The sequence below is a fragment of the Streptomyces sp. DSM 106670 genome (genome assembly GCF_055792845.1).
Genome location: NZ_CM147704.1, coordinates 6,691,752 through 6,921,202 on the forward strand (window position 1 = coordinate 6,691,752; position 229,451 = coordinate 6,921,202).

The following is a 229,451-nucleotide window of genomic DNA, read 5'->3' on the forward strand; positions in this document are numbered from 1 at the left end:
CGGGACCGGCCGGCGTTCGTCGAGTTGCTGTCCTCGCCGGAGGTGGGCGCTTATCTGGGTGGCGCTCGGCCGCGTGACGAGCTGGAGCGCGCGATACCCGCTGCGCCCGCACGGCGTTCCGGCCTCTTCGTGGTCGATCTCGCCGGGGCGATGATCGGCCAGGTCACGCTCACCAGGGATTCGGGGCACCTTCCCCGAGCCGCCGGGAAGGCCGAGCTCGGCTACCTCTTCCTGCCGCAGGCGTGGGGATACGGGTACGCCGCCGAGGCGTGCGCCGCTGTGCTGGGCTGGTTCGCCGGTGCGGTGCCCGGTGAGCCGGTGGTGCTCGCCACCCAGACCGCCAACGTCCGCTCGATGCGCCTCGCGGAGAAGCTGGGGTTCATCGAGGTGGAGCGGTTCGAGGCCTACGGTGCCGAGCAGTGGTTCGCCGAGCGGTCCTCGGTCACGTCGTCCGGTTGAGCGCCGGTCTTTCCCGCCCCGAGGAGTCGGGGGCCGTCATGTGCCGGTCGGCCCCGGCGTCGCCAGTGAGCCGATTCCGACAACCCGGCAGGTCGGAAAGAGCTCGGTCCCGGCTTCAGAGGGCTGTTTGTCCGGCCGGCTGTTCCGCATCGTCAGGGGCGGGGAGGGCGATGGGGGCGGGACCGTCGGCCGGCGGGAGCCCTCTTGTGGCGCGGACCATCTCCGCTTCCGCTCGGAGCAGCTCCGCCTTCGCGCGGACGAGGTCGGCGTCCTTCTGGCCGAGGGCTTGGATGAGCTTGGCGAGGCCGGCGAGGATGCCGCCGATGAGTACGCCGATGACGGTTCCGACGCTGACGATGGAGGCGACCGCGGCGGGCGCGTCGGTGGGGCCCAGCCCGCTGTCCCGGTGGCTTTCGAGGAGGCTTCGGGTGCTGATCCAGGCGATGGTCAGCAGCGCCAGGAGAAGGACGCCGGCCAGCGCGCCGAGACGGGTTCGCGCTTTCCGCGAGCGGGTTCCGGGGGCTGAGCGAGGTGTGGCGCCCGGCGTGGCCTCTTCCGGCCCGGGCATTCCTCCGGTGGTGAGCGCGGAGGCCAGTTTTCTCACACCTTCCGGGCTCTGGAGGGTGGCGAATTCCCAGACCGCCGCGGGTTTCTCGTCCTGTGGGCCGAATCGGCCGGCGCCCAGGAAGCCGGGCCGGCTCCTGGTGGCCCCGTGCGATCCCGGGACGTCGAGGATGTGGAAGGACCGCATGCCGCGGTGCCTGCGCCAGTAGTCGACCTGATCGTGGACGTACCTCGATGCGTCGGAGCTCGGCGTGGCGAGCAGGAGGAAGGTGCGGCAGAGATCCATCCGTTCGGGGTCGAGGTCCAGCGCGGTCTCGCCGTAGACGGCTTCCGTGCGTACGTTCGCCTCGTGCAGGATGTGTCTGACAGTTCGTTGGGTCCCTGAGTCCTCCGGCGCGAACGCTATGAAGACGTCGAACTCGTAGTCGGCTGCCACCATCTCCTCGTTTCTACCCCGTCTTGGCGTCACCGTTCGTAAAACCCTAGCCAAGGGGGCTGACACGGGATGATCAAACGCCGTAACCGGGACTGCGGGACGGCGAAACCCAGGAGGGGGCGGCTCTTCCGCGTGCGGCCGCCGGTGGTGTGTCGGAACCCACTGACACACCCCATGGGCGAACGCTTCCGCGGTCCGCTCGTCGGTATCGTCCTGGCGACGTTGGCCACTGTCGAAGAAGTCCAGGTCAAACCGGCTCGGCGCGGGATCGCCGTACGCGCGGACGGGCACCCCCGCCGCCCCCTCGGACAGGCAGCCTCAAACGATCACTCGACCTTCGCCGCGAGAGGCCATGGGGGCACCTGGGCATGACCGAGCGGCGGCTATGTACTAGAGTTATCTCGACATCGAGATATCTGCCGAGGCGCACCACAGCCGCCGCCCGGTAAGGGTTACCTAACTAAGCCTTACCTTAGCGGATGGCCGGGGCCGTAGGTGGCAAAACGCGGCGCCGGCTGCCAATGAGGCGCGGCGCGGTAGACGCGCACATTGAAGAAGGAGACTGTCGTGTCGGCGAACAGCTTCGACGCCCGCAGCACGCTGCGCGTGGGCGACGAGTCGTACGAGATCTTCAAGCTGGACAAGGTAGAGGGCTCCGCGCGCCTCCCGTACAGCCTGAAGGTCCTGCTGGAGAACCTGCTCCGCACCGAGGACGGCGCGAACATCACCGCCGACCACATCCGGGCCATCGGCGGCTGGGACTCCCAGGCGCAGCCCAGCCAGGAGATCCAGTTCACGCCGGCCCGCGTGATCATGCAGGACTTCACCGGCGTGCCGTGTGTCGTGGACCTCGCCACCATGCGTGAGGCCGTCAAGGAGCTGGGCGGCGACCCGGCGAAGATCAACCCGCTGGCCCCGGCCGAGCTGGTCATCGACCACTCCGTCATCGCCGACAAGTTCGGCACGAAGGACGCCTTCGGCCAGAACGTCGAGCTGGAGTACGGCCGCAACAAGGAGCGCTACCAGTTCCTGCGCTGGGGCCAGACCGCCTTCGACGAGTTCAAGGTCGTCCCCCCGGGCACCGGCATCGTCCACCAGGTGAACATCGAGCACCTGGCGCGCACGGTCATGGTCCGCAACGGCCAGGCCTACCCCGACACCCTCGTCGGCACCGACTCGCACACCACCATGGTCAACGGCCTCGGTGTGCTGGGCTGGGGCGTCGGCGGCATCGAGGCCGAGGCCGCGATGCTCGGCCAGCCGGTCTCCATGCTCATCCCGCGCGTCGTCGGCTTCAAGCTGACCGGCGAGCTCCCGGCCGGCACCACCGCCACCGACCTCGTGCTGACCATCACCGAGATGCTCCGCAAGCACGGCGTCGTCGGCAAGTTCGTCGAGTTCTACGGTGAGGGCGTCGCCGCCACCTCGCTGGCCAACCGCGCCACCATCGGCAACATGTCGCCGGAGTTCGGCTCCACCGCCGCGATCTTCCCGATCGACGGCGAGACGCTGAAGTACCTGCGTCTGACCGGCCGCGACGAGCAGCAGGTCGCCCTCGTCGAGGCGTACGCCAAGGAGCAGGGCCTCTGGCTGGACCCGAAGGCCGAGCCGGACTTCTCTGAGAAGCTGGAGCTCGACCTCGCCACGGTCGTCCCCTCCATCGCCGGCCCGAAGCGCCCGCAGGACCGCATCGTCCTCGCGAACGCCAAGGAGCAGTTCGCGAGGGACGTCCGCAACTACGTCTCCGACGACGAGGAGGCGGGCAAGGAGTCCTTCCCGGCCTCCGACTCCCCGGCCACCTCCAACGGTGTCCCGTCGAAGCCGACCACGGTCACGGCCCCCGACGGCTCGACGTACGAGATCGACCACGGCGCCGTCACCGTCGCCGCGATCACCTCCTGCACCAACACCTCGAACCCCTACGTCATGGTCGCCGCCGCGCTCGTGGCGAAGAAGGCCGTCGAGAAGGGCCTGACCCGCAAGCCGTGGGTCAAGACCACCCTCGCCCCGGGCTCGAAGGTCGTCACCGACTACTTCGACAAGGCGGGCCTGACCCCGTACCTCGACAAGGTCGGCTTCAACCTCGTCGGCTACGGCTGCACCACCTGCATCGGCAACTCCGGCCCGCTGCCGGAGGAGGTCTCCAAGGCGGTCAACGAGAACGACCTCGCGGTCACCTCGGTGCTCTCCGGCAACCGTAACTTCGAGGGCCGGATCAACCCCGACGTCAAGATGAACTACCTGGCGTCCCCGCCGCTGGTCGTCGCGTACGCCATCGCCGGTTCGATGAAGGTCGACATCACCAAGGACGCCCTCGGCGTCGACCAGGACGGCAAGCCGGTCTACCTGACCGACATCTGGCCCTCCGAGGCCGAGGTCAACGACGTCGTGGCGAACGCCATCGGCGAGGACATGTTCAACAAGTCCTACCAGGACGTCTTCGCGGGCGACGCCCAGTGGCAGGCGCTGCCGATCCCGACCGGCAACACCTTCGAGTGGGACTCCGAGTCCACCTACGTGCGCAAGCCCCCGTACTTCGAGGGCATGACGATGGAGACGACCCCGGTCGAGGACATCACCGGCGCCCGGGTGCTCGCCAAGCTCGGCGACTCGGTCACCACCGACCACATCTCCCCGGCCGGCGCCATCAAGGCCGACACCCCGGCCGGCAAGTACCTCAGCGAGCACGGCATCGAGCGCCGTGACTTCAACTCCTACGGCTCGCGCCGTGGTAACCACGAGGTCATGATCCGCGGCACGTTCGCCAACATCCGCCTGCGCAACCAGATCGCGCCGGGCACCGAGGGCGGCTACACCCGCGACTTCACCCAGGCTGACGGCCCGGTGTCGTTCATCTACGACGCCTCGCAGAACTACCAGGCCGCCGGCACCCCTCTCGCGATCCTCGCGGGCAAGGAGTACGGCTCCGGCTCGTCCCGCGACTGGGCCGCCAAGGGCACCGCGCTCCTGGGCGTCAAGGCCGTCATCGCCGAGTCCTACGAGCGCATCCACCGCTCGAACCTCATCGGCATGGGCGTCCTCCCGCTCCAGTTCCCCGAGGGCCAGACCGCCGAGACCCTCGGTCTCACCGGCGAGGAGGCCTTCTCCTTCACCGGCGTCACCGAGCTGAACAACGGCACCACCCCCCGTACGGTCAAGGTCACCACCGACACCGGTGTGGAGTTCGACGCGGTCGTCCGCATCGACACCCCCGGCGAGGCGGACTACTACCGCAACGGCGGCATCCTGCAGTACGTGCTCCGCAGCCTGATCCGCAGCTAGTCGATCCGGCGGCCGAGTGAAGAAGGGCCGCACCCCGGGGCTTCCCGGGGTGCGGCCCTTCCGCCGTAGAGCGCCGTAGAGCGCCGTGCCGATCCCTCGGGTCAGCCGGTCATCGCCTCGCGCTCGACCCGGTCGATCCGGCACTTCGTGCCCGCCGGCACCTCGCCGAGGCCCTGGGCCTCGATCCGGGCGGTCGCGCCGGGGGCGACGTCGTCGTCCGGCGCCCCGAACTCTCCGGACTCCCCGAACTCCTCCCGTACGTGCCTCCGGCACCCCGCCGCTCCCGGGTGCGATCGTGGGCCGGGGACCCGGACCCGCGGTCCCCACCCGCCGCACCCGGCACCACCGACACCACCGGCACCATCGGTACAGAAAGCGAACGGACCCCATGGGCGAGCTGATCCTCATCCGGCACGGCGAGACCGAGTGGTCCCGCTCCGGACAGCACACGAGCTACACCGACCTCCCCCTCACCGACGTCGGCGAGCGCCAGGCCCGCGCGCTCGTCCCGCTGCTGGCCGACCGGCACATCGGGCTCACGCTCGTCAGCCCGATGATCCGGGCCCGCCGCACCGCCGAGCTGGCCGGGCTCGCCGACCCCCGGGTCACCCCCGAGCTGCGGGAGTGGGACTACGGCGGGTACGAGGGCGTCACCACCCGGGAGATCCGCCGCACCCGGCCCTTCTGGAACCTGTGGACCGACGGCGTCGACCCCGGTTCCGCCGAGCACCCCGGCGAGAGCCCCGCCCAGATCGGGCAGCGGGCCGACCAGGTGCTCGCGGGTGTCCGGTCGGCCGCCGAGGAGGTCGCGGACGAGGAGGACATCGCGCTCGTCGCCCACTCGCACTTCCTGCGCGTCCTCACCGCCCGCTACCTCGGCCTGACCCCGGCCGAGGGGCGGCTCTTCCAGCTCGCCACCGGCGCCGTCTCCCGGCTCGGCACCGAACACGGCCGGCCGGTCGTCGTCGCCCTGAACCTCGCCCTGCCCGAGAGCCTCCAGGGCGGCTGAGCCACGACCGTCACCCCTGACACGCCGACGGCCGGCACCCCGTCCTCCGGGGTGCCGGCCGCCCGCGCTCACCGCGTACGGATCAGGAGAGCAGCTCCACCTCCGCGAGCGTCGCCGAACCCGTCAGCACCAGCCGGTACTTCGTGTACGAGCCGGGCTTCGCCACCGAGAACACCCGGGTCTGCTTGTCCCAGGCGAACGACTGGCCGGAGCGGCGGTCGATGTCCGTCCACTTCTCGCCGTCCGTCGAACCCTGGAGCGTCCAGCCCTTCGGGGCCTTGTCCGCCGCCGCCGAGGTCAGCGTGTACTGGACGCCCTTCGTGGCCGAGGCCGAGCCGTCGATCGGAAGCTCCACCGACTCCACCGTCGCCGAGGTGGCCGAGGTGTCGTCGAACAGCGCGCCGTCACCCTTCAGCGCGTCGCCCTTGGGCGTCGGGACCTTGTCGTCCTTCTGCACCGAGACCGGGGCCGCGTCCTTGCCCGTGCCCCAGGCCGACGGCTTCGGGCCCATGTCGAACTCCAGCGTGCCGCCCTTGGCCAGCACGTCGTGCGGGAGCGCGGTGGAGGTCCACTTCTTGCCGTTGACCTTCACGCCCTGCACGTAGATGTTCTTGTCGCTGTTCTTAGGCGCCTTCACGACCAGCTTGCGGCCGTTGTCCATGCGGACGGTGACCTTCTTGAAGAGCGGCGAGCCGATCGCGTACTCCCCGCTGCCCATCACCAGCGGGTAGAAGCCGAGCGAGGAGAAGAGGAACCACGCCGACTGCTCGCCGTTGTCCTCGTCGCCGTGGATGCCCTGCCCGATCTCGCTGCCGATGTACAGCCGGCCCAGCACCTCGCGGACCTTCTCCTGCGTCTTGTACGGCTGCGAGGCCGCGTTGTACATGTACGTGGCGTGGTGGGCGACCTGGTTGCTGTGGCCGTACTGGCCCATCCGCACGTCCCGCGCCTCGGTCATCTCGTGGATGACCCCGCCGTAGCTGCCGACGAACTCCGGGCCCGCCGTCTCCGGCGTCGAGAAGTACGTGTCCAGCTTCTTGCCCAGACCCGCGCGGCCGCCGTACAGGTTGGCCAGGCCCCGGCTGTCCTGCGGGGCGGTGAAGGCGTAGCCCCAGCCGTTGGTCTCGGTGTAGTCGTAGCCCCAGACGCGCGGGTCGTACTCGTCCGAGGGCAGGCGCCAGTCGCCGTTCGGCTTCTTGCCCTGGAAGAACCCGGCCTTGTCGTCGAAGAGCTTGACGTACTTCTGCGCCCGGTTCATGAAGTACTCGGACTCTTCCTTGTACCGCGCCTTCTTCGTCTTCTTGTACAGCTCCTGGCCCATGCGGGCGATGCCGTAGTCGTTGACGTAACCCTCCAGCGACCAGGACAGGCCCTCGTGGGTGGCGGTGTTCGCGTACCCCTTGAAGACGGAGGTCTCCAGGCCCTTGCGGCCGACGCCCGAGGACGGCGGGGCCACGGTGGCGTTCTTGAGCGCCGCGTCGTAGGCCGCCTCGGCGTCGAACTTCACGCCCTTGACGTACGCGTCGGCGAACGCCACGTCCGAGCTGGTGCCGGTCATCAGGTCCGCGTAGCCCGGGGAGGACCAGCGCGAGGTCCAGCCGCCGTCCTTGTAGTGCTGGACGAACCCGTCCACCAGCTCGCCGGCCTTCTTCGGGGAGAAGAAGGAGTAGGCGGGCCAGGTCGTGCGGTAAGTGTCCCAGAAGCCGTTGTTGACGTACACCTCGCCGTCGACGATCTTCGCGCCGGTCTGCGTCGGGGTGTTCTCACCGGTCGCCTTGGAGAAGGGGCTGGCGTACTTGTTCTTGCCCTTCACCTTCTCGTGGCCGGAGTTCGGGTAGAGGTAGAGCCGGTAGAGGCTGGAGTAGAGCGTGGTCAGCTGGTCGGCGTCGGCGCCCTCGACCTCGACCGTGCCCAGGACGTCGTCCCAGGCGCTCTGCGCCTTGCGCTGCACCTTCTGGAAGGACGTGGACTCCGGGATCTCCATGGCCAGGTTCTGCTTCGCCTGGTCGACGCCGATCAGCGAGGTGGCCAGCCGCAGGTTGACCGTGCGGTCCTTGCCCGCGTCGAAGCGGAAGAACCCGGTGACGTCGTCGCCACCGCCGCCCTTCAGCTTGCCGCTGTCGGTGACCGGCGCGTCGAAGACGCCGTACACGAACATCCGGGTCGCGCCGGTGGACAGGCCGCTCTTGACGTCCGTGTAGCCGGAGAACGAGCGGTTCTTCGGGTCCAGCGTGATGCCGCCGTCGTTCGAGACGTTGTCGAAGACCAGGCTGGCGTCCTTGCCCGGATAGGTGAACCGCATCCGGGCCGCGTGGTCGGTCGGCGTCATCTCGGCCTTGAGGCCGTTCTCGAACGTGACGCCGTAGTAGTGCGGTGTCGCGGTCTCGTTCTCGTGCCGGAACGGCAGCGCGCGGGCCGTCCGGGAGGCGTCCGGGGTGCCGGACGCGGCCGACGGCATCACCTGGAAGGTCTGCCGGTCGCCCATCCACGGGCTCGGCTCATGGCTGGCGCCGAAGGCCTGGAGCGTGGGGAGGTTGTCCTCGTTGTTGCCCCGGTGGTAGTCGTACAGCCAGCTCAGCGAACCGGCGTTGGTCACCGGCGTCCAGAAGTTGAAGCCGTGCGGGACCGCCGTGGCCGGAATGTTGTTGCCGCGCGAGAAGCCGCCGCTGGAGTTGGTGCCGCGGGTGGTCAGCGCGTAGTCCGACAGATGCGCCTTGCGCTTCTCGGGCTTCTTCGGGGCGATCGTGATGTCGTCGATCCAGCCCTGGAACTTCGCCGGGCCCTTGGGGGAGTCGTACGCCACCAGGATCCGGTCGACCGTCTTGCCCGCGGCGACCGTGCCGAGGCGGGCGGCGACCTTGTTCCACTGGTTGACGTAGAGGCGCTTGGCGTCCGCCTGGCCCTGCGGGGTCAGCAGTCCGCCGTGGCTGTCGGTGGCCTTCAGCTGGCTCAGGTACGTGCCGTCGGTGAAGGCGAGGTCCACCGCGACGTGCGTGGCCGGGTAGTTCAGGTCCGTCTCGCCCATCTGCGGGTAGACGAGGTAGGACAGCTCGGTGTCCTTGGTGACGGCCGTGTTCACGTCGAAGATCTTGTTGTACGAGTAGGCGCGTCCGTCGGGCGTGTGCGTACCCGCGTACCGCAGTGCCTTCTTTCCGGTGAATCCCGCGCCCGACTTCGCGGTGGGGGAACCGGAGGGGCCGCGGTCGGGCTGGCTGCGCATCTCGTCGGGCACCGGCGCGGAGGTGTCACCGTTCGAGAACTGAACGTCGGCGAGCTGGAGCGCGTCCGCGCCGCCGTTCGCCGTGATCTCCAGCCGGAAGTGCTGGTACGCGGTGTCGCCCGCGAAGTCGTAGCTCTTCGTCTCGTGCCGCTTGGCGAAGGTCTCGCCGCTGCGGGTGTCGAGGTCGGTCCACTCCTTGCCGTCCGCCGAGCCCTTGAGCGTCCAGTCCTTCGGGTCGCGTTCGGCGTGGTCGTTGGCCGAAGTGAGCGCGTACGTCACGACCTTGACCGGTTCGTCCAGATCGAACTCGACCCAGCCGGTCTTCGCGAACGTCAGCCACTTGGAGCCCGGTTCGACGTCGACGAGGTTCTCCTTGACCTCGCCGCCCGCGGTGTTCTCGGCGCTCGCGCGGAGCTCCGTGACCCGGTCGGTGACATTGCCCGGTATGCCGGAGGAGAAGCCTCCGTCGACGCCGGAGGAGCGGGGCTTGCCGTCGGGGCCCTCCTCGACGGTGTTGCGCCAGTCCGGCTGCTTCTCGTCCGCCTCGAAGGAGGTGGTGAACGTCCGCTCGCCGGAGGGCTTCCGGTCCGGCGACGCGGGCTGGGCGGTGGCGACCGCGGGGGCGATCACCACCAGGGCGAGGGATGCCGCCAGGGCGGCTGCTGTGGGGGTCCGTCTCCGGCGCGGGGCCGGGCGGGGGACCGCGTGAGGGGCCTTGTCGGAGCCGTGGTTGAGGCCGCGTGGTGGCTGCATGCCGAGCCGTTCCTCCCCGGGAAAATGCATGGACAACGTTGTCATAGCGGGATGCAAGGTCCAGTAGGGATCCAAGTGACAGGACGTGTCAAGGGTGTTGCCGCAGGGGTCGTCGGCGAATCGGCCGGAATGGGGAAATAGCCGCCGCGGGAGGAGGGGGCGCGGCGCCGAGGTATCCGTGAGGTCTCAACTCGGGAAAGACTGCCGCCCAAACCTGCATTCGATCTTGCTCAGTTGGCGACAAGTGGACTATACCTGTCGGCATCCGCACGGCCGCTTCGCGCGGACGTGCGCACGGGGGAAACAGAGACGGTCGCGAGGACGCCAGGGGTGTCCTCGCTGTACGGTCTCCCCGCATCCCCACTGCACCGGCCCTGTCCGGTACATCTGCATATCTGCACGACCCAAGCGCAACTGACCGCGGTGGCGGGGCCCTTCGCCTGAGGCGAATTTTCTACGGGTGACCGGTACACCGCCTGAGTCCTGGAGAAGGCGAGGACTTGAGCATGGGATCCACCTCCGCCCACAACAATGAGGGCCTTGGCCGTCGCGATCTGATCAAGCGTTCTGCCGCACTCGGCCTGATCGCTGTTCCGACGATGAGCTTCCTGTCCGCCTGCGCGAGCGGCGACAGCGGCAGCGACAACAAGGTCGAAAAGGGCGAAAAGACCGAGAAGAACCCGCTGGCCGTCAACGGCAGCGCGCCGCTGGAGATCGTCATCTTCGACGGTGGCTTCGGCACCAAGTACGCCGAGGACGCCAAGGCCGTCTACGAGAAGACCTACCCCGAGGCGAAGGTCAAGTTCTCCGCGACGCAGAAGATCCAGTCGGTTCTTCAGCCGCGGTTCAACGGTGGCACCCCGCCGGACCTGATCGACAACTCCGGTGCCCAGCAGATGGACATGGGCGTCCTGGTCGGCAAGAAGCAGCTCACCGACCTGACCCCGCTGCTCGACGCCCCCTCCATCGACGACCCCGCCAAGAAGGTCCGCGACACCCTGCGGCCGGGCATCATCGAGATGGGCCAGTTCGACGGCGACCCGGTCTGGATCATGTACTACGCGTACACGGTCTACGGCGTCTGGTACTCGCAGACCGCGCTGGAGAAGCTCGACGCCACGTACCCGGAGACCTGGGACGACATGCTCGCGCTCTGCGCGAAGGCGAAGAAGGAGGGCATCGCCGGCTGGACCTACCCCGGCAAGCACCCCTACTACCTCCCCTTCTCGCTGTACCCCTTCATCGCCAAGATCGGCGGTGTCGAGGTCCTCGACGCGATCGACAACCTGGAGCCGAAGGCCTGGGAGCACCCCGCGGTCAAGGCGGCCTTCGAGGCGTACTACGAGCTCGTCGCCAAGGACTACATCCTCAAGGGCACCCCGGGCCTGGACCACCGCGGTTCCCAGGGCGCCTGGGCCCGCGGCAAGGCGCTGTTCATCCCGAACGGCTCCTGGGTCGAGAACGAGGAAGCGGCGATCATCCCCAAGGACTTCAAGCTGTCCGTGGGCGCTCCCTCCAGCCTCGACTCCTCGGACAAGATGCCCTTCGGCACCCTCTGGGCGTCCGGCGGCGAGCCGTTCATCGTCCCGAGCAAGGCGAAGAACCCCGAGGGCGGCATGGAGCAGCTGCGCATCATGCTCAGCGAGGCCTCCTCCAAGTCCTTCACCACGAGCACCAAGTCGCTCTCCGCCTTCAACGGCGGCACGGACGGCATCGAGCTCTCCGACGGCCTGAAGTCCGGTGTCGCGGCGCTGCAGAAGGCCGGTACCAACGTGGTCAACCCGCGCCTGCAGGACTGGTACGTGAAGCTCCAGAAGGAGCAGATCGGTGTCGCCGCGCTCGGCGAGATGATGGCCGGCCGCGCCAAGCCGGCCGAGACCATCAAGAAGATCCAGGCCTTCGCCGACGCGACCGCCAAGGACCAGTCCATCAAGCACTTCAAGCACCAGTGACCACGCGTCACCAGCGGCGGGCAGCACGGGAAGGTCGGAGTCGGTAACGATGCAACACGGTAAATACCGGTTCATAGTCGGGTTCTTGGTGGTCCCGATGGCGTTGTACGTCATCTTCGTCATCTGGCCCTTCATCCAGTCCATCTACTACTCGTTCACGGACTGGACGGGTCTGAGCCCCGACTTCAAGATGGTCGGGTTCGACAACTACACCAAGATGCTCGACGACGACATCTTCTGGAAATCGCTGCAGCACAGTGTGCTGCTGGCGGTGCTGCTGCCGCTGGTGACGCTGGGCCTCGCGCTCTTCTTCGCCTTCATGCTCAACGTGGGTGGCCGGCGCCGCAAGGGCGCCGCCATCGCGGGCGTCCGGGGCTCGGGCTTCTACAAGATCGCCTACTTCTTCCCGCAGGTGCTCTCGATCGCGATCGTGGCCATCCTGTTCCAGTTCGCCTTCGACCCGGCCCAGGGCATGATCAACGGCACGCTCAAGGCCGTGGGGATCAGCGACGTACCGGACTGGCTGGGCGATCCGAAGCTGGCCCTGTGGTGCATCATGGCGGTCCTCGTCTGGTGCACGACCGGCTTCTTCGTGGTGCTCTTCTCCGCGGGCATGGCCTCCATCCCCAAGGACTTCTACGAAGCCGCCCTGCTGGACGGGGCGAGCCGCTTCACGACCTTCTTCCGGATCACGCTGCCCCTGCTGTGGGACACGGTCCAGTCCGGCTGGGTCTACATGGGCATCCTGGCGCTCGGCGCCGAGGGCTTCGCCATCGTCCACATCATGAGCGTCGGCCCCGGCGGGCCCGACTACTCGACCACCGTCCTGCCGCTGTACGTCTACCAGGCGGCGTTCCGTGACGGACAGGCGGGCTACGCGACCACGATCGGTGTCGCCCTGCTCATCGTGACCCTGGCGTTCGCCGCCATCGTCATGCGGGTGGGCCGGCGCGAGCGGCTGGAGTTCTGATGAAGACCACTGACACCCCTCCCTCCGGGCCCTCCGGATCCCCGTCCGACGCCGAGGCGGCCAAGGTCCCGGCCCAGCGCGCCGGGACGGTCTCCAAGGGCTCGTCGGCCCCCGCGAAGAGCAGCGAGGGCCAGGTCCTCAACGTCTTCTCGCACGGGATGCTGATCCTGTGGGCGATCATGGTCGTCCTGCCGCTGTTCTGGGCGGTGATGTCCTCGTTCAAGACCGACTCGGACATCTTCAACACTCCGTGGTCGCTGCCGAGTTCGCTGAACTTCGACAGCTGGGGCCGGGCCTGGAGCCAGGCCCATATGAGCGAGTACTTCCTGAACACCATCCTGGTGGTGGGCGGTTCGCTCGTCGGGACCCTGGTCCTCGGGTCGATGGCCGCCTATGTGCTCGCCCGCTTCGAGTTCCCGGGCAACCGCTTCATTTACTTCTTGTTCGTCGGCGGCATGAGCTTCCCGATCATGCTGGCGCTGGTCCCGCTGTTCTACGTCATGGACAACATGGGGCTGCTGAACACGATCCACGGCCTGATCCTGGTGTACATCGCGTACTCGCTGCCGTTCACCGTGTTCTTCCTGACCTCGTTCTTCCGTACGCTGCCGACCTCGGTGGCGGAGGCGTCGATCATCGACGGGGCCTCGCACACCCGTACGTTCTTCCAGGTCATGCTGCCGATGGCCAAGCCCGGCCTGATCAGCGTCGGCATCTTCAACTTCCTGGGGCAGTGGAACCAGTACATGCTGCCGACGGTGCTCAACACCGACCCGGAGAAGCGGGTGCTGGCCCAGGGCCTGGTGGAGCTGGCCTCCAGCCAGGGCTACAAGGGCGACTACTCCGGCCTCTTCGCCGGTCTGGTGATCGCGATGCTGCCCGTGCTGGCCGCGTACATCATCTTCCAGCGCCAGGTCGTCTCCGGTCTGACGGCGGGCGCCCTGAAGTAGCAGATCACCTTACGGACACGGCCCGGTGCCCCGGCGGAGGAATCCTCCGCCGGGGCACCGGGCCGTTTGCGCGCACGTGAGCCCCTGCCCGCTCAGGTCTTGACGGGAGGCACCCCCAAACGGTCAGCTTAGAGTTCACATGTTGGAGGAAGCCGGGGTCTCATCGCTGCGGCCCCGGCCGGGGCGGTCCTCAGGGACCGCCCGCCAAGGGCAGGAGTGGATGAGTCGATGGAGACTCCCGGGTCGCAGACATCGCTGCACAGGGCCAATCTGGAGCGGGTCGTACGCGCCGTACGGATGGCGGGATCGCTCACCCAGGCGGAGATCGCCCGGAGCACCGGGCTCTCCGCAGCCACGGTCTCCAATATCGTCCGCGAACTGAAGGACGGCGGGACGGTCGAGGTCACACCCACCTCCGCGGGCGGCCGCCGGGCCCGCAGCGTCTCGCTCAGCGGCGACGCGGGCATCGTCATCGGCGTCGACTTCGGCCATACGCATCTGCGCGTCGCCGTCGGCAACCTCGCCCACCAGGTGCTCGCCGAGGAGTCCGAGCCGCTGGACGTCGACGCCTCGTCCGCGGAGGGCTTCGACCGGGCGGAAGTCCTGGTCAAGCGGCTGATCGAGGCCACCGGGATCGGCCCGGACAAGGTGATCGGCATCGGGCTCGGCGTGCCGGGCCCGATCGACGTCGAGTCCGGCACGCTGGGCTCCACCTCGATCCTGCCGGGCTGGACGGGCATCAACCCCAGCGAGGAGCTCTCCGGCCGCCTCGGCGTGCCCGTGTACGTCGACAACGACGCCAACCTCGGAGCGCTCGGCGAGCTGGTCTGGGGCAGCGGGCGGGGCGTCAAGGACCTCGCGTACATCAAGGTGGCCAGCGGCGTCGGCGCCGGTCTGGTGATCGACGGGACCATCTACCGGGGCCCGGGCGGCACGGCCGGCGAGATCGGGCACATCACCCTCGACGAGTCGGGCCCGGTCTGCCGCTGCGGCAACCGCGGCTGCCTGGAGACCTTCACCGCCGCCCGGTACGTCCTGCCGCTGCTCCAGCCCAGCCACGGCCCCGGGCTCACCATGGAGCGGGTGGTCCAGCTGGCCCGGGAGGGCGATCCGGGCTGCCGCCGGGTGATCGGCGACGTGGGCCGCCACATAGGCAGCGGCGTGGCCAACCTGTGCAATCTGCTCAACCCCAGCCGCGTCGTGCTCGGCGGCTCGCTGGCGGAGGCCGGGGAGCTGGTCCTGGGGCCCATACGGGACTCCGTGTCGCGTTACGCGATCCCCAGCGCCGCCCGGCAGCTCTCGGTGCTCCCCGGCGCGCTCGGCGGCCGTGCCGAAGTGCTGGGCGCCCTCGCCCTGGTGCTCAGCGAGATGGGGGATTCAACCCTTTTGGAGAGCACCCTCCCCGCAGCGACTCCTGCCTTCACTTAGATAACGAATGGCACCGTTGTCATCTCGTTAAGGATTTACTCCTTGACGCTGACGCTGCGGCCGAGTTGACTTCCAGCCACCTCGGCCGCAACGTCGCGGCCTCGTCAGGGAGGTTCGAGAATGAACACGCGTATGCGTCGTGCCGCCGTTGCCGTTGCCGCCACCACGATGGCGATCTCGCTGGCCGCTTGCGGGAGCGCCAAGGAGTCCGGCGACAAGGCCGAACAGGGCTCGGAGAAGAAGGGCAACGACCTGAAGATAGGTCTGCTCCTCCCCGAGAACCAGACGGCCCGTTACGAGAAGTTCGACCGGCCGATCATCGAGAAGAAGATCGACGAGCTCACCGACGGCAAGGCGAAGGTCACCTACGCCAACGCCAAGCAGGATGCGAACACGCAGGCTCAGCAGGTCGACACCATGATCACCAACAAGGTCGACGCCCTCATCCTGGGCTCGGTCGACTCCAAGGCGATCGCCAACAGCGTCAAGAAGGCCAAGGACGCCGGCATCCCCGTCGTCGCCTTCGACCGCCTCGCCGAGGGCCCCATCGACGCCTACACCTCCTTCGACAACGAAGAGGTCGGCCGGGCCCAGGGCACCGCCCTGCTGGAGGCCCTGGGCGACAAGGCCGACGGCGGCACGATCGTGATGATGAACGGCGCGATCACCGACCCGAACGCCGCGCTCTTCAAGAAGGGCGCCAAGTCCGTCCTCGACGGCAAGGTGAAGTACGGCAAGGAGTACGACACCAAGGAGTGGAAGCCGGAGAACGCCAACGCCAACATGGAAGCGGCGATCACCGCGCTCGGCAAGGACAAGATCGACGGCGTCTACTCCGCCAACGACGGCATGGCGGGTGGCATCATCACCGCCCTCAAGGGCGCCGGCCTCTCGCCGCTCCCGCCGGTCACCGGCCAGGACGCCGAGCTGGCGGGTGTGCAGCGCATCGTCTCCGGTGAGCAGTTCATGAGCGTCTACAAGTCCTACCCCGCCGAGGGCATCGTCGCCGCGGAGATGGCCGTCGCCCTCGCCAAGGGCGAGAAGCTCGACTCCATCGCCACCTCCAAGGTCGACAGCGCCACCACGAAGGGCGTCCCGACGGTCCTCGTCCCGGTCGTCTCGCTGACCAAGGACAACATCCAGGACACCGTCATCAAGGACGGCATCTGGACGCTGGACGAGATCTGCACGGCCAAGTACAAGGCCGCCTGCGACAAGATCGGTCTGAAGTAGGCCCCCGGGACCCGGCCCGCCCCCGAGCCGCCGGGTCCCACCCGCCGCAACGCCCACCGCGCCCGCGCGGAGGGCATGAGCGGCCCCACCGCCCGCGTACGCGAGCGCCGCACCCCGGCCCGCGCGCGCACGAAGCCTGTCCGGCGCCCCGCACACCAACCGTCCCGCTACCGGGCGGGGCGCCGGACGGAACGCTCACACCTCATCTGTTCTCTTTGCTCGACACCGCCGCGCCTTCCCCCGGGCGCGGCATCCCCGCCGGTCAGGCGGCGAAGGAGATGGTTCATGTGTCCGCTACGCCCGTGTTGGCGTTGCGAGGGGTCTCCAAGCGCTTCGGTGCCGTACAGGTACTCACCGATGTAGAGCTTGAGGTCCACGCCGGCGAGGTGGTCGCCCTGGTGGGCGACAACGGCGCCGGTAAATCAACGCTGGTCAAGACGATCGCCGGAGTGCACCCCATCGATGACGGTGTCATCGAGTGGGAGGGCAGGGCCGTGCAGATCGACAAGCCGCACGACGCCCAGAACCTCGGCGTCGCGACCGTCTATCAGGACCTCGCGCTGTGCGACAACATCGATGTCGTCGGCAACCTCTACCTCGGCCGCGAGCTGCGCAGGTTCGGCGTCCTCAACGAGGTCGAGATGGAGCGCCGCTCCCGCGAGCTGCTCTCCACGCTCTCCATCCGCATCCCGAGCGTCCGCATCCCGATCGCCTCGCTCTCCGGCGGCCAGCGCCAGACCGTGGCCATCGCCCGGTCGATGCTCGGCGAGCCCAAGCTCGTCATCCTCGACGAGCCGACCGCCGCCCTCGGCGTCGAGCAGACCGCCCAGGTCCTCGACCTCGTCGAGCGGCTGCGCGAGCGCGGTCACGCGGTCATCCTCATCAGCCACAACATGGCCGATGTGAAGGCCGTCGCCGACAAGGTCGCCGTGCTCCGGCTGGGCCGGAACAACGGTGTCTTCGATGTGAAGACCACCTCCCAGGAAGAGATCATCTCCGCCATCACGGGCGCCACGGACAACGCCGTGACCCGACGTGCGGCGCGCAACGCGGAGGTTTCCAAGTGACCACCGACGAGACCACCAACCCGGTGGACGAGAACAGCACCTCGCTGGACAAGGGCACGGCCGTCGCGGACACGCCGCCGGTCGGCAACCCGGACGCGGCCGAGGGCGCCGCCACGGTCGTCGACCCCCGGCTGCTCATCCGCGAGCAGGGCTTCGCCGGATACCTCACCGAGTTCAAGCGCAAGATCAGCGGCGGTGACCTGGGCTCGATCCCGGTGGTCGTCGGCCTCGCGATCATCGCCATCGTCTTCCAGAGCATGAACTCCGAGTTCCTCTCCGCGAAGAACATCAGCGACATCGCGGTCACCATGGTCGCCACCGGCATGATGGCCGTGGGCATCATCTTCGTCCTGCTGCTCGGCGAGATCGACCTCTCGGTCGGCTCCGTCTCCGGTGTCTCCGGCGCCCTCGTCGCGGTGCTCAGCGTCACCCAGGGCCTGAACGAATGGCTGGCGATCCTCGTCGCCATCGTCAGCGGTGCGGTGATGGGCGCGATCCACGGCTTCTTCTTCGCCCGGATCGGGGCGCCCGCCTTCGCCGTCACCCTGGCCGGCCTGCTGTTCTGGCTCGGCTTCATGCTCCAGCTGCTCGGCGACTCCGGCACGATCAACCTGGACGGCGAAGGCGTGGTCGGCCAGCTGACCACGTACTACTTCACCGATGTCGCCGCCGCCTACGGGCTCGCCGCCATCGCGGTCATCGGCTACTTCGCCGCGGCCTTCCTGGACACCCGCCGCCGCGAGGCGGCCGGCATCCCGGCCCGCCCGATCGCCGACATCGTGGTGCGCACCGTCGTCCTCGCGGTGTTCGCCTTCGCCGCCGCGTACATGTTCAACCAGTACCGCGGCCTGCCGCTCGCCCTGGTCCTCTTCCTGATCGTCCTGGTCGGCACGGACTTCCTGCTCCGCCGTACGGCCTACGGGCGGAAGATCTTCGCGCTCGGCGGCAGCGTCGAGGCCTCCCGGCGCGCCGGTATCAACGTCACCGCGATCCGCATCTCCGTCTTCTCCATCGCGGGGACCTTCGCGGCGATCGGCGGCCTGTTCTGGGCCTCCAAGATCGCGGCGGCCAACCAGGGCTCCGGCACCGGCGACCTCCTGATGAACGTCATCGCGGCGGCCGTCATCGGCGGCACCAGCCTGTTCGGCGGCCGCGGCCGCACCTGGAACGCGCTGCTCGGTGTCATGGTCATCGTCTCCATCCAGTACGGACTGTCGCTGGAGGGCATCGCCACGCCGATCCAGTACATGGTCACCGGCGCCGTGCTGCTCGCCACGGTCGTCATCGACTCCGTCACCCGTAAGACCCAGAAGACCGCGGGCCGCGCCTGACCGCGGAACCGCGCAGGTGCCCGGTACCCCACGGGGGTGCCGGGCACCTGCGCGTGCCCGGACGGCGGCATTCGAACACAGGCTCCCGCTGCCCACGTCCGGCGGTGGAACATTAGACTCATCGGATCGGCACGCTCGATCAGCTCAAACGCAAGGAGGCACGGGTGGATCTGCTGACCCGCATCAAGGGACCGCGCGACCTGGACCGGCTCAGCCTCGGTGAGCTGGACCAGCTCGCGGAGGAGATCCGCACCTTCCTCGTGGACGCGGTGTCCAAGACCGGTGGACACCTCGGCCCCAACCTGGGCGTCGTCGAGCTCACCATCGCCCTGCACCGGGTCTTCGAGTCGCCCCGGGACCGGGTGCTCTGGGACACCGGCCACCAGGCCTACGTCCACAAGCTCCTCACCGGCCGCCAGGACTTCTCCCGCCTCAAGAGCAAGGGCGGCCTCTCCGGCTACCCCTCCCGCGCGGAGTCCGACCACGACGTCATCGAGAACAGCCACGCCTCCGGCGTCCTCGGCTGGGCCGACGGCCTCGCCAAGGCGAACGAGGTCCTGAAGAAGGACGACCACGTCGTCGCGGTCATCGGGGACGGCGCGCTCACCGGCGGTATGGCCTGGGAGGCGCTGAACAACATCGCCGCCGCCAAGGACCGCCCGCTCGTCATCGTCGTCAACGACAACGAGCGCTCCTACGCCCCGACCATCGGCGGCCTGGCCAACCACCTCGCCACGCTCCGTACGACCGACGGCTACGAACGGTTCCTGGCCCGCGGCAAGGACATCCTGGAGCGCACGCCCGTCGTCGGCCGCCCGCTGTACGAGACCCTGCACGGCGCCAAGAAGGGCCTCAAGGACTTCATCGCCCCGCAGGGCATGTTCGAGGACCTCGGCCTGAAGTACGTCGGCCCGATCGACGGCCACGACATCGAGGCCCTGGAATCCGCGCTCCAGCGCGCCAAACGCTTCGGCGGCCCGGTCATCGTGCACTGCCTCACCGAGAAGGGCCGCGGCTACACCCCGGCGCTGGAGGACGAGGCGGACCGCTTCCACGCGGTCGGCAAGATCCACCCGGACACCGGCCTGCCGATCTCCACCTCCGGCCTCGACTGGACCTCCGTGTTCGGCGAGGAGATGCTCAAGCTCGGCCAGGAGCGCGAGGACATCGTCGCGATCACCGCGGCCATGCTCCAGCCCGTCGGCCTCGGCAAGTTCGAGGAGGCCTTCCCGGACCGGATCTACGACGTCGGCATCGCCGAGCAGCACGGCGCGGTCTCCGCGGCGGGCCTCGCCACCGGCGGACTCCACCCGGTCTTCGCGGTCTACGCCACCTTCCTCAACCGCGCCTTCGACCAGGTCCTGATGGACGTCGCCCTGCACAAGTGCGGCGTCACCTTCGTCCTGGACCGGGCCGGCATCACCGGCACGGACGGCGCCTCCCACAACGGCATGTGGGACATGTCGATCCTGCAGTGCGTGCCCGGCCTCCGGATCGCCGCCCCGCGCGACGCCGACCAGGTCCGCGCCCAGCTGCGCGAGGCCGTCGCCGTCGACGACGCGCCGACGGTGGTCCGCTTCTCCAAGGGAGCGGTCGGCCCCGCCGTCAAGGCGGTCGGCAAGGCCGGCGGCATGGACATCCTGCGCCGGCCGAAGGCCGCCCGCCCGGACGTCCTGGTCGTCTCCGTCGGCGCGCTCGCCCCGATGTGCCTGGAGATCGCCGACCTGCTGGACGCCCAGGGCATCTCCACCACCGTCGTCGACCCGCGCTGGGTCAAGCCCGTCGACGAGGCGCTCGCCCCGCTCGCCGAGCGCCACCGGGTCGTCGTCACGGTCGAGGACAACAGCCGCGCCGGCGGTGTCGGCTCGGCCGTCGCCCAGGCCCTGCGCGACGCCGGGGTCGACGTACCGCTGCGCGACTTCGGCATCCCGCCGGTCTTCCTCGACCACGCCTCGCGCGGCGAGGTCATGGCCGAGATCGGACTGACCGCACCGGACATCGCCCGGCAGGTCACCGGACTGGTCGCCAAGCTCGACGGCCGCTTCGAGAGCCGCGCGGTCGAGCCCGCCCGCGACTGACGCGCTCGCCTTCGTACGGCCGGATGGGCCGGGCGAACCGCCCCTGTACGGGTGGTTCTCCCGGCCCATTCGCGTGAAACGGGCCGGATGGCGCGATCCCGCGCCGAACCGGTCCGAATCATGGCGTTCACAACGAATGCGTGGAGGTAACGCAGGTGAGCGCGCAGGTCACACCACCCCGCGGAAACGGCATGTTCCGCACCAAGTCCGTCGAACAGTCGATCCAGGACACCGAGGAGCCGGAACACGCGCTCAAGAAGTCCCTCTCCGCCCTGGACCTGACGGTCTTCGGCGTCGGCGTCATCATCGGCACCGGCATCTTCGTCCTCACCGGCCAGGTCGCCAAGGAGACGGCGGGCCCCGCCACCGCCATCGCGTTCGCCGTGGCGGGCGTCGTGTGCGCGCTCGCCGCGCTCTGCTACGCCGAATTCGCCTCCACCGTCCCGGTGGCCGGCTCCGCGTACACCTTCGCGTACGCCGCGCTCGGCGAACTGGTGGCCTGGATCATCGGCTGGGACCTGGTGCTGGAGTTCGCGCTGGGCACCGCGGTCGTCGCGGTCGGCTGGTCCGGCTACGTCCGCTCACTGATGGACAACGTCGACTGGACGATGCCCGAGGTGCTCTCGGGTCCGGACGTGGCGGAAGGATTCGGCTTCGACATCCTGGCCTTCGCCCTGGTGCTGGTGCTGACCGCCATCCTGGTCGTCGGCATGAAGCTGTCCGCCCGGGTCACCTCGGTCGTGGTGGCGATCAAGGTCGCGGTGGTCCTCATGGTGATCATCGCGGGGCTGTTCTTCATCAAGGCCGAGAACTACAAGCCCTTCATCCCGCCGGCCGAGAAGCAGCCCGCCGGCTCGGGCTGGGACGCGCCGCTCGTGCAGCTGATGTTCGGCTACGAACCCACGAACTTCGGCATCATGGGCATCTTCACCGCCGCCTCCATCGTCTTCTTCGCCTTCATCGGCTTCGACGTGGTGGCCACCGCAGCCGAGGAGACCAAGCTGCCCCAGCGCGACATGCCGCGCGGCATCCTCGGCTCGCTGGTCATCTGCACAGTGCTCTATGTGGCGGTCTCGCTCGTGGTCACCGGTATGCAGCACTACAGCGAACTCTCCGTCAGCGCCCCGCTCGCCGACGCCTTCAAGGCCACCGGGCACCCCTTCTACGCCGGGCTGATCAGCTTCGGCGCGGCGGTCGGTCTCACCACGGTCTGCATGATCCTGCTGCTCGGCCAGACCCGGGTCTTCTTCGCGATGAGCCGCGACGGGCTGCTGCCGCGCTTCTTCTCCAAGACCCACCCGCGCTTCCGCACGCCCTACCGCCCGACGATCCTGCTCGGCGTGCTGATCGCGATCATCGCCGGGTTCACGAGCATCGAGGAACTGGCCACCCTGGTGAACATCGGCACGCTCTTCGCGTTCGTCGTCGTCGCCCTCGGTGTCCTGGTCCTGCGCCGCACCCAGCCGGACCTGCCCCGCGCGTTCCGTACCCCGTGGGTGCCGGTGCTCCCGATCGTCTCGGTGGCCGCCTCGGTCTGGCTGATGCTCAACCTGCCGGTGGAGACCTGGGTGCGCTTCGGCGCCTGGATGGTTCTCGGGGTGGTCATCTACTTCGTGTACGGGCGCTCCCACAGCCTGCTGGGCAAGCGGGGCCGCTAGCGGTCGTCCCGCCGGGTCAGGGCCGTACCGTACGGGGTCCGACGCACCGGGCCCCGTACGCCTCGACCCGCTGCCGCAGCCCGCGGTCGGCGGTGACGACGACGCGGTCGCGGTCCGGGGCGGCCCCGGCCGCCAACTCGGCGATCAGGTCGTCGCCGCTGCCGGGAGCCGACTCGACCCGGACCCCGGCCACGGAGGCGACGCCCCGGGCGGCCCCCTCGACGACGAGCACCAGCTCGACGGGGCCGGGCACCCCGGGCAGCCCGGCCGTCGCGTACGGGGCCAGCGCGTCCCGCAGGCGTACGGCAGCCCCGTGCCGGTCCCGCCACCATCCGTCGGGCACGGAACCGACAACATTGGCCCCGTCCACGATCACCAGCGCCCTGCCGTCGTCGCTCATTCCGGCAGGGTGTCACGGCGAGCGGGTCCCGACGGACCGTCAGCCGCCGGTGGCGGGGGACTTCTTGGCCTCCTCGGGGATCGTGCCGTCCTCGCGGATCGCCTTCCACAGCCGACCGGCCTGCGGCTCGGCCGCGATCACGCGGTTCGGGTCGATCGTGTCGTACGCCACCGGCAGCATGATCGTCTCCATCGAGCCCGGGTCGACGCCGTTCATGGAGCGGGCGAACTCCGCCAGCGAGGTGAGCGAGGCGAGCCCGGAGTCGGTGGTGAGCGCCTTGGTGGCCGAGTCGGCGATTCTGTAGGAGCTCGCCGGACTGCCCAGCAGGTCCTGCGACTTGACCTCGCTCAGCAGGGCCAGCAGGAACTGCTGCTGGAGTCCGATGCGGCCGAGGTCGCTGCCGTCGCCGATGCCGTGCCGGGTGCGGACGTACGCGAGGGACTCGGTGCCGTCCAGCCTCTGCGGACCGGCGGTGAGGTTCAGCCCCGACGCCTTGTCGTGGATGTCCTGCGGTACGTCGACGGTGACGCCGCCGATGGCGTCGACCAGGTCCTTGAACCCGGCGAAATTGATCTCCAGATAGTGGTCGATCCGGACGCCGGACATCTTCTCCACCGTCTTCACCACACAGGCCGGGCCGACCTGCGCGTAGACGGAGTTGAACATGACGCGCTTCTCGGCGGACACGGTGGATCCGTCGTCGCCGGCGCACGCGGGCCGGGTCACCAGGGTGTCGCGCGGGATGGAGACGGCGACGGCCTTCGACCGGCCCTCGGGTATGTGCACCACCAGCGCGGTGTCGGAGCGGGCGCCGCTGACGGCCCCGCCGCCGCCCAGCTCCCTGTTCTCCGCCCCGGCCCGTGAGTCCGAGCCGAGGACCAGCAGGTTCTGCCCGCTGGTGGGCAGCTTCTCCGGGCGGTCCTCGCCGAGCGCCTTCTCGATGTCGACGCCCTTGATGTTCCCGTCGAGCCGGCTGTAGAGCCAGTAGGCGGTACCGCCGGTGGCGAGCAGCAGGACGCACAGGACACCGAGGGTGATCTTGAGGCCGCGGCGGCGCTTGCGGGGCTTGGCCAGGCGTCGGGAGGCGCGGGGGCCCGGTGCCGGTGTCGTCTCGTCGATGCTCATCGTGTCGAGTCCTCAGGTCTCATCGCCCGGGAGGGCAGCGGAGTGTGTGGGGACTCGGGTGGGGGGTGTGACCGGTCCGTGAATGTTCGACTGACCGAGCACTATAGAACAGTTGTCTGCGGGAATGGGTGTCCGGATGCCGGCCGGTCCGGCTGGATACGCGCTCGGGCCGTACAGGAGCAAGTCCCGTACGGCCCGACCGCGTTGGTTCCGAGCGGAGTGGTTACGCCGGAACGCTCGCCACGCCCTGCGCGAGGAACGGCTTGCCGTTCACCCGCTGGGAGACGCCCTCACGGTCCAGGTACGGCGTGATGCCGCCCAGGTGGAAGGGCCAGCCCGCACCGGTGATCAGGCACAGGTCGATGTCCTGGGCCTCGGCGACGACGCCCTCGTCCAGCATCAGACCGATCTCCTGCGCCACCGCGTCGAGCACGCGGTCGCGGGTCTGCTCCTCGGTGAGGACGGTGTCGCCCTGCTTGAGGAGCGCTGCGACCTCGGGGTCGAGGACCGGCGCGCCGGAGTCGTAGACGTAGAAGCCGCGCTTGCCCGCCTTCACGACCGCGGCCAGGTTCTCGGAGACGGTGAAGCGCTCCGGGAAGGCGCGGTTCAGGGTCTCGGAGACATGCAGGCCGATGGCCGGGCCGACCAGCTCCAGGAGCACCAGCGGGGACATCGGCAGGCCGAGCGGCTCGACGGCCTTCTCCGCGACCTCGACCGGGGTGCCCTCGTCGATGACGTTCTGGATCTCGCCCATGAAGCGGGTGAGGATGCGGTTGACGACGAACGCCGGGGCGTCCTTCACCAGCACCGCGGTCTTCTTCAGCTTGCGGGCCACACCGAACGCCGTGGCCAGTGAGGCGTCGTCGGTCTGCTCGCCGCGCACGATCTCCAGCAGCGGCAGGATCGCGACCGGGTTGAAGAAGTGGAAGCCGACGACCCGCTCGGGGTTCTTCAGCTTCGACGCCATCTCGGTCACCGACAGCGAGGAGGTGTTGGTGGCGAGGATCGCGTGCGCCGGGGCGACCGCCTCGACCTCCGCGAACACCTGCTGCTTGACGCCGATCTCCTCGAAGACGGCCTCGATGATGAAGTCCGCGTCCGCGAAGCCCTCGGCCTTGTCGAGGACACCGGAGACCAGGCCCTTGAGGCGGTTGGCCTTGTCCTGGTTGATGCGGCCCTTGCCGAGCAGCTTCTCGATCTCGGCGTGGACGTAGCCCACACCCTTGTCGACGCGCTCCTGGTCGATGTCCGTGAGGACGACCGGGACCTCCAGGCGGCGCAGGAACAGCAGCGCCAGCTGCGAGGCCATCAGACCCGCGCCGACGACGCCGACCTTGGTGACCGGGCGGGCCAGGCTCTTGTCCGGGGCGCCGGCCGGGCGCTTGGCGCGCTTCTGGACCAGGTTGAAGGCGTAGATGCCGCTGCGCAGCTCGCCGCCCATGATCAGGTCCGCGAGCGCCTGGTCCTCGGCGTCGAAGCCGGCGGACAGGTCGCCGTCCTTCGCCGCCGCGATGATGTCCAGCGCGCGGTACGCGGCCGGGGCCGCGCCGTGCACCTTGGAGTCGGCGATGGCCCGGCCACGCGCGACGGCCGCGTCCCAGGCGTCACCGCGGTCGACCTCGGCGCGCTCGACGGCGACCGTGCCCTTGAGCACGTTCGCGGTCCACACGAGCGACTGCTCCAGGAAGTCCGCACCCTCGAACAGCGCGTCCGCGATGCCGAGTTCGAAGACCTGCTTGCCCTTGAGCTGACGGTTCTGGTTCAGCGAGTTCTCGATGATCACCGAGACCGCGCGGTCCGCGCCGATCAGGTTCGGGAGCAGCGCGCAGCCGCCCCAGCCGGGGACCAGACCGAGGAAGACCTCGGGCAGCGAGAACGCCGGCAGCGCCTTGGAGACGGTGCGGTAGGTGCAGTGCAGACCGACCTCGACACCGCCGCCCATGGCCGCGCCGTTGTAGTACGCGAACGTCGGGACCGCGAGACCGGAGAGGCGGCGGAAGACGTCGTGGCCGCCCTTGCCGATGGCCAGCGCGTCCTCGTGACGGCTCAGCAGCTCGACGCCCTTGAGGTCGGCGCCGACCGCGAAGATGAACGGCTTGCCGGTGATGCCGACACCGGTGACAGCGCCCTCGGCGGCCTCCTTCTCGACCTGGTCGATGGCGGCGTTCAGGTTCGCCAGCGACTGCGGTCCGAAGGTGGTCGGCTTGGTGTGGTCCAGGCCGTTGTCCAGCGTGATGAGCGCGAACCGTCCCGCGCCGAACGGCAGGTCCAGGTGACGTACGTGCGCCTGGGTGACGACCTCGCCGGGGAACAGCTCGGCCGCACCCTTCAGAAGCTCAGTGGTGGAGCTCACTTGTTGCCTCCGTCAGCGTTGAAGTGCGGGTTCTCCCAGACGACCGTGGCGCCCATGCCGAAGCCGACGCACATCGTCGTCAGGCCGTAGCGGACCTCGGGCTGCTCCTCGAACTGCCGGGCCAGCTGCGTCATGAGCCGGACACCGGAGGAGGCCAGCGGGTGGCCGTACGCGATGGCGCCGCCGTACTGGTTGACGCGGGCGTCGTCGTCGGCGATGCCGTAGTGCTCCAGGAAGGCGAGCACCTGAACGGCGAAGGCCTCGTTGATCTCGAAGAGACCGATGTCCTCGATGGACAGACCGGCCTGGGCCAGCGCCTTCTCCGTCGCCGGGATCGGGCCGTAGCCCATGACCTCCGGCTCGACGCCCGCGAAGGCGTAGGAGACCAGGCGCATCTTGACCGGGAGGCCCAGCTCGTTGGCGACGTCCTCGGCGGCGAGCAGCGAGGCGGTGGCGCCGTCGTTGAGACCCGCGGCGTTACCGGCCGTCACGCGGCCGTGGGCGCGGAAGGGGGTCTTGAGGCCCGCGAGGGACTCCATGGTGGTGCCCGGACGCATCGGCTCGTCGGCGGTGACCAGGCCCCAGCCCGTCTCACCGGCTTCGGCGTTGGTGCGGCGCACCGATACCGGCACCAGGTCCTGCTGGATCTTGCCGTTGGCGTACGCCTTGGCGGCCTTCTCCTGCGAACGCACCGCGTAGGCGTCGGCGCGCTCCTTGGTGATCGTGGGGTAGCGGTCGTGCAGGTTCTCCGCCGTCATGCCCATGAACAGAGCGGACTCGTCGACCAGCTTCTCCGACACGAAGCGCGGGTTCGGGTCGACGCCCTCGCCCATCGGGTGGCGGCCCATGTGCTCGACGCCACCGGCCACGACGACGTCGTACGCGCCGAAGGCGATGGAACCGGCCGTCGAGGTGACGGCGGTCAGCGCGCCCGCGCACATGCGGTCGATCGAGTAGCCCGGGACGGACTGCGGCAGACCGGCCAGGATTCCGGCGGTACGGCCGAGCGTCAGGCCCTGGTCCCCGATCTGCGTGGTCGCGGCGATGGCGACCTCGTCGATCTTCTTGGGGTCCAGGTCCGGGTTGCGGCGCAGCAGCTCCCGGATGGCCTTCACGACGAGGTCGTCGGCGCGGGTCTCGTGGTAGATGCCCTTCGGGCCCGCTTTGCCGAACGGGGTGCGGACGCCGTCGACGAAGACGACGTCCCGGATGGTACGAGGCACGGTGGCTCTCCTCCAGGGTGCGGGATGGCACTGCTGCGGGGCACGCCACGGGGGCGCACCGCCTGCCATCATGCTACTTGCGGGTAACCAGACTGCCCACCCCCCACGGCCGGAGCGTCGAAGGTCACATCCCTCACCGCATCGTCGCCGCGATCGGTCCCGAGGACCGGACCACCTCACGGGCGAACCGGAACCGGCCCACGCCCAGCCGCCGCAGCGCCGGTCCGTGGTCCACCGCCACCACCAGCGCGGCCGCCGCCAGACCGGCCCGCCACCCGGAAGTCACCAGGACCCGCACCGGCGGCGGCAGCGGGCGCAGCGCCCGGCGCAGCCGGTGGCAGTGGAAGGGCACATGCCGCTCCTCGTCGGCCAGGATCCGCCCCGCCACCTCCCGCGTCAGCGCATCGGCGGCCCCGTCCCGCAGCGCCCGGTAGTACCGCAGCGCGACCACCTCCGCGATCATCAGGACCAGCAGTTCGAGGCGGAGCCCCAGCGCCCGGCGCAGCGCCACGAAGATCCGGTCGCTCCAGTGCGCGGCGATCACCGGCGCGCCGCCCGAGGCGAGCAGGAGCGCCAACAACCTGGCGTGATTTCGCTCCTCCGCGACGAACATCCGCACCGCCGACGCGTACTCCGCGTCACCGGCCGCCTCCGCTTTGGTGATCAGCTCGGCCCCGTCGCCGTCCTCGCCGACCTGGAAGCGCTGCACACTGCGCCGGATCGCGGGGTGCGGCGGGACGCCGGTACTCCAGTCCGGATCGCCCCGCTCGCCCCGATCGCGGCGCGCCGCCTCGAAGTCGCGTATCCAATCGCCGTACGTCGTGGTCCCCATGGCCGCCCCCCGTGTCCGCCCCTCCCGGGGGTCAGTCGCCGGCGTTCAGCGCCCGGACCAGGAGCGGGGCGACCTGCTGGATCTGCCAGTTCCGCGCCCCGTACCCGGCGAGGGTGTCCTCGACGGCGCCCGGGGTCGGGTTCTTCGGCGGCTCCCAGCAGACCCGGCGCACGGTGTCCGGGGTGATCAGGTTCTCCTGGGGCATGCGAAGGCGTTCGGCCAGCTCGGAGACGGCGGTGCGGGCGGCCGAGAGCCGGGCGGCGGCGGCCGGGTCCTTGTCGGCCCAGGAGCGCGGCGGCGGCGGTCCGGCCGGCTGCTGACCGGGCTGCGGCAGCTCCGACTCGGGCAGCGCCCTGGCCCGGTCCACGGCCGCCTGCCACTGCTCCAGCTGACGGCGGCCCATGCGGTGGCCGAATCCCGGCAGCGCGGTCAGGGCCTGCACATCGTTCGGCAGCGCGAGCGCGGCCTCGACGATCGCGGCGTCGCCGAGCACCTTGCCCGGCGAGACGTCGCGGCGCTGGGCGACCTGGTCACGGGTGGTCCACAGCTCCCGGACGACGGCCATCTGACGGCGGCGGCGCACCTTGTGCATGCCCGAGGTCCGGCGCCAGGGGTCCTTGCGGGGCGGCGCGGGCGGCGCGGCGGCGATGGCGTCGAACTCCTCGCGCGCCCACTCCAGCTTGCCCTGCCGCTCCAGCTCCTCCTCCAGCTCGTCGCGGAGGTCGATCAGCAGCTCCACATCGAGCGCGGCGTAGCGCAGCCAGGGCTCGGGCAGCGGGCGGGTGGACCAGTCGACCGCGGAGTGGCCCTTCTCCAGGGCGTACCCGAGGACGTTCTCCACCATCGCGCCGAGGCCGACGCGCGGGAAGCCCGCGAGCCGTCCGGCCAGCTCGGTGTCGAACAGCGAGGTGGGGGTCATGCCTATGTCCCGCAGGCACGGCAGGTCCTGGGTGGCGGCGTGCAGGATCCACTCGGTGCCGTTGAGCGCGGAGCCCAGGCCGGAGAGGTCGGGGCAGCCGACCGGGTCGACCAGGGCGCTGCCCGCGCCGTCGCGGCGCAGCTGTACGAGGTAGGCGCGCTGGCCGTAGCGGTAGCCCGAGGCGCGCTCGGCGTCGACGGCCACCGGGCCGGTGCCCGCGGCGAAGGCGGCGATCACCCGGGCCAGGGCGTCGTCGGACGTCACCACCGGGGGAATGCCCTCGCGAGGTTCGAGCAAGGGGATCGGCGCCGGGGCGACGTCGTCCGGGGGAGCGCCCCCGGTGGTTCGCAGTGAAGTGTCTGCTGCGGTCTCTTGGGCGTCGGTCACGTGTCAAGGGTATCTGTGTATGCACGGAGCCCGTCGACGGAACGTTCCGTCGACGGGCGGCCATGCACGTATTCCAGCCGGAGGCGCATCGGTGCACGTCCCGGCGGGGTGCGGTCAGTGGATGATGCCCGTCCGCAGGGCGACCGCGACCATGCCGGCCCGGTCTCCGGTGCCCAGCTTGCGGGCGATGCGGGCGAGGTGGGACTTGACGGTCAGGGCGGAGAGGCCCATCGAGACGCCGATGGCCTTGTTGGACTGGCCTTCGGCGACCAGGCGGAGCACCTCCACCTCACGTCCGGACAGTTCGCGGTAGCCGCCCGGGTGGCTCGGGGAACCGGGAGGCCTGCGGTGCATACGGGCCGCGTTGGCGCCGATGGGGGCGACGCCGGGGCGGGTGGGGTGGCCGATGTTGGTTCGGGTGCCGGTGACGACATAGCCCTTCACACCGCCCGCGAGGGCGTTGCGGACGGCGCCGATGTCGTCGGCGGCGGAGAGGGCGAGACCGTTGGGCCAGCCTGCGGCGCGGGTCTCGGACAGCAGGGTCAGCCCGGAACCGTCGGGCAGGTGGACGTCGGCAATGCAGATGTCGCGCGGGTTGCCGACGCGGGGACGTGCCTCCGCGATGGACGACGCCTCGATGACGTCACGTACTCCGAGGGCCCACAGATGGCGGGTGACGGTGGAACGGACGCGCGGGTCGGCCACGACGACCATGGCCGTCGGCTTGTTCGGGCGGTAGGCGACCAGGCTTGCGGGCTGCTCAAGGAGAACGGACACCAGGCCTCCTGGGGGGAGTGGCGGGACGGGCCGGCTCGGGGGATGAAGCCGGGGGCGAACCGTGCTTGAAGGGTCATTGACCTCTTCGGCAGCGGACCCGTCCTCCTTTAGGGGAAGATCACGATTTGGTGAGTAACAATTCGGGCAAATAGGACGTGCGATCGATTGTACGAAAAGAGAGTCGGCACTTGTGCGAAACGGGTGACGGAGTGTTACGAAACCTGCGGCCCACGCCGCTGCGGCAGCGTCACCACCGCCGCGTCCGACAGATCGGACGGCGGCAGCCCCGCGATCTGGCACAGCAGATCTCCCCAGGCCATCAGGTGTGACGCCGTGTCCGGGATCCCACCGCGCCACTCCCTGGGCGTCCACGAGGCGCGGATCTCGATCTGTGTCGCCGGACGGCGCGCGGAGAGCGCACCGAAGTAGTGCGATCCGGCGCGTGTCACCGTCCCGCCGGCCTCCCCGTACGCCAGACCCCGCGCCTCCAGCGCACCCGTCAGCCAGGACCAGCACACCTCCGGCAGCAGCGGGTCCGCCGCCATCTCCGGCTCCAGCTCCGCCCGTACCAGCGTCACCAGCCGGAACGTGCCCTGCCAGGCGTCGTGCCCCGCCGGATCGTGCAGCAGCACCAGCCTGCCGTCGGCGAGGTCGTCCTCGCCGTCCACCACCGCCGCCTCCAGGGCGTACGCGTGCGGCGCGAGGCGCTGGGGCGGCCTGGTCGCCTCCACCTCCAGCTCCGGTCGGAGGCGCGCGGAGCGCAGCCCGTCGACCGCCGCCAGGAACGCGGGAGGCACGGGCGGGCCCTCCTCCGCGCGTTCCTTGCTTTCAACGCCGTCGGAATGATCGGAAAATTGTCCCTGAGCCGGAGCCATGCGGGGAAGAGTAGGCGGAAGGCGGGCCTCGCGCAGGGAGAGACACCCGTGCGGGGCCGGGCTCCTTCGGCACGCGTGCGAAGATTCTGTGCGTGAGTGCCAACGACAGCCCTTCGGGCCAGCAGACGACGACCTCCGCCAGCCTCGACGCGGTCCGCCACGCCACCCACGACTCGGCGTTCCTCAAGGCCTGCCGCCGCGAACCCGTCCCGCACACGCCGGTCTGGTTCATGCGCCAGGCGGGGCGCTCGCTGCCCGAGTACCTGAAGGTCCGCGAAGGCATCGCGATGCTCGACTCCTGCATGATGCCGGAGCTGGTCACCGAGATCACCCTGCAGCCCGTACGCCGCCACAAGGTCGACGCCGCGATCTACTTCAGCGACATCGTCGTGCCCCTGAAGGCCATCGGCATCGACCTCGACATCAAGCCCGGCGTCGGACCCGTCATCGCCGAGCCGATCCGCACCCGCGCCGACCTCGCCCGGCTGCGCGACCTCACCCCCGAGGACGTCCCGTACGTCACCGAGGCCATCGGGATGCTCACCGCCGAGCTGGGCGCCACCCCGCTCATCGGCTTCGCCGGGGCCCCGTTCACGCTGGCCAGCTACCTCGTCGAGGGCGGCCCCTCGCGCAACCACGAGCGCACCAAGGCCATGATGTACGGCGACCCGCAGCTCTGGGCCGACCTCGTGGACCGGCTCGCGGAGATCACCGGCGCCTTCCTCAAGGTGCAGATCGAGGCCGGCGCCTCCGCCGTCCAGCTCTTCGACTCCTGGGTCGGCGCGCTGGCCCCCGCCGACTACCGCCGCGCGGTGCTGCCCGCCTCCGCGAAGGTCTTCGACGCCGTCGCCCCCTACGGCGTCCCCCGGATCCACTTCGGCGTCGGCACCGGCGAGCTGCTGGGCCTGATGGGCGAGGCCGGCGCGGACGTCGTCGGCGTCGACTGGCGGGTCCCGCTGGACGAGGCCGCCCGCCGCGTCGGCCCCGGCAAGGCGCTCCAGGGCAACCTCGACCCGGCCGTGCTGTACGCGCCGACCCCGGCCGTCGAGGAGAAGACCCGCGAGGTGCTGGACGCCGCCGCCGGTCTGGAGGGCCACATCTTCAACCTGGGCCACGGCGTCATGCCGACCATGGACCCGGACGCGCTGACCCGCCTCGTGGGATACGTCCACGAGCAGACCGCGCGCTGAACGACCGGTCGTACCGGGGGCCGGCCGGAAGAACCGGCCCCCGGGGCGCTCAGCCCCCCGCGCCCCGCACCGCCGCCACCGTCTTGCGCGCGGCGACCAGCACCGGGTCCCAGACCGGCGAGAACGGCGGCGCGTAGCCCAGGTCGAGCGCCGTCATCCGCTCCACCGTCATCCCGGCCGTGAGCGCCACCGCCGCCACGTCCACCCGCTTCGCCGCCCCGTCCCGGCCCACGATCTGCACCCCGAGCAGCCGGCCCGTGCGCAGCTCCGCGATCATCTTCACCGTCATCGGCTTCGCCCCCGGGTAGTAGCCCGCCCGCCCCGTCGACTCGATGGTCGCCGTGACATAGCGCAGCCCGACCGCGCGGGCGTCCTTCTCCCGCAGCCCGGTCCGGGCGATCTCCAGGTCGCAGACCTTGCTCACCGCCGTACCGACCACACCCGGGAACGTGCCGTAGCCGCCCCCGACGTTGGAACCGATCACCTGGCCGTGCTTGTTGGCGTGCGTGCCCAGCGCGATGTGCCGGGTGCGGCCCGCCACCAGGTCCAGGACCTCCACGCAGTCGCCGCCCGCCCAGATGTTCTCGTGGCCCACCACCCGCATCGACAGGTCGGTGAGCAGCCCGCGGTGCGGGCCCACCGGCAGCCCGGCCTCGCGCGCCAGCTCCGTCTCCGGCTCCACGCCGATGCCGAGGACCACCACGTCCGCCGGATACGTCCCCGCCTCCGTCGCCACCTCGGTGACCCGGCCGTCGGGACCGGTCAGGATCTTCGTCACGGCCGCCCCGTTGACCGTGGTGATGCCAAGACCGTCCATCGCGTCGTGGACGAGCCGCCCCATGTCCGGGTCGAGCGTCGCCATCGGCTGCTCGCCCCGGTTGAGCACGGTCACCTCGAACCCGCGCTTGAGCATCGCCTCGGCCATCTCCACGCCGATGTACCCCGCGCCCACCACGACCGCCCGGCGGGTCTCCTTGCCGCCCAGGGCGTCCAGCGAGTCCAGGAGCGCCTGCCCGTCGTCCAGGGTCTGCACCCCGTGCACCCCGGCCGCGTCCATGCCGGGCAGCGCCGGGCGCACCGGCCGGGCCCCGGTGGCGATCACCAGCTTGTCGAAGCCCGTCCAGTACGCCCGCCCGCTCTCCAGGTCCAGCGCCTTCACCCGCCGCCCGGCCACGTCCAGCTCGGTCACCTCGGTCCGCATCCGCAGATCGATGTCCCGTGCCCGGTGCTCCTCGGGGGTGCGGGCGATCAGGTCGTCGCGCTCCCCGACGTCGCCGCCCACCCAGTACGGGATGCCGCAGGCGGAGTACGAGGCGAAGTGGCCGCGCTCGAAGGCGACGATCTCCAGCGCGTCCGGCCCCTTCAGCCTGCGGGCCTGTGACGCGGCGGACATGCCCGCCGCGTCACCGCCGATGACCACCAGTCGCTCCGCTGCCATGCCGGGTCCCTTCCGCCGGTCCGCCGATTCGGCGAACCGGCGGGTCAAGGCCCCACGCTACGACGCCCGAGCGGCTCAGGAGTCCGAGGCGCCGTCGTCCTTCCCCGCCGCGGGCGACGTGACCGCCGGAACGGTCCCGCGGGCCGCCCCGCGCCTGCGCAGCACCCGCCAGACCAGCACCGCCACGGCGGCGGTGACCAGGAACGGGAACGCGGCCCCGAACGCCACCGCGATCCACCGCAGCACCGTCACGAACGCGTCCCAGCCGCCGCCCAGCGCCTCCAGGAACTCCGGGTCGTCCTCCTTCTCCCCGTCGTCGTCCGGGGCGTCCGGCGGCGTCAGGTCCAGCGTGATCGTCGCCAGCGAGGTGCGGTCCTTCAGACTCGCCTGCTGGGCCAGCAGCGACTCCAGATCGGACTGACGGCTGCTCAGCTCGCCTTCCAGGGCCACCACATCGCTGATCTTCTCCGCCTGGTCCATCAGCTCCCGCACCCGCGCCACACTCGCGCGCTGGGTGGAGATCCGGCTGTCCACGTCGACCACCTGGTCGGTGACGTCCTTCGCGTTCGAGGTGCGCGACAGCAGCTTCCCGGAGCCGGACAACTCCCGCAGCACCTCCTGGAAGCGCTCCTGCGGCACCCGCAGCACCAGATGCGAGGTCTCGTAGGTGTCGTCGAGCCGCTCGGTGTTCTCCGACGCCACCAGGCCCCCCGCGCCCTCGGCGGCGCCGCGCGCGGCGGCGACGGCCTTCGGCACGCTCTTCACCTCGACGGAGAGCGTGGCCGTACGGATCACATGGGTGCCCCCCGGCTTCGGCGCCGCCTTCTTCCCGGCCGCCTTCCCGCCCGCCTGCTCCTCGGGGGCGGCGGAGGCCGCCGCCCCGTCCTCGTCCGTGAACCCCTCGCGCGGCGCGGCCTTTCCGTCCGCCGCCTTCGCGCCGCTGTCCGACGCGTCGGACGACGCCCCGCAGCCGCCGACGGCGAGCAGCAGGCCGAGCGCCCCGGCCACGAGTACCGCACGTGCGCGGACGAACGACCGACGGCTTCCGCTTTCCCCAGCCGTAACCGGATCCATAACTGGTCCCCCCAGGACGTTGGTTGATATCGCCGGTTCGACGTGACGGCCCCGGGACCGGTTGCCGCCCGCCGGTTTCGAAGTGGTCACGGCCGGGACGCGGTCCGGGTTTGAGAGAGTGGACCCATGCAGCGTTCTCAACAGCGTGCGGAAACGCCCCCGGGCCACGTCGTCGTCATCGGCGGCGGCATCGCCGGCCTGGCGGCCGCCCACCGCCTCGTCACCACCGGAGTGCGGGTCACCCTCCTGGAGGCGACGGACCGGCTCGGCGGCAAGCTCATGACCGGGGAGATCGCGGGCGTCCAGGTCGACCTGGGAGCCGAGTCGATGCTCGCCCGGCGCCCCGAGGCGGTCGCCCTGGCCCGGGAGGTGGGCCTCGCCGGCCGCCTCCAGCCGCCCGCCACCGCCACCGCCTCGCTCTGGACGCGCGACGCGCTGCGCCCGATGCCCAAGGGCCACGTCATGGGCGTCCCCGGCGACCCGGCGGTCCTCGGCGAGGTGCTGTCACCCGAGGGCCTGGCCCGGATCGCCGAGGAGCGCGACCTCACCCCGACGCCCGTCGGCGAGGACGTCGCGGTCGGCGCGTACGTGGCCGACCGGCTCGGCCGCGAGGTCGTGGACCGTCTGGTGGAGCCCCTCCTCGGCGGGGTCTACGCGGGCGACGCCTACCGGATCTCGATGCGCGCCGCCGTACCCCAGCTCTTCGAAGCGGTGAAGGAGGGCGGCCCGCTGCTGGAGGCCGTGGGCCGCATCCAGGAACGCGCGGCGGCCCGGCAGCAGGCCGGCCCGGTCTTCCAGGGCATCGAGGGCGGCATCGGCACCCTCCCGGCCGCCGTCGGCGACGCCGTACGGGCCGGGGGCGGCGACATCCTCACCGAGACGCCCGTCCTCGGTCTGACCCGTACGGAAACGGGTTGGGCCGTCCGCACCGACACCCGGACGATCGCCGCCGACGGCATCGTCCTGGCCACCCCCGCCTGGTCCGCCGGCACCCTGCTGGCCGCCGAGTCCCCGGCCGCCTCCGCCGAGCTGGCCGGCGTCGAGTACGCCTCGATGGCCCTGGTCACCCTGGCCTTCCGGCGTACCGACATCGAGGCCCACGAGGCCCTGCGCGGCCGCTCCGGATTCCTCGTACCGCCGGTCGACGGGCACACGATCAAGGCGTCCACCTTCTCCAGCAACAAATGGCAGTGGGTCGCCGACGCCGCCCCCGACCTCTTCGTGCTCCGTACCTCCGTCGGCCGGTACGGCGAGGAGGACCACCTCCACCGCGAGGACGAGGAGCTCGTCGCCGTATCCCTGCGCGACCTCGCCGCGGCCACCGGACTCACCGCCCGGCCCGTCGACAGCGAGGTCACCCGCTGGATCGGCGGTCTGCCGCAGTACCCGGTCGGCCATCTCACCCGGGTCGCCCGGATCCGCGACGAGGTCGCCAAGCTGCCCGCCCTGCGGGTCTGCGGCGCGGTCTACGACGGCGTCGGCATCCCCGCCTGCATCGCGAGCGCCCACCGCGCCGCCGACGAGATCACCAGGGAGATCATCGCCACGCCGACCCTGGTTCGGGGCACGGGGAGCGAGGCGGGACAATAGCCGTATGAGTGCTCCTGAGACTGCGACATCAAGCAAGAGTCCGAACGCCGGCAAGAAGGCCAAGGACCTCAACGAGGTCATCCGCTACACCCTGTGGTCGGTCTTCAAACTGCGCGACGTTCTCCCGCTGGACCGCGCGGGATACGCCGACGAGGTGCAGGAGCTGTTCGACCAGCTCGCGGCCAAGGACATCACCGTCCGCGGCACCTACGACCTCTCCGGTCTGCGGGCCGACGCGGACCTCATGATCTGGTGGCACGCCGAGACCTCGGACCAGCTCCAGGACGCGTACAACCTCTTCAGGCGCACCAAGCTCGGCCGCGCGCTCGACCCGGTCTGGTCGAACATGGCGCTGCACCGCCCCGCCGAGTTCAACAAGTCGCACGTCCCGGCGTTCCTCGCCGACGAGACGCCCCGCGACTACATCAGCGTCTACCCCTTCGTCCGGTCCTACGACTGGTACCTGCTGCCCGACGAGGACCGCCGCCGCATGCTCGCGGACCACGGCAAGATGGCCCGGGGCTACCCGGACGTCCGCGCCAACACCGTCGCCTCGTTCTCGCTCGGCGACTACGAGTGGATCCTCGCCTTCGAGGCGGACGAGCTGTACCGCATCGTCGACCTGATGCGTCACCTGCGCGCCTCCGAGGCACGGCTCCACGTGCGCGAGGAGGTCCCGTTCTACACGGGCCGCAGGAAGAGCGTCGCAGACCTGGTGGCCGGGCTCGCATAACCAGCGAGTCCCGCACCACCCCAACCCGGAAGATCAGAGGGACGGGCACCGGGCACCGATCGTGCCGTCCGCCCCTCCAGCGACACCGGGTTCGGCTTCGGGGGCCGTCGCACCGTGAAGGTGCGGCGGCCCCCGCTCCGTACGCGGCTCAGTCCAGCGACACCGGGTTCGGCTCCGGGTGCGCGGCACAGTCCGCACCCCGCCCCGGCACCTCACCGGTCAGCAGATACCGGCGCAGATGGTCGTCCACGCAGGTGTTCCCGGCCCCGCCGACGCCGTGCGTCCCCGCGCCCCGCTCGGTCACCAGCGACGACCCGGGCAGCCGCCTCCGCAGCTCCAGCGCCCCCTTGTACGGCGTCGCCGCGTCCCGCTCCGCCGCCAGGATCAGCGCCGGCGGCAGCTCGCCCCACCGCGTCCCCACCTCCAGCGGCCGCTGCCGGGGCGCGGGCCAGAAGGCGCACGGCAGGTTGGTGAAGGCGTTGTCCCAGGTCTCGAAGGGAGCGACCTGCGCCAGGTCCGTGTGGTCGCGGTCCCACACCGCGAAGTCCTCCGGCCAGGGAGCGTCGTTGCACTCGACCGCCGTGTACACCGCCTGCGCGTTCTCGTTGTCCTTCGCCGCCACCGCCCGCGGAGAGGCCTGCGCGACCAGCGGCTCCGGGTTGCCCCGCACGTACTCCGACAGGGCCGTCGCCCGCATCGCCCAGTAGTCGTCGTAGTAACCGGCCCCCAGGAACGCCGAATGCAGCTGCCCCGGGCCCACCGTGCCGCCCGCGGGCTTCACCGCCAGCTCGGCGCGCACCTCATCGTAGTGCTTCTGCACCGCCTCCGGGGTGGCCCCCAGGCGATACACGTCGTCGTGCTTGGCGACCCAGCGCCGGAAGTCCTCCCAGCGCGTCTCGAAGGCCAGCGACTGGTCCATGTTGGAGCGGTACCAGATCTGCTCCGGGTCCGGATCGACCACCGAGTCGAAGACCATCCGCCGTACGTGCGAGGGGAACAGCGTCGCGTACAGCGCGCCGAAGTACGTCCCGTACGACGCCCCCATGAAGGTCAGCCGGCTCTCGCCGAGCGCTGCCCGCAGGACGTCCAGGTCACGGGCGTTGTTCAGCGAGGTGTAGTGCCGCAGCGTCGCGCCCGCGTGCTCCGCGCAGCCCCGCGCGTACGCCTTCGCACGGGCGACGCGCCGCTCCTTGTACGCCTGCGTCGGATGCGTCGGCGCGTCCGTCGGGCCCTTCGTGTACGCGGCGGGGTCCTGGCAGGACAGCGGGTCGGAGGAGCCGTTGACGCCGCGCGGGGCGTAGCCGACCAGGTCGTACGCCTCGGCGATCTCCTTCCACTCCGGCAGCTCCCCGGCCAGCGGGAAGGTGATGCTGGACGCGCCGGGGCCGCCCGGGTTGTAGACGAACGCGCCCTGCCGCTCCTTCGCCGGACCGGTGGCGGGCGTGCGGCTGACGGTCAGTTCGAGCTGCCGCCCGTCCGGCTCGGCGTAGTCGAGGGGCACCTTCACCGTGCCGCACTTCAGGGAGTCCGGGAGCATCTCCTCCTCGGGACAGGCGGCGAAGTCGATCCCGGCGGCGGTGGCCCGGGCGGCGGCGATCGCGGTGCCCCGGGCCTCGGCGGAGCCCGGCGCCTCCCAGGCGTTCGCGGGAGCGGCGGCCAGGGCGGACAGGACCAGGGAGCCGATCGATGTGTACAGCGCAGCTGTTCTCACGCGCGGGGCCTCTCTGCGGATGCGGAGAGGGATGGTCGGGCGGACGGGCGCCGATGTCCAGCACCGCCCCGGAATGTCACCGGGAACCACCCTGATGGTCGGTCAACAACCGTACGGTTGGCCTCGGTTCGCCCGGATCAGGTGCTGTTCGGGTCGGGAGCGGTTCAGAAGCTGTTCGGTTCAGGGGCTGTTCAGGACCCGCCGCCGCAGCTGGAGCCCCCGCCACCGCCCCCGCAGCTGGAGCCGCCCGAGCTGCCGCAGCTCGACCCGCTGCTGCCTCCGCATCCGGACCCGGAGGAACATCCGGACCCCGAGGAGCACCCGGACCCGCCGCCGCAGCTCGATCCGGAGCCGCCCCCGGTCGACCCGCCGCAGCTGGAGCCGCCGGGGCCGGACGCGGCGCACCAGACCGTCGCGACGCCGACGGCGGTGACGCCCGCAGCCGTGGACCCGGCGACGGACGACGAGGACCGCCGGCGCGGAGCGCTCAGCCGTGCCGCGGCCACCAGCTGGGCCTGGAACACCGGGTCCGGCAGCGCGCGGAGCCCCAGCGTGGCCACGAGGTGGGCGGGGGTCACCACATGGGCGTAGGCGGTCCGGAACGCCAGGGCGGCGTGCTGCCCCGACTTCGTGATGCGGCTCGCGGAGGCGCCCGCGACGATCAGACCGCTGAACGCGCCGATCACGATCGCGGGCAGGATCTTCATGATGAACGGGACCGGGAAGTCCATGGTGTCGACCATGGCGAGCTGGACGAACGTGACCACCAGGCTCAACGGCAGCGCGACGAGGCACGCCACCCCCTGGATCAGCCCCCAGCGCCGCAGCGGCCGGATCCGGTGGGGCGGCACCAGCAGCCCGCGCGCGGCGAGCCCGTCGCCGACCTCCTGGACGGCCGGGTGGCGCATCACCGCTTCCCGCAGGACGTGCAGCGCGCCGCTCGGGGCGGCGGCCAGCTCCTGGAACACCGCGCGTTCCACCGGGTCGTTCGCCTGCGCCCGCTGTACGGCGACGATGCCGGGCCCCCCGACGGCCAGCCGGCCGTCCGCGTGCAGGGCGGTCAGAGCGGTGTCCACCACCCTGGCCGGACCGCCGTTCAGGAACGCGACCTCGTACAGGTCGTGAAGGGCGACGCCGGGACCCGGGCCGGGGCGGCGGGACCGCTCGGCCACCGCCCTGACGACGAGCAGCACCGACGAGACGACGACCCCGAGGGTCGCCAGCAGAGCGAAGACGTTCACAGCGGTCACTTCCCCACGAGGACGGCACGGGCCGCCCGGACCAGACGGGTGGTGCGGCCCGGCGGCCGGGCGCCCGACCGGTCCTGCCACCAGTACGTCAGCCGGCGCCGCGCCGCCGGATCGGCGGGACCGCCCGCGATGAGCACATGCTCCGCGAAGTCCAGGGCGTCGCGGCGGTACCCACCGGACATCGGGCGGCTGCCGGCGTACGCGAGGAACGCGGCACGGTAGCCGTCGCCGAGGATCTCGGGCAGTTCGGGGGCCACCTTGGCGACGACATCGGCGCGCTTGCCGGCCAGCGCCCGGCTCTGCACCCGCAGCCGCCGGTGGTCGAAGCCCTCGGGGGCGGGCGTTCCGGCCACCAGCGCGGAGAGCAGCGCGGTCTGCGCGACAGCGGTACGGTCACGGGTGCCGGCGGGCACGGGGTCGGCTGCGGCGCGGCCTTCGGCGGGCGCGGGGGCGGCGGTGCCCGTACGCTCTCCGGCTTCGGCGGTGCTCGTACGTTCACCGGCTCCGGCTGGCACGCGACCGGTCGCCGCCCGCCGCAGCGTCGCCCGGATCGCGTCCAGTTCGCCCGCCAGCTCCGCGCCCGGCGGGAACGCGTCGTCCCGCTCCAGCAGCACGCCCGGCGGGTCGACCCGGGAACGCAGCTCGGCCAGCACCTCCAGGACGGGTGCGGACACCGGGTGGGCGTGCGTGTCGTGCCAGACGCCGTTCTTCTCGACCCCGCCCGCCACATGGACGTACGCGATGGCCTCCACCGGCAGCTCGTCCAGCGCCTTCGCCGGATCCTGGCCGAGGTTGACGTGGTTGGTGTGCAGATTGGCCACGTCGATCAGCAGCCGCACCCCGGTCCGCTCGACCAGCTCCGCCAGGAACTGCCCCTCGGTCAGCTCCTCGCCGGGCCAGGAGATCAGCGCCGCGATGTTCTCCAGGGCGAGCGGCACCGGCAGCGAGTCCTGCGCGATCCGCACGTTCTCGCACAGCACGTCCAGCGCGTCCCAGGTGCGCGGCACCGGCAGCAGGTGCCCCGCCTCCAGCCTCGGCGACGCGGTCAGCGGCCCCCCGGCCCGTACGAACGCGATGTGCTCGGTCACCAGCGGCGTCCCCAGCAGTTCGGCGCGCGCCGCGAGAGAAGCGAGGCGGCCGGGGTCGGGCCGGTCAGCGCCGCCGAGCCCGAGCGCCACCCCGTGCGGCACGACGGTGACCCCGCGCTCCCGGAGCCGTACCAGGGAGTCCGGGAGATGGTCGGCGCAGAGGTTCTCCGCGACGGCCTCGACCCAGTCGATCCCCGCCAGCGCCTCCACCTCGTCCGCGATCTCCGGCCGCCAGCCGATACCGATGCCCAGCTTCATGGTGTCCCCCTGCTCACCCAGGCCTTCGCTCTGTCGTTCTGTCCAGGGGTCATGACCCCGTCGAACGGTGCTGAACCCGACAGAGGGGACGTTCAGAGCTGGATTTGAGGTTCCGGTGGCGGCGGTCTCGTTATGGCATCGGCATCATCGTGGGCGGCACCGGCCGCGAGGTGAAGGACTGGTCGCCGGTCGGCGTCACCGGCAGCGGGACCTGGGGCGCCTGCCCGTCCTGGGGCATCGACGGGCCGGACGGGCTGGCCGTCGACCCGCCCGCCGCCTCGCGCGCCAGGGCGTCGAAGTCGACGAATCCGGTGGCCTCCAGCATGGTGATGTGGTCCAGCACCGTCTGGTTGGCGTCGCTGGCCAGCTGCCGGATCAGGGTGTTGCGGGTGGTGTGCCGGACCTGGCCGATCAGCCCGAAGACCTTGCCGTGGGCGGCCCGCAGGATATTGGCGAACTTCCGCTCGTAGTCGTCGCCGCTCGCCGCCGTCAGCTCCCGCAGCCAGGCCTGCTGCTGGTCGGTCGGCTGGTTGGGCAGCTCCACCCCGAGCTTGGCCGCCACGTCCCGGGCCCGCCGGTCCAGGTCGGTGTGCCCGACGACGAGGTGGTCCCCGGCGGCCTTCGTCGCCTCGCTGGGCGCCCGTTCGATCGCCTGCTGCCCGGCGGGCAGCTCCCACAGTCCGGCGAGCCGCACCTTGACCAGGAAGTCCCGGTCGGTCGCGGAGAGCGGTCCCCACTGGGTCGCGACACTGGAGGCGTTGAGGTTCGCCTCGCCGGTGCCCGAACGGTCCGCGTAGGACCAGACGGGGAACGCGAGCGCGCCGATGGTGGCGACCAGCGCCGCGATGATGAGGGCCGTTCCGTTGATGCGTCGCAACAAGGTGTCTCCCGGGGCCGAGGCATGGCAGCGTCGATCGAACAGGCGTCAATCAACCGCCAATCGACTGGCTGCGCAGGCTACTTGGCGGTAATGCCGAAAGGGCAGTACCGGGAGATACGGAGAAGGGACCGGAAACGTTCAGCACGGCGGCGATGTGGTCGCGTCCCGCTCGGGGCTCCGCGACACGGGCGATCCTTCGCGGCCACCGCCCCGCCCCGCCCGGCTCAGCGGCGCAGCGCCGGGTGGTCGGCGATCACCGTGCAGGAGCCCGGGGCGATCTCGGTGAACCCCGCGTCGCGCACCACCGGCAGCCCGCTCACCGTCAGCTCCCGCCAGCGCTCCGCGCCGGGGGTGGCGACGGAGAGCGGGAACCCGGCCTCGCGCCAGGCCTTGCGCTCGGCCTCGGACAGCTCCCACCAGGCGAGCTGCGCCCCGTGCCCGGCCTGGGCCATCGTCTTGCCCGCCGACATGTCCACCTCGGGGTTCAGCCACAGCACCGGGCCCGAGAGATCGGGCGCGGCGGGCGGCTCGGGGTCCTCCAGGTCGGTGCCCGACACCTGGAGCTTGGCCAGCTCCTTGGGCCAGCCGTCCAGCGGGATCGGCGGGAACACCCGTACCTCCGCGCCGTCCTCGCCCGTCACCGTGATGCCGTCCAGCGCCGCGGCCTTGCGCCACTCCGCACCGCGCGCCCGGCGCACGACCTTGCGGATCCGGGCGTCCTGCCAGTCCCGCATCGCCGCGGCCCACTCGCCGTCGCCGAGGGACCGCTCGTCGGAGAGGATCGTCAGCACCGCGCGGGCGGCGGTCCGCAGCGCGTCGGTGCGGGCGGGCGGGTCCGTCTTCTCCAGGTGGAGCACCAGCGGCAGCACGAACTGCGGCGCCTGGTCGCGGTCGGTCGGACCGTGGTGGAACGGGCTTTCGGAGACAGGGGTGTCGTTGCTGGTCACCGCCCCAGTCTGCCAGGTGGTCGGTTCACCTTCTTGGCGGAACGACCGGCTCCGGGTGAGGATGCTCCGCATGAAGAGCGATCTCTTTTCCAGCGAGCACATGGCCCAGCCGGCCACCGCCTCCGGTATGACCCTGCAGAACTCCAAGTCGATCAAGTACGCCGTCAACGGGGAGATGCACGCCCGGCAGGGCTCGATGATCGCCTTCCGCGGCAACCTCCAGTTCGAGCGCAAGGGCCAGGGCATCGGCGGCCTGCTCAAGCGCGCGGTCACCGGTGAGGGCCTCGCGCTGATGGCGGTCCGGGGCCAGGGCGAGGCGTGGTTCGCGCACGAGGCGGCGAACTGTTTCATCGTGGAGCTGGACCAGGGCGACTCCATCACCATCAACGGCCGCAACGTCCTGTGTTTCGACCCGACGCTCTCCTACGAGATCAAGACGGTGAAGGGCGCCGGAATGGTCGGCGGCGGCCTCTTCAACAGCGTCTTCACCGGCTACGGCAAGCTCGGCCTGATGTGCGAGGGCACGCCGATCGTGATTCCCGTGACGGCCGCTCAGCCGGTGTACGTGGACACGGACGCGGTCGTCGGCTGGAGCCAGCAGCTCGCGACCAGCCTCAACCGCTCCCAGAGCGTCGGCTCGATGGTGCGCGGCGGCTCGGGCGAGGCGGTTCAGCTGATGCTCCAGGGCGAGGGCTTCGTCATCGTGCGGCCCAGCGAGGCCCGGCCCGAGAAGACCTCCAACTGACCCTGAACCTCCGGGGCGTGGGCCACCGGTACGGCCTCCGCGGCGCCTGGGTGCTGCGCGGGGTCGACCTCGCGCTGCCCACGCGGGCGCTCGTCCGGGTCGAGGGGGCCAACGGTGTCGGCAAGTCGACCCTGCTGCGGCTGCTCGCCGGGATCGACGCCCCCGCCGAGGGACGGATCACCGGCCGCCCGGCCCGTACGGCATACGTCCCCGAGCGCTTCCCGGCCGCGCTGCCGCTGACCGCCACCGGCTACCTCGTCCACCTCGGCCGGATCCACGGACTGCGGACGGCCGAGGCGAAGCGGCGGGCGGGGGAGTGGCTGACCCGGTTCGGCGCGGCGGAGCACGCCCGTACCCCGCTGGCGGAACTCTCCAAGGGCACCAGCCAGAAGGTCGCCGTCGCCCAGGCGCTGCTGGCCGCACCCGACCTGCTGGTCCTGGACGAGGCCTGGACCGGCCTGGACACCGCGGCCCGCGCCGAGCTGGACCGCGCGGTGGCCGAACGCGTGGCGGCCGGCGCCACCGTCGTCTTCGTCGACCACGACCCGCGACGCCTGGCCGGGGCGGCCGACCTCACCCTGCGAACCGCCGACGGCGGGGTACGCACGGCCCCGGCGAGGGCTGCCCGGGCGACGGCCGCCACCACCGGCCCCCGCGTCCTGATCGAGGCGGAGGGCCCACCGGGCGCGGCACTGCCCGCGGCTCTGCCGGGCGACCCGGTCCGGGAACGGGGGAGCGGGACGGGCGGCCCCGGCGCGGGCTCCGATGTCGTACGCCTCACCGTCCCCGCCCCGTACTCCGACGCGCTCCTGGGAGCCCTGCTGACGGCCCGCCCGCCGTGGCACATCCGACAGGTCGCCCCGGCACAAGCCCCCGTGCGGCCGGAGGCCGGGGAAGCCCCCGCACCGGCCGAGTCACCCACGTCAACCGAGTCGTCCCCCGAGGCAGCCGCAGGGGTGTCCGAAGCACCATGACCGCCCTCCTCCGCTACCAGACCGCCCTGCTCGCCCGCTCCCAGCGCTGGCTGGCGCCCCTCCTGCTGTACGCGGCCGTCCTCGCCGTCGGCCTGCAGGGCGGGCAGCCCGTGCTGGGCTCGCTCGGCGTCGCGGCCGCCGCCCTGCTGCCCGTGACCGCGTGGGTCGTCCACCTCTGCGTCACCCAGGAGCCGCCCGCCGCCCGGACGGTCGCCACGGCGGCCGTGGGCCCCCGGCGGGTGCACCTGGCCGCGCTGCTCACCGCCACGGGCTGTGCGGCGGCGCTCGCCGTGGTGAGCACCGCCGTCGTCCTGCTCGTCAGCAGCCCGGTCACCGACGACGGCGCCCACGCGGTCTCCGGGCCGTCCGCCGCGCTCGCCGGACTGACGGCGGCCCTGTGCTGCGTCCTGCTGGGCGCGGTCGTGGGGGCGCTCAGCAGCCGCCCGGTGACGGTCCGCCGGGGCTGGTCCGTGGCGGCGGCCGTGCTCGGCTCGCTCCTCGCGCTGGTGACCACCGGATCCCCGGCGCGGTACGCGGTCACCGCCCTGGTCACGGGATCACGGACCGGGACGTTCCAGCCGCCCGTCCTGCCCCTGCTCGGAGCGGCGGTCCTCGCCGGGGCGGTGGCGCTCGCCGTCTGCCGGCTCGCCGCCCGGCGCGGATGAGCCGGGCGGATGAGTAGGCTCGTGGACGTGGACACGGACGACACGCACGACACGAACGGTTCGTACTGCGAGGCCCCGGGGCCGATCGCATCCGCCCCGCCCGCCGGAGCCGCCGAGGGACCTCCGTACGCCGAGTGCGTGCTGTGCCGCGAGCCGACCGAGTACCCGGAGTCGACGAAGGGCGCCACGCTCTGCCCGGTCTGCGCCTGGCAGGAGGCGGGCCGCACGGCCTGTTCCGGCTGAGGGCTCCCGTAACCGGTTCAGTCGAGGACGTGCCGCAGGTAGGACTGCGGGTCGGCGAGGTAGCGGCGCCAGTGATCGACCAGAGCCAAGTCGCTCCAGGCCGCGCGACGCATGCCGTGCTCGCCGATCTCCACGATGTCCGCGCCGGGAAAAGCGGTGAGGAGGGGGGAGTGGGTGGCGCAGATGACCTGGCCACCGTTCTTCACCAGTTGGTCGATGTGACCGAGCAGTTCCAGGCAGGAGGAGAACGACAGCGCGGCCTCCGGCTCGTCCATCACATACAGCCCCGGCCGGAAGAACTTGCCCCGGAACGCGGCGAGGAAGCCCTCGCCGTGACTGACCGAGTCCGGTGCGAATCCTTCCCGGTCCAGGGCGTCCAGCGCCGTCTCGGCGCGCAGGAAGAACCCCTTACGGGCTGACCAGCTGCCCATCATGCGCCGCCCGTACGCGGTCGCGTCGAGCCGGATCCGCTCACCCAGCACCGACTTGGGCCGATGGCTGGCGTAGCGCCAGTCGTGGGAGCCACCCCAGGAGTCCAGACCGAAGCCCTCGGCGATGGCCTCCACCAGGGTGGACTTTCCCGAGCCGTTCTCGCCGACGAGGAAGGTCACCGGCGCGGTGATCCGCAGTCCCTCCTCCAGCAGCTGACGCACACACGGCACCGACCAGGGCCACTCCGACCGGTCGTACGAGGCCACATTCGCGTACGCACGTTCGATGATCATGGGGTGAGTCTCTCAGGACTCGCGGAAACGAGCCCAGGGTCGCCGGCCGTAGCGCGCCAGCCCGGTTCAGCGGTCCGGCGCGACCGGCAACGGCCGGCGCGCACGCCGCCCCCTCTTCCTTTAGGTAGCGCCACGCATTGATAGGTGCTGCCCGAGCCCCGCACACTCTGGGTGGCCCGAAGGCGTCGAACGGCGGGTCTCGTCGCAGGTCGTCCCACGGCCGCCGGACCTGACCTCCGGTCACCCCGCCTCTTCCGCGGCGCCCCCGTGCCGAGCGGCCCACCCCCACCAGGCCCGACCGGGCCTGACGCATCATGAGGAGAAACTGTGGATCGTCCATTTCGCACGGTGCGGAGACTGCTGGCCTTCGGCGCCGGTGCCGCCCTGCTCGTCGGCGCCGCCTCGACCGCCGGAGCCACCGCCGCGCCCGTACCGCCGGGCGGAGGCGAAGGCCGCATCGTCGGTGCGGACCGCCCCGGCGCGGTCGAAGGCTCCTACATCGTCACCCTCAAGGACTCCGTGGCCCGTACGGAGATACCCTCCGTCGCGAAGTCCCTGTCCGAGCGCCACGCGGGCGAGGTGAGGAGCACCTACACCACCGCTCTGCGCGGCTTCTCGGTGAAGATGAGCGAGGAGAAGGCGAAGCGCCTGGCCGCCGACCCCTCGGTGGCCCGGGTCGAAGCGGACGGAGCGGCCTACGCCACCGGCACCCAGCCCAATCCGCCCTCGTACGGCCTGGACCGCATCGACCAGCGCAGCCTCCCGCTGGACCGGAGCTTCACCTACCCCAGCGACGCCTCCGGCGTCACCGTCTACGTCGTCGACTCCGGGGTGCGGCTGAGTCACGGCGACTTCGGTGGGCGGGCCACCAGCGGTTACGACTTCATCGACAACGACTCCAATGCCTTGGATTGTCATGGGCATGGCACACACGTGGCCGGGACCGTCGCGGGCAGCTCCTACGGAGTGGCCAAGGGCGCCAAGATCGTCAGCGTTCGCGTGCTGAACTGCCAGGGCTCGTCCGGTACCACCTGGGACCCGGTCCTCCGCGGCATCGACTGGGTCACCAAGAACGCCAAGAAGCCCGCCGTGGTGAACATGAGCGTCGGCGGCGGCAAGACCCAGTCCATCAACGACGCGGTCAGCAACTCCATCGCCTCCGGCATCACCTGGGTCGTCGCGGCGGGGAACAACAACGCCGACTCCTGCCAGTACTCGCCCTCGTCCACACCGGCGGCGATCACGGTCGGCGCCACGAACAGCTCGGACGCCCGCGCCACCGGCTGGAGCAACGGCCAGGCCTCCAACTACGGCACCTGCCTCGACATCTTCGCGCCCGGCGACAACATCATCTCCACGTCCAACGCGGGCGACAGCGCCAACCAGTCCATGAGCGGCACCTCCATGGCATCCCCGCACACGGCCGGCGCGGCCGCACTCCTCCTGGCCGCCTCCCCGACCCTCACCCCGGCCCAGGTCCGCGACAAGCTGGTCGCCGACGCCACCCCGGACAAGATCAGCGACGCCCGCCCCGGCTCGCCCAACCGCCTGCTGTTCACCGGCGCCGGCGGTGAGGACCCCACCGATCCCCCCGGCCGGAAGTTCGAGAGCACCGGCCAGGTCCAGATCCGCGACAACGCCACCGTCGAGTCCCCCATCACCGTGACCGGCATCGACGGGAACGCCCCCGCCAACCTGTCCGTCACCCTCGACATCCGCCACACCTTCCGCGGCGACCTCAAGGTCGAACTGCTGCCCCCGGGCGGAGGTACGGCCGTCCTGAAGAACTTCAACTCCGCCGACAGCGCCGACAACGTCCAGGGCACGTTCACGGTCGACGCCTCCGGCAAGCCCGCCAACGGCGTCTGGAAGCTCCGCGTCACCGACAACTGGGTCAACGACACCGGCTACATCAACGCCTGGTCGCTCCAGTTCTGATTCCGGGTCCGAGCAGGTCCGGCCGGACGGGGGACGTATGCGGCGCCCGTACATGCGCCGCGGACGTCCCCCCTCTATCCACCGCCGTCGCGACGGGCCATCATGAGGCCGTCCGGCGGCCCGGCCCGGCCGGATCGCGTCGGCCTGCTTCGCGTCCGCCCGCTTCACGTCTGCCCGAGTCGCGTCCGCCCCGCATCGTGTCCGCCCGTCCGCCCGTCATGCCGATGCCGCCCAGGGGTGCGGAAGGAAGCCGTGAACGCACAGCCGCCGCCCTCCGCCCCCGGTGTCCTGATCGGACGGTCCGCCCTTCTGGACGACGTCCGCGCGGAGTTCGGCCGCAGACCCGCCGTCGTGGTGATCACCGGCGAGGCGGGGGTGGGGAAGAGCCGGCTCGTACGGGAACTCCTCCGACGGGCCACGCCACCGGGCGCCGTCACCCTGATCGGCCGCTGCCAGGAGCCGGACGGGCCGTCCTTCCCGTTCTCACCGATCATCGAGGCCCTCGGCCCGTCCGAGGCGCTGGCGGCGGCCCTCCCCGCAGACCTGCCGACGGTGACCGGGGCCCTTCGCGGACTGCTGCCCGACCTCGCCGGTCGCCTCCCGCCCGCCCCGCCTCCCCTGGGGGACCCGGCCGCCGAACACCACCGTGTCCTGCGAGCCCTGTATGCGCTGACGGCGTCACTGGGGGACGTCGTTCTGGTCGTGGAGGACCTCCAGTGGGCCGACGCGTCCACGCGCGCCGTTCTCCGTACGGTCGTCTCCGACCCGCCGCCGCGCCTGGGGCTCGTGCTCACCGCCCGCGGCCACACCGTTCCCCACACCGATGCCGAGGGCGGCGACGGGCTCCCGTTCCCGTTGCGCGCACCGGCTCATGTCACGGTGGCCGAGCGGCACCTCGCGCCGCTGTCGGCGGCGGAGACCGGGGCGCTGGCCGCCGATCTGCTCGGCGCGCCGGCGGTGCCGCAGGAGTTCGCCGAGCGGCTGCACCGCTGGACCGGCGGCCTGCCCTACGTCGTCGAGGAGGTGCTGCGCGGATGGCCCGCCCGCACGGAGCCGCGTACGGAGCCGCGTACGGAGGCGGCGGAGGAGCCGGAGCCGCCCCTGCCCGCGTCCGTGCGCCGCGTGGTGGTGGAGCGCCTGCGTCACCTTCCTCCGGCGGCGCGCCGGGTGGTCGCCGCGGCGGCCGTCCTCCGCGACCCCGCGCCCGTGGAACTGCTGGGAGCCGTCGCGGGGCTGGACGAGCCGGAGACGCGCCGGGCGCTCGCCGCCGCACTGCGGGAAGGGTGCGTCCGGGCGGCGGGCGGCTCCTACACCTTCCCCTACGACCTGGCGCGCCGGGCCGCCTACGAGGCGGTCGCCGAACCGGAGAGGCCCGTGCTGCACCTGCGGGCGGCCCGCGCCCTGGCCCGGCACACGAGCCCCCTTCCGCTGGCGGAAATGGCTGGCCACTACCGGCGCGCGGGCCGCGGCGCGCAGGCGGCGCGCTGTCTGGAGGCGGCCGCGGACCGGGCGGCCGGGGGCGGAGACGCGGGTACGGCCGCCGCCCACTATCTCGACGCCCTGCGCGGGGGCCCCTCGCCCGTCGCCCGCGACCGGATCGCGCTGAAGCTCGCCCGGGTCGCGCTGAACGCCCGCCCCGGCCCGGAGGTGCCCGCCGCCCTGCGGCAGGTGCTCGGCCTGCACTCCCTCGGACCCGGCCCGAGCGGAGAGATCCGGCTGCTCCTGGGGCTGTTGCTGCGCAACCAGTCGGGTTCCGGTCTTGAGGCGCTGGAGGAGATAGCGCGCGCGGTTCCCGATCTCCTCAGCGTCTCCACCGGGCAGGCCGCACGGGCGCTGGCGATCACCGCCATCCCCTCGCTCAAGGGCTGGCCGGTCGGCGAGCACCGGCGGCTGCTGGCCGAGGCGGAGCGGCTGCTGCCCCGGGTCGAGGAGGAGGACCTGCGCTCGGCGGTGCTGGCCAACCGCGCCACCGCCCTGGCCCTGATGGGCGATCCGTCGGCGTGGGCGGCGGTGGCCGACCTGCCCGGCACCCTCACCGGTGAGGCGGCGGCGAGGGTGCACGCCAACCTCGCGGGCGCCGCCGCCTCGTTGGGACACCCGGAGCGTGCCCGTGCCTTCCAGGCCCGGGCGTGGCAGGCGGTGCGGACGAACCATGCCCCGTATCTCGAAGCGTTCGTCGAGACCACGGACGTCGTCGCCGCCTACACGGGCGGCCGGTGGAAGGGGCTCCTGGAGCGGGCCGGGCGCGCCGAGGAGCAGTACCGGAACGTGCCCGACTTCCACGCGGAGGCCCTGCTGGTCTGCGGACTGCTCCGCCTCCACACCAAGGGGCAGACGGATGTGGCACGCCGCCTCCTGGAGCAGGCCGTTCGGACGACCGCGCTGGACACCGGCGTCGTGCTGACCTCCGCCGCGGCCGCCGTCGCCCGGGTCCATCTGGCGGCCGCCCGCCCCGCCCGGGCCGTCCAGGCGGTGGAGGGGGCGCTGCACCACGTCCGCCGTACGGGTGCGTGGGTGTGGGCGACGGCGCTCGCGCCCCCGGCCGTCGAGGCGCTGATCCGGGACGGCCGCCCCGGCGAGGCACACCGCCTGGTCGCGGAGCTGGCCGAGGGCATCGCCGGCCGGGACGCTCCGGCCGCCCGAGCCGCCCTGCTCACCTGCCGGGCCCTGCTCACCGCCACGGACGGCCCGAGGGCCGGAAGCGGTACGCCCGACGCGCTGTACGCGGCCGCCGCGGACGCCTGGACGAAGCTGGAGCGCCCCTGCGAAGCCGCGTACGCGAGGGAGGCCCTGGGCCTCCACCTGCTGGCCACCGGCGCGGCGGGCGGGCGCACGGTGCTGCACGAGGCGATCGCGGCCTACCAGGACCTCGGTGCCGTATGGGATGTGCTGCGGTGTCAGCGCGGACTGCGGGAGCACGGCCAGGTCACCGTCCGCAGACCCGGCGCGCTGGGGTACGGCGACCATCTCTCGCCCCGGGAGAGGGCGGTGGCCCGGCTGGCCGCGCTGGGTCTGTCGAACCGTGAGATCGCGCGCGAGCTGGTTCTCTCGCACCGGACGGTCGAGCACCACGTGGCACGTGCCCTGCGGAAGCTGGGAGTCTCGTCCCGCACGGAGATCGGCCCCCAGCTCGGACGCTGACGGGACGACCGGCCCACAGCTCGGCCGCTGGCACGACGGTCGGCCCGCGGCGCGTGCCGCTGTCGGCCGTCGGAACCCGTCGCGCCTACCGGGCGGCGTCGTCCATCAGCTCCGACACCTTCACGAAGCGGTAGCCGCGCTCGCGCAGCTCCGGCACGATCCGGCGTACCGCCGCCTCGGTGGCCGGGGCCGCGCTGCGGGTGCAGTGCATCACCACCAGCGACCCCGGCCGCACCCCGTCCAGCACCTGTTCGGCCACCGCCCCCGCATCCGTCGCGAACGCGTCGCCGCTGACCACGTCCCACTGCACCGCCGTCACGTCGGCCGGGGCCAGTGCGCGCAGTGCCGTGTCGTCGTAGCAGCCGCCGGGGAAGCGGAAGTACGGCACCACGTTCCGTACGCCCGCCTTCCGGAACGCCGTGAACGCGCGCTCCACATCGCGGGTCATCGCGGCCTTCCCGACCACCGGCAGGCCGTAGCAGGGGGCGCTGAAGGCGTGGTGGCTGTAGGAGTGGTTGGCGACCTCGAACAGCGGGTCCGCGCCGATGGCCTTCGCCTGCGCCGGGTACTCCTCGGCCCAGCGCCCGGTCATGAAGACGGTGGAGGGCACCTTCAGCCGGCGCAGCAGCGCGATCAGTTCCGGGTTGTCGAAACGCTCGCCGGAGGCCGCCCGGGGGCCCTGATCGGCCGTCATGTCGGCGTCGAACGTCAGCGCCACGACCTTCTCCGCCGAGCGGCCGGCCGTGCCCCCGCCCGCCGGTCTCCGCTCGAAGACCGGGATGCGGCCCGCCGGACCGGGGGCCATCGTGGGCGGCTTCTCCGGTGCGGCGGAGGCGGGGGCGGAGGCAGGGGAGGAGGCCTGGGAAAGGGGGGTGGGAGCGGCCGGGGGAGCGGGTGCGGGGGACGCGCCCCCGCACCCGGTCAGGGCGGCGCCGGTCAGCGCCCCCAGGACCGTCAGTGTCGTCATCTTCCGTGCAGCAGTGATCACTCACGGAAAATATCCGACAAGATGGTCATATCTTCTGACGGCGCTCCGGCGGGCCCGGCACTCCGTCGAAGCGCCGGAGCGGGCTACCTCAGCACCACGGCCCCGTCACCGCGAACGTCGTCCCCGGCGTGTAGCAGTTCACGTACATCGTCGAGCCGTCCGGCGAGAACGTGACGCCCGCGAACTCGCCCCACTCCGGCTCCTCGGGCGTCCCGATGTTCTGCCGCCCGCGCGCCATCGCGTACACCTCGCCGCGCCGCGTCACCCCGAGCACGTGCTGCGCGCCGCCGCCGTCCTCACAGACCATCAGCCCGCCGTCGGCCGCCAGACAGATGTTGTCGGGGGACTCGCCGGGCAGCTGGATGTCGGTGTCCGGGCCGAAGAGCACGACCAGGGTGAGCCGCCGCTTCTTCGGCTCGTACCGCCACACCTGCCCGTAGTGGTCGGCCGCCGAGCCCTCGTCGCGGTGGGCGAAGCTGGAGACGAAGTAGACCGAGGAGCCGCCCCAGTAACAGCCCTCCAGCTTCTGCGCGTGCGTGATGCCCTTCGGCCCGAAGTCCTGGAAGCGGATCGCCGTCCCGGCGGCCAGCGGATCCGGTACGGGAACCCACTCGATCCGGTCGAAGCTCGCGCCGGTCTCCTGGACGGCCGACAGGTCCGGCACGCCCGGCACCCGCATCGCCTCCAGCGCCCCGCCCGCCCGCAGCGAACCGGTGCCGCCGAGCGGCTTCTCGGGCAGGAAGCGGTAGAAGAGCCCGAACGGCTTCTCGAACGCGTCCTCGGTCTCGTACACGATCCCGGACTTCGGGTCGACGGCGATCGCCTCGTGCTGGAAGCGGCCCATCGCGGTCAGCGGGACGGCCCCGGTGCGGTGCGGATCGGCGCCGTCCACCTCGAAGATGAAGCCGTGGTCCTTGGTGTAGCCGTTGGTTCCGGCCTTGTCCTCGGTCTCCTCGCAGGTCAGCCAGGTGTGCCAGGGGGTGGGCCCGCCCGCGCAGTTCACCGCCGTACCCGCGATGGCGACGCGTTCGCCGAGCACCTTGTTGCGGCCGTCCAGCTCCAGCGACGTACAGCCGCCCTTGGCCGCCGGGTCGTAGGTCAGCCCCTCGACGGTCGGTACGCCGATCTCGGCCGTGTGCCGGTTCTCGTGGTTGCGGACGAGGTGGACCCGCCCGTTGCGGCCGCGCAGGGCGGTCATCCCGTCGTGGTTGCTGGGCACCGGCCCCTCGCCGGAGCGCAGCGGTTCGCCTTCCCGGGACAGCACCCGGTAGCGGAATCCTTTCGGCAGGTCGAGCAGACCGTCCGGGTCGGGGACGAGGGGGCCGTAGCCGCCGTGGCCGCGTGCGGCGGCCGTGCCCGCGAAGAGTTCGGAGAAGGCCCCCGTGAAGGCGACCGCGGCGGCTGCGCCGCTGCCTGCCAGGACCTGACGTCGGGTGGCGGTGGTGCGGGGTGCGGTTGACATGAGGTGACTCCCTGTTGGCGGACAGGTGAAGTGACCCGCACGTGTGTAGCACGCACTGAGGCGCGGGGGAACCATGCGTACCCCCGCGCCCCGTGTTGCCGCTGGGACGGGCCCCGTTGGGAGCAGCCGTCCGCGGAAGATCAGGCCAGCGAGGCCGACAGCGTGATCGTCGTGCCCGTCAGCGCCTGGCTGACCGGGCAGTTCGCCTTGGCGTCCTCGGCGGCCTTCACGAAGCCGGCCTCGTCGAGACCGGGCACATCGCCCACGACGCTGAGGTGGATGCCGGTGATGCCCGTACCGGGCTGGAAGGTCACCTCGGCCCTGGTCTCCAGCTTGGCAGGCGCGGTGCCGGCCTGGGCGAGTCCGTGGGAGAGCGCCATCGAGAAGCAGCTGGAGTGCGCGGCGGCGATGAGCTCCTCGGGGCTCGTCTTGCCGTTCGCCTGCTCCGAGCGGGAGGGCCAGGAGACCGGGTAGTCACCGATGCCGGAGGAGTCGAAGGTGACGACCCCCTTGCCCTCGATCAGGTTGCCTTCCCAGTTCGTGTGCGCCTGACGCGTGGTAGCCATGCTGGATCCCTTCGGACGGTGTGCGCGGTGGTACGGGACAACAAGGGGCGCCTCGCAGTGCGCTCGGTACCCCCTTGCGTTACGCCCCCGAACCTACTGCGCCACCAGCCCCTTCGCGTCACGCGCCAGTGCCGTCAGCCGGGAGATCGCCCGGAAGTACTTCTTCCGGTACCCGCCGTTCAGCATCTCGTCGCTGAAGAGCTTGTCGAACGGCAGCCCGGAGGCGAGCACCGGCACCTCCCGGTCGTACAGCCGGTCGGCCAGCACCACCAGGCGCAGCGCGGTCGACTGGTCGGGCACCGCCGTCACCCCGGTCAGGCAGACCGCGCCGAGGTCGTCGGTCAGCGCGCCGTACCTGCTCGGGTGGACCCGGGCCAGGTGCTCCAGCAGCCCGGGGAAGTCGTCGAGGGACGCGCCGGGAGTGGCGTACGCGGCCCGGGTGACCTGCTCGTCGTCGTACGGCGGCGGGGCCTCGGGCAGACCCCGGTGCCGGTAGTCCTCGCCGTCGATGCGCAGCGGGCGGAAGTGCGCGGACAGGCCCTGGATCTCGCGCAGGAAGTCGGCGGCGGCGAACCGGCCCTCGCCGAGCTTGCCCGGCAGGGTGTTCGAGGTCGCGGCGAGCGCCACCCCGGCCTCCACGAGCCGGCTGAGCAGCGAGGACACCAGCACGGTGTCGCCCGGGTCGTCGAGCTCGAACTCGTCGATGCACAGGAGCCGGTGCCCGCTCAGGGTCCGCACGGTCTGCTGGAAGCCCAGCGCGCCCACCAGGTTGGTCAGCTCCACGAACGTGCCGAACGCCTTCAGCGACGGCTCGGCGGGCGTGGCGTGCCAGAGGGAGGCCAGCAGGTGGGTCTTGCCGACGCCGTAGCCGCCGTCCAGATAGACCCCGCGCGGCCCGGTCGGCGCGGCCGGCTTCCTGCTTCCGAACCACTTGCGCCGCCCGGCGCCCGTCGCGTGCGACCCGCCGAGCCCGGCGGCGAAGCCCGCCAGGACCGTGACGGCCTCGCTCTGGCTGGGCTGGTTCGGGTCGGGTACGTACGTGTCGAAGCGCACCGAATCGAAGCGCGGCGGCGGCACCATCTCGGCGACCAGACGGTCTGCGGGGACGTGCGGCTCACGGGCGCACAGGGACAGCGGGGCCGTTTCGGAAAGGGGGCTCTGCCCCGGAAACGCGGTGGATGACGACACAACTCTCCACCCTAAGGCCCGTGCCAGACTGCAACCCATGCGAAGCCTGTTCCCTGTGACGGACCTGACAACGACGGGCCCGGCCGCCCCCGACCGCGAGTGGAGCCTCGACGAGCTGGCGGAGGCGTACCCCTACCCCGCCGGCCTCGCCGCCGGGACTCCCTGGCTGCGCGCCAACATGGTCTCCACCCTCGACGGGGCCGCCCAGCACGACGGCCGCTCGCAGCCCATCTCCTGCGCCGCCGACATGCGGATCTTCGGCACCCTGCGGGGCCTGGCCGACGTGGTGATCGCCGGGGCCGAGACCGTACGGCAGGAGGGGTACCGCCCGGCCCGCGCCCGGGAGGCGTTCGCGGCGCGGCGCGCGGCGGCCGGGCAGGGGCCCGCGCCCGCCGTCGCGGTGGTGACCGGCTCCCTGGACCTGGACTTCTCGCTGCCGCTCTTCACCGAGCCGCTCGTCCCCACCCTCGTGGTGACCGGCGCCGGAGCCCCCGCCGACCGGATCGCGGCGGCCCGGAAGGCGGGCGCCGAGGTGGTGATCGCGGGCGACGGCACCCGGGTGGACCCGGCCCGTGCCGTGCGCGAGCTGGCCGGCCGGGGGCTGACCCGGCAGCTCACCGAGGGCGGACCCCGGCTGCTCGGTCAGTTCGTGGCCGCCGGTGTGCTGGACGAGCTGTGCCTGACGATCTCCCCGATGCTCACAGCGGGTGACGCCCAGCGCATCGCCGGGGGCCCCGGGGTCGCCGTGCCGGAACGTTTTTTCCTGGCATCGCTGCTGGAAGAGGCCGGTTTCCTCTTCACTCGGTACCGTCGGACTGACAGTTAGCGGAATTTCCCGTTCCGCTTAGCTTCGGCTGGGCACACTTACCCCTGCAGTCCCCGTGGAAGCGCGGGGAAGGATGGTTTCAGCAAACGACCGTCGACGGTCGAGCCGGCAGTCGACGAGACGAAGAAGCGGAAGGGCGCCTGTCGTGTTCACAAGCGTTTTGATGATCGAGAAGCCGCTCACTCCCGAGGACGTGGATTTCGTCACCACTCTCCACGGCGAGGAGCGGATCTCGTTCGTCGTTCTGTTGCAGCCGCGCGGTGACCAGGCCGATGTCCTGCTGCGCGCGATCGACGACGTGGCGATGGGGGAACTGAAGGAAGCGGTCCGCGAGGGCGAGGAGCCGGAGGGCAACGAGGCCCGCGAACCCGCCGAGATCGGCCTCGAATACTCCCTACGGGCACTGCGCGAGGCGGGCTCCGAAGCGGTCGGACAGGTGATCGAGGATCACCCGCTCGACAAGCTGAAGACCGTGGTCGAGGACGCGGGCGCCGACGAGGTGATCGTCCTGACGGCCCCGCACTACGTGGAGGAGTTCTTCCACCGCGACTGGGCCTCCCGGGCCCGGCACAAGGTGGGCGTCCCGGTGCTCAAGCTCTTCGCGCACAGCGAATAGGCTGAAGCCGCGCGGCCACCGGAGGCAAGCCGGTACCGCGCCGCCACGTCACGGACCCTAGGAGCACAGATGGCACCCGGCATTCCCGCCGCCATGGAACGACCGCACTTCATCGGCATCGGCGGCGCCGGAATGTCGGGCATCGCGAAGATCCTCGCGCAGCGCGGGGCGAAGGTGGCGGGCAGCGACGCCAAGGAGTCCGCCACCGCCGCATCGCTGCGGGCGCTGGGGGCGACCGTGCACATCGGACACGCGGCAGGCCACCTGGCCGACGACGCGTCCTGTGTGGTCGTCTCCAGCGCCATCCGCGCCGACAACCCGGAGCTGCTCCGGGCGAACGAGCTGGCCATCCCGGTGGTGCACCGCTCCGACGCGCTGGCCTCGCTGATGAACGGCCTGCGCGCCATCGCGGTGGCCGGCACCCACGGCAAGACGACGACGACGTCGATGCTGGCCGTCGCCCTCTCCTCGCTGAGCCTGGCCCCCTCGTACGCCATCGGCGGCGATCTGGAGGGCCCCGGCACCAACGCCACGCACGGCGAAGGGGACATCTTCGTCGCGGAGGCGGACGAGAGCGACCGCAGCTTCCAGAAGTACGACCCCGAGGTCGCGATCGTCCTCAACGTGGAGCTGGACCACCACGCGAACTACGCCTCGATGGACGAGATCTACGACTCCTTCGAGACCTTCGTCGGCAAGATCGTCCCCGGCGGCACCCTGGTCATCTCCGCCGACCAGCCCGGCGCGGTCGAGCTGACCCGCCGGGTCCGCGACCTGTCCGACCTCAAGGTCGTCACGTACGGCTCCGCCGAGGACGCCGACGTACGCGTCCACAAGGTCACCCCGCGTGGCCTGACCAGCGAGGTCACCGTCCTCCTCAACGGGAAGTTCCTCACCTTCACGGTCTCGGTCCCCGGCGCCCACTACGCCCACAACGCGGTCGCCGCGCTCGCCGCCGGGGTCGCCCTCGGCATCCCGGCGCACAATCTGGCCTCCGCCCTCGGTTCGTACACCGGGGTCAAGCGCCGCCTCCAGCTCAAGGGCGAGGCGGCGGGCGTACAGGTGATCGACTCGTACGCCCACCACCCCACCGAGATGACCGCCGACCTGGAGGCCATGCGCGGCGCGGCCGCCGACGCCCGCATTCTGGTGGTCTTCCAGCCGCACCTGTTCTCCCGTACCCAGGAGCTGGGCACCGAGATGGGCCAGGCCCTCGCGCTGGCCGACGCCTCCGTGGTCCTGGACATCTACCCGGCCCGCGAGGACCCGATCCCGGGCATCACCAGCGCCCTGATCATCGACGCGGCGAAGGCGGCGGGCGCCGAGGTCGCCGCCGTCCACGACCAGGCGGACGTGCCCGCCGCCGTCGCGGGAATGGCGAAGCCCGGTGATCTCGTTCTCACCATGGGAGCGGGCGATGTCACCGACCTCGGCCCGCGCATCCTGGACCACCTGTCGAGCGACCGGTAGCCGAGTGGCGACCGGATCGAGCGGCCACCTGTCGAGCTGAGGAGCGGGACGTGTCGTACGACGTCGAGAAGCCGGACGAGCAGTGGCGGGCGGAGCTGAGCCCCGCCGAGTACGCGGTGCTGCGCCAGGCCGGCACCGAGCCCGCGTTCAAGGGTGAGTACACCGACACCAAGACGGCGGGCGTCTACTCCTGCCGGGCCTGCGGTTCGGAGCTGTTCCGCTCCGACACCAAGTTCGAGTCGCACTGCGGCTGGCCGTCCTTCTACGACCCGAAGGACACCGACGCGGTCGAGCTGATCGAGGACCGCAGCCACGGCATGGTCCGCACCGAGGTGCGCTGCGCCCGCTGCGGCTCGCACCTGGGCCATGTCTTCGAGGGCGAGGGCTACCCGACCCCGACGGACCAGCGCTACTGCATCAACTCGATCTCGCTGACCCTGGCGCCGGACGAGAGCTGAGCCCGGCCGGGCTCACACCTGTGCCCCCGCCCCCTCCCGGCATACGCGGGAGGAGGCGGGGGCACAGTGCTGTCACCCTCACGGCGGGGGATCACCCGTCCGAAGACGTCTCCGCCTCGGACCGCAGCAGCGGGTGGATCACGCCCGGGAAGACCGTCGCCTGCACGATCTCCTCGGCCGACCCGCCCCGGACGACGGTCTCCGCGACGCCCCAGGGCCGCCCGGCCAGGTGGATGGTCAGGGTGTACGAGGAGGAGCAGCCGGTGCACTCGTAGCGATCGGCCCAGGTCTCGACCTCGGTGGTGGAGCCCGGGTAGCGCTTCACATGGCGGTGGCGGGCGTGGCAGTGGTCGCAGGTCTCGCCCGGCTCGCAGGTCCCGCCGCACGGACACGGCACGTCGAAGGAGTCGGCGGGCGTCCAGCGCTGCACGAGGACGGCCTCGCGGGTGGCGCCCATGTCCTTCATGGCCTTGAGATTGCGGGCGGCGACGTTGTAGGACTCGCCGGTGGCGGCCATCCGGTCGCGGATGACGTCCTTGCGTCCACGGTTGGTCGTCATGTGGTTCCTCCTGGGGTTCACGCAGCCCGCCAGGAGGCCCATGAGTCAGATCATTACCTCTTTACGTTACTAGAGACCACGGAGAACTTCGTTGCTCGCCGTCGAGACCCCGTGAGAGCATCACGTCCGATGTATACAACAGAGGTATCAGAAGCCCGCATCGAGGACGCGAACAACGTCCTGGTCGCTCCTTCGGCATTGCAGGACGACGACGTGGTCCGGGAATTCTTCGGGTCCACGATCACTCCGGAGCACCTTGCCTCCGGTGCGTCGGACCTCGCGGGGAAGACCGTATACCTGTGCGGCGATGTATCCGGCATCAGCGACCGCCAACTGCGCGCGGCCGACTGGGTGTTCGTCGTCGGCGAGCTGTCGACCGGTTACGACGGGGGCGCCGACGCACCGTGGGCCGTCGTCGGCATCGGCAGGGTGCCCCTCCGCGTGCACGGAGTCGGCGTGTACTACCGCCGCTTCTTCGAACGCGACGCCGATCACTTCGGACGGATCAGCGCCGAGCACGCATTCCAGTCCCTGACGGAATCCAACAAGCCCGGAACCGCCCACCGCAGCGGAATCTATCTGACGCCCGTCACGGAAAACGGCGACGGGCTGCATTTCCGCCTGCTCCGGTGCTCCACGAATTTCTCGGGACCGACCGAAAGCTTCCGCCCGACCGACACGCAGATTGTCGATGCGCTGAACCGTGAGGCCGCCGACGTCTTCCGGGACCGGGCGCCGCTGAATCACGTCCTCGCGCAGGTCTACCACAACACCCTTGCCACGCCCGAGCGCAAGCAGTCCAAGGCCAAGATCTCGGCCCATGCCGACAAGACCAAGGACATGCCCGCCAACGGCATCATGGCTTTCTGTACGTTCTATGACGGGCTCGACAAGCTGCGCCCCTTGGCCGAAGACCCCTTCGATTACGGGGTGAAGCGTGCCAGCGGCCTGACCAGACTGCATTTCCGCCTCAAGAAGTCGGCGGAGGGAGCGGAGGGGCCCGAAGAGACCGCGCTCCCGCAGCAGTTCACGCTGACGCTCTATCCCGGCTCCGTCTTCTTCATGCCGCTGTCCACCAACCGCCTGTACACGCACGAGATCCGGCCCTCGGGTCTGGACGCCGAGCTGCTGCCGACCCGCCTGGGATACGTGGTGCGCTGTTCGAGCGCCGAAGCCGTGCACAAGGACGGCGAAACCTTCCTCAAGAAGGCCGGAGGCCTGGTGAAGCTGGGGCCGCCCACCGAGGACGGCATGGAGGATCTGCGCAGGCTGTACGCCGAGGAGAACAGGACCGCGTCCTTCATCGACTACGGCGACAAGTTCCTCTTCAGCATGAACTCCGGAGACTACGATGCGCCCCGGGTCTGACCTCTCGGACCTCTCGGACGAGATCCGCTCGTACGCGCTGCCCATCGAGCCGAATCCTTTCGCGGAGCTGTCGGAATCGGTTCGATGGGAAGACGTGGGCAAGGGCCGGCGGGGCGCCACGCTGGCCAGGGTCGACGAGGCGGGTGGAGTGCCGCTCGTGCGCACCACCACGCGGTACGGAAGCCCGGCGCAGCGCTTCCGGGCGGTGCACGAGCGGCTGGCGCAACAGATCCGGGAACGCGCGGAGCTTTCATCCGTCGAATTCAACAACGCCCTCATCGAGAGCTACACGAACGCCTATACGACCATGGGCTTCCATTCCGACCAGGCTCTTGATCTGGCCGACGACTCGTTCATCGCGGTCTTCTCCTGTTATCAGCACCCGGAGGCGAGCCCGCCGAGGAAGCTGATCTTCGAAGTGAAAGAGGCGGCCGCTGATTCCGGTGATTCCGGCGGCGAGAAGTTCGAGGTTCCTCTCGCCCACAACAGCGTCGTCGTGTTCTCCGTCGCGTCGAATCGGCGACTCAAGCACAGAATCGTCCTGGACGCGCCCGACCGGACGGCGGACAACACCTGGCTGGGCGTCACCTTCCGGACGTCGAAGACGCTGGTCCGCTTTCGCGACGGACACGCGCACCTTCCGCAGGGTGCGCGTCTCACATCGGCCGACGACGAGCAGCAGAGCGAGTTCTACCGACTGCGACGCCGTGAGAACAAGGAAACGGACTTCGTCTACCCCTCGCTGACGTACACCATCAGCGAGAGCGATCTGATGCCACCCGTCTGATGCTCAGTTGTCGATGAAGACGGCGCCGATCTCCGCCATGCGCTCGGCCGCGTACGCCGGGTCGACCAGGGTCTCAGGCGTGTGGAGGCCCGGTGGGACGGCTTCGCCGCGCAGGCCGAGCTGCCGCTCGACACCGAGGGCGATACCGAGTGCGGTCAGGGGACGTTGTCCTGCCGGGTGGACGAGGTAGCGGCTGCTGCTGAGCGGTGCACCGGTCGGATCCACTCCTTCGAGGTCGATCCGGATCTCGCTGGAGGCGGCGTCGCCGCGACGGCGAGCCGTGGATTCGCCGACGGCCATGTCGAAGCGGACGTTCGCTGCTCCGGTGGCGAGGGCGAGGCTCGGTACGTCGAGGACGGCGATGCTCCGGCCGGGCAGGACGACGCCGTCGGTACGGGACACACCCGCCTCGGCGTCCGGACCGTCGACCCAGGTGAAGACCCCGTCCCGGCGTACCGTCCCCGCCGTGGTGGCGACCGCCCACCGCTCCAGATCCGCTTGCCCTGCGGGCCCGCCGGTGTCCGACTCGTCCAGTACGGCGCCGATCCGGACGGTATCGACCCGGTGGAACTCCCGGGCCGAGGCCAGCGTCGCGAGCACGACGGCACCGGCGCAGAAGTGGCCGGCCACCAGGACCGGCGAGGTGTTTCCGCGCTGTGCGGCGGCGAGGGCTTCCGGGGCGATGTCCACCAGGCTGCTGGAGATGCTGAGGTAGGGCAATCCGTGGTCCTGCGCGTAGCGCAGCCCGTTCAGGCGGTCGTCCCACAGCGCGGCGACCACCGCCGCGTAGCTGTGCCCGGCCGGTAAGCCGAGATCGCCGCGCCGCAGATCAACGGTCACGGCTGTCGCGCCGCCGAGGTCGTCGGCCACCCGCCGCGCGCGGTCGATGTCGCGACCCGCGATCGTCAGAGGCAGTTCCGGGTGCCACCGGCGCAGCAGAGCGGCGGTGTCCGAGCCCGCCTGCCCCGAACCACCCAAGATCAGTACTGGTTTCGACCGTTCCACCGTGAACCCTCGCATCCATGAAGCTACATTTTGTAGCCTACGTTTTGTAACATAGCCTGGAGGGCGACACAACGGAGGACCATGGCCACCACCTCGACCCGTCTGCCCAAGCAGGCCCGGCGGGAGCAGCTGCTCGACACCGCCGTGACGATCGTGCGGCTCCACGGCACCGACGGCCTGACGCTGGTCACCCTCGCGGAGGCCGCCGGGGTGAGCAGGCCGATCGTGTACGACCATTTCGGCACGCGCCCCGGCCTGCTGCTCGCGCTCTACCGACGCCTCGACGAACGTCACCGCGCCGCGATCGTCCAGGCGCTGGAGGAGGCCGCGCCCACCGCCGACGAGGCCGCCCGCGTCATCAGCGCCGCGTACTTCGCCTGCGCCACGGACATGCCGGAACTCAACGCCGTATCAGCCGCGTTGAAAGGAAATCCGGAGATGGAGGCGGTCCAGCGCGAGATGCTCGACGGCTATACGGAGCTGATGGCCGCGGCGCTGCTGCCGTACTCCGGCCACACCCCCGAAGCCCTCCGGCTGCGGTGCGCCGGAGTGCTCGGCGCGGCGGAGGCGATGGCCGCCGAGCTGAACCGAGGGCGGGTGTCCGCCGACGACACGGTCACCGCACTGACCGACCTGATCAGGGGCGGCCTCGACACCCGGACAGGCGGTTAGCCTCGCTGCTCTGCCGTCGGCAGAACACCGGCCGGACCGGGCTCGACGGTCACTAAAGTCCCGTCTCATGACGACGACGGCGATGACGACGACGGTGGCGAGGTGACGGCGGTGACGGCGGTGACGACCGTGACGACGCGTACGGTCGAGTACCCGGCCGACGGTCTGACGATGGTCGGGCACCTCGCGCTCCCGGCCGGTGCCGACCGCCGGCCCGCGGTGCTGATCGGGCCGGAGGGCATGGGGCTCAGCGACGTCGAGCGCCGCCGGGCCGATGCGCTCGCCGAACGGGGCTATGTGGCGCTGGCCTTCGACCTTCACGGCGGGCGCTATCTGGGCGATCCCGAGGAGATGCTGGCCCGTTGCCTGCCGCTGCTCGCCGACCCCGACCGGATGCGGGGCATCGGCCATGCGGCGCTCGACGTGTTGCGCGCCGAACCGCGGACCGACCCCGACCGGATCGCCGCCATCGGCTACGGCACCGGGGGCGCGATCGGGCTGGAGCTCGGCCGCGACGGTGTCGGCCTGCGCGCGATCGGGACGGTCAACGCGACCACCACGGGCCGCCCGGGCGAGGCGGCGCGCATCCGCTGCCCGGTGTGGGCCGGGGTCGGCTCGGAGGACCCGATCATGCCGCCCGAGCAGCGGACCGCTTTCACCGCCGAGATGCAGGGCGCGGGCGTCGACTGGCGTCTCACGGTCTACGGCGGAGCCCTGCACGCCTTCCACCACCCGCCGGTCGACCACCCCACGGTCCCCGGCGTCGGCTACCACCCACAACACGCGCGGCGCGCCTGGCGCGATGTCGTCGACCTGCTCGCCGAGTGCCTGCCCGTGACGGACGGTCAGGAGGCATGACCCGGGCAGGCACGTTCGCGCGGGGACCGGCGGCCGCTACGCGGAACCCGTTGCCGCCCCACCCTCCGGCCGTTCGTCCTTCCGGTACTTGACCGCCAGTACCGCGATTCCCACTCCGGCCAGGCCGATGGCGCCTCCGATGGCGACGACGATCCAGCCGAAGAAATCCTTGGCCGAGTCCTGCCGGTCGGCGGCCTCATCGGCGCCGAACGAGTCGGTCGTGCCGCCCGTGGACCGGGAGTAGCGCTCACACGTCTCGCCCTCCTCGATGACCTGGCTGCCGCAGAGCGCCGGCGGCGTGTCGAGGATCATGTCCCTGCCCAGCAGCCCGACCCAGATCCCGGCCGCCAGCAACGCGAGCACGACGATCGACATGCAGCCCCACTGGCCGGCATTCCCTACATCGTCGCCCTGCTGCTGCCGCATGTCGCGGACAACCCGGCCTACGCCATCGACCCCACGGCGAGCGCCGTCGTGATGTACGTCTACATCTGCTTTGCCCCGACCTGGTACGCGACCCGGCTGCGCGCGGAGCCGATGCGGTCAGCCGCCCGGGCGCAGCAGGGCGGCTGACGGAGAGACAGGAAGCTCGTCAGCCCTGGGCGGCGTACGCGAGGAAGTGCGTCCAGGCGGTCGGGGTGAGCGCGAGCTGCGGGCTCTCCTCGATCTTGGAGTCGCGTACGTGGATGGTGGAGGGGCATGCGGCGACCTCGACGCAGGAGTCGCCGGAGCCGCTGCTGTAGCTCGACTTGTGCCACTCCAGCGCGACCTCCACGCAGGAGTCGCCGGAGCCGCCGCTGTAGCTGCTCTTGAACCAGGCCAGGTCTGTGGTGCTCATCTCGCTCCTCGCATACGCCGCATCAGGCCCTTGGAATCGTCCAACGAGAGAGCCTGTGAACGCATACTGGCACACCGCATCTGGAGTGCGCTGATCACCTTGGGGTCGGAGATGAACTGTCCGTGCTCCTGTCCCTCCAAGTAGCCCAGCCACTGGTGGTCCGGGGTCTCCAGCAGCTGCATCGGCCCGTCCAGTCCCGCGTGGTGATGCCGTACCAGTGGCATGATCTGGATGTCCACATTGCGCAGCTCGGACAGGTCGAGGACGTGGTCGATCAACTCCCTGGTGACCTCCTCGCCGCCCAATTCCCTTAGGAACAGGTGCTCTTCGAGGATGAAGGTGAACGCGGTGTTGGGCCGGTTCCGCAGGAGCTCCTGACGTTCCAGCCGAGCCGCGAGCTGCGCCTCGATCTGTTCGTCGCCGAGCGGCGGCAACTGGTCGGTGAACAGCGTGCGCGCGTACGCAGGCGTCTGCAACAGCCCCGGAATCAACCGGCACTCGTACGTGTACAGACTCAGCGCGCCCAACTCCAGCAGCGCCCACTGCCGGAACCAACTCGCCAGCCCCTTCCGCCGCGTCAGATGCTTCGCCGCCGCCAGGATCACCCCGAATGCGTCGAGGAGACTGTCCGCGCGTTCCGCGAAGTCCGGAGGCGGGAGGCGGCGGCCCTGTTCGATGGAGGCGATGGTCTCCAGGGAGTACCCGACGAGCGGCGCGAACTGTTCCTGGGTCATCCGGGCCCGTTTGCGGAAGGTCTTGACGATCTCCCCGAACATCTTGAGGTTGTAGTGCGGTTCGGGTTCGGTGCGGCCCGTGCCGCCGTTGCCGAAGGTCCCGTACGTCGTGCTGTCGATGCCATCCGTGCCGTGCGTCATGTACGGCCACCTCCCCGTGCGCCTGTCCTGGTCCGCGACCCGTCCATGCTCACGGAACGTGACCCGTACCGTCTACCCTTCGCACCCGTACGCTGACTGAGCGTACGGGTTGCTGACCTGGTGGAGCGGGGCCGGGGCCCGGAATCTGGGGGCATGGAAGCGTCTACGAAGACCCAACCCCCCGTAACCGTACGTGTGTTCAACCGTCAATACCGCGCGGATCCACGCGGCGCCCGGCTCGCCCGCCGCGTCGGCCTCCACAAGCTGCACACCTGGGGCATCCCGTATCTCAGTGACGCGTCGGAGTCGGCGGCCCTGATCATCGGTGAGCTGACGGCCAACGCGGCGACCCATGGCCGGGTGCCCGGTCGCAACTTCGAACTGCGGCTGTCGTACATGCCCGGCGATCCGGCCGCGCCCGGCCTCCTGCGGATCGAGGTGTCCGACACCCGGGGCGAGCGCCGGCCGCCCGGCCCCGGTGAGATCACCGTGCCGGACGGCGGCTCCGACGGCGGGCGCGGGCTGCTGATCGTGGAGGCCCTGGCGGACCGCTGGGCGGTCTTCGACCGCAACCCGGGCAAGACGGTCCGGGCGGAGCTGGACCTGCTGCACTGACGGGTTCTCCGCGATACCGGCTGGCCTGGCCTGGCGTGCGGTCGGCGGCGGGTGGGGCGCCGCTCTCCGCCGGCGCCCGGCCGGCAGGCCGACCTGTCGTACGTGAAGACCTCTTCCTCCGCCTCGGCGGGCAGCCCGACGTGCACGGTGGCCATGGCGTACTGAGGTTCTCGGAAAATGTCGGAGTGCAAGCGTGAACTCTTTTTCTGATTCCTCGTACCTGAAACGCTGCGCCCCGGGCGGGGCAATATCTGTGGCCGTCGCGTGAGGTTTCGGTTCGTCGGGCGAAGAGGGTTTTTGCTTCGAGTGGGGGAGCGGGGTTATTCTCGGCATCCGGATCACTACGGCGTGCTACTGTCATTCCCAGTTGCAGTCTTGCTGTTTCCCAAACTTCGAGCGCCGCCGCCGATTTCCGGCTGGTGCAGGCGCTTCGGTTTCTCCGGACATCGTTCTCCGGGTGGGGCATCACCGCGGCGACCCGGCATCCGTACCTCACGGTCCCGGCGTACTGCCCAAGGGAGACATGACATGGCATCCGGCACTGTGAAGTGGTTCAACGCGGCCAAAGGGTTCGGCTTCATCGAGCAGGACGGCGGCGGGGACGATGTGTTCGCCCACTTCTCCAACATAGCCGCCGACGGCTTCCGTGAACTGCTCGAAGGTCAGCAGGTCACTTTCGACATCGTGTCGTGCCAGAAGGGCCTGACGGCCGAGAACATCGTTCCCGCCTGACCTCGCCCGCATCCCGTATCTGATATTTCGTGCTCTCTTCCGCCTGCGCGTCGGAATATCTCGCACGTTTCTTTCGGCCCGTTCCTGTGATTCCCCGCGCTGTTTCTCCGCTGCGGGAATTCCTTGGTACGTGCCGTATCAAGGAAGGTTTCCTGTGAACTCCACCCGTACGAACGACCGCACCTCCCGCACCTCCCGCAACCGCAGCCGTACCGGCGGCCCGAGCGGCCCGCGTCCGGTCGGCCGCGGTCGGCGGCCCGTCGTGGTCCAGGGCGAGTTCGCACCGCCGAAGACGCTCACCCCCGCACTGCCCGCCGTCGAGGCGTTCGCCGAACTCGACATGCCCGCGCTGCTGTTGGCCGCGCTCACCGCGCAGGGCGTGAGCGTTCCGTTCCCGATCCAGGGCGCGACCCTGCCGAACACCCTCGCGGGCCGTGACGTCCTCGGCCGCGGGCGCACCGGCTCGGGCAAGACCCTCGCCTTCGGCCTGGCCCTGCTGGCCCGTACCGCCGGACAGCGTGCCGAGCCCCGTCAGCCGCTCGCTCTGGTCCTCGTACCGACGCGTGAGCTGGCCCAGCAGGTCACCGACGCGCTCACCCCGTACGCCCGCTCGGTGAGGCTGCGCCTGGCCACGGTGGTGGGCGGCATGTCCATCAGCCGGCAGGCGGGCGCGCTGCGCGGCGGCGTGGAAGTCGTCGTCGCCACCCCGGGACGGCTCAAGGATCTCATCGAGCGCGGCGACTGCGCCCTGGACCAGGTCGCGATCACCGTGCTGGACGAGGCCGACCAGATGGCCGACATGGGCTTCATGCCGCAGGTCACCGCGCTCCTGGACCAGGTCCGCCCCGAGGGCCAGCGCATGCTGTTCTCCGCGACCCTCGACCGTAACGTCGACCTCCTGGTCCGCCGCTACCTCACCGACCCGGTGGTCCACTCCGTCGACCCGTCCGCGGGGGCCGTCACGACGATGGAACACCACGTCCTGCACGTCCACGGCGGCGACAAGCACCGGGCGACGACCGAGATCGCGGCGCGCGAGGGCCGGGTGATCATGTTTCTGGACACCAAGCACGCGGTGGACAAGCTCACCGATCACCTGCTGCACAGCGGCGTACGGGCAGCCGCTCTGCACGGCGGGAAGTCCCAGCCGCAACGGACTCGTACCCTTGCCCAGTTCAAGACCGGGCACGTCACCGTCCTCGTCGCCACGAACGTCGCGGCGCGCGGCATCCACGTCGACCACCTCGACCTCGTCGTCAACGTCGACCCGCCGACCGACCACAAGGACTACCTCCACCGCGGCGGCCGTACCGCACGCGCCGGGGAGTCCGGCAGCGTCGTCACCCTGGTCACGCCCGGCCAGCGCCGCGACATGACCCGCCTGATGACCGCCGCCGGGATCGTTCCCCTGACCACGCAGGTCCGCTCCGGCGAGGAGGCGCTCAGCCGGATCACCGGATCCCAGGCCCCGTCCGGCATCCCCGTGACGATCACCGCGCCGGTGGCCGAGCGGCGTCGGCGCAGTGCGGCCCCGCGCGGACGGCGCGGCTCCGCCTCCGCCCCCCGGCGTGCGACGGGGCGTCAGTCGTCGTTCGGTGCGGCCGCCTAGCCTTCGCGACCGTTCCTCGCCCTTCTCGCGGCTTCTTCGCCGCTTTCCCTTCGCCCTTCGCCCTTCGCCCTTCACTCTGTGAGGCAACATGCGCTGTGTCATCGCCCGCTTCCCCTTCGACCTCACCAAGAGCGGCGTCCTGGAGTCGATGAGGGGCATCAAGCCCGAGCAGGTCAGCGGTGAGGCCGTGATCATCGGGCGGCGCACCTACCCGGTCAAGCAGGTCGGGCAGGTCATCACCCGCCAGGACCGCCGCGACTTCAGCGCGAGCGAAGTCCTCCGGGCCATGAGCCGACTCGGCTTCACCTGCACCGGCCGCGCCGCGACGGCCGTAACCGCCGTGCCCGAGCGCGGACTTGTCGCGCCTCGGCGTGTGCTCAGCCCGTTCCAGCAGGCCTCTGCACTGCTCGGCGGCCCCGCGGCCGCCTGACGGGCGGGCACGGGGCCGGTTCGAGCGGACGGCGCTGGTGGTCCGGCCGACGGAGGGCGGTGGACTGCGGGGCGTGGGCGGGTCAGTGGTCGGAGTAGCTGAAGTCGCCCATGGTCCAGGCGCTGACATCCTCGATGGCCACGCGGTACATCCCGCCCGTCTCCGGGATTCCCACCGATCCCTGGAGGATCCGGGCCACATGGAAATGCAGATGCGTGGGCGGCCCCTCCTTGCGTGCGGCGGAGGTGAAGACGGCGGCGAACTCGCTCAGCCGGTCCGAGTCCGCCAGGACCTCGGAGACCCGCTGCCTCCAGACGGACTCCGGGGCCAGGCGGCCGGTGATGACAGCGCCCCCGGCGACGACGGTCAGGGACATCTGGTTGCTGTGCCCGGACTCCACCAGGGCTGCGACAGCGGAGAGCAACTCGTCAGGCTTCGACATGAAAGAACATTCTAGTCGGCGGCCTCCACCCTCCGGCTGTCCGGTCGGAACCGGACCTGCCGCGCTGAGGGGCCTCGGCGCGGCCGTGGCTGGACGCCGTCGCGGCTAGACGCCGTCGTGGCTAGACGCCGTCGTCGCGGTCGCCCTCGCGCAGGGAGCGAACCATGCTCCGCAGGACCCGGAACGCGGTTGCCTGTTCGGTCTCGGTCATACCGGCCAGCATTCTGACCTCGACGGAACGGACCGCCGCGGTCGCCTTCTCCAGGCTCTGCCGGCCGCGGGGCGTGAGCTGCGCCGGAAGAACCTTCCCGACCGCCGCTTCCGCGGGCCTGACCACGTAGCCGTCCCGCTCCAGCGTCTGGAGCAGCACGTTCATCGTCTGCCGTGTCACGAACGCGCCGCGCGCGAGCTCGGAGTTCGACATGCCCGGCCGTTGCGCGAGCAGCTCCAGGCAGGAGTAGTGCGTCACGGTCATGCCGAGTGGCCGCAGCACCTCCTCCATGGCTGCGCGCAGAGCGCTCGAAGCCTCTTTGAGCAGGTAGCCCAGTGATGTGTCCAGGTCGACGCCGGGGCTCTTTTGACTCATGTCAGAAGTCTGACATACAGTGGTGCATGTCAGATAACTGACACGAAGTGCGACGCGAAGGAGCACCGCCATGCCCGCCACCGGTCCCGATTTCCTCTCGCTCCAGACGAGCGACCTCGACGCCTCGCAGGCGTTCTACGAGCAGTACCTCGGCCTCGTCCGCTCGCAGGCCGGGCCTCCGCACGCCGTCGTCTTCGAGACGAAGCCGATCGCGTTCGCACTGCGCGAGCTCGTCCCCGGCACGGACCTCGCGTCCGTCCCGCAGCCCGGCGTCGGGGTGGCGCTCTGGTTCCACGCCACGGAGGTCCAGGCCATCCACGACGCGCTCGCCGCCGCCGGCCACACCATCGTCTCGGCCCCCGTCGACGGCCCCTTCGGTCGGACGTTCACCTTCGCCGACCCCGACGGCTACCACGTCACGCTCCATGACCGCGCCTGACGGGCCGTCACCTCGATCGTTATCCCGATCGTCATCCCGGGAGCTGGGTAGAATCTTGAGGTGAAACCAGACTTTACGAACATTCGGCGAATCCCGGACGAAGAAATATCGTCGAGGGACATCCGCTACCTGGCGCTGGTGCAGGTCGACCTCATGGCGCTCTATCGCCGTTGGGGGCGGCCCGACGTCGGAGTGGACTCACTGGCCGAATGGCTGAGCTTCGGTTTCGCGTTGCCCAGTGGAGAGAAGTTCACTCTGCAGCGAGAGGCCTACCATCCGCCCACGCCCGGGTTTCTCCTCAGCGTGACCGGTCCACTCTTCTTCGCGGAGGCGGCGGGGCAAGTGGTGGAAGCGCTTGACATCCCAGAGGCACGCGCGATCGAGTTGAGTTCCGAGGTTGTGAGTCAAACGCAACCCTGAATCGTCTCCCCGATGCTCCGGGTGTGATCGATCGGGATGCGGGGCCGGGCCGAGACCGGCCCCGCCCCCGCTCACCCCCGCCGCACCCGTCCCGCGATCCGGCGGCCCAGGCGGCCCAGGGTGCTGACGCGGTTCCAGGCGCGGAAGGCGTCGGCCCGGCCGCTGCTGCCCGTGCGGCCCACCGTCGCCTCGACCTCCGCGACGTCCTCGGCCGACATGGCGCGGACGGCGGGGCGCAGGACCTCGTCCAGGAGGGCGGCGGCCACCGGGGGCCAGGTGCGGCCCGCGTGCGGGTGGGCGGTCCAGACGGTGAAGCAGTCCGCCGCGTAGGCGGGCTGGGTGCGCAGCCGGGTCCGTACGGCTTCCGTCCGGGCGGTGCGGTCGTACGCGGCGATCAGGTCGGGGTCGTCGCCGTGGACGAAGTCGTACAGCTCGGCACCCGGGCGGTCCGGGGCCAGCAGGCGTTCGACCAGGGCCGCGTACGCCCGCTCCCGGAGCGCCGGTTCGACCGGCTCCGCCCGGGCGCACAGGGTGCGGACCCGCTCCGCCCAGCCGGGATCCGGTGCTCCCGTGCGCAGCTCGCGGACCAGGTCCAGCAGGAGGAGGCCGGCCCGTTCGCGGCCGCTGATCTCGGCCGGGTAGCCGCGCAGCAGGTCATGGGCGAGGCCGGCCGCCTCGTCCGTACCGGCGGCGGACGCGCTGAGCGCCGCGTCGACCAGCCGGGCCCACGTACCGGCCGCGCGGTGCGAGTCGGAGGTGGCCGCGTCCAGCAGCAAGCGGGCCTCCTCCACCGTCGGGGCGCGGTCCTCCCAGACCAGGCCCACCGCCGTACGCAGCACCAGCGGCTCGGCGAAGGGGGAGAGGCCCGCCGCCCGCAGCACCCGGTGCCACACCGCCGCCCGGTCACCGCCCAGCGTCGCCATCGCGCCCGGCACCTCGGCGCACATCCGCAGATGCGGCAGCGCCTGCGTGCCCGTGAACGGCAGCGTGACCCGTTCCAGGAAGCGGGCCACCGCCCCGGGGTCCTGCGGCGCGAGTCGGTCCAGTGCGCCGAGCAGCGCCGTCCGCACCTCGAACTGCTCGTCCAGCAGTTCCAGCAGGGCCGGTGCGAAGGCCGGGGCGGGGGCGCTCTCAGGGCCTTCCCTTTCGGTTTCCTCCGCTGCCGCCTCCGCCAGCAGCGCCGGTGCCAGGCGGTCCACCACCCCCGGCAGCAGATCCGTGCCGTCCACGCCCAGCAGCCGGGCCACCCGCAGCAGTTGTACGGTGCGCGCCACCGAACGCGATCCGGCCGTGTCGGCCAGTTCGGTCAGGATCTCCGGGCCCAGCCGCCCGGCGACCTCCGCCCCCTCCGGGCCCGCGAACGCGTCCCGGCGCGGCAGCTCCAGCGAGCCGTTGCCGCCCCGTACCGCCTCGGTGACCAGCATCGCCGCGAGCGGCGCGGTGACCGAGGCCGGGCTGCGGCCCTCCAGTGCGCCGAACAGCCGCCCGGCCGCGTCGAATTCGGGGCCCGTACGGTCGTCGATGCCGGGAGACGTGAGGGCCTCGACCAACTGGCCCGTGCGCTTCGCGTCCAGGGCGTAGGGGCGGTCGGCCGCCCAACCGGCCGCCGCCGCACGTCCGTCCGGGCCGAGCGCGATCCCCGCGCAGAGCGCCGTCACCGCCAACGGGCCTGCGGCGAACGGCTCTCCGGGCAGTTCGCGCGCCTCTCCGAACAGCTCCGGCGACCGGCTCCGCCAGATCCGGGCCGCCGTCGTCGCCCATACGTCGTCGTCCGCACCGGCCACCGGCGCCGGCCCCGCGCACTCGTGCACCCGCAGGCCCGCCGCCCGCGCCGCCGCCGCGTCCTCGGGCAGCACCCCCACCACCCGCGCCGCCGAACCCCCTGGCCGCCGGGTGTACGTGGTGAACGTCAGCCGCTCCGCGCTCTCCCTCGGCAGGGCGACGGACGCCAGCCCCAGCCACCGGGCCACGTCCGCGCACTGCCGCTCCACCAGCACCACCGGTCGCCCGGCGGCGGCCTCCGCCTCGCTCGCCCGGCGCAGATCCGCCAGCACCGCCGCCAGCCAGGGGCCGCGCGAGACGGCGAAGTCGTCCAGGCCCTCGGAGACCGCCGCCGGGCCCGGCGGCAGCGTCAGCGGGTCCGGTATCGCCCCGGCGGGCGTCGTCGACACCCAGAGCGGCGAGCGCCACGCCTCGACCGGCAGCCGGTCGCCCGGCAGCGGAACCCCCGGCGGCAGGTGCACCGCGTGCGCGTGGAACCGGACGCCCTGCCTCGACCCCGGTCCTGACCCCGGCCCCGAGTCGCTGCCGCCGCCCGTGTCCCGTACCGGGGCCGAACGTGCCACCAGCCGGCTGCCGTCGGACAGCACCGCGTACCCGAACGCCTGCGGCAGCGAGCGCAGTTCACTGTCGGACGGCCGGTCGGGAACGCCTCCGGGAAGCTCGTAGCGCACCAGGGGCTCGATCTCCGCCAGCAGCGCACCCGACACGCCGGGACCGACCGACGTGAACCGGCCCGCCGCTCCCTCGGATCCCTCGGCCCCCGGCGCGGCGGAGGTGTAGTGCACCTGTGCAAGGCTCATCTGTCGGCCCTCTTCGTCCTGCCGCGCCCGGTCCCCGTGCCCACCCCGTACGGCTGGGTCGGGGGAGAAGTCCGCAGCCGCGGGGGCGACGCTATCAAGGACGGGGAGGTAATCCCTACGCTGCGTCAGGCCCCGGCCCGAGGTTGGGCCGAGGTTGGTCCGAGGTCGGCTGGACTATGTTGACCGCATGGGCGACGTGAGGCTTTCGGCGGGCGTGATCGAGTACCACGACACCGGTGGCGACGGGCCCGTGGTGGTCCTCCTGCACGGCGTGGCCATGGACGGATCGCTGTGGGACGAGGTCGTCGCCGGATTCGGGGATCAGGTGCGGTGCATCGTGCCGACCCTGCCGCTCGGCGGACACCGCAGGCCCATGGAGGCCGGGGCCGATCTGTCCGTCCTCGGGGTCGCGCGGCTGGTCGCGGAGTTCCTGGAAGCCCTCCGGCTGGAGGACGTCACCTTGGTCATGAACGACTGGGGCGGCGCTCAGGCGCTGGTCGCCGACGGCCGGGCCGACCGGATCGGGCGGCTCGTGATCACGTCCTGCGAGGCGTTCGACAACTATCCGCCCGGGCTGCCCGGCCGTAACCTCGCCACCTTGGCCGGACTGCCCGGAGGGCTCAGGTTCGCCTTCTCGCTGCTCCGGCTGAAGCCCGCGCGGCGGTTGCCCATGACCTGGGGGTGGATGAGCAAGCGGCCCGTCCCGCACGCCACGATGGACCGGTGGTTCCGGCCGGTGCAGAGCTCGCCGGAGATCCGGCGCGACCTGCGCGCCTATGTGCTCGGCGTACCCGAGAAGGCCGAACTGCTGCGGTGGACCGAGCAGTTGCGTACGTTCGACCGTCCCGCGCTGGTGATCTGGGCGACCGAGGACCGGGTGATGCCGATCGAGCACGGGCGCCGGCTCGCCGAGATCCTGCCGCGGGGGCGGCTGGTGGAGGTGGCCGACAGCTACACGCTCCTTCCTCTGGACCGGCCGGACGCCCTCGTCGAACACATCGGCGCCTTCCTCGCCGAGACGGCCTGACGGCCTTGGCCGGGCGGCCCCGCGACGGTGCCGCCCAGGTCCCGACGCGGTAACAGTCGTCCTACAGCCCCCGTCTGCCGCGCCGGGCGAACTTATGATCGACGCGGCGTCGAGGAGGAACGGGGAAACGCTGTGACCTGTCACGTGCCGTTAAGAGGGGTCCGCTTCGCGCTGCCCCTGAGCCTGGCTCTGACCCTGACGACCGTGCTGCTCGCCGGCTGCTCCGGGACGGCGGGCGACCCCGGGAAAGTGGAGAAGCGCGACGCTTCTGCGAGTGCGAGTGCGAGTGCGAGCACGGACTTCGGCGGTGGTACCGGGACCGGGCCGGCCCCCGAGGCGACGGACCCGCTCGAACCCGACCCTGCCCGGCTTCCCACGACCAAGGCCGCGGCACGCGACTTCATCGACCGCGTCATCGCCGGGCCCGACAGCTTCGGCCCCGGGGTGGTGAAACGGAGCCCGTACGAGAGTGACCCGGCCACCTGGCCCGTACTCGGCAAGGACTGCGTCTGGCAGCAGCAGAAGCCCGCCTTCAGCGTCCTGGCCACCCGCACCCGGTCGTTCGAGGTGCCCGCGGAGAAGGGCAAGGGGCCGGTGCGCCTCGCCGCCGTCGTCACCGTGCACCGCACCCGCGAGGACGCGGCCTGGGAGATGGCGGAGTCGATCGAGGAGACCATGCGCTGCCCCACCCAGCAGTTGCGCGAGGGCGAACTGATCGGCTCCATGGTCGCCGCGGCACTGTTCGGCGGCGAGGCCACCCAGACCAACTCCGAGGACGCGCTCAGCGAGCGCGGCCAGTACCAGAGTTCGGAGCTCGGCGGGCCGCACCACTACGCCTGGCAGCAGGCGCAGACCCTGCAGTTCACCGTCGCCGTGACCGGCACGGGGGCGAAGGGGCGCACCGAGCGGGAGATCGACGACCTGGTGGTCCAGGCGCAGGCCGCCATGCTGGTCCGGCTGGAATCCGCCGTCGAGAAGCAGAGCTGAGGCCGGGCGATGGATGACCTGCGACCCACCGACCCCGCCCGGATCGGCGGCCACCGGCTCCTCGGCCGCCTCGGGGCGGGCGGCATGGGTGTCGTCTACCTCGGGCGTACCGACGCCGGAGCGCTCGCCGCGATCAAGGTGATCCTGCCCGAGCACGCCGGCGACGAGGACTTCCGGACCCGCTTCCGCCGCGAGGCCGAGGCCGCCCGCAGGGTCGACAGCCCCTGGGCCGTGTCCGTCACCGGAGCTGACACCGAGGCCGAACGCCCCTGGCTGGCAACGGAGTTCGTGCCCGGGCCGACGCTGTCCGACGTCGTCGCCCGGCGCGGGCCGCTGCCCGTGCGCAGCGTCACCGTCCTCGGCCGGCTGCTCGCCCGCGCCCTGGCCGCCGTGCACGCCGCCGGGCTCGTCCACCGCGACGTCAAACCGGGCAACGTCCTGCTGACGGCGGGCGGCCCCCGGCTGATCGACTTCGGGATAGCCCGCGCCGCCGACGCCACCGCCCTGACCGCCACCGGGCTGATCGTCGGCACCCCCGGCTTCCTCCCGCCCGAGCAGGCGTCCGGGCACACCGCGGGGCCCGCCGGGGACGTCTTCTCGCTCGGCTGCCTCCTCGCGTACGCGGCCACCGGCCGGCCGCCCTTCGGCAGAGGCGCGGTCGACGCCGTCCTCTACCGCACCGTCCACGATGCACCCGACCTCGACGGCATCGACGACCCCGGGCTGCGCGCGCTGCTGGAGCGGTGCCTCGCCAAGGACCCCGCCGAACGTCCGGCCGCCGCCGACCTGGACACCCTGATCGCCGAGGACGTACCGGCCGGGGCGACTCCCGACTGGCTCCCCGAGGACGTCGTCCGGATCATCGCGGACCGGTCCGCCGCCCTGCTGGCCCTGCCCGACATCGACGCCACCGTGGCCGTCACCGAGGAGCCCGGCCCGCCCGAACCCGCCCCCGGCCGCCGGAGGTTCCTGCTGTTCGCGGCGGGCGGCGCGGTGGCCATCGGCGCAGGCGCCTTCGCCGCCGTACGTCTCACCAGCGGCGGCTCCGACGGTGGCGGCGGCGGGGACGGGGCGCCCGGCGGACGCCGCTGGATCATCGGCGTGCACGCCGACCTCACCGGGCCCCTGAGCGCCGCCGGACGGGCCCAGGAACGCGGTGTCCGGCTCGCCGTCGACCGCTTCAACTCCCTCGACAGCAGGCCCTTCCGGCTCGCCGTGAAGGTCCTCGACGACCAGGGCGCCGCCGATCGCTCCGCCCAGGTCGCCGAGGAGTTCGCCCGCGACCCGGAGGTCATCGCGGTCATCGGGCCCACGAGCGACGAGGCGGCCGGGGCGGCACTCTCCGCGTACGACGAGGCCGTGCTGCCGGTCCTGACGGTGTCGGCCCTCCAGATCGCCTTCCCGAAACGGGCCAACGGCTCCTTCTTCCAGGCCGCCCCCTCCTACGCCTCGCTCTCCATCCCCATCGTCAACCGGCTCCTGCTCCGCCCCGACGTCGAGCGGCTGGGGATCCTGGTCGACCGGGCCGGCGGTCAGGCGGCCTACCAGGCGGGCTACGCGGCCAACATGATGACGCCCGACCTCACGACCGGCACCACCCATCCCCGGGTGGTGCCCGCCGGGACGCGCGTCTTCGACCCGGTCGTCACCGACCTCCTGTCCAACCGGAGCGACGCGCTCTTCTACGCCGGTGACGCGACCGGCGCCTCCCGGGTCGCCCGCATCCTGGCCGAGCAGTCCTTCGCCGGACCGTGCATGGCCCAGCACACCGTCATGGGGCCGGAGTTCCTGAAGCTGGCGGGCGCGGCGGCCGACGGCTGGGAGTTCGTCGCACCGTTCATCGACGCCACCGCCCCGGCCGCCGCGACGTTCGCCGCCGCCCACCGCAAGCGCTTCGGCGCCGCGCCCGCCGCCTGGTCGGCCGAGGCGTACGACGTGGCGGGGCTGGTCGCCCGGGAACTGGCCGCCCTCGCCGACGCCGCCTCCAAGGCGGCGACGGCCGGTACGAAGGGAGCGACCGCCGGTACCGAAGGGGCGTCGGCGAGTGCCACGCCCTCCGGCGACGGCGGGCCCACCCGGTCCACGCTCACCGCCGCGCTCGTAGCCGCCCGGTACGAGGGGATCTCCCGCACGTACGCGTTCGACGAGGAGCGTCAGCAACTCGTCGGCCAGGACGCCCACCTGTACCGGGTGGAGGACGGCCGCATCCGCTACCTCGGCCCCGCCCCGAAGCCGAAGAGCTGACGTGCGGCCCCTCACCTCCGAGGACCCGCGCACCGTCGGCCCGTACCGCACCCTCGTCCGGCTCGGCGCGGGCGGCATGGGCGTGGTCTACCTGGCGCGCTCGGCGGGCGGGACGCTCGCCGCCGTCAAGGTGATCCGGGCCGAGCACGCCGCCGACCCCGGCTTCCGGGCCCGCTTCCGGCGCGAGGCGGAGGCCGCCGCCCGGATCACCGGCCCGTGGGTGGTCCCGGTGCTCGGCGCGGACACCGAGGCCCACGAGCCGTGGCTGGCGACCGCGTTCGTCCCCGGGCCCTCGCTGGCCGAGGTGGTCGGAGCGGGCGGCGCGCTGCCCGTGGCCACCGTCCGGGCGCTCGGCAGCCGGCTCGCCGCGGCCCTCGTCGCGGTCCACGAGGCCGGGCTGATCCACCGCGACGTCAAACCCGGCAACGTCCTCCTCGCCCTCGACGGCCCCCGCCTGATCGACTTCGGGATCGCCCGCCACGAGGGCGCCACCGCACTGACCACCAGCGGCGCGGTGATCGGCACGCCCGGCTACCTGGCCCCCGAACAGGCGTCGGCCGCGCCGCTGGGGCCGCCGTGCGACGTGTTCTCGCTCGGCTGCGTCCTCGGGTACGCGGCCACCGGCCGGCCGCCGTTCGGCGCGGGCGGCGGGGCGGGCGCCCTGTTCCGCACGATCCACGAGGAGCCGGACCTGACGGGCGTTCCGCCCGGCCTGGCCCCCCTGATCGCCGCCTGCCTCGCCAAGGACCCGGCCGCCCGGCCGACGGCGAGCCGGGTCCGCGAGGCGCTGGAGACGGACGGAGCGGCGTTTCCGCCCGGCGGGTCCGGGGGCGCGGGGGCGGCCCCGGACTCGGCCGGGCGGGCGATGCCGGACCCGGCCGGGTCGGGTCCGCCGGACCCGCGCGAGTCCCTCCGGGCCGCCTCGGACCCGGTCCCGGACCCGCACCCCGCCTCGGACCTGGCCCCGGTCTCGGCCCCGGACCCCGCCTCGGCCTTGGACCCGGCCTCGGCCCTGGCCCCGGCCCCGACCTTGGACCTGACCTCGGACCCTGACCCGGAGCCCGCCCCGGCTCCGGCCCCGGTCTCGGAACCCGCCTCGGCCCCGGTCTCGGACCTGGCCTCGGTCTCGGCCCCGACCTCGGACCTGACCTTGGACCTGGCCCCGGTCTCGGACCCCGCCCCGGGCCCGGCCCCGGACCCCGCCCCGGCCCCGGAACCCGCCCCGGCCCCAGGCGAGTCCCCCGCCCCGGCCCGGCGGAGGCCGCCGCCCCCGGGGGAGCCCCCTCGTACCGCCACCGCCCCCACCCCCTGGCAGGCCCCCGCCGGGCTCTCCGCCCTGATCGCCGAGCGGTCCGCCGCCGCCCTCGCGCTGCCGGATCCCGAGCCGTTGCCCGTCACGCTCGCCCCGGCCGGGGACGAAACCGCCGGGCAGGCGGGCGGTCCCACCCGGCGGCGGCTGCTCACCGCCGGGGCGGCCGGGGCCGTTCTCCTCGCCGGGGGCTCCACCGCCACCTGGTTCGCCCTGCGCGGGCGCAACGAGGGGGCGGGTTCCTCGGCGGGGTCCGGGGAGCCGGCCACGTACAGGATCGGGCTCCACGCCGACCTCGGCGGACCCGGCCGGGCCACCGGGCTGGCCCACCAGCGCGGCGCGCAGCTCGCCGTCGCCGACCACAACTCCCGTACCGACAAGGCGTTCCGGCTCGCCCTGCGCACCGAGGACGACACGGGGGACCCGGCGGCGGCGCTCCGGGTGGCCGGGCGGCTGGCGGCGGACCCCTCGGTCGTCGCCGTCCTCGGCCCCACCGGGCAGCTGCTGCGCGAGGACCTCGTCCAGCGGTACGGCGCGGCGCGGCTGGCGACCGTCGTCGTCGCGGCGGGCTCCAGCACCGTCGAGTCCGGCACCGGCCTCCACCTCTGCTTGACCCGCCCGCTCGACCGGACGCTCCCGACCGGCCTCATCAGCTATCTGACCCGCACCCGCCCCGCGACCCGCATCCTGCTCGTCGAGGACGCCGCCGACCCCGGGCTCGCCGGGGAGGTCGGGAGCAGCTTCCGCGAGGCCGCCCTCACCGGGGTCACCCTCCTCGAACACCCCCTCGCCCGGGGCAACGCGGGCTTCGGCGCGGTCGCCCGCAAGGCTGTCACCGGCAAGGCCGACGCCGTGGTCCTCGGGAGCGGCGACGCGTCCCGGGCCGCCCGCCTGGCCACCGCACTCGCGGACGGGGGCTTCACCGGCACCCGGGCCGCCGTCGGACCCGCCCTCGGGCCCGCCTTCCTCGACGGGGCGGGCGAGGCCGCCGAAGGCTGGGTCTTCGCCGAGGCGTACGCCGACCCGGCCGCCCTCCCGGCGGCCGGGGCGTTCACCGCCGCCCACCGCAAGCGCTTCGGCGCACCCCCCGCCACCTGGGCCGCCGAGGCGTACGACGCGGTCGGCCTGATCGCCCGCGCCGCCGGGACCACCAGCGCCTCGGGCGAGGTCCGCAGCGGTATCGGCGGGCGGCTCGTGCGGACCGAGCACCGGGGGATCGCGCGGACCCTCGCCTTCGACGCCTCGACCCGCCAGGTGCGGTACGAGAACGGGATCTTCCTCTACCGGATCGAGCAGGGCCGCCCCCGCTTCCTCGGCCCCTACGGCGACCTCTAGGGCCTGTCGTCAAACTGCCGTCTGCCAGGAAACGAAGGCCGGAGAACGGCAGCGGTCGGTGAAGCCACGGCCAGGTGTGAAGATCTCCTGCGGCGGCGCTTAAGAAATCCTCGATGGACCCGGGGCCCCGCCGTACGGCAGCCTTCTCGGTGACGGCCGGGGACGGCGCGTGGAGCCTTTCGAGATGCTCCGTCCCGTCCCGCCGAACCCCCACCATGGTGGGTGACACCCAAGATCCACCCCGGGCCGCAGGGTTCCTCCGACATGCCCCGAGGCCCGGGGTATCCACTTCGCGTACCGACGTCAGGGAGCCGCAGCCGTGAAGGCACTCGTCAAGCAGAAGGCCGAACCCGGACTGTGGCTGATGGACGTGCCGGAGCCGGAGTACGGCCCCACCGACGTCCTGATCAAGGTCCTGCGCACCGGTATCTGCGGCACCGACCTGCACATCCGCGCCTATGACGGCTGGGCCCAGCAGGCGGTCACCACCCCGCTGGTCCTCGGCCACGAGTTCGTCGGCGAGGTCGCGGCCCTCGGCTCCGACGTCGCCGACATCGCGGTCGGCGACCTGGTCAGCGGCGAGGGCCACCTCGTCTGCGGCAAGTGCCGCAACTGTCTGGCCGGCCGCCGCCACCTCTGCCGCTCCACCGTCGGCCTCGGCGTCGGCCGGGACGGCGCGTTCGCCGAGTACGTGGTCCTGCCCGCCTCCAACGTGTGGGTGCACCGGGTCCCCGTCGACCTCGACATCGCGGCGATCTTCGACCCGTTCGGCAACGCCGTGCACACCGCGCTCTCCTTCCCGCTGGTCGGCGAGGACGTCCTGATCACCGGCGCGGGCCCGATCGGCATCATGGCCGCCGCCGTCGCCAAGCACGCCGGCGCCCGCAACGTCGTCATCACCGACGTCAGCGAGGCCCGCCTCGCCCTCGCCCGCAAGGTCGGCGTCAGCCTCGCCCTGAACGTCGCCGAGAGCACCATCGCGGACGGACAGCGCGAGCTGGGCCTGCGCGAGGGCTTCGACATCGGCCTGGAGATGTCCGGCCGCCCCGAGGCGATGCGCGACATGGTCGCGAACATGACGCACGGAGGCCGGATCGCGATGCTCGGCCTGCCCGCCGAGGAGTTCGCCGTCGACTGGTCCCGCATCGTCACCTCGATGATCACCATCAAGGGGATCTACGGCCGCGAGATGTACGAGACCTGGTACGCCATGTCCGTCCTGCTGGAGGGCGGCCTCGACCTCGCCCCCGTGATCACCGGCCGGTACGGCTTCCGCGACTTCGAGGCGGCCTTCGACGACGCCGCGAGCGGCCTCGGCGGCAAGGTCATCCTCGACTGGACCGTCTGACCACCTCCCCCTGGTCCGTTACCTGATCTCTTAAGGAATCCGCATGTTCGACTCCGTACGCGACGATCTGCGCACCACCCTCGACGAGATCCGCGCCGCCGGGCTGCACAAGCCCGAGCGCGTGATCGGCACCCCGCAGTCCGCGACCGTGGCCGTCACCTCCGGCGGACGCGCCGGCGAGGTCCTCAACTTCTGCGCCAACAACTACCTCGGCCTCGCCGACCACCCCGAGGTCATCGCCGCCGCCCACGAGGCACTGGACCGCTGGGGCTACGGAATGGCCTCGGTCCGCTTCATCTGCGGCACCCAGGAGGTCCACAAGGAGCTGGAGCAGCGGCTCTCGGCCTTCCTCGGCCAGGAGGACACGATCCTCTACTCCTCCTGCTTCGACGCCAACGGCGGAGTCTTCGAGACGCTGCTCGGCCCGGAGGACGCGGTCATCTCCGACGCCCTCAACCACGCCTCCATCATCGACGGCATCCGGCTCTCCAAGGCCAAGCGCCACCGCTACGCCAACCGCGACATGGCCGACCTGGAGACCCAGCTCAAGGAGGCGTCCGGGGCGCGCCGCCGCCTCATCGTCACCGACGGCGTCTTCTCCATGGACGGCTACGTCGCCCCGCTCCAGGAGATCTGCGACCTGGCCGACCGCTACGACGCCATGGTCATGGTCGACGACTCGCACGCCGTCGGCTTCGTCGGCCCCGGCGGTCGCGGCACGCCCGAACTGCACGGCGTGATGGACCGGGTCGACATCATCACCGGCACCCTCGGCAAGGCGCTCGGCGGAGCCTCCGGCGGTTACGTCGCGGCCCGCGCGGAGATCGTCGCCCTGCTGCGCCAGCGCTCGCGCCCGTACCTCTTCTCCAACTCCCTCGCCCCGGTCATCGCCGCCGCCTCCCTCAAGGTCATCGACCTGCTGGAGTCCGCCGGCGACCTGCGCGAGCAGCTGGCCGCCAACACCGAGCTGTTCCGCACCCGGATGACCGCGGAGGGCTTCGACATCCTGCCCGGCGACCACGCCATCGCCCCCGTCATGATCGGCGACGCGGGCAAGGCCGGCCGGATGGCGGAACTGCTCCTGGAGCGCGGCGTGTACGTGATCGGGTTCTCGTACCCCGTCGTCCCGCAGGGCGCGGCCCGCATCCGGGTCCAGCTCTCGGCCGCGCACTCCACCGCCGACGTGAACCGCGCCGTGGACGCGTTCATCGACGCGCGGGCCGCCCTGGACGCGGAGGCGTAGCCCCCTGACCGGGTCGGTGGTTCCCCCACCACCTGGGACAATGGGCACATGATCGATGCGCGGCGGCTGCGAATCCTCCGTGCGGTGGCCGACCACCGCACCGTGACCGCGGCCGCCGCCGCGTTGTACCTGACGCCCTCCGCCGTCTCCCAGCAGCTCGCCGCCCTGGAGCAGGAGACCGGCCACCGCCTCGTCGAACGCGGCGCGCGCGGCGCCCGGCTCACCGCCGCCGGGGAGATCCTGCTCAGCCACACCAATGTGGTCCTGGCCCAACTGGAACGGGCCGAGGCGGAGCTGGCCGACTACAGCGCGGGCGTCGCCGGTACGGTCACGGTCGCCGCGTTCGCCACCGGCATCGGCCTCGTCCTCGCCCCCGCCCTCACCGAGCTGGCCCGCACCGCGCCCGGCATCCGGGTCAAGGTCCAGGACGCGGAGGGCGACGCGAGCGTCCCGATGGTGCTGGACCGGCAGGTCGACGTGGCGGTGGCCGTCGAATACCGGGGCGCGCCCGCCGAGGACGACCGCCGCCTCACCCGCGTCCCGCTGTACTCGGAGCCGTTCGACGTGGTGCTCCCGGTGCACCACCGGCTCGCCGACCGGGCCCAGGTGGCGATCGCCGACCTGGCGAAGGACCAGTGGATCGGCCAGTATCCCGGCAACCCCTGCCATGACGTGGTGGTCCTGGCCTGTGAGTACGCCGGGTTCGCCCCGCGCCTCGAACACTCTTCGGACGACTTCCACGCCGTGGTCGCCCTGGCCGGGGCGGACGCCGGAGTGGCCCTGGTGCCCCGCTCCGCGCTGCGCGGGATGGAACTGACCGGGGTGGTCGTCCGCCCGGTCGAGGGCAGCGCCCCCACCCGCCGGGTCTTCGCGGCCGTACGGCAGGGGGCCGAGGGCCATCCGCTGATCCGGCCGGTGCTGGACGCGATGGAGGCGGTGGCCGTACGGGAAGCGGGGCTGGCCCGCGCCTGAGCACCACCACCCCGCACCTCCCTCGGGCGGCGCTCGGCCGCGCTCGGCCGTGCTCGGGTCACATGACGCGGGCCCGTCGCCTGATCCTGCGCCCCCGCCGCCCGGACGCGGGTGCTTCCGCCCGGCCCGGGTCGTAGAGGATCTGCCAGCAGACCAGCGCCACCAGGATCCAGACCGTGGCCCAGGCCGGCAGCGCCGCCCCGAGCGGGGCCAGCGCCACCGACACCGCCAGGCACGGCAGCGCCCAGCCCAGCAGCCAGACCCGGTCGGACCGGTCCGCGAGCGGCAGCGCCGCCACCAGACCGGCCGCGAAATACCCCGCCATCGCCCCGCACAGCAGCCAGTGCTGGCCCTTCGGCAGCACGTCGTCGACGTGCGCGACCGCCGAACCCAACGCCGTGGCCAGCGCGACCAGGAAACCGGTCATCACCGCGTGCAGCAGCATCGCCAGCCTCGGCGCGAGCGTTCCCTTGCGCAGATGGGGGATGCCGTTGGTGCCGTAGAGCAGGCTCAGCGTGCAGATCGCGGCCAGCAGCCCGAAGGCCCCGAGCCCGGTGGCCGCGAGCGGCCCGTCCCAGTCGTCGCGCTCGGACGCGGCGTCGATGATCTGGATGACGCCCTCGCCCAGCACGATGATCACGTACAGCCCGAGCCGTTCGCCCATGTGCGCGGCGTCGATACGGGACTCGCCGAGCCGGGGCGGCGTCGGGTCGGGGGAGTGCGCGGGGCCCGGCGGCGGGCGGCCGTCGCGGCGGCGCGCGGCCCGGTCGGCGGCCCGCCGCAGGGTGCGGTCGCGGGTGGAGACCAGCAGGGTGACGATGTCCAGCGCGATGCCCACGGCCCACAGCCAGTAGCGCAGCGGCGTCTCCACGAAGAGCGAGACGAGCCAGGGCACCGCGCCCGCCCCGAACTGGGCCAGCGGCCAGTCCACCACGATGCTGCCCCGCTGCCAGACCCGGCCCGCTTGCCAGCGCAGTGCGACGTAGGCGATGACGAAGGGGAACGCGTGGCTCGTCAGGACCGTGTGGACGGAGGCCGCCATCACGGCCATGCCGAACATCGCGATCAGCAGTGTTCGGACCCGGGTGGCGGAGGCCGCGATGTCCCCGTAGACGGCGAATCCGGCCCAGGTGGTCCAGAAGGCCAGGTAGAGGACCCCGTACAGGGCGAGATCCTCCAGGTGCGGGCCGTCGTGCAGCAGATGGGCCAGCTGTCCCGCCCCGGCGACGACGACGAGGTCGAAGAACAGCTCGTTCCAGCCGGCATGCCGCTCGGCGGGCGCGGCGCTCCCCGTGGACTCCTTGGCCTCCATGGACCCATGGTCATCGGACGGTGTCCGGCCGCGCCTCGGCTGTGGGCCGAATGGCGACGGGGCGGGGCCAGGAGCGACGGGCGTGGTCAGAGGAGGCGGGGCGTGGTTAGAGGAAGCGGGGCGCGGTCAGGGGCGGCGGCCGTCTGCCACCCGTGACCCCCGCCCCGTCGTCCTCACCGCACCCCGCGCCCCAGGACGAAGCGTCCGCCCGACGCGCCCGGGACCAGCGTTCCCGCCGCCGCGGCGAGCGCCACCGCCCCCGCGATCACTCCGTAGTGCGCCGGCGGAAGGTACGGGGCCGTGCCCGCCACCGAGACGGCGAACGCGGTCAGCGGGACGGCGGCCACCGCCGTGCCGATCACCAGCCCGGCGACCGTCACCAGACCGGTCTCCAGCACCAGCATCCGCCGCAGCTGACGGCGGCCCGTGCCGACCGCCCGCAGCAGCCGGAACTCGCCCCGGCGGCCGATCGTGATCAGCGCCAGCGTGCTCACCACGGCCAGCAGCGCGAAGCCGCCGATCACGCCGACGCCGATGACGATCATGGCGTTGTCCTCGTCCGGGACCGGCGGAGCGATCCTGACGTCGTCGGCCGTGGCGGCGCGCACCGCCACCCCGCCGCCGTACGGAGCCAGCGCCTTCCGTACGGCGGTGACCGCGTCAGCCCCGGCCCCGGACCCGGTCCGGATCAGGACGACCTGGTCCCGCGCCGCCGAGACATGGCCCGCCAGCGCCTCGCGCGGGAAGAGGAACTCGCCCAGGCCCAGCTCATGTCCGTACACCGCGACGACCCGGGGCTCCACCCGCGTACCGTCGCCCAGCCGCAGCGCCACCCGGTCCCCGGGGCCGACACCCAGGCTCTTCGCCCGGTCCGCCCCGACCGCGACCGCGTCCCGCCCCGTGAGCCGGTCCAGGTCGCCCGCCGTGACCCGGGGGTCGAGCGTGCCGGACAGGCCGCGCGCCTCCACGCCCAGCACGGGCAGCCGGGTCAGCACCGGTTCGCCCGCCTCCCGGTCCGCCAGGACGACCGCCGAACGCAGCACCCCGGTCACCGCCGTGACCCCCGGCGCCTCCCGCACCGCCCGGGCCGCCCCGGCGGGCAGGCCCGCCGCACCGCCCGTCGCCACCAGGTCCGCCCGCAGCGCGGCGGACGCCTGCCGGTCGGCGGCCCGCTCCAGCGTCGGCCCCGCGGCGAGCTGCACACAGACGAACGCGACCACCAGCACGATCGGGGTGAACGCGGTGGCGAGCCGCCGGGTGTGCGCCGAGGCCGCCCGCTCGGCCAGGAACCCCGAGACCCCGCCCGCCCGGCGCAGCGGACGGCCCAGCACTCCCAGGGCGGTCCGGGCGATCCGGGGCCCCAGCAGGGCGACCGCGATCACCAGCGACAGCGCCGCGCCCGAGGCGGCGGCGCCCGCCGCCTGACCGCTCTGCGTCGTCGCCACACCCGCCGAGCTGACCCCGGCGAAGGCCATCACCACGCCCGCGACCGTGCGGAACCGTCCCGGCCCGCTCGGCTCGTCCGCCGTCGCCGCACCCAGCGCGGCGGCGGGCCGCAGCCGGGTGATGGACCGGGCGGCGAGCATCGCGACCGGCCGCGCGAGCAGCGCGACCAGCAGCCCGCCGGCCAGCGCGGCGGCGGGCGGCAGCCACCACGGCACCGGCAGCGGAAGCGTCCCGGTGGTCAGCAGCGCACGCATCGCCAGCCCCAGCGGTACGGCCCCGAGCCCGCCCAGCAGCGCCGCCGCCGCGGAGACCCGGCCCGCCTCCCGGCCGATCGCGGACCGGAGCTGCCGGGGCGAGGCCCCCACCGCCCGCAGCAGCGCCAGCTCCCCGGACCGCTGATGGATCGCCTGGGACAGCGTCGAGGCGATCACGAGGAGCGCCACCATCAGCACGGTCCCGCCGATCGACCCGAGCAGGGCCAGCCGGTCGCCGCGCCCGCCGAGCGCGTCCACCTGCTCGGCCTCCCCGCGCTCCGCCCCCGTCAGCACCCGTACGCCCCGGTCGGATCCGGCGACGCCCGCGTTCTCGGGCAGCACCGCGCCGATCGCCTCGCGCAGCGCCTTCGGCCCGACGCCCGGCTCCGCGATGACACCGATCGCGTCGATCCGGCCCGGGTGCCCGGCCAGGGCGGTCAGCCGGGGCTCGGTGAAGAACACGGCCGGGGGACCGTCACCGCCGTGCCCGGTGCGGGCGATGCCGCTGACGGTGTACGTCCGGGCCCTCCCGTCGGCCCGCAGCACGATCCGCTCGCCCGGGGCGGGGCCGTCGGCCGCCAGGCCGGCGTCCAGGACGACTTCGGTCGCGTCCCGCGGGGCCCGCCCCTCCGCCAGTCCGTACGGGGTGAGTGCGGCGGCGGACGGCCAGGAGCGGCCCACCGCGGGCCGCCCGTCGCCGGTGGCCACCGGCACGGAGTCGTCCGCGACGGCCTTCGCCACCCCGTCGGCCCCGGCCACCGCGGCCAGCACCGAACGGTCCAGCCGGGCCCGCTCGGGCAGATACGCCGTCGCCGTCTGCGGTTCGCCGCCCCAGGGCTTCGCGGTGTACGACACCTTCTGGTCCGCCGCCACCACCGCGTCGGCGCCCGCGTACCGCTGCACCGGCGGCGCGGCCACCAGCAGCGAGCCGACGACGAACGCGAACGCGCCGATGAGCGCGGCCGCCGCGCCCGTCGCCACGATCACCGCCGCCCAGGCCCGCCGGTGCGTGGCCAGCGACCGCCGGGCCAGGAACGCCGACGCCCGCCGCGACCCCCGCCGTACGCCCCGCGCCTCCCGGGCCGCCGTACCCGTACGCTCCCGTGCCGCGGAGGAACCGGAACGCGTCCCAGCGGGCTCCACCGCGGCGGACTTCATCGGAGCCGACCTCATCGCACGCGACTTCATCGCAGCCGGCCGCCGTCCATCGTCAGCACGGTGTCCGCCCAGCTCGCCGCCACCGGGTCATGGGTGACCATGACGACCGTGCGGCCCTCGATCCGTACGGCGTCCCGCAGCAGGGCCAGCACCAGCGCCGCGGACTCCGGATCGAGCGAGGCGGTCGGCTCGTCCGCGAAGATCACCTCGGGCTCCGTCACCAGCGCCCGGGCCACCGCGACCCGCTGCTGCTGACCGCCCGACAGCGTCGACGGCCCGTCGCCGCCGCGCCCCGCCAGACCCACCCGGGCCAGCAACTCCCGCCCCCGCGCCAGGACCTCGGGCCCGCCCGGGTCCGCACCGCCCAGCACCAGCGGCAGCACCACGTTCTCCTCGATGGACAGCGACGGCACCAGATTGAGCGCGTGCGACTGGAAGACGAACCCGATCCGGTCCCGGCGCAGCCGGGTCAGCGCCGCCTCCGAGAGCGACCCGAGATCGATGCCGGCGATCCGTACCGTCCCCGAGGTCGGCCGGTCCAGGCCCGCCGCGACCTGGAGGAAGGTGCTCTTGCCCGAACCCGAGGGGCCGACCACGGCGGTGAAACTCCCGGCCGGGACCGTACAGCTGACCGCGTCGAGCGCCGTCGTCCACCGGCTGCCCCCGCGCCGCCCGTAGCTCCGGCTCACCTCCTCAAGACCGAGCGCGGCCGCCTGCTCCACCATCGTCGTGCGCACTGTTCGCCTCCACCGTCCCTGTACCGTCCACATACCGTTTGACCTGCTAGAACGCTATGAGCCGGGGCGCGTCCGGGCGAGGGTGCGCACTACCGGACCGGGGGTGGAGCCAGCTGCACCCCCGGCCGGGGGCCCGCCCCCCTCCGGCGGTGGGCCCGCCCCCGTACCGTGGGCTGCCATGAGCAGCTCCCCGTCCGCCCCTCTCACGCTCGCCGTCCGGCGTTCCTGGGACGCCTCGCGCTATCTCTTCCTCGGCATCGGGATCGCGATGCTGACCTACCTCGGCGCGTTCCTGGTGGTGGCGGCCCTCCTGTTCGCCGTCGCGATCATCGGGCTGCCCGCCCTGCCGGAGGCCGCCACGCTGCTGCGCCGGGCGGCCGGGGCGGAGAGCCGCCGGGCGGCGGCCCGGCTCGGGCCCGGACACCGGCCGGCCTCCTACCCGCCGCCGCCCGGCGGCGAGTTGTCCGAACGGGTCCGGTGGACGCTCACCGACCGGACCACCTGGCGGCTCGCGCTCTGGCTGCCCGTGCAGACGCTCTTCGGGATGGGGCTCGGCTATCTCGCGATGGTCCTGTGGCCCGTCGCCCTGCTGGTGGACGGGATCGTCCTGCCCGTCGTGGGCCTGGTGGACCGGCGGCGGGCCGACGAGTACGGCACCGAGCCGCCCGACCGGCCGGGCTGGGCACTGCGCTGGCATCCGGTGCTGGCCGACCTCTCGGCGGGCTGGACGCTGGCCCTGCTCGCCCCGCCGCCCGCCGCCGAACTCACCGAACGCATCGCCCACCTCACCGAGAGCCGGGCCGGTGCGGTCGCCGCGCACGGGGCCGAACTGCGGCGCATCGAACGCGATCTGCACGACGGCGCCCAGGCCAGGATCGTCGCCCTGTCGATGCGGATCGGGCTCGCCAAACAGCTCCTCGACCGCGACCCGGCCGCCGCGCGGGCCCGCCTGGACGAGGCGCAGGACGGGGCGGACGCCGCGCTCGCCGAGCTGCGGCACGTGGTGCGCGGCATCCACCCGCCGGTCCTGACCGACCGTGGACTGGCCGGTGCGGTACGGGCGTTGGCCGCCGACGTCGCCGTACCCGTCACGGCGGACCTGGACGCGGTGGAGGACGGCCGGCGGCTGCCCGCCGCGATCGAGGCCGCCGCCTACTTCGTGGTGGCCGAGGCGCTCACCAACATCAGCAAGCACAGCGGCGCCACCGCCGCCCGGGTCCGTATCGACCGGCCCCCCGGCCTGCTGCGGGTGACCATCGGCGACGATGGTCGCGGCGGCGCGGACGAACGCGCCGGCAGCGGGCTGGTGGGCATCCGGCGGCGGGTCGCCGCACTGGACGGCGCCACCCGCGTCAGCAGCCCCGCCGGGGGGCCGACGGACATCGAAGTGGAGCTGCCGTGCGGATCGTGATCGCCGAGGACAACGCCCTCCTGCGCGAGGGCCTGATCCTGCTGCTCACCAGCTCCGGACACGAGGTGGTGGCCGACGCGGCGGCCGGCCCGGAGATCCTGCCCGCCCTGCTCGAACACCGCCCGGACGTCGCCGTCCTGGACGTACGGCTGCCGCCCACCTTCCGTGACGAGGGCCTGCGGGCCGCGCTCGCCGCCCGCGCCGAACTGCCGGACCTGCCGATCCTGGTCCTCTCGCAGTACGTCGAGGAGACGTACGCCGCCGAGCTGCTCGCCCAGGGCGCCCGGGGCATCGGCTATCTGCTCAAGGACCGGGTGGGCCGGGTCGAACAGTTCCTGGAGGCGCTGGACCGGGTGGCGGCGGGCGGCACCGCGCTCGACCCGGAAGTCGTCTCCCAGCTCCTCACCCGCAAGTCCTCGGCGGGCCCGCTCCAGAGCCTCACCGCCCGTGAGCGCGAGGTCCTGGAACACATGGCGCAGGGCAAGGCCAACGGCACCATCGCCGCCGAACTCACCGTCTCCGAAAGAGCGGTGAGCAAGCACATCGGCTCGATCTTCGCCAAGCTCGGCCTGGAGCCGGACGACGGCACCGTCCACCGCCGCGTCCTCGCGGTGCTGGCCTACCTGGAGGGCCGGGGCGGGCACTGACCCGGGCCGGAGCGGGGGCCGGACGGACCCGGACGGGCCCGGACGCGGGCGGACGGGCTCAGCCGGCCGGCTGGAGCAGGTCCCAGCGGTTGCCGTACAGGTCCTCGAAGACCGCGACCGAGCCGTACGTCTCGTGCCGCGGCTCTTCCAGGAACCGCACCCCGGCCGCGCTCATCCGCGCGTGGTCGGCCGCGAAGTCCTCGGTGTGCAGGAAGAAGCCGACCCGGCCGCCCGTCTGCGCCCCGACGGCCGCGCTCTGCGCCTCGTCCTTCGCCCGGGCCAGCAGCAGCCCCGTGCCCGCGGCCGCCCCGCGCGGGCGCACCACCACCCAGCGGGTGCCGTCGCCCCGGTCGGTGTTCTCCACCGGCTCGAAGCCGAGGGCGTCGCGGTAGTACGCGAGCGCCTCGTCGTAGTCGCGGACGACCAGGGTGACCAGGGCGATGTGGGACATGGCGGGGGAGTCCTTCCAGCGATGAGGTTATACGTAACACTAACGCCGGAGCTCCCCGCCGCCGCACAATGCCCCGCATGGACATCGTGGACGGGACGAGCAACGGCGGCCTCGCCGCACTGACGGACCGGGCCCGCGCGCTCGCGGACGCCGGACAGCGACGGGTCCTCGGGATCGCGGGCCCGCCCGGAGCAGGCAAGTCCACTCTCGCGGACCGGCTGGTCGCGGCCCTGGACGGACGCGCCGCCCTCGTCCCGATGGACGGCTTCCACCTCGCCGCCGCCGAACTGGACCGCCTGGGCCGCGCCGACCGCAAGGGCGCGCCGGACACCTTCGACGCGGCCGGGTACGCGGCCCTGCTGCGGCGGCTGCGCGACCCGGACCCGGAGCACGCGGTCTACGCGCCCGCCTTCGACCGGTCGCTGGAGGAGCCGGTCGCCGGTGCGCTGCCCGTACCGCCGGACGTGCCGCTCGTCGTCACCGAGGGCAACTACCTGCTGCTCGACGAGGGGCCGTGGGCGCCGGTGCGCGGGCTGCTGGACGAGGTGTGGTTCCTGGACCCCGACCCGGAGGTCCGGGTGCGCCGCCTCGTCGACCGTCATGTGCGCCACGGCAGGCCCCGGCCGGACGCCGAGGAGTGGGTGGCCCGCTCCGACGAAGCGAACGCCCGGCTGGTGGCGGGCGGCCGGGACCGGGCCGACCTGGTCGTGCGCCTCTGACCCGCCGGGCGTTCCCGGCGCCCGGCCGGGGTGTCCGACACACACCGGCAAGCCGGTCGCGTACGCCCCGCCGGGCGGGCAGGATGCTGTGTGCCGTGTCGCACCGCCAGGAGGCCCCGATGTCCAGCCCGACCCCGTCCGCCCAGCAGCCCGTCCCGCCCGTGCCCTTCACCGCCGACGACTACCGGGCCCGGATGGCACGGGCCGCCGAGTCCGCCGCCGAGGCCGGGCTCGCCGGGGTGATCGTCGCGCCGGGCCCCGACCTCGTCCACCTCACCGGCTACCGCCCCGTGAGCACCGAACGCCTCACGCTCCTGGTGCTCCGGGCCGGCCAGGACCCGGTCCTGGTGGTCCCGACCCTGGAGGCCCCCGACGCGGCCGCCGCCACCGGGGCGCCCGCCCTCACCCTGCGGGACTGGACCGACGGCAAGGACCCGTACGCGGTGACCGCCCCGCTGCTGGACGCCGAGGGCCGCTTCGGCGTCAGCGACAACGCCTGGGCGATGCATCTGCTGGGCCTCCAGCGGGAGTTGCCCGGCACCTCCTACACCGCGCTCACCGAGGCCCTGCCGATGCTCCGCGCGGTGAAGGACGCGGCCGAGCTGGAACGGCTCGCGGCCGCCGGCGCCGCCGCCGACGCCACGTACGAGGAGATCCTCAAGGTGCGCTTCTCCGGCCGCCGGGAGGTCGACCTGGCCACCGATCTCGCCGCGCTGCTGCGGGAGTTCGGGCACTCCCAGGTCGACTTCACCGTCGTCGGGTCCGGCCCGAACGGAGCCAACCCGCACCACGAGGCGGGCGAACGCACCATCGAGCGCGGCGACATGGTGGTCCTCGACTTCGGCGGCCTGAAGCACGGCTACGGCTCCGACACCTCCCGTACGGTCCATGTCGGCGAGCCCACCGCCGAGGAGCAGCGGGTCCACGACATCGTCCGTGAGGCCCAGCAGGCGGGCTGCGCCGCCGTCCGGCCCGGCGTCGCCTGCCAGGAGATCGACCGGGCGGCCCGCGCGGTGATCACCGAGTTCGGCTACGGCGACCGGTTCATCCACCGCACCGGCCACGGCATCGGCGTCACCACCCACGAGCCGCCCTACATGATCGAGGGCGAGGAGCAGCCGCTCGTGCCCGGCATGTGCTTCTCGGTGGAGCCCGGCATCTACCTCCCGGGCCGCTTCGGCGTCCGGATCGAGGACATCGTGGCGGTCACCGAGGACGGCGGGCGGCGGCTCAACGCCACCGCCCGCGAACTGGCCGTCGTGGAGTAGGCCCGCCTGCAAGGGAGTTCAGGGGGGCGAGGGCGTTCAGTCGTCCGCCAGCACCACGCACGACTCCGGCGGCAGACGCAGCACGCCGTCCGCCCCCGGCGCCTCCACCGGCTCCCAGGCCGCCAGCACCCGTCCTCCGGACCGGCGGTGGCGGCCGAGGCCGAGCGGGATCGCCGCCGGTTCGCCGGCCAGGTTCACCACGACCCGCAGATCACCCCTGCGGTACGCGAACCACCGCGCGTCCTCGTCGAACGCGGTCTTCACCGACGCCAGGTCGGGGTCGTGCAGATCGGGCAACGTACGCCGCAGCGCGATCAGTTCGCGGTACCAGGCGAGCAGCCGCGCGTGCGGTTCGCGCTCCGGCTCGGTCCAGTCGAGGACCGAGCGGTCGCGGGTCGCCGGGTCCTGCGGGTCGGGGATCTCCTCCTCGTCCCAGCCGTGCGCCCCGAACTCCCGCCGCCTGCCGTTGCGTACGGCCTCGGCCAGCTCCGGATCCGTATGGTCGGTGAAGAACTGCCACGGGGTGCGCGCCCCCCACTCCTCGCCCATGAACAGCATCGGCGTGAACGGACCGGTCAGCACGAGCGCGGCGGCGCACGCCTGGAGGCCGGGGGAGAGGGAGGCGGCGAGGCGGTCGCCGAGCGCGCGGTTGCCGATCTGGTCGTGCGTCTGCGCGTACCCGACGAAGCGGTGCGCCGGGGTACGGGACACGTCGACCGGGCGGCCATGGGTCCGGCCCCGGAAGCTGGACCACGTCCCGTTGTGGAAGAACGCCGACGTCACCGTCTTGGCGAGGGCGGCGAGCGGGGCCCGGGCGAAGTCGGCGTAGTAGCCCTGCGACTCGCCGGTCAGCGCGGTGTGCAGGGCGTGGTGGAAGTCGTCGTTCCACTGGGCGTGCAGCCCGAGGCCGCCCGCCGGGCGCGGAGTGGTGGTGCGCGGGTCGCAGAGATCGGACTCGGCGATCAGCCCGAGCGGCCGCCCCAGCTCCACCGCCAGCGCGTCGACCGCCGCCGCCAGCTCCTCCAGGAAGGTCAGCGCCCGGGTGTCGGCCAGCGCGTGCACCGCGTCCAGCCGCAGCCCGTCCAGCCGGTAGTCGCGCAGCCAGGCCAGCGCGCTGCCCAGCAGGAACGCCCGCACCTCGTCGGAGCCCGGCGCGTCCAGATTGACCGCCGCGCCCCACGGGGTGTGGTGGGTGTCGGTGAAGTACGGGCCGAAGGCGGGCAGATGGTTGCCGGACGGGCCCAGGTGGTTGTGGACCACGTCCAGGACCACCCCGAGCCCCAGCCCGTGCGCCGTGTCGACGAAACGCTTCAGCCCCTCCGGTCCGCCGTACGGCTCGTGCACCGCCCAGAGCGAGACGCCCTCGTAGCCCCAGCCGTTGACCCCCGGGAACGGGCAGAGGGGCATCAGCGACACATGGGTGACGCCCAGCTCCGCCAGATGGCCCAGTCGCGCCGCCGCCGCGTCGAACGTGCCCTCCGGCGTGTACGTCCCCACATGCAGCTCGTACAGCACCGCCCGGTTCAGCCGCCGCCCCGCCCACCCGTCGCGCCAGGCGTACGCCTCCTGGTCGACGACCGCGCTCGGGCCCTCGGGCCCGTCCGGCTGACGCCGCGACCGGGGGTCCGGCAGCAGCGGCCCGTCGTCCACCCGGAACCCGTACCGGTCCCCGTCGGACGCCTCCGCCTCGGCCGTCCACCACCCCTCGCGCCCCGCGTCACGCTCCATCGGGGACCGGACGTCCGCCGCCTCCAGCACGACCGAGTCCGCCTCGGGGGCCCACACCTCGAACTGCATCCACCACTCCTCGTCCCTGGGCGGGGCGCGCGCGGCCGGCGGCCGGGCTTCACGCTCCACGCGACAGGCTCTGTTGCCGCCCGCCACCGGCGATTAAGGTCTGGTCCTGATCATTGCCCGGCGCGTTCCCGCTCATACGGATTTCGCGCACACGTACTGGTTGTGCCGACACGTACCGGTTCCGTTCATACGCACGGCTGCTGGAGGCCGCGATGACCCTGCCGATGTTCCCGCCCGGCTTCCTCTGGGGAGCCTCCGCCTCCGCCTTCCAGACCGAGGGGGCGGTGGACGCGGACGGCAAGGGCCCCTCCGGCTGGGACGCCTTCGCCGCCCGGCCGGGCCGGATCAAGGACGGCACCGACACCACCCGGGGCACCGGCTTCCACGCCCGCTACCGCGAGGACGTCGCCCTGCTGGCCGGGCTCGGCGCCGACGCCTTCCGGTTCTCCGTCAGCTGGCCCCGCGTGGTGCCCGGCGGCAGCGGAGCCGTCAACGCCGACGGGCTCGACTTCTACGACCGGCTCGTCGACGAGCTCTGCGCCCACGGCATCACCCCCGCCCCGACCCTCTACCACTGGGACACCCCGCTCCCGCTGGAGGAGGCGGGCGGCTGGCTCGACCGGGACACCGCCCACCGCTTCGCCGAGTACGCGGGCATCGTCGCCGAACGCCTCGCCGACCGCGTCCCCATGTGGATCACGATCAACGAGCCCGCCGAAGTCACCATGCTCGGCTACGCGCTCGGCGAGCACGCCCCGGGCCGCACCCTGCTCTTCGACGCCCTGCCCGCCGCCCACCACCAGCTCCTCGCCCACGGCCTCGCGGTCCGCGCCCTGCGCGCGGCGGGCGCGGACAACATCGGCGCCGCCCTCTCGCACGCCCCGGTCTGGACGGCCGGGGACACCGACGAGGACCGCTTCGGCGCGGAGCTGTACGACACGCTCACCAACTGGCTCTTCGCCGACCCGATCCTCACCGGCCGCTACCCGGACGAGGGCCTCGCCGCCCTGATGCCGGGGCCGGTCGCCGACGACCTGAAGGTCATCTCCACCCCGCTCGACTGGTACGGCGTCAACTACTACAACCCGACCCTCGTCGGAGCGCCCCGGCCCGAAGCCCTGGACACCTTCTCCGGCTTCACGATGCCCGCCGAACTGCCCTTCGGAATACGGGAGATCGAGGGGTACGAGAAGACCGGATTCGGCTGGCCCGTCGTCCCCGAGGGCCTCACCGAGATCGTCACCACGCTGCACACCCGCTACGGCGACCGCCTCCCGCCGCTCTACATCACCGAGAACGGCTGCGCCCTGGAGGAACCGCACGCCGACGACCGCCGCATCGCCTACCTGGAGAGCCACCTCACCGCCCTGCGCTCGGCGATGGACGCCGGGGTGGACGTACGCGGCTACTTCACCTGGTCGCTCACCGACAACGTCGAGTGGACGGAGGGCGCCTCGCAGCGGTTCGGCCTCGTCCACATCGACTACGAGACGCTGACCCGTACGCCGAAGGCCTCGTACGCCTGGTACCGCGACCTGATCCGCGCACAGAAGACACAGAAGCGGAACCCGGCGGTCGAAGGGGCTTACGCGGCACCCCCCGAGTGATCAATACTTCCCGCCATGGTCGCTTCATGGTGGTCCCGGGCCCGGCTGGGGATCTTCGTTCACTGGACACCCGCATCCGTACCCGGCTGGGCCCCGCCCTACGTCCCCGCCGCCGAACTCCCGGCGGCGGGCCGGCGCGCTCCGCTGGGCTGGACCTCGTACGCGGAGTGGTACGAGAACTCCCTCCGCTTCCCCGGCTCCCCGGTCTCCGCCCACCACCGCGCCACCTACGGCACCCGTCCCTACACCGACTTCGGCCACGACTTCGAGGACGGGCTCGCCGACTGGGACCCGGCGGCCTGGGCCCGCTCCTTCCGCGAGGCGGGCGCCGGATACGCGGTCCTGGTCACCAAGCACCACGACGGATTCTGCCTCTGGCCCTCCGAGACGAAGAACCCGCACCGCACCGGCTGGCACACCACCCGGGACGTGGTCGGCGAGTTCGCCGAAGCCGTACGGGCCGAGGGCCTGCGCTTCGGCGTCTACTACTCCGGCGGGCTCGACTGGACCTTCGACGACCGGCCCATCGGCACCGCCGCCGCCATGTTCTCCGCCGTCCCGCGCGGCGCCTACCCGGCGTACGCCGACGCGCAGTTGCGTGAGCTGATCCGCCGCTACCGCCCCGACATCCTCTGGAACGACATCGCCTGGCCCGCCTCCGCCGCCGAGGTCCGCTCGCTGGTCGACTTCTACCGCTTCACCGTGCCGCACGGCGTCGTCAACGACCGTCTGCTGCCCTACGCACCGCACTGGCGGGGCCTGAACCTGCCGGGCGCCAAGGCGCTGTACAACTGGTGGGACCGCCGGACGGTGGCGCAGGGCGAGGGCTTCGTCCCGCGCACACCGCCCGTCTTCGACTTCCGCACCCCGGAGTACGCCCGCTACGAGGGCTCCGACCCGTACGAGATCACCCGGGGCGTCGACCACAGCTTCGGCTACAACCGGGCCTCGGGGCCGGACTCCTTCATCGGCCGCGAGGCGCTGACCTCACTGGTCCGCGACACGGCGGCCGACGGCGGGAACGTGCTGCTCAACGTGGGGCCGCGCGGCGAGGACGCGACGATCCCCGCCGAGCAGCGACTCCGGCTGGAGTGGCTGGCCGAAGAGGCCGGAGCCCTCACGCCAGATGGACCCACTCCTGGGTGACGGGGTACCCGGCGCGGGCGAACGCGGCGGCCATCGGCGCGTTCCCCTGGTCCGTCGCCCCCGCGACGAACTCGGCGCCCTGCTCGACCAGGAAGCGCGTGCACTCCACCAGCAGGTCGTAGCCGTAGCCGTGCCCGCGCGCCTCGGGCACGACCCCGATGAAGCCGACGCAGGGCCCCGACGGGTTGTGCGCCGGCACCTGGATGCCCGCCACCTCTCCGTCCGGGGTGTACGCGAGCCGCCACCACTCCCTCGGCGAGGGGCACCAGTGGAAGAACTCCAACTCCTCGCGCGCCGCCGCCTCCAGACCGCCGGGGCCCTCGATGGCCTTGCGGGCGTGGGCGTCCAGCGTCGCCGAGTGCACCCGGCGCAGCACATCGAGGATGACCTCGTCGTCCGGCTCGGGGCGGTAGGTCAGCCGGCCCGTCCGCTCGGGCAGCGGGCAATCGGGGGTCCAGCGGTAGCGGTAGCGCTCGACCAGCGGCTTCATCCCGGCCGCCGTCGCGGCGGCGACCCGCTCCTCGACGGCGGCCCGCGCCGCCGGGTCGTCCCGCCATCCGGCGGGCGCGATCAGCTCGTACTCCTTGTCGAACGGGGCGCGGCGCAGGAGTTCGGCGCCCGCCTCCGCCTCCCCGTCCGCGAAGTCGAACCAGTTGAGCACGACGGGCTCGGTGTCCCCGGGCCCGCCCCACCAGGCGGCCCTGGCGATGACGGTGTCCCCGCGCAGGGCGACCCACGACCAGTCGGGGCGGTACTCGCCGCCGTCGGTGGTCGAGGAGTAGGCCTGGCCGAAGGCGGCCCGGCCGACGAAGGGGCTGTCCTGGAACGCGGTGAAGAGTGCGGCGTCGCTCGGCGTGAGCGCGCGGATGACCAGATCGGTCATGAAGGTGTCCTCCGGGACGGAATGCCGCGCTCCCGGTCAGACGAGGTCCGACACCGCCCGGCGGACGGGACGGGAGCGCGAGAAAGATGTACTGCGGATGGTGGTGCGGCTGTTCCCGCGCATGTCTCTCGCCTCCTTCCACGACGGGCCTCGGATGTCGAAGCAGACCGTAGCCAACGCCGATACCCGCCGTCCACCGAATATCCCGAGCGTATCCGGGAGCCCGCCTCCGGGCGTGCCCGGGCCCCTCACTCCCGGTCGCGGCTCCGGCGCTGCAACGCCTCGCGGCGCTTGCGGAGCGCGGCCTGCCGACGGTGGGAGGCCTTGCGCTCGCGGGCCCGCCGCCGGTCCTCGGGCGTACGGTGCTTGCGCGGGCTGAGGAAGACGACCATCGCCAGCCCGCCGAAGACCAGAAGCACCAGGAGCGCGACGAGCACGCCCAGCACCGTGATGACCACCGGTTCGTCCGCCGCCGACGCCGACCACGCGTTCACCCGTGCGCCTCGTCCTTCTCCGCGTCCCAGACCATGTTGAACGCCCGCTCGAAGTTGACGTACCCGAGCCGCTCGAAGGACTTCGCCATCGGTACGTTGCCGAGGTCGGTCGCCGCCCGGATCCGCTCCACGCCCTCGGCCGCCAGCACCCGGGTGCCCTCGGCGAGGAGATCGTCGATGTACCCGTGGCCCCGCCGGGCGGGCAGCACCCCGATGTACGCGATGATCGGGTGGTAGTTGTTGCGGGCCGGAATCACGAATCCGACCGGCTCGCCGGTGGGCAGTTCGGCGATCCGCCACCAGGCCATCGGGGTCGAACAGCCCGCCAGCTCCTCGTCGTAGTGCTTCTCGGCCGCCGCGCGGGAGTCGAGGCCGGACGCCAGGTCCTCCTGCCCATGGGCGTCGAGAGTGCCCTCCATCACCGGCGTCATCAGCGCCAGCAGATCCTCCCGGCCGGTGACCGGACGGAACACCAGCCGCCCGGAGTCCTCCGGCACCGGCGTACCGGCCCGCCACTCCAGCCGCAGCCGCTCCACCAGCATCCGCGCCCCGGTCGCCTCCGCCGCCGCGATCCGGGCCCCGACGACCTCCCGGGCCACCGGGTCCTCGCGCCAGTCCGGCGGTACGAACCGCCCGTACTCCGGCCGCCGCGCACCGGCCGGAACCACGGCCTCGGTCGCCGTCTCCAGCAGCCGGACACCGATCTCGACCCGCTCCGGGGCGGGCAGCGCGTCGTCCAGGTCGAAGAAGTCCAGCGCCAGCGGCTCGCCGCCCGGCGCGTTCGTCCACCAGGCGGCCCTGGCGACGACCCGTTCACCGTCCAGGGCGACCCACATCCACTCCGGGAGGCGGCGTCCGGTGGCGAGGTCGTCGGCCAGCTCATGGTCGAGAACGTACGAAAGGCGGAGAAACAGGTCCAGTTCGCCGGGTCCGGACAGCGGACGGATCGTCAGGCGGGATGGCGCAGGGGGCACACGGTCTCCTCGTGGTGGATGAGCGGCAGACCCTAGCAAGGGGGCCCGGCGGCCGTCCCGTGAGAAAGCCGCGCAGGTCAGCGCGGGAGGTAACAGGGTCTCGTCTGGACACTCCGGCCCCTTCGGCCCGACAATCGTCCACGTGACATCCTCCTTCGAGTTCCACGCGAGTCCCGCGCGGCTGTCGGACGCCCAGCGCGACCGTGTTCTCGGCCTGCTCAGAGAGGGTGCCGCCCAGGGCAAGTTGTCGCACGACACCTTCATGCGGCGCATGGAGCTCGCCCTCGTCGCCCGCCGCCCCGAGGAGCTGGCGGCCCTCACCTCCGACCTGGACGGCGGCGGCCGCTGGTCCCAGGGCCTGGTCCGGGCGGTCGGCGGGATCTCCGCCTTCCCCGGGCGACTGCGCCGCGCCTGGCAGACCGAGCGGCTCCCCAAACTGCTGCTCCCCGCGCCCGGCCCGTATCCGCTGCTCATCGGCCGCGACCCGGCGAACGGGCTGCGCCTCAACCACGAGACGGTCTCCCGGCTGCACGCCGAACTCTCCGGGCAGAACGGCCGCTGGGTGCTGCGCGACCTCGGCTCCACCAACGGCACCTGCGTCAACGGCCAGCGGCTCGTCGGCTCCATTCCGGTGCGCGACGGCGACCAGGTGAGCTTCGGCCGGATGAGCTTCCGCCTCACCGCCCCGGACCGCCTTCCGGCGCAGCCGTCCCGGCCGCAGGACCGCCTGCCGGAACTGCCGCCGCACGCGCCCCGGCCGTCCGCCGCCGCCCCGTCCCAGCTCCCGCCGCCCGCCCCCGCACCCCCGTCGGACGGGCCGGGCCGCCCGGAGCAGGGCTCCGACCGCCCGCCGCAGGCTCCCGGCCTTCCGTCCGCCTGATTCCGGCCGCCCGCCCGGCGCGAGGCCCGGGCGTCCCGTCCGGCTGACCCCACGCCGGGACACCGGGCCCGTGCCCGGCCCGGGCTTCAGTGCTGCTGGTGCAGTCCGCGTCCGGCCAGGGTCAGGAACACCTCGCCCACCGCCTCGGAGAGCGTCGGATGGGCGTGGATGTGCTGGGCCACATCGGCGGGCTCCGCGTCCCAGCCGACCACCAGCTGGCTCTCCGCGATCATCTCCGAGACCTGCGGGCCGACCAGATGGACGCCCAGCACCCGGCCCGCCCGCTCGGCCACCACCTTCACCATGCCGCCCCTGCCGTGCACCATGCCCTTGGCCACGGCGGTCAGCGGCAGGGTGTTCACCACCACGTCGTGCCCCGCGTCCCGGGCCTGCGCCTCGGTCAGCCCCACCGCCGCGGTCTGCGGCGAGGAGTACGTGACCCGGGGCACCGCGGCGTAGTCGACCGGGACGGTACGCAGCCCGGCCAGCGTCTCCGCGACCAACAGCCCCTCGGCGAACGAGGCGTGGGCCAGGCCGGGGGAGGGCGGCGGCAGCAGGTCGCCCACCACATGGACACCCGGCACCGCCGTCTCAAGCCGCGACCAGTCGGCGGGCACCACATGGCCCCGCCCGTCCGTGGTCAGCCCCGCCGCCGCGAGCCCCAGGCCCTCGGTCACAGGCTCCCGGCCGACCGCGACCAGCAGCCGCTCGGCCGCCACCGTGACGCTCTCGCCCCGGGCGGTCCGCACGACGGCCCGCACCCCCTCGTCCACCACCGCCCACTCCAGCAGCCGCGCGCCCGCCTCCACCCGGATGCCCCGCTTCCTGAGCCCCCGCAGCAGATGCCGCGACACCTCCGCGTCCTCCAGCGGCACCAGCCGGTCGGCGGCCTCCACCAACGTGACCTCGGCCCCCATCGACCGGTGCAACGAGGCGTACTCGACGCCGATCGCCCCGCCGCCGACCACCAGCACCGACCCGGGCAGCCCCGGTGCGTACAGGGCGTCGTCGCTCGTCACCACCCGCCGCCCGTCCACCGCCTGCCCCGGCAGCATCCGGGGCCGCGAACCGGTCGCCAGCACCACGCCCCGCCGGGCCACGACCTCCCCGTACCCGCCGATCCGGGCCGAGCGCGGGCCCGTCAGCTCGGCGCTGCCCCGCACCACCTCCACGCCGGCCCGGGCCAGTTGCGCCTCGACCCCCCGGTGGTTACGGGCCACGATGTCGTCCCGGGTCGCGACCAGGGCCGGCCAGTCCACCGAGTCGAGCGTCGCCTTCACCCCCCACCGCTCCCGGGCCTCGGCGATCCCGTCGACCAGCTCGGCCGCGTGCAGCATCGCCTTGCTCGGGATGCAGCCGCGGTGCAGACAGGTGCCGCCGACCGCGTCCCGCTCGGCCAGCACCACCTTCAGCCCGAGGGCGGCCGCGCGCAACGCCGTGGAGTAGCCCCCCGTCCCGCCGCCGATCACCAGTACGTCCGTCGCCTGCTCCGTGTTCGTCCGCGTCATGGGATCCACCCTCGCCCCGGGCCCGGTCATGCGTCCAAGGCAGAATGCGTGTGGAGTCGATGCACAACGTTCATGGCACGTGGACGTGGGCCTCGGTGTGGTGATGCGTGAAGTCCTGTGAGAGGGGCGGCGGATGAGTCTGCGTCAGATGGAGTACTTCGTCGCGGTGGTCGAGGAGTCCTCCTTCACCCGTGCCGCCGAACGCCTCCACGTCACCCAGCCCGCCCTCTCCCACCAGATCAAGGCGCTGGAACGGGCCGTCGGCGGCGAGCTGTTGGAGCGGCTGCCGCGCGGCGTCCTGCTCACCCCGATGGGCCGGGCCTTCCTCCCGCACGCCGAACGCTCCGTCCGCAGCGCCGCCCAGGCCCGCCGTGCCGCCCGCGCGGCCGCCGGGGCGGAGGGCGGCGAACTGCACATCGCCACCGTGCACTCGGTGGCCGTCGGCGTGCTGCCCGACGTCTTCGCGCACTGGCGGCGCGCCCATCCGGGCGTCTGCCTGGTCCTCCACGAGTACGCCAGCGCCGACGCTCTGGAGGACCAGGTGGAGCGCGGCATCGCCGACCTCGCCCTGGGGCCGGTCCCGGAGCGGTGGAGCGGGCCCCTCGTCCCGGTGGGCGAGGAGGAGATCGTGCTCGTCGTCCCGTTCGACGACCCGCTGGCCGGGCGCTCCTCGGTCGCCCTGCACGAGCTCGCCGACCGGGCCTGGGTGCGGTGCGCGATGGAACCGGTCGTCGACGGCCGCCCCTTCCTCGACGGCATCTGCGGCGCGGCGGGCTTCGAGCCCCGTACGGCCGTGCGGACCGAGCACACCTCGACCGCGATCCGGATGGCGGCGGCCGGGGTCGGCGTCTCCACCGCACCCGGCCACACCGTCCGCGGCGCTCTCGGCGAGGACTGCGCGGTCCTGAGCGTCGACCCGCCCTGGCTGCGCGCCCTCGCCGTCTTCTCCCGCGTCCCCCTGACCGGGGCGGCCGCCGCCTTCACCGAGCTGCTCGCCACCCTGCCGGTCACCGGGATACGCCCTCCGCACCCCACCGCCGCCTCACCCGAACGGGCGTACGCCGACTGCGGCGCGCCCCCGGCGGTGGTCCCCTGGGAGAACGCGCGCCGGTAGCCGGCGCACCGAGGTCCAGGGGGTGCGAGATGTCCGTCGAACGCCCCGAATCCCTGCCCGCCGCCCGCCGTCCGCACCGGCTCGCGGGCGGCCGGCCGGGACTGCTGACGCCCGGGGCCACGACGGATCCGTACCGGCTGCGCCTCTACCGCCTGCTGCGCACCGACTACCCCCTCGGCTACGACCCGGGCCTCGGCGCCTGGCTGCTGAGCCGGTACACGGACGTGGCCCAGGCCCTCACCGACCCCCGGTTCACCGGCTACCCGCACGACGGCACCCCGCGCGGCAAAGCCCCCGTCCCGCTCGGCCTCTGCCGGGGCAGCCTGGTCTGCGGCCCGTCCGCCGTGCCGTGGAGCGCCGCCGCACCCGCCGTCGAGCGGACCGCGTACGTCCTGGCCCGCCGGATCGCCGGGCGCGAGCGGGCGGACCTGGTCGCCGACTTCTGCCGGTGGCTGCCCGCCGGGGCCGCCGCCGCGGCGGCCGGGCTCTCCTACCCGGACCTGAGCACCCTGCCCCGGCACGCCTTCCAGCGGCGGACCGGCGGCGCGGCCGACGACTGCGCCGGGCCCACCGCACTCCGCGAACACGCACTCGCCTCGTTCCTGGCGAACATGCTGGACGACCCCGACCTGCTGGCCGCCGCGACGGCCGGACCCGGGACCGGGGCGGGGCCCGGCACGCTGCTGGGGCGGGCCTGGACCGAGACGCTGCGCCGCGATCCGCCCGTCCAGATCGTGCTGCGCCGCACCCGTACCGAGGTGACCGTCAGCGGTGGCACGCTCCCCGCCGACGCGCCCGTCGCCTGCCTCATCGGCTCGGCGGGCCGCGATCCGGCCCGGTTCGGCGCACCCGACCGGTTCGACCCGCTGCGCACCGACGCCGACCCGCTGCTCATCGGCCCGGCCGGCTGCCCCGCCGCCCTCCTCGGCCGGCTGGAGGCCGAACACGGCCTGCGCGCGCTGCTGACGGCGATGCCCGGCATCCGCTGGGCCGAGGGCTTCCGCCCGGCGGCGGGCGGCCTGCTGACCCGGGGCCCGCGCACCCTGCTCGTACGCCCTTCCTGACGGGCAGGGCCCCGGGCCTCGGGGGCGGTCAGTCCCGCACCCGCCGCAGCAGCGCCACCGGCCGCTCGGCGAACAGCTCCGCCGCCGCCACCGCGCCGCCCGGGAACTCCCGGCCGGGTGTGGCCGACAGCAGATCCCGCCAGGGCCCGTCGGACGGCAGCTCCAGCACCGTGTCCCGCCAGCCGCCGCCCTCGGCCAGCCGCAGCGACAGCCGGGTCACCGCCGTGACCACCTCGCCCGACCGGCAGAACGCGTGCAGATGGGAGGCGGCCGGACCGTCGGCCGCCAGCGGCGCGTACGTACCCGACGCGCCGAACACGTCCGGCAGTGCGCGCCGCAGCCCCAGCGCGAGGGCCGTCAGCGCCTGCTTCTCGTCCGGTACCTCGGGCCGCCGGAACGGCCGCCGGTTGTCCGGGTCGACCAGGGCCAGATACTCGCTCTCCGTGCCCTGGTAGAGATCCGGCACGCCCGGCATCGTCAGATGCACCAGCGCCGCCCCCAGCACCTGGGCCCGCACATGCGGGGCGAGCGCGTCCGCGAACTCGGCGATCAGCGTCCGGGCCGCGCCCGACCCGTCGCCCGGACCGACGGCGACGAACTCCGACACCGCCCGCTCGTACGCCGGATCCGGCTCCGTCCAGCTGGTGAAGAGGCCCGCCTCGCGCACCGCCTTCAGCAGGGCCGGCTCCAGCCGCTCGAACAGCTCCTCGGCCGGCAGCTCCGCGCATCCGTACGCCGACTGCCAGGCCGCCCACGCCAGTTGTGGATCCGGGGCCGCGACGGCGGTCGCCGCCGTCAGCTGCGCCACCAGCGCCGCCCACCGCTCGGGGCACTGGGTCAGCACCGCGATCCGGGCCCGGACGTCCGCGCTGCGCTTGGTGTCGTGCGTGGTCAGGACCGTGCCGGTGGCCGGCCGGTCGCGGGCGGTCCGGGCGGCGAAGGCGTGGAACTCCTCCGGCGACACCGCCGGCCGCCCCGGGTCCCCGCCCACCTCGGTGGCCGAGGTCAGGGGTACGTACCGGTAGAACGCCGTGTCCTCCACCGACTTGGCGTGCAGCGCGGACGCGGTCTGGGCGAACCGGGCGCAGAACGCGGCCTGTTCCTCCCCGCCGCCGAGCCGCCCGAGCGCCAGGTCCCGTACGACGTCGACGGCCGCCGCCTCCTCCGGCACGGAGAACACCGCCTTCGCCTCCCGCACCGCCTCGTCGGTCAGCGTCTCCCGGGCGATCCCGGTCGGCGGCTCGCCCGCCGTGACGTACGGGCGGTAGACCGGGACCCGTACCAGCAGCTCCCGCACCGCCGTCCGCAGCGCCCACGGCGCGTGGTCGCGCAGCGCGGGATCCCGGTCGCAGATCCCGGTGGCCTGCCGGGTCAGCCAGGCCGTCTCGGCGGCCAGCTCATGGGCCGCCACCCGGTACGCGGCCCGGCGCACCGTGGCCGTCCAGTCGCCGCCCCGGTCGCCGGGCGGGCCCGCGAACTCCCGGTAGTGGCCGAGCAGCTCCGCCGCGCCGGACGGATCGGTGAACAGCCCGTCGATCCGGTGCAGCGCGTCGTATCCGGTGGTGCCGGCGACCGCCCAGTCCGCCGGGAGGCGCTCGTCGCCGGTGAGGATCTTCTCCACCACCGTCCAGCGGCCGCCGGTGGCCTCGTGCAGCCGTTCCAGATAGGCGGCGGGCGCGGCGAGGCCGTCCGGATGGTCGATGCGCAGCCCGTCCAGCACGCCGTCGTGGAGCAGTTCGAGGACCTTGGCGTGCGTGGCGTCGAAGACCTCCGGATGTTCGACGCGCACCCCGATCAGCTCCGGGACGGTGAAGAAGCGCCGGTAGTTCAGCTCGGTGCGGGCCAGCCGCCACCAGCCGAGCCGGTAGTGCTGGGCGTCCAGCAGCTCCGGCAGCGGAAGGCCCGCCGTGCCGGAGCGCAACGGGAACTCCAGGTCGTGGTAGCGCAGCACCTCCCCGGCACCGTCCACGGCCAGGTGCTCCAGCTCCCGGCCGAGCGGCCCGGCGAGCACCGGCAGCAGGACCCGGTGGCCGCCCGCCGCCCAGTCGATGTCGAACCAACGGGCGTACGGGGAGGCCGGGCCCTCGCGCAGCACCTCCCACAGCTGGTGGTTGTGCCGGGGCGAGGCCGCCATGTGGTTGGGCACGATGTCCAGGACCAGACCGAGCCCGTGCTCCCGGGCGGCCGAGGCGAGCGACCGCAGCCCCTCCTCACCGCCCAGTTCCGCCCTGACCCGGCTGTGGTCGACCACGTCGTAGCCGTGCCGGGAGCCGGGGACCGCCTCCAGCACGGGCGACAGATGGAGGTGCGAGACGCCGAGCTCGGCGAGGTACGGCACGGCCTTCTCGGCGGCGGCGAACGGAAAGTCGGGCTGGAGCTGAAGCCGGTACGTGGCGGAGGGCGTCATGGATTCCTACGTACCCCGCCCGGGGCGATCCGTGTCACCCCGGGCGGAACACTCACTCCAGCCGTCTCCCGCCGCCCACCGCTCAGGCGGGCCGCTTCAGCACGGTCAGGCTGCGCCCGATCAGCGTGACCCGCTCGCCCTCGGCCACCTTCGGGCCCGTCCCGGGCGGCACCCCGTCCGGCCGCGCGGTGTCCACGACGACCTGCCACTGCTCCCCGTGGTCGACCGGGACGGCGAACTCCAGCGTCTCGGCGCTCGCGTTGAACATCAGCAGGAACGAATCGTCGGAGATCCGCTCGCCGCGCGGCCCCGGCTCCGAGATCGCGTGGCCGTTCAGGAACACGGTCATCGCCTTGGCGTGGGCCGCCTGCCAGTCCTGCTGCGTCATCTCCTCGCCCTCGGGCGTGAACCAGGCGATGTCGGACAGCTCGTCGTGGGTGCCCTCCACCGGCCGGCCGTGGAAGAACCGGCGACGCCGGAAGACCGGGTGGTCGCGGCGCAGCCACACCATGGCCCGGGTGAACTCCAGCAGGGTGGAGGCCGGCGCGTCGGCCGGTTCGTCCGGATCGGGCCAGTGCACCCAGGCCAGCTCGTTGTCCTGGCAGTAGGCGTTGTTGTTGCCCTGCTGCGTACGGGCGAACTCGTCGCCGTGGCTCAGCATCGGCACGCCCTGCGAGAGCATCAGCGTGGCGATGAAGTTCCGCATCTGGCGGGCCCGCAGCTCCAGCACCTCGGGATCGTCACTCTCGCCCTCGGCGCCGCAGTTCCAGGAGCGGTTGTGGCTCTCGCCGTCCCGGTTCTCCTCCCCGTTGGCGTCGTTGCGCTTGTCGTTGTACGAGACGAGGTCGTGCAGCGTGAAGCCGTCGTGGCAGGTGGTGAAGTTGATCGAGGCGAGCGGGCGTCGGCCGTCGTCCTGGTAGAGGTCGGAGGAGCCGGTGAGCCGCCCGGCGAACTCCGCCAGGGTGCGCGGCTCGCCCCGCCACAGATCGCGGACCGTGTCGCGGTACTTGCCGTTCCACTCGGTCCACAGCGGCGGGAAGTTGCCCACCTGGTAGCCGCCCTCGCCGACGTCCCACGGCTCGGCGATCAGCTTCACCTGGCTGACCACCGGGTCCTGCTGCACCAGGTCGAAGAACGAGGAGAGCCGGTCCACCTCGTGGAACTGGCGGGCGAGCGTCGCCGCGAGATCGAAGCGGAAGCCGTCCACATGCATCTCGGTCACCCAGTACCGCAGTGAGTCCATGATCATCTGGAGGACGTGCGGGGACCGCATGAGCAGCGAGTTCCCGGTGCCCGTGGTGTCCATGTAGTAGCGCTGATCGTCGGTCAGACGGTAGTAGGAGGCGTTGTCGAGGCCGCGGAAGGAGAGCGTGGGCCCGAGGTGGTTGCCCTCCGCCGTGTGGTTGTAGACCACGTCGAGGATGACCTCGATCCCCGCCTGGTGCAGCGCCTTCACCGCCTGCTTGAACTCCAGCACCTGTTCGCCGCGGTCGCCCCAGGAGGCGTAGGTGTTGTGCGGGGCGAAGAAGCCGATGGTGTTGTAGCCCCAGTAGTTGGTGAGCCCCATGTCGGAGAGCCGGTGGTCCTGTACGAACTGGTGGACGGGCATCAGTTCGATCGCGGTGACGCCCAGTTCGGTCAGATGGGCGATCACCTCCGGATGCGCGAGACCCGCGTACGTACCGCGCAGCTCGGGCGGGAGGCCCGGGTGCAGCATCGTCAGGCCCTTCACATGGGCCTCGTAGATCACCGTGCGGTGGTAGTCCGTCCGGGGACGCCGGTCGTCGCCCCAGTCGAAGTAGGGGTTCACCACCACCGAGCTCATGGTGTGCGGGGCGGAGTCGAGGTCGTTACGGGCGTCCGGCCTCCCGAAGGGGTAGCCGTACACCGCCTCGCCCCAGTCGATCTTCCCGGCGACCGCACGGGCGTACGGGTCCAGCAGCAGCTTCGCGGAGTTGCACCGCTGCCCGCGCTGGGGTTCGTAGGGTCCGTGCACCCGGAAGCCGTACTGCTGACCCGGCATCACCCCGGGCAGATAGGCGTGGCGCACTAACGCGTCGGTCTCGCGGAGCTCCACCGCCGTCTCCGAACCGTCGTCGTGCAACAGGCACAACTCGATCCGGTGGGCGGCTTCGGAGAAGACCGCGAAATTGGTACCGGCGCCGTCGTACGTGGCGCCGAGGGGATAAGCGTGTCCCGGCCAGACCTGCATGATGAAGACTCTTCCACTTCTGATCCGGGTGCGGTGGCTTTCCTCGGCCCGTTACTTCCCGAATACTCCCCGAAAATACGGTGCTCACCTAGGACGTCGCGCGGTGCGGCCGGGTCCCGTCGCCCGGTCCGGCCCGCACCGGTCAACTTCGGACACTCCCGTGCCGCCCCGGACACGCATCCGGACCGTGTCGCCCGGCGGGCGTCCGGTTCCCGACCGGCGGCAGGGGTTCCAATCACTATGAATCCGCTCACTCCACCCGATCTCGCCGCAAGGAACAAGCCTGAGCGGTGGGGGAGTTGAGAAAGTCGCCTGCGCATCGGGCTGCGTCGGATCACGCTCCCGGAGTACCCTTCCTTGATCGTTGGGTGGGGGAGTGGAAGGCGGTACGCGGGTGAGCTCGGGAGGGTTCGAGCTACCCCCAGGTGACGCAGGTCACGAGGGGGAATCGACCGATGCCCCGCCCGGGGCGGTGTCCCTCGCGCAGCCCATGGAGATAGGCGCCGAGCTGGACTGGGGATCGGAGGCCTGGGGCGAGGTGCGCACCCGCGCCCAGCGGGCCGGACGGGCCTATATCTGGCTGAATCTGGTCGAACAGCGCCTTCGGGCAGTGGTCGCAGCCGTCCTCCGTCCGATCTACGAGCCGGTGCACGGCGAGGAGTGGGTGGTGGCCGCGGCCGGACCGGCCGGGCAGGAGTGGGTGCAGCGCGCCGTCGCCGTACGCGAGGTCTCGCGCCGCAAGGGCTATCTGCTGGACCCGGCCGACGACAACGTCCTCAGCTTCCTGACGCTGCCGCAGCTGCGGGAGCTGATGGTTCAGCACTGGCCGTGCTTCGAGCCGTACTTCGACGACCGGCGCGATGTCGAGCTGGCCCTCGACGAGCTGGAGGTCGCCCGTAACGTCGTCTCCCGCAACCGCGCGCTGAACGAGGCGGTCCTCGCCCAGGCGGAACGCGCCTCGGCCCGGCTGCTGGACATCCTCGGCAGCGGGGCCGGCGTGCCCTCGGCCGACCGGCTGCCGGTGGACGCGGTGGAGGAGCTGGTCGGCGACCGGTACGCGGACGTGGTCTCCGTCCACCCCGACCGGGTCCGGCTCCAGCGCCAGCTGCCCGCCGAGGACCTGTTCGGCGGGGCGCGGCGGCTCGACGCCATCGGCATAGGTCTCAACCTGCTCGTGCAGAACTTCTCCGGCCGCCGGCTCGTCCGGCTCGCCGAGTCGGGCTGCCGGGTCCGGCTGCTGTTCATCAACCCGGCCAGCAGCGCGGTGCGCCGCCGCGAGCGGGAACTCGGCCTCAAGAAGGGCGAGCTGAGCCGCTCGGTGGAGATGAACATCCTGCACATGCGCCGGGTCCGCTCCAAGCTCCGCGACCCGGGCGCGTTCGAGATCCAGGTCTTCGACGAGACACCGCGCTTCACCGCCTACCTGGTGGACGGCGACGGACCGGACGCGGTGGGCGTCGTCCAGCCCTATCTGCGCCGCGCCCGGGGCATGGAGGCGCCCGTGCTGGTGCTGCGCGGCGGGGGCAGACGCACGGTGGTGCGGGCGGGGCAGGACAGCGAGCACGGACTCTTCGAGACGTACCGCGAGGAGTTCGAGTCGGTCTGGACGGACTCCCGGCCGGTCTCCTGACGTGCGGCCGCCCGCAGGCCCTGTCAGTGGCCCGTGCGAAGGTGGTCATCACTCGGGGGGAGCACCACGGGGGAGCACCACGAAGGAGGTATCGGGATGAGCTGGCACCAGGGCACACTGGTCGGCTTCGACCTGGAGACGACGGGGACCGACGTCGAGAACGACCGGATCGTCACCGCCGCACTCGTCCGGCTGGAGCCGGACGGGGCCGTCGCCGAGCAGCGGACCTGGCTGCTCGACCCGGGGGTGGCCATACCCGAACAGGCGTCCGCGATCCACGGCATCGGCACCGACCACGCCCGTGAACACGGGGCGCGGGCCGCCTCCGCGGTCGAGGAGATCGCCCACGCGGTCGCCGACGTGCTGCGCTCGGACATCCCGCTGGTCGTGATGAACGCGCGCTACGACCTCTCGCTGCTGGACCGCGAATGCCGCAGGTACGGGCTGCCGTCGGTCGAGGAGCGGGTCGGCGGGGCGCCCTCGCCGGTCATCGACCCGCTGGTGATCGACAAGCACGTCGACAAGTACCGCAAGGGCAAGCGGGCCCTCCAGGCGCTGTGCGACCACTACGGGGTCACGCTCGACGGAGCCCATGACGCGAGCGCCGACGCGGTGGCCGCGGTGCGCGTGGTGCGCCGGATGGGAGAGCGCCACCGGCCGGTCGGCGCCCTGCCGCCCGCCGAGCTGCACGCCCTTCAGATCCGGGCGGCCGCCGAGCAGTCGGCCTCGCTCCAGGCCTATCTGCGCCGCACGGCCGATCCGGCGGCGGTCGTCGAGTCGTCCTGGCCGCTGATCCCGCGCAGCCGCTGAGCCGCTGAGCGGCTGAGCCGCTGAGCCGCCGAATCGCTGAGCGGCCGTACCGCTCGGAGCTCGCCGGGGCGTCAGAAGGGGTACCACCGGACCTCGGGATCGCCGTCGCGCAGCGAGGCCACCCGGCGGCGGAACTCGACGAGCGCCTTCGGGTTGGCCGGGGCGTGCTGGGAGACCCAGGCGCAACTGGCCGTCTCGCGGGCGCCGCGCAGCACCGCGCACCCCTCCCACTCCCGGACGTCCCAGCCGTACGCGGAGGTGAAGGCGTCGTAGGCCGCCGGGTCGAGGCCGTAGCGGTCGCGGGAGAGGGCGAGCACGACCAGGTCGTGTTCGCGCAGATCGGCGGAGAAGGTCTCCAGGTCGACCAGGACCGGGCCGTCGGGTCCGACATGGACGTTGCGCGGGAGCGCGTCGCCGTGGATCGGGCCCGGGGGCAGCTGCGGGACGAGAGCGGCGGCCGCGGCCGCGAAGCCGTCGCGGCGCTCGCGGAGGTAGTCGGCGTCCGCCGGGTCGATCGCGTCTCCCGCCAGGCTCAGCCACCGCTCCACACCGCCCAGCAGTTCGCGGCGCGGCAGGGTGAACTCCGCCGGGGCGGGCAGCGCGTGCACCAGGGCGAGGAGCGGGGCGAGGTCGCGCGGCTCGGCGGGGCGTACGGGGTCGGGAAGCCGGTGCCACAGCGTCACGGGGTGGCCCTCGACCAGGCGCGGACGCCGCTCGGCCGCGCGGACGGCCGGGACACCGGACGCGGCGAGCCAGTCGGCGAGGACCACCTCGCGCTCGGCCCGCTCACGGAGCTCGGGGTGGCCGGTGGCGTCCCGGCCGACCTTGACCACCAGGTCGCCGGCCGCGAAGACCGCGTTCTCGCCCAGCGCGAGCAGCTCCGCCGTGCCGGGGAAACCGGCGGCCGTGAGCACCTCGCGCGCTCGCATCTCGTTCATGGATGCGATTTTCGCACCCCTGGCGGCCACCTTGACGAACCGACGGACCGTCAGCACGATGACGGAGGCCTCCCGGAACGTCAGAACGGGATGAAGTCCACCTCAGGTGCATCAGTGATTTACGGGACAGAGGGGTCTTCTTCGTGACATCGGTGACCGCGACGAAGCGGTCCGGACCGGACGGCCCGCACGACGGGCGGAACGGCCGGGACGGGCGGGACGGGCAGGGCGGGCACGGTGGGAGGGGCGGGCGTGCGGGGAGGTTCCGGCGGCCGGAGCATCCGGAGCGCAGGGCGTTCGGGGACCGGGCCGCCTGGTTCCTGGTGCTGCCCGCGCTCATCCCGATCCTGATCCTCAGCGTCGGACCGCTCCTCTACGGCATCGCTCTAGCCTTCACCGACGCGCAGTCCGGCCGGACCCGCTCCACCCAGTGGATCGGCACCCTCAATTTCCAGGACCTGCTGCACGACACCCTGTTCTGGGACTCGTTCCGGATCGGCCTCATCTGGGCCGTGGGCGTCACCGTCCCGCAGTTCCTCCTGGCGCTCGGCCTCGCCCTGCTGCTCAACCAGAACCTGCGGATGCGCTGGCTGGCCCGGGCGCTGGCGATCATCCCCTGGGCGATGCCGGAGGTCGTCGTCGGCATCATGTGGCGGCTCGTCTACAACCCGGACGCCGGCATCCTCAACGAGACCATCCGCGATCTCGGCCTCGGCGACGGCCGCGACTGGCTCACCGGCCTCGCCACCGCGCTGCCCGCCGTCATCCTCGTCGGCATCTGGGCGGGCATGCCACAGACCACCGTGGCCCTGCTCGCCGGACTCCAGAACACCCCGCGCGAACTCCACGAGGCGGCGGCCCTGGACGGGGCGGGGGCCTGGCGCCGGTTCCGTACGGTCACCTGGCCCGCGATCAAGCCGATCGCGCTCGCTATCTCCGCGCTCAACCTGATCTGGAACTTCAACTCCTTCGCCCTGGTCTATGTCCTGACCAGCGGAGGGCCCGGCGGCCGGACCCGGCTGCCGATGCTCTTCGCCTACGAGGAGGCCTTCCGCTACGGGCAGTTCGGCTATGCCGCCGCGATGGGCTGTGTGATGGTCGCGGTGATCTCCGTGCTCCTCGCCGTCCATCTCGTCGGCCGACTCAGGGGAGGCGAGGACCGATGAGCCGAGGACCGATGGGGCGAGGGCCGGTGAAACGCGCGGCCTCCGGGCGTGAGTCCACCGGGCTGCGTACCGGCGGGGCCGCGCGCACCGGGCAGTACCTGGCCCTCCTGGCGTATCTGGTCTTCCTCGCGTTCCCGTTCGTATGGCTGATCTCGACCGCCTTCAAACCCGCCCGCGAACTGGGCTCCCTGCACCCCACCTGGATCCCCGAGAACCCCACCCTGGACAACTTCCGGCAGGCCTTCGACGAGCAGCCGCTGCTCCAGGCCGCGGCCAACTCCCTGCTCGCCGCCGTCGGCGCGGCCGTGATCGCCGTCGTGATCGCCACCCCGCTGGCCTATGTGATGGCCCGCCACCGGGGCCGCCTCGCCACCGCGGCGACCGGCTGGGTCGTGGTCAGCCAGGCGTTCCCGTTCGTCCTGGTGATCATTCCGCTCTTCCTGATCCTGAAGAACCTGCATCTGATCAACACCCTGTGGGGCCTGATCCTCGTCTATGTCGTCTGGTCGCTGCCCTTCGCGCTGTGGATGCTCGCCGGATACGTACGGGCCGTGCCCACCGAGCTGGAGGAGGCCGCCGCCGTCGACGGGGCGGGCCGGGTGCGCACCCTCGTATCGGTCGTGGCCCCGCTGCTCGCCCCCGGCATCGTCGCCACCGCGCTGTTCGCGTTCATCACCGCATGGAACGAGTTCTTCTTCGCGCTCGTCCTGCTCAAGACCCCGGAGAAGCAGACCTTGCCGGTCGTCCTCACCCACTTCCTCGGCGCGGAGGGCGTGGCCGACCTCGGCCCGCTCGCCGCGGCCGCGTTCCTCGCCACGCTGCCCTCCCTCGTCCTCTTCGCCTTCATCCAGCGGCGGATCACCGGCGGGATGACGGCCGGGGCGGTGAAGAACTGATGCGCGCGCCGATCAGGCGGGCCGCCGTCGCCGTCGCCGTACTGGCCCTGCTGCTCACCGGCTGCTCCGGAGACGGCGACGACGGACGTGACCCGGACGGCACGATCCGGCTCCGGTTCCAGTCGCTGGCCTGGCAGAAGGAGTCCGTCGACGCCAACAAACAGCTGGTGAAGGAGTGGAACGCCGCCCACCCCGACGTCCAGGTGGACTACGTCCAGGGCAGCTGGGACAGCGTCCACGACCAGCTGCTCACCTCCTTCGAGGGCGGCGAGGCCCCCGACGTCATCCACGACGCCTCCGACGACCTGGCCGACTTCGCGTACGGGGGCTACCTCGCCGACCTGCGCCCCTTCCTGCCCGACCGGCTCAAGGCCGACATCCCCGAACAGTCCTGGCGCACCACCACGTTCGGCGAGGGCGTCCACGGGGTGCCCTTCCTCCAGGAGCCCCGGGTCCTGATCGCCAACACGAAGCTGCTGAAGGCCTCCGGCGCGCGCATCCCGACCCCGGAGCGCCCCTGGAGCTGGGAGGAGTTCCGGCGGGTGACGAAGGAGCTGACGGGCAAGGGGCGGTACGGGATCGCCTGGCCGCTCAAGGAGCCGGTCTCCGTCACCCTCAACCTCGGCCTGTCCGGCGGCGGCCGGCTCTTCCACCGCGACGACGAGGACAAGGCGGTCCTGCGCTTCGAGCCGGGCGACGGCGTGGTCACCGGAACCATCCACGACCAGGTCAACACCGACGGCAGCGCGGCCCGCGGCGCGCTGGGCATGGGCGGATCGGACGCGCTGCCCGGGTTCTTCGGCGGCAAGTACGCGATGCTCCCGCTCGGGTTCTCCTACCGTCAGCAGATCATCCAGCAGGCCCCCGAAGGGTTCGGGTGGACGGTGCTGCCGATGCCGGCCGGCCCGGGCGGCGCGGTCCAGGGCGTCAGCCCGCAGACGCTGTCGGTCGCCGAGGACAGCCCGCACAAGAAGGAGGCCGTCGCGTTCATCGACTTCCTGCTGCGGCCGCCGAACATGGTGCGCCTGGCGCGCGGCGACTGGATGCTGCCGACCGGGACCGAGGCGCTGGCCGATCCGTCGCTGCGGACGGCCGAGCACGGCTGGGCCGTCGGCACCGCGCTCGCGGAGGGGCTGCGGCCGGCGCCGGCCCAGTCGGTGCGGGGCTATCCGGAGTGGAAGGACAAGGTGGCGACCCCCGCGCTCCAGGAGTACTACAGCGGCGCGATCGACGCCGACGAGCTGAGCGAACGGCTGGTGAAGGACGGGAACCGGGTGCTGGCCCGCTATCAACGCTGACCCCGGCGCGGAAGGATCCGGGCACGGAAGGATCCGGGCACGGAAGGATCCGGGCACGGAAAGAGGTTGCACGAGACGTCTCGTCTCGTTTAGTGTCTGCGGCATGACGGAATCCCCGCGTGCCCACATCGCCATGTTCTCCATCGCCGCCCACGGACATGTGAACCCGAGCCTCGACGTCATCCGCGAGCTCGTCGACCGTGGACACCGTGTCAGCTACGCCATCCCGGCCTCCTTCGCCGAGAAGGTCGCCGCCACCGGCGCCGAGCCCGTGATCTACCCCTCGACCCTGCCGACCGACGAGGACCCCGAGGCCTGGGGCACCGAGCTGATCGACAACATCGAACCCTTCCTGAACGACGCCGTCCAGGCGCTCCCGCGGCTCGCCGAGGCCTTCGCGGGCGACGAGCCCGACCTCGTCCTGCACGACATCACCTCCTATCCCGCCCGGGTCCTCGCCCACCGCTGGGGCGTCCCCGTCGTCTCCCTCTGGCCCAACCTGGTCCCGTGGGAGGGGTACGAGAAGGAGGTCGGCGAACCCATGACCGCCGAGCTGAAGCAGACCGAGCGCGGCAAGGCGTACTACGCGCGGTTCGAGAGCTGGCTCACCGCGAACGGCCTCGGCCATGTCTCCAGCGACGACTTCGTGGCCCGCCCGCGCCGCGGCCTCGTCCTGATCCCCGAGGCGCTCCAGCCGAACGCGGACCGGGTGAACCGCGAGATGTACACCTTCGTCGGGGCCTGCCAGGGCGACCGCGCGGACCAGGGGGAGTGGGTCCGGCCGGCCGACGCGGAGAAGGTGCTGCTGGTGTCGCTCGGCTCCTCGTTCACCAAGCAGCCCGCCTTGTACCGCGCGTGCGTCGAAGCCTTCGGCGGACTGCCCGGCTGGCATGTGGTGCTCCAGATCGGCGCGCACGTCGACCCCGCCGAACTCGGCGACGTACCCGGCAATGTGGAGGTACGCACCTGGGTGCCGCAGCTGGCCGTCCTCAAGCGGGCCGACGCCTTCATCACCCACGCCGGCGCGGGCGGAAGCCAGGAAGGCCTCGCCACCGGCACCCCGATGGTCGCCGTCCCGCAGGCCGTCGACCAGTTCGGCAACGCCGACATGCTCCAGTCGCTGGGTGTGGCCCGGCAGCTGCCCATGGAGGAGGCCGACGCCGCGAGTCTGCGCGCGGCCGTGCTCGCCCTTGTGGACGACCCCGAAGTCGCCGCCCGCTGCGAGCGTCTGAGCGAGCAGATGGCGCGGGAGGGCGGCACCCCGAGGGCCGCCGACCTCATCGAGGCCGAACTGTCGCGCTGAGCGGAGTCGGCTGACTGCTATCCGGACGTTCTCCGTCCCGCCCCGTGTGCCGCACCCTGCGGTTTTCCGGGGCGGGACGGCTGTGTTTCGGCTCTGTGAAGCCTCTGTCACGACGGGTGCGGTCGGCGCATCTGCACGCACGCCCTGGCGATTTCACACCCGGAACCGGGTGTTCACGCCCCGCGCGCACACCTTCACGGGTCTTCACGTGTCTTCACGCATGGTCACTCCTGCCCCATAGGGCTCTCGGTGAGGTGCGGGTGGTGGTCGGGCGGCCGGCCTCCGATGCCCCAAGGGCCGCCCTGAGCAGGCGATATGGACAGTTCGAGCGCTCTGTCGGGGCGGCTCGGAATCGGTCGTTCCGGGCGAGCCGGACGCCTGTCGGCCTTTCGCGACCCGTGTGACCAGCCATGGCCGATTTCCTCTTACACAACCTTGTTGAGGAAGTCACACCTCCATGAAGGCCTTGAACTGTGCTCGTCAATCGGTCAGGGTTTCGAGCCAGCCCCCGGAGATCGTCCGGCCGAGGGCCAATCCCCCCACAAAGAATGACGAGGAGTGCCCTCTTCATGGCAAAGCACCAGCGCACCCGTCGCACCAAGCTGACCGCCGCGATCACCGCCGTGGCGGCCGCCGCCGGAGTCACCCTTCTCGGTACCTCGTTCGCGGGAGCCGCACCGGCTCCCATGGGCACGGTCTACGGCGCGGACGCCGAGACCGCGGTGTCCGGCAGCTACATCGTCCTGCTGGACGGGAAGAAGGCCGACAAGTCCAAGCTCGCCGAGGAGTACGGCGGCAAGCTCAAGCGCAACTACACCTCCAGCATCAACGGCTTCTCCGCCAGCGGCCTTTCGGAGACCGAGGCCAAGCGCCTCGCCGCCGACCCGGCCGTCGCCAAGGTGGTGCAGAACAAGAAGTTCACCATCGACGCCACCCAGGACAACCCGCCGTCGTGGGGCCTGGACCGCATCGACCAGACCGAGACCGCGGGCGACAACGCCTACACCTACCCGGACGCCGGCGGCGAGGGCGTCACCGCGTACGTCATCGACACCGGTGTCCGCGTCACCCACGAGGACTTCGAGGGCCGGGCCACCTCGGGCTTCGACGCCGTGGACAACGACGACGACGCCGACGACGGCAACGGGCACGGCACCCACGTGGCGGGCACCATAGCCGGGGCCGCGCACGGCGTCGCCAAGAAGGCGAACATCGTGGCCGTCCGCGTCCTGGACGACAACGGCTCGGGCACCACCGAGCAGGTCATCGCCGGTATCGACTGGGTCGCCGCCAACGCCGAGGGCCCGTCCGTCGCCAACATGAGCCTCGGCGGCGGGGCCGACCCGGCGCTCGACGAGGCCGTCCAGAAGGCCATCGCCGCGGGCGTCACCTTCGGTGTGGCCGCCGGCAACGAGTCCAGCGACGCCGGCCAGGGCTCGCCCGCCCGCGTCCCCGAGGCGATCACCGTCGCCTCGTCCACGGACGCCGACGAGCAGTCCTCGTTCTCCAACTACGGCTCGATCGTGGACATCTACGCCCCGGGCTCGGACATCACGTCCACCTGGAACGACAGCGACACCGGCACCAACACCATCTCCGGTACGTCCATGGCCACCCCGCACGTCGTCGGCGCTGCCGCCGTCTACCTGGCGGGCCACCAGGACGCCACCCCGGAGGACGTCGCCACGGCGCTCACCGAGGGAGCCACCCCGGACGCCATCAGCAACGCCACCGAGGGCACGGCGAACCTGCTCCTCAAGGTCGTCGAGTAACCACTCCGGTTCCGACCGGACGCCGGGCCGCGGTGGTCACGTACCACCGCGGCCCGGCCCCGCGCACAGCAGCCGCCGCGCTCTCCCCCACGGGGCGCGGCGGCTGCGCCGTTTCCGGGCGAGGATCCGGCGCGGTCGTCCCCCACGGGAGCTACACCGAGGTGTCCACCGGGGGGTGACGCTTTCGGGCCGCGATCTCCATAGCGTTCCGATCAGCCGGGGCTCACGGCGCCTGTCGTCACGACAGGCCCGGGGCCCGGCCGTATCCGCGTACCGCTCCCTGGAGGCTTTTCCGTGTTCCGCACCCTCTTCAAGGCCCTCGCCGCCATCGCCGTCGTCTGCACGGTGGGCGGCATGGGACTGGTCGGCTACGAGGAGTTCATCAAGAAGGACTCGCCGGGAACCCGCTCCGAGGGCTCCCTCGGCGACCCGTTCACCGGGACCAAGAAGATCCGGATCGACGGCCGTTCGGTCAACGTCTCCTGCACGGGCGACGCCTCCGGGTCCGGCCCCCTCGTCCTGCTGATGGCCGGCGGCGGCGACGGCCTGGAGACCATGGCCCCGCTCGGCAAGGCCGTGAGCGAGAAGTCCCGGGTCTGCTCCTACGACCGGCTCGGCGAGGGCGCGAGCGACAAGCCGGGCGGGCCCCAGAGCATCGACGACAGCTCCGCGATCCTCACCTCGGTGCTCGACCGCCTCGCCGGCGACCGCCCGGTCGTGCTGGCCGGCCACTCGCTGGGCGGCCACCTCGCCGCCCGCTACGCGCCCGCCCACCCGGACCGGATCAAGGGCCTCGTGCTGCTGGACGCCACCGTCCCGACGCTGACCGCCGACATCTCCCGGACGATCCCCGCCTCCGCCACCGGCATGCCCGCGCAGCTGCGGGACCAGGCCATCGCGGTCAACAAGGGCGAGAACCCCGAGCAGTTGGTCATCCCGGACGGCGAGGTCCGCCCCGCCGGGGACATCCCCGTGGAGATCCTCCAGCACGCGTCCCAGTACGCGGAGGTCCCCGAGTACGGGCCCGCCCTGGAGCGCATGTGGTCCGCGGGCCAGGAGAAGTGGCGGCTGCTCTCCGGCAACAGCAAGCTCAGCACCGCCCCCGGCAGCGGCCACTACATCCACGTCGACCGGCCCGACCTCGCCACCGCGGCCATCCGGCGGGTCACCGCCGAAGCCGCCTCCGCCGCGAACGACTAGGCTCGCCCGATGACGGTTACGGGGATGCCGGCGCGGGTCCGGCAGCGCTGGGCCGCCGGGCGGTGGCAGCGGTTCGACATCACCAACTGGTATGTCGTACTGGGGCCGTTGCTGCTGGCAGCCGCGTTCGTACCGGCCTTCCACGCCCACGGCACCCAGGTCGGCGGAGTGCCCGACCGCCCCTACGATCTCCTCGCCGTGGTGGCCATCGCCCTCCAGTGCCTCCCGCTGACGGTCTGCCGCAGATGGCCCGTGACCGTCCTCGCCCTGGTGTCGGCGGGCTTCGCCGTCGACCAGCTGCGCGGATACCACTCGCTGGCGGGCACGGCCTTCGCCTTCGCGCTCCTCGGCGTCGGATCGCGGCTGGACGAACACCGTCGCGCCACGGTCCTGGGGCTCTCCCTCGCCTACGTCCCGCTGGCCGTCGCCCTCGCACGGCTCGGATCCGGCGAGCCCGCGAGCGAGTTCGTCATGTTCTACCTGGCGTGCGCCCTGGTGTGGTGGATCGGTTCGCGGCTCCGCTCCGCGCGGCTGGCCCAGGCCGAGCACCGGCGCCGGGTGGCGGAGGAGACCCGGGAGGCGGAGCGCACCCGTATCGCCCGTGAACTGCACGACGTGGTGACCCACCATGTGACGGCGATGGTCGTGCAGGCGGAGGCGGCCCGCTATCTGACCGCCGCGCCCGACCGGCTGGAAGAGGCCCTGACCTCCGTCACGGCCACGGGACGCGCGGCCATCGGCGATCTCCGGCAGCTGCTCGATCTCCTCGACCCCGGCCACGGCGCACCGGCCGGCTCCCCGGGCTCCGGCCGGCTCCGCGACCTCGTCGAGCGGACCCGCCGGGCGGGCCAGCCCGTGGAGTTCACCGAGGAGGGCGCCGCCGGAGAGGCCGTCCGCGACGCGGACCTCGTGGCCTACCGGGTCGTAAGGGAGTCCCTGACGAACGCCCTCAAGTACGCCCACGGCGTCGACACCACGGTCCGGGTGCGCCACGGCGAGGAGGAGACGACGGTGGAGGTCGGCACCCGGGCGTCCGGGCCCCGGGGGCGGTCGCCCGGAGGCAGCGGCCGTGGTCTGGCCGGACTGCGGGAGCGGGTGGTCGACACGCTCGGGGGCGAGTTCACCGCGGGCCGCGAGCCGGACGGCCGCTTCGTGGTGCGAGCCGCCATCCCCGTGAAGACGCCCATCCCCGTGAAGACGCCCGTCCCCGTGAAGACGCCTATCCCCGTGCAGGCATCCGTCCCTGCGACCTCGTCCCACTCCGGCCCGGCCTCCGTCCCCGCCCCGGGCGGTCCTTCATGACCGCGCCGATCCGGGTCGTGGTCTGCGACGACCAGGCCCTGATCCGTACCGGACTGGTGACGATCATCGGCGCCCAGCCCGACATGGAGGTGGCGGGCGAGTGCGGCGACGGGCGGAGCGCCGTCGACCTCGCCGGCGCGGTACGGCCCGACGTCGTGCTGATGGACCTGCGCATGCCCGGCCTCGACGGCATCGGGGCCACCCGGCTCCTCGCCGGAGCTGGGGTGGACCGGCCGGTGAAGGTGCTGGTGGTGACGACGTTCAACCTGGACAGTTACGTCTACGAGGCACTGCGGGCGGGAGCGAGCGGCTTCCTCCTCAAGGACGCGCCACCGGACCGGCTGCTGCACGGCATCCGTACCGTCGCCTCGGGCGCGGCCCTGCTGGACCCCGAGGTGACGCGCACCCTGGTGGGCAGGTACGCCACCCGGATCAGACCCGCCACCCCGGACGCGGACCCGGCCGGCCCGCTGACCCCCCGTGAGCTGGAGGTCCTCCGGCTGATCGCCGACGGACTGTCCAACACCGAGATCGCCGCGGCCCTGGTGATCAGCCGGGAGACCGTCAAGACCTTCGTCTCCCGCATCCTCACCAAACTCGCCCTCCGCGACCGGGTCCAGGCCGTCGTCTACGCCTACCGGAACGGCCTGGTCCACTGACCTCCGCCGGCCCGCGCCGGACCCCGTTCCCGATCCGGCCAATCCGGCCGGATCCCGGGGGGAGGGCCTAGGGTGAGTGGCCATGACGACGACGTACGCGGCGCTGCTGCGGGGGATCAACGTGAGCGGCAGCAAACGGGTCCCGATGCCCGAACTGCGCACCGTGCTCACCGAACTGGGACACACCGGTGTCGCCACCTATCTGCAGAGCGGGAACGCCGTCTTCCGGAGCGGGAGCGACGACGAGGACGCGCTCGCCGCCGACCTGGAGCAGGCCCTGCGCCGCCGGTTCGGATTCGCCGTCGACTGCCTCGTCCGCGACGCCGGCTATCTCGCCGCCGTCGCCGACGCCTGCCCCTTCCCCGCCGCCGAACTGGCGGGCAAGCAGCTCCACGTCACCTACTTCGACCGGCCCGTGGACGCCGAACGCTTCGCGGACCTGGCGGCGGCGGAGTTCCTGCCGGAGGAGTTCCGGCTCGGCGACCGCTGTCTGTATCTGTACGCCCCCGACGGGCTCGGCCGCTCCAAGCTGGCCGTCGCGCTGGGCCGCCCGCGCCATGTCAAAGGCCTCACGGCCACCTCCCGTAACTGGAACACCGTGGTGAAACTCGTGGAGATGACCCGTGTCTGAGCCCTCGTCCGCCGTGGCCGCAGCCATCGAGGGCGAACTGCGTCTGCTGGACCCGGTGGTACGGGCCTCCGCCGGGCTCCTCGCCTCGCTGCTGCATCCCGACTTCCGGGAGATCGGCACCAGCGGCCGGCTCTGGAGCCGGGAGACGATCATCGCCTCGCTCACCGCGGACGACGCCCCGCGCCCCGGCCCGCTCACTGCCTCCCGGATGCGCGGCGAGCAGCTCTGCGCCGATCTGGTGCACCTCACCTTCGACACCGAGTCCAAGGGGATCCGCTCGCACCGCAGCTCCCTGTGGCGGCTGACCACGGAGGGCTGGCGGCTCTACTTCCACCAGGCGACACCGTTCAGCGACGACGTCCTCGACGACCCCTTCGCCGGCCCCGCGGCCGAGGTCTGACCTGCCGGGTCCGGCTCCGGTCCCGGGCCGGGGGTCCCGGCCGTGGCGGATACAGGTTAGCCTTGCCTTCGTTTGGCTGGAGACGGGTGGCCGGAAATCGCCTCTCCGCTGTCCGTGACACGCTGAGGAGCAGATGAAGTGGGGGCTGATACCGCCGGGCGCGGGGTCATGGGCCGGGCCGTCGCCGGGCAGCGACGGGACGTCGTCGTCGGATCACTGCTGGGCGCCTGCCACCAGATCGGCGAGGCGCTCGTCCCCGTACTCATCGGGCTGATCGTCGACCGCGCCGTGGTCCGCCCCGACGGCGGAGCGCTGGCGATCTGGCTGGTGGTCCTCGCCGTCGTCTACACCCTCCTCTCCTTCGGCTTCCGCTTCGGCGCCCGCGCCGGAGAGCGCGCCGCCGAACAGGCCGCCCACCAGCTGCGCCTGGACGTCGTACGCCGGGTCCTCGCCCCGCACGGCGGCGCGGAGGCGGGCCGTCCGCCCGGCGCACTGGTCAACGTGGCCACCGAGGACGCCCGCCGGGTCGGCGCCGTCAACATGGCCCTGACCCTCGGCATCGCCGCCGTCGTCGGCGTCGTCGCGGGCGCGGTGCTCCTGCTCCGCGCCTCCCTGCCCCTCGGGCTCCTCGTCCTGATCGGCGCCCCGGTCCTGATGGCGCTCGGCCACTTCCTGGCCCGCCCCCTGGAGCACCGCAGCGAGGCCGAACAGGAACAGGCCGCGCACGCCTCCGGAGTCGCCGCCGACCTGGTCGCCGGAGTCCGCGTACTCAAGGGGCTGCGGGCCGAACGCGCCGCCGTCGACCGCTACCGAGCCACCAGCCAGGCCTCCCGCGAGGCCAATGTGCGCGCCGCCCGGGCCGCCGCCCTCCAGACCGGCCTGATGCTCACCCTCACCGGCTCGTTCATCGCGCTCGTCGCCCTCGTCGGCGGCCGCCTGGTCCTCGGCGGCTCCATCGGCCTCGGCGCCCTCGTCTCCGCTGTCGGCCTCGCCCTCTTCCTGCCGGGCCCGATCAGCGTGCTGGCCTGGGTCGGCGCCGAACTGGCCAAGGGCCGCGCCTCCGCCGCCCGGATCGCCGACGTCCTGGCCGCCCCGGGCGAGACCACCGGCGGCACCGCCGAACCGGCCGCCGACGCCCCCGGCGAACTGCGCCTGAACGGACTCGGCCACGCCGGACTCGACGCCCTCGACCTGACCGTCCGCCCGGGCGAACACCTCGGCATCGTCGTCACCGACCCGGCCGACGCCGCCACCCTGCTGCACTGCCTGGCCCGCCGCTGCGACCCGGACCGGGGGAGCGTCGAACTCGACGGCGTCCCCCTCACCGAACTGGCCCCCGCTGCCCTGCGCTCCGCGCTGCTCGTCGCCGAGCACGACGCCCAGCTCTTCGACGGCACCCTCCTGGAGAACGTCACCGCCGCCGCCCCCGCCGGGGCCGACCCGCACCCCGCCATGGACGCCGCCGCCGTCGACGAGGTGGCCTCCGCGCTGACCGGCGGCACCGGCGGCCGGATCGGCGAGCGCGGCAGCTCGCTCTCCGGCGGCCAGCGCCAGCGTGTCGCCCTGGCCCGGGCGCTCGCCGCCGACCGGGGCGTCCTCGTCGTCCACGACCCGACCACCGCGGTCGACGCCGCGACCGAGGCCCGGATCGCCGCCGGCATCCGGCGCGCCCGCGCCGGCCGCACCACCGTCCTGGTCACCAGCAGCCCCGCGCTGCTCGCCGCGACCGACCGCGTCGTCCTCGTCGACGGCGGCACGATCACCGCCGAGGCCCCGCACGAGGACCTCGTACGCGACCATCCCGTCTACCGCACGGCGGTGCTCACATGACCACGACCGCGGACATACCCGGGCTCGCGGAGAGCGACGGCGACAGCGCCGAACTGCTCCCCGTCGCCACCCCCGCCCGCACCCGGGCCGCCCTGCGCGCACTGATCCGCCCCGACCGGGGCCTCGCCCTGACCGGCATCGGCGTCCTGGTCGCGGCCACCGCCGTCGGCCTCCTCGTCCAGCCGCTGCTGGGCCGGATCGTCGACATCGTCGCCGACGGCCGCCCCGCCGCCGACCTGACCCTCCCGGTCGTGCTCCTCGTCGCGGTCGCCGCCGTCCAGGGCCTCACCACGACGATCGGGCTGACCCGCGTCGCCCGGCTCGGCGAGACCGTACTGGCCCGGCTGCGCGAGCGGTTCGTCGAACGCGCCCTGAACCTCCCCGCCGACCGGCTGGAACGCGCCGGGGCCGGAGACCTCACCGCCCGCGTCACCGGCGACGTCGCCCGGGTCGCCGAGGCCGTCCGCTCCGCGCTGCCCGAGATGGCCCGCTCCGTCCTCGCGATCGTCCTCACCCTCGCCGCGCTGGCCCTCCTGGACGTACGGTTCCTGCTCGCCGCGCTCCTCGCGGTCCCCGTCCAACTGCTCACCGCCCGCTGGTACGTACGCCGGGCCCTCACCCTCTACGCCGACCAGCGGATCGCCAACGGGGCTCAGCAGCAACAGCTCCTGGAGACCATCGGCGGCGCCGCGACCGTACGCGGCCACCGGCTGGAGGCGCAGCACACCGAGCGCAGTGCCGGGCGCTCGCGCAAGGCCGTCGACCTGACCATGCGCAGCGTCAACCTGGTGCTTGGCTTCTACGGGCGGCTGCACATCGCCGAGTACATCGGCCTGGCCGCCGTGTTGATCGCCGGATTCTGGCTGGTCCGCGACGGAGCGGTCTCCATCGGCACGGCCACCGCCGCCGCCCTCTACTTCCACAGCCTCTTCGGGCCGGTCAACGCCGCCCTGGTGCTGCTCGACGACGCCCAGTCGGCGGCGGCCGGACTGGCCCGGCTGGTCGGGGTGACCGACCTCGCCAAGGAGCCGGAGCCCGTCGGCGTACCGCACCGGAGGTCCGTACCGCACCAGCGCACCGCGCCCGGCACCGCCGCCGTCACCGCGCACGCCGTCGGTCACGCCTACGGACCCGGCCGCCCCGTGCTGCACGAGGTCTCCCTCACCCTGGAGCCCGGCGAACACGTCGCGCTCGTCGGAACCAGCGGGGCCGGCAAGTCGACCCTCGCCCGGATCGTCGCGGGCGTCCAGCAGCCCACCTCGGGCACGGTCACCGCGCCGGCGGGCAGCGGAGAGGCAGCGGTCGTCCTGGTCACCCAGGAGGTCCACGTCTTCACCGGCACCCTCGCCGAGGACCTCCGGCTCGCCCGCCCCGACGCCACCGACGCCGACCTGCGCGCGGCCCTCGCCACGGTGCACGCCCTCGACTGGGCCGAAGCGCTCCCGGACGGGCTCGGCACCGTCGTCGGCGAGGGCGGCCACCGCCTCGACCCCGCCCGCGCCCAGCAACTCGCCCTCGCCCGGCTCGTCCTGGCCGACCCCGCCCTCGCCGTCCTCGACGAGGCGACCGCCGAGGCGGGCAGCGCGGGCGCCCGGGTCCTGGAGCGCTCCGCCGAGGCCGCCCTCGCCGGCCGCACCGCCCTGGTCGTCGCCCACCGCCTCACCCAGGCCGTCGCCGCCGACCGGGTCGTCGTGCTGGAGGCCGGCCGCGTCGTCGAGAGCGGCCCGCACGAGGAACTGCGCGACGCGGACGGCCCGTACGCCGCCCTGTGGCGCGCCTGGTCCGGCAGCCGCACCGCGCCGCACCCCTGACCCCACGCCCCCCCCGGCCCCCGTCCCCGGCGTACGCCCACCCTCCCGAAGGAATCCGTCATGTTCCGCATGTTCCAGCGCACCCGGCTGACCGCCGTGGCCGCGTCCGCCCTGCTGCTGTTCGGAGCCGCGGCCTGCGGGTCCGGCGAGAGCGGCGACGACGCCGCCCCGCCCGCCGACAGCGCGCAGAAGGGCGCCTACCCGGTCACCCTCGACCACAAGTACGGCGCCACCACCCTGAAGTCCGAGCCGCAGCGCATCGTCACCGTCGGCCTCTCCGACCAGGACGCCGTACTCGCCCTCGGCAAGGTCCCGGTCGGCACCACCGAATGGCTCGGCGAGTTCAAGGGCGCCATCGGCCCCTGGGCCGAGAAGGCGCTCGGCGACAAGCCGCGGCCCACCGTCCTGCACGACGACGGCACCGGACCCCAGGTCGAGAAGATCGCCTCCCTGCGCCCCGACCTGATCCTCGCCCTCTACTCGGGCCTCACCAAGGACCAGTACCGCACCCTCTCCAAGATCGCCCCGGTCGTCGCCCAGCCCAAGGACGGCCCGGACTGGTCCATCTCCTGGCAGGACCAGACCGAGCAGGTCGGCAAGGCCCTCGGCAAGAGCGAGGAAGCCACGGCGCTGGTCGCGAAGACCGAGAAGCACATCACCGACGCCGCCGCCGCGCACCCCGAGTTCAAGGGCAGGAGCGCCGTCGTGGCCACCCCGTACGAGGGCATGTACGTCTACGGCCCGCAGGACAACCGCTCCCGCCTGCTCAACGGCCTCGGCTTCCAGCTCCCCGCCGACCTGAACACGGTCGTCGGCGACGCGTTCGGCGCGAACATCAGCAAGGAGCGCACCGACCTCCTCGACACCGACGCCGTCGTCTGGATCGTCACCGACCCGGCCAAGGACACCGAGAAGCTCCACGCCGACCCGCTGTACGGCAAGCTCGCCGTCGCCGAGGAGGGCCGCGAGGTCATGGTGAAGGAGAGCAGCCACTTCGGCAGCGCCATCTCCTTCGTGAGCCCGCTGAGCCTCCCGTACACCGTCGACCGGCTGGTCCCGATGCTGGCCGCCGCCGTCGACGGCAAGACCGGCACCAAGGTCGAACACCCCGCGTCCTGACGCCCCTCCGGGCCGCCCCGCACCGGCGGGGCGGCCCACCCGCCCCTCTCCCGAACGCCCGTGAGGAACCGGACCGTGGAGCCAGCCCCGTGACCCGCCCCGCCCGATGGCGCCCCGCCCTGCTCGTGGCCGTGCTCGCCGCGCTGCTGGTCGTGCTCTGCCTGCTCTCGCTCGGCCTCGGGGCGCTCAGCATCCCGCCCGGCGAGGTGCTCAAGGCCCTGACGGGCCGGCCGACCGGCCCCCGGATCGAGGACGTGATCTGGTCGGTGCGCGTTCCGCGTACGGCGCTGGGCCTGGCCGCCGGGGCCGCGCTCGGCCTCTCCGGCTGTGTGATGCAGGCGCTGACCCGCAACCCGCTCGCCGACCCCGGCATCCTCGGGGTCAGCGCCGGTGCGGCCTTCGCGATCGTGCTCGCCGCCGGGGTCGCCGGAATCGGCTCGCTGCTCGGCTACATCTGGTTCGCGTTCGCCGGGGCGATGGCGGCGAGCGTCGCCGTCTATCTGCTGGGCCGGCTGGGGCGTTCGGGCTCGACCCCGGTGAAACTGGCCCTGGCCGGAGTCGCGGTCACCGCCGTCCTGTCCTCGCTGACCAGCGCCGTCGTCCTCACCGACCCGGCCGCGCTGGACCGCTTCCGCTTCTGGTCGGCCGGATCGCTCGCCAACCAGGACGCCTCCACCGTGCTGCGGATCCTGCCCTTCCTCGGCCTCGGCGCGCTCCTCGCGCTGGCGAGCGCCCCCGCCCTCAACAGCCTCGCCCTCGGCGACGACGTGGCCGCCTCGCTCGGCCGGAAGCTCGGCCTCGTCCGCCTCCAGGGCGTCGTCGCCGTCACGCTCCTCACCGGCGCGGCGGTCGCGGTGATCGGCCCCGTCGTCTTCATCGGCCTGGTCGTCCCGCACGTCGCCCGGGTCCTCGCCCAGTACGCCGGACTCGGCCCGGACCACCGCTGGCTGCTGCCGCTCTCGGCCGCGCTCGCCGCGGGGCTGCTGCTCGGCGCGGACATCCTCGGCCGGGTGATCGCCCGGCCCGTCGAGGTCCAGGCCGGAATCATCGTCGCCTTCATCGGCGGACCGTTCTTCATCGCCCTGGTCCGCCGTCGCCGCCTCGCGGAGGTATGACCGTGACCACCGACTCAGCGACCACCGACACCGTCGACCTCACCGGAAAGCCCAAGGCCGCCGCCCGCCCCTTCCGGCTCGCCTTCCCGCCGGTCTCCGGCACCCTGCGCCCCCGTCAGCTCGCCGTCTGCGCGGGCCTCCTGCTCGCCGTGTTCGTGGCGCTGTGCTGGCACGTCTCCATCGGTGAGTACGGGATCCCGCTCGCCGACGTCGCCCGCGCGCTCACCGGTTCCGGCGACGCGGGCACCCTCCTCGTCGTCCAGGAGCTGCGGCTGCCCCGCGCCATGACGGGCCTCCTCGCGGGCATCGCGTTCGGCATGTCCGGCGCGCTGTTCCAGACGATGACCCGCAACCCGCTGGCCAGCCCCGACATGATCGGCCTCACCCAGGGCGCCGGAACGGCCGTCGTCGCGGGCATCGTGCTCGGCTGGGACTTCGGCCTCGGCACCCAGGCCCTCGGCCTCCTCGGCGCCCTCGCCAGCGCCCTTTTGGTCTACGGCCTCGCCTGGCGGCGCGGCACCACCGGCTACCGGATCATCCTCGTCGGCATCGGCGTCTCCTGGATCTGCCTCAGCGCCACCGACTACCTGCTCGCCCGGGGCGGCCGTTTCCAGGCACAGGCCGCACTCGGCTGGCTCGTCGGCAACCTCAACGGCCGCGACTGGCAGCAGGCCGCGCCGCTCGCCTACGCCCTCGTCGTCCTGGCGCCCGCCGCCCTGCTCATCGGCCGGCTGATGCGTACGCTGCAACTCGGCGACGACGTCGCCAAGGGCCTCGGCACCCGGGTCCAGGCCGTCCGCCTCACCGTGCTGCTCACCGGCGTCGGCCTGGTCGCCTTCGCCACCGCGGCGGCCGGACCGGTGGCCTTCGTGGCGCTCGCCGCCCCGCAGATCGCCCAGCGGCTGTGCCGCACCGCCTGGCCGCCGCCGCTCGCCGCCGGACTCACCGGCGCCCTCGTCGTCCTCGCGTCCGACGTCCTCGCACGCGAACTGATCCCCGGCACCGAACTGCCCGTCGGGATCGTCACCGGAGTGCTCGGCGCCCCGGTCCTGCTCTGGCTGCTCATCCGCGTCAACCACGCGGGCTCAGGAGGCTGACCGATGTCCACCGCCGAACCCGAACTCCGGGCCGAGGGCCTGCACCTGGGCTACGACGACCGGCCCGTCGTCAGCGGCCTCGACCTGGCCGTGCCGCCGGGCCGGATCACCGCCATCGTCGGCGCCAACGCCTGCGGCAAGTCGACCCTGCTGCGCGCCCTGGCCCGGCTGCTGGCCCCGCGCGACGGCGCGGTCAGCCTGGACGGACGGGCCCTGCACACCATCCCGACCCGGGAGCTTGCCCAGCGGCTCGGCATCCTCCCGCAGTCGCCGGTCGCCCCCGAGGGCCTCACCGTCATCGACCTGGTCAACCGGGGCCGCTCCCCGCACCAGACCTGGTGGCGGCAGTGGACCAAGGCCGACGAACAGGCGGTGCACGACGCGCTCGCCGCCACCGGCACCACCGACCTCGCCGACCGCGCGGTCGACGAACTCTCCGGCGGCCAGCGCCAGCGCGCCTGGATCGCCATGGCCGTCGCCCAGGGCACCCCGGTGCTCCTCCTCGACGAGCCGACGACCTACCTCGACCTCGCCCACCAGATCGACGTCCTGGACCTCGTCGTCGACCTCAACCGGCGCGAGGGACGCACGATCGTCATGGTCCTGCACGACCTCAACCAGGCCTGCCGGTACGCCGACCACGTCATCGCGATGAAGAAGGGCAGCATCGTCGCCGAGGGCGCGCCCGCCGACGTGATCACCGCCGAGACGGTCGAGGACGTCTTCGGACTCCGCTGCCAGGTGGCCACGGACCCGGTCAGCCGCACCCCGCTGGTCATCCCGGTCGGCCGCCACCACACCCCGGAGCCGGAGTCCGATGAACCGGCCAAGACCCTCGGCTGACGGGCCGCCGCACGTACCCGCCCGTACGGCGGCCCGCCCGACGCGGGCTCAGATGCCCGCCGACGCCATCTCGATGACGGAGCGGTAGTTGGCGGCCGTCGCGACCACGCAGGCGCGGTAGGTGCGGTTGTCCTTCACCACGAGGAAGTAGTCGCGCAGGTTCTTCCAGTACTGGACGAGATAGCCGAGGCCCGGGACGAAGCCCGGCGGCCGGGGCACCAGCGCGAACGCCTCGGAGCACCGCAGGATCTGGTCGGTGGCCTGCGAGAGTACGTCGGCGACCTCGGCGTTCATGTTCCAGCCGGCGGCCAGCTGGGGCGTCCAGATGGCGCCCGCGATCTCCCGGAGGCGCTCCTGCTCCTCGGGCGTCGGATCGGCCTGGAGCCGGAACGCCTCGGCGACCGGCGGAGTGCCGGTGTGCCCGCTGCCGGCGGCCAGCGCCGGTGCGGCCGCCCCGGCGGTGAGCATCGCCCCGGACAGCACCAGCGCTAACGCCGCGATCGTCGTGGACCTGCGTCTTCTCATGATCGTTCCCCTCCCGGTCGCCCGCCCTGCCGGCGGGACCGTGCGCGGTCGCTCCGCGCGAACCGACGCTGACACGCGGCCCGTTGCCCGTCAACGGCGCCTGTTCGGCCGTTCCGCGCCCGGGACGGCGACAGAAATGGCCCACCGCACCGGCTGCGGATTGGCCCGGGATCTCAGGCCACTCGCTGCCTAGGCTCGGAGACATGAGTACCCAGCACGCCACCACCGGGCCCGCTGCCCGCACCGCCGTCGACTTCTTCTTCGACCCCGCCTGCCCGTTCGCCTGGATCGCCTCCCGCTGGATGCTGGAGGTGGAGCGGCACCGGGACATCGAGCTGCGCTTCCGCCCCATGAGCCTGTACCTGCACAACGAGGGCAACGACCTGCCCGACTGGTACCGCGAGCTGGTCGACAAGTCGATCGGCCCGGTCCGGGTCGCCGTCGCCGCGGCCGCCGCCCACGGCGACGGAATCCTGCGCGACCTCTACACCGCGTTCGGCACCCGCATCCACCGGCACAAGGAGGAGGACTTCGACGCGGTGATCGCCGCCTCCCTCGCCGAACTGGGGCTGCCCGCAGAGCTGGCGGAGGCCGCGCACTCCACGGCGTACGACGACGAGGTCGCCCGCGGTCACGACGCGGGCAAGGACCCCGAGCAGGGCGCGTACGTGGGCACGCCGACGATCCACGTCGACGGCACGGTCTGGTTCGGCCCGGTCCTCAACGCGATCCCGCGCGGCGAGGAGGCGGCCGGACTCTTCGACAGCTTCCGGGTCCTCGCGAACCACCCGGGCTTCTTCGAACTCAAGCGCGCCCGGTCCGGCGGCCTGTCCTACGACTGAGCCGCCGGGGCCTCACGCCGACAGCGAGGCCCGCTCCCGCACCCGCGCCTCGTCGTACCGGTCCAGCAGCAGCCGCGCCAACTCCGGCGCTGGACCCAGCACATCGGCCAGGACGTCCGCCCCGGCCGCCTCGGCGCCCGCCGCGATGCGGTCGGGGAGCCGGCCGGGTGCGATGACGTACGGGGCGACCGCCACCCGGGCCACGCCCTCGGCGCGCAGCGCCCGTACGGCGTCCTCGGTACGGGGAAGGAGTGCGGAGGCGAACGCAGGCCGCACGGCGCACCAACCGGTGTGCCGCAGCTCCCGCGCGATTTCAGCGATCACTGCGATCGCCTCCGGGTCCGTGGATCCCGCCGATGCCAGGACGAGCCCGGTCCGGGGGAGATCGCCGGGACGGATCCCGGCCTCCCGCAGCCGCCGCCCGAGGGTGGCGTTGAGCAGCGGGGACGGGCCGAGGACGTCGGCCTGCCGGATGCGCAGCCGGGGCAGCCGGGTGCGGGCCTCGCGCAGGACCGAGGGGATGTCGGTCTTGGCGTGGAACGCCCGGGTCAGGAGGAGCGGCAGGGCCACGACCTCGTCCGCCCCCTCCGCGGCCAGGCGCTCCAGCACCCGGGGCACGGAAGGGGCGTTGAACTCCAGGAACCCGGTCTCCACGCGCAGCCCCGGCCGCGCGGCCCGCACCCGCTGGGTGAGGGCGTGCACGGTCGCGGCGTGCCGGGGGTCGCGGCTGCCGTGGGCGATGACGAGAAGCGTGGGACGGGACATGGCGTGACTCAGTTCTTGACGAGGAGACCGCGGCTGCGCAGCACCCACCGCTCCAGCGGGCTGAAGATCAGCTGGTCGATGGCGATGCCGACGAACAGGATGAGCAGGATCGAGAGGAAGATCCCGGGCATGTCGAAACTGCTGCGGCTGTTCTCCAGCAACTGCCCGAGACCCAGACCAAGTTCGGGCGAGGAGGCGATGATCTCGGCGGCCATCAGCGAACGCCAGGAGAACGCCCAGCCCTGCTTGAGGCCCGACAGATAGCCGGGCAGCGCGGCCGGCAGCACGATGTGCCACGTCCCGCGGATCCCGGTCGCGCCCAGCGTGCGGCCCGCCCGGAGGAACAGCGGCGGCACCTGGTCGACGCCGGAGACCAGCCCGTTGGCGATCGAGGGCACCGCGCCCAGCAGGATCACCGCGTACATCATCTGGTCGTTCAGACCGAGCCAGATGACCGCCGGGGCCACCCAGGCGACCGAGGGCAGCGACTGGAGCCCGGCCAGGATCGGGCCGATCGCGGCCCGGACCAGCTTCACCCGGGCCACCAGCAGCCCCAGCGGCGTGCCGATGGCGACCGCGAGCAGGAAGCCGAGCAGACCGCGCGAGACGCTGGTCCAGACGACCTCCAGCAGCGTGCCCTTGAGCCACATCTCCTGCGCGCTGTCCCACACCGCGGACGGCGGCGGCAGCTTGTAGACCTCGGTGACCTGGGCACGGACCAGCAGCTCCCAGACCACCAGGACCAGGGCCACCGCCACGGCCGGCGGCAGCACCTTGCGCAGCAGGACCTCGCGCACCGGGGTGCGGCGGATCTGCACCGCGTCCAGCGCGTCCAGCCCGGCCTCCAGGCCGGCCAGATCGTCGGGTTTCGCGTCGACCGGTCCGGCCGCCCCGTCCGGCCGCTTCCGGTCGGACGTGATGTCAGTGCTGGCCATGTCGGCGGATCTCCCCACGCAGTTCTTCGGTGATCTCGACGGACAGCTCCGCCACGGCGGTGTCCTCGATACGGCGCGGCTGCTCGATGTCGACGGTCCACTCCCGGGCGATCCGGCCCGGCCGGGACGACAGCAGCACGACGCGCTGCGCGAGCCGTACGGCCTCGCGCACATTGTGTGTGACGAAGAGGACCGAGGCGTTCGTCTCCCGCCAGATCCGGGTCAGCTCATCGTGCAGCACATCGCGGGTGATGGCGTCCAGCGCCGCGAACGGCTCGTCCATCAGCAGCAGTTGACTGTCCTGGGCGAGCGCGCGGGCCATCGCGACGCGCTGCCGCATACCGCCGGACAGCTCGTGCACCCGCTTGCCGTACGCGCCGCCGAGCCGGACGAGTTCGAGCAGCCGCTCCGCCTCGGTGCGGCGCTCCGACTTCGGCACCCCGCGCAGCCGCAGGGCCAGTTCGATGTTCTTGCCTGCGGTCAGCCACGGGAAGAGGGCGTGCTCCTGGAACATCAGGGCCGGTCGCCCGCCGGGGGTCTCGATGGACCCCGCGGACGGGCGGTCGAGTCCGGCCACCAGATTGAGCAGCGTCGACTTTCCGCACCCGGAGGCTCCCAGGAGGGTGACGAACTCGCCCGGAGCGACATCGAGCGTGATGTCGTCCAGGACGAGCTGCCGACCCGTGGGTCCGGCGAAGGACTTCGAGACGTGCGAGAGACGGGCGGCGTGCTCGACCGTCGTACGGTCCTCGGCCTTGGTGAGGGTGGTGGTCGCCATGGTCGTCACCTCCTGGGGATCCTGGTCCTGGTACGGATGGGCGGGCTACTTGACGCCGATGCCGGCGTCGGCGACCTCGGGCCGGCCCTCGGCCTTGAGGATCTTGTTCAGCGGGCCCAGGTCGTAGATGCCCTGGAGGTTCGGGTCCTTGAGCAGACCGGACTTCACCGAGTAGCCGGCCTGCGTCTTGAGCGTCTCGGCCAGCGGGTCGTCGGTGATCTCGATGGACTCCCACGCCGGGTCGAGGATCTCCTTGGGCAGCGCCTTGCCGCTCAGGGCCTCCAGCGCCTTGTTGGCGGACGCCTTGGCCTCCTCCGGGTTGGCGTTGATCCACTTGTTGGTGGACACCGAACCCTTCAGCACCGCCTCGACCACGTCCGGGTGCTCCTTGAGGAACTTCTGCGACACGATGATGTTCGTGATCACGAACTTCTTGTCCGGCCACAGGTCCGTCTCGTCCAGGAGCACCTTCGCGCCCTCGGAGACCAGCTTGGACGCGGTCGGCTCGGGCACCCACGCGCCGTCCAGGTCACCGGACTTGTAGGCGTCCGGCGTCACCTTGTTGTCCGAGCGGACCACGGAGACGTCGCCCTTGCCGCTCTGGGCGTCGACCTTCCAGCCCTTCTCGGAGATCCAGTTGAGGAAGGCCACGTCCTGGGTGTTGCCGAGCTGCGGGGTGGCGATCTTCTTGCCCTTGAGGTCGTCCAGGGTCTTGATCTTGTCCGGGTTGACGACCAGTTTCACGCCGCCGGAGGCCGAACCGGAGATGATCCGCAGCCCCTTGCCCTGGGACTTGGTGTAGGCGTTGATGGAGGGGGAGGGGCCGATGAAGCCGATGTCGATGGACCCGGCGTTCAGCGCCTCGATCTCGGAGGGGCCCGCGTTGAAGGTCGTGGACTCGACCTTGGTGCCGCCCAGTTCCTTCTGGATGGTGCCTTCCTGGATACCGACCAGGGCGGTGGCGTGCGTGAGGTTCGGGAAGTACCCGATCTTCACGGTGTCCGAGGAGAGCTTCTTGCCTCCGGCGGAGACGTTCGCCTTGGCGTCGTCGTCCTTGGCGTCGGAGCCGTAGCCGCAGGCGGTGGCGGCCAGGGCGAGCAGCGGCAGGGCCGCTATCGCGGCGATGGAGCGGCGAACGGTGGAACGGGGGGCAGGCACGGGAGGCTTTCCTCTCGTTGGCCCGGTACTCGCGTCCCGCTGGTGGTCAGGGGGGCGCGGCCGGGAGGTCGGCAGGTCTTCGGCGGTACGGGTGCGGGGGGTTCAGGGCGCGCGAGCGGTGCGCGTACGTCATCACGCACATCGCCCGACCCCGCCCTGGCCGCTGCCGAGGGCGCCGCTGCCCACGCGGCCGCCCTCCTTCGCGAAGGAGGAGAAGAAGTCGGTGGCCATCAGAAGTCCCACTCGGCGTCGTCGTCGGCCGTCACGACGGCTTCGGCCGCCGCGGCGAACGCGGCCCCCGCCATTCCGGCGCTCAGCGTCGTACCGTCCGCCGGGTCGATCAGCAGGAACGAGCCGGTGCGCCGGGAGTCCTCGTACGCGTCGAGCGCGAGCGGCTCGGCGGTGCGCACCACGACCCGGCCGATGTCGTTGGCGACCAGCTGCCCGGGGGCCGGGTGCTGGGAGAGATCGTCGAGGGTGAGCCGCGAGGGGATGTCCTTGACGATCGCCTTGACGGTGCGAGTGGTGTGCTTGAGCAGCACCCGCCGGCCCACCGAGAGCGGCTCGTCGGCCACATGGCAGACGGTCGCCTCGATGTCCTGGGTGACCGGCGGCGCGTCGTCGACCGGTGCGATCAGGTCGCCGCGCGAGATGTCGATGTCGTCGGCCAGCCGCAGCGTCACCGACTGCGGGGCCCAGGCGATGTCGACGCTCTCGCCGAGCGCGTCGATGCCGGTGATCGTGGTCGTACGCCCGGAGGGGAGTACGGAGACGGGCTCGCCGACCCGGAACACCCCGGCCGCGATCTGACCGGCGTACCCCCGGTAGTCGGGGTGCTCGGCGGACTGCGGGCGGATCACGTACTGCACGGGGAAGCGCGCGTGGCAGGCGGTGAGGTCATGGCTGACCGGCACCGTCTCCAGGTGCTCCAGAACGGTCGGCCCGCCGTACCAGTCCATGTGGGCGGACGGCTCCACCACATTGTCCCCGGCCAGCGCCGAGATCGGGATCGTGGTGATCTCCGGGACGCCGAGCGAGGCGGCGTACGCGGTGAACTCCTCGGCTATCGCGGCGAACACGGGCTCCGCGTAGTCGACCAGGTCCATCTTGTTGACCGCCAGCACCACGTGCGGGACGCGCAGCAGCGCGGCGACGGCGGCGTGCCGGCGGGTCTGCTCGACGACCCCGTTGCGGGCGTCGACCAGCACCACGGCCAGCTCGGCCGTGGAGGCGCCGGTCACCATGTTCCGGGTGTACTGCACATGGCCCGGGGTGTCGGCGAGGATGAACCGCCGCCGGGTGGTGGCGAAGTAGCGGTAGGCGACATCGATGGTGATGCCCTGCTCGCGCTCGGCCCGCAGCCCGTCGGTCAGCAGCGCCAGGTCCGGCGCCTCCTGACCGCGGTTCAGCGAGGCCTGCTCGACGGCCTCCAGCTGGTCGGTGAGGACCGACTTGGAGTCGTGCAGCAGACGGCCCACGAGGGTGGACTTGCCGTCGTCGACCGACCCGGCGGTGGCGAAGCGCAGCAGGGTGGTGGCCGACAACTGCTCGGCTGTGGTGGTCATGGTTAGAAGTACCCCTCGCGCTTGCGGTCTTCCATCGCGGCCTCGGACATCTTGTCGTCGGCGCGGGTCGCGCCCCGCTCGGTGAGCCGGGAGGCGGCGATCTCGGTGATCACGGCGTCCAGCGTGGTGGCGTCGGAGTCGACGGCGCCGGTGCAGGACATGTCGCCGACCGTGCGGTAGCGCACCAGACGGGTCTCGGTGGCCTCGTGCTCCTTGGGCCCGCCCCAGTGCCCGGCGGTCAGCCACATGCCGTTGCGGTTGAAGACCTCGCGCTCATGGGCGAAGTAGATCTCCGGCAGCTCGATCCCCTCGCGCTCGATGTACTGCCAGACGTCCAGCTCGGTCCAGTTGGAGATCGGGAAGACCCGGACGTGCTCGCCGGGGGCGTGCCGGCCGTTGTACAGCTGCCACAGCTCGGGCCGCTGACGGCGCGGGTCCCACTGCGAGAACTCGTCGCGCAGCGAGAAGACCCGCTCCTTGGCGCGTGCCTTCTCCTCGTCGCGCCGCCCGCCGCCGAACACCGCGTCGAAGCGGTGCTGCTGGATCGCCTCGGTCAGCGGGACCGTCTGGAGCGGGTTGCGGGTGCCGTCGGGGCGCTCGCGGAGCTTCCCGGCGTCGATGTACTCCTGCACGGAGGCGACGTGCAGCCGCAGCCCGTGTTTCTTCACCGTGCGGTCGCGGTACTCCAGGACCTCGGGGAAGTTGTGTCCGGTGTCCACGTGCAGCAGCGTGAACGGCACCGGCGCGGGCGCGAACGCCTTGAGCGCCAGGTGCAGCATCACGATGGAATCCTTGCCGCCGGAGAACAGGATCACCGGCCGCTCGAACTCACCCGCCACCTCACGGAAGATGTGGACCGCCTCCGACTCCAGGGAGTCCAGGTGGCTGAGCGCGTACGGATTGACGGTGCCTTCCGGCACGGTGGTGACGGTGCTCACGCCAGGCCCCTCTCGGTGAGCAGCGCGTGGAGCGCCGCTGCGGACTCCTGCACGGTCTGCTGGTGCGACTCGATCCGCAGGTCGGGCGATTCGGGGGCCTCGTAGGGGTCGTCGACCCCGGTGAGACCGCTGATCTCGCCGGCCGCCTGCTTGGCGTAAAGACCCTTCACATCCCGTACGGAGCACACCTCGACGGGCGTCGCGACGTGCACCTCCAGATAGGTGGTGGACTCGGCGGCGTGCCGCTTGCGGACGGCCTCGCGGCTGTCGGCGAACGGGGCGATGACGGGGACCAGCACCTTCACGCCGTTGGCGGCCAGCAGCTCGGCGACGAAGCCGATCCGGGCCACGTTGGTGTGCCGGTCCTCGCGGGAGAAGCCGAGGCCCGCGGAGAGGAACTCGCGGATCTCGTCGCCGTCGAGCACCTCCACCTTGTGGCCCTCGGTCCGCAGCCGGCCCGCCAGCTCGTACGCGATGGTGGTCTTGCCCGCGCTCGGCAGACCGGTGAGCCAGATGGTGGCTCCCGTCTCCGTCACGCTCATCGAAGTCTCCTGATCAGTCGTCATCAGCCGTGCAGCCCGCATTCGGTCTTGCCCCGTCCGGCCCAGCGGCCGGCCCGTGCGTCCTCGCCCTCCAGCACCCGGCGGGTGCAGGGCGCGCAGCCGACGGAGGCGTAGCCGTCCATCAGCAGCGGGTTGGTGAGCACCCCGTGCTCGGCGACGTAGGCGTCCACGTCGTCCTGGGTCCAGCGGGCGATGGGGGAGACCTTCACCTTGCGGCGCTTGGCGTCCCAGCCCACGACCGGGGTGTTGGCCCGGGTCGGGGACTCGTCGCGGCGCAGCCCCGTCGCCCACGCGGCGTACGCGGTCAGGCCGTCCTCCAACGGCTTGACCTTGCGCAGCGCGCAGCACAGGTCCGGGTCGCGGTCGTGCAGCTTCTCGCCGTGCTCCGCGTCCTGCTCGGCGACCGTCTGCCGGGGGGTGATCGTGATGACGTTGACGTCCATCACCGCGTCCACCGCGTCCCGGGTGCCGATGGTCTCCGGGAAGTGGTAGCCGGTGTCCAGGAAGACCACGTCCACGCCCGGCAGCACCCGGGAGGCCAGGTGCGCGACCACGGCGTCCTCCATCGAGGAGGTGACGCAGAAGCGCGGCCCGAAGGTGTCGGTGGCCCACTTCAGGATCTCGGTGGCGGAGGCGTCCTCCAGCTCCCGTCCGGCCCGCTCGGCCAGCTCCCGGAGCTCCTCGTCGGTCAGCTCTCCGCTTAGCAGAGTGTCCGTCATATCCGGTCCCCTTCACCGTCGTTGCGCTGAACGCCCCGGGTCAGCAGACCCAGGAACTTCAGCTGGAACGCACGGTTGCAGGAAGCACATTCCCAGGCGCCGTGACCGGTCTCGTTGGGGCGCAGGTCCTCGTCGCCGCAGTACGGGCAGTAGAACGGGGCGGCTCGCTCGCTCATGACAGCGACTCCGCACTGGCGCGCGCCGCCCAGGTCGCGAAGCGCTCGCCGTCCTCGCGCTCCTCCTGGAAGCGGCCGAGCACCCGCTCGACGTAGTCCGGCAGTTCGGCCGACGTGACCTTCAGGCCACGGACCTTGCGGCCGAATCCGGCCTCCAGGCCGAGCGCCCCGCCGAGGTGCACCTGATAGCCCTCGACCTGGTTGCCGTCGCCGTCCAGCATCAGCTGGCCCTTGAGACCGATGTCCGCGACCTGGATACGGGCGCAGGCGTTCGGGCAGCCGTTGATGTTGATGGTGATCGGCTCGTCGAACTCCGGGATGCGGCGCTCCAGTTCGTCGATGAGGGAGGCGCCGCGCGCCTTCGTCTCGACGATCGCCAGCTTGCAGAACTCGATGCCGGTGCAGGCCATCGTGCCGCGCCGGAACGGGGACGGCGTGACCTTGAGGTCCAGCGCCTCCAGACCGGCGACCAGGGACTCCACCTGCTCCTCGGCCACGTCCAGCACGATCATCTTCTGCTCGGCTGTGGTCCGCACCCGGCCGGAGCCGTGCTCCTCGGCGACCTCGGCGATCTTGGTGAGCGTGGAGCCGTCGACCCGGCCCACCCGCGCGGCGAAGCCGACGTAGAAGCGGCCGTCCTTCTGCCGGTGCACCCCGAGGTGGTCGCGCCAGGTCTGGGCGGGCTGCTCGGGCGCGGGCCCGTCGACCAGCTTCCGCTTCAGGTACTCGTCCTCCAGGATCTGGCGGAACTTCTCCGGTCCCCAGTCGGCGACCAGGAACTTCAGCCGGGCGCGGGTGCGCAGCCGCCGGTAGCCGTAGTCGCGGAAGATCCCGATGACCCCGCCGTACACGTCGGCCACCTCGTCCAGCGGCACCCAGGCGCCGAGCCGGACGCCGAGCTTGGGGTTGGTGGAGAGGCCGCCGCCGACCCAGAGGTCGAAGCCGGGGCCGTGCTCCGGGTGGTTCACGCCGACGAAGGCGATGTCGTTGATCTCGTGCGCCACGTCCAGGTGCGGGGAGCCGGAGACCGCCGACTTGAACTTGCGGGGCAGGTTGGAGAAGTCGGGGTTGCCGATGAACCGGCGCTGGATCTCGTCGATGGCGGGCGTGCCGTCGATGATCTCGTTCTCGGCGATGCCCGCGACGGGGGAGCCGAGGATCACGCGGGGCGTGTCACCGCAGGCCTCGGTGGTGGAGAGGCCCACCTCTTCGAGCCGCCGCCAGATCTCCGGCACGTCCTCGATCCGGATCCAGTGGTACTGCACGTTCTGCCGGTCGGTGAGGTCGGCGGTGCCGCGCGCGAACTCCTGGGAGATCTCTCCGATCACCCGCAGCTGCCGCGTGGTCAGCCGGCCGCCGTCGATCCGGACGCGCAGCATGAAGTACTTGTCGTCCAGCTCCTCCGGCTCCAGCACGGCCGTCTTGCCGCCGTCGATGCCGGGCTTGCGCTGGGTGTACAGCCCCCACCAGCGCATACGTCCGCGCAGGTCGTTGGGGTCGATGGAGTCGAAACCGCGCTTGGAGTAGATCGTCTCAATACGTGTCCGTACGTTGAGACCGTCGTCGTCCTTCTTGAACTGCTCGTTCCCATTGAGGGGCGTGTGGTGGCCCACGGCCCACTGACCTTCACCACGGTGCCGTCCGGCCTTGCGGCGGGGCGTGGCGGTCGCAGGCTGTTCCGGGGTAGCGGCCATGGCAATACGTCCTTCGGGACTGCGGGAGGGCGGCTCTGAGCGGCACACTCGCGCTGAGGCGCGGCGGTGCGCAGGGCGGTTCAGAGGTAAGAGAGGTGCGGCGGTGCTGGGTCTCTCAGCTCGCCGGACAGATGGCGCTGGACATGCGGCCGAGGTCGACGTGGCGTCGACTCACCAAGGCAATTCCAGTTCCAGACATGACGGAAGCGTGTCACGCGCATCTCGGGGCAGTCCACCACTATCCGCCATGTGGACGACTGGGTCTCGAAGAATGAGACGTTGTGGTGCTCATCACGGAGTACGGGCTCGACAAGGGCGACAAATCGCCCGCACGTGGATCGCCGAAGGGGGCGGCCGTTCCACCGCCCCCGGAAACACCGACGATCAGGAGGCGTACGCCCCGGGCCACGGACCGGGCGTCGCCACCTCGGGCTCCACCTCGGTCTTGGTGTCGAAGAGCCGGAAGCCGCGCCGCAGGTAGTTGTCCATCGCGTGCGGGCCGTCCTTCGAGCAGGTGTGCAGCCACACCCGCTTCGTCGCCGGACGCTCCGGCCGGCGCTCCGCCAGGTCCCAGGCGCGCGCCACCCCGTAGCTGAGGAGGTGGCCGCCGATTCCCCGCCCCCGGAACGCCGGGATCAGCCCGAAGTACATGATCTCGACCACGCCGTCGTCCTGCGCGTCCAGCTCCACGTACCCGGCCGGCGTCCCGTTCTCGTACGCCACCCAGGTCTCCGACCCGGGCCGCTCCAGGACCTCCTGCCACTGGGCGTACGTCAGGCTCAGCCGGTCGGTCCACCGGATGTCGCCGCCCACCGCGGAGTAGAGGAAGCGGCTGAACTCCGGCAGCGGAACCTCGGACCGGACGATGCGCACATCGCCCTCCGGCTCGCGCGCCGGACGCAGATCGGCGGGCGAGGTCTGCTCCAGTGACCAGACGGTCACCTCGGTGGTCGGCGCTGCGGGCTGCGGGATGTCGCTCATGACGGCCAGAAAACCATGCCCCGGCCCGCCCCCGCACAGCGGCCCCCGGCTCAGGTGGCCCGCGCCGCCCTGCGGGCCTCCGCCACCACCGGCGCCATCGAGTGCGGCAGCAGATCCGCGCCGTGCTCCGGGTGGACCACCTCCACCTCGACCCCGTCGCCGAACCGGTACGGGCGGTGGGCCAGCACCTCCGCCAGATGACGCCGCAGCCGGGAGACCTCGGCCCGGACCGTCACCGTCCGGGTCGCGTCCCCGAAGATGTCCCGCGCCAGCTCCGAGGCCGTCCGCCCCTGCCGGTGCACCGCCAGCGCGTACAGCAGCTCCGCGTGACGCGGCGAGAGCCGCTCGGTGCGGTTCCCCAGCGGCCCGGTCAGATGCACCGCGAGCGCCCGGGGCCGGCTCAGATCCAGCACCACCCGGCGCGGCGCACCCCGCTCCCCGCCGTCGTCCACCTGCACCAGCCAGCCGCCCGGCAGCGGCTCCACCTGGCACATGCCGAGCGAGGGCAGCCACACCGGACCCGGCCGCAGCGACTTCGGCAGCGGCAGCCGGTCCACCGGGGCCATGCCCGTCACCGCCGCCAGCCGCCCGTGCACATCCACCGCCAGCGCCCGACCGCCGACCCGGCACAGGATCGGCGCGGCCACCGCCCGCAGCCGCTCGATCTCCATCAGATGACGGGTACGGATCTCGCCCTCGGCGAGCCGGGCCACCGAGTCGACCAGGGCCAGCGTCGCCGGATGGAAGGTGGACGCCGGTCCGCTGATGTCCACGATCCCGATCAGCCGGCCGTCGCGCGGGTCCCGGACCGGGGCCGCCGCACAGGTCCAGCCGTGCAGCGCCCGGATGAAGTGCTCGGCCGAGTGGACCTGGATGGGTATCCGGGCGGCCAGCGCCGTCCCGATCGCGTTCGTCCCGGTCGCCGCCTCGGCCCAGGCGGCCCCCTCCTCCAGACAGATGTCGTGCGCCCGGCGCAGCACCCCGGTGTTGCCCTGCCGCCACAGCACCCGGCCCTCGGTGTCGGTCACCACCATGATCTGCTGCGCGGCGTCCGCTATCGAGGCCAGCCCCGCCCGCAGTAACGGCATCAGCTCACCGAGCGCCGTACTGCGACGCCGGTGCTCGATCTCGTCCGCCTCCAGCAGCCGGCTCTCCGGCGACTGGTCGGGATCGATACCGCTGCGCACCACCCGGTCCCAGGAGGCGTCGATCTCCGCCCGGGGCGCGACCGCGGACCGCTCGCCCGCCAGCCGGGCCTCCCGCGCCCGGTGGAGCAGCCGGGTCGCCTGGCGGCCCGCCCCCTGGCCCGTCACCCGCACCACCCCCACAGAACCTGTCTCCGTCATGGTCACCGTTCCCCCCGAACGCTTCCCGACCCCCGGCCCGGCCCATCCTGCCGCCCAACGGCCCGGAGCCGCCGATCAGTCCACACAATGGTTGCAACCCTTTGCAACTCTGGCGATGTCCTGCGGGTCCGTACAAGACTGGCAGAACACTGTGCGCCGGGCCTGTCCCGGTCGCCCGGTGTTGCAGAAGCATGGAGGGTGGTGCCGTGTCGGCGCAGCACCACCCTCCGTCGCTTTTCCGCCGCGCGGTTGCTAGTCGACGACCGGCCGGGCCCGTGTCACCACCGAGGCCAGATCCAGCGTGTGCGGCAGCGTCCCGAACCCCGCGCCCCGGTCCCGGCCCAACCGCGAGGCGCAGAACGCGTCGGACACCTCCGGCGGCGCCCAGCGCACCAGCAGCGAACCCTGGAGCACCAGCGCGATCCGCTCCACCAGCCGCCGCGCCCGCGCCTCGATGCCCTCCAGATCCGCCAGCTCCGTCAGCAGGTCCTTGATCGCCGCGTCCAGCCGGTGATCGGCCCCGCGCGCCTTCCCCACCTCCCGCAGGAACGCGTCCAGCGCCCGCGGCTCCCGCTGCAACGCCCGCAGCACGTCCAGCGCCTGTACGTTGCCCGAGCCCTCCCAGATCGAGTTGAGCGGCGCCTCGCGCAACAGCCGGGGCATCCCGGACTCCTCCACGTACCCGTTCCCGCCCAGGCACTCCAGCGCCTCGCCCACCACCGCCGTACAGCGCTTGGTGACCCAGTACTTCGCGGCGGGCACCGCGAGCCGCAGGAAGGCCCGCTCCTCCTCGGTGTCCGCGTCGTACGCCGCGGCCAGCCGCATCGCCAGCACCGTCGCCGCCTCCGACTCCAGCGCCAGATCCGCCAGGACGTTGCGCATCAGCGGCTTGTCGATCAGCGGCCCGCCGAACACGGCGCGGTGCGCGCTGTGATGGATCGCCTGCGCCACCGCCTGCCGCATCAGCGCCGCCGAACCCACCACACAGTCGAGCCGGGTGGCCGCCACCATCTCGATGATGGTGCGCACCCCGCGCCCCTCCTCACCGACCCGGCGGGCCCACGTCCCGTCGAACTCCACCTCGGCGGAGGCGTTGGACCGGTTGCCGAGCTTGTCCTTGAGCCGCTGGAGCGCGAAGACGTTGCGCGTACCGTCGGGCAGGACGCGCGGCACCAGGAAGCAGCTCAGTCCGCCCGGCGCCTGCGCCAGCACCAGAAAGCCGTCCGACATCGGCGCCGAACAGAACCACTTGTGCCCGGTGAGCAGATACTCGCCCGTGCCGCCGGCCGGCTCCGCCCGCGTAGTGGTGGACCGCACGTCCGTGCCGCCCTGCTTCTCCGTCATGCCCATCCCGAAGAGCACCCCGCTCTTCTGCCCGGCGGGCCGCAGCCCCTCCTCGTACACGTGCGAGGTCAGCAGCGGCTCCCACTCGGCGGCCAGCGCCGGATCGGTCCGCAGCGCGGGCACCGCCGCGTGCGTCATCGACAGCGGGCAGCCGTGCCCCGCCTCGGCCTGCGTCCAGACCAGGAACCCCGCCGCACGCCGGACATGACCGGCCGGACGCCCCCAGGCATCCGTCAGCCCGGCCTCCACCGCGTGTCCCAGCAGCCGGTGCCAGGACGGATGGAACTCCACTTCGTCGATGCGATGCCCATAACGGTCATGGGTGCGCAGGACGGGCGGATACGCGTTCGCCTGCGCACCCCACTCCCGCGCCTGGGCGGAGCCCGCGGACCGGCCGAGCTCCCCGAGCTCCTTCCGTGCCACGGGCCGGACACCGGGCTCGACATGACGCTCGACGGCCTCGGACAGCGCCCGGTCGGCGGCGAAGACGTCATAGCCGACCAGCGGCGGAACCTGATTGGTCACGGTGTGGGTGGTGGCTGCCATGCCGATACGGTAAGGACGTGCAGGCAGCAAATGAAACACCCGAGCGGCCACCGGGCCGGCTCCACCGGGCGCGAGTGCTCTACCGCAACGTCTCCAAGAGGCGGATGGCGTGGCACTTGCTCAAGGACACCGTCAACTCGTGCATCGAGTACCGCATTCTGGGGCTCGCGGCGGAGGCGGCGTTCTTCACCCTGCTCTCGTTGCCCCCGCTGCTGCTCGGCCTGATCGGACTGCTCGGTTACGTCGACGAGTGGACGACCACCACCACGGTCGCCTCCATCGAGCGCAACATCCTCTCCGCAGCGCAGACGGTGCTGTCCGAACGCGGGGTCAACGACTTCGCCAAACCGCTGCTCGCCGACGTCACGACCGGGGCCCGCCCCGACGTCATCTCCATCGGCTTCGCCATCGCCCTGTGGTCGGGCTCCCGCGCGGTGAACGTCTTCATCGACACCATCACCGTCATGTACGGACTCGACGGCCACCGCGGCATCGTCAAGACCCGGCTGCTGGCCTTCCTGCTGTACGTCGTCGCCCTGCTGCTCGGCGCGGTGGTGCTGCCGCTGCTGGTCGTCGGCCCGGACCGGGTGGTCGAGTTCGTGCCCTGGGGCACCGAGGTCATAGCCGTCCTGTACTGGCCGCTGGTGATGCTGCTGACCGTCGCGTTCCTCACGACGCTCTACCACGTGTCCGTGCCGGTGCGTTCGCCCTGGATCGAGGATGTGCCCGGGGCGCTGGTGGCGCTCGGCATGTGGGTCCTCGGCAGCTTCCTGCTGCGTATCTATCTGACCAACACGGTCGAAGGCCCGACCATCTACGGCTCCTTGGCCGCGCCCATCGCCGTCCTGCTGTGGATCGGCATCTCCGCCTTCGCGGTCCTGGTCGGCGCCGCGGTCAACGCGGCCATCGACCGGGTGTGGCCCTCGCTCGCCACGGCCGCCGCCCGCGAGGCCACCGAGCGCGTCCGGGCCGCGCAGGCCGCCGAGTTCGTCGCCCGGACCCGCTCGGCCGGCTACGAGGCCGCGGACGACGACGAGGACGACGACGAAGAAGACGGCGGCCCGGCGTACATGCCCTCCGAGTTCCCCGAGCGCTGGTCCCGCTTCCTGCCGCCCGACGACGTGAAGTCCCGGCTGCACGCGACCCGGGAGAAGGAACCCAAGGACCCGCAGGAGCCCAGGCACGTTAAAGACGCCGGGGAAGCCGAGGGCCCGCCCTCGCGCTAGCGTGGAGGCATGGCCCGGGAAGACCAGCGCGACCAGGAACACCCGCGCTACCGGGAGCGGCCCTCCCGGCTGGACGGGGCCGTCGTCTGGACGCTGGACGTTCCGCCCGGCCCGCGACAGGCCGCCCGGTCCGTCCTGCCCGACGGCTGCATGGACCTGATCTGGACCGCCGGACGCCTCATCGTCGCCGGGCCCGACACCCACGCCTTCCCGGTCGACCCCCGTGACCGCGGCTCCTGCGCGGCGATCCGGTTCGGACCCGGCACCGCCCCCGTCCTGCTCGGCGTACCGGCGTACGAGCTGCGCGACCAACGGGTCGAACTCGCCGACCTCTGGCCCCGCACCACCGTCCGGGAACTCACCGGCCGGATCGACCGGGCCGCCGACCCCGCCACCGCCCTGGAGGACTTCGCCCTGGGCCGGGCCGCCGACACCGGCCCCCCCGGACCCGCTCACGGCGGCCGTCGCCGACCGGCTGCGGCGCGGCGGCTCCGTCGCTTCGACAGCCGCCGAGACCGGCCTCGGCCCCCGCCAGCTGCACCGCCGCTCACTCGCCGCCTTCGGCTACGGCCCCAAAACGCTGGCCCGGATCCTCCGGCTCCAACGCGCCCTGGCCCTGATCCACACCGGCCTGCCCTACGCCGAGGCCGCGTACCGCGCGGGCTGCACCGACCAGGCGCATCCAGGGGGCGCGGGGCGGACCAGGGCCGGGTCCACGACGCCTGGTACGGCACCTCGCGGCGTTGCCGAAACGCCCGAATCGCTCCGCGATGAGGGCCTTCCAGCGCCTTGCGATGCACCGCACCAGACGCCGCGGCCTGACCGACCCTGGTCCGCCCCGCGCCCCCTGGCCCGCGAGATGCGCGACCTGGCCGGCACGACCCTCGGGGCCCACTTCGGGCGCTACGAGGCGTCGGCCGCGGCGAACAGCGAGACCCCGCAGCCGTCCGGGTCCAGCACGACCGCGTAGCGCTGCCCCCACACCGCGTCCCACGGCTTCAGATGCCCGGTGTACCCGGCCCCGGTCAGCTCCGCGTACAGCGCGTCCACCTCCTGCGGGCTGTCGCAGACGAAGGCCAGAGCGACCCGCTCACCGCCGCCCGCCGGGCGCTTCCAGTCGGGATCGAACGAGGCGATGACCTCCTCCGTGTCCCACAGCAGCCGCTGCCCGCCCGGCAGGGTCACCTCGACATGGGGCGCGGACTCCGCCCCGTCGGGGATGTCGAGGCCGAGCCTGCGGTAGAAGGCGAGCGAGGCCGCCAGGTCCGCCGTGATGATGCTGATCGCGTCGAGTCGTGGAGTCATGCCCCGACCGTAGGCACGCGGCATCGCGGCCGTCTTGTACGAATCGGTCACCCGAACCGGCGGGTTCACCCCAGGCAGTCGGCCGGCGAGGTCCCCGGATCGGTCAGCGCGAGGCCCAGGGCGGCCCGCTCGGTGATCCACCGCGTCGGCCGGTGGCGCGGGTCGCCCGTCGTCGCGTGCAGCGACCGCTGCAGCTCCAGCAGCGCCGTGGTCCCGACCCGCTCGCCCCAGGCCAGCGGCCCGGCCGGATAGCCGAGCCCCGTGGTCACCGCCAGATCGATGTCGGCGGGCGCGGCGAGCGAGCGCTCCGCGATCGAACAGCCGACCGCGACGACCGAGGACAGCAGCCGCTGCGCGACCGAGCCCGCGGTGTCCCGCACCACCGACACCGCGTACGGCTCATCGCCCTCCGCGGCCCGCGCCAGCACCGCCCGCGCGTCCCGGGCGGCCGCCGGATCACCGGCCGCCGTCACCGCGAGGACCCGCCGCCGCCCCGCCGCCGGCAGCACCTCGACGCCGAACGTACGCTCCCGGGGCAGCCCGCCCGCCGCGACCGCCGCCGACACCGCCGTCCCCCAGACCGGCACCAGCACCACCGCCTCCGCCGACGGTCCCGCACCCCGCTCCAGCCGGGCCCCCGCCGCCTCCAGCGCACCGGCCAGGGCCTCCTCGTACGCGGCGGTCTCCGGCCGCCCGCCCGGCGCCAGGAACACCGGGCGGTCCGCGTCCCCGGTGACCGCGCTCTCCGGTGCCGGGCCGGCCGCCCCGTCGCCGTACGCGTACCAGCCCCGGCCCGTCTTACGGCCGTGCAGCCCCGCCACCACCCGGTTCGGGGTCAGGAAGGACGGGCGCAGCCGGTCCTCGTACCGGAAGCCCTGCCAGATCGAGTCGATCACCGCGGCCGTCACATCGAGACCGGTCAGATCCATCAGCTCGAACGGGCCCATCCGCAGCCCCAGCACGTCCCGGCCGATCCGGTCGATCTCCGCCGGGTCCGCCACCGACTCCTCCAGCAGCGCCAGCGCCTCGGTCACCAGCCCGCGCCCGGCGTGGTTCACCAGGAATCCGGGGGTGTCGGCGACGGTCACCGCCCGGTGCCCGCAGCCCTCCACCAGCCCCGTCAGCAGCGCCGGGATCTCCGGGCGGGTCGCCGCGCCCGGCACCACCTCCACGATCCGCATCAGCGGCACCGGGTTGAAGAAGTGCAGCCCGGCCAGGCGCGAGGGGTCCTGGAGCGTCGCCGCGATCCGGGTCACCGACAGGGAGGAGGTGTTGGTCGCGAAGACCGCGGAGGCGGGCAGCGCCCGCTCCAGCCTCCCGAACACCTCCGCCTTGGTCCCCAGATCCTCCCGTACGGCCTCGATCACCAGCTCCACCTCCGGACCCGCCGCCCACGGCTCGGCGAGCGGCACCAGCCGGGCCACGGCTCCGTCCCGGTCGGCGGCGGACATCCGGCCCTTGGCCACCGCCCGGTCCAGCATCGAGGCGACGAAGCCCAGCGCCTCCGTCACCGCCTCGGGCCGTACGTCCCCGAGCTCGACGGTGTGTCCGGCGCTCGCCGCCCACTGGGCGATGCCGCGGCCCATGGCCCCGGCTCCGACGATCCTGATACGCATGGCGGTGAGAGCCCTTTCGGTGGAGGTACCCGCGGTGGAGTACACGGTTCTTCAACGGAGGTAGACCCGGCCCGGGTCGACAGCGTCGCGCAGGAGCAGCAGCTCCGCCGGGGTGGGCGGGTCCGTCGTCGCGACCGTGTCGGCCACCGCCAGGTCCCAGCCGGTCGCGGCCCGGACCTGCTCCACGGTGACCCCGGGATGCACGGCGACCAGCCGCAGTTCGTCGCCGACGCCCTCCCGGGCGAGGACGCCCAGCTCGGTCACGACCCGGGTGACGCCGATGCCCAGCGGACGGATCCCGTCCGCCAGCGCCCGTTCCGGACCCGGCGTGGTGCAGAAGTCCAGTTCCCCGGCGAAGGAGCGCGGCGTGTGGCGGCGCATCACCACGAACACCTCCCGGGCGTTCGCCATCACCTCGACCGCGCCCCCGGAACCCGGCAGCCGCACCGACGGGCGGTCCCAGTCCCCGATGACCGAGGTGTTGAGGCTGCCCCACCGGTCGATCTGCGCGGCCCCCAGGAAGCCCACGTCGATGTGCCCGCCCTGGAGGACCGAGCCGAACAGCGTCGGCATGGACACCACCGCCTCGGCGCCCGTGATCAGGACGGCGTCCGCGATGGTCTCCGGCAGATGGGAGGGGTGCGCCCCGCAGACCCCGGACTCGTACACCACCTCGATGTCCGGCGCGACCGTCAGCCGCGCCAGCTCGGCCGCCAGCGTCGGCAGCCCGATGCCCGCGAACACCGTGCGGCGCCCGGCCAGTTCACGCGAGGCGACGACGGACAGCAGCTCCGAGGAGGTGACGGACCGCGTGGACTCCGCGGGCTCCCCGGACTCCGCAGGCTCCCTGGACTCCGCAGGCTCCCTGGACTCCGCGGGCTCCCCGGGCTCCGTGGGCCGGCCGCTCACAGCCGCCGCCCGTAGTCCACCGGCTCGCTCAGCGCCTCGCCGACCGCGAGCCCCGCCCAGTACTCCTCGCCCAGCTTCGCCACGTACGCCGCGTGGTCGGCCGTTCCGTACACCCATTCCTCCAGCCACTCCCGCAGCCGCACCGGGTCCGCGCTGATCGCGGACCAGGCCCGGTAGAAGGCGTTGTCCCGGTCGTAGTAGCCCTGCGCGAACGAGGGGTGCGCCCCGCGCGGGCAGACCACCACCGCGTCGACCGCGTGCGCCGGGATCAGTGTGCGGTTCGGGTCCGAACGGATCACCTCGTCCGCGACCAGCTCCTCCACCACCACGACCGCCCGCTCCGCCGCGAACACCGCCTCGGCCTGGACCCCGGTCAGCCCCCAGATCTGGGTGTTGCCCCGTCGGTCGGCACGCTGCGCGTGGACGAACGTCACGTCCGGGTTGACCGGCGGCACCACGTAGATCTCCTCGGGTGCGCTCCCGTCCGGCCCGGGATAGGGCGACGTCACCTTGCGGATGCCCGGGTTGACCGAGGGCAGGTCGCTGCCGCCGTACGAGCGCAGCGGATGGAACGGCAGCCGCTGCGCACCGGCGAGATACCGGCACACCATGCCGTAGTGGCTGTACTCCTCGAACGCCAGCGGCTCCGGATCGGCCCGCTCGATCCGCCGCCGCAGCTCACCGAGCGAACCGGCGGATGAGTTGCCCACGAAGGACGAGACCAGCCGCGTCACACACCCGGCCGCCAGCATCTGGTCCACCACGATGTCCGCCGTCATCCGTACGACGGTGAGCCCGCGCCGGCCCTGCCGGATGATCTCGTGGCCCGCGGCGGTCGGGATGAGATGGGTGAACCCTTCCAGGCTCACGGTCTCCCCGTCGTGCACGAAGCGCGCGACGGCCTCCCGCATCGACACGACCTTGCCGGCCGTCCGTTCCACAGCGCTCCCCGACGTCGGTGTACAGGTCGCACCACCGTGCCAGGGGCCATTGATCGGTGTCCAATACCGAATTAGGCTCGCATTGAGAGGCACCAGGTCTCACTCACCGGAAGAGAGCCGAGCGGGCACCCGTATGGAACTGCGCCACCTGAAGGCCTTCCTCGCCGTGGCCGAGGAGCTGCACTTCGGCCGGGCCGCCAAACGCCTCCAGATGGCACAGCCGCCCCTGAGCCAGCAGATCCGGCAGCTGGAGAAGGAGCTCGGCGTCCAGCTCTTCCGCCGCAACACCCGCTCCGTCCGGCTCACCGGCGCGGGGGAGACCTTCCTCGATCCCGTACGGACCGTCCTCGACGACCTCGACACCGCCGTCCGGGCCGCCCGCTCGGCGGGCCGGGGCGAGTACGGCCGGGTGACCATCGGCTTCGCCGGCGCCTCCAGTCACGAGACGCTGCCCCGCCTCACCCGCGCCGTCCGCGCCGCACACCCCGGGCTGGAACTGGTCATGACCGGCCAGACGTACGCCAACGTCGCGCTGTCCCGGGTCGCCGACGGCTCGCTCGACCTCGGCTTCGTCCGGCTGCCGGTGACCCGGCCCGGAGTGGCCCACCGGGTGATCGACGAGGAGGAGCTGCTGTGCGCCCTGCCCTTCGACCATCCGCTTGCCCGGCACGCGGCGGTGCCGCTCGCCGAGCTGGCGGACGAGCCGTTCGTCTCCTTCCCCGCCAACACCGGCTCCACCGTGCGCGACGCCATGACCGAGGCCTGCGAGAGCGCCGGATTCACCCCGCGCGTCGTCCAGGAGGCCCCCGACTCGTACACGATCATGGCGCTCGTCGCCGCCGGGGTCGGCGTCACCCTCACGGTCACCTCCGTACGCCACATCCAGCAGAGCGGACTCACCTACCGGCCCCTCGCCGGACCGCCCATCCGCCGCCAGGCGGCCCTGGCCTGGCGGGCCGACAACCCATCCGCCGCCCTGCGCGCCGTGCTCGCCGTCGCCCAGGACGCCCTGCCTACCCCCGTACGCGGACCACGCGGCGAACCGATTGAGACGCCGGGCCTCTCGATGGGGGACACATCCGGTATTGGACCGGCTCAGTCACCGGATGCGAAGGTCACCTCAGCACCCGCCGCTCCGCGCACTCCGCCACCCGCGCCCCGCCCGTCGCCCTGAAGGAAAGGCTCCGCCGTGCCGCTCGACGTCGTCATCTGCGAACCCCTGCGCACCCCCATCGGCCGGTTCGGCGGGGCCTTCGCCCAGCAGACCCCGGCCGCGCTGGCCGCACGCGTCATCGCGGAGATCGTCACCCGTACCGGCATCGACCCCGACCGGGTCGACGAGGTGATTCTCGGCCACGCCTACCCGACCAGCGAGGCCCCCGCCATCGGCCGGGTCGCCGCCCTGGACGCCGGACTGCCCAGCACGGTCACCGGCACCCAGATCGACCGCCGCTGCGGCTCCGGGCTCCAGGCGGTGCTGGACGCGGCGATGCAGATCCGGGCCGGGTTCAGCGAAGTGGTGATCGCGGGCGGCGTCGACGTGATGAGCGCCGCCCCCTACTACACCCACGACGGACGCTGGGGCATCAAGGGCCCCGGCCTCCAGCTCCACGACGCCCTCGCCCGGGGCCGCGTCACCGCCGGAGGCGTCAACCACCCGGTCCCCGGCGGCATGATCGAGACGGCGGAGAACCTGCGCCGGGAGTACGGCATCGGCCGCGCCGACCAGGACGCCCTGGCCCTGCGCTCGCAGGCGCGCGCCGCCCGCGCCGTCGCCGAGGGCCGCTACGACGCGGAGACCGTCCCCGTCACCGTACGCACCCGCAGGGGCGAGAGCACCGTCACCGCCGACGAACACCCCCGCCCCGACACCACCGCCGAACAACTCGCCGCCCTCCGGCCGGTGATGGCGAAGTCCGACCCGGACGCCACCGTCACCGCGGGCAACGCCAGCGGCCAGAACGACGCGGCCGCCGCCTGCCTGGTCACCAGCGCCGAAACCGCCGAACGCCTCGGCCTCACCCCGCTCGTCCGGCTCGTCTCCTTCGCCCGCGCCGGGGTGCCCGCCGCGGCGATGGGCATCGCCCCCGTCGCCGCCACCCGCACCGCCCTCGACCGGGCCGGACTCACCCTCGCCGACCTCGACCTGATCGAGCTGAACGAGGCGTTCGCCGCCCAGGTGCTGGCCTGCACAAGGGAGTTGGGCCTCGGCGAGAAGGACCACGAGCAGCGCATCAACGTCAACGGCTCGGGCATCTCGCTGGGCCACCCGGTCGGCGCCACCGGAGCCCGCATCCTCGCCACCCTCACCCGCGAACTCCACCGCCGCGAGGCGCGGTACGGCCTGGAGACGATGTGCATCGGCGGCGGCCAGGGCCTCGCCGCGGTCTTCGAACGCATCGCGGACTGAAGGCAGTCGGGCCGCCGCCTCACGGGACGACGGCGGTCTCCTCGTAGAAGTAGTGCCGCGCCCCGGCCAGCACCCCGCGGAACCAGACGTCCACCTCGTCCTGCCCTATCGCCGGCCAGTCCGGGGTCTCCTCGACCAGGGCGCGCCCCATCCGACGGCCCAGCTCCACGAAGTGCGCGCCCGCCGCCGTGCGTTCGTCCGCGTACCGCTCCAGCGCGGTGGCGAGGTCCGGCCCCTCCCGGAGCACCCGCTCCAGGCACAGGGCGTCCTGGAGGGCCTTGACCGCGCCGGTGGCGGTGTGCGGCCTGGTCACCCCGGCCGCGTCCCCGGCCAGCAGCAGCGGCGAGCGGGCGACCCGGGGCGCCTGCACATCGGCGACCGGGTGGCAGACCGCCGCCCGCCGCCCGCCCCGCGCGACGATCTCCGCCCACGCGGCGGGGAAGTGCTCCTGTGCCAGCTCGTGCACATACGGCCACGGCTCGGCCCCCTCGGGAGGACAGCCGTAAATGGCGTACGCCAGCAGCCGGTTGCCCGCACCACCGCTTCCGTCACCGTCCTGCGGGCCGCCCGGGATCAGATAGAAGATGCCGTGCCCGCCGGGGTACCCCAGGGTCACCCACGCGTCGCGCAACAGCTCCAGCTCCCGGGGATGCCCGGACAGCGCGTCGAGCGGGATCGCGCCGCGCCAGACCAGGTAGGGGGCGGGCCGCGGCCGCAGCCCCGGGGCGAGGAGCTGCCGGGTGGCGGACGCGTGCCCGTCGGCGCCCACGACCATGTCGTACGGTTCCTCGCCCCGCGCGGTGGTGATCACCGCCCCGCCGGATCCGCCCGGGCCGACCGAGGCCACCTGCTGCCCCCGGAGATAGCGCACGCTTCCGGCGCTCGCGCGCAACGACCGCCACAGAAGACCCCAGTTGCACGGGGTCACGGGGGAGGACTGCCGGGCCAGCTCCCGCGCCGACCGGCCGCCGGGCTCCCGGGTCAGCCAGACCCGCGTGCCCACCGGGGCCGTCGGCATCGCCGCGTCCAGATACCCGGACCCGACCAGCTCCGCGTGGAGCGGCGGCGGGATCACGATGCCGAACCCCCGGTCCTGCAGCTCGGCTCCGCTCCGCTCGTACACGGTGACCTCCGCCCCGGCCCGCCGGCCCGCGACGGCCGCCGCGCACCCCGCGATACTGCCGCCGATCACCCCGATACGTAACGCGGTCGCCACGTCCCCGGCCCTTCCCGTCGTCCTGCTCGCTCCCGGCTTTCCGCGCGGCGCGCGGTGCCCCGGGCCATCGTTCCATCACCGCGCCCGGAGCCCCGGGCGAACCGGCCGCCGCGCACACAGAAGGTCCGGCCGGACAGTCCCCGCTGTCCGGCCGGACCTCGTTCTTCCGCGGGAGCTTCGTCAGTCCCGCGCGTTGCGCGTACGGCGCATCAGCACCGCACCGCCGAGCAGCAGCGCGGCGCTCGCGCCGGCCGCCAGGCCGAGGTCGGCGGCACCGGTGTCGGCCAGGTGCGCGTCCGGGGTGTTGGACCCGGGGGTGTTGGACCCGGGCGTGTCCGAGCCGGGGGTGTCGGTACCGGGGGTGTCGGTCGGCGGCTGGTCCACGGGCGGCTGGTCCACCGGCGGCTCGTCGACCGGGGGCTGGTCCACGGGCGGCTCGTCGACCGGGGGCTCGTCGACCGGCGGCTCGTCGACGGGGGGCTCGTCGACGGGGGGCTCATCGACCGGCGGCTCGTCCACGGGCGGCTCGTCGACCGGGGGCTCGTCGACCGGCGGCTCGTCGACCGGGGGCTCGTCCACGGGCGGCTCGTCCACCGGGGGCTTGACCGGCGGGTGTTCGTGCTTCGGGCCGTCGGCGTTCACGCACTTGTTGCCGAAGGCCGGGTTCAGCAGAGCGATGACGTTGACGGTGTTGCCGCACACATTGACCGGGACGTGCACCGGCACCTGCACGGCGTTGCCCGAACCGACCCCCGGCGAACCGACGGCCGCCCCCTCGGCCGACGCGTCGGCGTGCGCGGTGCCGCCCACCGCTGCCAGGAGGCCCGATGCGGCCGCCATGACGATCATGCTTTTGTTCAAGACCTGTCGCATTACTTGCCCTTCCTTAGGACATTCGCGAGGACATCGCGTGGGTGCTTCGCGCGCGGACGGGCAGCCATCGGGCGGGAGCCGCTGGACAGCCGGATCGCGCGGGAAGCCATGGTGAAAGTGATGAAGACGTGCGCGCTGGACGATTGCCATAACGATGTGGGTCCGTACGGGAAACTTGGAATTGCGTGGAAATTGTGTAATCACCCGAACGGGTGGTGTCTGTCGATCCCGCGCATCCCGGTGCGCAGAGCGAGAAAAACGATTCGCCCTCAACTGGGGTGCAGTCTGCTGGTGTTGACCCCGGGGAAATGCTCACCCCGGATGCGTCGCGGCGTCAGGGCCGTCGATCATCGCCCACCCGTTCGGGCGAAGAGTGTCGGGACGGGCGTGCGCAATTTCTTCACGAACGGACGGTCGTACGAACAGAGAATGGGGCGTCGCTCCTTGTCCGGCATTCGGGTGAATGGGCGGAACCAAACGCCGGGTCGCGAGTTGACCAGGGAGCTCCGCCGCGGGGCAATCGGTACGAGAAGGGTTCATCGTGATCAAGAAGGTTCTGGCTACGGGCGCTGTCGCCGCCTCCATCCTCGGTCTCGGCGCGACGCAGGCCATGGCGATCGGCAACGACGGAGGCACGACCTCGGTCAACGGCAACGGCGCCTCGCAGTCCTTCGGCAACGCCGAGACCCACGGCGACTGGAGCCCGCAGTTCGGCCTGGTCCAGGGCTCGCTCAACAAGCCCTGCGTCGGTCTGCCGCTCAAGGCCAACGCCGGTTCGCTCGTCGGCCTGGTGCCGGTCTCGGTCCAGGACATCAACGTCCTGTCCTCGCCGCAGAACCAGCAGTGCACCGAGAACTCCACCCAGGCCAAGGGTGACGAGGCTCTGTCGCACATCCTGGACGACATCCCGATCCTGTCGGGCAACGGCGCCAACAACGGCTGATACGGCTGAAATACCCGGGCCCGGGCCCTCGGAGTTCCTCCACCGAGCGGCTCGGGCCCGCTGCTGTGCCGGGCATTGCGGCATTCGGGCGGTTCTCCGGAAAACCGCTCCCGGAAGAGTTTCGATCGCGGACCCCCGTCGTTACGAATAGCAGCGCCGGAGTCACGAGCGATCAGGATCCGGCTCGTGCGGCACGAATGTCGTGACCGCACCGGACTCCGCCGAGGAAAGGGAAGAAAAGTGAAGTACACCAAGATTGCCGCCGTCGCCGCAGGAACGCTCATGGCGATGGGCGCCGCCGCGCCGGCCATGGCCGACTCGGGCGCCGAGGCCGTCGCCGCGCACTCCCCGGGTGTGCTGTCGGGCAACATCCTCCAGGCCCCGATCAACATTCCGGTGAACGTCTGCGGCAACACCGTCAACCTGGTCGGTGTGCTGAACCCGGCCTTCGGCAACACCTGCATCAACAAGTGAACCTCTGACCGGCCGGGCCACGCGCCCGTAACCGGTGGGCCCCGTACGGCATTCGCCGTCCGGGGCCCTTTTCGTGCGCCGTCGGAGAAAACCGCCGCCCCGCAGTTTCCAGAATGCGACCTGATCGTTATTCAAGGAGAAAGCGGCAGAAGTCACAGGTAAAGAAGGCTTGTGTGCGGCACGGGAACGTGACCGAAACAGATGCCGCGCAGAAGGGATTCCCAGTGAAGTACGCGAAGACCGCCGCGCTCGTTGCCGGTTCCGTGGCCGCCCTCGGAGCGGCTGCTCCCGCCTTCGCCGCTACTGACGTCACGGCCCCCAACTTCAGCCTCGACCGCGGTCTCAACCAGGTCATGGCCAGTGCCCCGCAGGTCGTGGACCCGCTGGTCGAGACCGTCGGCGACACCACCGAGACGGTCTCGAAGGACGGCACGGTCGGCAAGCTGGCGGGCGAGGCCACCGGGGTGGCCGGAGGTGCGGCCCCGCTGCTCGGCGGAGTGCCCCTCGGCGGCTGACCGTCCAGGACGGCGGCTCCACCGGCTTTCGCCGATCCCCTTCCCGGTGCGTTCTTCCTTCTCGTGGCCACCCGAAATCGTGGACACCCGGAAGGAAAGGCACCGTTCGAGTGAATGGGCATAACCAGACCCCGCCGGAACGAGTTGATCAGATCGCTCCGGACAGGCGGGCACACGTTTCATCCAGAAGGGCTTTTCATGATCAAGAAGATTATGGCCTCGGCAGCCGTCGCTGCCTCGGTCGTCGGTGCCTCCGCTGCGGCCGCCCCCTCCGCCATGGCCATCGGCAACGACGGCGGCACCACGTCGATCAACGGCAACGGCGCCTCGCAGGCCTACGGCAACTCCGCCACCCACGGCGACTGGAGCCCGCAGTTCGCGCTCATCCAGGGCTCGCTGAACAAGCCCTGCATCGGCCTGCCCGCCAAGGCGAACCTCGGCTCCCTCGTCGGCGTCGTGCCGGTCGCGGTCCAGGACATCAACGTCCTGTCCTCCCCGCAGAACCAGCAGTGCACCGAGAACTCCACCCAGGCCAAGGGTGACGAGGCTCTGTCGCACATCCTGGACAACATCCCGATCCTCTCGGGCAACGGCGCCGCCAACAACTGACGCCACCCGGCACGACCCCGGGGCCAGTCCCTCCGTACGGCGACCGTTCTTCGCCGGACCGGACGGGCTGGCCCTTCGGCGTGTGCGGACGTATCCCGCGCGAGGACGGGCGGTTGGGCCGGATGCCGTAGCGCCTGCTGACGGTCCGTCCGTGCCCGGGTAGTGCACCTCCATGGATCCGTACGGCAGTCAGCCCCCGCAGCGCAGAGAGCAGCAGCCCGCACCGAGCGGCACGCCGATCTACGACCGGCTCGTCGCCGAGTGGCGGGCCTCCGGACACGACCCCCTGCCGGAGGCCCCCCGGCAGCCGGCCGCCGCCCGCACCGGCTTCGTCCCGGCGGCCCGTTCCTCGGACGAGGCCGCCGGGACGTGAACGACGGCGTCGACCTTGCGCCGGATCGAACCCATTTGAGTGGTACTGCGCAACCGATCGCGGTCCGCGTCGGTTGATCAGTGCGTTCCACAACGGGACGTTCCGAAAGGTGAAGCTTGATGAAGAAGATGATGGCCGGCGCGGCAGTGGCTGTGTCCCTGCTCGGTCTGTCCGCAGCCGCGGCTCCCACGGCCATGGCGATCGGCAACGACGGTGGCACCACCACGGTCAACGGCAACGGCGCCGAGCAGGAGTTCGGCAACGCCGAGACCAAGGGTGACTGGAGCCCGCAGAACCAGCTCGTGCAGGGCACGCTGAACAAGCTCTGCATCGGCCTGCCGGCCAAGGCCAACGTCGGTTCGCTCGTCGGCCTCGTGCCGGTCGCGGTCCAGGACATCAACGTCCTGTCCAACCCGCAGAACCAGCAGTGCGCCGACAACTCCACCCAGGCCAAGGGCGACGAGCCGCTGTCGCACGTCCTGGACGACATCCCGGTCCTCTCGGGCAACGGCGTCGGCAACAACTGACGTACCGAGCGCGGGCGGTCCGGAGATCACACTCCGGGCCGCCCGTCCTCGTTTTCGCGGCACGGGCGAGGCCCACCACTCCACGGGGGGTGGTGGGCCTCGTTGTTCGTGCGGAGCGGCGGGGTTGTGGGCTCAGCCCAGGGAGCGGACCGGGAGCAGGCAGTGGGCGGCGGTGCGGACGACCTCCTCGTCGGCGGCGAAGGCCCGCAGCCGGTCCTCGCTGACCGGCTGCCCGGGAACGGCCTCCGGCCACGGGCTGGTGGCGAACATCCCGTACACCTGACCCTGCGCCTGAGCGGCGGCCAGCCACTCCGCGGGGGCGGGGTACTGCGCCGTGAGGTGAGGCAGTGTCAGGACGGCCCGGCCCGCCTGGACGAGGAGCTTCGCCTGGATGCCCGGGGTCTCGGCCGCGTCCTGGATCGCGCCGCCGACCTGGAGGCCCGCGCGCTCCAGTGCGGCGCGCATGGCCTCGCGTCCGACCACCGGACCGTCCTTCCCGTCGCCCAGCGAGTAGGCGAGGAGGAAGGCGGTGTCCTGGTCGGCGTCGGGCTGCCGGCCGCTCCAGCCGATCAGGATCTGGGTGCCCAACTGGGCCTGTGTGAACGTGACGGTGGAGCCCTGGGGTGTGGTCATGCTCGGCACCTTAACGGCCACGAACCGGGCCCCATGCATGCGTATCACCCGATCGAGGGAGATTGCGGTTATCCCTCGCGAAAGCGCCTGACCGAACATCCCTCGACCGTGGGCCCGGATAAATCGGTTGACGCTGCTCCCGGGGGCCGGGCTAGGGTGATCACCGTTCCGCCGGAAGCCGGAACCAGAGGAATCAGGAGGTGAGGACATTGATGACTGTCGCTGCGATGGGCACTGCCCACAACCGGAAGAGCATCGTCCTCATCCCCGTGGCCACCGGCTGACCACTTCTCTCCTTCATCCGCGCCGAGCGCGCGTGCCGGGGCCACCCTGTGAAGGGTTTCCCTTGTCTTTCTCGTTTCCTTCCCTCTCTTCTTCCGCCGTCTCTTCCTCGCACCCGCTGACTCCGTACGGCTGGGACGAGGACTGGGCGGCCGCCTTCTCCCCGTACGCCCGGCAGGGGCTCGTGCCGGGGCGGGTCGTGCGGGTGGATCGCGGTCAGTGCGACGTGATCACCGCCGACGGTACGGTCCGCGCCGACACCGCGTTCGTGGTGCCGCGTGACCCGATGCGGATCGTCTGCACCGGCGACTGGGTGGCGCTCGACGCGGACGGCGACCCGCGCTTCGTCCGTACGCTGCTGCCGCGCCGGACCGCCTTCGTCCGCTCGACCTCGTCGCAGCGGTCCGAGGGCCAGGTGCTCGCCACCAACATCGACCACATCGCCATCTGCGTCTCGCTCGCCGTCGAGCTGGACCTCGGGCGGGTCGAGCGGTTCCTCGCGCTCGCCCTGTCCAGTTCGGAGGGCGCCGCGCTGCTGGGCGACGGCTCCGGCGGGGCGTACCGGCCCCAGCCGATCGTGGTCCTCACCAAGGCCGACCTGGTGCCCGACGCGGTCACCCTGTCCCACCTCGTCCAGGACATCGAGGCGATCGCCCCCGGCGTCCAGGTGCTGCCCGTCAGCTCCACCACGGGCGAGGGGCTCGACATCCTCGGGGCCGTCGTCTCCGGTGGCACCAGTGTGCTGCTCGGCGTCTCCGGAGCGGGCAAGTCCACCCTGGCCAACACCCTGCTCGGCATGGACGTGATGGAGGTGCGGGCCGCCCGTGACATCGACGGCAAGGGCCGGCACACCACCACGACCCGCAACCTCCTGCTCCTGCCGCACGGGGGCGTCCTCATCGACACCCCCGGGCTGCGGGGGGTCGGCCTCTTCGACGCCGCGACCGGGGTCGGCGAGGTGTTCTCCGAGATCGAGGAGCTGGCCGCGGAGTGCCGGTTCCACGACTGCGCCCACGAGGCCGAACCGGGGTGCGCGGTCCTCGGCGCCCTGGCGGACGGAACCCTGCCCGAGCGGCGGCTGGAGAGCTACCGCAAGCTGATCCGCGAGAACCAGCGGATCGTCGCCAAGACCGATGCCCGGGTACGCGCCGAGATCCTGCGGGACTGGAAGCGCAAGGGCGCGGAGGGGCGCGCGGCCATGCAGGCCAAGCGCGGCCGGGTGCGGTAGCCCGGAGCGTACGGGTTCGACGTCCGAATTCCGCGAGTGCGGCGGCCCCGGCTGCCGCACACTGGACGGTGTGATGGACGAACGGACCAGGTACGAGGCGGTGAGCAGCCGCGACGCACGGTTCGACGGCGCGTTCTTCTTCGCCGTCGTGACCACCGGCATCTACTGCCGGCCGAGCTGCCCCGCCGTCACCCCCAAACGCGCCAACGTGCGCTTCTACCCCACCGCGGCGGCGGCCCAGGCGGGCGGCTTCCGGGCCTGCCGCCGCTGCCGCCCGGACGCAGTGCCCGGCTCCGCCGAGTGGAACGTCCGCGCGGACGTCGTCGGCCGGGCCGTGCGGCTGATCGGCGACGGCGTCGTGGACCGCGAAGGCGTCCCCGGACTCGCCGGGCGGCTCGGCTACAGCGCCCGGCAGGTCCAGCGCCAGCTCAACGCCGAGCTGGGCGCCGGACCCGTCGCGCTCGCCCGGGCCCAGCGCTCCCACACCGCCCGGGTGCTCCTCCAGACCACCGGGCTGCCGGTCACCGAGATCGCCTTCGCCGCCGGGTTCGCCAGTGTCCGGCAGTTCAACGACACCATCCGGCAGATCTACGCCCGCACCCCCAGCGCCCTGCGGGCCGAGGCCGGTACGGGGCTGGGCGGCGGGCGCTGCGAGGGGCTGCGGGCCGGGATCCCGCTGCGGCTCGCCCATCGGGGCCCGTACGCCACCGGCGCCCTGTTCGACCTGCTGGCCGCCGAGGCGGTCACGCGGGTGGAGGAGGTGGCGGGCCCGCCCGGCCGCCGCACCTACCGGCGCACCCTGCGGCTGCCGTACGGCACCGGGCTCGTCGCGGTCGACGAGGCGTCGCCCGGCGGCCCCTGGCTGGAGGCCCGGGTCCAGCTCACCGACCTGCGCGATCTGACCACCGCCGTCCAGCGGGTCCGCCGCCTGTTCGACCTGGACGCCGATCCGTACGCCGTGGACGAGGCCCTGGCCGCCGACCCCCGGCTCGCCCCGCTGGTCGCCGCCCGCCCCGGGCTGCGCTCGCCGGGCGCGGCCGACCCGGAGGAGGCCGCGCTGCGGACCCTGCTGGGGCGCGCGGACGCCGCGGAGCTGGTCGAGCGGTACGGGAAGGCGCTGGACGTGCCGTGCGGCGGGCTCACCCATGTGTTCCCGGAGCCGGACGTGCTCGCCGGTTCCGCCGAGGATCCGGTGCTCGCGGGCCTGGCCGCCGCGCTCGCCGACGGCCGGCTGCGGCTGGACGCCGGGGCCGACCGGGACGAGGCGGAACGGACGCTGCTGACGCTGCCCGGCATCGGCCGCCGCACCGCCGCCCTGATCCGGCTGCGGGCGCTCGGCGACCCCGACGTCGACCCGTACGGAACGCCGGGCGCGGAGCGGTGGCGGCCCTGGCGCTCCTACGCCGTCCGCCACCTGGAGGCGGCGGGTGCGGCGGAGACGGCGGTCCCGGCCTGACCTTGCCCGGCCCCGGCCGCCGAAGGGGCTCCGGTCAGGACCAGAGCACCGCGCCCAGCCAGGCGCCCGCCACCAGCAGGCAGCAGAACAGCTCCACCAGCACCGCGTAGCCCGTCGCCCGCATCACCGAGCGCACCGACGCCCAGCCCGCGCCGCGACTGCCCAGACGCAGCCGCTCCGCGCCGAAGATGGCCCCCACGTACCCGAGGATCCCGCCCACCACGGGCACCACGAAGAAGCCCACGATCCCCGCCACCCCACCGATCATCAACGTCCGGCGCGGCGCCCCCGACTCACCCGGGCGGCGCGGCGGCAGCAGCGGTTTGAGGGCCTGGTTCAGCAGCATCAGCGCCGTCGCGCCGATCAGGACACCCCAGGCCGCCGGTGTCATGTCCGTCAGCGCCCACCACAGCACCGCCGCCCAGACGATCGCCTGACCCGGCACGCCCGGCACCAGCACCCCGACCAGACCCAGCAGCATGACCAGGCCCACGGCGACGAGCTGCCACACACTCATCTGACCAGCCTGCCGGAGAGTGCCCCGCTCCGCCCGTCAGCACACCCCGGCCACCCACGGCCACCTGCGCCGATGCCGCCCCGGGCGGTACGCCTCAGGCCGGCCCGGTACGGGCCACCCAGCCACGCTCGTACGCGTGCCAGCCCAGCTGGAGCCGGGTGGAGACCCCGGTCAGCTCCATCAGGCCCTTGACCCGGCGCTGCACGGTCCGCAGCCCCAGATCCAGCTGCTTGGCCACACTGGCGTCCGTCAGCCCCGCCAGCAGCAGCGACAGGATCTCCAGGTCCGTCGGATCCGGCCCGACCCCGTCCTCGCGCACCCCGCCGCCGCCCTCGCCCAGCCGCAGCGGCATCGCCTCCCGCCACACCGCCTCGAACAGGCCCATCAGCGATTCCAGCAGTCCGCTGGCGTGCACGACCAGGGCGGCGGGCTCCTCGCCGCGACCGGTCAGCGGGACCATCGCGAGGCTCCCGTCGGCGACCACCAGCTTCGTCGGCACCCGGTCCACCACCCGGCACTGCTCGTCCCGGCTCAGCGCCGCCGACAGCTCCAGGATCCCGAACGGCGTCGACAGCACCTCCCGCTCGACCACCACCCGGTAGCTCACCCCGCGCGAGGTGGCCCGCTCCTCGGACTCGTTCTCCATCCCGGTCACCGCGATCGGCTTGCCCGTCACCAGGGCGCACACCTCGGACACCGCCCCCAGCTGCAACTGGTGGAAGCGCTGCGCGACGGCGCTCGCCCCCGTCACCACCTCCACCAGATCGTGCACCGCCGGTTCGCTCGCCTCGGCCCGGTACTCCTCGGCGAGCAGCGCGGACGCCAGCTCCGCCTGCTCCAGCTCGTGCCGCTGCTGGATCAGCAGCGCGCCCAGCGCCACACCGGGCGGCGCCGCCACCCAGCGGCCGGGACGGGCCGAGGACTGGGCGGCCAGACCCTGCTGCTCCAGCCGTCGCAGCACGCGCTCGGCCTCCGCCTCCGACAGCGCCAGCCGGTGTGCGAGATCGGTGAGCTCCGCGGCTCCCGCGGCGACGAGCGCGCGGTACGCGCTCTCCTGCCTCTCGTCGAGACCTATGGCCCCCAGCATTCTCCCGACCTCCCCTGGTGTGGTGATCGCGCATCACGGCGCCCCTGCGGCGGGGTCCTGGGTGGCGGGAAAGGGCCACGGCGTAAACCCGCCGCCCACATCATCCCCTGTACCCCTGGACCCTCTGCCACTGTGGCGCCACCGCAGCACCAACAACCTCCGGGATGCGGCCTCTTGGGCTGCTTCGTTCCGGAATGACCTGGGGAGAGCGATGCGCCCGATATCGCGTACGGCACTCGGAGCGGCGACCGCCGCCGTGCTCGCCGTCACCGTGATCGCGCCGTCGGTGGCCGCGCCACCGGACGAGCGGCCCGCGAACAGACCGATCACCGGAAGCGCGGCCGCCGCCGAGGGGTCGAAGCCCGTCACGCTGACGCTCGTCACCGGCGACACGGTGCTGGTGACCACGGACGCCTCGGGCGCGGCCACCGCCACCGCCCTGCCCCGCGAGGACGGCACCGTCCCGCTCGTCCAGACCCGGCAGTCCGGCCCGGACCTGTACGTCTACCCCGAGTCCGCCGTGTCCGCGCTCGCCGCGGGCACCGTGGACGAGGAGCTGTTCAACGTCACCGGGCTGATCCGCCAGGGCTACGACGACAGCCGCACCGACGCCGTCCCGCTGATCGCCACGTACACGGGCGACACCGCCCGCCGCACCCTCGTCACCCCGCGCGGGGCCGAGCGGGGAGCGGCCCTCGACATCATCGGCGGACTCGCGCTGAAGGCCGACAAGAAGAAGGCCGCCGCCTTCTGGGCCGACCTCACCGCACCCCGCTCCCGGTCGGGCTCCGGGCTCAAGAAGCTCTGGCTCGACCGCAAGGTTCAGGCCAGTCTCGACAAGTCGACGAAGCAGGTCGGCGCGGACCTCGCCTGGGCGGCCGGCTACGACGGCACCGGCACCAAGGTCGCCGTCCTGGACACCGGGGCCGACGCCGAACACCCCGATCTCCAGGGCCGGATCACCGCATCGGAGAACTTCACCGACTCCGCCGACACCGAGGACCGCCAGGGCCACGGCACCCATGTCGCGTCCACCGTCGGCGGCTCCGGCGCGGCGAGCGAAGGGAAGAACAAGGGCGTGGCGCCCGGCACCGATCTGCTGGTCGGCAAGGTCCTCAACGACAGCGGCTCCGGCGCCGCTTCCTGGATCATCGCGGGCATGGAGTGGGCCGTCGACCACAAGGCCGACGTCGTCTCCATGAGCCTCGGCAGCGCCGAACCGACCGACTGCACCGACCCGATGAGCCTGGCCGCCACCGAACTCGGCAAGAACAAGGACACGTTGTTCGTGGTCGCCGCCGGAAACCTCGGCCCGTCCCTGAACACCGTCTCCTCGCCCGGCTGCGCCCCCGGCGTGCTGACCGTGGGCGCGGTCGACCGCGACGACTCCACCGCGAACTTCTCGAGCCGCGGCCCCGCGATCGTCTCGCACACCCTCAAGCCCGAGATCGCCGCGCCGGGCGTCGCGATCTCCGCCGCCGCCGCGGGCGGCCGGGGCTCACAGGCGTACCGCTCCATGTCCGGTACGTCGATGGCGACCCCGCATGTCGCGGGCGCCGCGGCCGTGGTGAAGCAGCGCCACCCCGAGTGGACCGCCCAGCAGCTCAAGGCGGCCCTCGTCTCCTCGGCGCACAGTGCCGTCCCCGGTGACGTACGCGAGACCGGAGGCGGCCGTCTCGACGTCGACCGCGCGATCCGTACGCCCGTGCTCGGCGCACCGGCCGTGCAGGGCGGCACCTTCAACTGGCCGCAGGACAAGAGCGATCGCACCACCGTCGCCGTGCCGTACACCAACACCGGCGGCAAGGCCGTGAAGCTCTCGCTGAAGGTCGCGGGCGTCACCGGCAACGACGGCTCGGCCGTCGGATCCAAGGTCGCCTCGCTCGGCCGGACGTCCGTCACCGTGCCCGCGGGGGCGACCGTCGAGGTGCCGCTCGCCCTCGACCCGGACGCCCGGCTGACCGCCGCGCAGTACGGCGACGTCACCGGCCGCGTCCTCGCCACGGCCTCCGGCGGAGTGCGGGTCTCCACACCGTTCTCGCTGTACGTGGAGCCGGAGACGGTCACCCTGCGCGTCAAGCTCGTCGACCGCACCGGCAAGCCCGCCGACGGCGTCTCCTCCCTCGACCTCATCGGCACCGACACCGCGTCCGGCGAACGCCGCTTCAACGAGGGCGCCACCGACCAGACCTACCGGGTCCGGCCCGGGGCGTACTTCGTCTCCAGCTTCATCGCCACGCCCGACACCACCGACGCGACCGGGCAACTCGTCGGCTCCGTCGGCTATCTGGCACGCCCTCAGCTCAACCTCACCAAGGACACCACGCTCGTCCTCGACGCCCGCAAAGCCCACCGCCTGAAGGTGCGGACCGAGGACAGGGCCGCCGAGACACGCGGCGCGACCCTCGCGTTCGGGCGCTCCTGGGACGACACCTGGCTGCACTCCGGGTCCATCTCCGGCACCGGGATCGTCAAGGACTACCTGGTCGACGTCCAGGGCAAAGCACGTGACGGGGACTTCGAGTTCGCCTCGTTCTGGCGCGCCTACGCCCCGCAGATCCAGAAGTTCGCCCTCGTCGGCGGAGCGGCCCTGCACCCCCGGCCCGCCACCACGGGCTCGGTCAACCTGGACGGCGCCGGCCGCGCCGAGGTCGTCGACGCCGGTGCGGGCAGCGCCGCCGAGCTGGAGGCCGCCGGAGCGAAGGGGCGGATCGCCCTGGTGAAGGTCGGCGACGACTCCTCGGCCGTCCTCACCCAGGCACGGGCCGCAGAGGCAGCCGGGGCCACCGCGCTCCTGGTGCACCGGCCGTCGGCCGGCGACTGGCAGCCGTCCCTCGGCTACGGGGCCGCGCCCCTGCCGGTCCTCGGACTGCGCGCCGACGAGGCCGCCGTGCTGAAGAAGGCACTGGGCAAGGGCGAGGCGGAGGTCTCCTGGACGGCCACGGCCGTCAGCCCGTTCGTCTACAACCTCTCCTTCCCGGAGCAGGGGCAGATCACCTCGGACCGCACCTACAAGGTCCGTGACAAGAAGCTCGGTTCGGTCGTCTCCACCCACGCGGCCATGGGCGTGGCCGCCGACTACGTCGACACGCTCCTGGTCTCCCGCCCCTACGGCGCGACCTTCGCCGCGTCCTCGCTCGCCCTGGTCTCCGCCCCCGGAAAGCGCACCGAGTACTACACGGCGGGCGACACCGGCTGGCAGAAGATGCTCTCCTCCAGCTTCCCCTGGGGTGAGCTGATGACGGGCGACGCCCGTACGTACCGGGCGGGCCGGGCCACGACGGAGGAGTGGTACCGGGGGCTGCTGGTCCCCGGCGCCCCGCGCGACGCGCAGGGTGAGGAGGCGCTCGCCGGTGAGCGGCAGGGCGATCGGATCGGCGTCGCCGCGGCGTTCATGACCGACTCCGAACACATCGGCCAGCAGGGCTCGTTCGGCGACATCGGCAATGTGCAGCTCAAGCGCGACGGTGAACTCGTCGGCAGCAGCGGCTATCCGTTCGGCGTCTTCGACGTGCCCGCCGAGGCCGCCGCGTACGAACTCACCATGATGACCACGAAGATCGGCTCGCCCGCCGCGGTCTGGAAGCGGTCCACGCAGACCGAGACCACCTGGACGTTCCGTTCCGAGCGGAAGCCGGACGTGGTGTCGCAGGGCCTCCCGCTGCTCTTCCCGCGCTACGTCGTGCCGGAGGACGGGATGAAGACCGTGCCCGCGAAGAACGGCCAGAGGATCGGGCTCGACGCGACCGGGCACGCCGGATACACCCCCGGCGAACTCACCGGCGCGAAGGTCTCCTTCAGCTACGACGGCGGCGAGACCTGGCACGCGGCCACCACCGCGCGGCAGGGCGGCCGCTGGACCGCGACCGTCGACCACGCGGACGCGGGCGGGAAGTCCGTCGCCCTGCGGACGGAACTGACCGACGCGAACGGCAACACCGTCGTCCAGACCGTCAACGACGCGTACGCGGTGCGGTGAAGCGGCGGGGCCGATGAGCCGTTGACCCGGTGATCGGGTGTTCGTACGAACGGTTGACGCGCTGAAACGCTGACCTGCCGATCACTGAGACCGGTCCGCCGGGCGTCCCTTCCCGTGGGGGGTGGGGGCCGCCCGGCGGACCTCTTTTACGGGCCACTTTTTCCTGATGCCCCGTTTTCGGAGCACCTTCGCGGTGGACAATAAGGGCATGAGTCAGCAGGGGGAGAAGCCCGCCGCCCACGAGGACGACTGGTGGCGCAAGCTGTACGACGAGACCGCGCCGGACACCGGTCCCAGCAGCGCGGCCGACAGCCTCGACGACCGCTTCGACTCCGTGTCGGACACGGTGCGCAGACCGGTGGACGACCACCGCGACCAGGACACCGTGCGCGAGACCGTCCGGGACCCGTACGCGGAGGCGTACGAGGACCCGTACGCGGACCGCTACGAGGAACCGGACGCGGAGCGCGACGAGAGTCCGTACGCGGACCGTCACGCGGGCCCGCACGCGACGGACGCGTACCGGCTGCCGGAGCCGGGCCGGTCCGTGGTGGCGCAGCGGGGCCCGGGACCGGACCCGGGCCCGGCATCGGATCCGGTGCCGGACGGGGACCGGCACCTGGTCCCGGGAGCGGACCTGGACCCGGTGGCGGATTCGGTAGGGGCTCAGGACCCGGGGCCGGTGGCGGACGCTGTTCCGGTGGCGGTTCCGGACTCGGTGGCGGACCCGGTCGCGGTAGCGGCTGAGGACCCGCGGTCGGCCTGGGACCCGTATGCGAAGCGCGACCCGGAGCCGGAGCCGGAGCCGCAGCCCGGACCGGCTGTCTCCGCTGTACCGGCTCCGACACCGGCACCGGAGGCCGGGCCGGCACCGGAACCCGCAACGGCCGCCGGCCGAACCCGGCCCGCCGCATCCACCCCGGCCGCCACACCTGCCCCGCCCCCACCCGTGTCGCCGCCCCCGCCCCCGCTCCCGCCCGCCCCGCCCCGCACCACCGCCTTTCCCGCCCCCTGGGAGGCGCCCATCGGGCGGTCGGGGCCCCGGACGTTCGCCGTGCCGCGGGCGGTGGAACCGCCCGAGCCCGATCTCGCGCCCGACCCCAGCGCCCTGCACCGGCTGCCGGACCTCGCCGACGGTGCCGGCGGCCGGCCTGCCGTCGGGCATCTCGGGGACCGGCCGCCCACCTATGACGCCGAGCCCGCCGCCCTGCCTTCCGCCACCTCGGAGAATCTGGACGGCCTCGTCCCCGACACCGTCCTGGACGGCGCGCGGTACGGGACGTACACCCTGCGGGCCGTCTCCGTACGCGGCGACTCCGCCCGCTTCCGGGGCGAGCCCCGGCGCGACGGGCTGCTCACCGCCCGCTTCGGGGCCGCCGAGAGCGCCCTCGTCCTCGTCGCCGTGGCCGGCGGCAGACGGGACGCCGAAGCGGCGCACCTCGCCGCGGCCGACGCCTGCCGCTGGATCGGCGGGGCCGTCGCCCGCAGCCACGTCCGGCTCTCCGAGGACATAAGAGCGGGCCGCCGGGGCGACCTGAAGTCCGGGCTGCACCGGCTCACCGACCGTACGTACGGCAAGCTGCGCGCCCGCGCCGCCGAACTCGGCGTCGAACCGGACGCGTACACCGCGAGCCTCCGCTGTCTGCTGCTCTCCGCCGACCCCGACTGCCGCACCCGGGTCTTCTTCGGCGTCGGCAGCGGCGGCCTCTTCCGTCTCCGCGACGGACTCTGGCAGGACCTGGAGCCCTTCATCCCGGAGAGCGGCGCCGCCCCGCGGCCGGGCGACGAGCAGGAGGAAGGACCCGACGGGGACCGGCTGACCATGGATCTCCAGATCACCGCGCCCGCGGCCCCGCACATCGAGGGGCCCGCACAGCCGCCCGCCGAGCCCTTCCGCTTCCGGGCCTCCGTGGCGCGGCCGGGCGACACGCTGATGCTGTGCAGCAACGGCCTCGCCGAGCCGATGCGCGGCGAGGCGGCGCTCCCCGGTGAGCTGGCCGAGCGCTGGGGGAGCGAAGGGCCGCCCGGTCTGCCCGCCTTCCTCGCCGACACCCAGCTCCGGATCAAGGGGTACGCCGACGACCGCACCTGCGCCGCCGTCTGGGAGGCGTAACCGCGCACGCCGTGGGTTGATGGTTCCGGAGCCCGGCGGAACGGTGTTTCGCCGCTCCGGTCCCCGGACAACCGAAGTGCACGGAGCACGGGCAAGGAAGGGCGCGCACCCATGGCCAAGCAGAACCTGGCGGAGCAGTTCGTCGACATCCTCGCCAGGGCGGGCGTCAAGCGCCTGTACGGCGTCGTCGGCGACAGCCTGAACCCCGTCGTGGACGCCATCCGGCGTAACTCGGCCATCGACTGGATCCACGTCCGGCACGAGGAGACCGCCGCCTTCGCCGCCGGAGCCGAAGCGCAGGTCACCGGCTCGCTCGCGGCCTGCGCCGGCTCCTGCGGGCCGGGCAATCTGCACCTGATCAACGGTCTGTACGACGCGCACCGCTCCATGGCCCCGGTACTGGCCCTCGCTTCGCACATCCCCTCCGGCGAGATCGGCCTCGGCTACTTCCAGGAGACCCATCCGGAGCTGCTGTTCCAGGAGTGCAGCCACTACAACGAGATGATCTCCAACCCGGAGCAGATGCCGAGGCTGCTCCAGACGGCGATCCAGCACGCCATCGGGCGCGGCGGTGTCAGTGTCGTCTCGATGCCGGGCGACGTCGCCTCCAAGCCCGCCCCCGAGAAGTCCGTCGAGCACGCCCTCGTCACCGCGCGGCCGACCGTACGCCCCGGCGACGACGAGATCGACAAGCTCTGCCGCATGGTGGACGAGGCCAAACGGGTGACGCTGTTCTGCGGCAGCGGCACGGCCGGGGCGCACGCCGAGGTGATGGAGTTCGCCGAGAAGATCAAGTCACCGGTCGGGCACGCGCTGCGCGGCAAGGAGTGGATCCAGTACGACAATCCGTACGACGTCGGCATGAGCGGGCTGCTCGGCTACGGCGCAGCCTACGAGGCGACCCACGAGTGCGACCTCCTCATCCTGCTCGGCACGGACTTCCCGTACAACGCCTTCCTCCCGGACGATGTGAAGATCGTCCAGGTTGACGTACGTCCCGAGCACCTGGGCCGCCGCTCCAAGCTCGACCTCGCCGTCTGGGGCGATGTGCGCGAGACCCTGCGCTGTCTCACCCCCCGGGTGAAGCCCAAGTCCGACCGCAAGTTCCTCGACCGGATGCTGAAGAAGCACGCGAACGCCCTGGAGGGCGTGGTCAAGGCCTATACCCGCAAGGTCGAGAAGCACGTCCCGATCCACCCCGAGTACGTGGCCTCCGTGCTGGACGAGATGGCCGACGAGGACGCCGTGTTCACCGTCGACACCGGCATGAACAACGTGTGGGCCGCCCGCTATCTGACGCCCAACGGCAAGCGCCGGGTGATCGGTTCGTTCAGCCACGGCTCGATGGCCAACGCCCTGCCGCAGGCGATCGGCGCCCAGTTCACCGACCTGGGCCGGCAGGTCGTCGCGATGTCCGGCGACGGCGGATTCTCCATGCTGATGGGCGACTTCCTCACGCTCGTCCAGTACGACCTGCCGGTGAAGGTGGTGCTGTTCAACAACTCCTCGCTGGGCATGGTCGAGTTGGAGATGCTGGTGGCGGGCCTGCCGTCGTACGGGACGACCAACGCGAACACCGACTACGCCGCCATCGCCCGGGCGGCCGGCGCCTACGGCGTACGCGTGGAGAAGCCCAAGCAGCTGCAGAGCGCGCTCAAGGACGCGTTCAAGCACAAGGGCCCCGCGCTCGTCGACGTCGTCACCGATCCGAACGCGCTCTCCATCCCGCCGAAGATCAGCGCCGACATGGTCACCGGCTTCGCGCTCTCCGCCAGCAAGATCGTGCTCGACGGCGGAGTGGGCCGGATGCTCCAGATGGCCCGCTCCAACCTCCGTAACGTGCCGCGTCCTTGAGGACCCTCAGGCCGGGGTCAGGCGCACCGTCAGGATCTGGAACGGCCGCAGATCGAGGACCAGCCCGTCCTCGTCGGTGTCCGCCGGGTGCAGCGGCCGCTCCAGCAGATCGGTGATCCGGGCCTCGGCGACCGGGAACGACACCCTCAGCCGGGTCCGCGCCCGGCCGCCCGCCGACTCGTAGAGCCGGACGATCACATCCCCGCCCCGGTCCTCGGCGAGCTTCACCGACTCGACCGTCACCGCCGGGTGCCCCGTCGACACCAGCGCGGGCACGGCCGGCGCCACCGCCGCCCGCAGCGGAAGGTTCAGCGCCAGGCCCTCCCGTACCGCGTCCGTCACCTCCGCGCCGGGCGCGAGCGCGTAGCGGAAGCGGTGCACACCCAGATCGGTGTGCGGGTCCGGGCTGTGCGGGGCGCGCAGCAGCGTGAGCCGGACCGTGGTGCCGAGACCGTCCGGGTGCGGCGTGCGGGTCACATCGTGGCCGTACGTCGCGTCGTTGAGCAGCGCGATGCCGTAGCCCGGTTCGGCGACCCGCAGCCAGCGGTGGGCGCAGATCTCGAAACGGGCCGCGTCCCAGGACGTGTTGTCGTGGGTCGCCCGGTGGACATGGCCGAACTGGATCTCGGCCGTGGAGCGTTCGGCGTGCACATCGAGCGGGAACGCGGCCTTGAGGACCTTCTCCGACTCCTGCCAGTCCACCTCGGTGTCGATGTCGAGCTGCCGGGCCCCCGCCGCGAGCCGCAGCTCCTGCACCACGGTCGACTTCCCGAAGGAGCGCACCACCCGCACGGCCGCCCGCAGCGGACCGTCCTCCACCAGTGACACGGAATCGGCGGCGGTGAGATCGGTGCGGCTGCGGAGGTAGTGCCGGTCGATGTCCCAGGCGTCCCAGTGGTTGGGGTGGTCCGGGTGCAGCTGGAGGAGGTTGGCACGGGCGCCGGGGACCAGCGCCTCACGCCCGGCGACCGGATCGTGGACCGACGAGAGCAGCCCGTCCCCGTCCACCACGACCCGCAGCAGCCCGTTGTCCAGGACGATGTCACCCGCATCCGAGGCTTCCGCCGTCACCGGGTGCTCCGGGACCGCCGCACCGTCCAGCAGCCCCGCCCCGAGCCCCGGACTCCGGGCCAGCACCGCCGCCCGGCCCCCGCCCAGCTCCTGGACCCGCGCCCCGGACGGCAGAACCCCGGCCGCCTCCGCGTCCAGCTCGATCACCTGAACCCGGTCGTACGGCGAGGAGTTGAGCGCCACCATGCCCTCGGCAGCGCCCAGCGAGGTCACCGCCCCGGCCACCACGTCCGCCAGCTCGGCGCGCACCTCCTCATAGGTGTCGCGCGCCTCGCGGTGCACCCAGGCGATCGACGAGCCGGGCAGGATGTCGTGGAACTGGTGCAGCAGCACCGTCTTCCACACCCGGTCGAGACGTTCGTACGGATAGGAATAGGCAGGCGAGCGCAGTGCGGCAGCCGTCGCCCACAACTCGGCCTCACGCAGCAGATGTTCGCTGCGGCGGTTGCCCTGCTTGGTCTTCGCCTGGGTGGTGTACGTCGCCCGGTGCAGCTCCAGATACAGCTCGCCCGACCAGACGGGCGCCCGCTCCCCGTACTCCTCCTCGGCCGCCGCGAAGAACGCCGAGGGCTTCTCGACCGTCACGCGCGGCGAGCCCTCCAGGTCCCTCAGCCGACGGGCCCGCTCCAGCATCTCGCGGGTCGGCCCGCCCCCGCCGTCGCCCCAGCCGAACGGCACCAGCGAACGCGTGGCCCGGCCCTTGTCGGCGAAGTTGCGCTCCGCATGGGCCAGTTCACGGGCGTGGAGCTGCGCGTTGTAGGTGTCGACCGGCGGGAAGTGGGTGAAGACCCGGGTGCCGTCGATGCCCTCCCACCAGAAGGTGTGGTGCGGCATGCTGTTGTGCTGGTTCCACGACAGCTTTTGGGTGAGGAACCACTTCACCCCTGCCAGTCGGGCCAGTTGGGGGAAGGCGGCGGTGTAGCCGAAGGAGTCCGGCAGCCAGATCTCCTCCGTGTCCACGCCCAGCTCCTCGGTGAAGAAGCGTTTGCCGTGCACCAGTTGGCGGGCCAGCGCCTCGCCGCCCGGCATATTGGCGTCCGATTCCACCCACATGGAGCCGACCGGCGACCACTGCCCCGCCGCCACCGCCTCCTTGATCCGCTCCCAGATGTGCGGCTGGTGCTCCTTCACCCACGCGTACTGCTGGGCCTGCGAGCAGGCGAAGACCAGCTCCGGGTAGTCCTGCGCGAGAGCGGTGACATTGGCGAACGTACGGGAGGCCTTGCGGACGGTCTCCCGCAGCGGCCACAGCCAGGCCGAGTCGATGTGCGCGTGCCCGGTCGCCGAGATCAGGTGCGCGCTCGCCGACGCGGGCCGCGCCAGCACATCGGCCAGCGCCACCCGGCCCGCCGCCGCGGTGCCGGAGACGTCGTGCAGATCCAGCGCGTCGAGCATCGACTCCAGCGCCCGCAGGATCTCGTGCCGCCGGGAACGGTCGGCGGGCAGCTCGTGCATCAGCTCGGACAGCACCTCGATGTCCAGGACCAGATGCCAGACCTCCTCGTCCAGGACCGCGAGGTCGGCGGAGGCGAAGCGGTACAGCGGGCGGTCGCCCGCGGTCAGCACATCGCCGAGCGGCGTCGGCGCGAAGCCGTGCTCCAGGACCGCCGGATTGGCCGCCGCCTCCAGCAGCAGATCCACCGGCTCCCCGCCCGCCGCCGGGGCCGCGAGCGTCAGGTGCCGGTTGCGGGGATGAACACCCTTGAGAGGGACGCCCAGATGGTCGTACAGCATGCCTTCCGCCTGGAAACCCGGACCCTGACCGGTGAACCCCGGATCGACGACCACCTCCACCCGGCGCCCCGACCACTCCCCGGGCACCGCCCCCCGGAGCCGGAACCAGCTGGTGGACCAGGGCTTCCCCCACTCCGTACCGGCCGTGAACGGCGCGAAGTCCGCCCCGAGGGCCTCGGCCACCGGCACCGGCTCGCCCGGAACGTGCCACACGGACAGGGCGAGCGGGGCGCGGGCGGCGTACTGGGCCGGGCGGACGAACTGGTGGAGGGCCCTCTCCAGGCGGCCCTCCACCAGGGTGCGGTCGTCGTGCATCACAGCTCCTCGGGAAGGTGTGGGGTCCTGGCGCGGCGGCTCAGGTTCCCTTCCCCCGGAGCGGGCGGAACACCCCTCGGAAGCGGGGTCAGCAGTCGTGGTCGACCAGATCGAAGGAGGCGTAGTGGTCGGCGGTGTAGTAGTCCTCCTCCACCTGCTCGCCGGTGACGATCCGGCGGGCGCCACGGTTCGGGGAGCCCGGAGTGATGACCGTGTACTCGTGGTAGTAGCCGGTGGACTGACCCGGCAGGAGGCCTTCGCGGTTCTGGAAGACGGTGCCGTCCTGCTCGTACGGGAACGGCCCGCCCTGCTCGATCAGATCCAGGGTGTCGTGCGCCTGGGACGGCAGCGCGGAGTAGCAGATGCTGCCGACCGCCGCGGCCCGGAACGCGGTCGCGGAGTAGGCGGTGGTGGAGGTCGTCGCCGGGGTGGCGGCCTGGGCCGTGACCGGGCCCGAGGCGAGGAGAAGGGACAGGAGGGCGGCCGAGCCGCCGAGCCGGGTGATGCGTGGGGGGATGCGCATGCCATCATGATGACGCGCGTAGAAGTCGGGTCGTCAACGCCAACTCGGGTGTATTCGCCGGACGTTAACCGGAGCTGCGCCTATGTGGTGATGGCGTGCGCGGGTGGGATGTTCCGTGCGCCCCTCGCCGCTCCCGACCGTTCACTTATTGATGAGTCGACAAGCGTGACCGTGTGCGTACAGGGGCATGCATCCCGTGAGGCTGTTCGACGGACGGCCTGAGTGAAGGAGGTCGGTTCACTGTGCGGGCGGGGGAAATGACGAAGCGCCAGAAGAGGACCACGGCCGTCGAGGGGCGCGGCCCCCGGGGGCGGAGACCGGGTGAGGCGCCGCTGCCGGCCCGGATGCGCCGAAGGGTCGGCCACACCGAACGGTCGGCGGTGGGGGAAGTGCGCAGGGAGCTGCGGGAGTTCCTCCGACATCGCTCCGGCCAGGAGCAGACCGACGCGGCGGAGTTGCTGGTGAGCGAGCTGGTGACCAACGCCCTCATCCATACCCGGCACGGGGCCGTGGTCACCGCCACGGCGACCTCCGCCCGACTGCGGGTGGAGGTACAGGACTTCGCCTCGGAGGATCTGCCCGCGCCGTACGTACCGAACGCCGACGACGGTACGCACGGCAGGGGCCTGATCCTGGTCCGGAGCCTGGCCGACGCCTGGGGCGTGGAGGCACAGGCCCTGGGCAAGGTCGTCTGGTTCGAACTGCACGGCGGAAGGCCCTGAGGGGCCCTCCGCCGCGAGGCGCGATCAGCCGAACTGCTGCTCCAGATCCTTCAGTTTCTGTTCCAGCGAGTCGAGCCGGGGGAGTGCCTGGGTGTCGTCCTCCGCGGTGAGGTCGACGGTCCGCGGGTCACTTCCCTGGTTCGGCGCGTCCAGGCTCTTCGAGCTCGAACCGTCCGCCGCCTGCTTCGGGCCGACGGCTTGCAGGGATGGCCGGGGTCGCAGAGGCAGCTGACCCGGCTCTGCTATGGCGGGCTCCGCGACGGCCGGTGCGCCGCCCGAGGCCGGGGTGAGGGCGGGCACGTCCACCTGCTGCCCGGTCCGGCCGCCGCGCCCCCAGACCCGGTTCTGCCGGTTCAGGGCCTTGATGCGGGCCCGGTCCAGCTTCTCCTGGTCGCGTCGGCGCAGCCGGTCCTGCTCGCGCTCCCTGCGGTCCTCCCGCACCTCGTCCACCGCCTCGTCCAGGGTGCGGACGCCCTCCAGGAGCATCAGCGACCAGGCGCCGAAGGTCTCCCGGGGCGCCCGCAGCCAGCGGACGATCCGGATCTGCGGCAACGGACGGGGCACCAGGCCCTGTTCGCGCAGCGCGGCGCGGCGGGTCTGCTTCAGCGCGCGGTCGAAGAGCACCGCGGCCGAGAGGGACATCCCCGCGAAGAAGTGCGGAGCACCGGCGTGGTCCATGCCCCGGGGGGCGTGCACCCAGTTGAACCAGGCGGCGGCCCCGGCGAACGTCCACACCAGCAGCCGGGAGCCGAGAGCCGCGTCTCCGTGGCTCGCCTCCCGTACGGCCAGCACGGAACAGAACATCGCGGCGCCGTCCAGTCCGAACGGGACCAGATACTCCCAGCCTCCGGTGAGATTCAGGTTCTGCCGGCCGAAGCCGACGAGCCCGTGGAAGGAGAGCGCGGCGGCGACCGCCGCGCAGCAGAACAGCAGGACGTAACTGGCGGTGGCGTACAGCGCTTCCTTGCGTCTGCGGCGTTCCTCGCTGCGTTCCCAGGAGTCGTCGGCCGCGGCCTTGCCGGCGGCACGCTTGCCGCGTGCGACCACCGTCACCGCCGCCATGACTCCCACGAGCAGTACGGCGCCCGGAAGCAGCCAGTCAAGCGATATGTCGGTCAGTCTCATGCGCGGTCCCTTGCGTCACGTAGGGCGTTTCGTGCGCCATCGTGACGGAATTCCCGTCCCGCTCCGGTGGTTTCGGGACAAGAGCACGCCATGGGGGTGGGAGAGGCTATCGATGGGTGGAATCTTCTCGAACAGCCGCCCGGTCGGGCCGAGTTGCGTTCGATTCCACGTCATCCGGACGGGCGGTGTGGATCAGGAAGCTGCCGCGAGCTTGCGCACCCGGTCGGCGTCGCAGGTACGCGGGCAGGTCACGCAGGTGTCCTCGGGGCGCAGGGTGTAGAAGAGGCAGCAGCTCGCCCGGTCCCGGGTCGGCAGCGACCGGCCGTCGGGCCCGGTCAGTTCACGGAAGCCGGCGGCGCCGGCGTACGGCTTGGTGGTGCCGGGGAGCAGCAGCTCCAGCTCGGCCATCGCCCGGCGCTCCTCGCCCAGCAGGTGCGCGATGTACCAGAGGCCCTCGACGATCTCGTCCGTCGCCATCCCCCACAGGGCGCGCTTGCCGCGCCGCATGCGGGGTCCGAAGCCCTCCAGCACCGGAGCGAGGTGCTCGGTCAGGGAGGCCAGGACCTCGGCCCGCAGCGCCGCCTCGTCCGCGACCACCCGGGCCCCGGGCAGCGAGGCCGCCGGGTCGTCCGGCAGACAGGCGAATTCCCGGACCCGCACGGTCAGGTGCCCGAGCGCCCGCTGGAAGGCCACGTCCTCGACCGGGATCCGGGGCACCCGGCGCTGCAGGAACCAGGGCATCGTCACCAGCAGACAGGCGGGCCAGGCGTACCGGTGCAGACCGAAGCTGGCCACCACGTCCGGGCGGGCCTGCTGGCCGTAGTCGCGCAGCACCTGGGCGTTGTCCCAGGCCAGGAAGGTGTCCACGGCGGAGCCTCCGGCGGCCAGCTCCGCCGCGCCGACCCAGCCCGCGCCGGACGGGGCGACGGCGTCGCCGTCGAGCACGTCGGCCCGCAGACCGGGGAACACCTCGGTCAGACGGGCGTACGCGGCGGTCACGGGGGACGTCGCGGTGCCGGTGAACGGCGGGGAGAGGGTCATGCAGGGGACCACCGAATCGGGATCGTTTGCAGGTAAGGCTTACCTTACCCGACGCCATCGATGTTTGAACTGCAGCCTCCTGCATCTATCGTGCACAGGAGGTCCGGCGTACGCGAGTCGGCCCGCGGCAGGTGGAGGAGGTCCGGGTGGAGCAGGGCAGCGCGCGTGAGGGCGCACGTCCGGCGTACGCCCCCGGAGTGTTCCCGCACGCCCCGGCGGAGCGACGGATTCCGGAAGGCCGGGTGCCGGAACAGGCCCGGGGCGAGCACACCCACAGTGAGCCTCCCGCGCCGCGTGCCGTCCAGCGCCACTCCGTACGCGGCCAGATCCTGGACGCCCTGCGCGCCGCCCTCGTCGACGGCGAGCTGGTGCCCGGTCAGGTGTACTCCGCCCCCGCCCTCGGCGCCCGCTTCGGGGTCTCCGCCACGCCGGTGCGTGAGGCCATGCAGCGGCTGGCGGTCGAGGGCGCCGTCGAGGTCGTGCCGAACCGCGGCTTCCGGGTCAGCGAACGCGGCCCCCGCGAGCTGGCCGAGCTGGCCGAGGTGCGGGCGCTGATCGAGGTACCGGTGATGCTGAGCCTGGCGCGTACGGTTCCGGCGCACCGCTGGAGCGTCCTGCGCCCGCTCGCGGAGGCCACGGTCACGGCGGCGGCCGTGGGCGACCGGGCCGCCTACGCCGAGTCGGACCGGGCCTTCCACCGCGCGGTCCTCGCCCTGTCGGGCAACGAGCAGCTCGTGAGCGTCGCCGACGAACTGCACCGGCGCTCCCAGTGGCCGCTGGTCTCCAACCCGGCCACCCGCCGGGCCGACCTGCTGGCGGACGCCTCCGAGCACACCGCCCTGCTCGACGCCCTCATCGCCCAGGACCTGAACGTCGTCCAGTCGCTGGTCCGCGAACACTTCACCGGCGCCGACGGCTGACCCGGACGGACCGCTGAGGGCCTCCGCCCCGCCGGACAGGGTGTGCCCGCACCGCGCGGACATGATCGTTTCCCCGTGGTGCCCAGGGGACGCACGAGGCGTACGGGAAGCACGGGAAGCAGGGGCGGGACATGACGGGTACGGCGAAGGCACGAAGACGACCGCGGGGCCCGGTGGCGGCGGCCATGGCGGCGGCCGCGCTGGTCACGGGGCTCGCGGGCTGCTCGGACGGGGCGGACGACCGTACGCCCGAGGCCCCGACGCCGTCCGCCACGAGCGCCTCCGCCACGCCGACGCCCGGCGCGAGCGAGGAGAGCGCGAGCCCGAGTCCCAGCGCCTCGCCGAGCGCCACCACCGCCCCCGCGACGACCGCTCCGCCCACCACACCGCCCCGGTCCACGCCCGATGCGCCCCTGCCCGTGCCGCGCACCAGCAGGCCCGTACCGCCGAAGACACCGGTGATCCCGCCGCGCCGGGACGGCGGCGGCTCGGGCTCCGGGGCCACCGTCGTACCGCAGAACCCCAACCGGGGCCCGAACCCGCCGCCCGCTCCACCGCGCCCGGTCCCGAAGCCGGACTGGACCGACGCGCGGTGGCAGCCGGGGGACCCGGTCGACGACCGGACCGGCGGCTGACCGGACGCGGCTGACCGGGACGGCCCACCGCGCCCGCCCTCGTACCGTCCGCTCAGCTCGCCTGCGCGGTGCGCGGCGCGGGCGGCCCCAGATACGGGGCCAGCCAGGTCGGCACACCGCCCAGCAGCCGGAACAGCCGGCCGGCCTCGGCGCGCAGCCGGGCCGCCTCCGGTTCCTCCGCCGCCTCCGCGAGGGAGATCAGGGCCGGGGCCGTACCGACCAGGAACCCCAGCTCCTCCCGGATCCGCAGCGACTCCGCGAAGCCGTGCCGGGCCTCCGCGAGTTCGCCCTCGCGTAGCGCCAGCGCGGCCAGATGCCGCCAGGTGGACGACAGCAGCAGTTCGTCGCCCCGGGCCGCCGCACCGGCGTGCGCCCGGCGGAACGCGGCGCGCGCCGACTCCGGCGACTCCGCGATGTTCTGCGCGATCAGCCCGCGCCGGAAGTCCAGCAGCGGCCGGGCCGGGGACGCGGGGGCCAGCAGCGCGGCCGACCGGCTCAGCGCCACGCTCGCCTCGTCGGACCGGTCCCGTACCGCCAGGAGGGTCGAGGCGTACGCCAGATGGCCCCGCTCGGAGGCGGCAGCGCCGCGCTCGTCGTCGCCGCGGGCGATGGCCTCCGCCGTGCGCAGGGCGTCCTCGGCGTCGGTCCAGCCCTGCCCGGTGTAGAGACAGCGCTCGGTCAGCAGGGCGGTGCGCTGGAGCGCCGCCGCCGGATCGGTGTGCGCGTGGTGCTCCAGCAGTGCGGCCGCGTCCGTCCAGCAGGCGCGTGACCGCAGCCGCCATACCGCGGTCTGGAGCGGCGGATCGTCATCTGCTGTCGTTCCGGAACCAGACATGGCGGTATGCGCCACATTGCCCTCCCCGAGCGCGCCATTGTGCTGTTGGGTACGGCGCATCACAGCATGGAATGGCACGCCGGGCCAAGGGGTCCGGACAATGTCAGGTGAAAGATTTCACAATCGGTCGGAGTGCGACGGTGCCCCGCCGGACCCCGTGCGCGGCCGGAAGATCAGCTCATGCGCAGGGCGAGGAAGAAGTCGAGCTTGTCCTCCAGGCGCGAAAGGTCACGCCCCGTCAACTGCTCGATTCGTCCGACGCGATAGCGCAGTGTGTTGACGTGCAGGTGCAGCCGGGCCGCGCAGCGGGTCCAGGACCCGTCGCAGTCCAGGAACGCCTCCAGCGTCTCGATCAGCTCCGCCCGGTGGCGCCGGTCGTAGTCGCGCAGCGGGTCCAGCAGCCGGGCGGTGAAGGCGCGCCGCACATCGTCGGGGACGAACGGCAGCAGCAGCACGTGCGAGGCCAGTTCGTGGTGACCGGCCGCGCAGACCCGCCCCGGACGGGCCGCGGCCACCCGGCGGGCGTGCCGGGCCTCCTCCAGCGCCCCGCGCAGCCCTTCGGCGGAATGCACGGCCGCGCTGACACCGAGTGTCAGCCGGCCGTCGTCGGCGAGCCCCGCCGAGAGCGGTTCGCGTACGGAGGCGAGCAGCGCGTCGGCGTGCAGCCCGGGCTCCCCGGCCAGGGCGTCGGCGTCCTCGCCGTCCGCCCGCGCCGCATCGCCCTCCCCGCCCTCACCGGACTCCGCCGGCACGGTGACGACCGTGGGCAGCGGCACCAGGGCGATGGCCTCCTCGCCCGTGTGGGCGACGGCGATCCGGTCGGCGGAGTCGGGCCCGCTGACCGCCGGGTCGACGAGGATCTCCTCCAGCAGCGCCTGGGCCACCGGACCGCTCGCGATGTCGCCCGCGGCGGCCCCCTGGCCCGAGGCGCTCCAGTCGACCCGGGCCACCACGACCTGCCACTGCGGGGCCACGCCGAGGCCGGGCAGCAGGACCGGTGCGGCCACCCGCAGCCTGGCCGCGATCTCGGCGGGCGCGGCGCCCGCCTGGACCAGCTCCAGGACCTCCTGGGCGAGCCTGCGGCGCACCGTACGGGCCGCGTCGCGGCGGTCGCGCTCGACCGCGATCAGCTGGGTGACGCCCTGGAGCAGGTCGAGCCGGGCGGCGGGCCAGTCCGAGGCGTCCGCCTCGACCGCCAGCAGCCAGTCGGAGAGCACCGACTCCCGTACGTCGCGGGCGGCCGGCACCGCGCCCCGGCCGGTGTTCCGGATCGGGAAGAGCGAATACGTCGTACCGGCGACCGCCGCCCGGTACGGACCCCGGCGGCCGGTACGGGTCGCGCCCAGGTGGTGCCCGGCCAGCGCCGCGCCCAGCGGACCGGGCAGCGGGGCGCCCGCCCCGGCGATCTGGCGGCCGGTGGGGGAGAGGACCCAGGCCCGCAGGTCCAGGTCGGAGGTGAGGAGGTCCAGGACCACCTCGGGGCCGCCGCCCGCCGGGCCCGAGGTCATCAGCCGGCGGTGCCGGTCCACCACGGCGGCCAGATCGCCCGCCCGCTCGCCGGAGACCTGGCGGACGACGTGCTCGGTGATCGTTGCGAAGGCCACGGTCTCGTGCACGGCGAAGAGGGGGAGGCGGTGGTGGAGGCAGGCCTTGACCAGATCGGCGGGGATGTCGCCGAGCTCCGCCTCGCCGGCCGCGAGACCGGCCACCCCGGCGCCCGCCAGGATCCGGACGAACGGCTCGGAGTCCGCCGCGTCCCGGCGCCAGGCGAGGCCCGTGAGCACCAGTTCACCGCCGGAGAGATAGCGGCTGGGGTCGCGCAGGTCGGTCGTCATGACGCCCCGGACCGTGCGGTCCAGCTCGTCCTCGCCGCCGAGCAGCCGCAGGCCCAGCGCGTCGGTCTCCAGCAGTGCGCGCAGCCGCATCTCGTCGCCGCCGATCTTTCCGTAGAGGGAGCAGGTGAAAGGGGAGGGGGGAAGGAGGTCGTGAGGTGGAGAGCAGTGGGGTGAGCGGGTATCTGTGAATTGCGGTGAGGTTACTGATCCCCGCCATTCGTTCGAATCTACAAGACGAGGACGGACACCAGCCAACTCCTTCAGTGTTTCGGTGACTGCACCGGCAGGGGCTGGGCTTGTGTACTGGGCCACACACCACGTGAACACCACATGAACGAGCCAGTCAGGGCAGGCCGTCCCCCGGCCCCGGCGAACGACCCGATTGAGAAGAGAGCCACTCATGGACTTCCTTCGCCCCGCCAGCTGGGAGGAGGCGCTCGCCGCCAAGGCCGAGCACCCCACGGCTGTGCCCATCGCGGGCGGCACCGATGTGATGGTCGAGATCAACTTCGACCACCGGCGGCCCGAGTACCTCCTGGACCTGAACCGCATCGGTGAGCTGTCCGAGTGGGAGGTGGGCCAGGAGAGCGTGCGGCTCGGCGCCTCCGTGCCGTACAGCAGCATCATGGAGCACCTGCGCACCGAGCTGCCCGGTCTGGCGCTCGCCTCGCACACCGTCGCCTCCCCGCAGATCCGCAACCGCGGCGGCGTCGGCGGCAACCTCGGCACCGCCTCGCCGGCCGGTGACGCGCATCCGGCCCTGCTCGCGGCCGACTGCGAGGTCGAGGCCGAATCCGTACGCGGCACGCGGCTGATTCCCATCGACGCTTTCTACACAGGGGTCAAGCGCAACGCCCTGGAGCCGGACGAGCTGATCCGCGCCGTGCACATCAGGAAGGCCGACGGACCGCAGCAGTACTCCAAGGTCGGCACCCGTAACGCCATGGTCATCGCCGTCTGCGCGTTCGGGATCGCCCTGCACCCCGAGACCCGCACCGTGCGCACCGGCATCGGCTCCGCCGCCCCGACGCCCGTCCGGGCCAAGGAGGCCGAGGAGTTCCTGAACGCCGCGCTCGACGAGGGCGGGTTCTGGGAGAACGGCAAGATCATCACTCCCGCGATCGCCAAGCAGTTCGCCGCCCTCGCGTCCGGCGCCTGCAACCCGATCGACGACGTACGCGGCACGGCGAAGTACCGCAGGCACGCGGTCGGCATCATGGCCCGCCGCACGCTCGGCTGGACCTGGGAGCAGTACCGCGGCGCGGGCCGCACGCTGGAAGGAGCTGCGTAACCATGCGAGTCAATTTCACGGTCAACGGCCGTCAGCAGGAAGCCGACGACGTGTGGGAGGGCGAGTCCCTCCTGTACGTCCTGCGTGAGCGCATGGGCCTGCCCGGCTCCAAGAACGCCTGCGAGCAGGGCGAGTGCGGTTCCTGCACGGTCCGTCTGGACGGTGTCCCGGTCTGTTCCTGCCTGGTCGCCGCCGGTCAGGTCGAGGGCCGCGAGGTCGTCACCGTCGAGGGCCTGGCCGACTACGCCAAGCACCGCGAGGACGCCCACCCCGGTGGCGGCTGCGCCGCCGGATCCTGCGGCACCACCCTGGACGCCGCCAAGCGCTGGCAGTCCAAGCCCACCGACGGCCAGACCGGCGAGGCCGTCGAGCTCTCCCCGATCCAGCAGGCGTTCATCGACGCCGGAGCCGTCCAGTGCGGCTTCTGCACCCCCGGCCTGCTGGTCGCCGCCGACGAGCTGCTGGAGAACACCCCCTCGCCGTCCGACCAGGACATCCGCGAGGCGCTCTCCGGCAACCTGTGCCGCTGCACCGGTTACGAGAAGATCCTCGACGCGGTCCGCCTCGCGGCCGCCCGCCAGGAAGAGGCGGTCCAGTCATGACGACGCGCCCCGAAGCCACCGCGCGCCCCGCGGCCACGATGCCGAAGGCCCAGAACGTACCGGCCGGCACACCCACCAAGATCACTCAGGGTTCGCCCACCAAGGGCGGCATCGGCGAGTCCACGCTCCGCCCCGACGGCACCCTCAAGGTCACCGGAGAGTTCGCGTACTCCTCCGACATGTGGCACGAGGACATGCTCTGGGGCCAGACGCTGCGCTCCACCGTCGCGCACGCCGAGATCGTCTCCATCGACACCTCCGAGGCGCTCGCCACCTCCGGCGTCTACGCCGTGATGACCTATGACGACCTGCCCGCCGAGATGAAGAACTACGGCCTGGAGATCCAGGACACGCCGGTTCTCGCCCACGGCAAGGTCCGCCACCACGGTGAGCCGGTCGCCATCGTGGCCGCCGACCACCCGGAGACGGCCCGCCGCGCCGCCGCCAAGATCAAGATCGAGTACCGCGAGCTGCCCGTCATCACCGACGAGGCCTCGGCGACCGCCCCGGACGCCGTGCTCGTGCACGAGAACCGCGACGACCACCACATCGGCCATGTCCCGCACCCCAACATCGTGCACCGGCAGCCGATCATCCGCGGCGACGCCGACAAGGCCGCCGAGCGCGCCGACGTCATCGTCACGGGCGAGTACACCTTCGGCATGCAGGACCAGGCCTTCCTCGGCCCGGAGTCCGGCCTCGCGGTGCCCTCCGAGGACGGCGGCGTCGAACTGTACGTCGCCACCCAGTGGCTGCACTCGGACCTCGGCCAGATCGCCCCCGTCCTCGGCCTGCCCGAGGACAAGGTCCGCATGACGCTCTCCGGCGTCGGCGGGGCCTTCGGCGGCCGCGAGGACATCTCGATGCAGATCCACGCCTGCCTGCTGGCGCTCCGCACCGGCAAGCCCGTCAAGATCGTCTACAACCGGTTCGAGTCCTTCTTCGGACACGTCCACCGGCACCCGGCGAAGCTCCACTACGAGCACGGCGCCACCAAGGACGGCAAGCTCACGCACATGAAGTGCCGCATCGTCCTGGACGGCGGGGCCTACGCCTCCGCCTCCCCGGCGGTCGTCGGCAACGCCTCCTCGCTCTCGGTCGGCCCGTACAAGATCGAGGACGTCGACATCGAGGCGATCGCCCTCTACTCCAACAACCCGCCCTGCGGCGCGATGCGCGGCTTCGGCGCGGTCCAGGCGTGCTTCGCCTACGAGGCGCAGATGGACAAGCTCGCCGCGAAGCTGGACCTGGACCCGGTGGAGTTCCGGCAGCTCAACGCCATGGAGCAGGGCACCCTGCTGCCCACCGGACAGCCCTGCGACTCGCCGGCCCCGGTCGCCGAGCTGCTGCGCCGGGTCAAGTCCCGGCCGCTGCCGCCCGAGCAGCAGTGGCTGGCGGCGGGCAGCGAGGGCACCTCCATCGACGTCCGGGCGCTGCCCGGCGGGCTCTCCAACACCACCCACGGCGAAGGCGTCGTGCGCGGTGTCGGCTACGCGGTCGGTCTGAAGAACGTCGGCTTCTCCGAGGGCTTCGACGACTACTCCACCGCCCGGGTGCGGATGGAGGTCATCAACGGCGAGCCGGTCGCGACCGTGCACACCGCGATGGCCGAGGTCGGCCAGGGCGGCGTCACCGTGCACGCCCAGATCGCCCGTACCGAACTCGGCGTCAACCAGGTCACCATCCACCCCGCCGACACCCGCGTCGGCTCCGCCGGATCCACCTCCGCCTCCCGCCAGACGTACGTCACCGGCGGCGCGGTCAAGAACTCCTGCGAAGCCGTACGGGAGAAGGTCCTGGAGCTGGGCCGCACCAAGTTCGGCACCTACCACCCGGCCTGGGCCACCGCCGAGCTCCTCCTGGAGGGCGGCAAGGTCGTCACCGACGGCGGCGAGGTGCTCGCCGATGTGGCCGACGTCCTGGAGGACGAGGCGATCGACATCGAGCTGGAGTGGCGCCACCGCCCCACCGAGGCGTTCGACCTGCGTACCGGACAGGGCAACGGCCACGTCCAGTACTCCTTCGCCGCGCACCGCGCGGTCGTCGAGGTCGACACCGAGCTCGGCCTGGTCAAGGTCATCGAACTGGCCTGCGCCCAGGACGTCGGCAAGGCGCTCAACCCGCTCTCCGTCCTCGGCCAGATCCAGGGCGGCACGCTCCAGGGCATGGGCGTCGCGGTGATGGAGGAGATCATCGTCGACCCGCAGACCGCGAAGGTGCGCAACCCGTCCTTCACGGACTACCTGCTCCCCACCATCCTCGACACGCCGACGATCCCGGTCGACGTGCTCGAACTCGCCGACGAGCACGCCCCGTACGGGCTGCGCGGCATCGGCGAGGCCCCCACCCTGTCGTCCACCCCGGCCGTCCTCGCGGCGATCCGGAACGCGACGGGTCTTGAGCTCAACAGGACACCGGTGCGGCCCGAACACCTCACCAGCACCTGAGAGCCTGCCGGGTGACCTCCCACCGGTCGTCACCCGGCAGCCTCCGAGCGGTCCCCCCCCGAACTCTCCGGGCGGTGCGCAGAGCCGAGAACGTCACACTTTTCCGCACCCCGCGCCGCCCGGAGGCCCAAGTACCGCACCGCTCGCGGTTCTTCACCGCCGTGCCCGAGAGCACGGCCGCGCCTCACGGATCATCCGTGCCGCCGGCACATCCGTTCTGCTTCAACAGTCCGTCCCGGCCGTCCCCGGGTCGTGCAGCCGACGCAGTCATCCCAAATCCCGCATTCAGGAATCTCCAAGCGGGTGCCCCTGTGAACCTTGGGAGTCAGGCATCATGACCCAGCAGTCAGTGGAACCGAAGACCAGTCCGGAAGGTGCGGGCCCCGGCTCGCGCATCCCCGCCGGAAGATCATGGCTCGACCGGTACTTCCACATATCCGAACGAGGATCCTCGGTCGCGCGCGAGGTGCGCGGCGGCGTCACGACCTTCATGGCCATGGCGTACATCCTCCTGCTCAACCCGCTGATCCTGGGCGGGGAGGACGTCAACGGCAACCTCCTCAGCCAGCCCGGCCTGATCACCGCCACCGCCCTCGCGGCCGCCGCGACGACCCTCCTCATGGGCTTCGTCGGCAAGGTGCCCCTGGCGCTCGCCGCCGGACTCAGCGTCTCCGGTGTGCTCGCCTCGCAGGTCGCGCCCAACATGACCTGGCCGCAGGCCATGGGCATGTGTGTGATCTACGGTGTGGTGATCTGTCTCCTGGTGGTCACCGGCCTCCGCGAGATGATCATGAACGCGATTCCGCTCGCGCTCAAGCACGGCATCACCATGGGCATCGGGCTCTTCATCGCCTTCATCGGCCTCTTCAAGGCCGGGTTCGTCCACAAGGGCGCCGGCGCGACCCCCGTGTCGCTCGGCCCGGCCGGTGAACTGGCCGGCTGGCCCGTCCTGATCTTCAGCGTGACCCTGCTCCTCATCTTCATGCTCCAGGCGCGCAACATCCCCGGCGCGATCCTCATCGGCATCGTCGTCGGCACCCTGATCGCGATCGTCATCAACGCGATCGTCGACATCGACCCCAAGTCGTGGAGCAGCGGCCCGCCGGAGCTGGAGGGCAGCGCGGTCTCCACACCCGACTTCTCGCTCTTCGGGAACGTCGAGTTCGGCGGCTGGGGCGACGTCGGCGTGATGACGGTCGGCATGATCGTCTTCACCCTGGTGCTGGCCGGCTTCTTCGACGCGATGGCCACCATCATCGGCGTCGGCACCGAGGCCAAGCTCGCCGACGACAAGGGCCGCATGCCCGGCCTGTCCAAGGCGCTGTTCATCGACGGCGCCGGCGGTGTCATCGGCGGTGTCGCCTCGGGCTCCGGCCAGACGGTCTTCGTCGAATCGGCCACCGGCGTCGGCGAAGGAGCCCGGACCGGGCTCGCCTCCGCCGTCACCGGCCTCTTCTTCGCCGCCTGCCTCTTCTTCACCCCGCTCACCGCGATCGTGCCGACCGAGGTGGCCTCCGCCGCCCTCGTCGTCATCGGCGCGATGATGATGCAGAACGCCCGGCACGTGGACTGGGGCGACCGCTCGGTCGCCATCCCGGTCTTCCTGACCGTGGTCCTGATGCCCTTCACCTACACCATCACCACCGGTGTCGCCGCGGGTGTCATCGCGTACAGCGCCATCAAGCTCGCCCAGGGCCGGGCCCGCGAGGTCGGGGCCTTCATGTGGGGGCTGACGGTGATCTTCATCGTCTTCTTCGCCCTCAACCCGATCGAGAGCTGGCTGGGCGTCCACTGACGCACCCGAGCCCCCTCCCCTTCAGCCTAAGGAGACACGCCATGCTGGACATCGCCGAAGAGCTGCACCGGTGGGTCTCGCAGGGACGCGAGTTCGCCGTCGCCACCGTGGTGGCGGTCGGCGGCAGCGCGCCCCGGCAGCCCGGCGCCGCCCTCGCGGTCGACCGCGACGGCACGGCCATCGGCTCGGTGTCCGGCGGATGCGTGGAGGGGGCCGTATACGAGCTGTGCCAACAGGCCATGGAGGACGGACGCCCCGTCCGCGAGCGGTTCGGCTACAGCGACGAGGACGCCTTCGCGGTCGGCCTGACCTGCGGCGGCGTCATCGACATCCTGGTGACACCGGTACGGGCGGACGACCCCGCCCGCCCGGTGTTCGCCGCAGCGCTCGCGGCCGCCGCGGAGGGGTCGGCGGCCGCGCTGGCACGGATCACGGACGGGCCCGAGGAACTGCTCGGACTCCCGCTCCTGGTCCGCGCCGACGGCAGTTACGAGGGTGGGCTCGGCGGCCACCCGGCGCTCGACCGGACCGCCGCCGCCGAGACCCGCGCCCTGCTCGACGCGGGCCGCACCGGGCCGCTCGCCATCGGCGCGGAGGGCTCGCGCTGCGGCCGGCCCATCGAGCTCCTGGTCGAGTCCAGCGTGCCGCCGCCCCGCATGATCGTGTTCGGCGCCATCGACTTCGCCGCCGCGCTCGTGCGGGCCGGGAAGTTCCTCGGCTACCGGGTCACCGTCTGCGACGCCCGACCCGTTTTCGCCACCGCGGCCCGCTTCCCCGAGGCCGACGAGATCGTCGTCGACTGGCCGCACCGCTATCTCGCCGGCACCACCACCGACGCCCGTACCGTGCTCTGCGTCCTCACCCACGACGCCAAGTTCGACGTACCGCTCCTGGAGGCCGCCCTGCGCCTCCCGGTCGCCTACGTCGGCGCGATGGGCTCGCGCCGCACCCACCTGGAGCGCAACGACCGGCTCCGCGAGGTCGGCCTCACCGACCGCGAACTGGCCCGGCTGCACTCGCCGATCGGCCTCGACCTCGGCGCCCGTACGCCGGAGGAGACGGCCCTGTCCATCGCCGCCGAGATCGTCGCGGTCCGGCGCGGCGGCAGCGGCGTACCGCTCACCGGGGCCCACACGCCCATCCACCACGACAGCAGCGGACAGCCGCTCGCCTCGGTGGCCTGAGGTGGCCTGAAACGCCCGTCAACACCCCGTCCACCTCGGGCGGGTTACCGCCACGGCGGTTTCCCGCCCGCCCCGAACGCAGCGATCACCCCGGATTTACCGGTAGATCAGCTGCATGACTTCTTCCCCCTCCTCCGTTTCCGGCCGGGCGAGATCCGCTCGCCCAGGACGCAGAGCCCTGCTCCTGGCGACCTCGGCGGCCCTCCTGGGCGGCATGCTGGTCCCCTTCGCCGGTGCGGGCCCCGCCGGCGCGGCCCCGCTGCCGGGCGCCGACGCCCCGCGCTCCGCCCCGCGCACCGAGAGCCACACCGTCACCCTGGTCACCGGCGACGTCGTGCGGTACGTCGACGGCCCCGGCGACCAGGACACCGTCACCGTGGACCGCCCCGACGGCGCGAGCGGCGGCGTCCGCGTCCAGCAGGCGGGCGACGACGTGTACGTCCTGCCCGACGAGGCCACCACGCTGATCGCGGCGGGCACCCTGGACCGCCGGCTCTTCAACGTCTCGGCCCTGGTCAGGATGGGGTACGACGACGAGGGCAGCGGCGCCATCCCGGTCATCGCCACCTATCCGCCCGCGCGCGCCAAGGTCCTGCCCGCCGCCCCGCGCGGCGCGAAGAAGGTCCGCACCCTCGCCTCGATCCACGGGGCCGCGCTCACCGCCGACAAGGACGATGCACGCACGTTCTGGGACGCCATCACCCGTACCCCGAGCGCCCGTTCGCTCGACGGCGGGATCGCGAAGCTCTGGCTGGACGGGCGCTCCGAGGCGCTGCTCAGCGATTCGGTGCCGCAGGTCAACGCCCCGCAGGCGTGGGCCGACGGCTTCGACGGCAAGGGCGCCAAGGTCGCCGTCCTGGACACCGGCATCGACGCCGACCACCCGGACGTCAAGGACCGCCTCGTCGGCTCCCGCAGCTTCGTCCCGGGCGAGGAGGTCGACGACAAGCACGGCCACGGCACCCACGTCGCCTCCACCATCGCCGGATCCGGCGCCGCGTCCGACGGCGCGAACAAGGGCGTCGCCCCGGCCGCCGACCTGCTCGTCGGCAAGGTCCTGAGCGACGAGGGCTCCGGCGCGGACTCCGGGATCATCGAGGCCATGGAGTGGGCGAAGGCCGAAGGGGCCGACATCGTCTCCATGAGCCTCGGCTCCCCGGTGCCCGACGACGGCACCGACCCGATGTCCCAGGCCGTCAACTCCCTCTCGGCCGACGGCGGTCCGCTGTTCGTGATCGCGGCCGGCAACGCGTACGGGGCGGGCACGATCGGCTCGCCCGGCTCGGCGGAGCAGGCGCTCACCATCGCCGCCGTCGACAAGCAGGACGGCCGCGCCGACTTCTCCTCCATGGGCCCGCTCGTCCGCTCCCACGGACTGAAGCCCGACCTCTCGGCCCCCGGCGTCGACATCAACGCCGCCGCCTCGCAGTCCGTGCCCGGCACCGAGGGCATGTACCGCTCGATGTCCGGTACGTCGATGGCCACGCCCCATGTCGCGGGCGCGGCCGCCATCCTGAAGCAGCGTCACCCCGACTGGACCGGTCAGCGCATCAAGGACGCGCTGATGACCTCGTCCAAGAGGCTCGACGCGTACACCCCGTACGAGCAGGGCACCGGCCGGCTCGATGTGAAGGCGGCGATCGACACCACGATCGAGGCCCCCGGCTCGGTCGAGGTCGCCTCCTACGCCTGGCCGCACAGCCCGTCCGACGAGGTCGCCGAGCGCACCATCACCTACCGCAACACGGGTGACGCGGACGTGACGCTGAACCTGGCCACCGACACGGACGAGGCCGCCTACACGCTCTCCACCGGACAGCTGACCGTCCCGGCGGGCGGCACCGCCGAGGCGGTCCTGTCCCTGGACCCGGCGAAGGTCGCCAACGACACGACCTTCTCCGGCCAGGTCGTCGCCACCGACGCGGCGGGCACGACGGTCGCGCACACCGGCTTCGCGCTCACCAAGGAGAAGGAGCTGCACGACCTGACGCTGAAGCTCCGCGACCGGTCGGGCAAGCCGGTGGACGGCCTGGTCGTCCTCGGCGAGCTGGGCGATCCGCAGCTCGGCCTCGTCCAGGTCAGCGGCGGCGGGACCACGCTGCGGCTGCCGCCGGGCAACTACACCGCCTGGGCCTCCGTGGACATCGACGGCGACCGCCCCGACTCCAAGGCCGTCGCGTTCCTCGCGGCCCCCGAGACGATCCTCACCGGCTCCACCACCGTCACCCTCGACGCCTCCAAGGCCCGCAAGGTGAGCGTGCGCACCCCGAAGGAGACCGAGACCCGCCAGCTCCGCTACGACATGGCACGCACCGCCCCGGACGGCACCGTCCAGCGCGACGCGTACCAGATACCCCTCACCTACGACCAGTTGTGGGCGAGCCCCACCAAGAAGGTCACCCAGGGCAGCTTCAGCTTCCTGACCCGCTGGCGGCAGGGCGAGAAGCTGATCGACGTCGAGGCCGACGGCCGTGACGTACCGGTCTTCGTCCAGGGCGGCGCGGCGACCGCCGAGGACCGTCGGCAGAAGCTGAACGCGGTGTACGCGGGCAAGGGCGCGCCGGCGGACTACCGGGGCGTGAACGCGCGCGGCAAGGCCGTCGTGATCACCCGCAGCGCCGACGTCACCCCCGCCGAACGCCTGGCGGCCGCACTGGACGCCGGAGCCGAGGCGCTGTTCGTCGTCAACGACGGACGCGGTGTGGCGATGGAGAGCTACACCCCGTACGGCGAGCAGACCACCATCCCGGTCGCCTCCGTCCAGGCCTCCGCGGGCGAGACGCTGATCCGGGCGGCCCAGCGCGGCAAGAAGGTCCAGGTCGACCAGAAGAGGTTCGCGGACTACCTGTACGACCTGGTGGACCGCCACGACGGCACGATCCCGGACCGCTCGCTGGCCTTCGCCCCCTCGGCCCGGCAGCTGGCGAAGGTGGAGAACACCTTCTACGGCCACAAGAAGACGCTCGGCGGCGGCTACCGCTACGACATCCCGGACTACGGTCCCGGCCTCGGCTTCGAGGAGTACGAGCAGTTCCCCGACGTCCGCACCGAGTGGGTCAACCCGCTGCCGGGCGACTCGTTCTGGTACGAGAACCACTCGGTCCTCAACGCCGAACAGTCCGACCGGGCACACGAGATGCGCAGCACCGAGCTGGACTACCGGGCGGGCAAGGACTACCGCGCCGAGTGGTTCGCCCCGGTGACCCGGCCGCGTCTGGGCACCGCCTACTGGGGCCCGTTCCGCACGGTCTACGACGACCTCCAGTTCAACATCACCCCGTGGACGGACGCGGGCGCGGGCCACTCCGGCTCGATGCCGGAGAACGAGTACGACACCACTTCGTACGCCTTCTACCAGGGCGACAAGGAGCTCAAGAAGGGCGCGGGCCGGGCCGGTTACATCGGTGACCTCTCCACCGAGAAGCTGCCCTACCGCCTGGTCATCGACTCGCGGCGGGACGCGGAGACCTGGAAGACGTCGACCCGTACCCACTCCGAGTGGGGCTTCGTCTCCGGTGCGCTGACGGAGGGCGGCCCGTTCCAGGCCGACATCCCGATGCTCCAGCTGGACTACGCCGTCGACACCGACCTGGCGGGCGACGTCCGGGCCGGCCGTACGACGGAGGTCGGCCTCTCTTCCGGCACCCAGGAATGGCTGCCGGGCGCGGTGAAGGCGAACAAGGCGTCACTGTCGGTCAGTTACGACGACGGCAAGCACTGGACCGAGGTGGACCTCCGGAAGAAGAAGAGCGGCGAGTGGACCGCGAAGTTCCGCACCCCGTCGAAGGGCGCGGCCTCGGTCTCGCTCAAGGCGCACGCGGAGGGCCCCGGCGGGCTCGTCGTCGACCAGGAGATCATCCGGGCCTTCGGCCTGAAGTGACCTGCTGACGCGACCTGTTGACGCGTCCTGGGCCCGCACTCTCCCCGGAGGGTGCGGGCCCTTCCCCGTCAGCCCCCGGCCGGAAGGCTCGCCGCCGTCCGCCCGAACCGGGCCAGCAGATGCCAGACCTTCTTCAGGTCCTGCTCCGCATGGCCCCCGGCACGTGCCGCGTCGCCGATGATCCGGGCGTCCAGATACCCGTCGACCGCGAGGGCCGCGCCGAGTTCGACGTACTCCGGCCCCCGGAAGCCGGGCCGGCGGCGCAGCTCGTCGACGCCGAGCCGGAACCCCTCGTGCCACTCGACCGGGCACGGCAGCCGCCCGGCCGCGGCCTCCACCGCCGTGCCCCGGAACGCCGGGTCGAGCACGAGCGCCTCCACATCGCTCTCCAGCCGGACCGGGGCGTGGATCTGCGCCTCGATGTAGTCGTCCAGGGCGTCACGGCGGTCCGCCGCCGCCAGCTCGACCAGCCCCGACATCCGGGCCGCGACCCCGAAGTGCTCGGGCTCGGCCGCGCTGTCCGGGTAGCAGAAGGTGGCCGAGCCGAGGACGTCCGCCGTCAGCCGGAAGTGCGCCGAACCGAACCGGGGCGCGGCGCCGAAGGAGGCGCGCCGCACGTCCAGCGCCCCGTAGACGGGCCGTTCGGCGGGGCCGGCCCGGTCGTACGCGCCGCCGAAGATCCGGCTCTCCCAGCGCCACCGGTCACCGCCGGGGCGGGCGGTGAGCCCGCCGTTGCTGGTGCCGGTCACGAACTGGGAGACGTACAGACCGTCCTTGCCCAGCCGTTCCAGGATCGGCCGCCCCGCCACCGTACGGTCGGGGTGGAAGTTCAGGGTGACGCGCAGTCCGGCGTCCAGCGGAGCGCCCGAGGACAGCGCGGCGACATGTTCCAGCGCACGCAGACGGGGCGGGGCGAGAGGGTGTTCGGCGTCCATCGGGACAGTCTGCCCGGACCGCTCATGGGGGTGCGCGTGCGGAGTGCCGTCCTCCGGTGCGGTTGGATGAGCGTATGAGCGTTCACGACGTGGCCCGCAGGCTGCCGGGCATATCCGTCCTCACCGATCTCTGCCGTTCGTTGGCGATGCTCGACGCGATCCTCTGCCCGGAGTGGGACAGCCGCTGGCACGCCTTCGACGCGCGGTGGTCGCCCACGGAGCAGATGGCCTCGATGCGGGACGGGTCGGGCGGGGAGTACTCCGTGGTCCTCTCCGCCGACGGGGCGTACGTACGGGGCTTCGACCACGAGTCGCCGATGAGCCCGTACGTGGAGGACGGCCCCTGGCCCGGGGTGCTCGACGAGGTGCCCGCGGTGTTCCGCCGTTACGTGGAAGAGCCGTCGTTCAGCGACGAGTTCGGTCTGCCGGTGGTCACCGCCTGCCTCTGGCGCGAGAGCGGCGACGACCGCTGGCGGGCGGGCAGTATCGAGTTCCCGGAGGACGGCGAGGACTCCGACGGCGCGGACTGGCTCTTCCAGCTGCTGGTCACGGGCACCCCCGAGTCGTACCAGGAGTGGGCCGAGGACTACTTCGACGTCCCCGTCGACCTCGACGCCGTACGGCATGTCTACGCGCTGCGGCCGCTTACCGACGAGGTGATCACCGCACTCAACCCCGAGCGGGTGCCCGCCGAACTGGCCGAGGACATCAAGGAGATCGGCTATCCGGCCGGCGCGGGGGAGTAGCGGCGGGGCATCCGGGGCGCGTGGCCCGGATGCGGGCGACCGGGGCCCCGGGCGGTCTCTCCGTACGGTGGAGAGTCCCGCCCGGGTCCGGGCTCACTTTCCGCTCTGCAGGGCCTTCCAGGTGGCCGGGCCCACCTCGCCGTCGACCTCCAGACCGCGGGTGTCCTGGTAGCTGCGTACCGCGGTGAGCGTGGCCGGGCCGAAGCTGCCGTCGGCGTTGACGGTGGTGCCGAGCGCCGCCGTCAGGGCCCGCTGGAGCCGCTTCACCGGCTCGCCCGAGCTGCCCTGCTTCAGCACCGGGGTCGAGCCGGCCGACAGCAGGGCCGTCCAGGTCTTCGGGCCGACGATCCCGTCGGCGCCGAGCGAACGGTCCTGCTGGAACGCCTGCACGGCGCTCTTCGTGGCGGCGCCGAACTGGCCGTCCACCGTGCCCGGCTGGTACTTCTGCGCGGTGAGCAGCGTCTGGACGGCGGAGACCTGCGGGCCCGAGGAGCCGGACTGCTGGGTCGAGTACACGGGGAAGGTCAGGCCGTCACCGCCGCTGCCGGGGTCGCCGTCGATCAGCTCCATGTAGTGGTTCCAGTCCCAGTTGGGGCCGGGGTCGGTGTGCGTGGCGCCGGGCGCCTCGCTGTGCCCGATGATGTGCGACCGGTTCTTCGGGATGGAGTACCGCGCCGCGAGGTGCTTGGTCAGAGCGGCCGAGGAACGGTACATGGCCTCCGTGTACCAGGCCGGGTTGTCGACGTAGCCCTCGTGCTCGATGCCCACGGACGAGGAGTTGACGCTGCCGGCGTGCCAGGCGGTGTCCTTCTCCCGCACCGACTGCGTGACCTCGCCGTCCGACGAGCGGATCGTGTAGTGCGCGCTGACCTTCGACTCCGGGTTCTGGTACCAGCTGATGGAGCCGGCGTAGGAGCCCTGGGTGGTGTGGATGATCACCTTGTCGACGGTGGCCTTGCGGTCGACGACGTAGTTCCCGGAGTACGCGGGCACCCAGCGGGCCGAGGGGTAGTCCTCGCTCTGGACGTAGACGTCGGAGGCCGACAGCTCGCCCTTGTCCGGGTCGACCGGCCGGGCGGGCACGAGGACCTCCTCGCCGCCGGGCACCTCCGCGGTCACGCCCTCGGCGAGGAAGGTGAACACGGTGTCCGCGTAGAGCGCGGCGGCCTGGCCCTCGGCGGCGCTGTAGCGGGCCACCGCCTGGTACCAGGAGTCGACGTCCCGGCGCTCGGCGGCGTCCAGGCCGAGCGCGTCGGCGTGGTCGCGCAGGACGGCCGCGCCGCCGAGGATGTTGGCCGTGGTGTCCCGGCGCAGCCGGGCGGCGCTCTCGCCGGTCAGCTCGGAGGCCTTCTCCAGCGAGCGGTTGACGGGGTTGCTCGCCAGGTGCATCACGCCGTAGCCGTTCGCCTGGCTGGGCTCTCCGCCGTGACCGTTCAGCCGGGACTCGCCGTAGCCGACGGCGGCCAGCAGATCGCGCGGTACGTCGTACGCGTGCGCCGCTTCGGCGAAGGCGCGGTTCACCGGGTCGGCCGTGTCCGCGTGCGCGGCGGCGTTCGAGGGCTGCCCGGTCGCGAGGAGGGCCGTGGCGGTGAGGACGGCCAGGGCGCAGACGCGGGCCCGGGTGCGGGCGGCGGTGCGTGGGGGCATGGGGGCTCCTGCTCCGTGGGAGGAAGTAAAAAGCCCTCGGGCCCGGGTGGGCCAGAGGGATGCCGAACCCGGCCAGGCTATCGATGTGAGTGGGACATGACAAAGGGGTGAATGGCCGATCCGGCTGGCAACATCCTGCAAATTCACGGGAGTTACCCGGACCGCTGAGCCTGTCGGGTGACATCGAGCGTCACCCGACAGGGGTGTCGGTACCGGTTGACGCGGGCTCTGCCGCTACCAGCGGTCGCGGTGGATGACATCCGCGACCGGGCGGCGCCGCACGGGCCCGAAGTTGCCCGCGGGCCACCCCACCGGAACGGCGGCGAACGTCGCCATGTCCTCCGGGATGCCCAGCTCCTTCTTCCACTCCTGCTCCAGCATCAGATGCCAGATGGTGATGTTCGCGGCGAGCCCCAGCCCCCGGGCCGCGAGCAGCAGGTTCTGCACCCCCGGATAGACGCAGGAGCCCTCGGCCAGCGCCTGGAAACGGGTCTGCGTGGTCATCATGTGCTCCGTGCCCGCCGGGCCGAGCGCCCGCGCCGAGGCGGCGAGACCCTCCTCGTCCAGCCGCGGCTCGGGGAACCGGTAGCACGGCACGATCAGCACCGGGGTGTCGGCGAAGTGGTCGCGCTGATACTCGATCGCCGCGACCATCCGGCCGTACGCCGCCTCGTCCATGCCCTCGGGCGCGTACTTCCCGGTCGTCGCCAGATACGCGTCCACGCACCGCTTCCACAGCGGGGCGAGCCGCGCCATCACCTCGCGGTCGGTCACCACCACGTACTCGTAACACTGCATGTTGCCGCCGCTGGGACCCCAGACGGCGGCCTGTATCAGCTGCTCGACCGTCTCCTCGGGCACCGCGTCGGGCTTGAGGCGGCGCATGGCGCGCATCGTGGACATGGTGTCGAAGAGAGCGGGGCCGCCGAGGGCGGACGGGTCGGCCTGAACCGTTTCCATAGTCATGATCGCGGAGTTTACGGTTCCGGACGACGCGTCATAAGGGCTCCCCGCCCGCCGGTTCAGCTCCGCGTCAGCCGCACCACCGGGATGTCCCGCTCGGTGCCCGCCTGATACTGCGCGTAGCGCGGGAACAGCTCCACCAGACCCGGCCAGACCCGCGCCTTCTCCTCGGCCGGCAGCGTCGCCGCGACCGCCCCGAACCGCTCGGTGTTCACCCGCAGTTCGACGTCCGGGTTGGCCTGGAGGTTCAGATACCACAGCGGCGGCCGGTCCGAGCCGCCGTTGGACGCCACGATCAGATAGTCCTCGCCGTCCCGCCCGTACATCAGCACCGTGCGCCGCACCGTCCCGCTGCGCCGCCCCACGTAATCCATCAGCAGACACGGCACCCCGAGCTGTGTGGTGCCCTTCGTGCCGCCGGAGGACTCGTAGAGCTCGGCCTGCCGGGCGACCCAGTCGGCGGGGCTCGGCGCGACCTCCGGGGTGCCGTCGCGATCGCCGTCCTGCTCGGCCGTCATGGGGTTCTCCTTCTCTCGTGCGCTCCCGTACGGGCTCCGCCCCCATCCTGGCACCCCACCCGCGCCGCACCCCGGATTCGTACACCTGGACACCCCTCCCACCGCACGGGGGAACGCGGACCGGGAACCCGTCCGCGAAGGCGTATAAAGGGTCCTTCCGGAGCAGCCGGCGTCCCCCGATGGCCCCTCCCCCCACCTCCCCTCACCACGCGGCCGACGTCACCGCGTCACCGAGCCCAGGAGAGCCGAATGAGCACGTCGGAAGAGATCAGCACGCTGCTGGTGACGAAGTTCGGAACCGACCCCGGGGCGATCGGCCCCGATGTCCCGCTGCACCGGCTGCGGCTGGACTCCCTCGCGCTGGAGGAGCTGCGGCTGCTCATCGAGGACCGGCTGGACGTGGATCTGGAGGACGTCGCGCTCACCTCGCGCGACACCGTCGGCCGCCTCGTCGAGGCCGTCCACGGAAAGGTCACCGCATGAGCGCGGCGACCGCACGGCCCTACCGGCGGGCGCCGCTCGCCCCGTTCGCCGCCGCCGTCACCGGCGTCGGCCTGGTCACCTCCGCCGGTACGGGCGTGGACGCCGCCTGGCACGGCGTCACCGAGGGCCTCGCGCCGGCCGCCGCACCCCGGCCCGAACTGGCCGGCCTGCCCTGCGACTTCTTCTACTCCGTCACCGACTGCGACCCGGGCGCCGTCCTCGGGGTGGCCGCCCAGCGGCTGATGGACCGTTTCGCCCAGCTCGCCGTCATCGCCGCCCGCGAGGCCGTCGCCGACGCCGGGCTCGACCCGTCCGTCTGGGACAGCGGCCGGGTCGGCGTGGTCATCGGCTCCGCCCACGGCGGACTGCCCTTCTACGACGAACAGGCCGCCGCCCTCGCCGGACGCGGCCCCCGCCGGGTCTCCCCGAAGCTCGCCCCGCTCTGCGTCGTCAACGGCGCGGCCAGCAGCGTCAGCCTGGACCTCGGCGTCCACGGACCCAGCCAGGCCGTCTCCACCGCCTGCTCCTCCGGCACCGTCGCCATCGGCACCGCCCACCAGATGCTCCGCTCCGGAGCCTGCGACATCGTCGTCGCGGGCGGCGCCGAGTCCACCTGCACCCGCCTCCTGATCGCCAGCGCCTGCAGCCTCAAGGCCGTCTCCACCCGCCGCGAGGACCCCGCGGCCGCCTGCCGCCCCTTCGACACCCACCGCGACGGCTTCGTCGTCGGCGAGGGCGCCGGACTCGTGGTCCTGGAACACCCGGAGCACGCCCGCGCCCGGGGCGCAGCCGTCCGCGCCCTGGTGAGCGGTTACGGAGCCTCCAGCGACGCCCACTCCGCCGTCGCCCCGGACCCCGAAGGCCGCGGCATCGAACGGGCGTTGCGCACCGCGCTCGCCGACGCGGGCCTCGCCCCGGCCGATGTCGGGCACGTCAACGCGCACGGCACCTCGACACTCTCCAACGACCTGATCGAGGCCACCATGCTCCGCCGGGTCCTCGGCGAGCACCCCCTGGTGACCTCCACCAAGGCGATGACCGGGCACACCCTCGGCGCGGCCGGCGGCATCGAGACCGCGCTCACCGTCCTCGCCCTCCAGCACCAGCTGGTCCCGCCCACCGTCAACCTGGACGCGCCCGATCCGCTGATCCCGGTCGACGTGGTGGCCAAGGAGGCCCGCGCCGCCTCCTTCGACTGCGCCGTCAAGACCTCGCTCGGCTTCGGCGGCCACAACGCGGCACTCGTCCTCACCAGGGCCTGAGCGGAAGGGAACGCAGGAGCACATGCCCGAGGAGATCATCCGGAACCTGTCGGTCGACGGAGTGCGCTACAGCTACCGCGTCCTGCCGCACTCCCGCCCCGGCGGCGTCCCCGCCACCGAACCGACGCTCATTCTCGGCGGCGCGCTCCAGGGCATGTTCGGCTGGCCCCAGATGGACGACCACCTGGGCCCGGCCGCCGATGTGGTCACCGCCGACCTGCCGGGCATGGGCAGCGCCGACCCGCTCCCGCCGGGCCCCAGCGCCGATCTGCTGCGCCGGGCCGTCCTCTCCGTCGCGGACGACCTCGGCGCCCCCCGGCTCAACGTCTTCGGCTTCTCCTACGGCACCGCCATCGCCTTCGGCTTCGCCCGCCGCCACCCGGAGCGGGTGGCACGTCTGGCACTCGGCGGCGTCCCGGTCCACATCGACGCGGCCCAGGTCGCCTGCTGGGAGCGGGCCCGGCAGCAGCTGGCCGCGGGCGACCGCGAGGGGTTCGCCGCCACGGCGGCCGACGCGCTGATGTGCCTGGACCCCGAACGGCACGTCCATCGCAGGGAGTTGGCCCGCCGCTATGTGCGGCGCTCGTTCCTGCACGCGCTCACCCACTCGCCGCACGCGGCGGACTCCCTCTACCGGGCGCTGGCCGACCGGCCCGACTTCTCCGGCGGACTCACCGGCGTACCGGCGCTGGTCTTCGCCGGGGAGCACGACACGGTCACCTCGCCCGCACGGCAGCGGGAGTTCGCCGCGACGATCGAGGGCAGCCGGTTCCTGACGATCGGGGAGTCCGACCACTGGGTGGTGCTGGAGCGGGCCGAGGAAGTGGCCTCGCTGGTCTCCCGGTTCTTCACCGGACGCGAGCCGGTGGCCGGCGCGGTCACCCTGCCGCGCCAGGCGGGCGCCCCGGTGGGGCGGACCTGAACCTCCGGTCCGCCCCACCGGGTCACGGCCTCAGTGTCCGTGGCCGTGCGAACCCTCGGCCTTGATCCGGACCACCTGCGGGTCGTGGTCGCTCGCCTGGTCGGCGAACTCGGCGTTGATATGCACCACGTCGTAGTCGGGGCGGCGGATGCCGGGGCTCGTCAGGATGTGGTCCAGCGTCTGCGAGTTGCCGTCGAAGACATAGCTGTACCGCTCGGACGCGGGCAGCGTCGTGATCAGCGGCTTGAGCGCCTTGCCCTGGGTCAGCGCCTTCATCGTCGGGGAGAACTCGAAGTCGTTGAAGTCCCCGAGCGCGACGACCTTGGCCGACCTGTCCGCCTTCAGCAGCGCGGTGACGAAGGTGTTGACCTCGGCGGCCTGCTGGATCCGCTTCGTCTCCGAGGAGCGCGTCGGCTCCTGGTACCGGCCGTGCAGCGGCTGGTCGCCGCCCTTGGACGCGAAGTGGTTGCCGATGACGAAGACCGGCTTGCCCCGGAAGACGAACTCGCCCACCAACGGCTTGCGGCTGTCCGCCCACGCCGCGCTCGGCGGGTTGATCCGGCCGGGCGAGGCGGAGAGCCGGACGCCCTTCCCCGCCTTCACGGCCTCCACCGCCGTGGTGGGGTCCCCGCCCGGACGGTCGGTGAAGGAGACCCGCTTGGGGTTGTAGAGGAAGACGTTACGGATGTTGCCGCCGGGCTCGCCGCCGTCCTTGTTGTTCTCGGGGGCGATGTACCGCCAGGCGTAACGCGGCCCGCCCTGCGCGACGATCGCGTCCGTGAACCGCTTCAGCGTCGCCTCGGAGCCCACCGTGCCGTCGTTGACCGCACCGTTGTCGTCCTGGATCTCCTCCAGCGAGACGATGTCGGGGGAGGAGAGGTTGACCGCGACGCCCGCGGCGAGCGTGTCGAACTTGGCCTGGTCGTCGCTCGCGTCGAGGTTCTCCACGTTGTACGTGGCGACCGCCAGCTCGTCCTTCTTCTGCTTGCGGGTCACCTCGCGCCGCAGCTTCTTGTCGACGACCGTGCCCAGCTCGGTGGCCTGCACGTTGTAGCCGCCGTACGACGCGTAGTCGAGCACACCGGTCGTGCGGCCCTTGAGGACGTCGCCGACGTTGGCCGTCGGCACCGGCTGCGCCGGGTCCAGCGACATCACCTTGAGCCGGCCGGTGTTCTGGTCCTGGTACGAGGCGTAGAGCGTGCCGCCGCGCCGGGTCGGGTTCTCCTTCGGCTTGACGGTCACCCAGATCTCGTCGTACGCGGTCGTCGCCCCGGTCACCCGGGTGTCGGCGATCCGGACCCGGGAGCCCTCCAGCGCCTCGTACAGGTCCAGGGCGTAGCGCTTCGGGTTCAGGGGCAGCGCGTCGATCGCCCCGCCGTCCGCCGAGGGCACGTAGCGGCCGGGCACCGAGCGGGCGTCGAGGACGACCGGGGCGGGCAGCGCGTTGCCGGAGGAGAGGACGGTGGTGCGCGGTGCGGTGATCTGGGTGAGCGACTGGGTGCCGGTGCCCGGGTAGTACTCGGCGACCTTGCCGCTGACCAGGACCGCGTCGCCGACCTGCACGGCCGGGGCGGCGGAGCCGGTGTAGACGAACAGGCCCTCGCTCGTGCGCGGGTCGTTGTCGGGCGCGGTGTCCTGGATCCAGAAGCCGCGCGAGCCGCTGGTGCGCACGCCGGTGACGACGCCCGGGACGCCGTCGACCGTCGAGCCGTCGAGCGGGGAGACGCGGGTGGTGCCCTGGATGTCGTGGATCCGTACGTCGCCGGGCTCGGTGGGGCCGGGCTCCTCGGGCTCCTGGCCGCCGCCGGACGTCTCGCCCTTCGTGTTGACCGGGGTCGGGGCGCCCGCGGTGAGGTCGGCCGCGTTGTCGTCGGTGTCGGCGAGCGAGGCGGCCCGCGCCACGGACGCGGTGGCCGAGGCGCCGGGGACCGGGCCGCTGCCCTCCCGGACGACCGCGGAGCCGTAGCCGACCAGATCGACGATCCGGGTGTCCGCCGCGCAGTCCGCCGCCGACTTGCAGGTGAGCGGGGCCGTCCCGGAGACCAGGGCGACGGTGCCGCTGCCCGCCGCCATCGCGACCGTGCCGGTGGCGTCGGCGGTGGGCAGCGCGACCGTTCCGCCGGTGCCCGCGGCCTGGGCGACCAGATAGCGGCCGCCGGGCGCGATCGACCCGGTCAGCTCGGAGACCTGCCACTGCGAACCGGCCGACGGGCTGCCCGGCAGGTACTGGACGCTGAGACCGCCGACCTCGAAGGGCGCGGAGCCGGCGTTGGCCAGCTCGACGAAGTCCCGGGTCAGCGTCGCGCCGGAGTTGCCCCCGCCGCCGTACACCTCGGAGATGACGGCGGTGGCGGACGGGGCCGCCTGGGCGGCGGGCAGGGCGGTCACCGCGAGCGCGACGGCGACGGCGCCGGTCAGCAGGACGGAACCGGATCTGTATATCTGCACGGGAGGTGCCCCCAACTGAACTGAGTAGTAGGGGCAAAAGCTATGCGCGTAGAACAAGGCATGACAAGGCATCATCGGTTAATTCCCGGCATCATCCGGATGGAGGACAGGTCTCACCGCCCCGCACCGATCGCCGCACCCCCGCTTCGCGCGCCCGCCATACGCCTGTCACATGCGGCAACGGACGGGCAACACGCCCTGCTGAGACGGCCGTCCACCATACGGTCAACGGTTTGACCGGGTTACGCCGTTCCGATTAGGTTGCGCGCCATGCAGCGATCCGCACACCTGACGACGCGAGGTCATGTCGACCTGAAGCGCGTGTGCTCCGCGGCGTGTCACCGGGCCTGAACGCACCCGCCCCGTCGCGACCGCCGCCGGAGACCTTCCGGCGTGCGCACCCCGGGGCACACCGTTCCACGGTAGAAGCCGCACCCTCTCCGGCCCGACGCCGGCGGGTTTCGGCCCGAGGCTCCGTACGGACGCCTTCCCGCACGGCCCGCTGCCATCGAGGACCTGTGAAGACACCTGTGAAGCGTCCGCCCGTGCCCGCCCGCCGCCCCGCCCCGCTGCGCCGCTCGGACATCCCGGCCGCCGCGCCCGCCCGCCGCGTCTCCGGCACCGGCTCCGTGCTGAGCGCCATCCTCGACCACGGGCCCGTCGCCCGGTCCACCGTCGCCCGGCTCACCGGCCTCTCCCCGGCGGCGGTCACCGGCCATGTCGGGCAGTTGCTGGCACGCGGCCTCGTCCGTGAGGGCGCGGAGACCGCCGGACCCAAAGGGCTCGGCCGCCCGCACATACCCGTCGAGATCGACACCGGCCGCTATCTGGTCGCCGGGGCCCATGTCGCCGTCGCGCACTCCACCGTCGCGCTGATGGACCTGCGCGGCCGGATCGTCGCCGAGGACCGGCAGCCGCACGCGATCGGCGCGATGGGCCCGTACGCCACCGTCCCCGGCGGCTCCCCGCGCGGCCTGGCCAGCGGCCCGGCCCTGCTGCGCGACCTCGCCGACCGGCTGCCCCGGCTCGTCGAGGCGTACGGCGCCGGGCGGACCGTCCTCGCCCTCGGCTTCGCCACCGGCCACCGGGTGGACCCCGCCGCCGGAGTCGTCGTCGAGCATCCGCACCTGGGCTGGCACAACGTCCCGGTGCGCGAGATCCTCGAAGCCGCCACCGGCCTCCCGGTCCATGTGGACAGCCACTCCCGGGCGTTGGCCCGCGCCGAGCAGCTGTTCGGCGAGGCGTCGACCCGGGCCAGCACCGTCCTGCTCTTCGTCGGGGCCGTGGTGGACGCGGCGTTCGCCAGCTCCGGAACCATGCATCTGGGCCCCCGCTCCGGTGCGGGCAGCGTGGCCCATCTGCCGCTGGGGGCAGGCGGATCGGGCGGGGCCGAGCCCTGTTCGTGCGGGCGCACCGGCTGCCTCCAGTCGGAGGTCTCCGAGCGGGCCATGGTGCGGCGCGCCGCCGAACAGGGCCTGTACGTCGGCTCGTTCACCGAACTGCTCGACGGCGCCCTGGCCGGCGACCCGCGGGCGCTGGCGCTCTTCCGCCGCCGGGCCCTGCTCGTCGGCCGGGCGGCCGCCCTGCTGCTGGACATGTTCGACCCGGAGGTCCTCGTGGTCGTCGAACCGGGAGCGGGCCGGATCCCGGAGTGCCTGGCGGACCTGCGGGCGGAGGTGGCGCGGCGCTCCTGGGTCTGCGACGACCCCGAACGGGCCGTGGTGCCCAGCAGCTTCACCGGATCGGTGCTGGCCACGGCGGGCGGCGCGGTGGCGCTCGGCGCGCTGTACACCGACCCGCTGGGGCCCTGGCCGGCGCTGCCCGCGGTGTCCTGACCACGCGGGACGGCCCCCGTCCGCGGCCGGTGCGGAACCCGACTTAATTCAGAAAGTTGCATTGTTGACCGGCCCGACAGCGCCACAGGACAATGGATTCATGACCAGCCGACAGCGTATTCAGCAGAGCGTGCCCCGCACGGCTCGCCGCTGTCGCACGGCTGCGCCGGTGAGGGTTTTCTCCCGGCCCTGTCGTTGTCGCCGCTGTCCGGGTTCCCGATAAACCCAGCAGACTTCCGGGCGTAAGGGCAAGAGGACGATACCCGCGGGATGTTCACCTTCCGGCCGGGTGATCCGCGCTGTCCTCCCGTGCCTCCGTGCATTCGTGCGCCCGTTTCCCGTATTCCCCTCCTTCCACTCCGGGAGAGATGTTGACCGTCACCGTGCCCTCCTATGCCCCCGCCTACGCCCCCGACCGTTTCAAGCAGGTGTTCCGCCGCTATCCGGCGGGCGTGGTCGTCGTCACCGCCGACTCCGGCCGCGGGCCCGTCGGGTTCACCGCCACCTCGCTCACCTCGCTGTCCCTGGACCCGCCGCTGGTCTCGTACGGCATCGGCACCACGACTTCCTCCTGGCCGCATGTCGAGGTGGCGTCCTCCACCGTCGTCAACTTCCTCGGCGCCGACCAGGAGTCGCTCGCCCGCACCTTCGCCACCAGCGGCATCGACCGGTTCGCCGCCCCCACCGCCTGGCGGCGGCTGCCGGAGGGCGAGCCGGTGCTCGACGGGGTGGCCGGCTGGCTGCGCCTGGAGACCGAACAGATCGTGCCCGCCGGCGACCACCGGATCGTCATCGCCCGGGTCACCGAATCCTGGCTCGACGAGGGCCGGGCCCCGCTGCTGTTCCACGACGGCGCCTACCACTCCCTCTGAGACCCAGGAATGCACCCCATGTCACGTCACCGGACCGATGAATCCGCCACCACCACGAGAACCGTGGGCCGCAGATCCTTTCTCGCCCTCGCCACCGGAACGGTTCTCGGCCTCGCCGCCTGCTCTCCGCAGACAAAGAACGCGGCCAGTTCCGAACCCGCCGGGAAACTTCCCTCGGGCGCCCCTCCGGCGGGTACGAAACTGACCGTCGCGGTCCGCCAGACCCGGCTCCAGCTCGAACCCGCCGGTCTCAAGAAGGACCTCGCCTTCACCGTTTCTGAATGGCCGAACCTGAGCGCAGGCCCGGATATCATCCAGGGATTCCGGGCCGAATCCATCGACCTCGCCTCGAACGCCGGAATTCCGCCGATCCAGGCCAAGGCCATCGGCGTCGACACGAAGATCGTCGCCGTCCAGGTGCGCCCGCTGCCCCTCTACACCTTCGCCACCGCGCCCGGCTCGGACATCGCCTCGGCCGAGGACTTCCGCGGCAAGAAGATCGGCTTCTCCCAGGGCCAGGCCCAGGGCGTCGTCGTCCTGCGCGCCCTGAAGGCGGCCGGACTGAAGAACAGCGACGTCGAACTCGTCGCCCTGCCCAGCACCCAGTTCCTCACCGCCCTGCAGTCCAAGCAGGTCGACGTGGCGCCGCTCGGCGAACCGACCCTCACCAAGTACCTCGACCAGTACGGCAAGGACGGCGCCACCGGCCTCAAGACCGATGTGGTGGATCTGCTCACCGTCCTGTGGGCCCCGGTCGCGGTGCTCGACGACCCGGCGAAGGCCGCCGCCGTCCGCAACTTCGTCCCGCTGTGGGCCAAGGGTCTCGTCTGGGCCTGGGAGCACCAGGACGAGTGGATCGACACGTACTACGTGAAGGACCAGGGCGTCTCCGTCGCCGACGGCAAGCGCATCGTCTCCTCCCTGAACAAGCCCCAGTTCCCGCTCAGTTGGGACAAGGCGATCCAGTGGGAGCAGGAGACCGCCGACCTGATGGCCGAGGGCGGCTTCGTACCGAAGCAGGACGTCGCCGACCTGTTCGACCGCCGCTTCGAGCGCCTGGCGGCCGAGTCCGTTCCCGCCGAGTACCGGGAGACCTCATGACCGACCTGCTGCCCACCGCCCGCACCGGCGGGCCCACCGTCCTCACCAAGGGCGCGGCCCCACCGGCGGACCCGCACCCGGACACCGGCCCCACCGTCGCCCGTGGCACCCGCCGACGGCTCGGCCCCGGCCGGCCCCTCCCCTTCGGCCGGCTCATCGGCCCCGTCCTGCTCATCGCCCTGTGGTGGGCCGCCTCCGCCTCCGGCTATCTGGACCCGCGCATCCTGTCCGGGCCCGGCAGCGTGATCTCCACCGCCTCCGACCTGGTGGCCACCGGGCGCCTCCAGGACAACGTCCTCATCTCCCTGCAACGCGCCGGGCTCGGCCTGTTCTTCGGCGTCACCAGCGGAGTGGTGCTCGCGGTCGCCGCCGGACTGAGCCGTAGTGGCGAGTATCTGATCGACGGACCGCTCCAGATCAAGCGGGCCATCCCCTCGCTCGCCATGCTGCCCCTGCTGATCCTCTGGCTCGGCATCGGCGAGGAGATGAAGGTGACCGTCATCGCCCTCGGCGTCGCGGTCAGCATGTACATCAACACCTTCGCCTTCCTGACCTCCATCGACAGCCGGTACGTGGAGCTCGCCGAGGGCCTCGACCTCAGCCGCGCCCAGTTCGTCCGCAAGGTCGTCGTCCCCGGCTCGCTGCCCGGCTTCTTCGTCGGCCTGCGCCTCGGCGTCACCTCGTCCTGGCTCGGACTGATCGTCGTCGAGCAGATCAACGCCACCAGCGGCATCGGCTACATGATGTTCCAGGCCCAGCTGTACGCCCAGTCCGACGTGATCATCGTGGGCCTGGTGGCCTACGGGATCTTCGGCTTCGCCTCGGACGCGGCCGTACGCGCCATCGAGAGGAGGGCCCTGTCATGGCGACGCACCCTGGCGGGCTGATCACCGAGGTCCACCCCGCGGTCCGGACGAAACGGCTGGTACGGAGGTTCGGCGACCGGGTCGTCCTCAAGGAGATCGACCTGGACATCGCGCCGGGGGAGTTCACCGCCCTCCTCGGCCGCAGCGGCTCGGGCAAGTCCACCCTGCTGCGGGCCGTCGCCCGGCTGGACCACACGGTCGAGGGCTCCGGCGAACTCACCGTCCCGGAACGGGTGTCGCTCTCCTTCCAGGACTCCCGGCTGCTGCCCTGGCTCCGCGTCCTGGACAACGTGATCCTCGGGCTGCGCGGCCCCGCCGCCCGCGAGCGCGGGCTGACCGCCCTGGAGGAGGTGGGCCTGGCCGGCCGCGACCGCTCCTGGCCGCACGAGCTCTCCGGCGGCGAACAGCAGCGCGCCGCACTCGCTCGCGCCCTGGTCCGGGAGCCCGAACTCCTGCTGGCCGACGAGCCGTTCGGGGCGCTCGACGCCCTGACCCGGATCAAGATGCACGGACTGCTGCGCGAGCTGTACGAGCGCCACCGCCCCGCGGTGCTCCTGGTCACCCATGACGTGGACGAGGCCGTGGAGCTCGCCGACCGGGTGCTGGTCCTGGAGGACGGCCTGGTCTCCGTCGACCTCGCCATCGACCTGCCCACCCCGCGCTCCCGCCGCGACGCCCGCTTCCAGGAGTACCGCGACGCCCTGCTCACCGCCCTGGGCGTCGAGCAGCCGGCCCCGTCCGCCTGACCCGTACGCGTCCGGGATCGCCCGCCCGCCCCGTACGCCCAGACCCGCATCGGCCCACCGCAGCGGCGCGCGACCGCCCACTCACCTCACCCGTACGGGAACACCTCCCGCACCCGCCTGGAGACACCCATGCCTTCCGCCGAACCCCGCAAGCAGCTCCACCTCAACGCCTTCCTCATGTCCACCGGACACCACGAGGCCTCCTGGCGGCTCCCCGAGAGCCCCGCCGAGGCCGGCTCCGACATCGAGCACTACAAGAACCTCGCCCGGATCGCCGAACGAGGCCGCCTCGACTCCCTCTTCCTCGCCGACAGCCCGGTCCTGATGGGCGACCCCGGCCGCCGCCCCGCCGCCAAGCTGGAGCCCACCGTCCTGCTCACCGCGCTCGCCGGGGCCACCGAGCACATCGGGCTCATCGCCACCGCCTCCACCAGCTACAACGAGCCCTACAACCTGGCGCGCAGGTTCGCCTCGCTGGACCATGTCTCCGGCGGCCGGGCCGGCTGGAACATCGTCACCACCGCCGGGGCCGACGCCGCCCGCAACTTCGGCCTGGACGACACCCCGCTGCACCACGAGCGCTACCGCCGCGCCGCCGAGTTCGTCGAGGTCTCCACCAAACTGTGGGACAGCTGGGCCGACGACGCCGTCGTCGCCGACAAGGAGAAGGGCGTCCACGCCCTCGCCGACCGGGTCCGGGCCATCGAGCACCGCGGCGAGTTCTTCCGCGTCGACGGGCCCCTCAACGTCCAGCGCCCGCCGCAGGGTTACCCGCTGCTGGTGCAGGCCGGATCCAGCGAGGACGGCAAGGACTTCGCCGCCCGCTACGCCGAGGCGGTGTTCACCGCCCAGCAGACCCTGGAGGAGGGCATCGCCTTCTACAAGGACGTCAAGGCGCGGGCCGTGGCGCTCGGCCGGGACCCCGACACCATCAAGATCCTGCCCGGCATCGTCCCCGTCATCGGCGACACCGAGGCCGAGGCCCGGGAGCTGGACGCCGAGCTGGACCGCCTCATCGTCCCCGAGTACGCCAAGCGACAGCTCGCCCTGCGGCTGAAGATCGCCCCGGACGACCTCGACCTCGACGCCGAACTCCCCGAGGACATCCCCACCGAGGACGAGATCGAGGGCGCCAAGAGCCGCTACACCCTCATCGTGGAACTCGCCCGCCGCGAAAAGTTGACGGTACGTCAACTCATCGGCAGGCTGGGCGGCGGACGCGGCCACCGCACCTTCGCGGGCACCGGCGAGCAGGTCGCCGACACCATCGAGCACTGGTACGACAGCGGGGCCGCCGACGGCTTCAACATCATGCCCGCCGTGCTCCCCTCGGGCCTGGAGGTCTTCGTCGACCGGGTCGTCCCGATCCTCCAGGAACGCGGCCTGTTCCGCACCGAGTACACCGGCGCCACCCTGCGCGAGCACTACGGTCTGCCGCGCCCCGCCAACCAGCTCTTCGACCCCCTCGGCACCGGCACGGACCACGTCGCCGCCGCCCCGGCCACGGCAGGGGTCCGGTGACGGACTGTACGGCGCGCGAAGGCGCCGGTCCCCGGCCGCACCCGGGGACCGGCGCCGGCCGGCGGCCCGACCCCGAACACGGTTGGGCCCGACGGCTGTTCGCCTACTGCCTGCGCCACCGCACCGACCTCCTCCTCGCCTTCGGCGCGGCGCTCGTCGCCGCCCTGGCCACCGCCACCCTGCCCCTCGTCCTGCGCCACGTCGTGGACGGCCTCGCCGAGGACGCCGGCTCCCTCGTCCCCTGGATCGCCCTGCTCGCCGCACTCGGCGCCGTCCGCTTCGGCGCCAGCTTCACTCGTCGCTACCGCTCCGGACGGCTCTCCCTCGGCGTCCAGTACGACCTGCGCAACGACGCCTTCGCCGCCCTGCTGCGGCTCGGCGGCGCCCAGCAGGACGGACTGCGCACCGGGCAGGTGGTGAGCCGGTCCATCTCCGACATCACCCTCGTCCAGACCCTGCTGCAGTTCCTGCCGAACCTCACCGGCAACGCCCTGATGTTCCTGACCTCGCTGGTCCTCATGGCGTTCCTCTCCCCGCTGCTGACCATCGTCGCCCTCGTCGTCGGCCCGCTGCTCTATCTGATCGCCCTGCGCAGCCGCCGCGACCTCTTCCCCGCCAACTGGCACGCCCAGCAGGAGGCCGCCGAGGTCGCCTCCACCGTCGAGGCGACCGTCACCGGCGTCCGCGTCGTCAAGGGCTTCGGCCAGGAGGACCGCGAACTGGCAGGTCTTGAGGAGCGCGCCCGGGGCCTGTTCGCCTCCCGGCTGCGGGTCGTCCGCTTCACCGGCCGCTACAACCCGGCGCTCCAGGCCGTACCCGCCCTCGGCCAGGTCGCCGTCCTCGCCCTCGGCGGCTGGATGGCCCTGCACGGCCGGATCTCGCTCGGCACCTTCCTCGCCTTCACCACCTACCTCGGCTCCTTCGTCACCCCCGTCCGCCAGGTCGCCACCCTGCTCACCGTCTGGCAACAGGCCCGTGCCGGAGCCGAACGCGTCCTGGAGGTCATCGACGAGGCCCCCGTCATCACCGACGCCCCGGACGCCCGCGAACTGCCCGACCGGCCGCCCGCGCTCTCCTGGCGGGACGTCACCTTCCGCTACGGGGAAGGCCCGCCGCTCCTCGACGGCTTCACGCTCGACGTCCGCCCCGGCGAGACCCTCGCCCTGATCGGCGCGGCCGGCTCCGGCAAGTCGACCGCCGCCGCGCTGCTGCCCCGGTTCTACGACGTGCCCTCCGGCACGGTCGCCGTCGACGGCACCGATGTGCGCGAACTGTCCCTCGCCTCACTGCGCTCCCGGATCGGCTACGTCTTCGAGGAGAGCCTGCTGGTCTCCGACACCGTGCGCGCCAACATCGCCTACGGGGCGCCGGACGCCACCGACGAGCAGATCCGCGCCGCCGCCCGGATCGCCCGCGCCGACGCCTTCGTCGAACGGCTCCCGCAGGGCTACGACACCGTCGTCGGCGAACAGGGCCTCACCCTCTCCGGCGGCCAGCGCCAGCGCATCGCGCTCGCCCGCGCCCTGGTCGGCGACCCGGCGATCCTGGTCCTGGACGACGCGACCTCCGCCATCGACGCCCGGGTCGAGGCCGAGATCCACGCCGGGCTGCACGCGGAGACCCGCCGCCGGACCACCCTGATCGTGGCGCACCGCCGCTCCACCCTGGAGCTCGCCGACCGGATCGCCGTGCTGGACGGCGGCCGCGTCACCGACACCGGCACGCTGGACGAACTCCGGTCCCGCTCGGCCCTGTTCCGTACGCTGCTGTCCACCGCCGAGCCCACGGCCTCCGAGCCCGTGGCCGAGGCGCCGGCCGGCGGGGTCACCGCGGATCTGTGGCTGCGGGACGAGGCCGCGGGCGTCGACACCGAGGAGGGCACCGCCGTCCGGGCCGCCCAGGCGCTGGCCGAGGCCGCCGCCACCTCGGGACCCGGCCGCGGCGGACCCGGCGGCGGGGTGCTCGGCTCGGCCCCGCCGAGCCCCGAGCTGATCGCCGGACTCGCCCGCCTCCCGCTGCCCGCCGCCGACCCGAAGGTCACCACCGAACAGGCCGTCGCCGCCGACCCGGAGTTCCACCTCGGCACCCTGCTGCGCCCCTTCCGGCTGCCGCTGGTCCTCGGGCTGCTGCTGGTCGCCCTCGACGCCGGAGCCCAGATCGCCGTACCGGTCCTCGTCCGCCACGGGGTGGACCACGGCGTCGCCCGGCAGGCCGGAGGAGTGCTCCTGGCGGCCGCCGCCCTCGCCGGGCTGGTCGGCGCGGCGAACTGGCTGATCGGCGTGGCCCAGGTCCGCACCACCGGACGCACCGGCGAGCGGCTCCTCTACACCCTGCGGGTGAAGACCTTCGCCCAGCTCCAGCGGCTCGGCCTGGACTACTACGAGCGGGAGCTCGGCGGCCGGATCATGACCCGGATGACCACCGACGTGGACGCCCTGTCGAACTTCCTGCAGACCGGGCTGATCACCGCCGTCGTCAGCCTCCTCACCGTCCTCGGCGTGCTGGTCGCCCTGCTGGTCATCGACGCGGGCCTCGCCGTCGTCCTGCTCCTCGCCCTCCCCGTCCTGATCGGCGCCACCGCCCTCTTCCGCCACTACTCGGTCCCCGCCTACCGCGAGGCCCGCGAACGCGTCAGCGCGGTCAACGCCTGCCTCCAGGAGAACGTCACCGCCATCCGCGTCACCCAGGCGTTCCGCCGCGAGGAGCACAACGCCCGCGACTTCGCCCAACTGGCCTGGGGCTTCCGGGACTCACGGCTGCGCGCCCAGCGGTACATGGGCACGTTCTTCCCGTTCGTGGAGTTCCTCGGCACCCTGTCCACCGCCGCCGTCCTGGTCGTCGGCGCGGGCCAGGTGCGCTCCGGCGAGCTGAGCGCGGGCACCCTGATCGCCTTCCTCCTCTACGTGGAGCTGTTCTTCTCGCCCATCCAGCAGCTCTCGCAGGTCTTCGACGGCTACCAGCAGGCGGTCATCGGACTGGGCCGCCTGCGCTCCCTGATGCGCACCCCGGCCGGCACCCCGCAGCCCGAACAGCCGCTCGCCGTGGGCCGGTTGCGCGGCGAGGTGGAGTTCGACGAGGTGTCGTTCGGTTACGCGGGCGGCGGCGGCCAGGAGGTCCTGCACGGGCTGCGGCTGCGCATCGCACCCGGTGAGACCGTCGCCCTGGTCGGGGCCACCGGCGCGGGCAAGTCCACCGTCGTCAAACTGCTGGCCCGCTTCTACGACCCGAGCGCCGGAACCGTCCGGGTCGACGGCCACGATCTGCGCGACCTCGACCTGCCCGCCTTCCGGCGCAGACTCGGGCTCGTACCGCAGGAGCCGTACCTCTTCAGCGGAACCGTGCGGGACGCCATCGCCTACGGGCGGCCCGAGGCCACCGACGCCGAGGTGGAGGCCGCGGCCCGGGCGGTGGGCGCGCACGAGATGATCGCCGGACTCCGGCTCGGCTACCTCCAGCAGGTGGGGGAGCGCGGCCGTCATCTGTCCGCCGGGCAGCGCCAGCTCCTCGCCCTGGCCCGCGCCGAACTCGTCGATCCGGACGTCCTGCTGCTCGACGAGGCCACCGCCTCGCTCGACCTGGCGACCGAACGCCGGGTCGCCGCCGCGACGGACGCCCTGTGCCGTCGGCGTACCACCGTGGTCGTCGCCCACCGGCTGACCACCGCCGCCCGCGCCGACCGGGTCGTCGTCCTCGACGCCGGAGCCGTCGTCGAGAGCGGGACGCACACCGAACTCCTCGCGGCGCGGGGCCCGTACCACCGCCTGTGGGAGGCCTTTCGGCAGACCGGCGTTCCGGCCGTGCCCGACCGGGACCATCCCGACACCACCAGTCAGCTCGTCAAGGAGAGTGCCAGATGACCGAATACCGCAACCTCGGCCGCACCGGCGTCCAGGTCAGCCCGCTCGCGCTGGGCACCATGATGTTCGGCGCGCGCGGCAACACCGATCACGACGACAGCGTCCGGATCATCCACCACGCCCTGGACTCCGGCATCAACTTCGTCGACACCGCCGACGTCTACTCGCAGGGCGAGTCCGAGACCATCGTCGGCAAGGCGCTCGCGGGCGGCCGGCGCGACAACGTGGTGCTGGCCACCAAGTTCCACGGGCGCCTCGGCGACGACCCCAACGAGTTCGGCAACAGCCGCCGTTGGATCATCCGCGAGGTGGAGAACAGCCTGCGCCGGCTGGGCACCGACTGGATCGACCTCTACCAGGTCCACCGCCCCGAGCCCGGCACCGACTTCGACGAGACGCTCGGCGCGCTCTCCGACCTGGTCCACCAGGGCAAGATCCGCTACATCGGCACCTCCACCTTCGAGCCCTCCGCGATCGTGGAAGGCCAGTGGACCGCCGAGCGCCGGGGCCGCGAGCGCGTCGTCGCCGAGCAGCCCCCGTACTCGCTGCTGGCCCGGGGCATCGAGCGCGAGATGCTGCCGGTGGCGCAGCGGTACGGACTCGGTGTGCTGTCCTGGAGCCCGCTGGCCGGCGGCTGGCTGACCGGCCGCTACCGCAAGGGCGCCGAGCAGCCGGCCTCCAGCCGCGCCGAGCGCCAGGCCGCCCGGTTCGACATCACCGCGCCCGAGAACGCGGCCAAGCTGGCGGCCGCCGACGCGCTCGCCGTCCTCGCCGAGGAGGCCGGGCTCACTCTCGTCCAACTCGCCCTGGCCTTCGTGCTGGAGCACCCGGCCGTCACCTCGGCGATCATCGGGCCGCGCACCTTCGAGCAGCTGGAGAGCCAGCTCGGCGCCGACAAGGTGAGGCTGAGCCGGGACGTCCTCGACCGGATCGACGAGATCGTCCCGCCCGGCGTCAACCTGTCGGCACGCGACGCCGGTTACACCCCGGCGGTCCTCACCGACGCGTCCCTGCGCCGCCGTTCGGTCTGACGGCGCGGGGAGCGGGCCGGGGTCACTGGCGGATGCGGTCGCGGATCCAGACCCCGGCCTCCTTCAGGACCCCGGTCCCCGCCCATTCGCTCCCACCGCAGGTGCCGGTCTTGAAGACGGCGCCGGAGCGGTGGTCGTCGGAGTAGTTCCAGTTGATCCAGGAGATCTTCTTGCGCTTCATCAGGTCGAGGTAGCGCTGCGACATCGTGAAGTCGTTGGCGCCCTCGCCGGCGTAGTCCTGCGTCCCGAACTCGGTGACGAACACCGGGAGTCGGTCGGAGGCCCGGTCGAGCGTGTTCAGGTACTCCTCGCGGTGCGAGGCCGCGTAGAAGTGGAAGGTGTACATGATGTTCGAGGCGTTGACGGGGTTGTTCACCACCTCCGACTCGTCGGAGCCCTCGGACACCCCGAACGACGACCAGGCGCGGGTGCCGACCAGCACCACCGCGTCGGGGTCCTCGGCCCGGATCACCGGGATGATCTGCTCGGCGTAGGACTTGATGCCCGACCAGCTCACCCCCGAGGGCTCGTTGGCGATCTCGTAGAGCACGCCCGGGTGGTCCTTGTACTTCTTCGCCATCGCCGTGAAGAAGGTCTTCGCCCGGTCCAGGTTCACGTTCGGGTCGCCCGGGGAGAGCATGTGCCAGTCGATGACCGCGTACATGCCGCGTGCGTGCGCCGCGTCGACGAACTTCTGCGCCCGGGCGGTGAATCCGGCCGGGTCGGTCTCGTACCCGCCCTCCTGTACGTAGGTGGAGACGCGCAGCACGTCGGAGCGCCAGTCCTGGGCGAGCGCGTCGAGCGAGCCGTCGGTGACGCACTGGGCGTACCACTGGGTGCCGTGCGTGCTCATCCCGTTGAGGGCGACCGCCTCGCCGGAGGCGTTACAGAGCTGGCGGCCGCAGACCGAGAGCTGCCCGTTGGCGGCGAGCGGGGTGGCGGCGGTGGGGGCGGCGCCGGTGGGGGAGGCCGGGGCGGGTGCTGCTCCGGCCCGGACCGGAGCCATGAGTGCGGTGACGACACCGAGCGCGGACGCGGCGAGCAGGGCCTTGCGGGCCAGTCCGCGGCGGCCGGACGTGGGGGCGGAACCGGTGGGGGGATTGGTGCGCTGGTGCATGGTGGGGCTCCCTTCGGAGGGGGGTGGGAGGCGCCATGTCGGCAGAACTGAAAGTAAAGGTTCCTTCCAATTGACGTCAACAGTGTTGGGAAACTTTCCTGTCTATTAACGCGCGTGGCGGAAGGGCCCGTTGGGACCCTTCCGCCGTCGGCCCTCAGCTCCGCGCCGGTCAGCCCGTCGGCAGCGGATAGACCGCCAGCGAGAACGAGTGGCCCGCCGGATCCCCGTACACCCGCACGTCCCGGGGCCCACTGTTGCTGTCGCCGGTGTCGACGGGCCTGGCCCCCAGGGATATCGCCTCCCGCTCCGCCTCGTCGATGTCCTCGCGCCCCACCAGGATCCGCAGATGCGCCTGCTGGGAGTCTTCCGGGCGCGGCCAGCTCGGCGGGGCGTAGCCGTGGTCGCGGCGGATCGCCAGCCGGACGCCGTCGTTGCCGACGATCTCGACGAAATCGGGGTCGGTGCCGATCCGTATCTCCGCGCCGAGCAGTCCGGCGTAGAACTCGGCCAGCTCCATGGGCTCGGCGCAGTCAAGGACGAGGACGCTCGTCTTCTCCACAGTCATGCGGGAACGGATACCCCCGGTGGCCCCGGACACGCCGTACCGGACCCGGGCCGGTGTCCGGCCCGGGCATCCGGGCCACCGGAGCGGACGTGTCCCGGATGAGGAAACACCCGCCGCGACCTAAGGTGCCAACCATGGCACGGAGCGCGGCGACCCCCGGGCCGGCCGGGGGCGACGCCGCCCCCGACGGCCCCGACCCCCGGCGTTGGCGGGCACTCGGCGTCTGCCTGGTGGCGGGCTTCATGACCCTGCTGGACGTCTCCATCGTCAATGTGGCCCTCCCCTCCATCCGGGAGGGCCTGAACACCCCCGAGTCCGACCTCCAATGGGTGCTCTCCGGCTACGCCCTCGCCTTCGGCCTCTTCCTCATCCCCGCCGGACGCCTCGGCGACGCGCGGGGCCGCCGGGCGGTCTTCATGGTGGGCCTCGCCCTGTTCACCCTGTCCTCCGCCGCCTGCGGGGCCGCCCAGTCCAGCATGTGGCTGGTGATCGCCCGGCTGGTGCAGGGCATCGCGGGCGGTCTGATCTCCCCGCAGATCTCCGCCCTGATCCAGCAGATGTTCTCCGGGCGGGAGCGCGGCCGGGCCTTCGGCATGTTCGGCACCGTCGTCGGCATCTCCACGGCCGTGGGCCCGCTGCTCGGCGGACTGCTCATCCAGGCCGCCGGACCGGAGCACGGCTGGCGCTGGGTCTTCTACGTCAACCTCCCGCTCGGCGCCGTCTGCCTCCTGCTCGCCCACCGCCTGCTGCCCGACACCCCCTCCGCCGGCCGGGTCCGGCCGCGCGACCTGGACCCGGTGGGCGTCGCCCTCCTCGGGGCCGGGGTGCTGGCCCTGCTGCTGCCGTTCGTCCAGGCCCAGCAGTGGCCCGGCAACGCCAAGTGGCTGCTGCTCGTCCTGGCCGGGGCGCTGCTCACCGCGTTCGTCGCCTGGGAAGCGCGGTGCACGGGCGGCCGCACCCACCCCGTCCTGGACCTGTCGCTGTTCCGGCTGCGCTCCTACTGGCTGGGCTGTCTGCTGATCCTGCTCTACTTCGCCGGGTTCACCTCGATCTTCTTCGTCACGACCCTCTACCTCCAGTCCGGCCTGGGCTACTCCGCCCTCCAGGCCGGACTCGCCATCACCCCCTTCGCCCTGGGCTCCGGCGTCGCCGCCTCCATCGGCGGCCGGCTCGTCGGACGCTTCGGCCGCCCGCTGGTGGTGGCGGGCCTGGCGATGGTCGCCCTCGGTCTCGCGGGCACCGCGCTCGCCGTCCACCTGGTCCCCGGCGACGGAGCGGGCTGGGCCATGGCCGCCCCGCTGCTCCTCGCCGGCCTCGGCAGCGGCCTGGTCATCGCCCCGAACCAGACCCTGACCCTCGCGGAGGTCCCGGTCCACCGGGCGGGCAGCGCCGGAGGCACCCTGCAGACCGGGCAGCGGGTGGGCTCCGCGATCGGCATCGCCGCCGTCGGCGCGGTGTTCTTCGCCCAGGTCGGCCCGGACGGCTGGGCCGACGCCTACGACCACGGGCTCATCGTGTCCGTCGCCTTCGTGCTGGCCGGACTGATCGTGGCACTGGCCGACGTCGGAGCCGACCGACGGGGCAGACGACGTGCGGCAGACCGTTCCACCGACGCATCGAGGAGCACGGCATGAGTGACAGGGCAGCGGACGCCACCGGAGACGGCAGCGCCGGAAACGACGGCAACGACTCCTACGGCCACAAGCCGTTCAAGCGGTCCAGGAGCCACTTCCCCGACCGGATCACGGCGGACGGCCGCGACGGCTGGCCCGTCGAACCGGGCCGCTACCGCCTCGTCGTCAGCCGCGCCTGCCCCTGGGCGAGCCGCGCTCTGGTCTCCAGGCGGCTGCTCGGCCTGGAGGACGCGCTCTCCCTCGCCGTCGCCGACCCGATCCAGGACGACCGCAGCTGGCGCTTCACCCTCGACCCGGACGGCAGGGACCCGGTCCTCGGCATCCGCCATCTGAGCGAGGCCTACGACGCCCGCGAGAGCGGCTACCCCGGTGGCGTCAGCGTGCCCGCGATCGTGGACGTACCGAGCGGGAAGCTGGTCACCAACGACTACCAGCGGATCACGCTCGACCTCGCCACGGAGTGGACCGCCCTGCACCGCCCCGGCGCCCCCGACCTCTACCCCGAGCCGCTGCGCGCGGAGATCGACGAGGTCATGGAGGGCATCTACCGGGACATCAACAACGGCGTCTACAAGTCCGGTTTCGCCAGCACCCAGCACGAGTACGAGGAGGCGTACGAGGCCCTCTTCGCCCGCCTGGACCAGGTCTCCGCCCGCCTCGCCGACCGCCGCTACCTGGTCGGCGACACCATCACCGAGGCCGACATCCGCCTCTTCACCACCCTGGTCCGCTTCGACCCCGTCTACCACGGCCACTTCAAGTGCAACCGGAACAAGCTGACCGAGGACCCCGTCCTGTGGGCGTACGCCCGCGACCTCTACCAGACGCCCGGATTCGGCGACACGGTCGACTTCGACCACATCAAGCGGCACTACTACCAGGTGCACACCGGCATCAACCCGACCGGCATCGTCCCCGTCGGCCCCGACCTCTCCGGCTGGACCACCGCACACCACCGCGAGCGGCTCGGCGGCCGTCCCTTCGGGGACGGCACCCCTCCGGGGCCCGTGCCGCCGGGCGAGCGGGTCACCCCGCCGGACGCCGGCTGAGCCGGACCGGTCACCGCACGCGCGGCGGCGGAGGCGGCGGTGCGAGCGTGCCTCTGGCCAGCGGCGTACGGGCCAGGCGCACGCACCCCGCGGCGATCAGGGCCAGCGCCGCCAGCTCCGGCAGCAGCCACCAGCCGGTCCGCAGCCGCTCGTCGAAGAGCGTCACCCCGTACAGGACGCTGATCAGCGCGTCCCCCAGGGTGAGCATCGGCTGCACCGCCACCAGGCTGCCCGCCTGAAGCGCGTTCTGGAGCAGGAACAGGGCGCCCACCCCGGCCGCCGCCATGGCGTACAACTGCCAGGACGCCAGCAGCGCGACCACCCCGCCGTCGTCCAGGTTCGCCATCGCGTCCTTCATCAGTGCGGCCGTCAGCGCGTAGCCGCAGGCGGCGGCCAGACCCAGCAGGGCCGCCCGGGGATTGCCGCGCGTCCGGAGCGCGGAACCGATCAGCACCGCCTCGAACACCCCGGTCAGCACCAGCGCCGGAATCCACGCCGCGTCCCGGACCGTGTCGCTGCCCTCGACCGGCGCGGCCGACGCCATGCCGAGCGCGAGGCCGACCGTGACGGCCGCGACCCCGAACCAGACGTTCCGGTCGACCCGCAGCCGCATCACGTAACCGGCGATCAGCAGCGTGGCGGGCAGCTCGATCACGAAGATCGGCTGGACCACCGCGATCGGACCGGTGGCCAGGGCGACCGCCTGACAGACGGCCGCCACGATCACCAGCCCGATGCCCGCCAGCCACACCTTCTGACGGAGCAGATGACCGATCAGCGAGAGCCGCATCGCCTCGCTGTCGGGCACCCGCATCGCCGCCCGGCGCTGGAGCACCGAGGCGGATCCGTTGCTGATGGCGGTGAGGACGGCGAACAGGACACTGATCACCGGCCCATCATGGCGGCGGGCCGCCCGGGCCGCGCGGCGCACAGGCCCGGTGGGCGTAACGCGGGCGCTCCGCGACATGCGGACCGTATCCGACCGCAAGCGCCGGTAGCGTGCGGACCATGGCCGCGAAGACGCACCGCACCGCCGCACACCCCGCCGTGCTGCCCGCCCGGGCGCTGAACCGGGCCACCCTGGACCGGCAACTCCTGCTGCACAGGTCACCGATGTCCGCGCAGGACGCCGTCGCCCACCTCGTCGGGCTCCAGGCGCAGAACACCAAGCCGCCGTACTTCCAGCTGTACGCCCGGCTCGCGGACTTCGACCCCGCGGAGCTGTCCACCCTGATGGAGTCCCGCGAGGTGGTCCGGATCGTCAGCCTGCGCTCCACCCTCCACACCCATACGGCGGACGACGCGCTCACCCTGCGCCCGCTGGTGCAGGCGGTACGCGAGCGGGAGCTGAAGATGTTCCGGCGCGGGCTGACGGGGGTGGACCTGGATCGGCTCGCGGCGATGGCCCGGGAGCTGGTCCAGGAGCGCCCGCGCCCGGTCAAGGAGCTGCGGGAGGAACTCCTCGCCCACTGGCCGGACGCCGACCCGCTCGCGCTCACCGTCGCCGCCCGCTGTCTGCTGCCGCTGGTCCAGGTCACCCCGCGCGGACTGTGGGGCCGCAGCGGGCAGGTCGCCCTGACCACCGTGGAGCACTGGCTCGGCCGGCCCGCCGAGCCCGTGCCCGCACCCGACGCCACCGTGCTGCGCTACCTCGGCGCGTTCGGCCCCGCCTCGGTGATGGACTTCCAGTCCTGGTCGGGCCTCACCCGTACGAAGGAGGTCTTCGAACGGCTCAGGCCCGGGCTGCTCACCTTCCGCGACGAGCGGGGCGTCGAGCTCTTCGACCTGCCCGACGCCCCGCGCCCCGACCCCGGCACCCCGGCCCCGCCGCGCTTCCTGCCCGAGTTCGACAACGTCCTCCTCGGCCACGCCGACCGCACCCGCGTCATCCCCGCGGTGAACAAGGGGCGCAACGGGGTGGGCAACCAGGCGTACGGCACCGTGCTGATCGACGGGTTCTTCGACGCGGTCTGGCGCATCGAACGCGAGGGCGGCGCGGCGCTCCTGACCGTGCAGCCGCTCCGGAGACTGGCCCGCGCCGAGCGCGCGGAGATCACCGAGGAGGCGGCGCGGATGCTGGCCGTGATGACGGACGCGACGGACCACGACGTCCGGTTCGGTACGTTCCTGGACTTCGGCGACTGAGAGCGCCACCGCCCACGGGTCGCGGTCCGGGGCCGAAACTCAGGGGAGCAGCCCCGCCCGGCGGGCCGCCACCACCGCCTCCAGCCGGGTGTGCGCCCCCAACTTCCGCATGGCGGAGCGCAGATACCCCTTCACCGTCTCGGGCCGCAGCCCCAGCCGCTCGGCCGTCGCCGCGTTCGTCGCGCCCGCCGCCACACACGCCACCACATCCACCTCGCGCGGCGCGAGACGGACCTCCCGGGCCGCGGGCGCCTTGGCCCCCGACGCCGAGGCCAGCCGACCGCAGACCTCCAGCAGCTCGTCGCGCAGCGCCGGATCGACGACCCTCGGCACCAGCGCGCGCAGTTCGCGGTGGGCCTCGCGCACGTCCTCCCAGGCGCCGGGCACCATGCCGGGATCGCACACCTGCTCCCGGCCAGCCGCCAGCAGCCGCCGCACCTCGTCCCGTACCGCGAGCGACTGCTCCACATCACGGGCCGACGCCACCACCGCGTCGAACGTCCGGTCGCCCAGCGTGACCGGTGTGCGCAGCGCCCCGTACAACACGCCCCGTACCGTCCGCCGTACGACGACGGGCACCGCGACGACCGAGCGCAGCCCCTCCGCCGCCACCGCCGCGTCGTACTCGTGGCTGATGTGGCGCGAGGAGGCGTAGTCCGTCACCGCACAGGGCCGCGACAGCGCGATGGCCTTGCCGCCAAGGCCGCTCCCGGCGGAGATGACCAGGCCCCGCAGCGCGCTGGTCTGCGCCCCGTTCAGCTCGGCGATCCGTGCGTGGCGCGCGTCGGACAGCAGACCGCCGAACGCCACCGGAAGCCCGCTGGTGCGGCGCAGCCTCAACAGTGCCGCCTGCATCTCGACCGCATCGACCGGTTCCGGCACTCCGACGCCCCTCCACCCGGCCCGTGTCGCCTCCCCCGGACGAGGGAGGGGACCACCCCCGTCCGGGGGTGGTGAGACCTGGGTCACTGTTTACATGATGTTAGGCGACCGGTCCGTAATGAGGAGGGCACATGTCGGCAACCAGCGCGACCGAGACGTTCCGGGCCGCCCGGGACTTCCTGCTGGCGCACCGCGAGGACTACGACACCGCGTACGCGGGCTTCCGCTGGCCCCGGGCGGACCACTTCAACTGGGCGCTGGACTGGTTCGACGTCATCGCCGAGAACAACGACCGCACCGCCCTGCACATCGTGGAGGAGGACGGCCGGCGCACCGAGGTGTCCTTCGCCGCGATGTCGGAGCGCTCCGACCGGGCCGCCAACTGGCTGAAGGCGCGGGGCGTACGGGAGGGCGACCGCATCCTCGTGATGCTCGGCAACCAGGTCGAGCTGTGGGAGACCGCCCTCGCCGCGATGAAGCTGCGCGCCGTCGTCATCCCCGCCACCCCGCTGCTCGGCCCCGCCGACCTGCGCGACCGGGTGGAGCGCGGCCGGGTGCGCCATGTGCTGGTGCGGGACGCGGACACCGCGAAGTTCGACGAGGTGCCCGGGGACTACACCCGGATCGCGGTGGGCGAGGAGGTGGCGGGCTGGCTGCCGTACGCGGGGGTGGCCGAGGCGCCCGCGGCGTTCACGCCCGGCCGGGAGACGGACGCGGACGAGCCGCTGATGCTCTACTTCACCTCCGGCACCACCGCCAGCCCCAAGCTGGTCGAGCACACCCATGTGTCCTATCCGGTGGGCCACCTGTCGACGATGTACTGGATCGGGCTCAGGCCGGGCGACGTCCATCTGAACATCTCCTCGCCCGGCTGGGCCAAGCACGCCTGGTCGAACCTCTTCGCCCCGTGGAGCGCCGAGGCCACCGTCTTCATCTTCAACTACACCCGCTTCGACGCGGGCCGTCTGATGGCCGAGATGGACCGCTCGGGCATCACCAGCTTCTGCGCACCGCCCACCGTCTGGCGGATGCTCATCCAGGCCGACCTGAGTCAGCTGAAGGTCCCGCCGCGCGAGGTCGTCGCGGCCGGGGAGCCGCTGAACCCGGAGGTCATCGAGACGGTCCGGCGGGAGTGGGGCGTCACGATCCGGGACGGCTTCGGCCAGACGGAGACCGCCGTCCAGGTCGCCAACACCCCCGGCCAGCTCCTCAAGACCGGATCCATGGGCCGCCCGAGCCCCGGTTTCACCGTCGAACTGCTCGACCCGGTGACGGGACAGCCCGGCGCGACGGAGGGCGAGATCGCCCTCGACCTCTCCGACCGCCCCGTCGGCCTGATGACCGGCTACCACGGCGACCCGGACCGCACCGCCGAGTCGATGGCCGGTGGCTATTACCGCACCGGTGACATCGGCGCACGCGACGAGGACGGCTACATCACCTATGTGGGCCGCGCCGACGACGTGTTCAAGGCCTCCGACTACAAGATCTCGCCGTTCGAGCTGGAGAGCGCCCTGCTGGAGCACGAGGCGGTCGCCGAGGCCGCCGTGGTGCCCGCCCCCGACCCGCTGCGCCTCGCCGTCCCGAAGGCGTACGTCGTGCTCGCGGAGGGCTGGGAGCCGGGCCCGGACACCGCGAAAATCCTCTTCGAGCACTCCCGGGCGGTCCTCGCCCCGTACAAACGCATCCGCAGGCTGGAGTTCGCGGAGCTGCCCAAGACCGTCTCGGGCAAGATCCGCCGCATCGAGCTCCGGGAACGCACCGCCCTGGGCACCGGCGCCGAGTTCGACGAGGGGGACCTGAAGTGAGCGAGCCGGCACACGAGAAGCTGTCCTACGCACACGGCACCGGCGACACCGCGCTGCTCGGCGACACCATCGGCCGCAACCTCGACCGTACGGTCGCCGCGCACGGCGACCGCGAGGCGCTGGTCGACGTGGCCTCCGGCCGCCGCTGGACGTATACGGAATTCGCCGCGGACGTCGACGAGCTGGCCCGCGCCCTGATGGCGTCCGGGGTGGCGAAGGGCGACCGGGTCGGCATCTGGGCGGTCAACTGCCCCGAGTGGGTGCTCGTGCAGTACGCCACGGCCCGGATCGGGGCCGTCATGGTCACCATCAACCCGGCCTACCGCGCCCACGAGGTGGAGTTCGTCCTCGCGCAGGCCGGCATCTCCCTGCTGGTCGCCTCGCTCTCGCACCGCACCAGCGACTACCGCACCCTCGTCGAGGAGGTCCGCGGCAACTGCCCGGACCTGCGGGCCGTCCACTACATCGGCGACCCGTCCTGGGCGGAGCTGACCGCCGCCGCCCCCGCCGTGACGCGCGGACAACTGGCCGCCCGCGAGGCGGAGCTGTCCTGCGACGACCCGATCAACATCCAGTACACCTCGGGCACCACGGGCTTCCCCAAGGGCGCGACGCTCTCCCACCACAACATCCTCAACAACGGCTATTTCGTGGGGGAGACGATCGCCTACACCGAGGCGGACCGGGTCTGCCTCCCGGTGCCCTTCTACCACTGCTTCGGCATGGTGATGGGCAACCTCGCCGCCACCTCGCACGGCGCCTGCATCGTGATCCCGGGCCCGTCCTTCGAGCCCGCCGCCGTGCTGGCCGCCGTCCAACAGGAGCGCTGCACCTCGCTGTACGGCGTGCCCACCATGTTCATCGCCGAGCTGAACCTGCCGGACTTCGCCGCGTACGACCTCTCCTCGCTGCGCACCGGGATCATGGCCGGTTCGCCCTGCCCGGCCGAGGTGATGAAGCGGGTCGTCGCCGAGATGCACATGGCCGAGGTCTCCATCTGCTACGGAATGACGGAGACCTCACCCGTCTCCACGCAGACCCGCCGCGACGACGACCTGGAACGCCGTACCGGCACGGTGGGCCGGGTGCTGCCGCACATCGAGGTCAAGATCGTCGACCCGGTCACCGGCGTCACCCTGGAGCGCGGCAGCTCGGGCGAACTGCGCACCCGGGGCTACAGCGTGATGCTCGGCTACTGGGACCAGCCCGACCGCACCGCCGAAGTCGTCGACGCGGGGCGGTGGATGCACACGGGCGATCTCGCGGTGATGCGCGAGGACGGATACGTCCAGGTCGTCGGCCGGATCAAGGACATGATCATCCGGGGTGGCGAGAACGTGTACCCACGGGAGATCGAGGAGTTCCTGTACAGCCACCCGAAGATCGCCGACGTCCAGGTGGTCGGGGTGCCCGACGAGCGCTACGGCGAGGAGATCCTGGCCTGCGTCATCCCGCGCGACCCGGCCGATCCGCCGACCCTGGAGGAGGTCACCGCACACTGCCGGGAGAGGCTCGCGCACTACAAGATCCCGCGCAGGCTGCGGATCCTGGAGACCTTCCCGATGACGGTCAGCGGGAAGGTCCGCAAGATCGAGCTGCGTGAGACGTACGCGGACTGAGCGGGCGGGCGGCGGGTCAGGCGGCTTCGATGATGTCGGGGCCGCCCCGGGTCGCCGCCGCCCACTCGATGAGCAGCACCTCGTACGTCGCCGCCTCCGCCGCGGACCAGCCCTGTCCGGAGGAGTCGACGAGCGCGCGGATGGCCTCGTTGGCCTGCTCGGCGGCGGGCGCGGGGCGGTCTGCGGGGAGGGAACTGTCCGGGAGTAAAGCCATGCGCACAGCTTACGCGTTGCCACTGACAGCCACGGGCTCCGAGGCGTCCGCGGGCCCCGAAGCGTCCGGAATACGCGGAGGGTTGACTGTCTCCGGCACATCCGGCGGTCGAGGATCCGAAGGCCGGGCATCCGGCGTCCGGGCCTCCGGCGTCCGGGCCGTCGGCGTCAGTTCGCGTCGCATGCAGACCCGGGGCCAGCGGTCGAGCCCGTGCTGGGCCTCCTCGGCGCGGATCGTGCGCAGCCCGTCGGTGAGTTCGGCCTCGGGCAGGACCCGGAAGCCGATCCGGGCGTAGTACGGGGCGTTCCACGGCACATCGGTGAAGGTGGTCAGGGTCAGCGCCGCCATTCCCCGGGCCGAGGCCAGCTCGGCCAGGTGGGCGATCAGGGCCCGGCCGATGCCCCGGCGGGCGGCGCACGGGTCGACCGACACCTGCTCGATGTGCAGGGCGTCGTCGACGGGGTCGGCGAGCACATAGCCGAGCGGCCGGTCGCCGGTGGCGGAGAGAGGGTCGGTGGCCACCCAGCAACGGTCTGCCTGCCGGTAGCTCTCCAGCAGGTCGAGCGGGGGCGGATCGTCGTCGGCCACGAAGGCCATGCCCAGGGCCCGGAACGGTTCCCCTGCGGCGCGCTCGATGTCCTGGAGAAGCGGAAGATCCGAGCGTCTGGCGGAGCGGATACGCATGTACTCAGTGTGCCGCGCCGGACGGCGGA

The 229,451-nt window shown here is 72.4% G+C and carries 192 protein-coding genes and 2 pseudogenes (1 of these 194 only partly in view); 111 read left to right on the forward strand and 83 right to left on the reverse strand.

Annotated features, from left to right (window positions below; translation table 11 throughout):
- Positions 1-459 carry the 3' portion of a GNAT family N-acetyltransferase gene (locus tag ACSMXR_RS29640; RefSeq protein WP_473170287.1) on the forward strand. 78 nt of this gene lie to the left of the window's left edge, so 459 of the gene's 537 nt are visible here — the last part of the coding sequence; its start codon lies beyond the left edge, outside the window; it ends in the stop codon at positions 457-459.
- Positions 460-574: 115 nt separating this feature from the next.
- Here the strand turns inward: ACSMXR_RS29640 and ACSMXR_RS29645 are convergent, their stop codons facing one another.
- Positions 575-1,462, reverse strand: coding sequence for a hypothetical protein (locus ACSMXR_RS29645; RefSeq protein WP_473170288.1), 888 nt, complete (start codon positions 1,460-1,462; stop codon positions 575-577).
- Between the two features lie 564 nt (positions 1,463-2,026).
- On the opposite strand from ACSMXR_RS29645, the gene acnA reads away from it, so the two are divergent.
- On the forward strand, positions 2,027-4,741 hold the full coding sequence (acnA, locus tag ACSMXR_RS29650) for an aconitate hydratase AcnA (protein ID WP_473170289.1): 2,715 nt from the start codon (positions 2,027-2,029) through the stop codon (positions 4,739-4,741).
- Between the two features lie 388 nt (positions 4,742-5,129).
- Positions 5,130-5,750 (forward strand): histidine phosphatase family protein, encoded by a 621-nt coding sequence (locus tag ACSMXR_RS29655; protein WP_137230491.1) that lies wholly within the window; start codon positions 5,130-5,132, stop codon positions 5,748-5,750.
- 82 nt (positions 5,751-5,832) lie between these two features.
- Here ACSMXR_RS29655 and ACSMXR_RS29660 read toward each other — a convergent pair whose 3' ends face one another.
- On the reverse strand, positions 5,833-9,723 hold the full coding sequence (locus tag ACSMXR_RS29660) for a GH92 family glycosyl hydrolase (RefSeq protein WP_473172459.1): 3,891 nt from the start codon (positions 9,721-9,723) through the stop codon (positions 5,833-5,835).
- 506 nt (positions 9,724-10,229) lie between these two features.
- Here ACSMXR_RS29660 and ngcE point away from each other — a divergent pair.
- The 9 genes from ngcE (at position 10,230) to ACSMXR_RS29705 (ending at position 22,390) form a co-directional block, all read left to right on the forward strand.
- A complete protein-coding gene (ngcE, locus tag ACSMXR_RS29665; RefSeq protein WP_137230495.1) occupies positions 10,230-11,675 on the forward strand; it encodes an N-acetylglucosamine/diacetylchitobiose ABC transporter substrate-binding protein in 1,446 nt (481 codons plus the stop codon).
- A gap of 49 nt (positions 11,676-11,724) precedes the next feature.
- A complete protein-coding gene (locus tag ACSMXR_RS29670; RefSeq protein WP_137230497.1) occupies positions 11,725-12,645 on the forward strand; it encodes a carbohydrate ABC transporter permease in 921 nt (306 codons plus the stop codon).
- Positions 12,645-13,595 carry a carbohydrate ABC transporter permease gene (locus ACSMXR_RS29675; RefSeq protein WP_218524369.1) on the forward strand — a complete coding sequence of 317 codons (951 nt, stop codon included), beginning with the start codon at positions 12,645-12,647 and terminating at the stop codon, positions 13,593-13,595. The genes ACSMXR_RS29670 and ACSMXR_RS29675 overlap by 1 nt, the downstream gene beginning before the upstream one ends.
- A 228-nt stretch (positions 13,596-13,823) precedes the next feature.
- Positions 13,824-15,023 (forward strand): ROK family transcriptional regulator, encoded by a 1,200-nt coding sequence (locus ACSMXR_RS29680; protein WP_030079755.1) that lies wholly within the window; start codon positions 13,824-13,826, stop codon positions 15,021-15,023.
- Between the two features lie 120 nt (positions 15,024-15,143).
- Entirely contained in the window at positions 15,144-16,256 is a 1,113-nt protein-coding gene (locus ACSMXR_RS29685; protein WP_473170290.1) for a sugar ABC transporter substrate-binding protein, read from the forward strand.
- Between the two features lie 278 nt (positions 16,257-16,534).
- Positions 16,535-17,323 carry an ATP-binding cassette domain-containing protein gene (locus ACSMXR_RS29690; RefSeq protein ID WP_030079750.1) on the forward strand — a complete coding sequence of 263 codons (789 nt, stop codon included), beginning with the start codon at positions 16,535-16,537 and terminating at the stop codon, positions 17,321-17,323.
- Positions 17,320-18,654 (forward strand): sugar ABC transporter permease, encoded by a 1,335-nt coding sequence (locus tag ACSMXR_RS29695; RefSeq protein ID WP_170994454.1) that lies wholly within the window; start codon positions 17,320-17,322, stop codon positions 18,652-18,654. Before ACSMXR_RS29690 ends, ACSMXR_RS29695 begins: the two co-directional genes overlap by 4 nt.
- A 164-nt stretch (positions 18,655-18,818) precedes the next feature.
- Positions 18,819-20,732, forward strand: coding sequence for a 1-deoxy-D-xylulose-5-phosphate synthase (dxs, locus tag ACSMXR_RS29700; protein ID WP_030079747.1), 1,914 nt, complete (start codon positions 18,819-18,821; stop codon positions 20,730-20,732).
- Between the two features lie 191 nt (positions 20,733-20,923).
- Positions 20,924-22,390, forward strand: coding sequence for an amino acid permease (locus ACSMXR_RS29705; RefSeq protein ID WP_137230754.1), 1,467 nt, complete (start codon positions 20,924-20,926; stop codon positions 22,388-22,390).
- 16 nt (positions 22,391-22,406) lie between these two features.
- Here ACSMXR_RS29705 and ACSMXR_RS29710 read toward each other — a convergent pair whose 3' ends face one another.
- The 8 genes from ACSMXR_RS29710 to ACSMXR_RS29745 form a co-directional block, all read right to left on the reverse strand.
- A complete protein-coding gene (locus ACSMXR_RS29710; RefSeq protein ID WP_137230505.1) occupies positions 22,407-22,790 on the reverse strand; it encodes an NYN domain-containing protein in 384 nt (127 codons plus the stop codon).
- A gap of 39 nt (positions 22,791-22,829) precedes the next feature.
- On the reverse strand, positions 22,830-23,915 hold the full coding sequence (locus ACSMXR_RS29715) for an LCP family protein (protein WP_473170291.1): 1,086 nt from the start codon (positions 23,913-23,915) through the stop codon (positions 22,830-22,832).
- 223 nt (positions 23,916-24,138) lie between these two features.
- The gene (locus ACSMXR_RS29720; protein ID WP_364882380.1) at positions 24,139-26,268 is read right to left on the reverse strand and encodes a 3-hydroxyacyl-CoA dehydrogenase NAD-binding domain-containing protein; all 2,130 of its coding nucleotides are present in this window, start codon (positions 26,266-26,268) and stop codon (positions 24,139-24,141) included.
- Entirely contained in the window at positions 26,265-27,491 is a 1,227-nt protein-coding gene (locus ACSMXR_RS29725; RefSeq protein ID WP_003965524.1) for a thiolase family protein, read from the reverse strand. Before ACSMXR_RS29725 ends, ACSMXR_RS29720 begins: the two co-directional genes overlap by 4 nt.
- 133 nt (positions 27,492-27,624) lie before the next feature.
- The gene (locus ACSMXR_RS29730) at positions 27,625-28,323 is read right to left on the reverse strand and encodes a ferritin-like domain-containing protein (RefSeq protein WP_473170292.1); all 699 of its coding nucleotides are present in this window, start codon (positions 28,321-28,323) and stop codon (positions 27,625-27,627) included.
- Positions 28,324-28,354: 31 nt separating this feature from the next.
- The gene (locus ACSMXR_RS29735) at positions 28,355-29,629 is read right to left on the reverse strand and encodes an HRDC domain-containing protein (protein WP_137230512.1); all 1,275 of its coding nucleotides are present in this window, start codon (positions 29,627-29,629) and stop codon (positions 28,355-28,357) included.
- A 114-nt stretch (positions 29,630-29,743) separates the two neighbouring features.
- The gene (locus tag ACSMXR_RS29740) at positions 29,744-30,406 is read right to left on the reverse strand and encodes a response regulator transcription factor (protein WP_003965521.1); all 663 of its coding nucleotides are present in this window, start codon (positions 30,404-30,406) and stop codon (positions 29,744-29,746) included.
- A gap of 212 nt (positions 30,407-30,618) precedes the next feature.
- A complete protein-coding gene (locus ACSMXR_RS29745) occupies positions 30,619-31,281 on the reverse strand; it encodes a DUF3000 domain-containing protein (RefSeq protein ID WP_137230514.1) in 663 nt (220 codons plus the stop codon).
- A 92-nt stretch (positions 31,282-31,373) separates the two neighbouring features.
- On the opposite strand from ACSMXR_RS29745, the gene hemE reads away from it, so the two are divergent.
- The gene (gene hemE, locus ACSMXR_RS29750; protein ID WP_103510295.1) at positions 31,374-32,471 is read left to right on the forward strand and encodes a uroporphyrinogen decarboxylase; all 1,098 of its coding nucleotides are present in this window, start codon (positions 31,374-31,376) and stop codon (positions 32,469-32,471) included.
- A gap of 49 nt (positions 32,472-32,520) precedes the next feature.
- Here hemE and ACSMXR_RS29755 read toward each other — a convergent pair whose 3' ends face one another.
- Complete coding sequence (locus ACSMXR_RS29755; protein WP_381909265.1) at positions 32,521-33,909, reverse strand: FAD-dependent oxidoreductase; 1,389 nt, start codon at positions 33,907-33,909, stop codon at positions 32,521-32,523.
- A 75-nt stretch (positions 33,910-33,984) separates the two neighbouring features.
- On the reverse strand, positions 33,985-34,983 hold the full coding sequence (locus ACSMXR_RS29760) for a DUF4349 domain-containing protein (RefSeq protein WP_364882389.1): 999 nt from the start codon (positions 34,981-34,983) through the stop codon (positions 33,985-33,987).
- 126 nt (positions 34,984-35,109) lie between these two features.
- On the opposite strand from ACSMXR_RS29760, the gene hemG reads away from it, so the two are divergent.
- Complete coding sequence (hemG, locus tag ACSMXR_RS29765; protein ID WP_473170293.1) at positions 35,110-36,573, forward strand: protoporphyrinogen oxidase; 1,464 nt, start codon at positions 35,110-35,112, stop codon at positions 36,571-36,573.
- Between the two features lie 4 nt (positions 36,574-36,577).
- Positions 36,578-37,306: a hydrogen peroxide-dependent heme synthase gene (gene hemQ / locus ACSMXR_RS29770; protein WP_137230525.1), complete on the forward strand. Its 729-nt coding sequence runs from the start codon at positions 36,578-36,580 to the stop codon at positions 37,304-37,306.
- A 148-nt stretch (positions 37,307-37,454) separates the two neighbouring features.
- Here the strand turns inward: hemQ and ACSMXR_RS29775 are convergent, their stop codons facing one another.
- From ACSMXR_RS29775 to ACSMXR_RS29795, 5 genes are all read right to left on the reverse strand, one after another.
- The gene (locus ACSMXR_RS29775) at positions 37,455-39,017 is read right to left on the reverse strand and encodes an alpha/beta hydrolase (RefSeq protein ID WP_473170294.1); all 1,563 of its coding nucleotides are present in this window, start codon (positions 39,015-39,017) and stop codon (positions 37,455-37,457) included.
- A 191-nt stretch (positions 39,018-39,208) separates the two neighbouring features.
- Positions 39,209-40,258, reverse strand: a complete 1,050-nt coding sequence (locus ACSMXR_RS29780) for a TIGR04222 domain-containing membrane protein (RefSeq protein WP_473170295.1) — start codon at positions 40,256-40,258, stop codon at positions 39,209-39,211.
- A 5-nt stretch (positions 40,259-40,263) separates the two neighbouring features.
- On the reverse strand, positions 40,264-41,613 hold the full coding sequence (locus ACSMXR_RS29785) for a multinuclear nonheme iron-dependent oxidase (RefSeq protein ID WP_473170296.1): 1,350 nt from the start codon (positions 41,611-41,613) through the stop codon (positions 40,264-40,266).
- A gap of 130 nt (positions 41,614-41,743) precedes the next feature.
- Positions 41,744-42,490 (reverse strand): DUF4142 domain-containing protein, encoded by a 747-nt coding sequence (locus tag ACSMXR_RS29790; RefSeq protein WP_170994464.1) that lies wholly within the window; start codon positions 42,488-42,490, stop codon positions 41,744-41,746.
- A 227-nt stretch (positions 42,491-42,717) separates the two neighbouring features.
- Positions 42,718-43,440: a peptidyl-tRNA hydrolase gene (locus ACSMXR_RS29795; protein ID WP_473170297.1), complete on the reverse strand. Its 723-nt coding sequence runs from the start codon at positions 43,438-43,440 to the stop codon at positions 42,718-42,720.
- Positions 43,441-43,510: 70 nt separating this feature from the next.
- On the opposite strand from ACSMXR_RS29795, the gene ACSMXR_RS29800 reads away from it, so the two are divergent.
- Genes ACSMXR_RS29800 through ACSMXR_RS29815 form a run of 4 tightly spaced genes read left to right on the forward strand, consistent with a single transcriptional unit; the run spans position 43,511 to position 46,067 of the window.
- Positions 43,511-44,185: an AIM24 family protein gene (locus ACSMXR_RS29800; RefSeq protein ID WP_473170298.1), complete on the forward strand. Its 675-nt coding sequence runs from the start codon at positions 43,511-43,513 to the stop codon at positions 44,183-44,185.
- 2 nt (positions 44,186-44,187) lie between these two features.
- The gene (locus ACSMXR_RS29805; RefSeq protein ID WP_473172460.1) at positions 44,188-45,159 is read left to right on the forward strand and encodes an ABC transporter ATP-binding protein; all 972 of its coding nucleotides are present in this window, start codon (positions 44,188-44,190) and stop codon (positions 45,157-45,159) included.
- Positions 45,156-45,824, forward strand: a complete 669-nt coding sequence (locus ACSMXR_RS29810) for an ABC transporter (RefSeq protein ID WP_473170299.1) — start codon at positions 45,156-45,158, stop codon at positions 45,822-45,824. Before ACSMXR_RS29805 ends, ACSMXR_RS29810 begins: the two co-directional genes overlap by 4 nt.
- A 9-nt stretch (positions 45,825-45,833) precedes the next feature.
- Complete coding sequence (locus ACSMXR_RS29815) at positions 45,834-46,067, forward strand: hypothetical protein (protein WP_170994456.1); 234 nt, start codon at positions 45,834-45,836, stop codon at positions 46,065-46,067.
- A 17-nt stretch (positions 46,068-46,084) separates the two neighbouring features.
- Here ACSMXR_RS29815 and ACSMXR_RS29820 read toward each other — a convergent pair whose 3' ends face one another.
- On the reverse strand, positions 46,085-46,792 hold the full coding sequence (locus ACSMXR_RS29820) for an AAA family ATPase (protein WP_376186713.1): 708 nt from the start codon (positions 46,790-46,792) through the stop codon (positions 46,085-46,087).
- 327 nt (positions 46,793-47,119) lie between these two features.
- On the opposite strand from ACSMXR_RS29820, the gene ACSMXR_RS29825 reads away from it, so the two are divergent.
- Both ACSMXR_RS29825 and ACSMXR_RS29830 read left to right on the forward strand, forming a co-directional pair.
- Positions 47,120-48,730, forward strand: a complete 1,611-nt coding sequence (locus ACSMXR_RS29825; protein ID WP_473170300.1) for a S8 family peptidase — start codon at positions 47,120-47,122, stop codon at positions 48,728-48,730.
- Positions 48,731-48,982: 252 nt separating this feature from the next.
- On the forward strand, positions 48,983-51,871 hold the full coding sequence (locus ACSMXR_RS29830) for a helix-turn-helix transcriptional regulator (RefSeq protein WP_473170301.1): 2,889 nt from the start codon (positions 48,983-48,985) through the stop codon (positions 51,869-51,871).
- Positions 51,872-51,956: 85 nt separating this feature from the next.
- Here the strand turns inward: ACSMXR_RS29830 and ACSMXR_RS29835 are convergent, their stop codons facing one another.
- The 4 genes from ACSMXR_RS29835 to zapE all read right to left on the reverse strand — a co-directional run bounded on the left by ACSMXR_RS29835 (position 51,957) and on the right by zapE (position 56,075).
- The gene (locus ACSMXR_RS29835) at positions 51,957-52,838 is read right to left on the reverse strand and encodes a polysaccharide deacetylase family protein (RefSeq protein WP_473172461.1); all 882 of its coding nucleotides are present in this window, start codon (positions 52,836-52,838) and stop codon (positions 51,957-51,959) included.
- Between the two features lie 109 nt (positions 52,839-52,947).
- Entirely contained in the window at positions 52,948-54,321 is a 1,374-nt protein-coding gene (locus ACSMXR_RS29840) for an alkaline phosphatase PhoX (RefSeq protein WP_473170302.1), read from the reverse strand.
- A gap of 140 nt (positions 54,322-54,461) precedes the next feature.
- Positions 54,462-54,887 (reverse strand): OsmC family protein, encoded by a 426-nt coding sequence (locus ACSMXR_RS29845; RefSeq protein WP_381847692.1) that lies wholly within the window; start codon positions 54,885-54,887, stop codon positions 54,462-54,464.
- Positions 54,888-54,980: 93 nt separating this feature from the next.
- Positions 54,981-56,075, reverse strand: coding sequence for a cell division protein ZapE (zapE, locus tag ACSMXR_RS29850; RefSeq protein ID WP_218524351.1), 1,095 nt, complete (start codon positions 56,073-56,075; stop codon positions 54,981-54,983).
- Between the two features lie 37 nt (positions 56,076-56,112).
- On the opposite strand from zapE, the gene ACSMXR_RS29855 reads away from it, so the two are divergent.
- The 4 genes from ACSMXR_RS29855 to msrB all read left to right on the forward strand — a co-directional run bounded on the left by ACSMXR_RS29855 (position 56,113) and on the right by msrB (position 59,445).
- Positions 56,113-56,901, forward strand: a complete 789-nt coding sequence (locus tag ACSMXR_RS29855; protein WP_364882417.1) for a pyrimidine reductase family protein — start codon at positions 56,113-56,115, stop codon at positions 56,899-56,901.
- Positions 56,902-57,064: 163 nt separating this feature from the next.
- Positions 57,065-57,517, forward strand: a complete 453-nt coding sequence (locus tag ACSMXR_RS29860; protein WP_030079682.1) for a hypothetical protein — start codon at positions 57,065-57,067, stop codon at positions 57,515-57,517.
- 69 nt (positions 57,518-57,586) lie between these two features.
- Complete coding sequence (murC, locus tag ACSMXR_RS29865; protein ID WP_218524349.1) at positions 57,587-58,987, forward strand: UDP-N-acetylmuramate--L-alanine ligase; 1,401 nt, start codon at positions 57,587-57,589, stop codon at positions 58,985-58,987.
- Between the two features lie 50 nt (positions 58,988-59,037).
- Positions 59,038-59,445: a peptide-methionine (R)-S-oxide reductase MsrB gene (gene msrB / locus ACSMXR_RS29870; protein WP_137230560.1), complete on the forward strand. Its 408-nt coding sequence runs from the start codon at positions 59,038-59,040 to the stop codon at positions 59,443-59,445.
- Between the two features lie 91 nt (positions 59,446-59,536).
- Here the strand turns inward: msrB and ACSMXR_RS29875 are convergent, their stop codons facing one another.
- Positions 59,537-60,004, reverse strand: coding sequence for a hypothetical protein (locus ACSMXR_RS29875; RefSeq protein ID WP_381793638.1), 468 nt, complete (start codon positions 60,002-60,004; stop codon positions 59,537-59,539).
- 129 nt (positions 60,005-60,133) lie between these two features.
- Here ACSMXR_RS29875 and ACSMXR_RS29880 point away from each other — a divergent pair, with 129 nt between their 5' ends.
- A complete protein-coding gene (locus ACSMXR_RS29880; RefSeq protein WP_473170303.1) occupies positions 60,134-61,372 on the forward strand; it encodes a hypothetical protein in 1,239 nt (412 codons plus the stop codon).
- A complete protein-coding gene (locus tag ACSMXR_RS29885; protein WP_473170304.1) occupies positions 61,356-62,159 on the forward strand; it encodes an alpha-ketoglutarate-dependent dioxygenase AlkB in 804 nt (267 codons plus the stop codon). Before ACSMXR_RS29880 ends, ACSMXR_RS29885 begins: the two co-directional genes overlap by 17 nt.
- A 3-nt stretch (positions 62,160-62,162) precedes the next feature.
- Here the strand turns inward: ACSMXR_RS29885 and ACSMXR_RS29890 are convergent, their stop codons facing one another.
- Positions 62,163-63,137: a saccharopine dehydrogenase gene (locus ACSMXR_RS29890; protein ID WP_473170305.1), complete on the reverse strand. Its 975-nt coding sequence runs from the start codon at positions 63,135-63,137 to the stop codon at positions 62,163-62,165.
- Between the two features lie 108 nt (positions 63,138-63,245).
- On the opposite strand from ACSMXR_RS29890, the gene ACSMXR_RS29895 reads away from it, so the two are divergent.
- Positions 63,246-63,836 (forward strand): TetR/AcrR family transcriptional regulator, encoded by a 591-nt coding sequence (locus ACSMXR_RS29895; protein WP_473170306.1) that lies wholly within the window; start codon positions 63,246-63,248, stop codon positions 63,834-63,836.
- A 120-nt stretch (positions 63,837-63,956) separates the two neighbouring features.
- The gene (locus ACSMXR_RS29900; RefSeq protein WP_137230760.1) at positions 63,957-64,694 is read left to right on the forward strand and encodes a dienelactone hydrolase family protein; all 738 of its coding nucleotides are present in this window, start codon (positions 63,957-63,959) and stop codon (positions 64,692-64,694) included.
- Between the two features lie 36 nt (positions 64,695-64,730).
- Here ACSMXR_RS29900 and ACSMXR_RS29905 read toward each other — a convergent pair whose 3' ends face one another.
- From ACSMXR_RS29905 to ACSMXR_RS29915, 3 genes are all read right to left on the reverse strand, one after another.
- Positions 64,731-65,120, reverse strand: coding sequence for a hypothetical protein (locus ACSMXR_RS29905; RefSeq protein WP_473170307.1), 390 nt, complete (start codon positions 65,118-65,120; stop codon positions 64,731-64,733).
- Between the two features lie 166 nt (positions 65,121-65,286).
- Positions 65,287-65,532, reverse strand: coding sequence for a DUF397 domain-containing protein (locus tag ACSMXR_RS29910; RefSeq protein ID WP_473170308.1), 246 nt, complete (start codon positions 65,530-65,532; stop codon positions 65,287-65,289).
- A complete protein-coding gene (locus ACSMXR_RS29915; protein WP_473170309.1) occupies positions 65,529-66,407 on the reverse strand; it encodes a helix-turn-helix domain-containing protein in 879 nt (292 codons plus the stop codon). Before ACSMXR_RS29915 ends, ACSMXR_RS29910 begins: the two co-directional genes overlap by 4 nt.
- A 153-nt stretch (positions 66,408-66,560) precedes the next feature.
- Between ACSMXR_RS29915 and ACSMXR_RS29920 the strand changes: the two genes are divergently transcribed.
- From ACSMXR_RS29920 to ACSMXR_RS29935, 4 genes are all read left to right on the forward strand, one after another.
- Positions 66,561-67,022 (forward strand): ATP-binding protein, encoded by a 462-nt coding sequence (locus ACSMXR_RS29920; RefSeq protein WP_170994457.1) that lies wholly within the window; start codon positions 66,561-66,563, stop codon positions 67,020-67,022.
- A 528-nt stretch (positions 67,023-67,550) separates the two neighbouring features.
- Complete coding sequence (locus tag ACSMXR_RS29925; protein WP_473170310.1) at positions 67,551-67,754, forward strand: cold-shock protein; 204 nt, start codon at positions 67,551-67,553, stop codon at positions 67,752-67,754.
- A 154-nt stretch (positions 67,755-67,908) separates the two neighbouring features.
- The gene (locus ACSMXR_RS29930; RefSeq protein WP_473170311.1) at positions 67,909-69,363 is read left to right on the forward strand and encodes a DEAD/DEAH box helicase; all 1,455 of its coding nucleotides are present in this window, start codon (positions 67,909-67,911) and stop codon (positions 69,361-69,363) included.
- A gap of 88 nt (positions 69,364-69,451) precedes the next feature.
- Complete coding sequence (locus ACSMXR_RS29935; protein ID WP_473170312.1) at positions 69,452-69,793, forward strand: SCO5918 family protein; 342 nt, start codon at positions 69,452-69,454, stop codon at positions 69,791-69,793.
- 82 nt (positions 69,794-69,875) lie between these two features.
- On the opposite strand, the gene ACSMXR_RS29940 is transcribed toward ACSMXR_RS29935, so the two are convergent.
- Positions 69,876-70,235 carry a hypothetical protein gene (locus tag ACSMXR_RS29940; protein ID WP_086778838.1) on the reverse strand — a complete coding sequence of 120 codons (360 nt, stop codon included), beginning with the start codon at positions 70,233-70,235 and terminating at the stop codon, positions 69,876-69,878.
- 121 nt (positions 70,236-70,356) lie between these two features.
- A complete protein-coding gene (locus ACSMXR_RS29945) occupies positions 70,357-70,821 on the reverse strand; it encodes a MarR family winged helix-turn-helix transcriptional regulator (protein ID WP_137230587.1) in 465 nt (154 codons plus the stop codon).
- A gap of 70 nt (positions 70,822-70,891) precedes the next feature.
- On the opposite strand from ACSMXR_RS29945, the gene ACSMXR_RS29950 reads away from it, so the two are divergent.
- Positions 70,892-71,260, forward strand: coding sequence for a VOC family protein (locus ACSMXR_RS29950; RefSeq protein WP_137230589.1), 369 nt, complete (start codon positions 70,892-70,894; stop codon positions 71,258-71,260).
- Between the two features lie 60 nt (positions 71,261-71,320).
- Positions 71,321-71,680: a hypothetical protein gene (locus tag ACSMXR_RS29955; protein WP_473170313.1), complete on the forward strand. Its 360-nt coding sequence runs from the start codon at positions 71,321-71,323 to the stop codon at positions 71,678-71,680.
- A gap of 71 nt (positions 71,681-71,751) precedes the next feature.
- Here ACSMXR_RS29955 and ACSMXR_RS29960 read toward each other — a convergent pair whose 3' ends face one another.
- Positions 71,752-74,262, reverse strand: a complete 2,511-nt coding sequence (locus ACSMXR_RS29960) for a GTPase-associated protein 1-related protein (protein ID WP_473170314.1) — start codon at positions 74,260-74,262, stop codon at positions 71,752-71,754.
- A gap of 187 nt (positions 74,263-74,449) precedes the next feature.
- Between ACSMXR_RS29960 and ACSMXR_RS29965 the strand changes: the two genes are divergently transcribed.
- From ACSMXR_RS29965 to ACSMXR_RS29995, 7 genes are all read left to right on the forward strand, one after another.
- Complete coding sequence (locus ACSMXR_RS29965) at positions 74,450-75,289, forward strand: alpha/beta fold hydrolase (protein WP_473170315.1); 840 nt, start codon at positions 74,450-74,452, stop codon at positions 75,287-75,289.
- Between the two features lie 132 nt (positions 75,290-75,421).
- Positions 75,422-76,276, forward strand: a complete 855-nt coding sequence (locus tag ACSMXR_RS29970; protein WP_473170316.1) for a hypothetical protein — start codon at positions 75,422-75,424, stop codon at positions 76,274-76,276.
- Positions 76,277-76,285: 9 nt separating this feature from the next.
- Entirely contained in the window at positions 76,286-78,520 is a 2,235-nt protein-coding gene (locus ACSMXR_RS29975) for a bifunctional serine/threonine-protein kinase/ABC transporter substrate-binding protein (RefSeq protein WP_473170317.1), read from the forward strand.
- 1 nt (position 78,521) lies between these two features.
- Entirely contained in the window at positions 78,522-81,164 is a 2,643-nt protein-coding gene (locus tag ACSMXR_RS29980; protein ID WP_473170318.1) for a bifunctional serine/threonine-protein kinase/ABC transporter substrate-binding protein, read from the forward strand.
- Between the two features lie 319 nt (positions 81,165-81,483).
- Complete coding sequence (gene tdh / locus ACSMXR_RS29985) at positions 81,484-82,512, forward strand: L-threonine 3-dehydrogenase (protein WP_218524323.1); 1,029 nt, start codon at positions 81,484-81,486, stop codon at positions 82,510-82,512.
- 43 nt (positions 82,513-82,555) lie between these two features.
- Positions 82,556-83,755 (forward strand): glycine C-acetyltransferase, encoded by a 1,200-nt coding sequence (locus ACSMXR_RS29990; RefSeq protein WP_473170319.1) that lies wholly within the window; start codon positions 82,556-82,558, stop codon positions 83,753-83,755.
- 48 nt (positions 83,756-83,803) lie between these two features.
- Positions 83,804-84,727, forward strand: a complete 924-nt coding sequence (locus ACSMXR_RS29995) for a LysR family transcriptional regulator (RefSeq protein WP_137230600.1) — start codon at positions 83,804-83,806, stop codon at positions 84,725-84,727.
- Positions 84,728-84,785: 58 nt separating this feature from the next.
- Here ACSMXR_RS29995 and ACSMXR_RS30000 read toward each other — a convergent pair whose 3' ends face one another.
- The 3 genes from ACSMXR_RS30000 to ACSMXR_RS30010 form a co-directional block, all read right to left on the reverse strand.
- Positions 84,786-86,039 (reverse strand): low temperature requirement protein A, encoded by a 1,254-nt coding sequence (locus tag ACSMXR_RS30000; protein ID WP_473170320.1) that lies wholly within the window; start codon positions 86,037-86,039, stop codon positions 84,786-84,788.
- Between the two features lie 173 nt (positions 86,040-86,212).
- A complete protein-coding gene (locus tag ACSMXR_RS30005) occupies positions 86,213-88,897 on the reverse strand; it encodes an ABC transporter permease (protein WP_473170321.1) in 2,685 nt (894 codons plus the stop codon).
- Between the two features lie 26 nt (positions 88,898-88,923).
- Positions 88,924-89,622, reverse strand: coding sequence for an ABC transporter ATP-binding protein (locus tag ACSMXR_RS30010; protein WP_376186733.1), 699 nt, complete (start codon positions 89,620-89,622; stop codon positions 88,924-88,926).
- Positions 89,623-89,812: 190 nt separating this feature from the next.
- Here ACSMXR_RS30010 and ACSMXR_RS30015 point away from each other — a divergent pair, with 190 nt between their 5' ends.
- Together ACSMXR_RS30015 and ACSMXR_RS30020 are read left to right on the forward strand one after the other, a co-directional pair.
- Complete coding sequence (locus tag ACSMXR_RS30015; protein ID WP_376186684.1) at positions 89,813-91,045, forward strand: sensor histidine kinase; 1,233 nt, start codon at positions 89,813-89,815, stop codon at positions 91,043-91,045.
- The gene (locus ACSMXR_RS30020) at positions 91,033-91,692 is read left to right on the forward strand and encodes a LuxR C-terminal-related transcriptional regulator (RefSeq protein ID WP_086778155.1); all 660 of its coding nucleotides are present in this window, start codon (positions 91,033-91,035) and stop codon (positions 91,690-91,692) included. The genes ACSMXR_RS30015 and ACSMXR_RS30020 overlap by 13 nt, the downstream gene beginning before the upstream one ends.
- A 58-nt stretch (positions 91,693-91,750) precedes the next feature.
- Here the strand turns inward: ACSMXR_RS30020 and ACSMXR_RS30025 are convergent, their stop codons facing one another.
- Positions 91,751-92,143, reverse strand: a complete 393-nt coding sequence (locus ACSMXR_RS30025; protein ID WP_473170322.1) for a VOC family protein — start codon at positions 92,141-92,143, stop codon at positions 91,751-91,753.
- A 77-nt stretch (positions 92,144-92,220) separates the two neighbouring features.
- Between ACSMXR_RS30025 and ACSMXR_RS30030 the strand changes: the two genes are divergently transcribed.
- Complete coding sequence (locus ACSMXR_RS30030) at positions 92,221-92,862, forward strand: nucleoside/nucleotide kinase family protein (RefSeq protein WP_381793603.1); 642 nt, start codon at positions 92,221-92,223, stop codon at positions 92,860-92,862.
- 119 nt (positions 92,863-92,981) lie between these two features.
- Entirely contained in the window at positions 92,982-94,130 is a 1,149-nt protein-coding gene (locus ACSMXR_RS30035) for an aminopeptidase P family protein (RefSeq protein ID WP_218524318.1), read from the forward strand.
- A gap of 36 nt (positions 94,131-94,166) precedes the next feature.
- Here the strand turns inward: ACSMXR_RS30035 and treZ are convergent, their stop codons facing one another.
- A complete protein-coding gene (gene treZ / locus ACSMXR_RS30040) occupies positions 94,167-95,927 on the reverse strand; it encodes a malto-oligosyltrehalose trehalohydrolase (protein WP_376186732.1) in 1,761 nt (586 codons plus the stop codon).
- A gap of 212 nt (positions 95,928-96,139) precedes the next feature.
- Here treZ and ACSMXR_RS30045 point away from each other — a divergent pair, with 212 nt between their 5' ends.
- Together ACSMXR_RS30045 and ACSMXR_RS30050 are read left to right on the forward strand one after the other, a co-directional pair.
- Complete coding sequence (locus tag ACSMXR_RS30045) at positions 96,140-97,534, forward strand: GH1 family beta-glucosidase (protein ID WP_473170323.1); 1,395 nt, start codon at positions 96,140-96,142, stop codon at positions 97,532-97,534.
- A 15-nt stretch (positions 97,535-97,549) separates the two neighbouring features.
- Complete coding sequence (locus ACSMXR_RS30050) at positions 97,550-98,680, forward strand: alpha-L-fucosidase (RefSeq protein ID WP_137230614.1); 1,131 nt, start codon at positions 97,550-97,552, stop codon at positions 98,678-98,680.
- Here the strand turns inward: ACSMXR_RS30050 and ACSMXR_RS30055 are convergent.
- From ACSMXR_RS30055 to ACSMXR_RS30065, 3 genes are all read right to left on the reverse strand, one after another.
- Positions 98,652-99,563 (reverse strand): GNAT family N-acetyltransferase, encoded by a 912-nt coding sequence (locus tag ACSMXR_RS30055; RefSeq protein ID WP_218524316.1) that lies wholly within the window; start codon positions 99,561-99,563, stop codon positions 98,652-98,654. The genes ACSMXR_RS30050 and ACSMXR_RS30055 overlap by 29 nt on opposite strands.
- Positions 99,564-99,811: 248 nt before the next feature.
- On the reverse strand, positions 99,812-100,057 hold the full coding sequence (locus ACSMXR_RS30060) for a hypothetical protein (RefSeq protein ID WP_137230618.1): 246 nt from the start codon (positions 100,055-100,057) through the stop codon (positions 99,812-99,814).
- Positions 100,054-101,031 carry a GNAT family N-acetyltransferase gene (locus ACSMXR_RS30065; RefSeq protein ID WP_381909289.1) on the reverse strand — a complete coding sequence of 326 codons (978 nt, stop codon included), beginning with the start codon at positions 101,029-101,031 and terminating at the stop codon, positions 100,054-100,056. The genes ACSMXR_RS30060 and ACSMXR_RS30065 overlap by 4 nt, the downstream gene beginning before the upstream one ends.
- Positions 101,032-101,173: 142 nt before the next feature.
- Between ACSMXR_RS30065 and ACSMXR_RS30070 the strand changes: the two genes are divergently transcribed.
- Positions 101,174-101,911: a DUF1707 and FHA domain-containing protein gene (locus ACSMXR_RS30070; protein WP_381847634.1), complete on the forward strand. Its 738-nt coding sequence runs from the start codon at positions 101,174-101,176 to the stop codon at positions 101,909-101,911.
- Positions 101,912-101,997: 86 nt separating this feature from the next.
- Here the strand turns inward: ACSMXR_RS30070 and lpdA are convergent, their stop codons facing one another.
- Positions 101,998-103,419 (reverse strand): dihydrolipoyl dehydrogenase, encoded by a 1,422-nt coding sequence (lpdA, locus tag ACSMXR_RS30075; RefSeq protein ID WP_137230625.1) that lies wholly within the window; start codon positions 103,417-103,419, stop codon positions 101,998-102,000.
- 133 nt (positions 103,420-103,552) lie between these two features.
- On the opposite strand from lpdA, the gene ACSMXR_RS30080 reads away from it, so the two are divergent.
- Both ACSMXR_RS30080 and ACSMXR_RS30085 read left to right on the forward strand, forming a co-directional pair.
- Complete coding sequence (locus ACSMXR_RS30080; protein ID WP_240805835.1) at positions 103,553-104,533, forward strand: LysR family transcriptional regulator; 981 nt, start codon at positions 103,553-103,555, stop codon at positions 104,531-104,533.
- Between the two features lie 29 nt (positions 104,534-104,562).
- Positions 104,563-105,597, forward strand: coding sequence for a cytochrome P450 (locus tag ACSMXR_RS30085; protein ID WP_473170324.1), 1,035 nt, complete (start codon positions 104,563-104,565; stop codon positions 105,595-105,597).
- Between the two features lie 28 nt (positions 105,598-105,625).
- On the opposite strand, the gene treY is transcribed toward ACSMXR_RS30085, so the two are convergent.
- Both treY and glgX read right to left on the reverse strand, forming a co-directional pair.
- Positions 105,626-108,004 (reverse strand): malto-oligosyltrehalose synthase, encoded by a 2,379-nt coding sequence (treY, locus tag ACSMXR_RS30090; RefSeq protein ID WP_473170325.1) that lies wholly within the window; start codon positions 108,002-108,004, stop codon positions 105,626-105,628.
- 82 nt (positions 108,005-108,086) lie between these two features.
- Complete coding sequence (gene glgX, locus ACSMXR_RS30095; RefSeq protein WP_473170326.1) at positions 108,087-110,216, reverse strand: glycogen debranching protein GlgX; 2,130 nt, start codon at positions 110,214-110,216, stop codon at positions 108,087-108,089.
- Positions 110,217-110,610: 394 nt separating this feature from the next.
- On the opposite strand from glgX, the gene ACSMXR_RS30100 reads away from it, so the two are divergent.
- Together ACSMXR_RS30100 and ACSMXR_RS30105 are read left to right on the forward strand one after the other, a co-directional pair.
- Entirely contained in the window at positions 110,611-111,846 is a 1,236-nt protein-coding gene (locus tag ACSMXR_RS30100; protein ID WP_103507504.1) for an SAV2148 family HEPN domain-containing protein, read from the forward strand.
- Positions 111,847-111,942: 96 nt separating this feature from the next.
- Positions 111,943-112,656: a 3'-5' exonuclease gene (locus ACSMXR_RS30105; protein ID WP_137230633.1), complete on the forward strand. Its 714-nt coding sequence runs from the start codon at positions 111,943-111,945 to the stop codon at positions 112,654-112,656.
- Positions 112,657-112,727: 71 nt separating this feature from the next.
- On the opposite strand, the gene ACSMXR_RS30110 is transcribed toward ACSMXR_RS30105, so the two are convergent.
- Positions 112,728-113,594, reverse strand: coding sequence for a phosphotransferase enzyme family protein (locus ACSMXR_RS30110; RefSeq protein WP_364882511.1), 867 nt, complete (start codon positions 113,592-113,594; stop codon positions 112,728-112,730).
- Positions 113,595-113,737: 143 nt separating this feature from the next.
- Here ACSMXR_RS30110 and ACSMXR_RS30115 point away from each other — a divergent pair, with 143 nt between their 5' ends.
- The 16 genes and pseudogenes from ACSMXR_RS30115 to ACSMXR_RS30190 all read left to right on the forward strand — a co-directional run bounded on the left by ACSMXR_RS30115 (position 113,738) and on the right by ACSMXR_RS30190 (position 132,036).
- A complete protein-coding gene (locus ACSMXR_RS30115) occupies positions 113,738-114,760 on the forward strand; it encodes a carbohydrate ABC transporter permease (RefSeq protein ID WP_473170327.1) in 1,023 nt (340 codons plus the stop codon).
- Positions 114,761-114,771: 11 nt separating this feature from the next.
- Entirely contained in the window at positions 114,772-115,656 is an 885-nt protein-coding gene (locus ACSMXR_RS30120) for a carbohydrate ABC transporter permease (RefSeq protein WP_473172462.1), read from the forward strand.
- Positions 115,656-116,954: an ABC transporter substrate-binding protein gene (locus ACSMXR_RS30125; RefSeq protein WP_473170328.1), complete on the forward strand. Its 1,299-nt coding sequence runs from the start codon at positions 115,656-115,658 to the stop codon at positions 116,952-116,954. The genes ACSMXR_RS30120 and ACSMXR_RS30125 overlap by 1 nt, the downstream gene beginning before the upstream one ends.
- Before the next feature lie 15 nt (positions 116,955-116,969).
- Positions 116,970-118,257, forward strand: a pseudogene (gene mgt / locus ACSMXR_RS30130) (macrolide-inactivating glycosyltransferase).
- A gap of 569 nt (positions 118,258-118,826) precedes the next feature.
- Positions 118,827-120,029: a S8 family peptidase gene (locus tag ACSMXR_RS30135; RefSeq protein WP_381793588.1), complete on the forward strand. Its 1,203-nt coding sequence runs from the start codon at positions 118,827-118,829 to the stop codon at positions 120,027-120,029.
- A gap of 294 nt (positions 120,030-120,323) precedes the next feature.
- Positions 120,324-121,229, forward strand: coding sequence for an alpha/beta fold hydrolase (locus ACSMXR_RS30140; RefSeq protein ID WP_473170329.1), 906 nt, complete (start codon positions 120,324-120,326; stop codon positions 121,227-121,229).
- 9 nt (positions 121,230-121,238) lie between these two features.
- Positions 121,239-122,531, forward strand: a complete 1,293-nt coding sequence (locus ACSMXR_RS30145) for a sensor histidine kinase (protein ID WP_473170330.1) — start codon at positions 121,239-121,241, stop codon at positions 122,529-122,531.
- Positions 122,528-123,190, forward strand: a complete 663-nt coding sequence (locus tag ACSMXR_RS30150; protein ID WP_473170331.1) for a response regulator — start codon at positions 122,528-122,530, stop codon at positions 123,188-123,190. Before ACSMXR_RS30145 ends, ACSMXR_RS30150 begins: the two co-directional genes overlap by 4 nt.
- An 82-nt stretch (positions 123,191-123,272) precedes the next feature.
- Positions 123,273-123,821, forward strand: coding sequence for a DUF1697 domain-containing protein (locus ACSMXR_RS30155; RefSeq protein ID WP_473170332.1), 549 nt, complete (start codon positions 123,273-123,275; stop codon positions 123,819-123,821).
- Positions 123,814-124,221, forward strand: a complete 408-nt coding sequence (locus ACSMXR_RS30160; RefSeq protein WP_376185598.1) for a nuclear transport factor 2 family protein — start codon at positions 123,814-123,816, stop codon at positions 124,219-124,221. The genes ACSMXR_RS30155 and ACSMXR_RS30160 overlap by 8 nt, the downstream gene beginning before the upstream one ends.
- Positions 124,222-124,359: 138 nt before the next feature.
- Positions 124,360-126,051, forward strand: coding sequence for an ABC transporter ATP-binding protein (locus ACSMXR_RS30165; protein ID WP_381909298.1), 1,692 nt, complete (start codon positions 124,360-124,362; stop codon positions 126,049-126,051).
- The gene (locus tag ACSMXR_RS30170) at positions 126,048-127,862 is read left to right on the forward strand and encodes an ABC transporter ATP-binding protein (protein ID WP_473170333.1); all 1,815 of its coding nucleotides are present in this window, start codon (positions 126,048-126,050) and stop codon (positions 127,860-127,862) included. Before ACSMXR_RS30165 ends, ACSMXR_RS30170 begins: the two co-directional genes overlap by 4 nt.
- A 60-nt stretch (positions 127,863-127,922) precedes the next feature.
- Entirely contained in the window at positions 127,923-128,981 is a 1,059-nt protein-coding gene (locus tag ACSMXR_RS30175; protein WP_364882544.1) for an iron-siderophore ABC transporter substrate-binding protein, read from the forward strand.
- An 89-nt stretch (positions 128,982-129,070) separates the two neighbouring features.
- Positions 129,071-130,096: a FecCD family ABC transporter permease gene (locus tag ACSMXR_RS30180; RefSeq protein ID WP_381847604.1), complete on the forward strand. Its 1,026-nt coding sequence runs from the start codon at positions 129,071-129,073 to the stop codon at positions 130,094-130,096.
- Positions 130,093-131,193, forward strand: a complete 1,101-nt coding sequence (locus ACSMXR_RS30185; protein WP_218524297.1) for a FecCD family ABC transporter permease — start codon at positions 130,093-130,095, stop codon at positions 131,191-131,193. The genes ACSMXR_RS30180 and ACSMXR_RS30185 overlap by 4 nt, the downstream gene beginning before the upstream one ends.
- Positions 131,194-131,196: 3 nt before the next feature.
- Entirely contained in the window at positions 131,197-132,036 is an 840-nt protein-coding gene (locus ACSMXR_RS30190) for an ABC transporter ATP-binding protein (protein ID WP_473170334.1), read from the forward strand.
- Positions 132,037-132,084: 48 nt separating this feature from the next.
- On the opposite strand, the gene ACSMXR_RS30195 is transcribed toward ACSMXR_RS30190, so the two are convergent.
- Positions 132,085-132,561, reverse strand: coding sequence for a hypothetical protein (locus ACSMXR_RS30195; protein WP_381847595.1), 477 nt, complete (start codon positions 132,559-132,561; stop codon positions 132,085-132,087).
- Between the two features lie 203 nt (positions 132,562-132,764).
- On the opposite strand from ACSMXR_RS30195, the gene ACSMXR_RS30200 reads away from it, so the two are divergent.
- Positions 132,765-133,403: a mycothiol-dependent nitroreductase Rv2466c family protein gene (locus tag ACSMXR_RS30200; protein WP_218524295.1), complete on the forward strand. Its 639-nt coding sequence runs from the start codon at positions 132,765-132,767 to the stop codon at positions 133,401-133,403.
- Between the two features lie 12 nt (positions 133,404-133,415).
- Here ACSMXR_RS30200 and ACSMXR_RS30205 read toward each other — a convergent pair whose 3' ends face one another.
- The 14 genes from ACSMXR_RS30205 to ACSMXR_RS30270 form a co-directional block, all read right to left on the reverse strand.
- Positions 133,416-134,168, reverse strand: coding sequence for a sirohydrochlorin chelatase (locus tag ACSMXR_RS30205; protein WP_473170335.1), 753 nt, complete (start codon positions 134,166-134,168; stop codon positions 133,416-133,418).
- An 8-nt stretch (positions 134,169-134,176) separates the two neighbouring features.
- Positions 134,177-135,103, reverse strand: coding sequence for an ABC transporter permease (locus tag ACSMXR_RS30210; RefSeq protein ID WP_137230669.1), 927 nt, complete (start codon positions 135,101-135,103; stop codon positions 134,177-134,179).
- Positions 135,090-135,881, reverse strand: coding sequence for an ABC transporter ATP-binding protein (locus ACSMXR_RS30215; RefSeq protein WP_030083835.1), 792 nt, complete (start codon positions 135,879-135,881; stop codon positions 135,090-135,092). The genes ACSMXR_RS30210 and ACSMXR_RS30215 overlap by 14 nt, the downstream gene beginning before the upstream one ends.
- A gap of 45 nt (positions 135,882-135,926) precedes the next feature.
- On the reverse strand, positions 135,927-137,039 hold the full coding sequence (locus ACSMXR_RS30220) for an aliphatic sulfonate ABC transporter substrate-binding protein (RefSeq protein ID WP_218524292.1): 1,113 nt from the start codon (positions 137,037-137,039) through the stop codon (positions 135,927-135,929).
- Positions 137,040-137,269: 230 nt separating this feature from the next.
- Entirely contained in the window at positions 137,270-138,604 is a 1,335-nt protein-coding gene (locus tag ACSMXR_RS30225) for a sulfate adenylyltransferase subunit 1 (RefSeq protein ID WP_137230673.1), read from the reverse strand.
- 2 nt (positions 138,605-138,606) lie between these two features.
- Complete coding sequence (gene cysD, locus ACSMXR_RS30230) at positions 138,607-139,542, reverse strand: sulfate adenylyltransferase subunit CysD (RefSeq protein ID WP_137230675.1); 936 nt, start codon at positions 139,540-139,542, stop codon at positions 138,607-138,609.
- Entirely contained in the window at positions 139,539-140,084 is a 546-nt protein-coding gene (cysC, locus tag ACSMXR_RS30235) for an adenylyl-sulfate kinase (protein WP_010059288.1), read from the reverse strand. The genes cysD and cysC overlap by 4 nt, the downstream gene beginning before the upstream one ends.
- Positions 140,085-140,107: 23 nt before the next feature.
- On the reverse strand, positions 140,108-140,824 hold the full coding sequence (locus ACSMXR_RS30240) for a phosphoadenylyl-sulfate reductase (protein ID WP_218524291.1): 717 nt from the start codon (positions 140,822-140,824) through the stop codon (positions 140,108-140,110).
- Positions 140,821-141,000 (reverse strand): hypothetical protein, encoded by a 180-nt coding sequence (locus ACSMXR_RS30245; RefSeq protein WP_007449013.1) that lies wholly within the window; start codon positions 140,998-141,000, stop codon positions 140,821-140,823. Before ACSMXR_RS30245 ends, ACSMXR_RS30240 begins: the two co-directional genes overlap by 4 nt.
- Positions 140,997-142,694 (reverse strand): nitrite/sulfite reductase, encoded by a 1,698-nt coding sequence (locus ACSMXR_RS30250; RefSeq protein ID WP_364882563.1) that lies wholly within the window; start codon positions 142,692-142,694, stop codon positions 140,997-140,999. Before ACSMXR_RS30250 ends, ACSMXR_RS30245 begins: the two co-directional genes overlap by 4 nt.
- A 115-nt stretch (positions 142,695-142,809) precedes the next feature.
- Positions 142,810-142,893, reverse strand: a complete 84-nt coding sequence (locus ACSMXR_RS30255; RefSeq protein WP_309486338.1) for a putative leader peptide — start codon at positions 142,891-142,893, stop codon at positions 142,810-142,812.
- A gap of 185 nt (positions 142,894-143,078) precedes the next feature.
- Complete coding sequence (locus tag ACSMXR_RS30260; protein ID WP_137230681.1) at positions 143,079-143,675, reverse strand: GNAT family N-acetyltransferase; 597 nt, start codon at positions 143,673-143,675, stop codon at positions 143,079-143,081.
- 50 nt (positions 143,676-143,725) lie between these two features.
- The gene (locus ACSMXR_RS30265; protein WP_137230683.1) at positions 143,726-145,021 is read right to left on the reverse strand and encodes a GAF domain-containing protein; all 1,296 of its coding nucleotides are present in this window, start codon (positions 145,019-145,021) and stop codon (positions 143,726-143,728) included.
- Positions 145,022-145,273: 252 nt separating this feature from the next.
- On the reverse strand, positions 145,274-146,911 hold the full coding sequence (locus ACSMXR_RS30270) for an acyl-CoA dehydrogenase family protein (RefSeq protein ID WP_381909304.1): 1,638 nt from the start codon (positions 146,909-146,911) through the stop codon (positions 145,274-145,276).
- Between the two features lie 74 nt (positions 146,912-146,985).
- Between ACSMXR_RS30270 and ACSMXR_RS30275 the strand changes: the two genes are divergently transcribed.
- Positions 146,986-148,137, forward strand: a complete 1,152-nt coding sequence (locus ACSMXR_RS30275) for a YihY/virulence factor BrkB family protein (protein WP_473172463.1) — start codon at positions 146,986-146,988, stop codon at positions 148,135-148,137.
- A gap of 9 nt (positions 148,138-148,146) precedes the next feature.
- Positions 148,147-148,819, forward strand: a pseudogene (locus tag ACSMXR_RS30280) (DUF6597 domain-containing transcriptional factor); the annotation flags it as partial.
- Between the two features lie 221 nt (positions 148,820-149,040).
- Here ACSMXR_RS30280 and ACSMXR_RS30285 read toward each other — a convergent pair.
- From ACSMXR_RS30285 to ACSMXR_RS30300, 4 genes are all read right to left on the reverse strand, one after another.
- Positions 149,041-149,442 carry a VOC family protein gene (locus tag ACSMXR_RS30285; RefSeq protein ID WP_137230687.1) on the reverse strand — a complete coding sequence of 134 codons (402 nt, stop codon included), beginning with the start codon at positions 149,440-149,442 and terminating at the stop codon, positions 149,041-149,043.
- 65 nt (positions 149,443-149,507) lie between these two features.
- Positions 149,508-151,058, reverse strand: coding sequence for a 3-hydroxyacyl-CoA dehydrogenase (locus ACSMXR_RS30290; protein ID WP_473170336.1), 1,551 nt, complete (start codon positions 151,056-151,058; stop codon positions 149,508-149,510).
- 51 nt (positions 151,059-151,109) lie between these two features.
- Positions 151,110-151,847 (reverse strand): CoA-transferase subunit beta, encoded by a 738-nt coding sequence (locus ACSMXR_RS30295; protein WP_137230782.1) that lies wholly within the window; start codon positions 151,845-151,847, stop codon positions 151,110-151,112.
- Between the two features lie 116 nt (positions 151,848-151,963).
- A complete protein-coding gene (locus ACSMXR_RS30300; protein ID WP_473170337.1) occupies positions 151,964-152,908 on the reverse strand; it encodes a CoA transferase subunit A in 945 nt (314 codons plus the stop codon).
- A gap of 133 nt (positions 152,909-153,041) precedes the next feature.
- On the opposite strand from ACSMXR_RS30300, the gene ACSMXR_RS30305 reads away from it, so the two are divergent.
- Together ACSMXR_RS30305 and ACSMXR_RS30310 are read left to right on the forward strand one after the other, a co-directional pair.
- A complete protein-coding gene (locus ACSMXR_RS30305) occupies positions 153,042-154,082 on the forward strand; it encodes a LysR substrate-binding domain-containing protein (protein ID WP_240805839.1) in 1,041 nt (346 codons plus the stop codon).
- A gap of 15 nt (positions 154,083-154,097) precedes the next feature.
- Complete coding sequence (locus ACSMXR_RS30310; RefSeq protein WP_473170338.1) at positions 154,098-155,318, forward strand: acetyl-CoA C-acetyltransferase; 1,221 nt, start codon at positions 154,098-154,100, stop codon at positions 155,316-155,318.
- Positions 155,319-155,337: 19 nt separating this feature from the next.
- On the opposite strand, the gene ACSMXR_RS30315 is transcribed toward ACSMXR_RS30310, so the two are convergent.
- Positions 155,338-156,534 (reverse strand): Rossmann-fold NAD(P)-binding domain-containing protein, encoded by a 1,197-nt coding sequence (locus ACSMXR_RS30315; protein ID WP_473170339.1) that lies wholly within the window; start codon positions 156,532-156,534, stop codon positions 155,338-155,340.
- Between the two features lie 180 nt (positions 156,535-156,714).
- The gene (locus ACSMXR_RS30320; RefSeq protein ID WP_218524281.1) at positions 156,715-157,407 is read right to left on the reverse strand and encodes a chaplin; all 693 of its coding nucleotides are present in this window, start codon (positions 157,405-157,407) and stop codon (positions 156,715-156,717) included.
- Between the two features lie 541 nt (positions 157,408-157,948).
- Between ACSMXR_RS30320 and ACSMXR_RS30325 the strand changes: the two genes are divergently transcribed.
- The 6 genes from ACSMXR_RS30325 (at position 157,949) to ACSMXR_RS30350 (ending at position 160,848) form a co-directional block, all read left to right on the forward strand.
- Positions 157,949-158,350 carry a rodlin gene (locus ACSMXR_RS30325; RefSeq protein ID WP_137230694.1) on the forward strand — a complete coding sequence of 134 codons (402 nt, stop codon included), beginning with the start codon at positions 157,949-157,951 and terminating at the stop codon, positions 158,348-158,350.
- Positions 158,351-158,590: 240 nt separating this feature from the next.
- Positions 158,591-158,824 carry a chaplin gene (locus ACSMXR_RS30330; protein WP_137230696.1) on the forward strand — a complete coding sequence of 78 codons (234 nt, stop codon included), beginning with the start codon at positions 158,591-158,593 and terminating at the stop codon, positions 158,822-158,824.
- Between the two features lie 224 nt (positions 158,825-159,048).
- Positions 159,049-159,339: a hypothetical protein gene (locus ACSMXR_RS30335; RefSeq protein ID WP_030083884.1), complete on the forward strand. Its 291-nt coding sequence runs from the start codon at positions 159,049-159,051 to the stop codon at positions 159,337-159,339.
- Between the two features lie 198 nt (positions 159,340-159,537).
- Entirely contained in the window at positions 159,538-159,948 is a 411-nt protein-coding gene (locus ACSMXR_RS30340; RefSeq protein ID WP_137230698.1) for a rodlin, read from the forward strand.
- Positions 159,949-160,120: 172 nt separating this feature from the next.
- Positions 160,121-160,321: a hypothetical protein gene (locus ACSMXR_RS30345; RefSeq protein ID WP_218524280.1), complete on the forward strand. Its 201-nt coding sequence runs from the start codon at positions 160,121-160,123 to the stop codon at positions 160,319-160,321.
- A 119-nt stretch (positions 160,322-160,440) separates the two neighbouring features.
- Positions 160,441-160,848 (forward strand): rodlin, encoded by a 408-nt coding sequence (locus tag ACSMXR_RS30350; protein WP_030083890.1) that lies wholly within the window; start codon positions 160,441-160,443, stop codon positions 160,846-160,848.
- A 132-nt stretch (positions 160,849-160,980) separates the two neighbouring features.
- Here the strand turns inward: ACSMXR_RS30350 and ACSMXR_RS30355 are convergent, their stop codons facing one another.
- Entirely contained in the window at positions 160,981-161,481 is a 501-nt protein-coding gene (locus ACSMXR_RS30355) for a DUF5949 family protein (protein ID WP_103508458.1), read from the reverse strand.
- Positions 161,482-161,827: 346 nt separating this feature from the next.
- Here ACSMXR_RS30355 and rsgA point away from each other — a divergent pair, with 346 nt between their 5' ends.
- Positions 161,828-162,991, forward strand: a complete 1,164-nt coding sequence (gene rsgA, locus ACSMXR_RS30360; RefSeq protein ID WP_473170340.1) for a ribosome small subunit-dependent GTPase A — start codon at positions 161,828-161,830, stop codon at positions 162,989-162,991.
- Between the two features lie 73 nt (positions 162,992-163,064).
- Positions 163,065-164,447 carry a DNA-3-methyladenine glycosylase 2 family protein gene (locus ACSMXR_RS30365; RefSeq protein ID WP_473172464.1) on the forward strand — a complete coding sequence of 461 codons (1,383 nt, stop codon included), beginning with the start codon at positions 163,065-163,067 and terminating at the stop codon, positions 164,445-164,447.
- Between the two features lie 34 nt (positions 164,448-164,481).
- Here ACSMXR_RS30365 and ACSMXR_RS30370 read toward each other — a convergent pair whose 3' ends face one another.
- Positions 164,482-164,964: a DUF456 domain-containing protein gene (locus tag ACSMXR_RS30370; RefSeq protein ID WP_137230709.1), complete on the reverse strand. Its 483-nt coding sequence runs from the start codon at positions 164,962-164,964 to the stop codon at positions 164,482-164,484.
- Positions 164,965-165,058: 94 nt separating this feature from the next.
- Positions 165,059-166,051 (reverse strand): helix-turn-helix transcriptional regulator, encoded by a 993-nt coding sequence (locus tag ACSMXR_RS30375; protein ID WP_086779441.1) that lies wholly within the window; start codon positions 166,049-166,051, stop codon positions 165,059-165,061.
- Between the two features lie 211 nt (positions 166,052-166,262).
- On the opposite strand from ACSMXR_RS30375, the gene ACSMXR_RS30380 reads away from it, so the two are divergent.
- The 3 genes from ACSMXR_RS30380 to ACSMXR_RS30390 all read left to right on the forward strand — a co-directional run bounded on the left by ACSMXR_RS30380 (position 166,263) and on the right by ACSMXR_RS30390 (position 173,997).
- Positions 166,263-170,030 (forward strand): S8 family peptidase, encoded by a 3,768-nt coding sequence (locus ACSMXR_RS30380; protein ID WP_473170341.1) that lies wholly within the window; start codon positions 166,263-166,265, stop codon positions 170,028-170,030.
- Positions 170,031-170,238: 208 nt separating this feature from the next.
- The gene (locus tag ACSMXR_RS30385; protein ID WP_473170342.1) at positions 170,239-172,143 is read left to right on the forward strand and encodes a protein phosphatase 2C domain-containing protein; all 1,905 of its coding nucleotides are present in this window, start codon (positions 170,239-170,241) and stop codon (positions 172,141-172,143) included.
- 111 nt (positions 172,144-172,254) lie between these two features.
- Positions 172,255-173,997, forward strand: a complete 1,743-nt coding sequence (locus ACSMXR_RS30390; RefSeq protein ID WP_137234093.1) for a pyruvate dehydrogenase — start codon at positions 172,255-172,257, stop codon at positions 173,995-173,997.
- Positions 173,998-174,003: 6 nt separating this feature from the next.
- On the opposite strand, the gene ACSMXR_RS30395 is transcribed toward ACSMXR_RS30390, so the two are convergent.
- Entirely contained in the window at positions 174,004-177,117 is a 3,114-nt protein-coding gene (locus ACSMXR_RS30395; protein WP_473170343.1) for an alpha-mannosidase, read from the reverse strand.
- A gap of 88 nt (positions 177,118-177,205) precedes the next feature.
- Complete coding sequence (locus ACSMXR_RS30400; protein ID WP_137234091.1) at positions 177,206-177,640, reverse strand: guanyl-specific ribonuclease; 435 nt, start codon at positions 177,638-177,640, stop codon at positions 177,206-177,208.
- Between the two features lie 344 nt (positions 177,641-177,984).
- On the opposite strand from ACSMXR_RS30400, the gene ACSMXR_RS30405 reads away from it, so the two are divergent.
- On the forward strand, positions 177,985-178,362 hold the full coding sequence (locus tag ACSMXR_RS30405; RefSeq protein ID WP_137234102.1) for an ATP-binding protein: 378 nt from the start codon (positions 177,985-177,987) through the stop codon (positions 178,360-178,362).
- 24 nt (positions 178,363-178,386) lie between these two features.
- Here the strand turns inward: ACSMXR_RS30405 and ACSMXR_RS30410 are convergent, their stop codons facing one another.
- Positions 178,387-179,487: a DUF2637 domain-containing protein gene (locus ACSMXR_RS30410; protein ID WP_218524274.1), complete on the reverse strand. Its 1,101-nt coding sequence runs from the start codon at positions 179,485-179,487 to the stop codon at positions 178,387-178,389.
- Positions 179,488-179,679: 192 nt separating this feature from the next.
- Positions 179,680-180,528 carry a (2Fe-2S)-binding protein gene (locus ACSMXR_RS30415; RefSeq protein WP_137234089.1) on the reverse strand — a complete coding sequence of 283 codons (849 nt, stop codon included), beginning with the start codon at positions 180,526-180,528 and terminating at the stop codon, positions 179,680-179,682.
- A 146-nt stretch (positions 180,529-180,674) separates the two neighbouring features.
- Between ACSMXR_RS30415 and ACSMXR_RS30420 the strand changes: the two genes are divergently transcribed.
- Positions 180,675-181,448 carry a GntR family transcriptional regulator gene (locus ACSMXR_RS30420; RefSeq protein ID WP_473170344.1) on the forward strand — a complete coding sequence of 258 codons (774 nt, stop codon included), beginning with the start codon at positions 180,675-180,677 and terminating at the stop codon, positions 181,446-181,448.
- A 131-nt stretch (positions 181,449-181,579) separates the two neighbouring features.
- On the forward strand, positions 181,580-182,083 hold the full coding sequence (locus ACSMXR_RS30425) for a hypothetical protein (protein WP_137234087.1): 504 nt from the start codon (positions 181,580-181,582) through the stop codon (positions 182,081-182,083).
- Positions 182,084-182,135: 52 nt separating this feature from the next.
- On the opposite strand, the gene ACSMXR_RS30430 is transcribed toward ACSMXR_RS30425, so the two are convergent.
- Entirely contained in the window at positions 182,136-182,918 is a 783-nt protein-coding gene (locus ACSMXR_RS30430) for a hypothetical protein (RefSeq protein WP_137234086.1), read from the reverse strand.
- A 173-nt stretch (positions 182,919-183,091) separates the two neighbouring features.
- Positions 183,092-184,843, reverse strand: coding sequence for a PucR family transcriptional regulator ligand-binding domain-containing protein (locus tag ACSMXR_RS30435; protein ID WP_137234085.1), 1,752 nt, complete (start codon positions 184,841-184,843; stop codon positions 183,092-183,094).
- A gap of 310 nt (positions 184,844-185,153) precedes the next feature.
- On the opposite strand from ACSMXR_RS30435, the gene ACSMXR_RS30440 reads away from it, so the two are divergent.
- The 6 genes from ACSMXR_RS30440 (at position 185,154) to ACSMXR_RS30465 (ending at position 195,952) form a co-directional block, all read left to right on the forward strand.
- Positions 185,154-186,044 carry an FAD binding domain-containing protein gene (locus tag ACSMXR_RS30440; protein WP_137234084.1) on the forward strand — a complete coding sequence of 297 codons (891 nt, stop codon included), beginning with the start codon at positions 185,154-185,156 and terminating at the stop codon, positions 186,042-186,044.
- Between the two features lie 2 nt (positions 186,045-186,046).
- On the forward strand, positions 186,047-186,646 hold the full coding sequence (locus ACSMXR_RS30445) for a (2Fe-2S)-binding protein (RefSeq protein ID WP_137234083.1): 600 nt from the start codon (positions 186,047-186,049) through the stop codon (positions 186,644-186,646).
- Positions 186,643-189,093, forward strand: coding sequence for a xanthine dehydrogenase family protein molybdopterin-binding subunit (locus ACSMXR_RS30450; RefSeq protein WP_137234082.1), 2,451 nt, complete (start codon positions 186,643-186,645; stop codon positions 189,091-189,093). The genes ACSMXR_RS30445 and ACSMXR_RS30450 overlap by 4 nt, the downstream gene beginning before the upstream one ends.
- A gap of 334 nt (positions 189,094-189,427) precedes the next feature.
- A complete protein-coding gene (locus tag ACSMXR_RS30455; RefSeq protein WP_137234081.1) occupies positions 189,428-190,888 on the forward strand; it encodes an NCS2 family permease in 1,461 nt (486 codons plus the stop codon).
- A gap of 41 nt (positions 190,889-190,929) precedes the next feature.
- Positions 190,930-192,072 carry an XdhC family protein gene (locus ACSMXR_RS30460; RefSeq protein ID WP_137234080.1) on the forward strand — a complete coding sequence of 381 codons (1,143 nt, stop codon included), beginning with the start codon at positions 190,930-190,932 and terminating at the stop codon, positions 192,070-192,072.
- Positions 192,073-192,286: 214 nt separating this feature from the next.
- On the forward strand, positions 192,287-195,952 hold the full coding sequence (locus tag ACSMXR_RS30465) for a S8 family serine peptidase (RefSeq protein WP_473172465.1): 3,666 nt from the start codon (positions 192,287-192,289) through the stop codon (positions 195,950-195,952).
- A gap of 68 nt (positions 195,953-196,020) precedes the next feature.
- Here ACSMXR_RS30465 and ACSMXR_RS30470 read toward each other — a convergent pair whose 3' ends face one another.
- Positions 196,021-196,887 (reverse strand): DUF3626 domain-containing protein, encoded by an 867-nt coding sequence (locus ACSMXR_RS30470; RefSeq protein WP_473170345.1) that lies wholly within the window; start codon positions 196,885-196,887, stop codon positions 196,021-196,023.
- A 74-nt stretch (positions 196,888-196,961) separates the two neighbouring features.
- Here ACSMXR_RS30470 and ACSMXR_RS30475 point away from each other — a divergent pair, with 74 nt between their 5' ends.
- Entirely contained in the window at positions 196,962-197,633 is a 672-nt protein-coding gene (locus ACSMXR_RS30475; RefSeq protein WP_381793525.1) for a hypothetical protein, read from the forward strand.
- Positions 197,634-197,726: 93 nt separating this feature from the next.
- Here the strand turns inward: ACSMXR_RS30475 and ACSMXR_RS30480 are convergent, their stop codons facing one another.
- The 3 genes from ACSMXR_RS30480 to ACSMXR_RS30490 all read right to left on the reverse strand — a co-directional run bounded on the left by ACSMXR_RS30480 (position 197,727) and on the right by ACSMXR_RS30490 (position 200,761).
- On the reverse strand, positions 197,727-199,280 hold the full coding sequence (locus ACSMXR_RS30480; protein ID WP_473170346.1) for a peptidoglycan-binding protein: 1,554 nt from the start codon (positions 199,278-199,280) through the stop codon (positions 197,727-197,729).
- A 234-nt stretch (positions 199,281-199,514) separates the two neighbouring features.
- Complete coding sequence (locus tag ACSMXR_RS30485; protein ID WP_137234075.1) at positions 199,515-200,246, reverse strand: nitroreductase family protein; 732 nt, start codon at positions 200,244-200,246, stop codon at positions 199,515-199,517.
- A 56-nt stretch (positions 200,247-200,302) separates the two neighbouring features.
- Positions 200,303-200,761, reverse strand: coding sequence for a nitroreductase family deazaflavin-dependent oxidoreductase (locus ACSMXR_RS30490; protein WP_137234074.1), 459 nt, complete (start codon positions 200,759-200,761; stop codon positions 200,303-200,305).
- Positions 200,762-201,010: 249 nt separating this feature from the next.
- Between ACSMXR_RS30490 and ACSMXR_RS30495 the strand changes: the two genes are divergently transcribed.
- Genes ACSMXR_RS30495 through ACSMXR_RS30505 form a run of 3 tightly spaced genes read left to right on the forward strand, consistent with a single transcriptional unit; the run spans position 201,011 to position 203,428 of the window.
- Entirely contained in the window at positions 201,011-201,244 is a 234-nt protein-coding gene (locus tag ACSMXR_RS30495) for an acyl carrier protein (RefSeq protein WP_030083945.1), read from the forward strand.
- A complete protein-coding gene (locus tag ACSMXR_RS30500; protein WP_381793520.1) occupies positions 201,241-202,506 on the forward strand; it encodes a beta-ketoacyl-[acyl-carrier-protein] synthase family protein in 1,266 nt (421 codons plus the stop codon). The genes ACSMXR_RS30495 and ACSMXR_RS30500 overlap by 4 nt, the downstream gene beginning before the upstream one ends.
- A 22-nt stretch (positions 202,507-202,528) precedes the next feature.
- Complete coding sequence (locus ACSMXR_RS30505; protein WP_473170347.1) at positions 202,529-203,428, forward strand: alpha/beta fold hydrolase; 900 nt, start codon at positions 202,529-202,531, stop codon at positions 203,426-203,428.
- 30 nt (positions 203,429-203,458) lie between these two features.
- Here the strand turns inward: ACSMXR_RS30505 and ACSMXR_RS30510 are convergent, their stop codons facing one another.
- Positions 203,459-205,876 (reverse strand): endonuclease/exonuclease/phosphatase family protein, encoded by a 2,418-nt coding sequence (locus ACSMXR_RS30510; RefSeq protein ID WP_473170348.1) that lies wholly within the window; start codon positions 205,874-205,876, stop codon positions 203,459-203,461.
- Between the two features lie 530 nt (positions 205,877-206,406).
- Between ACSMXR_RS30510 and ACSMXR_RS30515 the strand changes: the two genes are divergently transcribed.
- The 8 genes from ACSMXR_RS30515 (at position 206,407) to ACSMXR_RS30550 (ending at position 217,705) form a co-directional block, all read left to right on the forward strand.
- The gene (locus tag ACSMXR_RS30515; protein WP_381909323.1) at positions 206,407-207,711 is read left to right on the forward strand and encodes an ROK family transcriptional regulator; all 1,305 of its coding nucleotides are present in this window, start codon (positions 206,407-206,409) and stop codon (positions 207,709-207,711) included.
- A gap of 368 nt (positions 207,712-208,079) precedes the next feature.
- The gene (locus ACSMXR_RS30520; protein WP_218524258.1) at positions 208,080-208,583 is read left to right on the forward strand and encodes a flavin reductase family protein; all 504 of its coding nucleotides are present in this window, start codon (positions 208,080-208,082) and stop codon (positions 208,581-208,583) included.
- Between the two features lie 18 nt (positions 208,584-208,601).
- The gene (locus ACSMXR_RS30525; protein WP_137234068.1) at positions 208,602-209,684 is read left to right on the forward strand and encodes an ABC transporter substrate-binding protein; all 1,083 of its coding nucleotides are present in this window, start codon (positions 208,602-208,604) and stop codon (positions 209,682-209,684) included.
- The gene (locus ACSMXR_RS30530) at positions 209,681-210,571 is read left to right on the forward strand and encodes an ABC transporter permease (RefSeq protein ID WP_137234067.1); all 891 of its coding nucleotides are present in this window, start codon (positions 209,681-209,683) and stop codon (positions 210,569-210,571) included. Before ACSMXR_RS30525 ends, ACSMXR_RS30530 begins: the two co-directional genes overlap by 4 nt.
- Positions 210,547-211,296 carry an ABC transporter ATP-binding protein gene (locus ACSMXR_RS30535; protein WP_364882644.1) on the forward strand — a complete coding sequence of 250 codons (750 nt, stop codon included), beginning with the start codon at positions 210,547-210,549 and terminating at the stop codon, positions 211,294-211,296. Before ACSMXR_RS30530 ends, ACSMXR_RS30535 begins: the two co-directional genes overlap by 25 nt.
- A gap of 129 nt (positions 211,297-211,425) precedes the next feature.
- The gene (locus tag ACSMXR_RS30540; RefSeq protein ID WP_473170349.1) at positions 211,426-212,817 is read left to right on the forward strand and encodes an LLM class flavin-dependent oxidoreductase; all 1,392 of its coding nucleotides are present in this window, start codon (positions 211,426-211,428) and stop codon (positions 212,815-212,817) included.
- Positions 212,814-216,674, forward strand: coding sequence for an ABC transporter ATP-binding protein (locus ACSMXR_RS30545; RefSeq protein ID WP_473170350.1), 3,861 nt, complete (start codon positions 212,814-212,816; stop codon positions 216,672-216,674). The genes ACSMXR_RS30540 and ACSMXR_RS30545 overlap by 4 nt, the downstream gene beginning before the upstream one ends.
- Positions 216,671-217,705, forward strand: coding sequence for an aldo/keto reductase (locus tag ACSMXR_RS30550; protein WP_473170351.1), 1,035 nt, complete (start codon positions 216,671-216,673; stop codon positions 217,703-217,705). The genes ACSMXR_RS30545 and ACSMXR_RS30550 overlap by 4 nt, the downstream gene beginning before the upstream one ends.
- 22 nt (positions 217,706-217,727) lie before the next feature.
- On the opposite strand, the gene ACSMXR_RS30555 is transcribed toward ACSMXR_RS30550, so the two are convergent.
- Positions 217,728-218,822, reverse strand: coding sequence for a glycoside hydrolase family 5 protein (locus tag ACSMXR_RS30555; RefSeq protein WP_473170352.1), 1,095 nt, complete (start codon positions 218,820-218,822; stop codon positions 217,728-217,730).
- Positions 218,823-218,991: 169 nt separating this feature from the next.
- Positions 218,992-219,387 (reverse strand): VOC family protein, encoded by a 396-nt coding sequence (locus ACSMXR_RS30560; RefSeq protein WP_137234061.1) that lies wholly within the window; start codon positions 219,385-219,387, stop codon positions 218,992-218,994.
- Positions 219,388-219,521: 134 nt separating this feature from the next.
- On the opposite strand from ACSMXR_RS30560, the gene ACSMXR_RS30565 reads away from it, so the two are divergent.
- Both ACSMXR_RS30565 and ACSMXR_RS30570 read left to right on the forward strand, forming a co-directional pair.
- A complete protein-coding gene (locus ACSMXR_RS30565; RefSeq protein WP_364882657.1) occupies positions 219,522-221,021 on the forward strand; it encodes an MFS transporter in 1,500 nt (499 codons plus the stop codon).
- Positions 221,018-222,070, forward strand: a complete 1,053-nt coding sequence (locus tag ACSMXR_RS30570; protein WP_381793506.1) for a glutathione S-transferase family protein — start codon at positions 221,018-221,020, stop codon at positions 222,068-222,070. Before ACSMXR_RS30565 ends, ACSMXR_RS30570 begins: the two co-directional genes overlap by 4 nt.
- 10 nt (positions 222,071-222,080) lie before the next feature.
- Here ACSMXR_RS30570 and ACSMXR_RS30575 read toward each other — a convergent pair whose 3' ends face one another.
- On the reverse strand, positions 222,081-222,959 hold the full coding sequence (locus tag ACSMXR_RS30575; RefSeq protein ID WP_376185553.1) for a DMT family transporter: 879 nt from the start codon (positions 222,957-222,959) through the stop codon (positions 222,081-222,083).
- A 119-nt stretch (positions 222,960-223,078) separates the two neighbouring features.
- Here ACSMXR_RS30575 and ACSMXR_RS30580 point away from each other — a divergent pair, with 119 nt between their 5' ends.
- The gene (locus tag ACSMXR_RS30580) at positions 223,079-224,215 is read left to right on the forward strand and encodes a winged helix DNA-binding domain-containing protein (protein ID WP_473170353.1); all 1,137 of its coding nucleotides are present in this window, start codon (positions 223,079-223,081) and stop codon (positions 224,213-224,215) included.
- A 39-nt stretch (positions 224,216-224,254) separates the two neighbouring features.
- Here ACSMXR_RS30580 and ACSMXR_RS30585 read toward each other — a convergent pair whose 3' ends face one another.
- Entirely contained in the window at positions 224,255-225,097 is an 843-nt protein-coding gene (locus ACSMXR_RS30585) for a response regulator transcription factor (protein WP_381847524.1), read from the reverse strand.
- A gap of 131 nt (positions 225,098-225,228) precedes the next feature.
- Here ACSMXR_RS30585 and ACSMXR_RS30590 point away from each other — a divergent pair, with 131 nt between their 5' ends.
- Both ACSMXR_RS30590 and ACSMXR_RS30595 read left to right on the forward strand, forming a co-directional pair.
- The gene (locus ACSMXR_RS30590; protein WP_218524247.1) at positions 225,229-226,905 is read left to right on the forward strand and encodes an AMP-binding protein; all 1,677 of its coding nucleotides are present in this window, start codon (positions 225,229-225,231) and stop codon (positions 226,903-226,905) included.
- Positions 226,902-228,524, forward strand: a complete 1,623-nt coding sequence (locus tag ACSMXR_RS30595; RefSeq protein WP_473170354.1) for an AMP-binding protein — start codon at positions 226,902-226,904, stop codon at positions 228,522-228,524. Before ACSMXR_RS30590 ends, ACSMXR_RS30595 begins: the two co-directional genes overlap by 4 nt.
- Positions 228,525-228,540: 16 nt before the next feature.
- Here the strand turns inward: ACSMXR_RS30595 and ACSMXR_RS30600 are convergent, their stop codons facing one another.
- Positions 228,541-228,738, reverse strand: a complete 198-nt coding sequence (locus tag ACSMXR_RS30600; protein WP_030083973.1) for a hypothetical protein — start codon at positions 228,736-228,738, stop codon at positions 228,541-228,543.
- 9 nt (positions 228,739-228,747) lie between these two features.
- Positions 228,748-229,422 carry a GNAT family N-acetyltransferase gene (locus ACSMXR_RS30605; RefSeq protein ID WP_473170355.1) on the reverse strand — a complete coding sequence of 225 codons (675 nt, stop codon included), beginning with the start codon at positions 229,420-229,422 and terminating at the stop codon, positions 228,748-228,750.
- Positions 229,423-229,451: the final 29 nt, after the last annotated feature.

What these genes read in the sequence shown, in the direction of transcription:
- ACSMXR_RS30410 (WP_218524274.1), bottom strand. Translation starts at nt 179,487, where the DNA reads ATGAGACTGACCGACATATCGCTTGACTGGCTGCTTCCGGGCGCCGTA.
- ACSMXR_RS30375 (WP_086779441.1), bottom strand. Translation starts at nt 166,051, where the DNA reads ATGCTGGGGGCCATAGGTCTCGACGAGAGGCAGGAGAGCGCGTACCGC.
- ACSMXR_RS29685 (WP_473170290.1), top strand. Translation starts at nt 15,144, where the DNA reads ATGAACACGCGTATGCGTCGTGCCGCCGTTGCCGTTGCCGCCACCACG.
- cysC (WP_010059288.1), bottom strand. Translation starts at nt 140,084, where the DNA reads ATGAGCGTGACGGAGACGGGAGCCACCATCTGGCTCACCGGTCTGCCG.
- treZ (WP_376186732.1), bottom strand. Translation starts at nt 95,927, where the DNA reads ATGCAGTTCGAGGTGTGGGCCCCCGAGGCGGACTCGGTCGTGCTGGAG.
- ACSMXR_RS30600 (WP_030083973.1), bottom strand. Translation starts at nt 228,738, where the DNA reads ATGGCTTTACTCCCGGACAGTTCCCTCCCCGCAGACCGCCCCGCGCCC.
- ACSMXR_RS29940 (WP_086778838.1), bottom strand. Translation starts at nt 70,235, where the DNA reads ATGTCGAAGCCTGACGAGTTGCTCTCCGCTGTCGCAGCCCTGGTGGAG.
- ACSMXR_RS29840 (WP_473170302.1), bottom strand. Translation starts at nt 54,321, where the DNA reads ATGTCAACCGCACCCCGCACCACCGCCACCCGACGTCAGGTCCTGGCA.
- ACSMXR_RS29915 (WP_473170309.1), bottom strand. Translation starts at nt 66,407, where the DNA reads ATGACGCACGGCACGGATGGCATCGACAGCACGACGTACGGGACCTTC.
- ACSMXR_RS29975 (WP_473170317.1), top strand. Translation starts at nt 76,286, where the DNA reads ATGGATGACCTGCGACCCACCGACCCCGCCCGGATCGGCGGCCACCGG.
- ACSMXR_RS30185 (WP_218524297.1), top strand. Translation starts at nt 130,093, where the DNA reads ATGACCGTGACCACCGACTCAGCGACCACCGACACCGTCGACCTCACC.
- ACSMXR_RS30355 (WP_103508458.1), bottom strand. Translation starts at nt 161,481, where the DNA reads ATGACCACACCCCAGGGCTCCACCGTCACGTTCACACAGGCCCAGTTG.
- ACSMXR_RS29715 (WP_473170291.1), bottom strand. Translation starts at nt 23,915, where the DNA reads ATGAGCATCGACGAGACGACACCGGCACCGGGCCCCCGCGCCTCCCGA.
- ACSMXR_RS30460 (WP_137234080.1), top strand. Translation starts at nt 190,930, where the DNA reads ATGCTGGACATCGCCGAAGAGCTGCACCGGTGGGTCTCGCAGGGACGC.
- ACSMXR_RS30120 (WP_473172462.1), top strand. Translation starts at nt 114,772, where the DNA reads ATGGGGCGAGGGCCGGTGAAACGCGCGGCCTCCGGGCGTGAGTCCACC.
- ACSMXR_RS29760 (WP_364882389.1), bottom strand. Translation starts at nt 34,983, where the DNA reads ATGGATCCGGTTACGGCTGGGGAAAGCGGAAGCCGTCGGTCGTTCGTC.
- ACSMXR_RS30530 (WP_137234067.1), top strand. Translation starts at nt 209,681, where the DNA reads ATGACCGACCTGCTGCCCACCGCCCGCACCGGCGGGCCCACCGTCCTC.
- glgX (WP_473170326.1), bottom strand. Translation starts at nt 110,216, where the DNA reads ATGCAGGTCTGGCCGGGACACGCTTATCCCCTCGGCGCCACGTACGAC.
- ACSMXR_RS30030 (WP_381793603.1), top strand. Translation starts at nt 92,221, where the DNA reads ATGGACATCGTGGACGGGACGAGCAACGGCGGCCTCGCCGCACTGACG.
- ACSMXR_RS30365 (WP_473172464.1), top strand. Translation starts at nt 163,065, where the DNA reads ATGGACGAACGGACCAGGTACGAGGCGGTGAGCAGCCGCGACGCACGG.
- ACSMXR_RS29960 (WP_473170314.1), bottom strand. Translation starts at nt 74,262, where the DNA reads ATGAGCCTTGCACAGGTGCACTACACCTCCGCCGCGCCGGGGGCCGAG.
- ACSMXR_RS29910 (WP_473170308.1), bottom strand. Translation starts at nt 65,532, where the DNA reads ATGAGCACCACAGACCTGGCCTGGTTCAAGAGCAGCTACAGCGGCGGC.
- lpdA (WP_137230625.1), bottom strand. Translation starts at nt 103,419, where the DNA reads ATGACGCGGACGAACACGGAGCAGGCGACGGACGTACTGGTGATCGGC.
- ACSMXR_RS30150 (WP_473170331.1), top strand. Translation starts at nt 122,528, where the DNA reads ATGACCGCGCCGATCCGGGTCGTGGTCTGCGACGACCAGGCCCTGATC.
- ACSMXR_RS29885 (WP_473170304.1), top strand. Translation starts at nt 61,356, where the DNA reads ATGCGCCCCGGGTCTGACCTCTCGGACCTCTCGGACGAGATCCGCTCG.
- ACSMXR_RS29935 (WP_473170312.1), top strand. Translation starts at nt 69,452, where the DNA reads ATGCGCTGTGTCATCGCCCGCTTCCCCTTCGACCTCACCAAGAGCGGC.
- ACSMXR_RS29945 (WP_137230587.1), bottom strand. Translation starts at nt 70,821, where the DNA reads ATGAGTCAAAAGAGCCCCGGCGTCGACCTGGACACATCACTGGGCTAC.
- ACSMXR_RS30320 (WP_218524281.1), bottom strand. Translation starts at nt 157,407, where the DNA reads ATGCGACAGGTCTTGAACAAAAGCATGATCGTCATGGCGGCCGCATCG.
- ACSMXR_RS30215 (WP_030083835.1), bottom strand. Translation starts at nt 135,881, where the DNA reads ATGGCGACCACCACCCTCACCAAGGCCGAGGACCGTACGACGGTCGAG.
- ACSMXR_RS30000 (WP_473170320.1), bottom strand. Translation starts at nt 86,039, where the DNA reads ATGGAGGCCAAGGAGTCCACGGGGAGCGCCGCGCCCGCCGAGCGGCAT.
- ACSMXR_RS30005 (WP_473170321.1), bottom strand. Translation starts at nt 88,897, where the DNA reads ATGAAGTCCGCCGCGGTGGAGCCCGCTGGGACGCGTTCCGGTTCCTCC.
- ACSMXR_RS30580 (WP_473170353.1), top strand. Translation starts at nt 223,079, where the DNA reads ATGGCCGCGAAGACGCACCGCACCGCCGCACACCCCGCCGTGCTGCCC.
- ACSMXR_RS29875 (WP_381793638.1), bottom strand. Translation starts at nt 60,004, where the DNA reads ATGACGACCAACCGTGGACGCAAGGACGTCATCCGCGACCGGATGGCC.
- ACSMXR_RS29895 (WP_473170306.1), top strand. Translation starts at nt 63,246, where the DNA reads ATGGCCACCACCTCGACCCGTCTGCCCAAGCAGGCCCGGCGGGAGCAG.
- ACSMXR_RS29730 (WP_473170292.1), bottom strand. Translation starts at nt 28,323, where the DNA reads ATGGGGACCACGACGTACGGCGATTGGATACGCGACTTCGAGGCGGCG.
- ACSMXR_RS30345 (WP_218524280.1), top strand. Translation starts at nt 160,121, where the DNA reads ATGGATCCGTACGGCAGTCAGCCCCCGCAGCGCAGAGAGCAGCAGCCC.
- ACSMXR_RS30045 (WP_473170323.1), top strand. Translation starts at nt 96,140, where the DNA reads ATGACCCTGCCGATGTTCCCGCCCGGCTTCCTCTGGGGAGCCTCCGCC.
- ACSMXR_RS30440 (WP_137234084.1), top strand. Translation starts at nt 185,154, where the DNA reads ATGGACTTCCTTCGCCCCGCCAGCTGGGAGGAGGCGCTCGCCGCCAAG.
- ACSMXR_RS30570 (WP_381793506.1), top strand. Translation starts at nt 221,018, where the DNA reads ATGAGTGACAGGGCAGCGGACGCCACCGGAGACGGCAGCGCCGGAAAC.
- ACSMXR_RS29815 (WP_170994456.1), top strand. Translation starts at nt 45,834, where the DNA reads ATGAGTAGGCTCGTGGACGTGGACACGGACGACACGCACGACACGAAC.
- ACSMXR_RS30245 (WP_007449013.1), bottom strand. Translation starts at nt 141,000, where the DNA reads ATGAGCGAGCGAGCCGCCCCGTTCTACTGCCCGTACTGCGGCGACGAG.
- ACSMXR_RS30535 (WP_364882644.1), top strand. Translation starts at nt 210,547, where the DNA reads ATGGCGACGCACCCTGGCGGGCTGATCACCGAGGTCCACCCCGCGGTC.
- ACSMXR_RS30190 (WP_473170334.1), top strand. Translation starts at nt 131,197, where the DNA reads ATGTCCACCGCCGAACCCGAACTCCGGGCCGAGGGCCTGCACCTGGGC.
- ACSMXR_RS29855 (WP_364882417.1), top strand. Translation starts at nt 56,113, where the DNA reads ATGCGAAGCCTGTTCCCTGTGACGGACCTGACAACGACGGGCCCGGCC.
- ACSMXR_RS29965 (WP_473170315.1), top strand. Translation starts at nt 74,450, where the DNA reads ATGGGCGACGTGAGGCTTTCGGCGGGCGTGATCGAGTACCACGACACC.
- ACSMXR_RS30505 (WP_473170347.1), top strand. Translation starts at nt 202,529, where the DNA reads ATGCCCGAGGAGATCATCCGGAACCTGTCGGTCGACGGAGTGCGCTAC.
- ACSMXR_RS30080 (WP_240805835.1), top strand. Translation starts at nt 103,553, where the DNA reads ATGAGTCTGCGTCAGATGGAGTACTTCGTCGCGGTGGTCGAGGAGTCC.
- ACSMXR_RS29995 (WP_137230600.1), top strand. Translation starts at nt 83,804, where the DNA reads ATGATCGATGCGCGGCGGCTGCGAATCCTCCGTGCGGTGGCCGACCAC.
- ACSMXR_RS30390 (WP_137234093.1), top strand. Translation starts at nt 172,255, where the DNA reads ATGGCCAAGCAGAACCTGGCGGAGCAGTTCGTCGACATCCTCGCCAGG.
- ACSMXR_RS30210 (WP_137230669.1), bottom strand. Translation starts at nt 135,103, where the DNA reads ATGGCCAGCACTGACATCACGTCCGACCGGAAGCGGCCGGACGGGGCG.
- ACSMXR_RS30425 (WP_137234087.1), top strand. Translation starts at nt 181,580, where the DNA reads ATGACGGGTACGGCGAAGGCACGAAGACGACCGCGGGGCCCGGTGGCG.
- ACSMXR_RS30430 (WP_137234086.1), bottom strand. Translation starts at nt 182,918, where the DNA reads ATGTCTGGTTCCGGAACGACAGCAGATGACGATCCGCCGCTCCAGACC.
- ACSMXR_RS29905 (WP_473170307.1), bottom strand. Translation starts at nt 65,120, where the DNA reads ATGCGGCAGCAGCAGGGCGACGATGTAGGGAATGCCGGCCAGTGGGGC.
- ACSMXR_RS30125 (WP_473170328.1), top strand. Translation starts at nt 115,656, where the DNA reads ATGCGCGCGCCGATCAGGCGGGCCGCCGTCGCCGTCGCCGTACTGGCC.
- ACSMXR_RS30470 (WP_473170345.1), bottom strand. Translation starts at nt 196,887, where the DNA reads ATGGACGCCGAACACCCTCTCGCCCCGCCCCGTCTGCGTGCGCTGGAA.
- ACSMXR_RS30195 (WP_381847595.1), bottom strand. Translation starts at nt 132,561, where the DNA reads ATGAGAAGACGCAGGTCCACGACGATCGCGGCGTTAGCGCTGGTGCTG.
- ACSMXR_RS30340 (WP_137230698.1), top strand. Translation starts at nt 159,538, where the DNA reads ATGATCAAGAAGATTATGGCCTCGGCAGCCGTCGCTGCCTCGGTCGTC.
- ACSMXR_RS30385 (WP_473170342.1), top strand. Translation starts at nt 170,239, where the DNA reads ATGAGTCAGCAGGGGGAGAAGCCCGCCGCCCACGAGGACGACTGGTGG.
- ACSMXR_RS30225 (WP_137230673.1), bottom strand. Translation starts at nt 138,604, where the DNA reads ATGACCACCACAGCCGAGCAGTTGTCGGCCACCACCCTGCTGCGCTTC.
- ACSMXR_RS30265 (WP_137230683.1), bottom strand. Translation starts at nt 145,021, where the DNA reads ATGACGGAGACAGGTTCTGTGGGGGTGGTGCGGGTGACGGGCCAGGGG.
- ACSMXR_RS30085 (WP_473170324.1), top strand. Translation starts at nt 104,563, where the DNA reads ATGTCCGTCGAACGCCCCGAATCCCTGCCCGCCGCCCGCCGTCCGCAC.
- ACSMXR_RS30350 (WP_030083890.1), top strand. Translation starts at nt 160,441, where the DNA reads ATGAAGAAGATGATGGCCGGCGCGGCAGTGGCTGTGTCCCTGCTCGGT.
- ACSMXR_RS29820 (WP_376186713.1), bottom strand. Translation starts at nt 46,792, where the DNA reads ATGATCATCGAACGTGCGTACGCGAATGTGGCCTCGTACGACCGGTCG.
- ACSMXR_RS30395 (WP_473170343.1), bottom strand. Translation starts at nt 177,117, where the DNA reads ATGCACGACGACCGCACCCTGGTGGAGGGCCGCCTGGAGAGGGCCCTC.
- ACSMXR_RS30550 (WP_473170351.1), top strand. Translation starts at nt 216,671, where the DNA reads ATGACCGAATACCGCAACCTCGGCCGCACCGGCGTCCAGGTCAGCCCG.
- ngcE (WP_137230495.1), top strand. Translation starts at nt 10,230, where the DNA reads ATGGGATCCACCTCCGCCCACAACAATGAGGGCCTTGGCCGTCGCGAT.
- ACSMXR_RS29745 (WP_137230514.1), bottom strand. Translation starts at nt 31,281, where the DNA reads ATGGCTCCGGCTCAGGGACAATTTTCCGATCATTCCGACGGCGTTGAA.
- ACSMXR_RS30605 (WP_473170355.1), bottom strand. Translation starts at nt 229,422, where the DNA reads ATGCGTATCCGCTCCGCCAGACGCTCGGATCTTCCGCTTCTCCAGGAC.
- ACSMXR_RS30380 (WP_473170341.1), top strand. Translation starts at nt 166,263, where the DNA reads ATGCGCCCGATATCGCGTACGGCACTCGGAGCGGCGACCGCCGCCGTG.
- ACSMXR_RS29755 (WP_381909265.1), bottom strand. Translation starts at nt 33,909, where the DNA reads ATGGCAGCGGAGCGACTGGTGGTCATCGGCGGTGACGCGGCGGGCATG.
- ACSMXR_RS30105 (WP_137230633.1), top strand. Translation starts at nt 111,943, where the DNA reads ATGAGCTGGCACCAGGGCACACTGGTCGGCTTCGACCTGGAGACGACG.
- ACSMXR_RS29990 (WP_473170319.1), top strand. Translation starts at nt 82,556, where the DNA reads ATGTTCGACTCCGTACGCGACGATCTGCGCACCACCCTCGACGAGATC.
- ACSMXR_RS30455 (WP_137234081.1), top strand. Translation starts at nt 189,428, where the DNA reads ATGACCCAGCAGTCAGTGGAACCGAAGACCAGTCCGGAAGGTGCGGGC.
- ACSMXR_RS30555 (WP_473170352.1), bottom strand. Translation starts at nt 218,822, where the DNA reads ATGCACCAGCGCACCAATCCCCCCACCGGTTCCGCCCCCACGTCCGGC.
- ACSMXR_RS29645 (WP_473170288.1), bottom strand. Translation starts at nt 1,462, where the DNA reads ATGGTGGCAGCCGACTACGAGTTCGACGTCTTCATAGCGTTCGCGCCG.
- ACSMXR_RS30050 (WP_137230614.1), top strand. Translation starts at nt 97,550, where the DNA reads ATGGTCGCTTCATGGTGGTCCCGGGCCCGGCTGGGGATCTTCGTTCAC.
- ACSMXR_RS29680 (WP_030079755.1), top strand. Translation starts at nt 13,824, where the DNA reads ATGGAGACTCCCGGGTCGCAGACATCGCTGCACAGGGCCAATCTGGAG.
- ACSMXR_RS29690 (WP_030079750.1), top strand. Translation starts at nt 16,535, where the DNA reads ATGGTTCATGTGTCCGCTACGCCCGTGTTGGCGTTGCGAGGGGTCTCC.
- ACSMXR_RS30270 (WP_381909304.1), bottom strand. Translation starts at nt 146,911, where the DNA reads ATGGCAGCCACCACCCACACCGTGACCAATCAGGTTCCGCCGCTGGTC.
- ACSMXR_RS30565 (WP_364882657.1), top strand. Translation starts at nt 219,522, where the DNA reads ATGGCACGGAGCGCGGCGACCCCCGGGCCGGCCGGGGGCGACGCCGCC.
- ACSMXR_RS29660 (WP_473172459.1), bottom strand. Translation starts at nt 9,723, where the DNA reads ATGCAGCCACCACGCGGCCTCAACCACGGCTCCGACAAGGCCCCTCAC.
- ACSMXR_RS30500 (WP_381793520.1), top strand. Translation starts at nt 201,241, where the DNA reads ATGAGCGCGGCGACCGCACGGCCCTACCGGCGGGCGCCGCTCGCCCCG.
- ACSMXR_RS30170 (WP_473170333.1), top strand. Translation starts at nt 126,048, where the DNA reads ATGACCACGACCGCGGACATACCCGGGCTCGCGGAGAGCGACGGCGAC.
- ACSMXR_RS30010 (WP_376186733.1), bottom strand. Translation starts at nt 89,622, where the DNA reads ATGGTGGAGCAGGCGGCCGCGCTCGGTCTTGAGGAGGTGAGCCGGAGC.
- ACSMXR_RS30055 (WP_218524316.1), bottom strand. Translation starts at nt 99,563, where the DNA reads ATGACCGATCTGGTCATCCGCGCGCTCACGCCGAGCGACGCCGCACTC.
- ACSMXR_RS30035 (WP_218524318.1), top strand. Translation starts at nt 92,982, where the DNA reads ATGTCCAGCCCGACCCCGTCCGCCCAGCAGCCCGTCCCGCCCGTGCCC.
- ACSMXR_RS30135 (WP_381793588.1), top strand. Translation starts at nt 118,827, where the DNA reads ATGGCAAAGCACCAGCGCACCCGTCGCACCAAGCTGACCGCCGCGATC.
- ACSMXR_RS30450 (WP_137234082.1), top strand. Translation starts at nt 186,643, where the DNA reads ATGACGACGCGCCCCGAAGCCACCGCGCGCCCCGCGGCCACGATGCCG.
- ACSMXR_RS30590 (WP_218524247.1), top strand. Translation starts at nt 225,229, where the DNA reads ATGTCGGCAACCAGCGCGACCGAGACGTTCCGGGCCGCCCGGGACTTC.
- ACSMXR_RS29880 (WP_473170303.1), top strand. Translation starts at nt 60,134, where the DNA reads ATGTATACAACAGAGGTATCAGAAGCCCGCATCGAGGACGCGAACAAC.
- ACSMXR_RS29810 (WP_473170299.1), top strand. Translation starts at nt 45,156, where the DNA reads ATGACCGCCCTCCTCCGCTACCAGACCGCCCTGCTCGCCCGCTCCCAG.
- ACSMXR_RS29920 (WP_170994457.1), top strand. Translation starts at nt 66,561, where the DNA reads ATGGAAGCGTCTACGAAGACCCAACCCCCCGTAACCGTACGTGTGTTC.
- ACSMXR_RS30445 (WP_137234083.1), top strand. Translation starts at nt 186,047, where the DNA reads ATGCGAGTCAATTTCACGGTCAACGGCCGTCAGCAGGAAGCCGACGAC.
- ACSMXR_RS30540 (WP_473170349.1), top strand. Translation starts at nt 211,426, where the DNA reads ATGCCTTCCGCCGAACCCCGCAAGCAGCTCCACCTCAACGCCTTCCTC.
- ACSMXR_RS30435 (WP_137234085.1), bottom strand. Translation starts at nt 184,843, where the DNA reads ATGCGGCTGCGCGCACTGCTGGAGACCGACGCGCTGGGCCTGCGGCTG.
- ACSMXR_RS30520 (WP_218524258.1), top strand. Translation starts at nt 208,080, where the DNA reads ATGTTGACCGTCACCGTGCCCTCCTATGCCCCCGCCTACGCCCCCGAC.
- ACSMXR_RS29655 (WP_137230491.1), top strand. Translation starts at nt 5,130, where the DNA reads ATGGGCGAGCTGATCCTCATCCGGCACGGCGAGACCGAGTGGTCCCGC.
- ACSMXR_RS30495 (WP_030083945.1), top strand. Translation starts at nt 201,011, where the DNA reads ATGAGCACGTCGGAAGAGATCAGCACGCTGCTGGTGACGAAGTTCGGA.
- ACSMXR_RS29845 (WP_381847692.1), bottom strand. Translation starts at nt 54,887, where the DNA reads ATGGCTACCACGCGTCAGGCGCACACGAACTGGGAAGGCAACCTGATC.
- ACSMXR_RS30560 (WP_137234061.1), bottom strand. Translation starts at nt 219,387, where the DNA reads ATGACTGTGGAGAAGACGAGCGTCCTCGTCCTTGACTGCGCCGAGCCC.
- treY (WP_473170325.1), bottom strand. Translation starts at nt 108,004, where the DNA reads ATGACGCCCTCCGCCACGTACCGGCTTCAGCTCCAGCCCGACTTTCCG.
- ACSMXR_RS30290 (WP_473170336.1), bottom strand. Translation starts at nt 151,058, where the DNA reads ATGCGTATCAGGATCGTCGGAGCCGGGGCCATGGGCCGCGGCATCGCC.
- ACSMXR_RS30255 (WP_309486338.1), bottom strand. Translation starts at nt 142,893, where the DNA reads ATGTCTGGAACTGGAATTGCCTTGGTGAGTCGACGCCACGTCGACCTC.
- ACSMXR_RS29950 (WP_137230589.1), top strand. Translation starts at nt 70,892, where the DNA reads ATGCCCGCCACCGGTCCCGATTTCCTCTCGCTCCAGACGAGCGACCTC.
- ACSMXR_RS29800 (WP_473170298.1), top strand. Translation starts at nt 43,511, where the DNA reads ATGAAGAGCGATCTCTTTTCCAGCGAGCACATGGCCCAGCCGGCCACC.
- murC (WP_218524349.1), top strand. Translation starts at nt 57,587, where the DNA reads ATGGCACCCGGCATTCCCGCCGCCATGGAACGACCGCACTTCATCGGC.
- ACSMXR_RS30285 (WP_137230687.1), bottom strand. Translation starts at nt 149,442, where the DNA reads ATGACTCCACGACTCGACGCGATCAGCATCATCACGGCGGACCTGGCG.
- ACSMXR_RS30015 (WP_376186684.1), top strand. Translation starts at nt 89,813, where the DNA reads ATGAGCAGCTCCCCGTCCGCCCCTCTCACGCTCGCCGTCCGGCGTTCC.
- ACSMXR_RS30465 (WP_473172465.1), top strand. Translation starts at nt 192,287, where the DNA reads ATGCTGGTCCCCTTCGCCGGTGCGGGCCCCGCCGGCGCGGCCCCGCTG.
- ACSMXR_RS30200 (WP_218524295.1), top strand. Translation starts at nt 132,765, where the DNA reads ATGAGTACCCAGCACGCCACCACCGGGCCCGCTGCCCGCACCGCCGTC.
- ACSMXR_RS30415 (WP_137234089.1), bottom strand. Translation starts at nt 180,528, where the DNA reads ATGACCCTCTCCCCGCCGTTCACCGGCACCGCGACGTCCCCCGTGACC.
- ACSMXR_RS30525 (WP_137234068.1), top strand. Translation starts at nt 208,602, where the DNA reads ATGTCACGTCACCGGACCGATGAATCCGCCACCACCACGAGAACCGTG.
- ACSMXR_RS29670 (WP_137230497.1), top strand. Translation starts at nt 11,725, where the DNA reads ATGCAACACGGTAAATACCGGTTCATAGTCGGGTTCTTGGTGGTCCCG.
- ACSMXR_RS30110 (WP_364882511.1), bottom strand. Translation starts at nt 113,594, where the DNA reads ATGAACGAGATGCGAGCGCGCGAGGTGCTCACGGCCGCCGGTTTCCCC.
- ACSMXR_RS30175 (WP_364882544.1), top strand. Translation starts at nt 127,923, where the DNA reads ATGTTCCGCATGTTCCAGCGCACCCGGCTGACCGCCGTGGCCGCGTCC.
- ACSMXR_RS30485 (WP_137234075.1), bottom strand. Translation starts at nt 200,246, where the DNA reads ATGACTATGGAAACGGTTCAGGCCGACCCGTCCGCCCTCGGCGGCCCC.
- ACSMXR_RS30155 (WP_473170332.1), top strand. Translation starts at nt 123,273, where the DNA reads ATGACGACGACGTACGCGGCGCTGCTGCGGGGGATCAACGTGAGCGGC.
- ACSMXR_RS29860 (WP_030079682.1), top strand. Translation starts at nt 57,065, where the DNA reads ATGATCGAGAAGCCGCTCACTCCCGAGGACGTGGATTTCGTCACCACT.
- ACSMXR_RS29785 (WP_473170296.1), bottom strand. Translation starts at nt 41,613, where the DNA reads ATGAAGCTGGGCATCGGTATCGGCTGGCGGCCGGAGATCGCGGACGAG.
- ACSMXR_RS30250 (WP_364882563.1), bottom strand. Translation starts at nt 142,694, where the DNA reads ATGGCCGCTACCCCGGAACAGCCTGCGACCGCCACGCCCCGCCGCAAG.
- ACSMXR_RS29705 (WP_137230754.1), top strand. Translation starts at nt 20,924, where the DNA reads ATGTTCCGCACCAAGTCCGTCGAACAGTCGATCCAGGACACCGAGGAG.
- ACSMXR_RS30480 (WP_473170346.1), bottom strand. Translation starts at nt 199,280, where the DNA reads ATGCCCCCACGCACCGCCGCCCGCACCCGGGCCCGCGTCTGCGCCCTG.
- ACSMXR_RS30370 (WP_137230709.1), bottom strand. Translation starts at nt 164,964, where the DNA reads ATGAGTGTGTGGCAGCTCGTCGCCGTGGGCCTGGTCATGCTGCTGGGT.
- hemQ (WP_137230525.1), top strand. Translation starts at nt 36,578, where the DNA reads ATGAGTGCTCCTGAGACTGCGACATCAAGCAAGAGTCCGAACGCCGGC.
- ACSMXR_RS29675 (WP_218524369.1), top strand. Translation starts at nt 12,645, where the DNA reads ATGAAGACCACTGACACCCCTCCCTCCGGGCCCTCCGGATCCCCGTCC.
- ACSMXR_RS30490 (WP_137234074.1), bottom strand. Translation starts at nt 200,761, where the DNA reads ATGACGGCCGAGCAGGACGGCGATCGCGACGGCACCCCGGAGGTCGCG.
- ACSMXR_RS30305 (WP_240805839.1), top strand. Translation starts at nt 153,042, where the DNA reads ATGGAACTGCGCCACCTGAAGGCCTTCCTCGCCGTGGCCGAGGAGCTG.
- ACSMXR_RS29835 (WP_473172461.1), bottom strand. Translation starts at nt 52,838, where the DNA reads ATGACGACACTGACGGTCCTGGGGGCGCTGACCGGCGCCGCCCTGACC.
- hemG (WP_473170293.1), top strand. Translation starts at nt 35,110, where the DNA reads ATGCAGCGTTCTCAACAGCGTGCGGAAACGCCCCCGGGCCACGTCGTC.
- ACSMXR_RS30400 (WP_137234091.1), bottom strand. Translation starts at nt 177,640, where the DNA reads ATGCGCATCCCCCCACGCATCACCCGGCTCGGCGGCTCGGCCGCCCTC.
- ACSMXR_RS30475 (WP_381793525.1), top strand. Translation starts at nt 196,962, where the DNA reads ATGAGCGTTCACGACGTGGCCCGCAGGCTGCCGGGCATATCCGTCCTC.
- ACSMXR_RS30025 (WP_473170322.1), bottom strand. Translation starts at nt 92,143, where the DNA reads ATGTCCCACATCGCCCTGGTCACCCTGGTCGTCCGCGACTACGACGAG.
- ACSMXR_RS30240 (WP_218524291.1), bottom strand. Translation starts at nt 140,824, where the DNA reads ATGACGGACACTCTGCTAAGCGGAGAGCTGACCGACGAGGAGCTCCGG.
- ACSMXR_RS29925 (WP_473170310.1), top strand. Translation starts at nt 67,551, where the DNA reads ATGGCATCCGGCACTGTGAAGTGGTTCAACGCGGCCAAAGGGTTCGGC.
- ACSMXR_RS30205 (WP_473170335.1), bottom strand. Translation starts at nt 134,168, where the DNA reads ATGTCCCGTCCCACGCTTCTCGTCATCGCCCACGGCAGCCGCGACCCC.
- ACSMXR_RS30145 (WP_473170330.1), top strand. Translation starts at nt 121,239, where the DNA reads ATGACGGTTACGGGGATGCCGGCGCGGGTCCGGCAGCGCTGGGCCGCC.
- ACSMXR_RS29710 (WP_137230505.1), bottom strand. Translation starts at nt 22,790, where the DNA reads ATGAGCGACGACGGCAGGGCGCTGGTGATCGTGGACGGGGCCAATGTT.
- ACSMXR_RS30405 (WP_137234102.1), top strand. Translation starts at nt 177,985, where the DNA reads ATGCGCCGAAGGGTCGGCCACACCGAACGGTCGGCGGTGGGGGAAGTG.
- ACSMXR_RS30260 (WP_137230681.1), bottom strand. Translation starts at nt 143,675, where the DNA reads ATGAGCGACATCCCGCAGCCCGCAGCGCCGACCACCGAGGTGACCGTC.